The sequence below is a fragment of the Mucilaginibacter sp. A5337 genome, from assembly GCF_059690695.1.
In genome coordinates, this window is the sequence record NZ_JCAWEC010000005.1 from 1 (window position 1) to 218,829 (window position 218,829).

Annotated in this window: 194 protein-coding genes and 3 tRNA genes; 122 read left to right on the plus strand and 75 right to left on the minus strand. The window is 42.5% G+C overall.

Annotation, left to right across the window (positions count from 1 at the left end):
* Positions 1–378 precede the first annotated feature (378 nt).
* The gene (locus tag AC59JO_RS17230) at positions 379–1,299 is read left to right on the plus strand and encodes a ChbG/HpnK family deacetylase (RefSeq protein ID WP_497306749.1); all 921 of its coding nucleotides are present in this window, start codon (positions 379–381) and stop codon (positions 1,297–1,299) included.
* Between the two features lie 5 nt (positions 1,300–1,304).
* Here AC59JO_RS17230 and AC59JO_RS17235 read toward each other — a convergent pair whose 3' ends face one another.
* A complete protein-coding gene (locus AC59JO_RS17235; protein WP_413667144.1) occupies positions 1,305–1,514 on the minus strand; it encodes a hypothetical protein in 210 nt (69 codons plus the stop codon).
* Between the two features lie 168 nt (positions 1,515–1,682).
* Here AC59JO_RS17235 and AC59JO_RS17240 point away from each other — a divergent pair, with 168 nt between their 5' ends.
* Positions 1,683–2,690 (plus strand): ABC transporter ATP-binding protein, encoded by a 1,008-nt coding sequence (locus AC59JO_RS17240; protein WP_497306751.1) that lies wholly within the window; start codon positions 1,683–1,685, stop codon positions 2,688–2,690.
* A 48-nt stretch (positions 2,691–2,738) separates the two neighbouring features.
* Positions 2,739–2,933 carry a DUF2683 family protein gene (locus AC59JO_RS17245; protein WP_497306753.1) on the plus strand — a complete coding sequence of 65 codons (195 nt, stop codon included), beginning with the start codon at positions 2,739–2,741 and terminating at the stop codon, positions 2,931–2,933.
* Positions 2,934–2,950: 17 nt separating this feature from the next.
* Here AC59JO_RS17245 and AC59JO_RS17250 read toward each other — a convergent pair whose 3' ends face one another.
* Both AC59JO_RS17250 and AC59JO_RS17255 read right to left on the minus strand, forming a co-directional pair.
* Positions 2,951–3,907, minus strand: a complete 957-nt coding sequence (locus AC59JO_RS17250) for an EamA family transporter (protein WP_413667147.1) — start codon at positions 3,905–3,907, stop codon at positions 2,951–2,953.
* Positions 3,908–3,914: 7 nt separating this feature from the next.
* Positions 3,915–4,394 (minus strand): Lrp/AsnC family transcriptional regulator, encoded by a 480-nt coding sequence (locus AC59JO_RS17255; RefSeq protein WP_112573694.1) that lies wholly within the window; start codon positions 4,392–4,394, stop codon positions 3,915–3,917.
* A gap of 237 nt (positions 4,395–4,631) precedes the next feature.
* On the opposite strand from AC59JO_RS17255, the gene AC59JO_RS17260 reads away from it, so the two are divergent.
* The 3 genes from AC59JO_RS17260 (at position 4,632) to AC59JO_RS17270 (ending at position 5,939) form a co-directional block, all read left to right on the plus strand.
* Entirely contained in the window at positions 4,632–5,207 is a 576-nt protein-coding gene (locus AC59JO_RS17260) for an RNA polymerase sigma factor (protein ID WP_223818252.1), read from the plus strand.
* Positions 5,208–5,227: 20 nt separating this feature from the next.
* Positions 5,228–5,629 (plus strand): hypothetical protein, encoded by a 402-nt coding sequence (locus AC59JO_RS17265; RefSeq protein WP_497306756.1) that lies wholly within the window; start codon positions 5,228–5,230, stop codon positions 5,627–5,629.
* Between the two features lie 94 nt (positions 5,630–5,723).
* Positions 5,724–5,939, plus strand: coding sequence for a hypothetical protein (locus AC59JO_RS17270; protein WP_497306758.1), 216 nt, complete (start codon positions 5,724–5,726; stop codon positions 5,937–5,939).
* A gap of 45 nt (positions 5,940–5,984) precedes the next feature.
* On the opposite strand, the gene AC59JO_RS17275 is transcribed toward AC59JO_RS17270, so the two are convergent.
* Positions 5,985–6,473 (minus strand): VOC family protein, encoded by a 489-nt coding sequence (locus AC59JO_RS17275; protein WP_497306760.1) that lies wholly within the window; start codon positions 6,471–6,473, stop codon positions 5,985–5,987.
* Between the two features lie 567 nt (positions 6,474–7,040).
* On the opposite strand from AC59JO_RS17275, the gene AC59JO_RS17280 reads away from it, so the two are divergent.
* Both AC59JO_RS17280 and AC59JO_RS17285 read left to right on the plus strand, forming a co-directional pair.
* Positions 7,041–7,712: a Pr6Pr family membrane protein gene (locus AC59JO_RS17280; RefSeq protein WP_497306762.1), complete on the plus strand. Its 672-nt coding sequence runs from the start codon at positions 7,041–7,043 to the stop codon at positions 7,710–7,712.
* A 136-nt stretch (positions 7,713–7,848) separates the two neighbouring features.
* Positions 7,849–7,995 carry a hypothetical protein gene (locus AC59JO_RS17285; RefSeq protein ID WP_413667151.1) on the plus strand — a complete coding sequence of 49 codons (147 nt, stop codon included), beginning with the start codon at positions 7,849–7,851 and terminating at the stop codon, positions 7,993–7,995.
* Between the two features lie 84 nt (positions 7,996–8,079).
* On the opposite strand, the gene AC59JO_RS17290 is transcribed toward AC59JO_RS17285, so the two are convergent.
* From AC59JO_RS17290 to AC59JO_RS17300, 3 genes are all read right to left on the minus strand, one after another.
* Positions 8,080–8,280: a hypothetical protein gene (locus tag AC59JO_RS17290; protein WP_413667152.1), complete on the minus strand. Its 201-nt coding sequence runs from the start codon at positions 8,278–8,280 to the stop codon at positions 8,080–8,082.
* Between the two features lie 110 nt (positions 8,281–8,390).
* Positions 8,391–9,251, minus strand: a complete 861-nt coding sequence (locus AC59JO_RS17295) for a glycoside hydrolase family 16 protein (protein ID WP_497306765.1) — start codon at positions 9,249–9,251, stop codon at positions 8,391–8,393.
* 131 nt (positions 9,252–9,382) lie between these two features.
* Positions 9,383–9,619 carry a hypothetical protein gene (locus AC59JO_RS17300; protein WP_413667154.1) on the minus strand — a complete coding sequence of 79 codons (237 nt, stop codon included), beginning with the start codon at positions 9,617–9,619 and terminating at the stop codon, positions 9,383–9,385.
* A gap of 292 nt (positions 9,620–9,911) precedes the next feature.
* On the opposite strand from AC59JO_RS17300, the gene AC59JO_RS17305 reads away from it, so the two are divergent.
* The 3 genes from AC59JO_RS17305 to AC59JO_RS17315 all read left to right on the plus strand — a co-directional run bounded on the left by AC59JO_RS17305 (position 9,912) and on the right by AC59JO_RS17315 (position 14,662).
* Positions 9,912–11,177 (plus strand): metallophosphoesterase, encoded by a 1,266-nt coding sequence (locus AC59JO_RS17305; protein WP_497306767.1) that lies wholly within the window; start codon positions 9,912–9,914, stop codon positions 11,175–11,177.
* A gap of 85 nt (positions 11,178–11,262) precedes the next feature.
* Positions 11,263–11,472 (plus strand): hypothetical protein, encoded by a 210-nt coding sequence (locus tag AC59JO_RS17310; RefSeq protein ID WP_497306769.1) that lies wholly within the window; start codon positions 11,263–11,265, stop codon positions 11,470–11,472.
* A gap of 349 nt (positions 11,473–11,821) precedes the next feature.
* A complete protein-coding gene (locus AC59JO_RS17315) occupies positions 11,822–14,662 on the plus strand; it encodes a hypothetical protein (protein ID WP_497306771.1) in 2,841 nt (946 codons plus the stop codon).
* Between the two features lie 58 nt (positions 14,663–14,720).
* Here the strand turns inward: AC59JO_RS17315 and AC59JO_RS17320 are convergent, their stop codons facing one another.
* From AC59JO_RS17320 to AC59JO_RS17330, 3 genes are all read right to left on the minus strand, one after another.
* A complete protein-coding gene (locus AC59JO_RS17320; RefSeq protein WP_413667158.1) occupies positions 14,721–15,473 on the minus strand; it encodes a copper homeostasis protein CutC in 753 nt (250 codons plus the stop codon).
* Positions 15,474–15,600: 127 nt separating this feature from the next.
* Positions 15,601–16,611 (minus strand): glycosylasparaginase, encoded by a 1,011-nt coding sequence (locus tag AC59JO_RS17325; RefSeq protein WP_091211270.1) that lies wholly within the window; start codon positions 16,609–16,611, stop codon positions 15,601–15,603.
* Positions 16,612–16,759: 148 nt separating this feature from the next.
* Entirely contained in the window at positions 16,760–17,200 is a 441-nt protein-coding gene (locus AC59JO_RS17330) for a putative signal transducing protein (protein WP_413667159.1), read from the minus strand.
* Positions 17,201–17,253: 53 nt separating this feature from the next.
* Here AC59JO_RS17330 and AC59JO_RS17335 point away from each other — a divergent pair, with 53 nt between their 5' ends.
* The 4 genes from AC59JO_RS17335 to AC59JO_RS17350 all read left to right on the plus strand — a co-directional run bounded on the left by AC59JO_RS17335 (position 17,254) and on the right by AC59JO_RS17350 (position 19,742).
* Positions 17,254–18,201, plus strand: a complete 948-nt coding sequence (locus AC59JO_RS17335; protein WP_413667160.1) for a helix-turn-helix transcriptional regulator — start codon at positions 17,254–17,256, stop codon at positions 18,199–18,201.
* A gap of 122 nt (positions 18,202–18,323) precedes the next feature.
* Positions 18,324–18,779, plus strand: coding sequence for an EVE domain-containing protein (locus AC59JO_RS17340; RefSeq protein WP_497306774.1), 456 nt, complete (start codon positions 18,324–18,326; stop codon positions 18,777–18,779).
* Positions 18,767–19,189: an SRPBCC family protein gene (locus tag AC59JO_RS17345; RefSeq protein ID WP_497306776.1), complete on the plus strand. Its 423-nt coding sequence runs from the start codon at positions 18,767–18,769 to the stop codon at positions 19,187–19,189. Before AC59JO_RS17340 ends, AC59JO_RS17345 begins: the two co-directional genes overlap by 13 nt.
* A gap of 94 nt (positions 19,190–19,283) precedes the next feature.
* Positions 19,284–19,742 (plus strand): GyrI-like domain-containing protein, encoded by a 459-nt coding sequence (locus AC59JO_RS17350; RefSeq protein ID WP_497306778.1) that lies wholly within the window; start codon positions 19,284–19,286, stop codon positions 19,740–19,742.
* 256 nt (positions 19,743–19,998) lie between these two features.
* Here the strand turns inward: AC59JO_RS17350 and AC59JO_RS17355 are convergent, their stop codons facing one another.
* Positions 19,999–21,333 carry a dihydroorotase gene (locus AC59JO_RS17355; RefSeq protein ID WP_497306780.1) on the minus strand — a complete coding sequence of 445 codons (1,335 nt, stop codon included), beginning with the start codon at positions 21,331–21,333 and terminating at the stop codon, positions 19,999–20,001.
* Between the two features lie 112 nt (positions 21,334–21,445).
* Positions 21,446–21,862: a winged helix-turn-helix transcriptional regulator gene (locus AC59JO_RS17360; protein WP_413667164.1), complete on the minus strand. Its 417-nt coding sequence runs from the start codon at positions 21,860–21,862 to the stop codon at positions 21,446–21,448.
* Positions 21,863–21,943: 81 nt separating this feature from the next.
* Here AC59JO_RS17360 and AC59JO_RS17365 point away from each other — a divergent pair, with 81 nt between their 5' ends.
* The 11 genes from AC59JO_RS17365 (at position 21,944) to AC59JO_RS17415 (ending at position 33,563) form a co-directional block, all read left to right on the plus strand.
* Positions 21,944–22,828: an NmrA family NAD(P)-binding protein gene (locus tag AC59JO_RS17365; RefSeq protein ID WP_497306782.1), complete on the plus strand. Its 885-nt coding sequence runs from the start codon at positions 21,944–21,946 to the stop codon at positions 22,826–22,828.
* Positions 22,829–23,125: 297 nt separating this feature from the next.
* Positions 23,126–23,593, plus strand: coding sequence for a MarR family winged helix-turn-helix transcriptional regulator (locus AC59JO_RS17370; RefSeq protein ID WP_497306784.1), 468 nt, complete (start codon positions 23,126–23,128; stop codon positions 23,591–23,593).
* Between the two features lie 5 nt (positions 23,594–23,598).
* Positions 23,599–24,102 (plus strand): transposase, encoded by a 504-nt coding sequence (locus tag AC59JO_RS17375; RefSeq protein WP_413667167.1) that lies wholly within the window; start codon positions 23,599–23,601, stop codon positions 24,100–24,102.
* Between the two features lie 135 nt (positions 24,103–24,237).
* Positions 24,238–25,590 carry a DEAD/DEAH box helicase gene (locus tag AC59JO_RS17380; RefSeq protein WP_497306786.1) on the plus strand — a complete coding sequence of 451 codons (1,353 nt, stop codon included), beginning with the start codon at positions 24,238–24,240 and terminating at the stop codon, positions 25,588–25,590.
* Positions 25,591–25,599: 9 nt separating this feature from the next.
* Positions 25,600–25,866 (plus strand): hypothetical protein, encoded by a 267-nt coding sequence (locus AC59JO_RS17385; RefSeq protein ID WP_091211280.1) that lies wholly within the window; start codon positions 25,600–25,602, stop codon positions 25,864–25,866.
* 8 nt (positions 25,867–25,874) lie between these two features.
* Complete coding sequence (gene gldC / locus AC59JO_RS17390) at positions 25,875–26,207, plus strand: gliding motility protein GldC (protein WP_091211281.1); 333 nt, start codon at positions 25,875–25,877, stop codon at positions 26,205–26,207.
* A 10-nt stretch (positions 26,208–26,217) separates the two neighbouring features.
* Positions 26,218–26,655 carry a hypothetical protein gene (locus AC59JO_RS17395; RefSeq protein ID WP_413667169.1) on the plus strand — a complete coding sequence of 146 codons (438 nt, stop codon included), beginning with the start codon at positions 26,218–26,220 and terminating at the stop codon, positions 26,653–26,655.
* An 87-nt stretch (positions 26,656–26,742) separates the two neighbouring features.
* Entirely contained in the window at positions 26,743–30,198 is a 3,456-nt protein-coding gene (locus tag AC59JO_RS17400) for a response regulator (protein ID WP_497306789.1), read from the plus strand.
* Between the two features lie 2 nt (positions 30,199–30,200).
* Entirely contained in the window at positions 30,201–31,031 is an 831-nt protein-coding gene (locus AC59JO_RS17405) for a CheR family methyltransferase (protein ID WP_497306791.1), read from the plus strand.
* Positions 31,021–31,608, plus strand: a complete 588-nt coding sequence (locus tag AC59JO_RS17410; RefSeq protein ID WP_497306793.1) for a chemotaxis protein CheB — start codon at positions 31,021–31,023, stop codon at positions 31,606–31,608. Before AC59JO_RS17405 ends, AC59JO_RS17410 begins: the two co-directional genes overlap by 11 nt.
* Before the next feature lie 26 nt (positions 31,609–31,634).
* Positions 31,635–33,563: a hybrid sensor histidine kinase/response regulator gene (locus AC59JO_RS17415; protein WP_497306795.1), complete on the plus strand. Its 1,929-nt coding sequence runs from the start codon at positions 31,635–31,637 to the stop codon at positions 33,561–33,563.
* Here AC59JO_RS17415 and AC59JO_RS17420 read toward each other — a convergent pair.
* The gene (locus tag AC59JO_RS17420) at positions 33,560–34,045 is read right to left on the minus strand and encodes a methylated-DNA--[protein]-cysteine S-methyltransferase (RefSeq protein ID WP_413667174.1); all 486 of its coding nucleotides are present in this window, start codon (positions 34,043–34,045) and stop codon (positions 33,560–33,562) included. The genes AC59JO_RS17415 and AC59JO_RS17420 overlap by 4 nt on opposite strands.
* A gap of 93 nt (positions 34,046–34,138) precedes the next feature.
* Between AC59JO_RS17420 and AC59JO_RS17425 the strand changes: the two genes are divergently transcribed.
* The 9 genes from AC59JO_RS17425 (at position 34,139) to AC59JO_RS17465 (ending at position 43,211) form a co-directional block, all read left to right on the plus strand.
* Positions 34,139–34,822: a heme exporter protein CcmB gene (locus AC59JO_RS17425; RefSeq protein WP_413667175.1), complete on the plus strand. Its 684-nt coding sequence runs from the start codon at positions 34,139–34,141 to the stop codon at positions 34,820–34,822.
* 163 nt (positions 34,823–34,985) lie between these two features.
* Positions 34,986–36,170 carry a carboxypeptidase-like regulatory domain-containing protein gene (locus AC59JO_RS17430; RefSeq protein WP_413667176.1) on the plus strand — a complete coding sequence of 395 codons (1,185 nt, stop codon included), beginning with the start codon at positions 34,986–34,988 and terminating at the stop codon, positions 36,168–36,170.
* A 115-nt stretch (positions 36,171–36,285) separates the two neighbouring features.
* Positions 36,286–36,960 (plus strand): cytochrome c biogenesis protein CcsA, encoded by a 675-nt coding sequence (gene ccsA, locus AC59JO_RS17435; RefSeq protein ID WP_243480982.1) that lies wholly within the window; start codon positions 36,286–36,288, stop codon positions 36,958–36,960.
* Between the two features lies 1 nt (position 36,961).
* Positions 36,962–37,171, plus strand: coding sequence for a CcmD family protein (locus AC59JO_RS17440; protein WP_091211293.1), 210 nt, complete (start codon positions 36,962–36,964; stop codon positions 37,169–37,171).
* Positions 37,172–37,323: 152 nt separating this feature from the next.
* Positions 37,324–38,760 carry a Glu/Leu/Phe/Val family dehydrogenase gene (locus AC59JO_RS17445; protein ID WP_497306799.1) on the plus strand — a complete coding sequence of 479 codons (1,437 nt, stop codon included), beginning with the start codon at positions 37,324–37,326 and terminating at the stop codon, positions 38,758–38,760.
* A gap of 245 nt (positions 38,761–39,005) precedes the next feature.
* The gene (locus tag AC59JO_RS17450) at positions 39,006–39,413 is read left to right on the plus strand and encodes a hypothetical protein (RefSeq protein ID WP_497306801.1); all 408 of its coding nucleotides are present in this window, start codon (positions 39,006–39,008) and stop codon (positions 39,411–39,413) included.
* Between the two features lie 194 nt (positions 39,414–39,607).
* The gene (locus AC59JO_RS17455) at positions 39,608–40,018 is read left to right on the plus strand and encodes a cytochrome c maturation protein CcmE domain-containing protein (protein ID WP_090524409.1); all 411 of its coding nucleotides are present in this window, start codon (positions 39,608–39,610) and stop codon (positions 40,016–40,018) included.
* A 9-nt stretch (positions 40,019–40,027) separates the two neighbouring features.
* Positions 40,028–42,490 (plus strand): cytochrome c biogenesis protein CcsA, encoded by a 2,463-nt coding sequence (ccsA, locus tag AC59JO_RS17460; RefSeq protein ID WP_497306804.1) that lies wholly within the window; start codon positions 40,028–40,030, stop codon positions 42,488–42,490.
* A gap of 10 nt (positions 42,491–42,500) precedes the next feature.
* Positions 42,501–43,211 carry a phytanoyl-CoA dioxygenase family protein gene (locus tag AC59JO_RS17465; protein ID WP_413667180.1) on the plus strand — a complete coding sequence of 237 codons (711 nt, stop codon included), beginning with the start codon at positions 42,501–42,503 and terminating at the stop codon, positions 43,209–43,211.
* Between the two features lie 66 nt (positions 43,212–43,277).
* On the opposite strand, the gene AC59JO_RS17470 is transcribed toward AC59JO_RS17465, so the two are convergent.
* Positions 43,278–44,198 carry an alpha/beta fold hydrolase gene (locus tag AC59JO_RS17470; RefSeq protein ID WP_413667181.1) on the minus strand — a complete coding sequence of 307 codons (921 nt, stop codon included), beginning with the start codon at positions 44,196–44,198 and terminating at the stop codon, positions 43,278–43,280.
* An 82-nt stretch (positions 44,199–44,280) separates the two neighbouring features.
* On the opposite strand from AC59JO_RS17470, the gene AC59JO_RS17475 reads away from it, so the two are divergent.
* The 6 genes from AC59JO_RS17475 (at position 44,281) to AC59JO_RS17500 (ending at position 48,023) form a co-directional block, all read left to right on the plus strand.
* On the plus strand, positions 44,281–45,063 hold the full coding sequence (locus tag AC59JO_RS17475) for a Rossmann-like and DUF2520 domain-containing protein (protein ID WP_497306807.1): 783 nt from the start codon (positions 44,281–44,283) through the stop codon (positions 45,061–45,063).
* A 19-nt stretch (positions 45,064–45,082) separates the two neighbouring features.
* On the plus strand, positions 45,083–45,415 hold the full coding sequence (locus AC59JO_RS17480; RefSeq protein ID WP_091211301.1) for a 2Fe-2S iron-sulfur cluster-binding protein: 333 nt from the start codon (positions 45,083–45,085) through the stop codon (positions 45,413–45,415).
* An 88-nt stretch (positions 45,416–45,503) separates the two neighbouring features.
* Positions 45,504–45,746 (plus strand): Fe-S cluster assembly protein IscX, encoded by a 243-nt coding sequence (iscX, locus tag AC59JO_RS17485; RefSeq protein ID WP_121227630.1) that lies wholly within the window; start codon positions 45,504–45,506, stop codon positions 45,744–45,746.
* Positions 45,747–45,891: 145 nt separating this feature from the next.
* Complete coding sequence (locus tag AC59JO_RS17490) at positions 45,892–46,413, plus strand: KdsC family phosphatase (protein ID WP_091211302.1); 522 nt, start codon at positions 45,892–45,894, stop codon at positions 46,411–46,413.
* A 131-nt stretch (positions 46,414–46,544) separates the two neighbouring features.
* Positions 46,545–47,117 carry a Maf family protein gene (locus AC59JO_RS17495; RefSeq protein WP_497306810.1) on the plus strand — a complete coding sequence of 191 codons (573 nt, stop codon included), beginning with the start codon at positions 46,545–46,547 and terminating at the stop codon, positions 47,115–47,117.
* A gap of 237 nt (positions 47,118–47,354) precedes the next feature.
* The gene (locus tag AC59JO_RS17500; protein WP_413667184.1) at positions 47,355–48,023 is read left to right on the plus strand and encodes a DUF4136 domain-containing protein; all 669 of its coding nucleotides are present in this window, start codon (positions 47,355–47,357) and stop codon (positions 48,021–48,023) included.
* Positions 48,024–48,072: 49 nt separating this feature from the next.
* Here AC59JO_RS17500 and AC59JO_RS17505 read toward each other — a convergent pair whose 3' ends face one another.
* The 3 genes from AC59JO_RS17505 to AC59JO_RS17515 form a co-directional block, all read right to left on the minus strand.
* Positions 48,073–48,270, minus strand: a complete 198-nt coding sequence (locus AC59JO_RS17505) for a hypothetical protein (RefSeq protein ID WP_413667185.1) — start codon at positions 48,268–48,270, stop codon at positions 48,073–48,075.
* Between the two features lie 15 nt (positions 48,271–48,285).
* Positions 48,286–53,136, minus strand: coding sequence for a T9SS type A sorting domain-containing protein (locus tag AC59JO_RS17510; protein ID WP_497306812.1), 4,851 nt, complete (start codon positions 53,134–53,136; stop codon positions 48,286–48,288).
* A gap of 580 nt (positions 53,137–53,716) precedes the next feature.
* Positions 53,717–55,702: a M1 family metallopeptidase gene (locus AC59JO_RS17515; RefSeq protein WP_497306814.1), complete on the minus strand. Its 1,986-nt coding sequence runs from the start codon at positions 55,700–55,702 to the stop codon at positions 53,717–53,719.
* 130 nt (positions 55,703–55,832) lie between these two features.
* Between AC59JO_RS17515 and AC59JO_RS17520 the strand changes: the two genes are divergently transcribed.
* From AC59JO_RS17520 to AC59JO_RS17535, 4 genes are read left to right on the plus strand one after another with little or no spacing between them, the layout of a single operon-like run.
* Positions 55,833–56,585 (plus strand): prolipoprotein diacylglyceryl transferase, encoded by a 753-nt coding sequence (locus AC59JO_RS17520; RefSeq protein ID WP_413667188.1) that lies wholly within the window; start codon positions 55,833–55,835, stop codon positions 56,583–56,585.
* Positions 56,578–57,975, plus strand: a complete 1,398-nt coding sequence (locus tag AC59JO_RS17525; protein WP_497306817.1) for a radical SAM protein — start codon at positions 56,578–56,580, stop codon at positions 57,973–57,975. Before AC59JO_RS17520 ends, AC59JO_RS17525 begins: the two co-directional genes overlap by 8 nt.
* Positions 57,972–58,253: a hypothetical protein gene (locus AC59JO_RS17530; RefSeq protein WP_497306819.1), complete on the plus strand. Its 282-nt coding sequence runs from the start codon at positions 57,972–57,974 to the stop codon at positions 58,251–58,253. Before AC59JO_RS17525 ends, AC59JO_RS17530 begins: the two co-directional genes overlap by 4 nt.
* Before the next feature lie 27 nt (positions 58,254–58,280).
* Positions 58,281–58,544, plus strand: a complete 264-nt coding sequence (locus tag AC59JO_RS17535) for a hypothetical protein (protein WP_413667191.1) — start codon at positions 58,281–58,283, stop codon at positions 58,542–58,544.
* Here AC59JO_RS17535 and AC59JO_RS17540 read toward each other — a convergent pair.
* The 5 genes from AC59JO_RS17540 to AC59JO_RS17560 form a co-directional block, all read right to left on the minus strand.
* On the minus strand, positions 58,541–59,467 hold the full coding sequence (locus AC59JO_RS17540; RefSeq protein WP_497306821.1) for a Ppx/GppA phosphatase family protein: 927 nt from the start codon (positions 59,465–59,467) through the stop codon (positions 58,541–58,543). The genes AC59JO_RS17535 and AC59JO_RS17540 overlap by 4 nt on opposite strands.
* 95 nt (positions 59,468–59,562) lie before the next feature.
* Positions 59,563–60,816 (minus strand): ABC transporter permease, encoded by a 1,254-nt coding sequence (locus tag AC59JO_RS17545; protein ID WP_413667193.1) that lies wholly within the window; start codon positions 60,814–60,816, stop codon positions 59,563–59,565.
* The gene (locus AC59JO_RS17550; RefSeq protein ID WP_497306824.1) at positions 60,809–61,729 is read right to left on the minus strand and encodes an ABC transporter ATP-binding protein; all 921 of its coding nucleotides are present in this window, start codon (positions 61,727–61,729) and stop codon (positions 60,809–60,811) included. The genes AC59JO_RS17545 and AC59JO_RS17550 overlap by 8 nt, the downstream gene beginning before the upstream one ends.
* A gap of 57 nt (positions 61,730–61,786) precedes the next feature.
* A complete protein-coding gene (locus tag AC59JO_RS17555) occupies positions 61,787–62,446 on the minus strand; it encodes a hypothetical protein (protein WP_497306826.1) in 660 nt (219 codons plus the stop codon).
* A gap of 135 nt (positions 62,447–62,581) precedes the next feature.
* Positions 62,582–63,730 carry an exo-alpha-sialidase gene (locus AC59JO_RS17560; RefSeq protein WP_497306828.1) on the minus strand — a complete coding sequence of 383 codons (1,149 nt, stop codon included), beginning with the start codon at positions 63,728–63,730 and terminating at the stop codon, positions 62,582–62,584.
* Between the two features lie 191 nt (positions 63,731–63,921).
* Between AC59JO_RS17560 and AC59JO_RS17565 the strand changes: the two genes are divergently transcribed.
* A complete protein-coding gene (locus AC59JO_RS17565; protein ID WP_497306829.1) occupies positions 63,922–65,895 on the plus strand; it encodes a prolyl oligopeptidase family serine peptidase in 1,974 nt (657 codons plus the stop codon).
* Positions 65,896–66,044: 149 nt separating this feature from the next.
* The gene (locus AC59JO_RS17570; protein WP_497306831.1) at positions 66,045–67,937 is read left to right on the plus strand and encodes a prolyl oligopeptidase family serine peptidase; all 1,893 of its coding nucleotides are present in this window, start codon (positions 66,045–66,047) and stop codon (positions 67,935–67,937) included.
* Positions 67,938–68,040: 103 nt separating this feature from the next.
* Here AC59JO_RS17570 and AC59JO_RS17575 read toward each other — a convergent pair whose 3' ends face one another.
* The 9 genes from AC59JO_RS17575 to trpS form a co-directional block, all read right to left on the minus strand.
* Complete coding sequence (locus tag AC59JO_RS17575) at positions 68,041–68,577, minus strand: pyridoxamine 5'-phosphate oxidase family protein (protein WP_497306834.1); 537 nt, start codon at positions 68,575–68,577, stop codon at positions 68,041–68,043.
* A gap of 486 nt (positions 68,578–69,063) precedes the next feature.
* A complete protein-coding gene (locus tag AC59JO_RS17580) occupies positions 69,064–70,428 on the minus strand; it encodes an exonuclease domain-containing protein (RefSeq protein WP_497306836.1) in 1,365 nt (454 codons plus the stop codon).
* Positions 70,429–70,650: 222 nt separating this feature from the next.
* Positions 70,651–72,495, minus strand: a complete 1,845-nt coding sequence (yidC, locus tag AC59JO_RS17585) for a membrane protein insertase YidC (RefSeq protein WP_497306838.1) — start codon at positions 72,493–72,495, stop codon at positions 70,651–70,653.
* Positions 72,496–72,517: 22 nt separating this feature from the next.
* Positions 72,518–74,128 (minus strand): CTP synthase, encoded by a 1,611-nt coding sequence (pyrG, locus tag AC59JO_RS17590; protein ID WP_413667202.1) that lies wholly within the window; start codon positions 74,126–74,128, stop codon positions 72,518–72,520.
* 198 nt (positions 74,129–74,326) lie between these two features.
* Positions 74,327–75,859 (minus strand): ATP-binding protein, encoded by a 1,533-nt coding sequence (locus AC59JO_RS17595; RefSeq protein WP_497306840.1) that lies wholly within the window; start codon positions 75,857–75,859, stop codon positions 74,327–74,329.
* Between the two features lie 3 nt (positions 75,860–75,862).
* Positions 75,863–76,999 carry an FIST signal transduction protein gene (locus tag AC59JO_RS17600; protein ID WP_497306842.1) on the minus strand — a complete coding sequence of 379 codons (1,137 nt, stop codon included), beginning with the start codon at positions 76,997–76,999 and terminating at the stop codon, positions 75,863–75,865.
* A gap of 270 nt (positions 77,000–77,269) precedes the next feature.
* Positions 77,270–78,004, minus strand: a complete 735-nt coding sequence (gene kdsB / locus AC59JO_RS17605; RefSeq protein ID WP_497306844.1) for a 3-deoxy-manno-octulosonate cytidylyltransferase — start codon at positions 78,002–78,004, stop codon at positions 77,270–77,272.
* A gap of 9 nt (positions 78,005–78,013) precedes the next feature.
* On the minus strand, positions 78,014–78,628 hold the full coding sequence (locus tag AC59JO_RS17610) for a deoxynucleoside kinase (RefSeq protein WP_090524476.1): 615 nt from the start codon (positions 78,626–78,628) through the stop codon (positions 78,014–78,016).
* Positions 78,629–78,755: 127 nt separating this feature from the next.
* Positions 78,756–79,751, minus strand: a complete 996-nt coding sequence (gene trpS / locus AC59JO_RS17615) for a tryptophan--tRNA ligase (protein ID WP_091211325.1) — start codon at positions 79,749–79,751, stop codon at positions 78,756–78,758.
* 46 nt (positions 79,752–79,797) lie between these two features.
* On the opposite strand from trpS, the gene AC59JO_RS17620 reads away from it, so the two are divergent.
* The 5 genes from AC59JO_RS17620 (at position 79,798) to AC59JO_RS17640 (ending at position 84,434) form a co-directional block, all read left to right on the plus strand.
* On the plus strand, positions 79,798–80,544 hold the full coding sequence (locus AC59JO_RS17620) for a lysophospholipid acyltransferase family protein (protein ID WP_497306847.1): 747 nt from the start codon (positions 79,798–79,800) through the stop codon (positions 80,542–80,544).
* A gap of 137 nt (positions 80,545–80,681) precedes the next feature.
* Positions 80,682–80,972: an Asp-tRNA(Asn)/Glu-tRNA(Gln) amidotransferase subunit GatC gene (gene gatC, locus AC59JO_RS17625; protein WP_121227576.1), complete on the plus strand. Its 291-nt coding sequence runs from the start codon at positions 80,682–80,684 to the stop codon at positions 80,970–80,972.
* A 128-nt stretch (positions 80,973–81,100) separates the two neighbouring features.
* Positions 81,101–81,841 (plus strand): ABC transporter ATP-binding protein, encoded by a 741-nt coding sequence (locus AC59JO_RS17630; protein ID WP_413667207.1) that lies wholly within the window; start codon positions 81,101–81,103, stop codon positions 81,839–81,841.
* A gap of 68 nt (positions 81,842–81,909) precedes the next feature.
* Complete coding sequence (locus AC59JO_RS17635) at positions 81,910–82,725, plus strand: helix-turn-helix domain-containing protein (RefSeq protein ID WP_497306850.1); 816 nt, start codon at positions 81,910–81,912, stop codon at positions 82,723–82,725.
* 59 nt (positions 82,726–82,784) lie between these two features.
* Positions 82,785–84,434 carry a serine hydrolase domain-containing protein gene (locus AC59JO_RS17640; RefSeq protein ID WP_497306852.1) on the plus strand — a complete coding sequence of 550 codons (1,650 nt, stop codon included), beginning with the start codon at positions 82,785–82,787 and terminating at the stop codon, positions 84,432–84,434.
* 59 nt (positions 84,435–84,493) lie between these two features.
* On the opposite strand, the gene AC59JO_RS17645 is transcribed toward AC59JO_RS17640, so the two are convergent.
* From AC59JO_RS17645 to AC59JO_RS17665, 5 genes are all read right to left on the minus strand, one after another.
* On the minus strand, positions 84,494–86,107 hold the full coding sequence (locus AC59JO_RS17645) for an FG-GAP repeat domain-containing protein (protein WP_497306854.1): 1,614 nt from the start codon (positions 86,105–86,107) through the stop codon (positions 84,494–84,496).
* A 148-nt stretch (positions 86,108–86,255) separates the two neighbouring features.
* Positions 86,256–87,944, minus strand: a complete 1,689-nt coding sequence (locus tag AC59JO_RS17650; protein ID WP_497306856.1) for a RagB/SusD family nutrient uptake outer membrane protein — start codon at positions 87,942–87,944, stop codon at positions 86,256–86,258.
* A 16-nt stretch (positions 87,945–87,960) separates the two neighbouring features.
* Positions 87,961–91,158, minus strand: coding sequence for a SusC/RagA family TonB-linked outer membrane protein (locus AC59JO_RS17655; RefSeq protein WP_497306858.1), 3,198 nt, complete (start codon positions 91,156–91,158; stop codon positions 87,961–87,963).
* A 548-nt stretch (positions 91,159–91,706) separates the two neighbouring features.
* Entirely contained in the window at positions 91,707–92,540 is an 834-nt protein-coding gene (locus AC59JO_RS17660; RefSeq protein WP_497306860.1) for a glycoside hydrolase family 16 protein, read from the minus strand.
* A 192-nt stretch (positions 92,541–92,732) separates the two neighbouring features.
* Positions 92,733–96,818, minus strand: a complete 4,086-nt coding sequence (locus AC59JO_RS17665) for a two-component regulator propeller domain-containing protein (RefSeq protein ID WP_497306862.1) — start codon at positions 96,816–96,818, stop codon at positions 92,733–92,735.
* Positions 96,819–97,174: 356 nt separating this feature from the next.
* Here AC59JO_RS17665 and AC59JO_RS17670 point away from each other — a divergent pair, with 356 nt between their 5' ends.
* From AC59JO_RS17670 to AC59JO_RS17680, 3 genes are all read left to right on the plus strand, one after another.
* Positions 97,175–98,032 carry a 3-keto-disaccharide hydrolase gene (locus AC59JO_RS17670; protein ID WP_497306864.1) on the plus strand — a complete coding sequence of 286 codons (858 nt, stop codon included), beginning with the start codon at positions 97,175–97,177 and terminating at the stop codon, positions 98,030–98,032.
* Positions 98,033–98,079: 47 nt separating this feature from the next.
* Complete coding sequence (locus tag AC59JO_RS17675; protein WP_497306866.1) at positions 98,080–100,749, plus strand: DUF7133 domain-containing protein; 2,670 nt, start codon at positions 98,080–98,082, stop codon at positions 100,747–100,749.
* 124 nt (positions 100,750–100,873) lie between these two features.
* Positions 100,874–101,242, plus strand: coding sequence for a VOC family protein (locus AC59JO_RS17680; RefSeq protein ID WP_413667217.1), 369 nt, complete (start codon positions 100,874–100,876; stop codon positions 101,240–101,242).
* Here the strand turns inward: AC59JO_RS17680 and AC59JO_RS17685 are convergent.
* The gene (locus AC59JO_RS17685) at positions 101,239–102,930 is read right to left on the minus strand and encodes a DUF3863 domain-containing protein (RefSeq protein WP_497306868.1); all 1,692 of its coding nucleotides are present in this window, start codon (positions 102,928–102,930) and stop codon (positions 101,239–101,241) included. The two genes, AC59JO_RS17680 and AC59JO_RS17685, sit on opposite strands and share 4 nt — an antisense overlap.
* Positions 102,931–103,172: 242 nt before the next feature.
* Between AC59JO_RS17685 and AC59JO_RS17690 the strand changes: the two genes are divergently transcribed.
* Both AC59JO_RS17690 and AC59JO_RS17695 read left to right on the plus strand, forming a co-directional pair.
* A complete protein-coding gene (locus AC59JO_RS17690) occupies positions 103,173–104,720 on the plus strand; it encodes a DHA2 family efflux MFS transporter permease subunit (protein ID WP_413667219.1) in 1,548 nt (515 codons plus the stop codon).
* 55 nt (positions 104,721–104,775) lie between these two features.
* On the plus strand, positions 104,776–105,387 hold the full coding sequence (locus AC59JO_RS17695) for a TetR/AcrR family transcriptional regulator (protein ID WP_091211341.1): 612 nt from the start codon (positions 104,776–104,778) through the stop codon (positions 105,385–105,387).
* Positions 105,388–105,398: 11 nt separating this feature from the next.
* On the opposite strand, the gene AC59JO_RS17700 is transcribed toward AC59JO_RS17695, so the two are convergent.
* Both AC59JO_RS17700 and AC59JO_RS17705 read right to left on the minus strand, forming a co-directional pair.
* Complete coding sequence (locus AC59JO_RS17700) at positions 105,399–105,791, minus strand: DoxX family membrane protein (protein WP_243480934.1); 393 nt, start codon at positions 105,789–105,791, stop codon at positions 105,399–105,401.
* Positions 105,792–105,899: 108 nt separating this feature from the next.
* Entirely contained in the window at positions 105,900–106,130 is a 231-nt protein-coding gene (locus AC59JO_RS17705) for a helix-turn-helix domain-containing protein (RefSeq protein WP_413667221.1), read from the minus strand.
* 237 nt (positions 106,131–106,367) lie between these two features.
* On the opposite strand from AC59JO_RS17705, the gene AC59JO_RS17710 reads away from it, so the two are divergent.
* Positions 106,368–106,916 carry a fasciclin domain-containing protein gene (locus AC59JO_RS17710; protein ID WP_497306871.1) on the plus strand — a complete coding sequence of 183 codons (549 nt, stop codon included), beginning with the start codon at positions 106,368–106,370 and terminating at the stop codon, positions 106,914–106,916.
* A gap of 75 nt (positions 106,917–106,991) precedes the next feature.
* Here AC59JO_RS17710 and AC59JO_RS17715 read toward each other — a convergent pair whose 3' ends face one another.
* Positions 106,992–107,444, minus strand: coding sequence for a hypothetical protein (locus AC59JO_RS17715; protein WP_497306873.1), 453 nt, complete (start codon positions 107,442–107,444; stop codon positions 106,992–106,994).
* A 201-nt stretch (positions 107,445–107,645) separates the two neighbouring features.
* Here AC59JO_RS17715 and AC59JO_RS17720 point away from each other — a divergent pair, with 201 nt between their 5' ends.
* On the plus strand, positions 107,646–108,197 hold the full coding sequence (locus AC59JO_RS17720; RefSeq protein ID WP_413667223.1) for a sugar O-acetyltransferase: 552 nt from the start codon (positions 107,646–107,648) through the stop codon (positions 108,195–108,197).
* A 180-nt stretch (positions 108,198–108,377) separates the two neighbouring features.
* Here the strand turns inward: AC59JO_RS17720 and AC59JO_RS17725 are convergent, their stop codons facing one another.
* Positions 108,378–109,163: a DUF817 domain-containing protein gene (locus AC59JO_RS17725; protein WP_497306875.1), complete on the minus strand. Its 786-nt coding sequence runs from the start codon at positions 109,161–109,163 to the stop codon at positions 108,378–108,380.
* Between the two features lie 3 nt (positions 109,164–109,166).
* Complete coding sequence (locus tag AC59JO_RS17730) at positions 109,167–109,937, minus strand: oxygenase MpaB family protein (RefSeq protein WP_497306877.1); 771 nt, start codon at positions 109,935–109,937, stop codon at positions 109,167–109,169.
* Between the two features lie 254 nt (positions 109,938–110,191).
* On the opposite strand from AC59JO_RS17730, the gene AC59JO_RS17735 reads away from it, so the two are divergent.
* From AC59JO_RS17735 to AC59JO_RS17755, 5 genes are all read left to right on the plus strand, one after another.
* Positions 110,192–110,755: a KilA-N domain-containing protein gene (locus AC59JO_RS17735; RefSeq protein WP_497306879.1), complete on the plus strand. Its 564-nt coding sequence runs from the start codon at positions 110,192–110,194 to the stop codon at positions 110,753–110,755.
* 233 nt (positions 110,756–110,988) lie between these two features.
* Complete coding sequence (locus AC59JO_RS17740; protein WP_497306881.1) at positions 110,989–112,923, plus strand: LTA synthase family protein; 1,935 nt, start codon at positions 110,989–110,991, stop codon at positions 112,921–112,923.
* Positions 112,924–113,088: 165 nt separating this feature from the next.
* Complete coding sequence (mutS, locus tag AC59JO_RS17745; protein WP_497306883.1) at positions 113,089–115,665, plus strand: DNA mismatch repair protein MutS; 2,577 nt, start codon at positions 113,089–113,091, stop codon at positions 115,663–115,665.
* Between the two features lie 213 nt (positions 115,666–115,878).
* Entirely contained in the window at positions 115,879–116,445 is a 567-nt protein-coding gene (locus AC59JO_RS17750) for a C40 family peptidase (protein ID WP_413667229.1), read from the plus strand.
* A 121-nt stretch (positions 116,446–116,566) separates the two neighbouring features.
* Positions 116,567–116,695: a hypothetical protein gene (locus AC59JO_RS17755; RefSeq protein WP_262494037.1), complete on the plus strand. Its 129-nt coding sequence runs from the start codon at positions 116,567–116,569 to the stop codon at positions 116,693–116,695.
* Here the strand turns inward: AC59JO_RS17755 and AC59JO_RS17760 are convergent.
* Positions 116,682–118,592 carry a DUF3858 domain-containing protein gene (locus tag AC59JO_RS17760; RefSeq protein WP_413667230.1) on the minus strand — a complete coding sequence of 637 codons (1,911 nt, stop codon included), beginning with the start codon at positions 118,590–118,592 and terminating at the stop codon, positions 116,682–116,684. The two genes, AC59JO_RS17755 and AC59JO_RS17760, sit on opposite strands and share 14 nt — an antisense overlap.
* Entirely contained in the window at positions 118,592–120,565 is a 1,974-nt protein-coding gene (locus AC59JO_RS17765) for a DUF3858 domain-containing protein (RefSeq protein ID WP_413667231.1), read from the minus strand. The genes AC59JO_RS17760 and AC59JO_RS17765 overlap by 1 nt, the downstream gene beginning before the upstream one ends.
* A gap of 125 nt (positions 120,566–120,690) precedes the next feature.
* Here AC59JO_RS17765 and AC59JO_RS17770 point away from each other — a divergent pair, with 125 nt between their 5' ends.
* Positions 120,691–121,716 (plus strand): exonuclease domain-containing protein, encoded by a 1,026-nt coding sequence (locus AC59JO_RS17770; protein ID WP_413667232.1) that lies wholly within the window; start codon positions 120,691–120,693, stop codon positions 121,714–121,716.
* Between the two features lie 176 nt (positions 121,717–121,892).
* On the opposite strand, the gene queG is transcribed toward AC59JO_RS17770, so the two are convergent.
* The gene (gene queG, locus AC59JO_RS17775) at positions 121,893–122,831 is read right to left on the minus strand and encodes a tRNA epoxyqueuosine(34) reductase QueG (RefSeq protein ID WP_413667233.1); all 939 of its coding nucleotides are present in this window, start codon (positions 122,829–122,831) and stop codon (positions 121,893–121,895) included.
* Positions 122,832–123,013: 182 nt separating this feature from the next.
* On the opposite strand from queG, the gene AC59JO_RS17780 reads away from it, so the two are divergent.
* Together AC59JO_RS17780 and AC59JO_RS17785 are read left to right on the plus strand one after the other, a co-directional pair.
* Positions 123,014–123,382: a SpoIIAA family protein gene (locus AC59JO_RS17780; RefSeq protein WP_413667234.1), complete on the plus strand. Its 369-nt coding sequence runs from the start codon at positions 123,014–123,016 to the stop codon at positions 123,380–123,382.
* An 8-nt stretch (positions 123,383–123,390) separates the two neighbouring features.
* Complete coding sequence (locus tag AC59JO_RS17785; protein ID WP_413667235.1) at positions 123,391–123,579, plus strand: hypothetical protein; 189 nt, start codon at positions 123,391–123,393, stop codon at positions 123,577–123,579.
* Positions 123,580–123,718: 139 nt separating this feature from the next.
* On the opposite strand, the gene AC59JO_RS17790 is transcribed toward AC59JO_RS17785, so the two are convergent.
* The 11 genes from AC59JO_RS17790 to AC59JO_RS17840 form a co-directional block, all read right to left on the minus strand.
* Positions 123,719–124,606, minus strand: a complete 888-nt coding sequence (locus AC59JO_RS17790; RefSeq protein WP_413667236.1) for a polysaccharide deacetylase family protein — start codon at positions 124,604–124,606, stop codon at positions 123,719–123,721.
* 115 nt (positions 124,607–124,721) lie between these two features.
* Entirely contained in the window at positions 124,722–125,600 is an 879-nt protein-coding gene (locus AC59JO_RS17795) for a hypothetical protein (protein ID WP_497306888.1), read from the minus strand.
* 18 nt (positions 125,601–125,618) lie between these two features.
* Positions 125,619–126,821 carry a Gfo/Idh/MocA family protein gene (locus tag AC59JO_RS17800; RefSeq protein WP_497306890.1) on the minus strand — a complete coding sequence of 401 codons (1,203 nt, stop codon included), beginning with the start codon at positions 126,819–126,821 and terminating at the stop codon, positions 125,619–125,621.
* A 34-nt stretch (positions 126,822–126,855) separates the two neighbouring features.
* Positions 126,856–127,878, minus strand: coding sequence for a Holliday junction branch migration DNA helicase RuvB (ruvB, locus tag AC59JO_RS17805; protein ID WP_091211359.1), 1,023 nt, complete (start codon positions 127,876–127,878; stop codon positions 126,856–126,858).
* Between the two features lie 108 nt (positions 127,879–127,986).
* Positions 127,987–128,718: a polyprenol monophosphomannose synthase gene (locus AC59JO_RS17810; RefSeq protein WP_413667239.1), complete on the minus strand. Its 732-nt coding sequence runs from the start codon at positions 128,716–128,718 to the stop codon at positions 127,987–127,989.
* A gap of 117 nt (positions 128,719–128,835) precedes the next feature.
* Positions 128,836–130,314 carry a POT-type proton-dependent oligopeptide transporter gene (locus AC59JO_RS17815; protein WP_413667240.1) on the minus strand — a complete coding sequence of 493 codons (1,479 nt, stop codon included), beginning with the start codon at positions 130,312–130,314 and terminating at the stop codon, positions 128,836–128,838.
* Between the two features lie 121 nt (positions 130,315–130,435).
* Positions 130,436–131,356 (minus strand): hypothetical protein, encoded by a 921-nt coding sequence (locus tag AC59JO_RS17820; protein ID WP_497306892.1) that lies wholly within the window; start codon positions 131,354–131,356, stop codon positions 130,436–130,438.
* Positions 131,357–131,730: 374 nt separating this feature from the next.
* The gene (locus AC59JO_RS17825) at positions 131,731–132,909 is read right to left on the minus strand and encodes an acetyl-CoA C-acyltransferase (RefSeq protein ID WP_413667242.1); all 1,179 of its coding nucleotides are present in this window, start codon (positions 132,907–132,909) and stop codon (positions 131,731–131,733) included.
* Between the two features lie 188 nt (positions 132,910–133,097).
* Positions 133,098–133,274, minus strand: coding sequence for a type II toxin-antitoxin system antitoxin (locus AC59JO_RS17830; protein ID WP_413667243.1), 177 nt, complete (start codon positions 133,272–133,274; stop codon positions 133,098–133,100).
* Between the two features lies 1 nt (position 133,275).
* Positions 133,276–133,803, minus strand: a complete 528-nt coding sequence (locus AC59JO_RS17835) for a hypothetical protein (RefSeq protein WP_413667244.1) — start codon at positions 133,801–133,803, stop codon at positions 133,276–133,278.
* Positions 133,804–133,807: 4 nt separating this feature from the next.
* Positions 133,808–134,665 carry an SPFH domain-containing protein gene (locus AC59JO_RS17840; RefSeq protein ID WP_497306895.1) on the minus strand — a complete coding sequence of 286 codons (858 nt, stop codon included), beginning with the start codon at positions 134,663–134,665 and terminating at the stop codon, positions 133,808–133,810.
* A 113-nt stretch (positions 134,666–134,778) separates the two neighbouring features.
* Between AC59JO_RS17840 and AC59JO_RS17845 the strand changes: the two genes are divergently transcribed.
* The 8 genes from AC59JO_RS17845 (at position 134,779) to AC59JO_RS17880 (ending at position 141,118) form a co-directional block, all read left to right on the plus strand.
* Positions 134,779–136,848, plus strand: a complete 2,070-nt coding sequence (locus tag AC59JO_RS17845; RefSeq protein WP_497306897.1) for an HD family phosphohydrolase — start codon at positions 134,779–134,781, stop codon at positions 136,846–136,848.
* Between the two features lie 85 nt (positions 136,849–136,933).
* Positions 136,934–137,020: transfer RNA gene (locus AC59JO_RS17850), tRNA-Ser, on the plus strand.
* 84 nt (positions 137,021–137,104) lie between these two features.
* Positions 137,105–137,191, plus strand: a tRNA-Ser gene (locus AC59JO_RS17855).
* Positions 137,192–137,424: 233 nt separating this feature from the next.
* Positions 137,425–138,333, plus strand: a complete 909-nt coding sequence (locus AC59JO_RS17860; RefSeq protein WP_497306899.1) for a helix-turn-helix domain-containing protein — start codon at positions 137,425–137,427, stop codon at positions 138,331–138,333.
* A 94-nt stretch (positions 138,334–138,427) separates the two neighbouring features.
* Complete coding sequence (locus AC59JO_RS17865) at positions 138,428–139,042, plus strand: YdeI/OmpD-associated family protein (RefSeq protein ID WP_497306901.1); 615 nt, start codon at positions 138,428–138,430, stop codon at positions 139,040–139,042.
* Positions 139,043–139,318: 276 nt separating this feature from the next.
* Positions 139,319–139,819: an SDR family NAD(P)-dependent oxidoreductase gene (locus AC59JO_RS17870; RefSeq protein ID WP_497306903.1), complete on the plus strand. Its 501-nt coding sequence runs from the start codon at positions 139,319–139,321 to the stop codon at positions 139,817–139,819.
* A gap of 86 nt (positions 139,820–139,905) precedes the next feature.
* Positions 139,906–140,352, plus strand: a complete 447-nt coding sequence (locus tag AC59JO_RS17875; RefSeq protein WP_497306905.1) for a hypothetical protein — start codon at positions 139,906–139,908, stop codon at positions 140,350–140,352.
* Positions 140,342–141,118: a tRNA(His) guanylyltransferase Thg1 family protein gene (locus AC59JO_RS17880; protein WP_413667250.1), complete on the plus strand. Its 777-nt coding sequence runs from the start codon at positions 140,342–140,344 to the stop codon at positions 141,116–141,118. Before AC59JO_RS17875 ends, AC59JO_RS17880 begins: the two co-directional genes overlap by 11 nt.
* A gap of 14 nt (positions 141,119–141,132) precedes the next feature.
* Here AC59JO_RS17880 and AC59JO_RS17885 read toward each other — a convergent pair whose 3' ends face one another.
* Complete coding sequence (locus AC59JO_RS17885; protein WP_497306907.1) at positions 141,133–141,747, minus strand: class I SAM-dependent methyltransferase; 615 nt, start codon at positions 141,745–141,747, stop codon at positions 141,133–141,135.
* Positions 141,748–141,797: 50 nt separating this feature from the next.
* On the opposite strand from AC59JO_RS17885, the gene AC59JO_RS17890 reads away from it, so the two are divergent.
* From AC59JO_RS17890 to AC59JO_RS17940, 11 genes are all read left to right on the plus strand, one after another.
* Positions 141,798–142,175, plus strand: coding sequence for an HYC_CC_PP family protein (locus AC59JO_RS17890; RefSeq protein ID WP_413667252.1), 378 nt, complete (start codon positions 141,798–141,800; stop codon positions 142,173–142,175).
* Between the two features lie 138 nt (positions 142,176–142,313).
* The gene (locus AC59JO_RS17895; protein ID WP_413667253.1) at positions 142,314–142,742 is read left to right on the plus strand and encodes a hypothetical protein; all 429 of its coding nucleotides are present in this window, start codon (positions 142,314–142,316) and stop codon (positions 142,740–142,742) included.
* 40 nt (positions 142,743–142,782) lie between these two features.
* On the plus strand, positions 142,783–143,034 hold the full coding sequence (locus AC59JO_RS17900; RefSeq protein WP_413667254.1) for a heavy metal-binding domain-containing protein: 252 nt from the start codon (positions 142,783–142,785) through the stop codon (positions 143,032–143,034).
* A gap of 672 nt (positions 143,035–143,706) precedes the next feature.
* A complete protein-coding gene (locus AC59JO_RS17905) occupies positions 143,707–146,817 on the plus strand; it encodes a SusC/RagA family TonB-linked outer membrane protein (RefSeq protein ID WP_497306910.1) in 3,111 nt (1,036 codons plus the stop codon).
* A gap of 18 nt (positions 146,818–146,835) precedes the next feature.
* Positions 146,836–148,458, plus strand: coding sequence for a RagB/SusD family nutrient uptake outer membrane protein (locus AC59JO_RS17910; RefSeq protein ID WP_497306912.1), 1,623 nt, complete (start codon positions 146,836–146,838; stop codon positions 148,456–148,458).
* Positions 148,459–148,607: 149 nt separating this feature from the next.
* On the plus strand, positions 148,608–149,618 hold the full coding sequence (locus AC59JO_RS17915) for a winged helix-turn-helix domain-containing protein (RefSeq protein WP_497306914.1): 1,011 nt from the start codon (positions 148,608–148,610) through the stop codon (positions 149,616–149,618).
* Between the two features lie 24 nt (positions 149,619–149,642).
* Positions 149,643–151,241, plus strand: a complete 1,599-nt coding sequence (locus tag AC59JO_RS17920) for a solute:sodium symporter family transporter (protein WP_497306916.1) — start codon at positions 149,643–149,645, stop codon at positions 151,239–151,241.
* A 70-nt stretch (positions 151,242–151,311) separates the two neighbouring features.
* A complete protein-coding gene (locus AC59JO_RS17925) occupies positions 151,312–152,769 on the plus strand; it encodes a glucosidase family protein (protein ID WP_497306918.1) in 1,458 nt (485 codons plus the stop codon).
* Between the two features lie 36 nt (positions 152,770–152,805).
* Positions 152,806–154,860, plus strand: a complete 2,055-nt coding sequence (locus AC59JO_RS17930; protein WP_497306920.1) for a hypothetical protein — start codon at positions 152,806–152,808, stop codon at positions 154,858–154,860.
* A gap of 242 nt (positions 154,861–155,102) precedes the next feature.
* Positions 155,103–155,744 carry a Crp/Fnr family transcriptional regulator gene (locus tag AC59JO_RS17935; protein WP_497306922.1) on the plus strand — a complete coding sequence of 214 codons (642 nt, stop codon included), beginning with the start codon at positions 155,103–155,105 and terminating at the stop codon, positions 155,742–155,744.
* A gap of 267 nt (positions 155,745–156,011) precedes the next feature.
* Positions 156,012–156,686 (plus strand): peroxiredoxin, encoded by a 675-nt coding sequence (locus tag AC59JO_RS17940; RefSeq protein ID WP_413667275.1) that lies wholly within the window; start codon positions 156,012–156,014, stop codon positions 156,684–156,686.
* 82 nt (positions 156,687–156,768) lie between these two features.
* On the opposite strand, the gene AC59JO_RS17945 is transcribed toward AC59JO_RS17940, so the two are convergent.
* Positions 156,769–157,662, minus strand: coding sequence for a helix-turn-helix domain-containing protein (locus AC59JO_RS17945; RefSeq protein ID WP_497306924.1), 894 nt, complete (start codon positions 157,660–157,662; stop codon positions 156,769–156,771).
* A gap of 176 nt (positions 157,663–157,838) precedes the next feature.
* Between AC59JO_RS17945 and AC59JO_RS17950 the strand changes: the two genes are divergently transcribed.
* The 11 genes from AC59JO_RS17950 to AC59JO_RS18000 all read left to right on the plus strand — a co-directional run bounded on the left by AC59JO_RS17950 (position 157,839) and on the right by AC59JO_RS18000 (position 172,329).
* Positions 157,839–158,822, plus strand: coding sequence for an aldo/keto reductase (locus AC59JO_RS17950; RefSeq protein WP_413667277.1), 984 nt, complete (start codon positions 157,839–157,841; stop codon positions 158,820–158,822).
* A 560-nt stretch (positions 158,823–159,382) separates the two neighbouring features.
* Positions 159,383–162,514, plus strand: coding sequence for a SusC/RagA family TonB-linked outer membrane protein (locus AC59JO_RS17955; protein ID WP_497306927.1), 3,132 nt, complete (start codon positions 159,383–159,385; stop codon positions 162,512–162,514).
* A gap of 14 nt (positions 162,515–162,528) precedes the next feature.
* On the plus strand, positions 162,529–163,884 hold the full coding sequence (locus AC59JO_RS17960; RefSeq protein ID WP_497306929.1) for a RagB/SusD family nutrient uptake outer membrane protein: 1,356 nt from the start codon (positions 162,529–162,531) through the stop codon (positions 163,882–163,884).
* 9 nt (positions 163,885–163,893) lie between these two features.
* Positions 163,894–163,964, plus strand: a tRNA-Cys gene (locus AC59JO_RS17965).
* Between the two features lie 29 nt (positions 163,965–163,993).
* Positions 163,994–165,355 (plus strand): DoxX family protein, encoded by a 1,362-nt coding sequence (locus tag AC59JO_RS17970; RefSeq protein WP_497306931.1) that lies wholly within the window; start codon positions 163,994–163,996, stop codon positions 165,353–165,355.
* A gap of 27 nt (positions 165,356–165,382) precedes the next feature.
* Positions 165,383–166,999: a hypothetical protein gene (locus tag AC59JO_RS17975; protein ID WP_497306933.1), complete on the plus strand. Its 1,617-nt coding sequence runs from the start codon at positions 165,383–165,385 to the stop codon at positions 166,997–166,999.
* A gap of 13 nt (positions 167,000–167,012) precedes the next feature.
* Positions 167,013–168,458 carry a phytoene desaturase family protein gene (locus tag AC59JO_RS17980; RefSeq protein WP_497306935.1) on the plus strand — a complete coding sequence of 482 codons (1,446 nt, stop codon included), beginning with the start codon at positions 167,013–167,015 and terminating at the stop codon, positions 168,456–168,458.
* A gap of 28 nt (positions 168,459–168,486) precedes the next feature.
* Entirely contained in the window at positions 168,487–169,743 is a 1,257-nt protein-coding gene (locus AC59JO_RS17985; protein ID WP_413667283.1) for a YeiH family protein, read from the plus strand.
* A 12-nt stretch (positions 169,744–169,755) separates the two neighbouring features.
* Complete coding sequence (locus tag AC59JO_RS17990) at positions 169,756–170,340, plus strand: c-type cytochrome (RefSeq protein WP_413667284.1); 585 nt, start codon at positions 169,756–169,758, stop codon at positions 170,338–170,340.
* Between the two features lie 2 nt (positions 170,341–170,342).
* Positions 170,343–171,581 (plus strand): sulfite dehydrogenase, encoded by a 1,239-nt coding sequence (gene soxC / locus AC59JO_RS17995; protein ID WP_497306938.1) that lies wholly within the window; start codon positions 170,343–170,345, stop codon positions 171,579–171,581.
* 319 nt (positions 171,582–171,900) lie between these two features.
* Positions 171,901–172,329, plus strand: coding sequence for a GNAT family N-acetyltransferase (locus AC59JO_RS18000; protein ID WP_413667286.1), 429 nt, complete (start codon positions 171,901–171,903; stop codon positions 172,327–172,329).
* 36 nt (positions 172,330–172,365) lie between these two features.
* On the opposite strand, the gene AC59JO_RS18005 is transcribed toward AC59JO_RS18000, so the two are convergent.
* A complete protein-coding gene (locus tag AC59JO_RS18005) occupies positions 172,366–172,977 on the minus strand; it encodes a hypothetical protein (protein WP_413667287.1) in 612 nt (203 codons plus the stop codon).
* Between the two features lie 67 nt (positions 172,978–173,044).
* Complete coding sequence (locus AC59JO_RS18010) at positions 173,045–174,076, minus strand: chitinase (protein ID WP_497306940.1); 1,032 nt, start codon at positions 174,074–174,076, stop codon at positions 173,045–173,047.
* Positions 174,077–174,384: 308 nt separating this feature from the next.
* On the opposite strand from AC59JO_RS18010, the gene AC59JO_RS18015 reads away from it, so the two are divergent.
* The 3 genes from AC59JO_RS18015 to AC59JO_RS18025 all read left to right on the plus strand — a co-directional run bounded on the left by AC59JO_RS18015 (position 174,385) and on the right by AC59JO_RS18025 (position 175,505).
* The gene (locus AC59JO_RS18015) at positions 174,385–174,933 is read left to right on the plus strand and encodes a cob(I)yrinic acid a,c-diamide adenosyltransferase (protein ID WP_413667289.1); all 549 of its coding nucleotides are present in this window, start codon (positions 174,385–174,387) and stop codon (positions 174,931–174,933) included.
* 95 nt (positions 174,934–175,028) lie between these two features.
* Entirely contained in the window at positions 175,029–175,250 is a 222-nt protein-coding gene (locus AC59JO_RS18020) for a DUF2795 domain-containing protein (protein WP_002996718.1), read from the plus strand.
* 108 nt (positions 175,251–175,358) lie between these two features.
* The gene (locus tag AC59JO_RS18025) at positions 175,359–175,505 is read left to right on the plus strand and encodes a lmo0937 family membrane protein (protein WP_114940263.1); all 147 of its coding nucleotides are present in this window, start codon (positions 175,359–175,361) and stop codon (positions 175,503–175,505) included.
* 42 nt (positions 175,506–175,547) lie between these two features.
* Here the strand turns inward: AC59JO_RS18025 and AC59JO_RS18030 are convergent, their stop codons facing one another.
* Complete coding sequence (locus tag AC59JO_RS18030; RefSeq protein ID WP_497306943.1) at positions 175,548–176,276, minus strand: 2-C-methyl-D-erythritol 4-phosphate cytidylyltransferase; 729 nt, start codon at positions 176,274–176,276, stop codon at positions 175,548–175,550.
* Between the two features lie 479 nt (positions 176,277–176,755).
* On the minus strand, positions 176,756–177,805 hold the full coding sequence (queA, locus tag AC59JO_RS18035) for a tRNA preQ1(34) S-adenosylmethionine ribosyltransferase-isomerase QueA (protein ID WP_413667291.1): 1,050 nt from the start codon (positions 177,803–177,805) through the stop codon (positions 176,756–176,758).
* 259 nt (positions 177,806–178,064) lie between these two features.
* Here queA and AC59JO_RS18040 point away from each other — a divergent pair, with 259 nt between their 5' ends.
* Both AC59JO_RS18040 and AC59JO_RS18045 read left to right on the plus strand, forming a co-directional pair.
* Positions 178,065–179,312, plus strand: a complete 1,248-nt coding sequence (locus AC59JO_RS18040) for an ABC transporter permease (protein WP_413667292.1) — start codon at positions 178,065–178,067, stop codon at positions 179,310–179,312.
* A 7-nt stretch (positions 179,313–179,319) separates the two neighbouring features.
* Positions 179,320–179,859, plus strand: a complete 540-nt coding sequence (locus AC59JO_RS18045) for a DUF3347 domain-containing protein (protein WP_497306946.1) — start codon at positions 179,320–179,322, stop codon at positions 179,857–179,859.
* 178 nt (positions 179,860–180,037) lie between these two features.
* On the opposite strand, the gene AC59JO_RS18050 is transcribed toward AC59JO_RS18045, so the two are convergent.
* Positions 180,038–182,860, minus strand: a complete 2,823-nt coding sequence (locus AC59JO_RS18050) for a PAS domain S-box protein (protein ID WP_413667294.1) — start codon at positions 182,858–182,860, stop codon at positions 180,038–180,040.
* Between the two features lie 591 nt (positions 182,861–183,451).
* Here AC59JO_RS18050 and AC59JO_RS18055 point away from each other — a divergent pair.
* Positions 183,452–184,738, plus strand: coding sequence for a citrate synthase (locus AC59JO_RS18055; protein ID WP_413667295.1), 1,287 nt, complete (start codon positions 183,452–183,454; stop codon positions 184,736–184,738).
* 281 nt (positions 184,739–185,019) lie between these two features.
* Here the strand turns inward: AC59JO_RS18055 and AC59JO_RS18060 are convergent, their stop codons facing one another.
* The 3 genes from AC59JO_RS18060 to AC59JO_RS18070 are packed head-to-tail and all read right to left on the minus strand — an operon-like array spanning position 185,020 to position 190,736.
* On the minus strand, positions 185,020–186,048 hold the full coding sequence (locus AC59JO_RS18060) for a SusE domain-containing protein (protein WP_497306948.1): 1,029 nt from the start codon (positions 186,046–186,048) through the stop codon (positions 185,020–185,022).
* A 60-nt stretch (positions 186,049–186,108) separates the two neighbouring features.
* A complete protein-coding gene (locus AC59JO_RS18065; protein WP_497306950.1) occupies positions 186,109–187,692 on the minus strand; it encodes a RagB/SusD family nutrient uptake outer membrane protein in 1,584 nt (527 codons plus the stop codon).
* A gap of 29 nt (positions 187,693–187,721) precedes the next feature.
* Positions 187,722–190,736: a SusC/RagA family TonB-linked outer membrane protein gene (locus AC59JO_RS18070; protein WP_413667298.1), complete on the minus strand. Its 3,015-nt coding sequence runs from the start codon at positions 190,734–190,736 to the stop codon at positions 187,722–187,724.
* A gap of 290 nt (positions 190,737–191,026) precedes the next feature.
* On the opposite strand from AC59JO_RS18070, the gene AC59JO_RS18075 reads away from it, so the two are divergent.
* From AC59JO_RS18075 to AC59JO_RS18150, 16 genes are all read left to right on the plus strand, one after another.
* Positions 191,027–192,223 (plus strand): alpha/beta hydrolase, encoded by a 1,197-nt coding sequence (locus AC59JO_RS18075; RefSeq protein WP_497306953.1) that lies wholly within the window; start codon positions 191,027–191,029, stop codon positions 192,221–192,223.
* Between the two features lie 98 nt (positions 192,224–192,321).
* Complete coding sequence (locus AC59JO_RS18080) at positions 192,322–194,217, plus strand: RecQ family ATP-dependent DNA helicase (protein ID WP_497306955.1); 1,896 nt, start codon at positions 192,322–192,324, stop codon at positions 194,215–194,217.
* A gap of 47 nt (positions 194,218–194,264) precedes the next feature.
* On the plus strand, positions 194,265–194,423 hold the full coding sequence (locus tag AC59JO_RS18085; protein WP_497306957.1) for a hypothetical protein: 159 nt from the start codon (positions 194,265–194,267) through the stop codon (positions 194,421–194,423).
* A 119-nt stretch (positions 194,424–194,542) separates the two neighbouring features.
* A complete protein-coding gene (locus AC59JO_RS18090) occupies positions 194,543–195,142 on the plus strand; it encodes a GIN domain-containing protein (protein ID WP_497306959.1) in 600 nt (199 codons plus the stop codon).
* A gap of 381 nt (positions 195,143–195,523) precedes the next feature.
* The gene (locus tag AC59JO_RS18095; RefSeq protein ID WP_497306961.1) at positions 195,524–196,114 is read left to right on the plus strand and encodes a TetR/AcrR family transcriptional regulator; all 591 of its coding nucleotides are present in this window, start codon (positions 195,524–195,526) and stop codon (positions 196,112–196,114) included.
* A 143-nt stretch (positions 196,115–196,257) separates the two neighbouring features.
* On the plus strand, positions 196,258–197,112 hold the full coding sequence (locus AC59JO_RS18100; RefSeq protein WP_413667304.1) for an oxidoreductase: 855 nt from the start codon (positions 196,258–196,260) through the stop codon (positions 197,110–197,112).
* Between the two features lie 39 nt (positions 197,113–197,151).
* Positions 197,152–197,895 carry an SDR family oxidoreductase gene (locus tag AC59JO_RS18105; protein ID WP_413667305.1) on the plus strand — a complete coding sequence of 248 codons (744 nt, stop codon included), beginning with the start codon at positions 197,152–197,154 and terminating at the stop codon, positions 197,893–197,895.
* A 143-nt stretch (positions 197,896–198,038) separates the two neighbouring features.
* On the plus strand, positions 198,039–198,380 hold the full coding sequence (locus AC59JO_RS18110; RefSeq protein ID WP_413667306.1) for an ArsR/SmtB family transcription factor: 342 nt from the start codon (positions 198,039–198,041) through the stop codon (positions 198,378–198,380).
* A complete protein-coding gene (locus tag AC59JO_RS18115; protein WP_091211414.1) occupies positions 198,361–198,825 on the plus strand; it encodes an SRPBCC family protein in 465 nt (154 codons plus the stop codon). Before AC59JO_RS18110 ends, AC59JO_RS18115 begins: the two co-directional genes overlap by 20 nt.
* A gap of 340 nt (positions 198,826–199,165) precedes the next feature.
* Positions 199,166–199,774 (plus strand): GIN domain-containing protein, encoded by a 609-nt coding sequence (locus tag AC59JO_RS18120; RefSeq protein WP_497306964.1) that lies wholly within the window; start codon positions 199,166–199,168, stop codon positions 199,772–199,774.
* A gap of 116 nt (positions 199,775–199,890) precedes the next feature.
* Positions 199,891–200,616, plus strand: coding sequence for a head GIN domain-containing protein (locus AC59JO_RS18125; RefSeq protein ID WP_413667308.1), 726 nt, complete (start codon positions 199,891–199,893; stop codon positions 200,614–200,616).
* A gap of 90 nt (positions 200,617–200,706) precedes the next feature.
* Positions 200,707–201,690 (plus strand): c-type cytochrome, encoded by a 984-nt coding sequence (locus tag AC59JO_RS18130; RefSeq protein ID WP_497306966.1) that lies wholly within the window; start codon positions 200,707–200,709, stop codon positions 201,688–201,690.
* Between the two features lie 477 nt (positions 201,691–202,167).
* Positions 202,168–203,526 carry a trigger factor gene (gene tig / locus AC59JO_RS18135; protein WP_497306968.1) on the plus strand — a complete coding sequence of 453 codons (1,359 nt, stop codon included), beginning with the start codon at positions 202,168–202,170 and terminating at the stop codon, positions 203,524–203,526.
* Between the two features lie 406 nt (positions 203,527–203,932).
* A complete protein-coding gene (locus AC59JO_RS18140; RefSeq protein ID WP_090524532.1) occupies positions 203,933–204,661 on the plus strand; it encodes an ATP-dependent Clp protease proteolytic subunit in 729 nt (242 codons plus the stop codon).
* A gap of 173 nt (positions 204,662–204,834) precedes the next feature.
* Positions 204,835–206,073, plus strand: coding sequence for an ATP-dependent Clp protease ATP-binding subunit ClpX (gene clpX, locus AC59JO_RS18145; RefSeq protein ID WP_413671152.1), 1,239 nt, complete (start codon positions 204,835–204,837; stop codon positions 206,071–206,073).
* Positions 206,074–206,163: 90 nt separating this feature from the next.
* Entirely contained in the window at positions 206,164–207,021 is an 858-nt protein-coding gene (locus AC59JO_RS18150; protein WP_497306971.1) for an AMP nucleosidase, read from the plus strand.
* 90 nt (positions 207,022–207,111) lie between these two features.
* On the opposite strand, the gene AC59JO_RS18155 is transcribed toward AC59JO_RS18150, so the two are convergent.
* Positions 207,112–207,366 (minus strand): alpha-2-macroglobulin family protein, encoded by a 255-nt coding sequence (locus AC59JO_RS18155; protein ID WP_413671153.1) that lies wholly within the window; start codon positions 207,364–207,366, stop codon positions 207,112–207,114.
* A 93-nt stretch (positions 207,367–207,459) separates the two neighbouring features.
* Here AC59JO_RS18155 and AC59JO_RS18160 point away from each other — a divergent pair, with 93 nt between their 5' ends.
* Positions 207,460–208,821: a pyridoxal-phosphate dependent enzyme gene (locus tag AC59JO_RS18160; RefSeq protein WP_091211422.1), complete on the plus strand. Its 1,362-nt coding sequence runs from the start codon at positions 207,460–207,462 to the stop codon at positions 208,819–208,821.
* Positions 208,822–208,904: 83 nt separating this feature from the next.
* On the opposite strand, the gene AC59JO_RS18165 is transcribed toward AC59JO_RS18160, so the two are convergent.
* The 4 genes from AC59JO_RS18165 to AC59JO_RS18180 form a co-directional block, all read right to left on the minus strand.
* Positions 208,905–210,020, minus strand: a complete 1,116-nt coding sequence (locus AC59JO_RS18165; protein WP_413667312.1) for a DUF6438 domain-containing protein — start codon at positions 210,018–210,020, stop codon at positions 208,905–208,907.
* 108 nt (positions 210,021–210,128) lie between these two features.
* Positions 210,129–211,691, minus strand: a complete 1,563-nt coding sequence (locus tag AC59JO_RS18170) for an ArnT family glycosyltransferase (protein ID WP_413667313.1) — start codon at positions 211,689–211,691, stop codon at positions 210,129–210,131.
* A gap of 230 nt (positions 211,692–211,921) precedes the next feature.
* Positions 211,922–213,229 (minus strand): UDP-N-acetylglucosamine 1-carboxyvinyltransferase, encoded by a 1,308-nt coding sequence (gene murA / locus AC59JO_RS18175; RefSeq protein ID WP_091211425.1) that lies wholly within the window; start codon positions 213,227–213,229, stop codon positions 211,922–211,924.
* 560 nt (positions 213,230–213,789) lie between these two features.
* Positions 213,790–214,530, minus strand: a complete 741-nt coding sequence (locus AC59JO_RS18180; protein ID WP_413667314.1) for a DUF4290 domain-containing protein — start codon at positions 214,528–214,530, stop codon at positions 213,790–213,792.
* A gap of 206 nt (positions 214,531–214,736) precedes the next feature.
* Between AC59JO_RS18180 and AC59JO_RS18185 the strand changes: the two genes are divergently transcribed.
* On the plus strand, positions 214,737–215,834 hold the full coding sequence (locus tag AC59JO_RS18185) for a mandelate racemase/muconate lactonizing enzyme family protein (RefSeq protein WP_497307556.1): 1,098 nt from the start codon (positions 214,737–214,739) through the stop codon (positions 215,832–215,834).
* Between the two features lie 13 nt (positions 215,835–215,847).
* Positions 215,848–216,306: a GNAT family N-acetyltransferase gene (locus tag AC59JO_RS18190; protein WP_497306974.1), complete on the plus strand. Its 459-nt coding sequence runs from the start codon at positions 215,848–215,850 to the stop codon at positions 216,304–216,306.
* A 57-nt stretch (positions 216,307–216,363) separates the two neighbouring features.
* Here the strand turns inward: AC59JO_RS18190 and AC59JO_RS18195 are convergent, their stop codons facing one another.
* The 4 genes from AC59JO_RS18195 to AC59JO_RS18210 all read right to left on the minus strand — a co-directional run.
* Positions 216,364–216,501, minus strand: a complete 138-nt coding sequence (locus AC59JO_RS18195) for a hypothetical protein (RefSeq protein ID WP_497306976.1) — start codon at positions 216,499–216,501, stop codon at positions 216,364–216,366.
* Positions 216,502–216,602: 101 nt separating this feature from the next.
* Positions 216,603–217,973, minus strand: coding sequence for a dipeptidase (locus tag AC59JO_RS18200; protein ID WP_497306978.1), 1,371 nt, complete (start codon positions 217,971–217,973; stop codon positions 216,603–216,605).
* Positions 217,974–218,150: 177 nt separating this feature from the next.
* Positions 218,151–218,318: a hypothetical protein gene (locus tag AC59JO_RS18205; protein WP_497306980.1), complete on the minus strand. Its 168-nt coding sequence runs from the start codon at positions 218,316–218,318 to the stop codon at positions 218,151–218,153.
* A gap of 33 nt (positions 218,319–218,351) precedes the next feature.
* The coding region (locus tag AC59JO_RS18210) for a hypothetical protein (RefSeq protein WP_497306982.1) at positions 218,352–218,829 on the minus strand (478 nt) is incomplete at its 5' end.

Consider the following 218,829-nt stretch of genomic DNA (forward strand, 5'->3'; position numbering starts at 1 on the left):
TTTCACCTTTCACCTTTCACCTTTCACCTTTCACCTTTCACCTTTCACCTTTCACCTTTCACCTTTCACCTTTCACCAGTTTTTTATTATTATCTCAATATTTATAAGGAGGTCATTTTGCTGCTGATTGGGGCGCACACAGTACAATGCAGAGATGCTGTATGGCAAAAAATAAGGTATAGGATGTAGTACCGCCTTTGTTTAAAATACTAAATAAACGCACATGCTGTACAGGTTATGAGGGCACTATGTAACAATATGATGTAATGTTTAATTAAATTTTGCTATGAATGCTCATAATGAGATATTTAAGGCGTCGGGTTGTTCCTTTTTTTCTGTTTGCCTGACATTTAATGCTTTTTTCAATCCTGAAAAATTATGAAAAGGATACTCATATTAGCTTTTATTCTTATAGGTAGTGTTTTTATTAAAGAAGCATCGGCCCAGCAAACCGGGAATAAGCTTCCCCGTTTATTGATCAGGCTGGATGATATCGGTATGAACCACTCGGTAAATATGGCTTTGCTTAAGGCTGCACAAACCGGTATGCCGCTTTCGGCTTCGGTGCAGTTTGCATGTCCATGGTACCAGGAGGCAGTTGAAATATTGAAGCAGTATCCTAATGTTACGGTAGGGGTTCATCTTACACTTACATCCGAATGGAAAAATTACCGCTGGGGGCCGGTAACAGGTCGCACTGCTGTTCCAAGCCTGGTTGATTCAAACGGGTATTTTCCGCAATCAACGCGGGCGTTTGCTAAAAGCGGCTATAAACTTAACGAAATTGAAACCGAGTTGTCTGCTCAGATTGAAAGGGCACAGGCGTCGGGGTTAAAAATAACTTATATTGATCCGCATATGGGTATAGCGCTTTCAACACCCGAATTGCGCGCCCTTACCGAAAAACTGGCCCATAAATACAAACTGGCCATATCAACCTTAAGCAGTATAACTTATTTCGGCGAAACCTATAAAGAAATGTGGGGTGAACCCATCGCCACAAAAAAGGAAGCGTTTTTGGCTTATGTAAGCAATCTGAATCTCAACAAACCTAACATGATGGTGCTGCACACTGCAACCCCAAGCCCCGAAATGGATGTGCTGGTTGATATGAACAGCAATATGATGAATTCGAAAGAAGGTAAACCGCTTACCAGTTTGCACCGTCAAACGGAACTTAACGCCTTGTTGTCACCGGAATTTGCGGCCATGATCGGTAAAAAGTTTCAACTCATTAATTATCAGCAGTTACTTGCAGGTACAGATATTAGCATCCTTAAACCGGTGGATAACAAATAAGCCGGCTATTTTTTGGATGTAGCAACGATAATAATACCTCCTATAACCAGCAACCCACCAAGATAAGGTGGCCAGTTAACAGTTTTTTCCCTGGCGGCCGATACCTGTATTGGGCCGGCATCAATGATCTTTTCTTTTTTGGTGTAAGTAAAGCCAGTCCAGATGAGCATGGCGGCACCGACGATGATAAGCAGGATTCCTATAGTTTTGTTCATGGTTTTATGATTGGGTTATTTACATGAATAACTTTTGCAGCTATTTGTTTTCGTTTGTTGCTCCCGTTGGTATATAAAGTTTTTTAGCGTTCAACTTTTTTTTAGATTAGAAGCTTGAATCCCGAACTGTATGTCTTTCACTAACCCCCTGAAAATCAATTACCGTAGATGCAAGATGATTTGATATTGGAAACCATATCGGTTACCAAAAACTTTTTTGGAGATAAGTCTTCGGGGGTTAATAACGTTACTATTTTTATTCCGAAGGGAAAGGTAACTGCCATAGTTGGTGAAAGCGGTAGCGGGAAAACAACATTGCTAAATCTGCTGTACGGTACTTTGGAGCCCGATCATGGCGAAGTGTTTTTTAAGGAAGAACAGGTATTAAGCAGGCAAAGAGGATTACAACATGCCCATAAAGTTATGCGAATGGTAACGCAGCATGATAATGAGCTCGATCCGCGTATTTCCGTATGGGACACAATATACGAGGGGCTGCCTGTCGAAGATCAAAGCCAGGCGATACACCAGGTTACTGAAGCATTAAACCTTTTAAATATCTATCCGCTCAGGGAAATGCCTTTTGGCAAATTAAGCGGCGGAGAAAAGCAACGGGTAACAATTGCCAAGGCGCTGATCAGCCGTCCTGAAGTTTTACTGCTTGATGAACCTTTTAACCAGGTGGATGCTACCTACCGCGAAGGCTTACAGCACGATATCAGGTATATTGTAAGGGAGTGGGGAGTTACTGTTGTACTGGTATCGCATGACCCTGCCGAAATCCTTTCTATGGCCGATGAGTTGATAGTACTTAAAGAAGGTGAAATAGTGGAAAACGGCAGCCCCGAACAGTTATACCATTCGCCTAAATTAATGTACACAGCGCAAATATTGGCCAGTTGTACCCGGCTAACATCGGCCCAGGCAAAAGTTTGTGGCATAAAAAGTAAACGCAGCGTGGTTGTTGTTTACGCCGAAAATATTAAAATAAGTAGTTTAGGTAACAAGTGGCTGGTGAAAATGGTGCTGTTTAAAGGTTTTTTTGAGGAACTCATAGTTGAAAAAGATGACCTGACATTACGGGTGCTTAATTACGACAGGCACAAATACCCTGTTGGGAGTAAGGTAGGGATCAGCATCAGCAAATATTTTGAGTTTGGGAAGTGGGAGAGTTGAGATTAAAGATGTACTTATATCTAAAATGGACTTATATTTATAGGGACTATGGAAACCTTTATTGTTAAGCCCCAAACGGAAGAGCAGCTAATTGCTTTAAAGACTTTTTTAAAGTTAATGAAGATTGATTATAAAATAGAAGCAAACTATAGCAAGAGATTTGTTTCAAAAATACTTCAAGGGCGAGAAGATATCAAAACTGGTAAAGGCACATCCATAAATATGAAGAGTTTATGGATATGACCTCATCAAATTAGTCGTCACTTCGCCACTGCTAATTCTCCTGTTTTCGCTTTCCTGTATTTTGACAAATTGATCAGCAAAACACTGCTCAATATTACAACCAGCCCTAAAACCTGAATTAAATTCACGTGTTCACCCGCAAAAATTACCCCAAGCAAAACTGCAATTACCGGGTTAACATAGGCATAGGTGCCAACCTGTGTGGCCGGTCTCACCTGCAACAGCCAAACATATGCACTAAATGCAGCTATCGAACCAAATACGATAAGATATGCCAAAGCATACCAACTATGTAACGGTATAGTGCCCCAGTTAACTCTCTCCATCTCGTTATTTAAAAAGCTCGAAGGCAGGAAGAACATACCCGCTGCAAGCATTTGCCAGGCCGTATTTACCGACACCGAACCTTTGGTGTTATAATGTTTTGAATATAATGATCCCGAAGCCCAGCCCAGCGTACCGAATAAGAGCAATAACATTCCCGGTAACTTTGACGGCCCGGCTGATGATCCAAATACATCTGCGATCTGATCACGGAATAATAGAATTACACCTATAAAGCCGATGACAAGGCCTGCAATGGTGCTTTTGCTTTTAAAGTTGGTGCCCCAGTTTGGTTTATCAAGCAGTACAAACCATATTGGCGGCGAGGTTACCATGATTGCTACCATGGCGCTGGGCAAAGTTTGTTCGGCCCAGATCACGGCGCCGTTACCTATTACCAGTAGCAGGAACCCGCTTACCGCCGCATGTAATATGTTTTGTTTTACAAAAATCTTTTCACCCTTAATTGCACACCACACCATTAACAGTAAACCGGCCGTAAAAAAACGCAATGCACCTAATAATAGCGGGGGGAAACCTGCCACCGCCATTTTTATGAAAAAGTAGGTAGAGCCCCATACAATGTAAACGGTAGCAAATGCAATAACAACTAATAAAGGTGAAGCTGGTTTTGTAGTTGTGGGTGTCATGGTGTATTTATTTTTCGGGTATAACCAATTGTTGTTGTTCTTTTTTGGTTTCGAGCACTATCGTTGTACGGGTACTCAAAATATTGGGGATCTTGCTGAAATGGGTGCGCATTAAATTCATCAGCGATGCTGAATCGTACGTGCGTACTTTTATTAAATAGCAGTCGTCGCCGGCTATGTGGTGTACTTCCTGCACTTCGGGTATTTTAGCCAGTTCGCTTGATGTGGCATCGCTTCCAGGGCCGTCGGCGGCCTTCATAAAAATAAAAGCCAGCATTTTTTGCTGCAACGCTGCCGGGTTAATGCGGGTGGTATACTGTTGGATCACGTTTTTTTGCTCCAGTTTTTTTACACGCTCCAGTATGCCCGATGGCGCCATGCCAAGCTCACGGGCGAGGTCGGCATTGGAGATACGGGCATTTTCCTGCATTAATCTCAGAATCTGCAGGTCGGTTTTATCTAAAATAATTTCCGGTTCGTTAATCATACAGTAATGTTCGCTATTAATTGAATAAAATTCAAGTATTTTAAATTAAAATGAATTTAATTCGACAAAAGTGTATTTATGGTGTTTGAACATCATTTTATAAATTCAATAGTTTAGCCGGATAAGGGCCGTTTTAGCTGTTTGGAACGGCTTTTTAGTATCGGATAGAAATTTTTGAAAAAAAATTAAAATGTTTTTAAATCACAATCGTCTTTATCTTTAAAAAGGATAAAGAAATTGACAACAGCGATAATGCCCCAGGACAAAAACAGCCACATCATACAAACAATTGCTTCGTATGGTAAAAGCCTGTTGGGATTTATTCGCCGGAGGGTAAAAAACGATGCCGATGCCGAGGATATACTCCAGGATGTTTGGTACCAGTTTAGCGCTGTTATTAATTCTGAACCGATTGAACAAACCAGCGCCTGGCTATACCGGGTGGCCCGGAACAAAATAACTGACAAGCATAAAAAAAAGACGGAAACCCTGCTTGATGATATGCTGGCCGATGATGAGGATTATGACGATGAGGCACCGGACTTTAAAGCCATACTCCTTACCGAAGCTACCACTCCCGAAACCGAGTATTTGCGCAACCTTTTTTGGGAGCAGTTATTTTTTGCGCTGGATGAATTGCCCGAAGAACAAAAACAGGTATTTGTTTGGCATGAGCTTGAAGATATCCCCTTTGAGGAAATTGCCAAACGTACCGGGCTAAATACCAACACGCTGGTTTCAAGAAAACGTTATGCGGTATTACATTTACGCAAACGCCTTGCCCAGCTTTACCAGGAAATTACTGAATATTAAAAATTAAGACATTATATAACATGAAACCATTTTTTTATAAAAGGCGATTTTTCTTCATCCCACTTGGGGTGATCGCTTGCCTGGCTGTCATTAGCTTTGTTGTGATGCAGCTGTGGAATAATTTACTACCCGATATTTTACACGTAACAACCATTACTTACTGGCAGGCCGCAGGCATATTTATTTTATGCAAGATATTGTTTGGCTTTGGCAAAGGTGGGCCCAAAGGCGGCGGCGGAACGCCCTGGATGCGCGGACGCATGGCCGAGCGTTTTAAAAATATGAGCCCCGAAGACCGGGACAAATTCCGCGCGCAATGGGAAGACCGTATGTGCGGATGGAAAGGCCGGGGGCACGGCAGGTTTGGCCGTGACTGGGACGATTTTAACACCACGGTAAACGAGGAAAAGAAAGCTGAATAGATGGTATTAACAATCAGAATATCAGCTTTAAGCTTTGTGCATTCTGCTTTCAGCTCTAAATAAATTAATATTGATCTACCTTAAAATAACAAACATGGATGTATTGGTATTTGCAACAAGCGTACGGCAGAGACGGCAGGTGAGCCGCGTACAAAATTTATTAACCAAAATACCTGCCATAGCTCAATGGAACTTTGACCTTGAAGATTGCGATAATATTTTACGCGTAGAGGCAAGGGATATTTCACCTCGCTATATCGAATCGCTTTTGCAAAAGGCCGGCATCCACTGCCAGGAACTTGAATATTAAATAGTGTACAAGAATTTTAGTTTTTGATTGTTTGACGGCCCGGCTTTACTTTTTAGCCGGGCTGTTTATTTCAATCCAGTAGCCATCCGGATCCTGGAAATATAACTGCAATACGCCATCGGCACGGTATGTTGGCTCTTTACTATCGCCCTTCCAGTTTGAGTAGGGGATATTCATTTGCTCAAGTGTTTTGGCAAACTCTTTTACCGACGAAACGGTAAAACAAAAATGTACGCCTTTAACCTGTTTTTCGTTGCGTTCGGCCTGGATAACATGAAGTTTTACATTGTTACCGAGGCTGTACCATTGATGTACGGTATCGGCAAACGGATTATCTACCTTTTTGAGGTGTAATACTTTGGTATAAAATTCGGTGCTTTTTTTTAGGTTGCTGGTGGTGATTGCAATATGATCAATCACCGGCGAAATATCGGTACCTTTTTGTGCCCTGCAAACCACCGGTAAAAGTACAGTGATAATAAGCAGGGGGATAATCGTTTTAGCCGTTTTAATGAATATTGATACAGATTTCATATTTAGGATTGGTAATTTAAATGCCTAAAGATATAGGTTTAGCATTGTGGTTAAACTAATGCACAAATAAATTACACAAATACATCTAATGAAAACTGAATATCAATTTTTCCTCTTCGCCGTTAATACAGTTGGTGTTGTGTATGTTCCAGTCATTGATGTCAATAAGGCCCGGATGGGTTCTGTAATGACTGTCATCAACAGGGCACTTTACCACATATCCAATATCTTTAATCAGTACAATTATTGGTCGTGCACCGCAAATCTTGCAGCAGTTGCAATCAACCGATCCTGGTATATTTACATAACCCCTCATACTTCATCTGGCGTTTAATGAATTTTTAATTGCGATTAGTTATCAGGTCACTCAATTTTGTGGAGATACTTATCGTATTTTATCCCAAAATGTTATAAAAACACTAATTTAGAATAAAATCCTCCATAAATATAATACGTATGAAACTGAATTTATGTTACTACGTTTTGGTAGTTTATTATTTATTTAAGGGGTAATAATAATTTGTTCGCATTTTACAGGAGTGTTTATAATAAATTTAAGCGCTGCAAATGGCTATGGAACAATATAAACTACATATCAATAATACGGTTAAAGGACGCAAATGGTTGTATGCCTCTACGGTTATTATATGGTTTAGTTTAATGTTACAAATAAGCATAGCAATACCAAAATACCTGCAAACAGGGCGAAGCCTTGCCGGTACGCTGGTTCAACTATTTAGTTATTTTACAATCCTCACCAATTTACTTGCAGCCACATGCCTTACTGCCGTATTATTTAAAACTAATATGGGCATACGGAGGTATTTTTTGCAAAGTCATATTTTTAGTGCTATTGCCCTGTATATCACCATTGTTGGCTTGGTTTATAACCTGGTGCTCCGTAGTTTGTGGCATCCGGACGGATTATCTAAGCTTGCTGATGAATTGCTGCATTCCGTAAACCCTGTTTTATTTGTGCTTTACTGGCTCATGTACGTGCCAAAAGCCGATTTAAAATGGACACAAACTTTAGGCTGGCTTTGGTTTCCCTTTATTTATTCGGTGTATATATTTATCCGTGGCAGCATCAGCCATTTGTATCCTTACCCGTTTCTTGATATCGGCGCGTTGGGATTATCCCGCGTTGCTGTTAATTCATTACTGATGCTTGTGGCCTTCCTGTTCTTCGGCTTTTTGTTTGTTTGGATTAACCGGCTCATGAAAAAGCGCGATGATTAAAATATCTCCTCAGTTGTTACCCGACCAATAAATATCCACTGTAACATTCCCTTTACCACCAGTAATATCTTACTCTTATGGCATGATAACTGATTAAGCATAAGTATATCTATTTAAAACTTATAAATTATTTGCTATGAAAACCACTGTTTCACGCTCAATTGCGCTGTTAATATTAGCTGCAATGGGCTTTGCAAGCTGCTCTGCCGAGTACCGGGAACGGCACCGGCGCCGTCATGACGATAGGGTTCGTGTACACGAACGCGTAATTATACATAACTAACACAGGTAAATAAAAACAGGCCGCGCTTCATAAGCACGGCCTGTTTTTTATGGCGATTACAAACCGGGATCTTTTATCGAAAAATCAATCGTTCCAAAGGTGTTTATGGTGCAGATTGTTTTCCAGTTTGTTTTTAATAAAAAGATCGTCTTTATGCAAAATGCAGTCGCCGTGATTGAGGTCTTCTTCAGAAGTAACTTTAATGATACTGCCTGATATTTGTTCAACTATGCTTGATAGTGTGAGGATCTCTGTGTCGGGTATTTGAACGGTTAATATTGCCATGGGTAGATGATGTTATTTTTAATAATTCAAAAATATGGCAATAAAATTTAGCTTGTGTTTTATGAAAGTAAAATTTAAATAACCTTTATTTTACAAATGTGTCAACAATATTAATTCCTGGTTTTAGTTACCAGTACCCAGTCAACAATGGTTTTGGCTTCGCCTGCTTTAATTTTGTTAACTGTATTTTCTGATAAGCCATGATATGGCTTGGTAACCTTATTAACGCCACCGGGATACCCGCCGCCTAAAGCAAAATTAAGGATGATGAACTTTTTATTGTCAAGAGCCCAGCGCCCATATTTTTCAACCATTGCTTTTGTTACTGTATAGGTGATTTTGCCATCAACCTTAAAAATAAGACTCTCCGAAGACCAATCAACCGAGTATACGTGCCATTGGGTAACATCAATACCTGCCGGGAAAAATACGCGTTTTGCAAGCGGCGTATCGCCATAATAACCCGGGCCGTGCAAAGCGTGGCTTACCCAGCTTGAGTCGCCAACGGTTTCCATTACATCAATCTCACCGCAATCGGGCCATTTGCCGTTACCCAGCGCCCAAAATGCAGGCCATAAACCTGCACCTGAAGCCATCTTCATCCGGCAAGAAGCTGTGCCATAGGTAAATTCCATTTTAGCGCGGGTATTAATACGCCCCGAAATAAAATCATATTTACGCTGCTCTTTACTGGTAAAACCGGGCTGGTACAGAGCTTTTAACACCAGTGCGCCGTTCGTTGCCCCCTCTGCTTTGCCATCTGTCATGTAAATAGTAGCTGCCGAATCAACGTAGGCCTGCTGCTCGTCATTAACAGTATTACCGGTAATTTCAACATTCCATTTACTTCTGTTAAGAGTTGACTGGTTAAAATCTTCAAAGAAAACAGTATCTGTTTTTGGCTGCTTTTGCGCAAATACCTGTGATGCAGTTAAAAGAGTTGCTGATAACAGCAGATGTTTTAATTTCATTTTTGATGATATAGGATGATTATTTAAAAGTATATAAATTGGATGATGCTAATTTAAGCTTTACGGATTGAGATAGTAATTTTACAATAGTATATCAGTTTTGACATTACTATATTTGTTGAAATACTCATCTATCGGACAATGGGTAACAACATTACAAACTTATATTTCAGAACTAAAAAGACCTCATTAGTGATTTTGGCAGTAGCAGCAATCGTTTGCTCCAGACTGCTGTTCTTTTTTTTCAATGACCCTGAAGGCCCAAATCCTTTAATAGTTGCCGCCGCAGCGGTGGTTGTATATTTGTTATCCTGGACAGCATATATATTCGGCCCGTTGAAAATAAATGGATTTAAGAGACTTTTCATAGCAATTTGTATCCAAATACTATTGGTTATTAGTATCTATTTTTGTGTGAAGTAATCTGATATGTAACTGATCGAAAACCTGCAATTAATATAAGCTCGCAAAGGCGCTAAGAAAACCCTTTGCGACTTAGCGCCTTTGCGAGAGATTAATATGTATGACAATGACCTTTTATATCATTCCCACTTCACAGCCCAACGTGTTTAAAATTTTGACCCAAACGCTTATCGCCCTTTAGAATATTACGCTCCAATTACCTTTACTTTTTTAAATTGCAGTCTTATACATGTTTATATGCACAATAGTGGCTTTTTAAAGGTATTCGCAATTATCGCATTTATTAGTTTGTTATTTGATTGGTATATCCATTCCGGCTTAAAAACACTCACCACCGACTGGCAATCAAACCTATGGCGCAGTGTTGTTTTATGGGGGTATTTGGTAATATCCGTAGGCGTAACTGCTTTATTTTTGTTGGGATTTGGTGCTTTCAGTACCGCAAGTGGTATGCGCCCGTTTCACGAATGGATGCTGAGCCTGTTCCTCACATTTTTTGTCACCAAACTGGTTTTTATCATTGTGCTTTCCCTTGGTGATCTCGGGCGTTTCTTTGTCGGAATTTTTAATATGGCCGGCCGTTCGGGCAATGCAAGCGGACAGCCAGCCTTTCCCGGCAGGCGTAAGTTTATCAGTGAAATAGCTGTACTGGTAGCCGCGGTACCTTTTACATCGTTTTTTTATGCCATGTTTAAGGGTAAGTACGATTATAAGTTACATAAAACCACGCTTTATTTTGAGGATTTGCCGGATGCATTTGATGGCTTTACCATTACCCAGTTATCTGATATCCATTCGGGAAGTTTTGATAATACCGAAGCTATGCAACGCGGTATCAACCTGGCTAAAGCTCAAAAAAGCGACCTGTTTGTTTTTACCGGCGACCTGGTAAATAATGCAGCATCAGAAATTGAACCTTATATAGACAGGTTTGGACAGATCAAAGCCCCTTATGGGCAGTTTTCCATCTTAGGCAACCATGATTATGGCGATTATATCCACTGGGATAGCTTACAGGAAAAGGCAGCCAACCTGGATAAACTCAAACAGCATCATAAAGAATTGGGTTATCGTTTGTTGCTTGATGAAAATGTAACAATCGAAAAAGGAGGACAAAGCATCTCCCTTATCGGTATCCAAAACTGGGGTAAGGGATTTATACAGGTGGGAGATTTAAATAAAGCGCTTGAGGGTGTACCTAAAGATGCTTTCAAAGTACTGCTTTCGCATGATCCAACTCATTGGGAAGAGCAGGTGCGTTATAACCCTACTACCATTCATCTCACCTTATCCGGGCATACCCATGGTGCACAGTTTGGGGTAGAGATCCCAGGTTTTAGATGGAGCCCTGTAAAATACCGCTATGTTGACTGGGCTGGCCTGGCTAATGAAAAGAACCGTTACCTGTACGTGAACCGTGGTTTCGGCTTTCTTGCATTTTCGGGCAGACTGGGTATTTGGCCGGAAGTCACGGTGATTGAATTGAAGAAAAAGGTGGCATAAGCTAATAAAAAGCCAGTTTCTATACATCTATTTGATTGTGGCAAGGTTTTTATGCTTTTATTACAAAGCATCTAAAACTAAAATTATGGCAACTAACAATATGAAAAGGATAGGAAAGCGGGGAGCGCAGGTTGAGTATAGTAACGCCTGGGAAGTGATGAGGCCTTTTGTTCATTTCGGCATTAAAGCGGCAAGTGCTATCGCGCATACGCTTATCTACATTGTAAAACATGTACCTAAGCCCGGTTCGCTTAACCCGCCCGAAAAGAAAAGGGACAAGATCATTAAAATATAAAATTGCAAACCCGGCAGTAATTTCGGTTTTTTTATTGCGGTAAACGGTTTTACCGTTATTTGACGGAAAAAATACCGTGTTTTCACGGATTGCCGCAACGTTTTTTAATGCCGAAATTTAGACCGTTAGTTAAAATGGATTTACACAATTGCCATTATTTGATAACAGGCTGCAAATGTTGCCTTTCTATATTGAAACATATTTAAAGCCTAAACCTTACTTACTTTAACCTTATCGTTACACCCGCCTAACCGGCGGGTGTTTCTTGTTTTATACCAGTTTAAATTAAAAAGCGTTGTGTAGGCGGCATTGTTGTTTAAATAGCAATTTGTATTTACTTTCACCCTCAATGAATTATCTGTTTACCGGTTACAAAACACTTCAAAAATTAATACTTCCGGCGCTGTTATTTTCTGCTACTTTATCAAAAGCGCAAGTTTTTGGGGGCAACCCGCCGTCAATAAAGTGGAAACAGGTAAACACAGCACCTGCAAGGGTAATATTCCCGGTGGGCTTGGATTCGGCAGGACTAAGGGTAGCCAATATTGTGCAGCAAATGAATGGCGTTGTAAAGCCTACCATCGGCTTTAAACAAAAACAGATCAGTATTGTACTGCAAAACCAAACCACCGTTGCTAACGGTTATGTGGGGTTAGCGCCCTTCAGAAGTGAATTTTATTTAACCCCCGATCAAAATAGTTTTGAAATAGGCAGCCTTCCATGGCCGCAGCAATTGGCTATCCACGAGTTTAGGCATGTGCAGCAGTACAATAATTTTAATGTAGGGCTTTCGCGTTTTCTCCGTGTAATTTTTGGCGAGGGCGGGCAGGCGCTGGGCAACGATCTGGCCGTACCTAACTGGTTTTTTGAGGGGGATGCTGTATTTAACGAAACCCTGGTGAGCGAACAGGGCAGGGGCAGGCTACCATATTTTTTTACCGGTTATCGTGCGCTATGGGCGGCTGATAAAAACTACAGCTATATGAAACTTCGCAACGGCTCATACCGCGATTATGTGCCCGATCACTATCCGCTTGGTTACATGATGGTAGCCTACGGACGTGAAAAATATGGCAGCGAACTATGGAGAAATGTAACACATGATGCGGCGGCTTATCGCGGCGGGTTTTACCCCTTTCAGTGGGCCATTAAAAAATATACCGGCGAAAGTTTCAAAACATTTTCAAATAATGGGTTTAGCTATTTTAAACAGCAATTTGCCGAAGATAACACCCAATCGGTTACCGAACGAAAGAGACACTTTGACGCCAACCGGGAATACCCTGCGTTTGTGAACGATAGCACAATTATTTACGCTGAAAGTACCTATGATCATTTGCCTGCTTTCGTTATCAAAACCGGTAATAAGGAAGTAAAACTAAGTACCCGTTCCTATTCGCTGGATAGTTATTTTGATTATAACGATGGTAAAATAATTTACGCATCCTATCGGCCCGACTTACGCTGGGGCTACCGTAACTACAGCGAATTGATGTTGCTTGATACAAAAACAGGACAAGAGCACCGTATCACCTCAAAAGCAAAATACTTTTCGCCAGCTTTTAGTCCTGACGGCCAAAGCATAGTTGCGGTACAGGTTGATCCCTCCGGAATGAGTAAGCTGCACATCTTAGATACAACCGGGAAGGTACAAAAGGAAATTCCAAACCCCCAGGGGTTGTTTTATACCTATCCTAAGTTTTATGGTGACGGTAAATTGATTTCGGCTGCCCGTGATAAAGAAGGCAAAATGGGGATAGCTCTTACGGATATTGCCACCGGTAAAGCAGATTATTTAACACCCCTGAGCTTTCGCCCGATAGGTTTTATCGCCCTGAAAAAAGATACCCTATATTTCACTCAAACAAATGGTAAAAACGACCGCCTCTTTGTGATGATGCTTAGCAATAAAAGTGTTTTTGAATTGTTGCCAACCGGTAATTATACAGGGTTAGGCTATTATCAGCCGGCGGTAAGCGATAACAAACTGGTCTGGGTTGGTTTTACTGCTGATGGCTATCAGGTTAACCAGGCTAATAAAAAGGATTTGAAATGGATAGCGGCCGGAGTTGATTACGCACGTTACCTGCCCGATTTGGGTATCATGGCACTAAAAAAAGATTCGGCTGCCAATATAGTTGCCGAAATAACCAATAAACCTTTGCCGGTCACCAATTATTCAAAAGCGCATGGATTGTTTAACTTTCATAGTATCATCCCTAATATCAGCGACCCTAACTATTCGTTCGCTATTACCGGGGAGAATGTGTTGAATACTTTCCAATCCGAAATGTCTTTTGATTATAATACTAATGAAGGGTATAAGCAATTTGGTTTCGATGCCATTTATGGGGCTCTGTTCCCATATATTTCGGCCGGTGCTGATTATACGCTCGACAGACGGAGCTTTTACAAAGGACAATATGTTTACTGGAATGAAACCGCTGTTCATGGCGGTTTACGTGTACCATTGAATTTTACCGAAGGCAAACGTTTAACCAGCCTTACGTTAGGCAGTGATCTGTACTTTAACAGTATTAATTTTCAGCAAGCTTACAAAAGCAGTTTTGCAGATAGGTCTTACAGTTATCTGAACAACTACCTTAACTTCAGCAATCAAACGCAGCAGGCGCAAAAAAACATCTATCCCCGGTTTGCGCAAAGTATAGGCCTCAATTACAAATCAGCAGTTTCCGGCTCGGGAGCAACACAGTTTTTAGCCACAGGAAGCTTTTATTTCCCCGGTTTGTTTGTGAACCACAACTTTGTGATCAGCCTGGCGCATCAGCAAAAAGGAAAAGATAATGTGATCAGTTTCTCTAACGATTTTCCTTTCTCCAAGGGTTACACTGCCGAAAACTTGGATAACATGAACAAGGTTGGCTTAACCTATCATTTGCCAATAGCTTATCCCGATGCCGGCTTCGGTAACTTGTTTTATCTGTTACGACTACGCGGGGCATTGTTTTTTGATTACACCCATGCCAACGCATCCAACTTTTTTACCGATGGAAGCAGCTTTAAGCAAAATTTCAGGTCGGCAGGTGGCACGTTGTATTTCGATACTAAATTCTTTAATCAAAATAGTATCACATTCGGTATCAGGTATAGCAGGCTGCTGGATGAAGACTTTTTTGGCGGGACAGGCCGCAACAGAATAGAACTGGTTTTGCCGGTGACGTTCTTTTAACGGAATGTTACAAGATATCAGTCTTATGTCCTGATATCTTGTTTCTTGAATCTTTTATTTAACTATTTGCCAGTCTGATCAGTTCCTTAACCCGGTCAACCCCGGTAACATCAATACTGTATTCATCCCCAGCTTCGGCGCTCATCATGATACTTTCGTTATGAAATTTCATTTTACTCGCAACCTTGATCCTTGCCGACGAATGCACTTCCTTTACCCCGGTAAAATGAATCAGATCGGCCACATTGGCTTCACTTACACCACTGCCGGGCATAATGCTGATACGGCCGGCCGCCTGTTCAACAAGGCGGTTTAAGTTGCTGGCGCCTTCAATAGCAGTGCTTTTACCTCCCGAGGTAAGCACGCGTTCGCAGCCCATTTCAATAATTTCTTCAAGGGCTTTATGCTGATCGGCACACATATCAAAAGCGCGATGGAATGTAACGCCAAGGCCCCATTGCCGGGCAAGGCGCACCATTTCGGTACAGCGTTCAATGTCAATGGTACCATCTTCTTTAAGAATACCTATTACAACGCCATCGCAGCCGGCATCAATACAATACCTGATATCGGCCATCATAAGCTTGTACTCCATATCATTGTACAAAAAGTCGCCGCCGCGCGGACGGATCAGTACATAAAGCTTGATATGGAGCAGACTGCGGGCCATTAATATGGTGCCGTGCGATGGGGTGGTGCCACCTTCTTTTAAATTTTCGCAAAGTTCAACACGCACAGCGCCCCCTTCCTGGGCCGCCAGGGCCGATGTTACCGAATTAGCACAAACTTCGAGCGATACGGGTTGATACATTTTCTTTTATGTTTTTTAGTTCATGGATCATAGTTGATAGTTCATAGCCGGATTCGTCTATTTAACCCAACATCCTAATAGCTTTTCGCCATGAACCATGATCTATCAACCATGAACCAAATAATCTCTATTTATAATAACTTTTTCCCGGAATTAACAGATCCTGTTGCTGCGCATTACAAACAGCATATGAAAAGCCGCTTTGTATAGCGTAAGCACCATATTCGCCTTTTTTATTAATTGCTAAAAAGCCAACCTGGATCTTTTTAGCTATTTCCGGTTTCTTTTTGATAATACGGTTTACAGCCTCTTTGCAGGCATCCTCGGGCGATAATCCCTGGCGCATCAGTTCGACCACCAAAAAGCTGCCCACGTTGCGGATCACCTCTTCGCCAACACCGGTTGACGTTGCCCCGCCAACTTCATTATCTACATAAAGGCCTGCACCTATAATTGGGCTATCGCCCACGCGGCCATGTAATTTAAAGGCCATGCCGCTGGTTGTACACCCTCCTGAGATATTGCCTTTAGCGTCAATGGCCAGCATACCAATAGTGTCATGGTTGTATTTATTGCCCGGTTTGCCGCCGTTTTCTATGTTCATAACGGGGCTGTACTGAGCTTTTTTAAGCCATTCTTTCCAGATCTTTTCAGTTTCCGGGGTTAGCAGTTTTTCTTTTTTCATTCCCTGTTCAACTGCAAACTGGGTTGCACCTTCGCCAACCAGCATTACGTGAGGGGTTTTTTCCATCACCAAACGGGCTACTGAAATAGGGTGAGCTATATTTTCCATAGCAGCTACCGACCCGCAATTGCCAAACTCATCCATAATACATGAATCGAGGGTTACATGGCCATCGCGATCAGGCAGGCCGCTACGACCTACGGTATGATTGCTGATATCTTCGGCTTCGGGAATGCGTGCTCCGGCTTCAATGGCATCGAGGGCACGGCCTCCGGCCGATAATACTTTCCAGGCACCTTTGTTGGCAATAATGCCAAAATCCCAGGTTGAGATAACGATAGGATAACCGCCTTCTGGTTTAGAAATGACAGTTTTTGCTATAGCAGATTTAGAAATGGCTGCAAATGAAGCACCTGCAGCAGATAATTTGATGAACTTACGGCGGTTGTACATACCGCTAATATATAAAAAACAGTATTAAGTCATAAGTTCTAAGTCTTGAGTCTGAAGTCGTAAGTATTGAGTTTCTGAGCCAGATCCTATTTGGGTATAAAATGAAGACTTTTAACTCAACGGTTAAAACTTCCGGCTTCAAAAAAAATCATTCAAAGTCGCGCTGACAGTTAAAACAATGCCATGCTTTGCGGCTGTAAAAAGGGAATATCATTAGCAAAAATGATACGATGGCGGTAAGCCAGTGAACCCTTTTTTCGGTTGCCGAACCATATCGTACATTGGTTGAGCCGCAGTACGGACATATGACAGCATTTAGTGTTTCATCATCAATTTCAATATGGTCCTGGTCGTGAAGATCACCTTCGGCGGCTAAAATTTCACGGCATCGTTCAAGGTCGCGCTCGAAAATTTTAAGTTTAATACCACCTACTGCCTGGTTGTAAAGCGGGTTTGAACCTATAGTGTTTTCGTCGGCAATAAAGCAGGGAATGCCATAACCCTCCAGTTTGGTACGGATGATGTGTGCAAGCATCACATCATAATAAGTTTCAAATGTTATGATCTTTTCTTCGGGTTGAACGGCCATATATAGATAAATATTAATCAAAGGTAAATTGTTTTTTATTTAATTTGGACGCCATGAACCGCATCGACCGAATATCAGCAATTTTGATCCAACTACAATCACGCAGGGTAGTAAAGGCCGGTGATATAGCCGATAGGTTCAACATTAGTTTGCGTACTGTTTACCGGGATATTAAAACGCTCGAAGAAGCGGGCATTCCCCTCATAGGCGAAGCCGGGGTTGGCTATTCCATAATGGATGGCTACCGTCTTCCGCCGGTTATGTTTACCCGCGAAGAGGCTACGGCTTTTTTAACTGCCGAAAAGTTTGTTGAAAAGCTTACCGATACCTCAACCATGGCGCAGTACCAGTCGGCCATGTATAAGGTGCGGGCTATCCTTAAATCGTCGGAAAAGGATGCTTTGGAAAACCTTGACGGGAGCATAGAAGTATTAAAAAGTCATAGCCAGAAAAGGGCAGGAAGCACCGATCATATCCAAACTATATTGGATTGCATCATATGTAAAAAGATCATGAGCATCGATTATTTTGCTGCCCATTCGCAGGAAAATACCAAACGGGAAGTTGAGCCGGTAGGTGTTTTTTTTCTGGACAGCTTCTGGCACCTGATAGCCTATTGCCGCCTGCGTAGTGACTATCGGGATTTTAGGATAGATCGCATCAGGAAACTGGTGGTTACCGATAAAAGTTATGTAAACAGTAAGCACCCCACGCTAAAGGATTACATTGATAAAATGGCTTGTGAAAAGCAGCTTGAACAGGTAGTGATTAAAGTTGATAAGGAGATTCACAGCTATCTTGATCATCAAAAATATTATGGCGGTTTTGTATCTGAAAAAACTGTAGGTAATAAAATTGAGATGACTTTTTTGACCATCTCATTAGAAGGCTTTGCCCGCTGGTACATGACCTTTGGCGATCGTGCCGAGATCATCAAACCAGACACTCTGTTGCATCGCGTACGGGAGATCACAGCAACCATCTCCCAAAAAATAAATTAATTTCTTTTCTTTTTTTCCTGCTGACATAAGGCTGTCACCAGCGCATTGTTACTTTGTTTCATCATAGCAGGGACGCGACTTTTATTGGTCGTGTTTTTGCGGGTAATTTAAACCATACACTTATGAAACATTGGATAATAGTAGTATCAAAAGATCACATTAGCCGGGGTATTTCCGGGGGCTTTATTCAGGCTAATCATGGCAAGCTTGCACCGCTTAAACGTATGGCAGTTGGCGACTGGGTAGCGGTGTATTCGCCTAAGCAAAAAATGAATGGTGATACACCTTTACAAGCCTTTACTGCCATTGGCCAGGTGCGGGATGAAGATATTTATCAAAAGCAAATGGCTATCGATTTTACGCCTTACAGGCGCAATGTGAATTACTATGAATGCATGGAGGCTCCTATAGCCCCGATGATTAATGAGCTCGATTTTATCAGCAATAAAAAGGCATGGGGGTACAACTTCAGGTTTGGTTTTTTTGAAGTTCCCGGCACCGATTTTGAGAAGATAAAAGAGCAGATGATAGCTGAAGATAAACCACTACTAAATAAAGCTACATTATGGAAAAACTAACAGTAAACGTACAGGTGAAATTTAAAGCGCCCATGGCCAGAGTTTGGCAGGGATTAACTGATCCGGCCATGGTAAAAGAATACTTTTTCGGTACCAATCTGGAGTCGAGCTGGAGGGTAGGGGAGCCCATTAAATTCAGCGGGGAATGGAACGGACATAAATACGAGGACCACGGAACCATACTGGATATTGATCCCGGTACATTTGTAAAATATAGCTACTGGAGCAGCATGAGCGGTACCGATGACAAGCCCGAAAACTATGCTAACATCACCTATAACCTAACCGAAAATAGCGGCGAAACCGAGCTTACTATTACCCAGGATAATGTAAAAAACGAAGAAGCCAAAGCGCATTCGGAGCAAAACTGGACAGGGATTTTTGAGGAATTGAGAAAGTTGATAGAGTAGTTATAGTAGTAAATTGATAATTTATATAATCATTATAATTATTTGTTTAAAAGTTAATTATATATCAATATAACAAATAGTAATAGCTCCGTATATGGATAAAATAACAATAAAGGGCTTTTATTTAGTCGGGATTTCTGTACGCACTACAAATCAAAATGGACAGGCGATGAAAGACATAGCCGGGCTTTGGAACTGGTTTATGAGCGAGCATGTTTTACAGCAGGTGGTGAACCGCTTAAGTGATGACATTTATTGCGTTTACACCGATTATGAAAGTGATAAGGACGGCTATTACACTGCGGTACTTGGGTGTAGGGTTGCTACTAAAGATAATATCCCTGAAGGCTTGATTTGCATTACTGTACCGCCCGGAAGTTATAACCGGTATATAGCTAAAGGTGCACTACCACAGGCTGTAGGCGAAACCTGGCACCAGATCTGGACGAGCGATATCGACAGAAGATATATGGCCGATTTTGACGTTTACGGAGAAAGATCGCAAAATGCTGATAGTGCCGAAGTTGAGGTTTTTGTTGGGGTGAATAGTTAATGCTACCACCCAGGTCCTTTTTCTGGCCTTTTTCTGGCGCAAGTCTTGTGTGGTGGGTAATGTAGGGCTGACTTGTGCCTTCTGGTACACCTATTTTAGGACGATACAGAGTCACAAGTCATCCACCCTCGTGGCCACCGCGCAAGACTTGCGCCATAGTAGAGAAGAAGTCACAAACTAAAAAAGGAAGAAGCAAATGCTTTTTCCCCTCCAGAAAATTCTGTAAATCCTAAAATTCTGTAAATTACAATTCGGATTATCTATTAAAAGTCAACCGTTTGCCGGCTTTACCTTCAATAAGACTTCCGTTGGCGTAAGCCAGGTTACCCGATATCAAAGTATAAGCTACCTGTGAACGGAGTGTGTTGCCTTCAAACGGGCTCCAGTTACATTTATACAGTATATTGGTTTTATTTACGTTCCATGGTTTATTCAGGTTAACCAGTACTAAGTCGGCCCAGTAACCTTCGCGGATGAAGCCGCGTTTCTCTATTTGAAAAAGGGTGGCTACGTTGTGCGCCATTTTTTCTGCTATTTGCTCAAGGCTTATTTTGCCGTGATGGTACAGCTCAAGCATGGCCGGTAAAGCATGCTGAACCAATGGGCCGCCGGATGGGGCCTGCAGATAAGGTTGCTCTTTTTCTTCAATGGTATGCGGGGCATGATCTGTAGCAATAACGTCAATCCTTCCGTCAAGTATCGCACGTAAAATACCATCACGGTCTGCTTCCGTTTTCACCGCCGGGTTCCACTTAATATAGTTGCCTTTTGTTTCATAATCTGCATCAGTAAACCACAAGTGATGGATGCAGGCTTCGGCAGTAATTCGCTTATCTTTTAGCGGGATTGTATTGTCAAAAAGGTGTGTTTCGCGCTCGGTAGAAATGTGTAAAATATGCAGGCGGGTGTTGTGTTTTTTTGCCAGCTCAATCGCCATTGATGATGACAAATAACAAGCCTCCGCGCTCCTGATTTTTGGATGCATCCGCACGGGGATATTTTCGCCAAGCAGTTGTTTATAGTGGGCAAGATTGCTCTTGATCGTAGCCTCATCTTCGCAATGTGTAGCTATCAACATTGGTGATTGTGCAAACAGTTTTTCGAGCGTGTGCGGGTCATCAACGAGCATGTTCCCGGTGGAGGATCCCATGAATACTTTTATACCGCAAACCTTGCTGGTGTCGGTGCGCAAAACCTCGTCCAAATTGTTGTTGGACGCACCCATAAAAAACGAATAATTGGCCAGCGAATTTCGTGAAGCGATCTGGTATTTATCTTCCAAAAGTTCCTGGGTTAAAGTATTCGGAACTGTGTTTGGCATCTCCATAAATGAAGTGATACCACCGGCAACAGCAGCGCGTGATTCGGTATAAATGTCGGCTTTGTAAGTCAAGCCTGGTTCGCGAAAATGTACCTGGTCGTCGATGCAGCCGGGAAGTAAATGCAGGCCTTCTGCGTTGATGATTTCATCGGCTTGCGCATCAATTACTGAATCGATACGGTCTATCAAACCATCTTTAATCAATACATCGGCAACGTATTGTTTGTGCTCGTTAACTATGGTGGCTGCTTTTATCAGGATTGTAGACATGGGTTGATTTTGGATTTCGGAATTTCGATTTCGGATTTATTAATATGATGCTTATAACAGGTCAAACTTACGAAGTTTTTGAAACTTCGTAAGTTTTGCTTCGGGAACGTAATTACATTTCAGCAAAAGTTTCCTCGGTAGGGAACTCTCCCAAACTCCTGTAAATAGGCATTCCATTTGCTTCGCTGTCTTCAACCGCCCATTTAGACATCGCATACATCACAGGCCGTAAACCCATACCCGTTTCACTGAGCCGGTAGGTTACATGCGGCGGCACAACAGGTTTAGATTCTCTTATGATGATGCCGTCAGCTTCCAGTTGTTTCAGGTGTTGGATCAGCATTTTCTCGGTAATAGTTGGGATAGACTTTTTTAGTTCACCATAGCGTTTGCTGCCGGCTAACAGGTGGAACAAAATGATAGGTTTCCAATATCCGCCTATACGCTCCATTACATAAGTTACGGGGCATTCTTTAAATGCGGCTTGTTTGTTTTCCTGTATGGTTGAGCTTTCTTTTATAGCTGTCATGGTGATACATACTTTGGGGTAAGTACTTGTAAAAAAGTAAGTACAAAAATACCTTTGCTTTCAAATAAAAACAAAAACATTATGAAAATTATAGTAACAGGTTCAACAGGCAATATAAGCAAACCTTTAACACAAACTTTAATTGCCGCAGGGCATAACGTAACAGTAATTAGCAGCAATGCCGATAAGGCAGCAGAGATAGAATCATTAGGCGCTAAAGCTGCAATTGGCTCACTGGCCGATGCCGATTTCTTAACACAAACATTTACCGGTGCAGATGCACTTTACGCCATGGTACCGCCAAGTTTTAGCGCCGAAAGCTTAAGGGCCTATCAAAATGAAACAGGTAAAAGTTATGCTGAAGCTATCAAGCGGTCGGGCATAAAAAAAGTGGTTGCGTTAAGCAGCATCGGTGCGCATTTGGATAGTGGCGTAGGACCGATAAAAGGCATCCATGATGTTGAAGAAATTTTAAGTGGATTAGATGGTGTAGCTGTTAAATTTATACGTGCGCCATTTTTTTATATCAATTTCTTCAGTAGCATTCCACTTATCAAATATCAGGGCATCCTTGGGTCAAACTATCCTGCAGATGCAAGGCTGATCATGGTACACCCTAAAGATATTGCCGCAGCTATTGCTGAAGAGTTGCAACAGGATTTTACCGGTAAAAGTGTTAGGTACATTGTAAGCGATGAGTCAACGCCCGGTAATGTAGCTGCTGTTTTGGGTGAGGCTATTGGTAAGCCCGGTTTACCGTGGATTGAATTTACGGATGAACAACTTGCGGAGGGCTTACAGCAGGCAGGTGTTCCGCCCGAAATGACCCGCAACTTTGTTGAAATGGGTACTGCCGTAAGAAGTGCAAAAATATGGGAGGATTATGATAAGCACAGGCCAACCGAATCCGGAAAGGTGACTTTGCAGGATTTTGCCAGGGAGTTTGCAGCGGTATACAATGCCTGATCCTTTTATTAATAATTCAATCTGATCGGCAGGATCATACTATAAAATTTTCACAGAAGTTTTCAAACCTGCCTCAAATAATCGAATTGCACGGATCTTAAATTTTAAGTTCGTGTAATTCGATTAATGCATTAAAAATCGGCATAATTTCACTTGATCGTTTTTCGATCTGCATTAATTCCGGGCTTTGGCTAAAAGTGCGGGATATGCGAAATTTTTTAAACTAATGGAATTGCGCAATAGTATTTGCATTATTGTATAATAAATAAATATCTTTGTAACTAAGATATTTAGATAATGAGGGAAAATATTGAAGATAAATTATTATCACAATTCAGGGCAGCCAGCAGGCAATATTCTGATGCTTCTATCTTTATGCACGAAGCAATAGCCCGAAAAGCCGGACTCTCAGGCACAGATCACAAATACTTAGGGCTGATACTGCAGCACAAATCCATAACAGCAGGCGAGATTTCAAAGCTAACCGGACTGACTACCGGCGCGGTAACCGGTTTGATTGATCGCTTGGAGAGAAAGAAGTTGTTGAAAAGGCAATTTACCAAAGACGACAGAAGGAAGGTAATCATCGTTCCTAATGCTGAAAATAGTATGAAGCTTCTAACGCCGCTCTTTGATGAACTGCAACAGCAAACCACTGAACTCATTTCAACTTTCTCACCCGGCGAAATTCAAACTATTGAGCGCTACTTTGTAGAAGCAACAGCTATAATGAAAACAACAGCAGAAAAGTTAAATAACAAATGATAACAATGGAAAATATAACTTCAAACTATCTGGCAAGGGCCGAAATATGGCTTTGCACCACTACGCTTATCTACTTTCTGATGAACGGGGCGCAAATTTTTGAAACCCTTGTTTTTGTTCCCAAATGGACGGTTTCGCCGCCAGATAATTTTAAACTTCTGCTGGATGGAAAAGGCGCAAGCCTTAAAAGTTTTTGGATCGGATTACACTCTTTTCACGAAATCACATTTATTCTTGCCCTCGTTTTCTGTTGGAAAATTGACCCTGTCAAAAACTGGCTTTTAATTTTGTTTGCAGTTCATATCGCCGTTAGGGTGTGGACATTATCGTTCTTTGCCCCTAATATTATTAATTTTCAGAAAATGGCAGTGACACAGGCTCCTTCAACAGACTTGTTGAACAGGACTGCACTTTGGCAAACACTCAACTATGTAAGGGTTGCCATTTTCATTGCCATCTCCTGCGGACTTATCCCATTATGCATTAAATTATTTGGCATACGCCAATAAAATCATATTAATTTCTTTTATCTCTTACCCAACCGTCTTGCCTCCTGATTCTTGACTTCCTGCTTCTATTAAATTCCTGACACCGCCGTGTTCCGGGCATTGTTCCTACTTCAACAAAAAGCCTATCTTTGCGGCATGGCAGTAACCTTTGATGATTTTAAATTTAACCGGCAAATTTTGAACGCAATAGCCGATGCCGGTTATACGGAAGCTACGCCTATCCAGCAAAAGGCCATTCCTCCTATATTGAACGGGCAGGATGTAATGGGTATAGCGCAAACTGGTACTGGTAAAACGGCAGCCTATGTATTGCCCATCATCATGAAGCTGAAATATGCACAGGGAGAGCATGCCCGGGCTTTGATCATTTCGCCTACACGCGAGCTGGCCATGCAGATTGAGGAAAATATCAGGGCTTTTGCCGCTTATACTGATTTACGGGTTGTTTTGCTTTACGGAGGCCTCGGCCCTAAAACACAAATAGAGCAGGTAAAAAAAGGTGTGGACATTATCGTGGCAACACCGGGCAGGTTTATGGATATTTACCTTGCCGGGCATATCATGACCAAACCATTGCAGGTGCTGGTACTTGACGAAGCCGATAAAATGATGGATATGGGCTTTATGCCCCAGATAAACCGCATATTGGAAGTGGTACCTGTGAAAAGGCAAAACCTGCTTTTTTCGGCTACCATGAGTGAGAAGGTGCACCAGCTTTCGGCCAACTTTTTGGAGTTCCCAACGGTTATTGAGGTTACCCCACAGGCTACGCCGGCACAAACGGTTAACCAGCATTTATATCATGTGCCCAATATCAAAACCAAAATAAACCTGCTCAAAAAACTGCTCGATAACGAGGGAGAGATCACCAAACTGATTGTTTTTTGCAAAACCCGCGCAGTGGCCGAAGATGTGTTTAAATTTCTTACCCGCAAATTTGGCGAAGAGGAAGTGAAAGTACTTCATGCCAATAAGGGACAAAATACACGTATCAACTCCATCAATTCATTCAAAAACGATGATGTGAAGATATTGGTAGCTACCGATGTAGCTTCGCGTGGGATTGATGTGAGCGATGTAAGTCACGTAATTAACTTTGATGTACCGGTGGTTTATGAAGATTATGTACACAGGATTGGCCGTACGGGCCGCGCGCTGCAATCGGGCGAGGCCATTACTTTTGCTACACCATCCGAAGAATATTATATCCGCAAAATTGAAAAACTCATCAAGCAAACCATCCCGGTTGAAAATATTCCCGATGATGTGTTTATTGAGGAGACCCCATATGAGGAACGCCAGGATCAGGCTCGGGAAATAGATACTCAAAAACGTAAAGAAGATCCCGATTTTAAAGGGGCTTTCCACGAAAAGAAATCCCTTAACCAGCGTAAAAAGTTTGATGCCAATAAGGATAAAGCTAAATACGGCTCAAAGGCGGCAAGGCAGGGTAGCGGCCGATCATCCAAAAGCAAAAAAAGACACTAAGCCTAATCAATGAAATTCAGATTTACCCCTTTAAACTTTTTTACCGCGTTTTTGGTGGCGGTAGCAGCCTATGTTTTTATTTATGGAGCTGGCATAGCCGGCCGACCGCTTGAACATTGGGGAGGCACAATAGGCTGGATCTTTTTACTGTTTGCCTTTGTGGTTTTTGTGATTGATATCATGTTCCGCAACTTTTTTATCGAAACCAAAAAAATATGGATGGTGGAGACATTCTTCATTGTTCTGGTTATTATTATATTCTTACTTGTTAAATAAAATTTGAAATGAAAACCGCTGAAATAAAGCTTACCGTTACGCTTGATGATAATAACGTTCCTGAACATATCCTTTGGGAATCAACCGATTCAACTAACAAAGAGGCCCTGCCTGTAAAATCAATGATGCTTGCCCTTTGGGACCAGAGCTACCAGAATACCCTGCGTATCGACCTTTGGACAAAGGACATGCCTGTTGATGAAATGAAACGCTTTTTCTACGAAACACTGCAAACTATGGGGGATAGCTTTTTACGTGCAACAGGCGAAAAAAATATAGTAGAAGACCTGCGCGACTACTGCGCCCACTTTGCCGATAAAATGGAGATCACTCAAAAATAACAACCTAAATATGCGCCTTAGCTCAATTTTATCATTTGTAGGCTTTGCCCTGCTATTTGCAGCAACTTATTGCCCTCTGCTGCGGGTGTTCCACGTAACCAGCTGGAATATTTATAAGCTTAACCAGCCGTATGGCCTGGTGCTTTTACTGGTAGCGGTTGTTGGCATCATTGTATCGTTCCTTAACCAGGCTAAAATTATGCGTGTTGCTGCCTGGCTTTCGGTGGTGCTTGTTGTGCTCTTGCTGGTTGCCGCCATTATGAAAGTAAATTCGGCATTCAGTTTTATACCGTTCAAGGGTATCAATAAATTTTTAACCAGTCAGCTTAAATTTCAGTGGGGTTGGTATGTAATGTTTGCCGGTCCGGTTTTGGCTTTGATTGGGGCTTTGAGTAGTAAACCAAAGGTTTTTATACCAACGGCTACAGATACTACCGCAGTAAATTAATATTCCTGGTATGTTTTATTGGCTGTAATGTTAACATTACAGCTTTTTTTTAAACATATTTGTAATTCAGATTAATACGAATACCTAATGTTAAAATTTTCTTTTCGCCAGCAGGTTTTAGCGGGCTTTGTGGTATCAATTATACTTGTTTTCATAGTTGGCGTTTTGTCTTACACCAGTATCCGCCAGTTTGAGGATGATAATGTTTGGGTTGATCATACGCAAAACGTTATTCGCTCGTCAAATAACCTGTTGCAGCATTTAATTGATGCCGAAACAGGGATGCGTGGTTACGGGGCAACCAACAAAAAAGCATTTCTTGACCCATACAACGAAGCGCTGCCCCGTATTGGTGTTGACCTGCAGGAGTTAAGAGATCTTACCAAAGACAATTTGATTCAACAAGCCCGTATTGATTCGTTAACATCATTAGTATCATCGCAGCGCGCTATATTAAAAACAGATATTGATACCCGCGAGGCCAAAGGTTTGGACTTTATGGTGCAAAACGATATGTTTTTGAATGGCAAGCACAATATGGACGTGATCAGATCGATCATAGCCAATATTATCAAATCAGAAAGCCAGTTTTTACAGGATCGTAAAAAAAGTTCGGAGACGGCATCCAACAGGGTTGTGCTCATCATTATTTTCGGTTCTATTATTTTCCTGATCATTATATTGGTATTGTTCTTCTACATCCAAAAAACTTTTGATCAGCAAAAGAAAATTGAAGAAGAAATTCGTGTTGCCAATATTGAGCTTGGAAAAGTACTTGCCGATAATGAAGCTAAAAACTGGCTACTCACCGGTACCGGCCAGCTCAATGAAAAAATGCAGGGCCAGCAGGTTGAAAAGGAACTGGCAAATAATATTCTATCTGAAGTTTGTGGCTATACAAATGCAGCTACAGGTACGTTTTACCTGTTTAATGAAGATAACGGAAAACTGGAACTTTATGCTTCGTATGCTTTCCACAATCCTGATTTCGTTAAAAAATCGGTTCAAATGGGCGAAGGCTGGCTTGGCCAGGTAGCTAAAGACGGTAAGGCCGCGGTTGTAAAAGGCAAATTGAATGATAAGCTTGAACTTTCATCATCAGTATTAAAAACTGAACTGGCCGAATCATTTATTATACCTTTCTTTTTTGATAAAAAGTTAAAAGGGGTAATGGAGGTTGCTTTTAATGAAGGGATTTCAAAAAATAAATCGGAATATCTTTTAGCGATTGCCGGTGATATCGGTATAGCTGTTAATACGTCGCAGGCGCGTACCATTATGCACGACCTGTATGAGGAAACCCAGCAACAGGCCGAAGAGCTGGAAGCTCAACAGGAGGAGCTTCGTGTCACTAACGAAGAACTTGTTCAAAAAACAGAGGAATTGCAGGCATCCGAAGAAGAACTCCGCGTACAGCAGGAGGAGCTTCGCACCACCAATGCCGAACTGGAAGAAAAAGCCAGCCTGCTTGAAGAAAAGAACCAGGCCATTGAAGAGGCCCGCCGGGCCATTGACCTTAAAGTTGAAGAGCTGGAAACAACTGGTAAATATAAATCGGAGTTTTTGGCTAACATGAGCCATGAACTGCGTACCCCGCTTAACAGTATCCTGGTATTGGCGCGTATTCTTAAAGATAACAAGCCTGCTAACCTTTCTGAAGATCAGATTAAATATGCCAGCGTGATCTTCAATGCCGGCAACGACTTGCTTACCCTGATCAATGATATCCTCGACCTTTCAAAAATTGAATCGGGCAAGCTGGATATGCAAAATGAGGATATTAAGGTAAAGGATATTGTAGGCGATATGGAAATGCTGTTCGCCGAAGTGGCCAGCAACAAAAAAATCAATTATACCACAAGTATAGCCAAGGATTTGCCGCAAACCATATTTACCGATAAGGTACGACTTGAGCAGGTAGTCAAAAACCTGTTAAGTAATGCATTTAAGTTTACGGCTGAGAATGGCTCTATAGCTATCAATGTAAGGCCGGGTGCAAAAGATAAAACCATCAGTTTTGCCATTAAGGATTCGGGAATAGGAATCCCTGCCGATAAGCAGAAAGTAATATTTGAAGCATTTCAACAGGCCGATGGCTCAACAAGCCGCAAATACGGCGGTACCGGTTTAGGCCTATCTATAAGCCGGGAGCTCGCTTTCCTTTTGGGCGGCAGCATAAGTTTGAGCAGTGAGCCGGGTATCGGCAGTGAGTTTGTGCTTACTGTACCTTATGAAGCAAAACTTGTGGCTACCGTTGAAGACGTGATACTGCCAACCACAGAAACCTTTAAGGCAGCTGCCGAATTTTTGGCGCCGGCTAAAGCCGGACCGCGAGATCCGGGCAGAGAGCCTTTGGTAGTGATTGTTGAAGATGATAAAAATTTTGCCAACATATTGCAGGATTACGCCCGCGACCATGGTTATAAATCAATTATGGTATATGAGGGCACCCGCGCAGTTGAAATTGTTAAGGATGCCAGGCCGGATGCAGTAATACTGGATATCATGCTGCCTGGTAAAGATGGCTGGCAGATCCTGAAAGAGTTGAAGAACCACGAAGATACGATGCATATCCCGGTTCACCTGATGTCTGCCGGAGATGCTGCTGCAAACCGTGTGCGTAAGGAAGGGGCAATCAACTTCATGAAAAAGCCTATCAATACCGAAACGCTGGATAAGCTTTTTGCTGATATCATGGTACAAAGTGGCACCAGGTTTAAACAGATACTGCTGGTTGAAGATCACAAAGCCCAAAGCCAGGCCCTGAAAGATCTGATGCAAAGCCAGGGTATCACTGTAGATCAGGCTTTTGACGGGGAGTCGGCATTCAGGATGCTGCATGAAAACGAATATCAGTGCGTGATCCTTGACCTTAACCTGCCTGATATTTCGGGCCTGGATCTGTTGGATAAGATTAAGGAAGTTGACCGGTTTGCTGCATTGCCGGTTATTATCAATACCGCAATGGAACTTGATAAAACATCAGTAAACAGGTTGATGCATTATGCCAATGCCATGGTGGTTAAAACCAATAAATCATCCGACAGGCTGATTGACGAGGTTAACCTGTTCCTCAACAAGATTAGTGAAACTGCCAATACCACAACGCCGCAGGCTTCACCTGTGGCACCTGCTAAACCTAAAACGTTAACTAAAGGTAAGGAAGCCATTAAGGGGAAAAAAGTGCTTATTGTTGATGATGATATGCGAAACATCTTTGCGCTGAGCAGCGCCCTGCAAACTTATGACCTTAATGTAGAGATAGCCAACGACGGGGAAGAAGCCATTGCAAAACTGGAAGATGTAAAAGATATTGATATTGTGCTTATGGATATCATGATGCCTAAAATGGATGGTTACGAGGCCACCAGGCATATCCGCAAGCAAAACAAATGGGCAAAGTTGCCTGTAATAGCATTAACGGCAAAAGCAATGAAAGACGACCGCGAAAAATGCATAGCGGCCGGCGCCAACGATTATATCACCAAGCCGGTTGATATGGACAGACTTATTTCATTGATGCAGCTATGGCTTGAACGTTAGTTATGGATACAGCGGGGGGAATTATATCAAATGCACAGGTTCATGAACTTATTGATATTGTAAGAAAGGTTCATGGGTTTGATTTTTCGGGTTATACCAAAGCATCATTAAAACGGAGGTTGACCCGCATCATGCTGCTCAATAAGTTTGAGTTTTATGACCTTAAACACGTGCTTATTAATAACGCTGAGTTTTTTCAGAATTTCCTGGAGGAGATTACGGTTAACGTAACCGAGATGTTCCGCGATCCTTCATTTTACCGTGCGGTTAATACCCAGGTTGTTCCGTACCTTTCAACCTATCAGCACACTAAAATCTGGAGCGCGGGCTGCTCAACAGGCGAGGAGGTATACTCCATGGCCATATTGCTGAACGAGGCAGGGTTGGGTAAAAAGTCGTTCATATATGGTACAGATATCAATACCGAGGTGCTGAGGGAGGCCCGTAAGGGTATTTACAGTTTACGCAACATAAAAAGTTATGCCGAAAACTATCAATACACTGGTTTAAAGGGTTCAATTACCGATCATTTTACTATTTTGTACGATGCTGCATCGATACATAATGAGTTAAAGCAGAATACGTTATTTTCAGTACATAATTTAATATCTGATACGGTATTTAATGAGTTTCAGATGATAAGCTGCCGGAATGTTTTTATTTATTTTGAAACGTTTCTGCAGGAGCGGATCCTTGACCTGTTTTACAAAAGCCTTTGCCCGTTGGGGTATTTATGCCTTGGCAGCAAAGAAACTATCCGGTCCGATTCGTTTAAAAGTAAGTTTAAGGTGATCAACCAAAAGGAAAACATTTATCAAAAAGTTGGGACCTGATAAAAAGTTACTGGAAAGATGGCATGACGCCCAGATAGTGTTATTTGGCGGATCGGCAGGCTCGTTCAAAATTTTGTTCCGGATCATAAAAGATCTTCCCGAAAAACTGGGAAAAACCGTAATCCTTATCATACACAGAAAAAAAAATTTTTTCAGCGAAATAGAAAAACTGTTTGCTGAAAATAGCCGTATGTACATGCGCGAAATTGAAGACAAGGATATTCTTACAACGAATACCATGTATATTGCTCCTGCAAACTACCATACGCTAATTGAGGAAGGCGGCTATTTTAGCCTGGATGTTTCGGAACCGGTATGGTATTCAAAACCATCGATAGATGTTACTTTTGAAAGTGCTGCCGAAGTTTATGGTGATAAATGTATCGCCATATTGCTTTCGGGGGCCAACCAGGACGGCGCCGAAGGTTTATTAAAGTTGAAGAAGAGCGGTAGCCTTACTATAGCTCAGGAGCCGGGCGATGCAGAAATGGCCGAAATGCCAAGGGCAGCTATAAATTTAGGCGCTGCTGAATATGTTTTAACACAGGATGAGATTTTTAAGCTTTTACTATCGTAACAATCACCAACCCCAATAAATATTAAATGACCCCTGTTAATATTCTTATAGTTGATGACAGAGAAGAGAACATCATTGCTCTGGAGGCATTGCTTAAACGCGATGATATCAAAATATTTTCTACAACATCGCCAAACGAGGCCCTTAAAATAGCCTGGGAAACCAATATCGCTATAGCATTAGTTGATGTGCAAATGCCCGAAATGGATGGTTTTGAGCTGGTTGAAATGCTTAAATCAAATCCGCGTACCAAAGATATCATGGTGATTTTTGTAACGGCTATTTCAAAAGAAGCCAAGTATGCGGTTAAAGGTCTCGGTACCGGGGCTGTTGATTACCTTTATAAACCGCTTGATCCATACATCACATCGGCCAAGGTTGATTCATTTGTACAACTGGCCCGTAACCAGGCCGAAATAAAGCAAAAGAATGATGTGCTGCAGGATTATGCCATTGTGGTAAAAAACTCGGCCGATATCATTGCTTCAGTTGATGCGCAGAGCCTCCGCATTGCGAATATAAACCCAACGGTCGAAAAAATAATGGGTTTTAAGCCGGAAGAATTGATTGATAAAAGCGTCGTCGACCTGGCTATTGATGATCATAGGACAGCCTTTCGAAAAAAACTGGGCGAGATCATTAAAGACAATTTGAGCTTTGCCATTTTTGAGTTTAAGTTCGAAACTTTTGATAAAAGGGTAATTTGGGTAGAATGCCGGGCAGCTTACCGCAATAAAACCATCTTTATCAATATCAGCGATATTTCTCCGCAAAAAAGTTACCAGGAGCAGCTCATCAAATCAAAAGAAAACGCAGAGTACAGCAAAAAGGTAAAGGAAACTTTTTTGGCTAACATGAGCCATGAACTGCGTACACCGGTTAATGGCATTATTGGCATTACATCGCTTTTACGCAAAACAAACTTAACCGATCAGCAAAAAGGCATGCTCGATCTGCTCGATACTTCGTCAAAATCTTTATTAGGTGTGATAAACGATGTGCTTGATATCTCGAAGATAGAGGCCGGCAAATTCAGCATTGTACGTGCCGCAAATAATGTTTACGATATTGTAAACTCAGTTTTCAACCTGCTTAAGTTTAAGGCCGACGAAAATGATATCGAATTTTTGCTCGATATTGAAGAGGAAGTACCGCAATATCTTATGCTTGATTCATTGCGCCTTAATCAGATATTGATGAACTTATTGAGCAATGCTCTTAAGTTTACCGAAAGGGGATATGTAAAGCTTAAGATCACTGTACTTCAAAAGCATAATGATAAGGTAAAACTAAAGTTCAGCGTTGAGGATACCGGTATAGGGATCCCGGCCGACAGGCTTAACCGGATCTTTGAATCATTTGAACAGGCCGAAGAAGATACCGTAAGTAAATATGGAGGTACCGGTCTTGGCTTAACTATAGTGAAAAAGCTTGCCGAATTAAAAGGGGGCGAGCTTACAGTAAGCAGCCAGGTAGGCAGGGGCAGCACTTTCAATTTTGTAAACTGGTATACCATCAGTCTTAAACCTAAAGATAAGTTAACGCCTAAGAAAGACAGGGTACTGCCGCCATTTAACAACATAAAGGTACTGGTGGCCGAGGATAATATGGTAAATCAGTTCATGCTCTCGAAAATATTAAAGGATTGGAACGTAGAGGTTGAGATGGTTGATAATGGCCGCAAGGTTATTGAGAAACTCACCAATAAAGATTACGACATTATTTTAATGGATACCCACATGCCCGAAATGAACGGTTACCAGGCAGCCAAAACCATCAGGGTTGATTTTGAGGAGCCCAAACGGAGCACGCCAATTATATCGTTATCGGCCGCAAGTTATGACCATGAGCAGCAGGAGGCTTTAACGGCGGGGATGAATGATGTGCTTTCGAAGCCATTCCAACCGTATCAGCTGCATGAGAAAATATCGAGGTTGTTGAGGGTTGATGTTTAAAACTCAAGCTTGGTTTGCCCAACGCCCAGCACCTTTGCCTCATGTTCAAGTAGCCATTTTTTACGCCAAACGCCTCCTGCGTAACCTGTAAGGCTGCCGTCTGAGCCTATTACCCGGTGACATGGTACTACAACCCACAGGTGGTTTCGGCCATTAGCAGAAGCTATTGCACGTATAGCTAAGGGATTACTCATTTGGTTAGACTGCTGGGCATAGGTAATGGTTGTTCCATACGGAATGCGCAATAACTCGTCCCAAACCTGTTGCTGAAATTCGCTGCCTTGTTGCTTTATCGGAAAAGTAAAATCTTTCCTTGTGCCTGCAAAATATTCATTTAACTGGTCAATAGCTGTTTGCAATAACTGAGTGGGAGCAGGTTCAATTTCATATTCCTCGTCCCGTATCGATACTGATGCTATAAAGCCATCTTCTTCGGTAATGCGGGCAATGCCAACCGGCGTGCGGAAATAAGCTATGGGCATAGGTAATTGGTATATTGTATTCAAAATTAAGCTAATTTTTTTAGCTTGTCAAATCCCCGCCGTCACTCGCGGGTAATTATTACATTTGCGGTCATGAAACTTATTAACGAAACCTGGTACCTGCTAAAAAAGGAAATTTTGCTGGAGTGGCGGTCTAAATATGCTTTTAATGGCGTTTTGCTATATGTGGTTTCAACAGTTTTTGTTTGTTATATTTCCCTTAATTTAAATCCCGGCTTTTCAAACAGTAGTGGTTACGCAATAGTTTGGAACGTATTGTTCTGGATCATTATGCTGTTTGCATCGGTAAATGCCATAGCCAAAAGCTTCATGCAGGAAAGTAAAAGCCGGTTACTCTACTACTATTCCATTGCCAGTCCTCAGGCCATTATCCTCTCTAAAACAATTTATAACATTTTGCTGATGGCTTTATTGAGCACATTGGCATTGGTGATTTTTAAAGTGTTTTTCCCTAATACCCTTGGCGACCCGCTGTATTATTTTCTTGCTGTTTTATTAGGAAGTGTAAGTTTTTCAACTGTATTTACCATGATCTCGGCCATTGCATCAAAGGCTGGCAATAACGGTACATTGATGGCTATATTAAGCTTTCCGGTTATCATCCCGGTTATACTGGTGCTTATTAAGTTGAGTAAGAGCGCTATGGATGGGGTAGACCGAAGCTTCTTTTATGGCAATATCGGCGTTTTGTGTGCTATCAACGCCATTGTTATAGCTACGGCACTGTTACTTTTCCCTTATTTGTGGCGCGATTGATCTGTTTGCCCTTTCTGCTATTATCCAAAAAAATCTTTAGTACATAAAATTGATTCAGGTTCAGGTAAACCCACCGCAACAAAAATTATACAACAACAATTCATCAACCGTTCATAAAAAATGTGTTTTTTAGTAGATTGAAAAAATATCCTAATTTTATTTAATGCGTTTTTATTGGTTTTTGCTTGTTGCGTTTTTATGTCCGCTTGTTGTTTCGGCACAAACCGGTACTATCACAGGTAAGGTGGTGCGGGCTGATACTAAAAGCCCGGTAGCCAATGCCAGCGTATTTTTAAATAATGCCACTTACGGCACTTCTACAGCAGAGGATGGAACTTTTACTTTGGCTGGTGTAAAGCCGGGGCAATACCAGTTGGTGGTTACCGGCGTAAGTATTGAAGAATATTCTACAACTGTACTGGTTGGCCGTGAACCTGCAAAATTGAGTATCGAGGTTAACCAAAAGGTGCTGATGCTGCGCGAAGTAGTGATCAGCAGCAGTGCCGATTGGAAAAAGAACTACGAACTGTTCAGGAAGGAATTTGTTGGCGATACTGAAAACGGCAAGGAGTGTAAAGTTACCAATCCGCATATCCTTAATATAATTTACCATAGAGGGAAACAGCAACTGGAAGCATCAGGCGATGAGTTTTTAGTGGTAGAGAACCTGGCGCTGGGCTATCGCACCAAATTTTTGCTGAAAAACTTTTTATATGATGCTATTGAGCATACTATCTCTTATTCAGGTAGTGCCCTGTTCGAAAACCTGCCCGGCAGTGCTGCTCAGAAGAAGCTTTGGAAACAAAAACGCGAGCAGGCTTATTATGGATCGGCCCAGCATTTTTACCGTTCGCTTTATAAAGGCAAACTAAAAGAAGAGGGATTTGAGGCGCATGATTTTACAAGGCAAATTAACCCCGAGCGGCCCGAAGAAGCCGTGTTGATGCAGAAGATGAAAAAGTACCGTGAGGGCCCACGCGATTCAGCTATGCGTTATTATAACCTGTCGAAAATGACCAAATGGTACCGGGAAAACCTCGCGAAGCTGCCTTACCAGGAATTTGAGATCCTGCGTAAAACCCCGCAGGATGGCATCTATGCGCTTACTTTTCCTCACTTTTTATACGTTGTTTATACCAAGCGCGAGGAAACCACCGAATTTAAAGATGTTTACCATCCGCTGGATATGCCCAACTATGAAACCAGTATCATGACCAAATACTCAGGCTATATAGCTTTTGATATGAATGGTATTGTGGTATCAAGCCCGAGCCCGCTTTATGAGGGTTCATGGTCAAAAGCAAAGCTCGGCGATCTGCTGCCGGTGGATTATGAGCCGGGGGATTAGTTTGGTCATTAGGTCATTGCGTCATTAAGTCATTTTTTTATTTGCAGAGATAATGACTCAATGACCTGATGGATAATGACAATGAAAATTCCTTACCTTTGCCTGTACAAATCATATGAAGTTTATTTATCAAACATGGTGGAAGGTTGCGGCTGTTTTGCTGGTGCTATCTACCTTTTACACCGGCCTGGTTTTTAAAGCGCCGAGGCTGCCAATTATTCACGAAACCATCCGTAATTTGTATTTCCACGTACCTATGTGGATGGGGATGCTCACGGTATTTGTTGTATCGGTTTATTTCAGTATTAAGTACTTGCAAACGGGTAAAGAGGAGCACGACCTCGCCTCGGTGGAGTGTGTTAACACTGGTCTGCTGTTTTACAGTTTAGGCCTTTTAACCGGCATGCTTTGGGCAAAATATACCTGGGGCGAGTTTTGGAGCGGTGACCCTAAACAAAACAGTGCGGCCATTGCATTTTTGTTGTACTGCGCTTACCTGGTGCTTCGTAACTCTATTGATGAAGAGCAGAAGCGGGCCAAGATCTCGGCTATCTACAACATATTCGCATTCCCGATCATGATCGTGCTGATATTTGTTTTGCCCCGTTTAACAGATTCATTGCACCCCGGCAGCGGCGGTAACCCTGCATTTGGTAAATACGACCTGGATAACGGCATGAAGATAGCCTTTTACCCGGCCATGCTGGGCTGGAGTTTTATTGCCCTTTGGATAGCAACCATCCGCTACCGCATCCGTTTAATTGAGAATAAGAAGAACGCTATAAATTAAGATGAAGAAATTAACGCTTTTATTGTTACTGCTTACGTTTTGTACCGCTGTTTTCGCGCAGCAGGGCCAGCAAGTTGAAATGGCCGACGCCCTGCGCCAATCGGGAAAAATTTACGTAGTTGTGGTAACTATTTCCATAATTTTTGTTGGCCTGGCCATTTACCTGTTTTCTATAGACCGCCGGTTAAAAAAAGTCGAAAACGAAAAATAGTTCAAATAATATGTTTAAACAATTTAAACATATTATTCACGGCGGTGTTGGGTGGTGTATAGGGCACACTAACTAAGAAATATTTGCAATATTGATAAAAATTGTACCAAATTTGCTCACTTTTTTAAGAGATTAATATTTATACAATAGTTATGGCTACGAATATTTTGATTGCCGACCAGGAAACACACTTCTTTAGCGACGTGTGTAAAAACTTCGATTATGCCGCCCAATTCACCAAACACGATGCAGGCCTGCTTGATCAAATTAAATCATGTAACAGTGTTTACCGCTTCCGTTTTCCTATCCGCAGGGGCAACGGTTTCGAGGTAATTGACGCATGGCGTGTTGAGCACTCGCACCACCAGTCGCCAACCAAAGGCGGTATCCGCTACAGCGAAATGGTGAACGAGGACGAGGTGATGGCCCTCGCCGCGCTCATGACCTACAAATGTGCTATTGTAAATGTCCCGTTTGGTGGCGCTAAAGGCGGGATCAAAATAAATCCTAAAAATTACACGGTAAGCGAGCTGGAAAACATCACCCGCCGTTATACTGTTGAGTTAATCAAAAAGAACTTTATTGGCCCAAGCATTGACGTACCTGCACCTGACTATGGATCGGGTGAGCGCGAAATGAGTTGGATTGCCGATACTTATGCCACCATGAACCCCGGTCAGCTGGATGCTATGGGGGCGGTAACCGGTAAACCTATCGCCTTGCACGGTATTGCCGGCAGGAGGGAAGCAACCGGCCGTGGTGTAGCTATTGCTACACGCGAGTGTGTAAGCGTTGGCGAGGATATGCAAAAGATCGGTTTGCTGCCGGGCTTATCAGGCAAAAGGGTAATTGTACAGGGCCTTGGTAACGTAGGTTACTATTCGGCTAAGTTTTTATCCGAAATGGGAGCGATCATTGTTGGTCTTTGTGAGTTTGAAGGCGCTATTTATAATGAGAACGGTTTAGATATCGAGGCGGTATTCCAGCATCGTAAGGCTACCGGTTCTATTTTAGGCTACGCTGCTGCAGTACAAGAGTTTACCAATACCATGGAAGGTCTTGAGCAACCATGTGATATCCTGGTGCCTGCCGCCCTCGAAAATCAAATTACAGAAGCAAACATTCGCAACATACAGGCTAAGATCATTGTTGAAGGCGCTAACGGCCCAACCTCACCTGAAGCCGAAGCAATATTTTATGCCAATGGCGGCATGATTGTGCCTGATATGTTTGCCAATGCAGGCGGTGTAACCGTGTCTTATTTTGAATGGTTAAAGAACCTGAGCCACGTAGCTTTCGGCCGCATGAACCGCAGGTTTGAAGAAAACTCCAACCTTAACCTGGTAAACATGGTTGAGGGGATTACCGGGGTAGCTTTGACCCCGATTCAACGTTCAACTATTATTAAAGGCGCATCAGAGCTTGAGCTGGTAAACTCAGGTTTGGAAGATACCATGATCCGTTCATACCACGAGATCAGGGAGATCTACAAAAGCAATCCTGAGATCGGCACGCTGCGTAATGCAGCTATGGTTGGTGCTATTAATAAAATAGCGGTGTCTTATCAGAACCTGGGTATCTGGCCATAATTAAGGATTTAATAGTTTTATATATAACGAGGTGGGTTTGAAAAAGCTCACCTCGTTTTTGTTTTATAGCAATGCTAAATGTTGATTAGGGATTATGCATTAAATAATTTTCGCATATTTATCGTGTGTATAAGGCTATCCAAAAAATCAAGAATCAGCAGCAGCAAAAGAATAAGGAACGGCAATTAAGGGCCAGAAGATTAAAGAGAGCGGAGCAAATTTTTTGGGGCATATCGTTCCTGTCCATGTTCTACGCATTTGATAAAGTTAATGATACGTTTGTTTCACGCTGGCCTGTTGTTTTGGTTTGGGTATTGTCGGGTTTAGTAGTATCCGTTTTCCTTATTAAAGATATGAAAGCTTTTTGGGGAGGTGTTTTTTTATCAGGAGCATTGTTCGTTGCCATACCGTTGCTTTTTAATGATGTTTTTTGTGATAAAGAAGAAAGGATTTTTAAAGTTAGCATCAGGCATAAGTATCATGATGGCCCGAAAAGAAGGGCACATGTAGAAGTGGAATTTGGAGAAACTGACAGAAGGGTAAATGCAATTAACGATAAGCAGGTGGATACCTCCTCATACATTGTACTTACATTGAATAGAGGATATTTGGGATATTATATTATAAGAAGAGCCCAATTTGTAAAAGATTAATCGGACATCGTCGCGATATGGATTACCGAATTTGCTATTCATTCTGATAATTCTTTAAATTCAATAAATTCGGGTTCAGACAAATTTTCACCTATCAAGAATGATTCTAAATAATACATATGTCTTGTAATAAACATTATTAGCTGCACGTTTTGTATTTTTGCAAATCGTTATTTTAATAATATAAACCGCGGATGAAAAAAAGTGCAATTTTTGGTCTTGTTGTTATCGCTATAGCCATAGCGGTTATCATTAGTGTTTATTCAAGCTCAAGCACCTATGCTACCTTTGCCGAGGCGCAGCAAACCAGCAGTGAACTACATGTAATAGGCCATTTTAGCAAGGGAAAAGAAATGGTTTATGACGCAACTAAGGATGCCAATTATTTTTCATTTTATATGAAAGATAACAAAGGCGAGGAGCGTAAAGTTGTTTTTACCGGTACCAAGCCGGAAGACTTTGAGCGTTCGGAGCAACTGGTACTTACCGGCCAGATGGTTGGCAGCGAGTTTCATGCCTCAAAAATCCTGATGAAATGTCCATCAAAATATACCCAGGATAAGTTAGAAGTTACAGAAGCGAAGGCTAAACAAGCCAGCATTTAATCATTTTTGATGAATACAGTTTTTAAGGGCGAACACCTTTTACCGGGACAAATCGGCCAGTTTTTTATTGTTCTTTCGTTTGGTGCAGCCCTGCTGTCATTCATAAGTTACTATTTTGCTACTACAGATGATGCCGGTAAGGCCGACAGCAGCTGGCAGCGTTTAGGCCGTTTAGGTTTCTATGTAAACTCCATCTCTATTTTAGGAATGGGCACCTGCCTGTTCTATGTGCTTTACAATCATTATTTTGAGTATCATTATGCCTGGGCTTATACTTCGCGTTCATTGCCTGTTTATTACCTGGTTTCGGGTTTCTGGAACGGACAGGAGGGGGGCTTTTTGCTTTGGGCTTTTTGGCAGGCCGTTTTAGGTAATGTGCTTATTGCAAGAGCTAAATCATGGGAGCGCCCTGTGATGACCGTTGTGGCCCTGTCGCAGGTGATATTGGGTACTATGGTACTGGGTATTGATATCTTCGGTCAGCGCATAGGCAGTTCACCGTTTTTGTTGCTGCGTAATTCGGGTATCGAAGCGCCTATATTTTCACAGCCAAACTACCTCGACTTTATTAAAGACGGGCAGGGAATGAACCCATCCCTTCAAAATTACTGGATGGTAATACACCCGCCAACGTTGTTCCTTGGTTTTGCTTCAATAGTTGTTCCGTTCGCATATGCGGTTGCCGGGCTTTGGCAAAAACGTTATAAAGAATGGGTGCAACCGGCGTTATCGTACGCTTTATTTGGCTCCATGATATTGGGTACAGGTGTTATTATGGGTTCGTTTTGGGCATATGAGTCACTAAATTTCGGCGGCTTTTGGGCCTGGGACCCGGTAGAGAACGGCTCGATATTTCCATGGTTAACTGTGGTGGCGGCATTGCACGTACTTATCGTATTTAAAAATACAGGCCACTCCTATTTTACGGCTACAATGCTGGTGTTGCTGAGCTTTGTACTGGTATGGTACACATCATTCCTTTCAAGAAGCGGTATTTTAGGCGAAAGCTCGGTGCACGCGTTTACCGATTTGGGTATGTTCTGGCAGCTGGTTATCGGCATCCTGATATTCCTTGTATTATCTGTTTTTGTTTTGGTGTGGCGATGGAAAGAACTGCCCATCACTAAAAAAGACGAAGAAACCTACTCCCGCGAGTTTTGGATGTTTGTTGGTTCGGTATTTTTAGGATTGTCATGTTTCCACCTGATTGTGGTAACTTCAGTACCTGTATGGAACGCCATGTTTGGTACCAAGATAGCACCTCCTTCTGATGCTGTTAAACATTATAACGTGATCCAGTCGTCGTTTGCCTTTGTAGTAACTTTACTTACTGGCTTTACGCAATTCCTGAAATATAAAAAGACAGATATCACCCGTTTTTTCATTACTACAGGCGTTTACCTTTTGTTTGCCATGTTGGTAACGGCACTTGTTGTTTATTTAACCGGCGTTTATCGTCTTAATTTCGTTTTCAACCTCGTGATGTGCGGTTCGGTTTATTCGGTTATTGCCAATGCCAAAGTATTGGTTGATGCTTTTAAGGGTAAGTTTAAACTGGCAGGCTCGGCAGTGGCGCATTTGGGTTTTGGCTTGTTAATGGTTGGAGCAGTGATAGCGGCAGGTACCAGCAAGGTTGTATCCGAAAATGCAAGTGGTGTGGTTAACGTTCAGGGTTTTGATGCCAAAGCAGGTAATGCCCGCGAAAACATCATGATCTACAAAAATACACCTGTTAAAATGGGTGATTATACAGTTACTTACCTTGGCGACTCGATATCATCACCATACCATTTTTACAAAGTTGATTATAAAAAATATGATGCTAATGGTAAAGTGTTGGAGAACTTTGTGCTTAAACCCAAAGTACAAGCCAGCCGTGATGCGGGAATGTCTTCATCGCCTGATACCAAACATTACCTGTTAAATGATTTATATACGCACGTTACTGCCATTCCAAGCGAAGGTTTTGCCATGCAGGGCGAAGCCGGGCATGACGAAGGTAATGATGATAAAAACTATGATGAGCCCGTAGCCCATGAAGTGGCTATTGGTGATACCATCAGGTACCGCGACGGCTTTATGCTGGTTAAATCATTAAACAAACAGGCTACCGTACAAAACATCCCGCTTACTGCCAATGATGTAGCTATTGGTGCTAATATCGAGGTGCATGCCCGCGACGGCAAAGTGTACAATGCCGAGCCTGTATTTATGATCAGGGGAGGGAATGTGTTTGACTTTGCGCGTAAGGTCGAGGATGCCGGTTTGAAGCTACGTTTTTCAAGGATCAATCCTGAGAATAAAAAGGTTGAGATCACAGTTTATCAGCAGCCTCAAAACAAGCGCCCATGGATTGTGATGCGCGCTATCAGCTTCCCATACATCAACTTCTTCTGGAGTGGTACTATCATTATGGTGATCGGCTTCCTGCTTTCTATCCAAAGGCGTAATAAAGAACTTAAAACAGTTTAATTTCTGTTAGATGGATTTAACCGGGCTCCGGTATCATATAGCTCATAACGGGTTTACTGTTATTGAGGATATTTATACCGGTGCCGAAGTTAATGCCACTATTGATGTTATCGAGTCGGCCGATAGATCGGGACCGCTGTTTCGCCAAACGGATGATGTATTTGCCATAAGGCAATTTCTGAAGGCTGTTCCGGATGCGTTTCCTCTTATATTTAATGACAGGCTAAGAAACGTTATCTCCAATATTTTTGGCGATGATTACTTTGCTGTTAAATCTATTTATTTTGATAAGCCCGGATCATCCAACTGGTTTGTAGCCTGGCACCAGGATTTGACCATCTCTGTGGATAACAAAGTTGATATAGCAGGTTATGGCCCCTGGACAGTTAAACATAACCAGTTTGGTGTGCAGCCACCAATAGATATCCTGCAGGATAACTTCACTATCCGCATTCATCTGGATGATACCGACGAAGGCAACGGTGCTTTGAAGATGCTGCCCGGTTCACATCTTAAAGAAATCTATCGCCCCGAAAACATCGACTGGCAACAGGAAACCGAAGTAAGTTGCAACGTACCGGCCGGTGGTATCATGATCATGAGGCCATTGCTTATGCATGCGTCAAACCGTACTACCAATAATAAAAAGAGGAGGGTAGTGCATATCGAATTTAGCAGGGCGAAGCTTGCTGAGGGAATTGATTGGGCGGAAAAATGCTAAAATAAAATGCAGACTTACGAAGTTTCAAAAACTTCGTAAGTCTTCGGCTTCGGCTGTTTTTACCAATCATCCCTTCAAAAACGAAAGGATCTTAGCATTCACCGTATCAGCCTTTTCTATCATCGGTAAATGAGCAGCACCATCAACAGGGAAAAAATCAACCTTCAATACGCTGCGAATAGAATCGGCAAAACGTGGTGACAATGTTTTATCTGCTTTTCCCCATATCAACAATACATTTTTGCCGGTATTATTGAGGCAGGTATTACTTTGCTTACCATCCTGGTGGTAATTGTACATGGTTGAAACCAGCGCATTCCTGAAACCTTTAAATCTCATTTGTGGCAGATAACGTTTTATCCACTCCGGATGATTTTTGGGGTAAAGAAAGTCAGTTGTTTGGCCGTTGGCCCGTTCGTCGGAATTTACGGCTTCGTTGTATAAGGTAAAACATTGCGGAGACGCCGGTTTTTTTTGCTCATATACAGGATCAACAAGAATTATTTTATTAATCAGGTTAGGGTGGCTGCAGGTAAAGTTGGTTATTACCGCTCCGCCGAATGAAACGCCCGCTAAATTTACTTTGTTCCCTAATTTAAGCTGATTGATGAGATCAAGAATTTGCGTATTGTAAAGGTCTTGATTATATGGAACATCCGGCCTGTCTGAATAGCCACGACCGTACATATCATAGCGTAAAACCCGGTAACCTTTTTTTATCAAAAAATCATATGTTGGGTCCCAGATATAATAAGGTACGCTAAAGCCGTGAACGAGTATAATAACCTGGGCGCTATCAGGACCTTCAAGCTGATAATGGGTTACGCCCTGGCTTAATTTGATAAAGCTGCCGGGAATATTTTTGCGGCTGGCATCGGTTAAGGTTTTGGTTTCTTTATTGTTATATCTATAGAAGCCGTATAGTATTAATGACGCGGCCCCGACAAGAAATATCACAATTATAATGCTTACTTTAAGTATTTTCATGCGGTATTAGATGTTGGTTCCTAAAATACAGAAATATTTATACTACAGTTAGTTAAATAATTATATCCATTGTAAAGATTATATGAACATAACCATAATAGGCTCCGGCAACGTAGCAACGCACATGGCCGCAGCCTTTAAAAATGCCGGGCATCGCATTATGCAGATATACAGCCGCAACATGCAGCATGCTGCTTTGCTGGCCTACCATGTAGGTGCTGAAGCTATCGATAACCTTGACAATATCAACCCCGATACAGGGTTGTTTGTTGTTTCGGTTAAGGACGATGCTATAACGACTGTTGTTAAAGCGCTATCTGCCCATAAAAAGTTAATAGTACATACATCGGGCTCAACCGATTTGAACAGTTTGCTGGCTTTTACTCCAAATGCCGGGGTTTTTTACCCCCTGCAATCGTTTAGCAAGATAAGAGAGGTTGATTTCAGATCCGTCCCGCTCTGTCTTGAAGGTGCTGATGATCATGTTCTTGTTGATTTAAAGCAGCTTGCATTTACCATCAGTAACAATGTATATACCGTTAACTCGGCCCAGCGTAAAATATTGCACCTTGCAGCAGTGTTTGCCTGTAATTTTCCTAATTATTTGTACGGTGTTGCACAGGAGTTGCTGGCACAAAATCAGATGGAGTTTAGCATGTTGCGCCCGCTGATCCTGGAAACGGCCCAAAAAGTATTGGAGCAAGAGCCCCGCAATGTGCAAACCGGCCCTGCGGTGCGTAATGATGAAGGCACCATGGCTGTGCACATGCGGATGCTGAGCGATATGCCTATGTTACAGGATGTTTATAATTTATTAAGTCAGGGTATTATCAAAAACAATAAAGGGCTTACGGTAGACGAGTAATTTTGTTACTTTTGCCTAAATGAACATTTATAAAATAAAGGTCAATTTCGAGGAGAAAGGGCACGAAAGTGTTGAGTTGCCAATTGCCGAAGGAGAATCTGTATTAGACGTATGCCTGGAGAACGGTATTGAATTACAGCACAATTGCGGTGGCGTTTGCGGATGCAGCACCTGCCATGTTTATGTAAATAAAGGTATGGATAACATCCAGGAAATATCCGATAAGGAAGAGGATTTTATTGACAGGGCTGTTAATCCGCGTATCAATTCGCGCCTGGGATGCCAGTGTGTGATTGTTGATGGCGATATTGAAGTTACTTTGCCTGACCAGTCGCAATTTTTAGGCCACTAATATTTGCATCAATCCGTTTAAACAATAAATAAAACGTATAATTTACAACGTATTAGCGTACCCCGGGTAGTACGTAAAATCAATAAAAATGAGCGATAATAAATTTGCCTTGCCAATTCACTGGAATGATTATGAAGATATTGCCATCGAACTTTACGAAAAGTTTGGTGACGATTTTGACGAATCAAAAATATACCGTATCCGTTTTACTGAACTGCTTGACTGGGTATTGAGCCTGCCTAATTTTGCAGGTACCCGTGCCGAATCAAATGAAGGCCACCTGGAGCAGATTCAATCGGCCTGGGTATACGAATGGCGCGATAATCAATAGTTGGCAGTTTTAAGTTGGCGGTTTGCAGTTTTAAATTTGCAATTAGCAGTTTAATACGGGTTAAACATTCAGTAATCCAAAAAATCGGTGAGATCACCTCAAAGAATCGGTGTAATCATCAAAAAAAATCGGTGTAATCACAACCATGGAATCGTTCCTGAATAAATTAAAAGATATTACTACCCTCATTTTTGATGTGGACGGTGTTTTGACCGATGGGTCTGTTTTCGTAACAGAATCGGGAGAACAAAGTCGTGCCTTTAACATTAAAGATGGCTATGCATTGCAATTGGCCGTTAAATGTGGTTACAATGTTTGTGCAATATCGGGCAGCCGCTCAAAAAGTGCTATGTATCGTTTAAATAGCCTGGGCATCCAGGATGTTTATATGGGGACTCATACTAAGTCGCAACGGTTCAAGATCTATCTTGAAGAAAAAAGTATTATTGCCACTAACGTATTGTACATGGGTGACGACATTCCCGATCTGGAGGTGATGAAACTTGCAGGTTTACCTGTTTGCCCTGCCGATGCCGTTGAAGAGATCAAAGCGGTTAGCGCCTATGTATCGCCTTATGGCGGTGGCAAGGGTTGTGCCCGCGATATCATCGAGAAAGTGCTCAAAGTTCAGGATAAATGGATGAGCAAACAGGCATATAGCTGGTAAGGGTTGGTTTATGGGCTATGGTTCATAGTTCATGGCCTTTTATATGGTATAGAATAAAGCGATTGCTATAAAACAGTCACGAGTACCCGATGTTACCATGATCTATGAACCAATAACTATGAACTAAAGATATGCACACTATCCCCCCCGTAATTCTCGCATCAAAGTCACCAAGACGTCAGGAACTGCTCAGGCTTATGGATGTTGATTTTAGGGTGGTGCTCAAAGATGTTGATGAATCATATCCCGAAGGGCTAACCCCGCCCGAAGTCGCTTTACACATAGCCCGTAAAAAAGCCGAAGCATTTGATGAAACGGTAGGGGAAGAGGTTGTACTTACCGCTGATACCATAGTTTGTATCGACGGCCTGATATTAGGTAAACCCGAAACCAGGGAACATGCTATTGAAATGCTGCAACTGCTATCGGGCCGTGTACACCAGGTTATTACAGGTGTTTGTTTACTTTATAAAGGGCGCTACAATAACTTTTACGACCTAACCGAAGTATTCTTCCGCAAACTTTCAGATGCTGAGATCAGCAATTATGTAGACAAATATCAGCCGCTTGACAAGGCCGGATCATATGGTATCCAGGAGTTGATAGGTTTGATAGCCATTGAACGCATTGAAGGCTCATATACCAATGTTGTTGGCTTACCTACTGAAAAGGTTTACGCGCAGTTAGCCGCGTTAAATAAATAATCCTTAATATTTAATAAAGACAATATTTCTTATACAAATGGTGCAAGCATTGTGCTAATACTTGTGTATGGGATGCTTGTGCTTTCCGGGTTTGTTTTATTCGTCGTAACAATTTAGCTAAACATCGTTACTTTTTAATAAAGCGTATTCTTTCGGCATATTTAAATAAATAATTACATAAATTAAACCTTTGTTTCCTGCATAGTCTAATGCTTTAAATAAAGGGAGTAATTTGTCATGAAAAAAACTATTAATACAGGGCTGGTGTTTTTGCTGGTGGCCACCTTGTCTGCTTGCAGCAGCTACAATTATTACACCGCAGCCCGAAACAAAACAGATTTATCCGCTTACCGTACATTTGCCTGGCTACCTCCTGCAACCATGACCAATAAAGCCGGCGCAGTTGTAAAAAAGGAAGTGGCTGATGAAAGAGTTAAGGATGCAGCGATATCGGCATTGGAAAACAAAGGTTTAAAATTTCAGGAAAACAATCCCGATTTGATGGTGAGTTACACCACAGTTACAGGCCGGGGTATGAAAACTGAGTTTTATCCTGCTTACTACGGCGGCTATCCGGGCTTCGGTTTGGGTTTTGGCTGGGGTTGGGGCGGCGGCTGGGGCTACCGTCCGTTTTATGGCTATGGCGGCTGGGGCTGGGGATATCCTTACGGATATGGTTACGGCTATGGCGGCTACGCCCGTGTACCTTACAAAGAGGGCACGCTGATCATCGATATTATGGATGCCAGGTCACGCAAATTGGTGTGGCGTGGTTTTGGCGTAGGTGAGCTGCACAATCCGCAAAGAACAGTAAAAGAATTGCCGAAAGTAGTTAATGGCATTATTGAACAGCTGGAGCTTAACCAGGTACAACAACAGCCTCAGGTGCCGATGAGAAAAGCATAAGAAATTTGCTGATCAATTTATTGAACTAATGCAAAAATCCCTTTAGGCCTTAGGCCTGAAGGGATTTTTGTTTGCGGTACAAATGAATTGCAGCAAAAACAAATGCAGCTACAGCAAAAACAATAACCCAGGTGTCAAGCGGGCAGTAAGCGTCGTCATCTGCGTTATCGCAGGCAAATATCTGAGCAAAGCAGCCTAAGGTTGCTATTACCCAAACAAGGATCGTCAAAAAAATCTTCTTTATCATATGCACAAATCGCTTTTATAGTTTTACAAATTTACCGGTGCCAATCAACTGCCTGGTTTTGTTGTCGGTAACCCTTATTATGTATGTTCCGGGCACAAAACCGGCCACGTTGTTTTTCCAGTACAATTGAGTAATATTTACTGTCTTCAATAGCACACCACTACTGTTAGTTAATTGAATATTGTAGTTAGCCGATGAGTTGGTTTGGGATATAGTTAAGTTTACGGTTTCGTGTACAGGGTTTGGATATATGGTAAGCAGGCTGTTGCTGATGTTACTTTGCGTATTGGCATACATTAATGGTAACTCTTTTGACAGACTGATATCATTGTTTAAATCAGTTAGCTGAACGCGATATTTATTTAGGCCTTTTGCCGGATTAGGATCGGTATACGAGTAGGTGCCTAAGCCGTTTGATTGCATAACATTCAGGTCTTCCCAGGTTTTGCCGTTATCAACGCTTCTTTGCAGGTTAAATGAGCTATAGTTTGCCTCATTTTCAACAACCCAGGTTGTTTTAGCCCCGTCACTTACTTTCACGGCATTAAAATCAATCAGTTTCAGCACAAGTGCCGGATTTTGGCGCATTATCAGTTGAAAGCGGTCTTTCCCAAAAGTAGCCGCAATGCTTTTATCAATATTATAGCTGTAAGCGTTGTTGTGTTTCAGATCCACTGAATCTTTGGTGAAATTATCTTTAAGCCATACTTCGTAAATGGCGGGCAGGTCTTTAACATCGGTTAATTTAATTTTATAAGGGCCTGATGTTGTTGCATCTGCAAAGAGTGGGATTGTTGCCTGGGTTTTTCCAGGTAGCGGACGATGGTGGATGCTTGTTTTTACGCCGTCGCTTGTTAAAGCCGAAAAGCTTTCCAAAGCACCGTTTCCGCCAAGGTCTTCAGCATCTTTATTTTTGTCGAAATTAGCGGTAGCCCATTTATCAAAAACCAGGGCAACGCCATCAAAATTAGCCTCATCTTTTTCAAGCAGGAGGTGCATAACGGGGCTTGGTTGCGAAACCGGTTCGCTTACACTGGTAGCGGCAATAGGAGTATTTGCTACGCTCATAAGGGCTTTATTACCGGTGCCTAAAGTCTGTGCAATAGGTGTTTTGTCTTGCGGTAAGCTGAAGACTCCGGTAAGCGAAGTTGATGAAGGCTGGGTAGTTACCTTGGCCGATTCCCTGAAGGTTAAAGCCTGCCCGCTACCGTTTGCTATAACAAAAAAGCCCTGGCCGCTTGCTATCATATTACTTGCCGCGCCGCCAACTACGCTTTGAATACCCGGGTTAACGGTTGTGGTGGTATCGTTAACCGAAGTTATCTGCCCTGCATTTTGCTGGTAACTCTCATAGTTTTTTGTTGTTAAGTTGTAAACCCATATAAAAGCTAATGGTGGTACATTTGCCGCAGTAGTTGTATAAATCTGGGCTTTTTGTCCGGAAATATAAATTGAAGAGGCGGCATTGGCATTACTGCCTGACGTTCCCTTACGGTTAAACTTTTCAAAATTTATGGTGCTGGCATAAGGGTTGCCCACAAGGTTATAACCTTGCAGGGTGTTAACAGCCGGGCTGGAATATTGTAAGGTTGATGCGCCGTTATACCAGTTTGCTACGGTGATGTTGCCCTGGTTTAACGTTCCTGTTTCGGTCATCGTGGTGGGCTGCGGAACGTATGTAGAAACTACTGCAGTGCTTATAGAGCCTGCAAGGGTACGATCTCCACGGAAAAAGAATATAAAACCATTGCCGGCACCTATCGACCTGGTACCGGTTTCCCCATCAAAAGAATATGGCGATGTTAAGCTATTAACCCCCCTGAAATAGCCGGATGTAAAGGAGCTTTGGTTTGCAGCCTGGCTTTCTTTAAAAAAGTAAATAGAGGGGTTATTGGCCCCGGGCGAAACATCAAAGCCACCTGCGGCTAACGTGGTGCCGGTAACAAACGCATTGTTTTTAAGATATGCCAATGTAAAAACAGGGCTTGAAGTACCTGTGTTAACAGAAGAGGTTAACAAGCGATACCCTCTGTATTTTGACGCGCCGCCGTTGATATAACGTTGCACATTTACGTTACCGGTAATTGCAGTACCCGAGGGGATACTTGCAACAGTGGCCGAACCCGTAGCATCAGAGTTTAATGTTAAAACACCACCGGCAGCTAAGGTAGCAGTACCTCCCATGGTAAGTATGCCTGAAGAAGATACCGCGAATTTACCAGTGCCCGACATAGTTTTGGTGCCACTGCCGTTAACCGTAACATTATTGAATTTTGTGCCGTTTGTACTGTTATCGGTAAGGGATTGCGCACCTGCCTTACTGAAGAAAACAGTACCTGTACCAGGTGTAAATGTTCCGGTGTTGGTATAATCGCTATTATAAATTACGCTTCCCGAGCCGCAGGTAAAAGTACCTGCAGTATCGGTATATGCGCCGGTGAAAGTTGCTGTGCCTGATCCTGTTGTAATAGAAGAGCCAGATGAATTACCATAAGTGCCAGTGAAGGTAAGCGTGCCTGAGGCTCCCGTTATTACCGAACTGTTAGTGGTATTTCCGGTTATTGCGATACTTCCGGCGTCCTGTGTTACGTTTGCCGAATTTGTCCAGTTGCCGGTAACCGCTATATTGGGATCATTGGTGTTGAGGTTTATTGCCCCTCCGCTGGTGATCCAGTTTCCGCTTACAGTTAATGCACCTCCGTCAACAGTTTTAGCTGCTGCACCTGATAAAGTAAGATTATCATAATTAGAAGGACTGGAACTGATAAAGCTGTCGCTGGTAGCATATACTGTTTGCGTACCCGAAGTAGCTGAATAGTTCACAAGTCCTGTACCGCTGCCTCCGGTGGTGAAATCAATAGTACCGCCAGTAGCAGCGCTTATTGGAGTATTGCCCGTTAAGTTTAAAGTAGTAGCCCCGGTGCCGGTATCCATATCAACTAAGGCGGCATTGGTTATAGTATTGAGACCATCATTCCTGTTTACATAGTTTGAGTTGGTAGTTGAGATATTACTTACAGTTAACGTACCCGAGTTTAGATGAAATGTTGCGTTGTTAACAGAATAATTTTGCAAAAATATCAGTGCATAGGTGCCAAGCGCCGAAGAAGTAGTATTTAGTGTTAATGAATTAGTGATGTTAAATACCGGAACTGTAGCATTTATTATAGTTGTGTTTGACGTTGGGGTGGTAAGCGCAGTAGGCGCGGGAGGTGTAGTGTTATCGCCTAATACAAATGAATTACAGTTTAATGTACCAGTTCCTGTACCTGTAATGGTTGTTGTTACACCGCCGGCACTACTATTGTGATTTTGGGTAATTGCGCCATTTACAGTAAGTGAATAGGTGGTATTGATGGTTAAAATAAGCGATGGCGTTCCGGTTAATGTACTTTTTGTTGGGCCAAGTATCAGGGATGCAACGTTAGGCACAGTACTTTGTACAATAGGCTGGTTTTTAAACGATACTACACCTATACGTGCAACGTTGCTTGTAGTTGGCACTGTTGCCGGGCTCCAGTTGCCGGTGTTATTCCAGTTATTATCTGATGCACCAGTCCAATCGATTGCGTTTACAAACGTTATAGTATTACCGCTTGATGAAGGGCCGGTATAAGTTATTGCTGTACTGTTGCCATTACCCATAAGTGTACTAATGCTTGTCGGGGTAATAGTGCCGGTAGGGCTGCCGCCGTAATTAAGCTGGCTTTTTACAGTACCCGTCCAAAAATAATAGCCTGGTACTGAGTATGAACCATCGGTATTACCCGAACTGGTTATAAGGTCGCCCACGCTATAACTTTGCATGGCATTTCCTGTATAATTCATTGAACATATCAAGGCATCAGCTGATGTTGAATAGTATGAATCGTCAGATCTGTAAAGGCTTCCGGAACCGTTGAAATAAGCTTCAAAACCTGCGCCGGTTGTGGCGATTACCAATTGATTGATAGTAAAGTTACCCCTTGATATTATTTTTAACCCGTAAAGGATCACGCTTTCGCTTTCGTAGTAAGGAGGCTGGGTTACGTTATTGGCTGTTCCGTTTGCGCCCGTTGTTGTAAATTGAAGCACACGGGTATACATATCAAAATTATCCCATTGAAACCTGCCGGCAGTTGTGCATGTGGATTCAAGATAGGAGTAATAATAGGTGCTGAACCCGCTGCCCGTTGTTCCATTACTTGACGCAACAAGGGTTTTGGCTGTTGTCATACCCGCTACAAAAACATCCTTAAAGATTGCCCAGCGACCATCTTTCAATCGTTGTACTTTGATCATGTAGGTTTGCTGATCATTAGCCATAGTTGCGTTTAGCAATTCATTATAGCGGCCGTTACCTGTGTTAGAATCATACCTGTACCTTAAACTGAGTGTTGTGCCGGTGTGGGTTATATAAATGCCCTGCATGGTATTGGTGGTATAACCATTGGCAATAAGCCAATACCGCCATGAGTTGTTGCCAACCGCCATTGCATCAGGATCATCCGGACCGGTTGCACTATTGTTTTTATAAATGAAATTCCACTCAAAATCATTCTGAGTCATGTCAATGCTTCCTGATGTGCCGCTCCCGACAAAATCCCAGCGAATTGCACTTATGGCATTGGTTGCCGGCACTGCCGATCTCAAACTTACCGAACCATTTAATGGACTTGTAGTTGATGCATCAATGGTAATTGATGAACTTGTGCGGGTTGCATTACCAACACCGCTTGCGCCTAATGAAGTTATATTATTGGCTGAAGCAGTTTCAAAGTTATTGTAATAGTAGGTAAGATTATCACTGGTTTCCTGGGCCGTAACTCTGTTAACCAGGCACAGAAAGTATCCGGCAAATAAAACGCAGAGTAATTGTGTTTTCAAATTATTAGGTTTTAGGGAGTAATTGCAATAATGGTGCTGACTTAATAAAAATGCTATTAAAGTACGAATTTTAACTCGAAATGACTGTTGTGTTGCCAATAGTGCACTCTATTTTGATGTTTATTAAGAAAATGGAAAATTTATGAAATTTAATTATTGATTATTATTTACCCGGTTTGGGGAATTTTTTTCCCTGCCGTTTTAATCAATAAGCATGTGGTTTACCTATAGTGATGAGTAATTAATTAGCACAAAACGGTAATTTTTTTTTAAATACTCCGGTTTGGAGTAAGGTTTTTTGGTTGCTGCCAGGAAAATTGAGCCAAATAACTCATTGAAGGTGGTATTGCGAAGTGCTGTGCGGAATGCTTTAAAAGAGAAAAGGCATGAGTGTTCAACTTTTAAAAAGAAGGGTGTTCAGTTTTTAGAACTATGAATTTTTAAGTTGTTGATTATCAGTAAGTATTTGTTCATTTGTTATTTTGTCGATAATGTAAATAATTGATAATCAGTATCTGTTGTTTTTAAAAAATGCGCCAGGTGTTCAACCTAAAAAAGTTGAACACCTGGCGCATTTCCTCTATTTAACCTTTTGGCTGTTATTACCGCGATTAAGATCGGGCAGGGCGGCGTCGGGGTCAATGGCCACTGATTCGGCTTCCTGCGTTGTAGGCAGTGTATATGTAATTTGTCCGGATTGCAGCCAGGTTTCAACCGGCAGGTAAAAACGTTTTTTGCTGCTGTCTTTAAATTTTACCTCAACAGTAAACGGCATAGGTAACTGTTCTTTATTCACTACTTTGATGGTAATGCCTTTGGACGCATCTTTACCTGCGTATTTTGCGTCGATAAGCGCTATATCAACCAGCCAGTTATTGTAAAACCAGCCTTTCCAAAACCAGGAAAGGTCTTCGCCGGCCCCGTTCTCTATCGACCTGAAAAAGTCATCAGGCTGCGGGTGTTTAAAAGCCCATTGGTTGATATAATTTTTAAAGGCATAGTCAAACCTGTCTTTTCCTAATATTTGTTCGCGCAGCAGCACCAGGCCGAATGCCGGCTTATAATAGGTGAGGGGATGGCGGTATTTTTCGGGAATAGCATCAGGAGCTGTCATAATACTCGGCGATTGCGGATCAAGCAGCGAAGGGATGATCTCATCGGCGGGATTACCGCCTCCGGGTGCGTATTCGCTATCCCGTTTGGGAGCATATTCTCCCTTGTTGAAAGCATCAGAAGCATATATATCTATAAAAGTGTTGAGGCCTTCATCCATCCAGGCATAGCGGCGCTCGTTTGATCCTACAATCATCGGGAACCAGTTATGGCCTATCTCGTGTGCTGTTACCCAGTAAAGCACGCTGCCTTTATCGGTAATGCCGTCAAACACAATACCCGGATACTCCATGCCGCCGGCAATGCCCGCTTCGTTAATAGCAACAGGGTAAGGATATACAAACCATTTTTCTGAAAAGTATTCTATTGATTTTTTCAGATATTCGGTAGCCCGGCCCCATGCGTCGTTACCATAGCTTTCGGCAGGATAAACGCTCATCGCCAATGATTTTTTGCCACCTGGAAGGTTAACCCTTGCTGCATCCCAGATGTAAGCTTTTGATGCACCAAAGGCAACATCGCGGGTGTTGAGCATTTTAAAATGCCAGGTAAGGGTCCCTTTGTTAACCGGGCGACTGGCAGGATCATTAACCTCGGCCAAATCGCGGATCATGATAGTTTTGTCGCTGTTGCGGGCCTGATCTAAGCGGGCTATTTGTTTTGCCGTCAACACCTCTTTAGGGTTAAGCAGCTCGCCCGATCCGGCCACGATCATGTCCCATGGTACGGTTACCGAATAATCTATGTCGCCATAGTCGAGGTAAAACTCGCCGCTGCCCAAAAACGGCAGGGTATCCCAGCCGTGGCTGTCGTCATAAACGCACATGCGCGGAAACCACTGGGCAATTTCGTAGATCTTGCCATTTTTGGTATCGCAATAGTCCGTACGGCCACCAAAGGCGCCCGGAATAGTATAGTGATAATTAATCCGCAGTTTAATAGCTCCTTTTTGCAGCGGATGTGCAAGGCGCACCTGCATACGGGCATCGGTAATTACAAAAGGTACAGCTTTAACAACATCGCCATTGTCAACAGATACAGATTCTATCTGGTAACCGCTGGTATGCTGATCTGCGCCGGGCGAATGGTCGGTAAAGAAGTTGGAACGGGCATCCTGTTTATAAGTATTTTGATCGAGCTGTAACCAAAGGTACGGCAGGGCATCGGGACTGTTGTTGACGTAGTTGATCACTACAGTGCCGCTTATGGTTTTGCTTGCAGTATCAAGTTTTACTTTCAAGGTATAATCGGCCCTGTTTTGCCAGTATTTGGGGCCGGGAGCGCCATTGGCCGAGTGAAAGTCGTTACCCTTTTCGGTATAAAACATAGGCGAAAAAGCCGCTGCCGCGTTGTAGTTTGATGAAGTATCGTTAGGATTGAGTTTCCCTTTTTGCGCCGACGCGCTGAGTGCTAAAACCGACATTATACCTATGCCGATAGATCGTAATTTCATGGTGTGTATTTAAGCGCCCAATATACAAAGGATGGCGCTAAATTTGGGTTTTATGAAAAAGTTAAGAAATGTACACGCTTACGGCTATTATAAAAAAACATATTTTAGAGCTTTATTATAAAAGATAACCTTGCACTTCCCTGTAAACATACCTTTTGGCCGGTCATCCATCCCGGTACATTTTGTTTGCGAAACATTGTCGTATTTTTTAGGTTACCGGTATTATGCCTGGTTGCGTAAACATTCGGCAGATAAGATCAGTGCCGATCACCGGCTTATTATTTTTATCGGCGCGGCAGCGGGTGCATTTATCGGCTCGCACCTTGTAGGGATTTTTGAAAATCCGCCTTTGCTGTTTTCGCATTTCAATATCATCTATTTTATGGGCAACAAAACCATAGTGGGCGGTATGCTTGGCGGATTGATAGGCGTTGAACTTACCAAAAAGCAGTTAGGTGTAACCGTATCGTCCGGCGATTTAATGGTTTATCCGCTCATCCTGGCTATGATTATTGGCCGTACCGGTTGTTTTTTGGCCGGCCTGGAGGACGGCACTTATGGCATAGCTTCCAATTTATCATGGGCTATTGATTTTGGCGATGGTATCCGGAGGCACCCCACTAACTTGTATGAGATAGTGTTTTGGGTAATGCTTTGGCTTATACTGAAACTCATTGAACAAAGCCATCGCTTTGTTGATGGTGCAAGGTTTAAATTGTTTATGGTAAGCTACCTCATTTTTCGGCTACTGGTTGAGTTTATTAAGCCCGATTACTTTTTTAGTTTTGGTTTATCGGTAATTCAGTTAGTTTCTATGGCCGGCATTTTGTATTATTATAAAGTATTTTTATATCCTAAAAAGCTGTTTATAAGCCATGCCTGAACGCCCGTATATATATTATGATTTTACGTTGAGCATTTGCTCCACCTGTTTGCGTCGGGTTGATGCCAAAATTGTTTTTGAGGATGATAAGGTTTATATGCTTAAAAACTGCCGGCAGCATGGTTTTGAAAAGGTGCTGATAGCCACCGATGTGGAATATTATAAAAACTGCCGCAACTATGCCAAGCGCAGTGAGATGCCGCTTAAATTCAATGCCAAAACGCATTATGGCTGCCCGTATGATTGCGGCCTTTGCCAGGATCATGAGCAGCACTCATGCCTTACTGTTGTGGAGGTTACAGACAGGTGTAATTTAAGTTGCCCCACCTGCTACGCCATGTCATCACCTACTTATGGCAGGCACCGTACTTTGGCCGAAATTGAACAGATGCTGGATGTAATAGTGGCAAATGAAGGTCAGCCCGACGTAGTGCAAATCAGCGGGGGAGAGCCTACCGTGCATCCGCAGTTTTTTGAAATTCTGGATATCGCTAAAACAAAACCCATTAAGCATTTAATGGTAAATACCAACGGTATCCGGATTGCTAAGGATGAAAATTTTGTAAAGCGGCTGGCAACCTATATGCCCGATTTTGAGATTTACCTGCAGTTTGATTCGTTTAAAAAAGAGGCGCTTGAACAATTGCGCGGCGAGGATTTGCGCGACGTGAGGCAAAAGGCCATTGAAAATCTAAACAAGTATAATCTGTCGACAACGCTGGTAGTTACGTTGCAAAAAGGTTTAAATACTGATGAGTTAGGGGCAATTATTGAATATGCATTGAAGCAGCCCTGTGTTCGCGGGGTAACTTTTCAGCCTACCCAGCAGGCCGGCAGATTAGAGAACTTTAATGAGCAAACAGACCGTTACACCTTAACTGAGGTACGCAGCGCTATATTGGAGCAAACGAAAATATTTAACAAAAACGACCTGATCCCGGTGCCCTGCAACCCTGATGCCCTGGTGATGGGGTATGCTCTTAAACTGGGCGGTGAAGTGATTCCGCTAACCCGGATGATTAATCCGGATGACCTGCTTGATAATTCAAAAAATACCATCGTTTATGAAAATGATGAACGCTTGAAAGGGTATCTGCTTAATATGTTCAGCACAGGTAACTCGGTTGATAAAGCGAAAGAACACCTGCACTCATTGTTATGCTGCCTGCCCGAAATTGATGCGCCAAGCTTAAGCTATGACAACCTGTTCAGGGTGATAATTATGCAATTTATAGATGCGCAAAACTTTGATGTTCGTGCCATCAAAAAATCATGTGTGCATATCGTAAATAAAGATATGCAGATCATCCCCTTTGAAACCATGAACCTGTTTTACAGGGATGATAAGCGGGAGTACCTTGAACAATTAAGAGGAGAGATTTTGGTATGACAGAGGAAGAACAATTACAACCACAAAATCAACATCCTGATAACAAGCAGCCAAGTGGTATCAAGATAGTAGGGCTTAATCTGGCAGTATTTGTTGGCTATACACTGCTTAGTATGCTGACCAGCGGCGGGCTTATATTCGCCGGATTGCTAATGATTGTCCAAGTTGTAGTTTGTGTTACACTTTCATTGTATTTCCGTAAGTGGAGTTGGTTTTTAGGCGGCCTGCTGGTTTTAATAATTGGATTTTCAACATGTGTTTCACTGGTAAGGATTTAGTATCCCACAAGTTGATATAAAATTAAAATGGAAACGTTGAAGAAAGGCTCAGGTGGCAATAAAATGATAGTTGTAGGTGTCAATTTAGCGATATTAGCTGCTTATACTATATATTTTAGATGGGTTGCTAATGAAGAGCTTATTATAATAGCCGAAGCCTTCGTTATTTTTTTGCATGTAATACTGTGCCTGATATTGGCAATTTTTGCCTTGAGAAAAGAATTTTTGTTTAGCGCACTCGTAGTACTGCTGATCGGTTTTTCATCATGCTGGGTTGTTTTCTCCATTTAGGTTAACATCTCTGCCAAAACCCCTTCTTTTAATGAGTTAGTACACATACTTACCTTGTGAATATCCAGCGCATGCATAATAAAACGGGTAACCAAAGAAGCAGCTACGATCATATCAACCCGCACCGGAATAATTCCCGGATTACCCAATCGTTCTTTATGGCTTGAAAGAATCAGCTTATTGGTGATGGTTAACAGCTCTTCTTCATCAAAATCATAATGCTGGATACTTTTCAAATCAAAGGGCCGGGCCTTTTCTGTTTCGATCAATCCGGCAAAAGTTTCAAATGAGCCTGATGAGCCAACGAGGGTGTCAATTTCAATACCTGTAGTGGCGATGAACAAATCATTCAGGGTATCCTCGAGATACAAATTCATAGCCTCGATAGATGCCGGGGGAATAGGGTCGGTGTGATGGAACTGATCCATGAGGCGGGCAGCGCCAACTTCAAAGCTTTGTTTCCACAATATTTTATCTGCGTTGCCCAAAATAAACTCAACGCTGCCTCCGCCAATATCCATGATCAGGGAGTTTTTGGCCGATAAGCAGCCGCTTAACTTTACACCGTTGTAGATAAAAGCAGCTTCCTGTTCGCCGTCAATAATTTCGATGGCGATGCCTGTTTGGACTTCAACCTCTGTAATGAAATCTTTTCCGTTTGAGGCACTTCGCAAGGCCGAAGTTGCTATTGCTCTTACACTGCTAACGTTGTTGGCCGCGATAAGTTCGTGAAAGCGTTGCATGGTATTTACGCCACGTTGAAAAGCATCTGGCAAAATATGGCCTTTGTTAATACCTCCTTCGCCTAACTTAACGGCTTCTGTAATATGTACAATTTCATGGTAGTCATGGATCTCGCCTTCGGCAATCAATAAATGGAAGGTATTTGTACCCAAATCCATTACTGCAACGCGTTTACTCATACGGCTAAAATAAATAATCCCCGAAAATGTTTTCCATTCCCGGGGATTTTATTCGGTAAATCCGAAATCGAACATCCGATATCCGAAATCAAAAATTATTCTTTATAAAAGAACCACTTAACCAGTTCTTTATAGCTTGCTTTTTTGCCATACATTAACACACCTACCCGGTAGATCCGTGCTGCAACATAAGTAGTAAATAAAAAGCCAATAACCATCATACACATCGAAACAGCTACCTGCCATATTGGTGGATCAAACGGGATACGCACCATCATCGCTACCGGTGCAGTGAAAGGGATCATGGACAACCATACTGCCAGTGGACTGTCCGGCGCGCGGAACAATACTGATACTGCCAAGAAGTAAGTGAACAGCAAGGGTAAGGTAATAGGGAACATAAACTGCTGGGTTTCCGTTTCGCTGTCAACTGCCGAGCCCACAGCTGCAAACAGGGCAGCGTATAAGAGGTAGCCGCTTAAAAAGTAAAATATAAAGCAGCCCATAATATATCCAAATGGGATAGTTTGTAATACCGCAAGCGCATTTACCATAGGGCTGGTAGGCGAATTAAAAGAGTGCCCGGCGATTTTGGTAGATATAATAGATAAAATTATCCAGGCGCTAAACTGGGTTAAGCCAACCAGGCCCACACCTATAATTTTGCCGAGCATTAACTGAAATGGCTTTACTGAAGATATAACCACCTCAATAATGCGGTTGGTTTTTTCTTCAATAACACCGCGCATTACCTGCCCGCCATATATGAACAATGATATATAAATAATGATAGCACAAGCTATCCCAATTAAAATATTAGCGCCGATATTCGCATTCTTGTCACCTTTATCAGAAATTTCGATCGAACTTACAGTGATATTGGTCCTCTTGATAGAGCGCAGCAGCGAAGTATCGATATGATGCCTGATGAGGTTATTTGAAAAAGCGATATCGCTCAATTGCTTTTCAATTTCTTCAGATAGGGGGATAGATGCCTTCTTTTTTGAAAATATCTGTACCGAATCTTTCTGCATGTAGTTTACCGGGATATATAAAATAGAAATGCCTTCACTATCCTTTAGTAGTTGTCTGGATGATTTGAGATCGGTGAGCGCATAGGTGAACTTTATGTTGTTAGCGTCATGAAATTTATTAGCGAAGTCACCGCTTTTATCAATTACGTTAACTGTTTGTAAGGATGATAATTTGTCGCTGCTATCGGCAACCATCTTTACAACAATACCCATAAGTAATATTAACAGCGGTACCACAAATATCATGATGATGAATGATTTTTTGCGAACCCGTGTAAGATACTCGCGCTGTATAATAAGTAATACTTTATTCATGGCCGGTAGAGTTTAGGTTAACTTTTTCGATAAATATTTCATGCATACTGGGTATTACCTCCTGTAGCATATTTACCCTTGCTTTTGGGATAAGGTATTGTAAAACATCGTTTGAGTTATTTTCGCCTGTAAGTTTTATCTTGATGGTATGACTGCCATCATCAGCATGAGTTTCGCTAACCAGTTCAAACGGTTGATTGCCATCAAATGCTATTTGTTGGCCCGTGTATTCAATAAAATAGGTTTCGTTACGATAGGAGTTGCGGATATGTTTAACCTTACCATCCAATATCTTGTGCGATTTATGGATGAGGGCTATGGCATCGCAAAGCTCCTCGACAGATTCCATGCGGTGGGTAGAAAACAAAATGGTGGCGCCCTTTTTATTTAACTCCAATATTTCGTCTTTAATCTGTTCGGCATTTACGGGGTCAAATCCGCTGAAAGGTTCGTCTAATATAATCAAATCGGGTTCATGCAGTACAGTTGCTACAAATTGTGCTTTTTGTTGCATGCCTTTTGATAACTCTTCTATTTTCTTTTTCCACCAGGTTTCCATTTCAAGCTTCTCAAACCAAAACTTAAGGCGTTTTTGCGCTTCGGCACGGCTTAAGCCTTTTAATCTGGCCAGATAGATCATTTGTTCACCAATCTCCATCTTTTTGTACAGGCCTCGTTCTTCGGGTAGATAACCTATCCGTTCGATGTGCGATTGGTTAAGTCTTTCGCCATTAAAATAAATCTCGCCCGAATCAGGGGCAGTAATTTGGTTTACAATACGGATAAGCGAAGTTTTACCGGCACCATTAGGGCCAAGCAGGCCAAAAATCTGACCGCTTTCAACCTCTAAACTTACATCACTGAGTGCACGGTGACCTGCGTATTGTTTAACAATATTGCGGATGCTTAGCATTTGTTAAGGTTTATGTATCTGTGTTTTGCCTTGTTAGATGAAATTAAGCAAAAAAAGTTACAAGTTGGGTTTATCATATGGGGGCCAGTCGGGGTTTTCAACGTCATAAAATGGCTTTTGCAATTGCCGGCTATTAAGCACATTTAAAGTGGTTACTGCGATATAAATTCCGGTTGTCGGAACTATAAGGTATACGAGCCCGATGTAGCGGATGTAGAGGATATAGCTGGAAGTCCCGATAAGGGAAAGTGCCCTCGGCACAATCATGTAAAATATAATAATAAATAACTCACTTAAGGTAAAAAGCAACAGAGGTAACTTAAATACGGTATCACGCAGCAAGGCGGCCATAATCACAATACATACTATTACTAACATATTGATAGTTCCATTGATCTGGTAAAATATTATCAATGGCTCTCTGTTGATTTGAAAAAAGCTGATGGCTGTATTAACTAAACCAGATATTAGGCTATAGATCAAATAAATGATGAACACGTTAACTATGAAAGGTTTTTCGTTGGTGTATTTTAAAATACCTATCACAAATACCATTAACCAGGCAAAACAAATGACAGGCATAAATGAAAACAAAGGTCGTACTACGTCTGGTACCGTGAACGAAATGGTTTGCATGGCATACAGGAGTATCAGAGCCAACATACTGATAATGCACGCAGTAATGGTGAGATAAGCGGTACCATGTGTAGGTTTCATAAGCAGGGTAGGTTTAAATTAAGTTAATCGCAATTAGCTTAAAGATAATAACGTAAGGCTGTTTATTGAAATAAAAAAACGGCGTGATTGTTTTGATACAAAATACGCCGTTAGCTAATAAAGCGGGTGCTTGATTTATTTCAGTTGATTCAAGCTAAACCTCAATGTTTCAATGGCCTCTTTTTGCCTTGAAATAATCACGTACATATAGCCATTATAAACAATGGTATGGGGGTAACCATATTGCCCGCCTTTCCACAGGCCTTCTTTTTTAAGATGATATAGCTCATTAGCTATAATATAATTTTCATCAAAGCTTTTACCATCTTTTGATAGCGAGAGCACCAGCGGGTTGCGGTCATAATGGTGCAGGGTATCGGGGATACCTACATAATAAAAACGTTTATCGGGTAACCTGCCCAGGTGAAACTTGCTGTCATTATCTGAAAAAGGGGCCTCCACCGGCCGCGACCAACTGCTGCCGTTATCCTTGCTTTCGGTAAGCCATAAATGGCCTTTCCAGCCTTTACCGGTCACCCTGAGCAGCATATGCAATACGTTGTCATCAGTTTCAAAAAATGAGCCTTCGCAAAGCGGGGGGAGCCCCGATTTTGCAGCGGGAGCATAAAACATAGCCGGGTTATCCTGCTTATAAAGTGAATCAGGATAAAAACTGCTTAGTTTCCAGCCCGTAAGTCCGCGGGGATCATCTGTGTAAGGGAAAGTGAAATTACCACTAATGATCAGTCTGCCGCTATTGGTAACTTCAGGCCCGTGGTTGGGTACAACAGGCAAATGCATATCAAGTGGTTGGCTCCAATGCTCACCGTCGGTACTGGTTTTAGCCCATAAATGGGTGTTATTGCGATGTTTGTCGTAGTCGCCATAATAGGCTACCAGGGTTCCTTTATATTGATAAAGCCCGGCGGCAGTGAGTACCGTGAGGGTATCGTTGATTTTGCCCGGAGTAGCTAATATTTTTAATGGCGACCAGTGTTTGAAATCTTTAGAAGTAGAATACACTACTCTTTGCCCCGGCGAATCCTCGTCAATCATTCCGTTGCTCCATATGGCCACAAAACGGTCTTTAAAATGAATGATGGATGTGTGATGGTTATAAAGCCACTCTTTATCGGGCGAGTAGATCATTGACCGTTCAATGTTTAACCTGGGTACTCCGGCTTCGGTTTGATAATTGTTGCGAATGGCCGGGGTTTGAGCATGGATATTAATGAGGGATAAAAAAAGGCAGATAACAAAAAGGAACTTAAATTTTACAGACATGATCCTAATTAACGTAAATTATCCGGTTAGTGGAAACGGAGTTGATAATTGGCGGACCATTTTGGACTGGTATCTTTAGTGTGCTGCGACATTAATATGCGAAAATTTTATAACAAAATCATGGCAATCCTTTTATCCCATAAATCAAGGTTCTTTTACTAAATTACGGGCTCTATCAAAATACATCATTTATGAAGCGAGCCTTACTCTTTATATTCACGCTTTCTGCTGTTTGTACCGTATATGCCCAACAAAAAAAAGCTTTAAAACCGGCTGATGTTTATCGGATCCCAACGGTAAGCGACCCGCAATTGTCGCCCGATGGCAAGTGGGTGGCTTATAGCGTTTCTGAAGTTGATACCGCAAAAGACCGTCGTGTATCACACCTGTGGATGCAGAGTTTTGATGGCAAAGAATCTATCCAGCTAACTCACGGCGACGAAGCGGCCTCGTCGCCGCGCTGGAGCCCGGATGGTAAATATTTGTCGTTCCTCTCTTCGCGCGATTCAAAAACAGGTTCGCAGGTTTGGCTGATCGACCGGCGTGGTGGTGAGGGTGCTAAGCTAACCAATATTAAAGGTGACTTAGGCGACTACGCCTGGAGCCCCGACGGCAAGCGCCTGGTAATGGTGATAGGCGACCCGGAAAACAAAGGCAAAGAGGAGCCTAAAACGCCAAAACCAATAGTTATTGACCGTTATCATTTTAAGCAGGATGTAGTTGGATATCTTCAGCACTTGCATAATCATCTTTATTTAATTGATGTTGCCACTAAAAAGCTTGATACTTTAACCCGGGGCGATAAAGATGAAAGTTCGCCGGTGTGGTCGCCGGATAGCAAAACCATCGCTTTTGTCAGTAACCGAAGTGCCGATCCTGACAAAAACCAAAATACCGATATCTTTACTATTGACGCCCGCCCTGGTGCCAGTATGCTGCAGCTTACTACCTGGAGTGGGAGGGATGGCAACCCGCAATGGAGCCCTGATGGCAGGTATATTTCCTATCTCCGTTCAACCAGCGATGCCGATTACATGATGTACGACCAGAACGTGGTATGCATTATGGATGTGGTTGGCCAAAACAATAAACCGCTTACCCTGCAGCTTGACCGGCCTGCTGCCGCACAAACCTGGGCTAAAGACAGCAAGAATATTGTATTTATTGTAACAGATGACCGCACGCGTTATTTAGCCAATATCAATATCAACAGCGGAAAGATCACTACGATAAACAAAGGCGATTACGTTTTTAACGATATAGCTACCAATCTTTCGGGTAATTGGATAGTACAAAAAACAGATCCATACACCCCTGCGGAATTATTTGCCTTGGAAGATAAAAAACTACGCAGGCTTACATTTCATCATGATGAATGGCTAAATACCGTGCAACTTGCTTATGCCAAAGGTTTTGAATCAACAAGTTCTGATGGTACCAAAGTGTCGGGGATAGTTTTAACGCCTGATAGTGTTCCAAATAAAAAGTATCCGCTAATCTTGTTTATTCACGGTGGCCCGGTTGGGCAGGATGAATTTAGTTTTGATGCTACCCGGCAAACGTTGGCGGCTGCCGGGTATGCCGTAGCGGCGGTAAATTATCGCGGTAGCAACGGTCGAGGATTAGATTACTGTAAAGCCATTTATGCCGATTGGGGCAATAAAGAGGTTAAGGATTTGCTTGGTGCTGTTGACGAATTAGAGAAATTAGGCATAGCCAACCCCGACAAGCTGGGCATAGGAGGCTGGAGTTATGGAGGCATCCTAACTGATTATACCATTGCATCTGATACCCGCTTTAAAGCAGCGGCCAGTGGTGCAGGCAGCGCGTTACAGCTTTCTGTTTACGGCAGTGATCAGTATGTGTTACAGTATGAAAGCGAGATAGGTGTGCCATGGAAAAATGCCGATAAGTGGATCCAGATCTCATACCCGTTTTTCCATGCCGATAAAATAAAAACACCGGTAATGTTTATGTCAGGTCTGCGGGATTTTAACGTACCAACCATTGGCAGCGAACAGATGTACGAGGCGTTAAGAACACAAGGTATCCCAACCGAATTGATATTGTATCCTAATCAATTCCATGGTCTTACTAAGCCAAGCTACCAGGTAGACAGGTTGCAGCGCTACGTTGAATGGTATGATAAGTATTTAAAAAAATAACATTTTGATATGTCCCGACGGGGCTTTTTAATCGTGTTTTTATGAAGTATGTTATGTTGATTTTGGTTGTATTGGCTTTTAAGCCCATATGCGCCCAAGTTGTTAAAAAGCCGCTTAAGCCCACAGATTTATATAAACAACCAACGCTGATGGCTCCTCAGTTATCTCCCGACGGTAAATGGTTGGTTTACGAACTATCTGAAGTGGATACGGCTAAGGATAAGCGCATATCTCACTTATGGATGCAAAGCTTCGATGGCAAGCAGTCCATTCAACTTACTTATGGCGATGAACCCGCCTCTACCCCTAAGTGGACACCGGATGGTAAGTTTATTTCTTACCTGTCTGAAAAAGATTCAAAAAATGGTGGCCAGGTTTGGATGATGGACAGGCGTGGAGGAGACGGGCATAAACTCACTGATATTAAAGGTGAGATTGAAGAATATGTTTGGTCGCCGGATAGTAAGAAACTGGCATTAATTATAAAAGACCCGGAAAACAAGGGAAAAGAAGCACCCAAAACTACGCCGCCTATCAAAATAGACCGCTATCATTTTAAACAGGATATTGAAGGGTATCTGCAGCATTTGCATTCGCACTTATACCTGTATGATGTGGGCTCAAAAAAACTGGACACTCTCACCAATGGTAAAATGGACGATGGCTCGCCGCAATGGAGCCCCGACGGAAAAAACATTGCCTATATAAGCAACCACACTGCCGACCCAGATAGAAATGAAAATACTGATATTTTTACAATAGAGGCTAAACCGGGCGCTGAACCTAAACAGCTCACTACTTTTACCGGTCATGATATTAATCCCCTTTGGAGCCCGGACGGTAAGCGTATTGCCTATCTCCGTTCAACAAGCGATGCTGATTATTTCATTTACCAGCATGACGTTTTATTCCTGATGGATGCCGACGGGAAAAATAATCGCCCGTTAACTGATCAGCTGGACAGGCCTGTTAGCAATATAGCCTGGAGCAAGGACGGTAAAGATCTTGAATACGTAGTCAGCAGCGACAGGATCCGTTATATCAACAGGTATAATTTGCTTCTCCGTAAATCGGTGCCGGTTTATAAGGGGAACGAATGCAGTTTCTCTGATATAGCAGGCCATTCATTAGGAGCATGGGTGGGGCGGATGACCACGCCCTATATGCCTAACGAATTGGTAGCCATTGAAAATGGCAAGGTCCGCCGTTTAACTTTTCACCAGGAAAAATGGCTGAGCGAGGTTAAGCTGGCTTATGTGAAAGGTTTCCAGTCGTTTAGTAACGATGGTACTTTGGTATCCGGCATTTTATATATGCCGGATAGCGTGGTTACCAAAAAAATGCCATTTATTCTTTACATCCATGGTGGCCCTACCGATCAGGATGAGTTTGAGTTTGATGAGATCAGGCAAACGCTTGCTTGTGCCGGGTATGCTGTAGCTGCTGTAAATTACCGTGGCAGTACTGGGCGCGGTATTGAATTTACCAAAGCCATTTATGCCGATTGGGGCAATAAAGAAGTAAAAGACCTGCTCGGAGCAGTAGATGAACTGGTTAAACTTGGCATAGCAGATAAAGATCGCCTCGGTATTGGCGGCTGGAGTTACGGCGGCATCCTTACTGATTATACTATAGCGACTGATACCCGCTTTAAAGCAGCTTCAAGTGGGGCGGGCAGCGCATTGCAGCTAGCTATTTACGGATCTGATCAATGGGTAATGCAGTACGACAATGAATTAGGGGCTCCATGGAAGAATGCTGATAAGTACATCAAATTATCTTATCCTTTTTTCCACGCCGATAAAATAAAAACGCCAACCCAATTCATGTCGGGCTTAAAGGATTTTAACGTGCCGACCGGTGGAGGAGAACAAATGTATGAAGCACTGCGGTCGCAAGGTGTACCAACACAATTGGTACTTTATCCCGGTCAATATCATGGTATCACTGTGCCCAGTTACCAGGTTGACAGGTTACAGCGATATATTGACTGGTTTGATAAATATTTAGCCCCCCAGCCCCCTAAAGGGGGAGCTTTTTGATAAGTTTAAACGAAATTTGAAAAGGCTTGAAATTAATTACTCAAGCCTTTTCAAATTCTTTAATTCATGAAATTCAACAAATTCGGGTTCAGACATTCTGATTTCAGATAGTCAATTTTCCTTCTACCGAATCGTCAATGGTTTTGCCAATGGCTGCTCCTGCAAGTCGTTTTACGAATGCTATTGCATTGCCATGTTTATTGTCCCAATAATACCCCTCGGTAGGCTCAACTTTGATTACGCTGATACGCGGATCATCAATGCCTTTAGTAAACCATACTTTTAATGTCGGTTCCCAGAGTTCTTTAATCTTTTCCTTGTCTTCGGTAATGCTTGCTATCCCATAAAGGTTCAAGAAATCAGAGTATCCCGATCCCTGGAAAAGCAGGTGAACAAAGGGATCTTTCCCTAATTCATCATTTTTATGGCTGTCGTTAGCGCTCAGGAACCAAAAATTACCCTCATCGTCAATTTGCTGTGCAGACATCGGTCGTACAGAAGCCGGTACGCCGGTTTTAATATTGCTCACAAAGAAGCAACTTTTCGCGCTTTCCGCAAGTTCTTTGATCTTTGCAAGGGCTTCGGGGCCGTTAAGGTCCTTCATGTTATCCTCGGGTTGCTGTTGATTTATACTATCCATTTTTAAGTTTTTGTTGGTAAATGTTATAAGGGTAACCAATTAAAAACTCAATTGTGTGGGATTTGTTAACTTAATAGATAATTATTTATTTAGAAGTGATATATGGCGCCCCGATGCATTTCCGTTACGTCATTGCGAGTAACCACCAGAGAGACCCTGGAAAAAATCGTGATGACGTGCAAAATATATTTTAGGGAGTTGTGCGGAGGCCGCGTTAGGGACTGCAGTGTAAAGCCAGCAGCGTGTGTAGGGAGTGAGGGCAGGAAAGGCGAGGACTTGTAACGGAAAGCCCGGGCCGCAGGCAACGCCTATGTTATAAAATCAATTTGAAAAAAATATTTAATAATCAACAACTTACGATCACGTCATTATAAGGTACGAAGCAATCGCGAACTTTACAGAGGCATTAGCATGGCTTGGTCACAAGTCACCCCCTCCAGGGGCCACCACACAAGACTTGCGCCATTAAAAGAGAACATTGGCTGCCTACCCAAATACCACCATCCTGTCCGGATACTTAGAAGCGTAAGTGGCTACAATATTTTTGATATAATCATTCCCGGGATAGGGCGTAAGATAGCTTTTGAGTTGCTGCACATTATTGGCATCAAAGTAATGAGAGATATAGCCCATGCCATAAAACTGGCCTTTCTCAACTAAAATACAGCTATGCTCATCGCCCGTGCGACCTTCATCCCTGATGGCATAAGTAGGCAATGCCTGCTTGAGCTGATCGATGGCATTATTTACTTTTTTGTTATAGCTATCGATAGGCTCAACGCCTTCGCAGGCGCATGCGTTTCCGGCTGCGCCGGTACATGGCTCATTGTTTTTTTGTATAAAGCAAAGCTTAGGGCACAGTTCAAATGCTTCTATCAGTTTATTGAGCAGGTTATATCCGTCAAGCAGGGAATTGCAGGTATATATCGGATCGCTGTATTTACGATATTTATCCACCGCCAGGCGAATGTAGCCGCGCTGGTCTTCAAAAGCGTAAAGACAGAACGCGTTTTCGAAACGCTTTAACGAACGGTTGTATTTTGGCCAAAGGCGTTTGATTTCGATGGCCTCCAATACAAAGGCTATGAGTTCGGTGCCACAAACCTGGTAGGTTATCTGGTGGATATTGCGCAAAAACTCCTGTCGCTGAAAACCAGGATTATTGCCTGTAAAATGGCTGCTTACCCGTTTTTTAACGTTTTTGGCTTTACCTACATATATTACCTTGCCTTTTTGATCATGAAAGTAATATACGCCTGGTGTATATGGTAGCTGGTCGATATCCTTTTTTGACAGGTTGGGTGGCAATAGCTGGTCTTTTGAACCCAGTTTGAGAGATTGTTTAATATGCCCGTCCGTATCGCTGTTTAGTAACAGTGTAAACAGTTCGGCCGTAGCTTCGGCATCACCCATAGCGCGGTGGCGGCTTTGGTTATCAATACCCAAATGTTTACATAATTTGCCCAGGCTGTATGATGGCAATCCAGGCATTATTTTGCGACCAAGCCTCACGGTACACAGTTTATTGGTTTGCAGATCATACCCCGCGGCGGCAAGATGGTACCTGACAAAAGAGAAATCGAAGTTTACGTTATGGGCAACGAAGATCTTGCCGTGAATGAGATGATAAATATCGGCTGCCACGTCTTCAAAAGGAGGGGCATCCTTTACCATTTCATTGGTAATGCCGGTTAAGGCGCTGATATAGATAGGGATGTCACGCTGTGGGTTTACAAGCGTTTCAAACCGTTTCACTACTTTTTTACCGTCATGTATGCATATGGCTATCTCGGTAATGCCATTTGCGCTGGCATGTCCCCCGGTGGTTTCTATATCGACAATTGCATACATTATTTCAAATGTAATATAATTTTGCTAATTATTTTAGTTGGATTTAAAAAAGTCGGAAAGTCCGCAGTCCGGAAGTCCGAAAGTTTTTTGTTGGGGAGAAATCGATCGATCCAACTTATAAAAACAGAAACTAATAAACAAAAAGCCCCTGGGAAATTTTCCCAGGGGCTTAAATATCTTCCGGACTTTCCGACTGCGGACTTCCGACTAAAGACTAAAAACTTAAGACTTCTTATTCTTGTTAGCCTGAATCTGTTGTTGCTGGCGCATCATTTCTTCCATTTTAGCGCTAAAACCTGATTTTTTCTTTTTGGTATCTTCAGGTTTCTTTTTGTTTTCCTGGATCTGGGCATGGATCTTCTTATCATCAACCATGAATTTGATCAGGTATTGTTGTAAGAAGGTGAACATGTTGGCCAGGAAGTAGTAGTAGTTCAAACCTGCAGGGTAGCTGTTAAGCGTAAACAGGAATACAATAGGAGTGATGTAACCTATATATTTCATCTGTCCTGTAGCACCCGAGATCTGGTTGTTGAAATAAGTATAGATCAACGTTGAGATGGTCATCAGCAAACACATTAAGCTAACGTGGTTAACGCCGCCAAGGAAAGCTACAGGAGCAAACTTGATAACCGAATCATAAGTTGAAAGGTCATGCATCCACAGGAAACTTTCGCCCCTTAGCTCAAATAAACTTGGGAAAAAGCGGAAGAACGCGATAACAATTGGCATCTGAATCAGCAATGGTAAACAACCACCCAATGGGTTAACGCCTGCTTTTTTGTACAGTTTCAGGTATTCTTGCTGTAACAAAGTAGGGTTATCCTCACCAACTTTAGCTTTGATCTCATCCATTTCTGGCTTCAGCACGCGCATTTTGGCCATAGAAAGGTATGATTTGTAAGTAAGCGGCGACAACACCAGTTTCAACAATACAGTTAATACCAGGATAATTAAACCATAGTTCCAGTTAAACTTGTTAAGGAAGTTAAATACCGGCAATACCGCAAAACGGTTGATGTACTTTAACGGTCCCCAACCCAGGTTAACCATTTTGTCAAGGTCATGACCCTGATCTTTTAAGGTATTAAAACGGTTCGGGCCGAAGTAAAACTCCAAAGGTAAAGAACCATCTGCAGCGCGTGTAAGCGACAGATCGGCCTTCATTTGTTTTACATCAGTAGTATCATTAACATCGGTAGCAACGGCAATATCTGTTTTGGCTATGGTGTTTTTCGCGATCAGCACATTTGAAAAGAAGTGCTGTTTGAAACCAACCCAGGCCATTTTTTTATCGCTGATATTTTTCTGATCGTCTTTAGCTTCGCTCAGGTAATCAACATCGCCGTCAGTATTGTAGTAGTATACTGTAGAGTACTGGCGCTCCTGTTTCATGTCCTTTTCCTGTTTGTGCAGGCTGGCTGCCCAGTTCAGGTTATAGGTACTGCTGTTGGCTATTACAGCATCAAGGCCGGTAGGTTTAATAGTTAAGCCAAGTTTAAAGCCATCACCTTTTAAGCTGTATACATAGTCAATATACTGGGTTGGGCTATAGCTTAAACGCATAGTAACCGAACCCGAATCTTTTTCGGCTACGGTAAGCGCTTTTGCACTTGGTGTAAAATAGTAATTGTTGGTGTTGATATTGGCAACCCCGGCGGCAAACTTTAACCCAAACTGGTTATTGTCGCCACTAAAAAGTACCAAAGGCTTTTTATCAAAAGTTTTGTAGTTTTTTAATTCAACTGAGGCAACTTTACCTCCCTGGGTGCTTAATTTAATAAGCAGTTCTTTATTTTCAATAGTAACAAACTCTTCTTTGCCAACAGAAGCGGCGCCGAAAGGCATTTTCAATAAAGCCGAATCAATTTTGGCTGTTTTGGCAGTATCAAATTTAGCTGCGGTTTTTGCAGCGGCGGCAGCGGCTACACCAGCTTTTTTCAGCGAATCCTGATGCTGTACTGCGCGCTCTTTTTTAAGGTCGGCTTCCGATGGCTTTAAAAAGTATATCGAGCCGGCAATGATCGCCATGATCAGGAATAATCCTGTAAACGTATTTTTATCCATTATCTAATTATCGTACAATTACTTATTTTTTGCGGGCATAAGCCAGCGAAGCGGCGACAAAGTTAATAAAAAGTGGGTGCGGATTAGCAACTGTTGATTTTAATTCGGGATGAAATTGCGAACCAACAAAAAACGGGTGGTTTTTTAACTCAACAATCTCCACCAGACCATTGTCAGGATTTATGCCAGATGGGGTAAGGCCAGCAGCCTCATATTGTTTAAGATAGTCATTATTAAACTCATAACGGTGGCGGTGCCTTTCCGAAATATGGTTTTTCCCATAAATGGCAGCAGCTTTAGTACCTTTTTTAATATCGCAAGGATAAGCGCCCAAACGCATGGTGCCACCTTTCAGGGTGATGTTTTTCTGATCTTCCATCATGCCGATAACCGGGTGCGGTGTTTCAGGGTTCATTTCGGTACTGTTAGCATCCTCAAGGCCTAATACATGGCGACCAAATTCCACCACGGCGCATTGCATACCTAAACAGATCCCAAAGAACGGAATATTATTTTCGCGCACATGACGGATAGCCTGGATCTTTCCTTCAAAACCACGTTCACCAAAACCCGGAGCAACCAATACTCCATGCATGCCTTTCAGTTTTTCAACAGCGTTTTCAGGAGTTAACTGTTCAGATGGGATATATTCAATGCGTACTTTGCATTCCTGTTTGGCACCTGCGTGGATAAATGCTTCGGTGATTGATTTATAAGCATCAGGAAGCTCTACATATTTACCAACCAAAGCAATACGTACATCGGCAGTTGGGTTTTTAAGGCGACCAAGAAAATCTTTCCAGTTTTCGAGGCTTGGTTCGTTTTTGTGCGGAAGCTTTAACTTGGTCAGTACGGTTTTATCAAGCTGTTCTTTCAGCATCAGCAAAGGCACGTCGTAAATACTTGGCGCATCAATTGATTCAATAACTGCGTTGATGTTTACGTTACAGAATTGGGCTATTTTTTTACGAATATCGTTAGTTAAGTGATGCTCGGTACGGCAAACCAATACATCCGGTTGGATACCGTATTCCAATAGCATTTTTACCGAGTGCTGGGTAGGTTTGGTTTTCAATTCGCCTGCTGCTGCAAGGAATGGCACCAGTGTAAGGTGGATAACCAATGAGTTGTTTGAACCAATTTCCCAGCGGAATTGCCTAACAGCCTCGATATATGGTAACGATTCAATATCGCCTACAGTACCACCAAGCTCGGTGATCACGATGTCATATTCGCCGTTTTCGCCCAGGATACGGAAGTTTCTTTTAATTTCGTCGGTAATGTGAGGTACCACCTGTACAGTTTTTCCTAAAAAAGCACCTTCACGTTCTTTGTTAATCACATTTTGGTAAATACGACCGGTAGTGATGTTATTAGCTTTTGAAGTAGGGGTATTCAAAAAGCGCTCATAGTGACCAAGGTCAAGATCGGTTTCTGCGCCGTCTTCGGTAACATAGCATTCGCCATGCTCATAAGGGTTAAGGGTTCCCGGATCGATATTGATATAGGGATCAAACTTTTGGATGGTTACGCGGTAACCGCGCGATTGAAGGAGTTTGGCTAAAGAAGCAGAGATTATACCTTTTCCTAACGATGAGGTAACACCGCCCGTAACAAAAATATATTTAGTCATGATTTTTTTTGAAAATGACCGGGCTTTTATACCGCGACCAATTGTTTCTGTACGGGATACAAAAGTACGAAAATTTTCACGCTTCGGCGTATCTGTTTTTCAAAAAAGGAAACTGTTAATGTGTTTTGTTTGTAAGTTTCTTTTAAAGAGTAAGTTAGTTGTCCGTTTACAACTAGGATGCTCAAAAGAAAAGCGATGCTATGCACTTTCCTTTTGCCTGCTGTACATATCTATTTTACGGTGCAGTTCATTTGGGTTGAAAGGTTTGCTCACATAATCATTCATACCTACGGTAAAGGCCATATCTTGGATATCAAGCATGGCTGATGCGGTAAGGGCTATAATGGGCAGCTTTTTGTACTTATCGCCGGGGAGCTCACGTATGGCGCGGGTAGCCTGGTAGCCATCCATTTCGGGCATTTGCAGGTCCATTAAAACCATATCATAATCATGGGTTTGCACCAGCATTAAAGCAATCTCGCCGTTTTCGGCCACGTCACATTCAACTTCCCATTGTTTCATGAATTGTTTTGCCAGTATCACGTTGATCTGGTTATCTTCAGCAATTAACAGTCGAGTACCTTTAAGGCTTTTTAAGCGGTAAAATTCATCGCCATCGGCCGTACTGCTTAATTGTCTTTTACTGTTTTTAAAAGTAAGACTGAAGTTAAATACCGAGCCTTTACCATATTCGCTTTCGACAGTAATATCGCTGCCAAGCAGTTGCAACAGGCGTTTGGTGATGGTTAAGCCCAAGCCGGTGCCGCCATATTTACGTGTGGTATCTGAGCTTGCCTGGCTAAAACTTTCAAAAATATGGTCAATTTTATCGGGTGTGATACCTATGCCGGTATCGGCTATTTCAAAATCAATGGTTGATGAATCAGCTGTGTTGCCTGCCAGGGAAGCGGTTACGGTTACCTTGCCTTTGTGCGTAAACTTAACAGCATTGCTCATCAGGTTTGTGAGGATCTGGCCTAAACGCACAGGATCGCCAATGATTGCATTAGGCAAGTCCTGATCCATCATTAGTTTTATCTGGATATTTTTTTCGTTTGCCTTTTGCAGCAGGGCAAGGCGTATGTTTTTGATCAGATCGGTGAGACTAAAGTCAACACTTTCAAACTCAACGCCGCCGGCCTCTATCTTGCTGAAATCCAATATATCATTGATGAGCACCAAAAGGTTTTCGGCCGAAAACTTCAGGAAGTTCAGAAATTCCCTTTGTTCGGGCTTGGGATCCTGATGGATAAGCAGGTGAGTAAAGCCAATAACCGCGTTCATCGGCGTACGGATTTCGTGGCTCATGACACTCAGGAACTGCGCTTTGGCCATAGCAGCTTTTTCGGCAAGTTCTTTTGAATGGATGAGGGCAACTTCCAGTTCTTTGGCTTTTGCTATCCGCTCATGCAAAAAGCTGATGATATGGATGAGATCATCGTCCGAGTCGGAGATGTTTAGCTCAACATCAGGATTAAGCGCCCTGATAGCTTCCTTCAGTTGAGAGATGGAGCGCTGTTTGATTTCGTTTTGTAACCTCAGGTTATCAGTAACTGTTACATACTCACGCTCACTTACATTAAAAGCATGATCTGCCAGTTTTATCGACTTTTCAAAGTTTTTGAAACTATTGTTAACTGCACCCAAAAACTGCAAAATAGCGCCATCTTCCAGGTATTGTGCGGGGAGCAATTTTTTTATCTGTTTATCCAATAAGTGATGGTACTCCATAGATCAGCGCTCGGTAAAGGTTGTGATAGTCATGGTTTGGTTGTGCAACTCGCAATTCGACCCTTTATTAAGAGGAGATAATTCTCCGTACGAATAAAAGCCAGCCATAGCTGTTTTATTGCCGAAAATATCTTTAGCTGCCATTAATTCCTCGTCTGTACGATCATTAAGCACCAGTTTCCGGCCTACACAGCTAACTAATATCGCAAGGTCGGCTTGCCCGGCGCCGGTTATGGTATCGGTTGCTGCCGATGAGGAGGCGCTGATCAGTTTGTCAAAATTGGCTTTCATCAGGCGTACTTTACTGCCTTCGGGCAGGTTGCCTGCAAAAGTCATTGATTTTTCATCCTCGTTAACGCTCAATATAGTTCGTACCAGTTTTTTATCAGAGCCCTCAATATTTAAGGATAACGGGAACAGCAGTGCCGAACCGGGTAGTTCTTTAGCATATTCGCCCAAATATTCTTTGTAAAGATCAAGTGCACTCTTACCGTCTATCTCAAAAAGTACATTTTTATCCGACCGGGTTATGGTTCGCTGAGGCCCAAACTCCTCCCAGCCTCCGCTTGAACCGTGGCTGATGTGCAGGTTATCACCATAAAAGCTAATGGCTATTACATTACCTTGTGTAGGAATCGCATTGAGGCTTGTAAACGTGCTGCTAAACCGAGCTGCGTCGCCTGCCAAACCACCGCTAACGGGAACCTTACCGGGGTTATCGCGGTTAAAACCATCAACCAGTTCGCTGCCGTTTATAAAAGTTCCGTCGGATATGATGAATACGCAATTTAACCCTTGTTTATCCAGCTGCGACATCAGAAAAGCACCGGTTTCGGCGCTGTTGGGCTGTTCGTTTACATGTGTAGCGGTACAGGCTATGGATGATTTTTCAAACTCAACTGCGGTAACAACAATGCTGTCGTCATACACGTCGCTGCCAATGATTTCGCCCGATGTGGATGCGAAGACAATATTTGCATTAGGATAACCCTTTTTAAGGTAATCGTAAATTTTGGGAGCAGTAATTAACTGCGGCGCACCAAAGGCAAATACCAACTGACAATTTTCAGCACTGAATTTGGGATCGGTAAAGTAGTTTACCCAACCGTTTTGTATAAAGTGATGTTGCCTTATCTTCATTGTGGTTTCAGGTTAATGGTTTCAGGTTAATAACACTGCTATGTTATACATGAAGTTAACGAATTACAAAGCAATAATTAGTCAAAACACGAAAGTATTAAACGCATTGTTGTTATGGTAAATAAACTTAATTTTTAATAGTAGACCTATGTTTCAATAGTTTAAGCAGCCGTTAACATTGTTCGTTTACAGCTTATACGAAAGAGTTAAGGTAAGGTTGTAGGGCAGGAAGGGGGCTTAAATTTAGGAAGTTTGATATTGAAGTGAAAACTATATATCAAACTTTAGTTTTTCCAGATCCTCAGGTACATCAACCGCATGAGTTTCCAGTTCGGTTTCTGCTACTTTAATGCGGTAGCCGTTGTCTATCCAGCGAAGCTGCTCCAGGCTTTCGGCCTTTTCAAGCGGGGACACCGGCAGTTTGGTAACTTCCTGCAATACATCTGCGCGATAACCGTAAATGCCAATGTGTTTAAAAAAGGTATGAAACTCCAGCCAGTTTTCGGGCTCCTGGCCGCGGATATGGGGCAGAGTGGCTCGTGAAAAATAAATAGCTTCAGATAGTTTATTGATCACCACTTTAGGTGAGTTGGTATTATGGAGTTCCTGCTCGGTCTGGATTCTTTTTACAAGGGTGGCCAATTGTGTATCAGGGTCATTAAAACAGGCGGTTAGTTTTGTGATCTGTTCGGGGTCAATGAATGGTTCATCGCCCTGGATATTGATGATCACATCATAGCCCGGATGCAGGCTGGCTACCTCTGCACAACGGTCGGTGCCGCTTTGGTGGTTGGAGCCCGTCATTACAGCAACGCCGCCAAAATTGTTTACATGGTTAAAGATCCGGTCGTCATCGGTGGCTACGACAACCTCGCTTAGGCTCCGGCATTTTTTTGCCTGCTCGTACACACGTTGGATCATAGTTTTACCGCCGATATCAACCAATGGTTTACCGGGAAAACGTGATGACGCGTAACGGGCGGGTATGATGCCTAAGATTTTCATTTTGTGCCTTTAAAACAACCCGTTAATCTCCCGTTCAATCAGGTTTACGATGGTAGCCATATCCTCGGTATTGTTGGCAAAATCAAGATTGTCCTTATCCAGGATCAGGAGTTTACCCAATTTATAATTGTTGATCCATTTATCATATTTCTCGTTCAGTTTTGAAAGATAATCTAAACGGATGCCTATTTCGTATTCACGGCCGCGGCGCTGGATATTGCTTACCAGGGTAGGTACCGATGCTTTTAAATAAACTAGCAGGTCGGGTGGTTTAATAAACTCGGTTATATTCTGAAAAATTGATTCATAGTTTTCGTAATCGCGCGTGGTCATCAAACCCATATCATGCAGGTTTTCTGCAAAAATATAAGCATCCTCATAAATGGTACGGTCTTGAATGATATTGTGCCCGCTCTTCTGGATATCGATGATCTGGCGGTAACGGCTATTCAGGAAGTAGATCTGCAGGTTAAAGCTCCAGCGTTTCATATCGCTGTAAAAATCCTCTAAATAAGGGTTGTTATCTACAGCTTCATACAATGGGTCCCACCCGTAATTTTTGGTCAGCATCTCGGTAAGGGTAGTTTTTCCGGCGCCAATATTTCCTACAATAGCTAAGTGCATACTTTTTAGTTCATGGGTTATAGTTCATGGTTCATAGCTGATGTTTTTGACGAAGCACTCCTGCTATTTTGAAATGAAACTCCGACTAATATACACTATGAACTATGAACTATCAACTACCCGCTAGTTAAAATTTCCTGAAGCCGATGATCTCTCTAACCTCTCTTATTGTTTTTGATGCGCTTTCGCGGGCTTTTTCTGCCCCCATTTCGGCTACTTTGCGCAGGTAATCGGCATCATTGGCAATGGCATTGATCCGGTCGCGGATAGGGGCGGTTGCCAGTACCATATCTTCGGCAAGCTGTTTTTTCAGATCGCCATAGCGGATAGCCATTTTATTATATAGTTCGTCAAAGTGGGCAACGGTATCGGGCGTTGATACTACTTTCATCAAATCGAACAGGTTTTGGATCTCCTGTGGTTTTTGCTGGTTTTCAACCGTTGGGCCGCTGTCTGTTACCGCACGCATTACTTTTTTACGGATGGCTTCCGGAGTATCACCCAAAAATATGGCATTGCCTTCGCCTTCCGATTTGCCCATTTTTCCTTTGCCGTCTAAGCCCGGGATCTTTACCAAACTTTCGCCAAAGCTAAAAGCAAAAGGCTCAGGGAAATAATCGTGATTATAAAGCCTGTTGAAACGGTTACCAAAAGTGCGGGCCATTTCAAGGTGTTGCTCCTGATCTTTACCTACGGGCACTTTTACGGCTTTGTGTATAATGATATCGGCAGCCATTAATACCGGGTAGGTAAGCAAGCCTGCGTTAACGTTTTCGGGGTTGGCGCGTACCTTGTCTTTAAAGGATGTTGCCCGTTCCAGTTCGCCCAGATAAGCGTTCATGTTCAGGTACAGGTATAGCTCGGTAACCTCCGGTACATCTGATTGTACATAAATAGTAGCCTTTTCAGGGTCGATACCCGCGGCCAGATATTCTATCAGCACCTGTTTTACATTGCCATGCAAGTTGGCAGGTGTGGGGTGTGTAGTTAACGAGTGGAGGTCGGCAATAAAGAAAAAGCAGTTGTATTCATGCTGCATTTTTATAAAGTTTTGCAACGCTCCGTAATAATTTCCTAAGTGTAAGTTTCCGGTCGATCGGATACCACTAACAACAGTCTCCATAGTGTGGCGAAAGTAAGGAATTTTTCTATTTTTGGTGATGATGAAAATGATATTGAGAAAAGTGCATGTATATCTTTACGTTGTAAGCGTGGCCATGGGCTATCTTATATTATGGCCTTTTTTCTATTATTTTTCACGCAAACCTGAGCGTTATCAAACCCTCAATTCATTCAGAAGGTTCTGGGGGTTAGTTAGTTCGGCCTTTGTAGGGATTTTTTACCGTTTTGAATATGAACAGCCGATTGACTGGAGTAAGCCTTATATCATTTGCCCCAATCACAGCTCCAATCTTGATATTTCGGCAATGTGTATCCTGGTGAAAAGTAATTGCTGTTTTATGGGTAAGCAGGAGCTTGAGGAAGGCCTCGTAACCGGGCTTTTTTTCCGTACGGTGGATATCCCTGTTAACCGGGATAGCAAGATGTCATCATTCCGGGCATTTAAAAAAGCATCCGAAAAATTACAGGAGGGCGTGTCGCTTATCATATTTCCCGAGGGGGGGATTTCCGATAACTATCCGCCCCAGCTTTGCCCGTTTAAAAATGGCCCCTTCAGGCTGGCTATTGAACTTAAAATACCTATCATCCCGGTAGTGTCGGCAAATACCTGGCAGATACTTTGGGATACCGGCATTAAGCACGGCAGCAGGCCAGGGATTTCTAAATTTAAGGTCCATAAGCCTATTGAAACCGCCCACCTGAGTATTGATGATGCAGATGCATTACGCGACGAAGTGTTTAGGATTATGGACCGGGATTTAAAGCTTGGGAACCCTGTTCCTACCTTCGCTTAGTCAATTATATAACAACAGACCGGGAATTTGTAATATATTTGTACATAAACCCATTTGAACGGCCTTTATAAATTAAATGATGCCGACGCTTTGCGCGATGAGGGTTACCCTACTATAAAATAAAAATTACAACAGGCATGACCATTGATAAAGAAACCGTTGAAAAAGTAGCCCACCTGGCCCGCCTTGAACTTACCGAGACCGAAGTACAGGATACCATGAAAGATATGAGCAAGATACTTGATTTTATGGCCAAACTAAATGAGGTGGATACCACGGGTGTTGAACCGCTGGTTTATATGACCACCGGGGCCAACGTGCTGCGTGAGGATGTGGTTAAACAACAAATTACCCACGAAGAAGCTTTGGAAAATGCTCCTAAGCATGACGATGACTACTTTTTAGTAGCCAAGGTTATTGAGAAATAAGTTCAAAGTCTTTAGCCGGAAGTCTTAAGTTGAAAAGCATAAAGCGACTTTAGACTAAAAACTTAAGACTTTCGACTTTAACACTGTAACATTAGGCACCCTTGTGCAGTCCAAATAAAAAATAATTCATGGAGCCAACAAATACTGCCAAACCGTTAATTACTATAAAAGATATTGGGCGTAAATACGTAATAGGTGCCGAGGTGATCCACGCGCTTAAATCTGTTTCGCTGTCTATTAACAAAGGCGAGTTTGTTGCTTTGATGGGCCCTTCTGGCTCGGGCAAGTCAACCCTTATGAATATTTTAGGCTGTTTGGATACCCCAACCAAAGGGCAATACATCCTTAACGGGATAGACGTAAGCCACATGACCGATAGCCAGCTTGCCGAAGTGCGTAATTCGGAGATCGGTTTCGTATTCCAAACTTTTAATCTGTTGCCTCGTAATACTGCCCTGGATAACGTGGCCTTACCGTTGATCTATGCTGGTGTTAACAAAGAAAAACGGATGGAACGTGCCGGCAATGCATTGAAGAACGTAGGTCTTGGCCATCGTATGGATCATAAGCCCAATGAACTTTCAGGCGGGCAAAGGCAGCGTGTTGCTGTAGCAAGGGCGCTGATCAATGATCCATCCATTATCCTGGCCGATGAGCCTACCGGTAACCTTGATACTAAAACTTCTATCGAGATCATGGGCCTTATTGAAGATATTCACGCCAAAGGCAATACCATTATCTTGGTAACGCACGAAGAAGATATTGCCTTGCACGCCCACCGCATAGTACGTATGCGCGATGGTTTGATAGAGAACGATTACGTTAACACCAACGTTCAAACTGTAGACCGCAGGGTAGAGGAGGTGTAAGCCCATCGCCCCCCTGAAGGGAGAGTTATAGCGTTTATTATTTGTTTAATGATGCAGTAATCTTCGCCGTGAAACAACTACAAACAGGCAGCTTTTACGGGCAAACCAATCAAATAACCCATTTACACGGTATCACCATAACCGATACCGAATATACTCTTGATAAGGTAGACTGGCATTACCATGAAAATGCCTACTTCACTTTTATACTGGCCGGTAATGTTATTGAGGGTAATAAAAAGGAAGTTTATCATTGCCCGGCTGGTAGTTTGTTGTTCCATAACTGGCACGATCCGCACTATAATATTAAACCTAAAGGTTTTACCCGGGGCTTTCATATCGAGTTACAAAAGCACTGGTTTGATGCGTTGGAGCTAAAACAGGATAAGCTGGAAGGCAGCTTTGCCGTTCATGCCCCGGACGTTAAATTTCTTTTATACCGTATCTTCAAAGAATCAAAGATCGGTGACGAGCTGACCGCAATAGCTGTAGAGTCGTTACTGCTGCAAACGCTTCATAAAATGCAGTTGAGTAATGAAGGTTTATTGCGACAGGTACCCGCATGGGTTAACAGACTAAAGGAACTACTGGTCGATGATCCGGCCCACAAGCATACGCTTGCCGAACTTTCGGAAGTGTTGCAGCTTCACCCGGTTCATTTATCCCGCGATTTTTCAAAATATTTCCATTGTACTATAGGCGAATATATCCGCAAGCTCAGGGTTGAAAGGTCGTTTGCGTTGCTGGCAGATGATGAATTGTCGTTAACAGCTATAGCCTTTGCCTGTGGATTTGCCGATCAAAGCCATTTTTTGCGCTGTTTTAAACAATTTAGCGGAAGCAATCCATCGGCATACCGCAAGCTTTTATTGAGAGCATGTTAATCCTGTTCTATTTTAGATGAGTTGATTGAGACAAATTTGTAATATCTAAACAAATAAAAATGAAACGTTATTTACTCATAATCATCATTATACTTATAACGACCTGTAAAATATTTGCGCAGGCAGGTAATATTATCGAACCTGAGCCTATTGCCTCGACTTTACAAAAAAACAACATGGGTAAAGTGGTTTTTGAGGCGGATACGATCCCGCTTGAAAAGCTGCAACAAACAGATTTGTTAACAGGCTACGAAGCTAAGCCTGCCAATAATTTATATATGCGGCTTTTGCTGGCCAATTCATTAACCAATTATCAGCATAGTTTACAGCCGTCAGCAAGTGTTGAGCAGTTGAACCAGGGGAATTTTCAGTTTACTTTTTATGTAGATGGCAAGCAGGTTTACCAGGAAAATCTGCACAAAGGAGCCAACCTGCCTCAGGTGAAAAATACAAAGACTTCCATTTTTGTGCCACTCATCAGTAACCGGGGGGAAGATTCATGGGGGCGTTTTTTATGGGGAAGGTTTATAAACTATGGCGGAGACGACGCACTTACAACAGGGAAACATCAACTTAAAATAGAAGTACGGCCGTATGTTGCCGTGCCCGATTTGAAAGTTGGTGAGTTGATAGCAAAAGGCGAAATAAGTTTTACTGTTCCGGCAATTGATCCAAAGGATGCTCAACTACAGCCCATAAAGCCTGGTAGTGGCTGGCCGTTATCAAATGAGGCTTTTGATAAAAAGAAGATCATGGAGATGAATGCCCTTATTGCCGGTAACAGGTTTAAGCAAATCACCAGCGTGGTGGTAATCAAGAATGGCAAGCTGCTCATTGAGGAATATTTTAATGGCAGTGCCCGTGATTCGCTGCATAATCCGCGCTCGGTGGGTAAAACATTTGCTTCGGCCATGATGGGTATTGCTATTCATGATGGATACATTAAAAGTGTTGATCAAACCTTAAAAGAGTTTTATGACCTTAAAAAGTTCAGTAATTACTCGCCTCAAAAAGATAATGTAACGCTGAAAAGCCTGCTTACCATGAGCTCGGTTTTTGATGCGGATGATAACAAAAGCGATTCACCGGGGAATGAGGAAAACATGTATCCTACAGATGATTGGGTAAAGTTTACGCTCGATCTTAAAACAGATAGCGGCAAAATTGCAGGCAAACAGTGGAATTATTTTACAGCAGGCGTAGTGGCATTAGGGGATATCCTAAATAAATCTGTACCGGACGGGTTAGATAAATACTCGGCCAATAAACTTTTTAAACCGTTGGGCATAAGTAATTACCGATGGCAATATACCCCGCAAAACGTACCTAATACGGCCGGGGGGCTGCAAATGCGCTCGCTTGATTATGCCAGGTTTGGTCAGCTATATAAAAATGGCGGTGTGTGGAATGGTAAGCAGGTATTGCCGCAAAGCTGGGTAAGAGAGTCATTTACCAAACACCTCAGCTTACCTAAAGATGTTGTGGGAGAGGGCTATTATGGTTACCTGTTTTGGAATAAAACCTATACAGTAAACAACAAAGCTTACGAAACCTATTATTGCTCGGGCAATGGCGGCAACAAGATCTTTGTTTTTACCGATCAGCCGCTGGTAGTTATCATAACTGCCGAGGCCTACAACACACCATACGCACACCCACAGGTTGATAAAATGATGCGCGATTATATTTTGCCGGCGGTTTTGAAATAGTAAATACGCATGTAATCTGTATCTAATTAAAAAAGAAGCCTGTATTTCTACAAACTTTTTTACTTCGATATGTTTTTCAAAACATAAAAAAGTGGCTCGCTGATATTGTATTTGAAAGGGCCGAAATCAAAAAAGGCATTTCCGATAAGCAGATCGGGTTTTTGATCTCCGTTTATATCACCGGCATCAAGGGTTACCGCGCGTTCAAATTTGGTATCGACAGGGAAAGCATAGGGCATAAAATTTAAGTTTCCGGTATTTTTTAGATATACGAAACCTTCTTCCGGTTGCCTCGCATCGGTGAAAAGACTAATGGTTGCGATATCAATATTGCCATCGGCATCAAAATCTTTGGCAATTGCTTTATAACACCCGTTTATGGGGTAAAAATATTGCTGTTTGTAGTTGCCTTTTCCGTCGTTCAAAAAAATGTAAACGCCATGGTAGGGTTTTAGCACCAGTGTGGCATTTCCGTTATCGCCGCAGGTATAAACAATGTCTTTATAACCGTCATGATTCATATCAACCATTTCAAAATAAGATGACCCGTAAATAGGAGGGAATCTTAAAATTTCCTTTGCTTCAAATTTACCACCTCCTTTATTTTCGAAATGAAAAATGCCTTCTTCCCCCTGTGCAAAAAGTACATACAAGCCGGGCAGTCTGTTGTCCTGGTAATCAATATATGCTTTTATAGCCCCAGGTAAAGTACTTATTACATGTTTGGTGAAAGTACCATTCCCAAGGTTTTCCATCCAGCAAAGTTCACCTGTTATACTTCCAAACTCACAAATAACATAGTCGATTTTGCCGTCGTTATTTAAGTCGGCTGCCAGTATTTGAACCGGGCGACCAAGTTTATCAAAAACAGGGCGGGCAGCTAATTGCATTTTACCTTCGGCGGTAATTGTCAGTTGCGTTATAGTTCCCAGTTTATCGCTGTTTGCGCCCAACTCGTTACCTATGGTACAAACCATGGTATTACCATGATCAAAAAGTATATCAACCACTGGTCCGGTTGTTGATACTGAATCGATAACGTTTAACTGGGCTGATAGCAGATAAAGCTTTTTCGTTTCCCCGTTGGCCACAAAGATGCGGGCTGGTTTAACGCTGTTGTCTATTTTTACATAGCAGCCCAGTACCTGTTTGCCCTCAAATGATTGCTTGGGCTTTTGGATGCTAAAAAAAGGGAGTCCGCGTTTAATGGCAAAAGGCCTGTTTTGTGCAGGTAAGGCAATGGGGGCCGTGTTCATGTAATAATCAATGATATCCTGCCATTGCCCCTCATTTAATACCGGCTTGCCGGGCACTATTAAATCGTCGCCCTTGATTGTTCCTACGTATGATTCGCCCCGGTGAGATTTGATGCCCATGCGTAACCCCATTTGCGGAAATACATTTTTCCACTTAAACCTGTTAAGCAGGGCCGGATCGGGCAGCATATGGCACGAGCGGCAGTATTGTTGTGATAAGACCTTCCCCCTGGCAATACTTTGCAATGTTGCAGTTGGATAGTCAGTACTTAGTTCATGGCCGGCATTATCCTGGTTATTTTCAGAGATATGCCATAGTGAGTAAACCACTAAAGTGCCTATAATCAAAACAATAAAACCAATAATTACAACTTTACGATTTTTTGCAGAGCGGTAGCTCTTGGGTTTATTACTCATGAATGTTTAAAAGGCGATTGTTAGATTAGTTGCAATGTAATCAGAATATATTGTACTCGGATTAACGACGAACGAAGAATATGAAATCCTCTTTAAATACATAACCCCGGGCAATGCCCAGGGTTATGTTAAATCCATGTATCAATTTTTAATATCCTGGGTTTTGGACCAGTTTTTTGTTTTTATCGATTTCGGTTTGCGGAATAGGCATCCAGTTTTGCCGCTCGAAGAAGGTGTTTGTGAAAATTTTAACCGGGGTATAAGTAAATCCAGAGCCGTTAGCTTCGATCTTCATACCATATTCCGGCGAGGTTAGCACGCCGTTTGGCCCTGTGGTTATCAGCCATCTTCGGATATCAAACCATCGCTTATCTTCAAAAGCCAGCTCAATACGGCGCTCACGATGAATGTATACCCGCATTTGATCTTTTGTTAGGCCCGGTGTTACAGCCGGTAATGCCGAGCGCGCCCTTACCTTATTAACGGCATCATAAACTGATGCATCCGGTCCTACGGCTTCATTTTGCGCTTCGGCATAACTCAATAATACCTCGGCATAACGGAAAATGATGTAATTGGCAAAACTTGGCGCCAGGTTGATACTGGTTTGCCCAGTGATACTTTCATCCAGTGTTTTACGGGCGTTATAACCGGTATTGGAGATATCGCTTGTGGAGCCAAGGTCTATCTGGTTACTGCCGCCTATGCGCGATTTGAATATATCACCCTGCCATGACGCGCCGTCATATAATATAGATTGATAAAAGCGCTGCTCGCGATGGGTGTAAGGAGCCTGCGGGTTATATCCTGAAGCGGCATCGGTTATAGGCAAGCCATTATCCATGGAGTAGTCATCAACCAGGCCTTGAGTGGGGGCAAGGTTACCCCATGATTGTTGAACGCCGTTTACATAAACCGGGCCTAAATAACCTTCCCGGTGACTGCCTTTAGCGGGGCCAGTTGCATAACCGCGGGCAAAAATAGTTTCAACGTTCCAGTTATTTGCCGATAGAAACTGATCGGCATAAGAGGTAGCCGTAGTATTGAACAGGCTATAAGTCCCCATGTCCATTACGGATTTGTTGGTAGCCGCTGCTTTGCTCCATTTTCCTGCATCATTGGCGGTATTCACCAGCGGACTGGCTGCAAAGAGCTCTACCCAGCCTTTAAGTGTTAACGCGGCGCCTTTTGTTGCCCTGCCGGTTTCCGTTGCTTTTGTAGGTAAAACCGCCGCCGCAGCGTCACAATCAGCTTCGATGAAGGCAACTGTTTCATCAATCGTAGCGCGGGCTGTAAATATATCGCTGCCGTTCTGATTATTAAGCGGGGTGGTAATAATAGGAACGCCTCCATAAGCTGTAAACAGCAGCGAATAAAAGTACGCCCTCAGAAAGGTAACTTCTGCAACGCGTTGCTTGTACCAATCGTCTGTATACTTGGCTTTATTTGCTGCAGCCTGCTGCAGGAAGATATTACACTTCCTTATTTTTCCGTAATTACCTTCCCAATCCCACATCCCACCAGGGCCTGTTGGTACATTGCTTGGGCCAATTGACCCTGCCCTTACAGTAGCCTGTCCGTTTTCCCAGGCAGCGCCGCAAAAACTGTTATCTGCATATTGCTCTGTTAGCTGGTAGTCGTTATTAACATCGGGTAGCTGATTATAAATGTCATTCACAAAAAGGTCGGCATTGCTTTGTGAATTAAAGGTGGCCTCATCAGTCAGAAAACCCTTGGGTGTTACGTTTAGAGAATCATCTTTTTTACATCCACTAATACTCACAACAAGTAAAGCAAGTAAAAAAAGCTCTCTGTATTTTATAAAAATCTGTTTCATCGCTTTCTTATTTTAGTTAGAATGTGGCATTTAAACCTAATGAAAATACACGCTGCTGATAGTAATTGGTGTTACTTCCGCTGTTTTCAGGGTCGATGATTTCTTTTACATGCGGTAAAGAGTTAATCACGTTTTGACCTGCAACATATATCCTTATAGATTGGATCTTGTTCCGTAGCAGCTTGTTGGATAGGGTATAGCCAAGTTCAAAACTTTTTAACCTGATATAAGAGTCGTTTCTGACAAACCAGGATGAAGTTTGTGTGTTATTTGATGTTGGCGTTCCTGTAACCCTTGGATATAAGGCATTTGGGGTAGCGGGTGTCCAATGGTCGTCATACACCAGTTGAGAGGCAGAACCGGATGCATTGAACGGAAAAGCAAAATAGTTGCTTATAACGATGTTGCTGTTACCCGAACCCTGGAATAAAATATCCAGATCAAAGTTTTTAAATGTCAGCCTTGGCTCCAAACCGTAAATGATCTCTGGTGTATTTGGGTGGCCAATTACCGTTTGGTCGTTAGCATCTATCTTGCCATCTGGTTTACCATCAGGTCCGCTTAAATCGGCGTATTCAATATCACCTGGCTTAACCGGCCCGAAAGAAGGAACCGGTAACCCTGCTTTAAGCGAACCATCTGCGTTGAAATCAGACGCTTTAAAGTAGCCTAAAGCCTGATATCCAAATATAGTATTTAATGGCCTGCCTGTTATCCGCCTGTTAGGGTTGTTTGCCGTTGCACTTGTTTCATAAACCTGTAATAGCTTATTCCTGGCAAAGGTGAAAGTACCTGTAACATCTAACCGCAGATCTTTTGAGAAGCTATGAGAACTTTGCAATGTGAGTTCGATGCCGTGGTTGCTCATGATCCCGCCGTTTACAAGGCCGGTGCCAATGCCGTACTCTCCAGGCAGGGTATTCCCAATACCAACGAGCATGTTCGAACGTTTTTCATAAAAGTAATCAGCTTCAATGCTTAACAAACCTTTCCATAAAGTAGCTTCAAAGCCTACGTCAGTTTTGTTAGCCTTTTCCCATGTAATGTTTGGATTGCCTTGTAGTGCTTCACTGATACCTTGTGTTGCACTCCCATTTATTACTGCAGAGTTTGCATAGGGGTTATATGGGCTTAGGTATTGGTAAGTAAGAATTGAATTACCTGATCTTGGATAAGCTCCCGATTGGCCCCATGATGCCCGTAGCTTTAAGTTATCAATCCAAAGGAAATTATCTTTGATGAATTTTTCTTCAGATAAACGCCAGCCCGCGGAAAACGCAGGGAAGAAACCATAACGGTGACCGGGCGCAAATAAATAACTTCCGTCGTAGCGGCCAGTTGCCTCAAAAAGATATTTTTTGTCGTAAGTATAACCTATCCTGTAAACGTAGCCAATTTGCTTTTGCCCGTTTGAATAGCCAAAGTTAGTTGCGTCGGCCGCCGCCGGGCCACCGTAGTTTAGTTCGTCAATGTCAAGATTGTAGTTGAATTTGGTGGCTCCAAACGTTTGATATTTTACTCGGCGACTTTCAAATACACCTAAAGCGGTGATATCGCTTTTACCAAAAGAGCCTGAATAGGATAACAAGCCCTGGACGGTTAAAGTATGATTTTGGCTGTAGTTTTCGCTGAAGGTTGCCTTTGAATTTCCCTGGATCCCTTGTTTGTAAGTGTAAGGAGTGGTAGTTACATCAACATTGTAAAAAGGTATAGGGGTTGTATAAATACGCTGGAACGAGGTTTGATTCCCTGTAAATAACGGATCCGGCCCGCTATCATAGCTGATCACTCCTTTTAAGCTTAAGCCCTTGATCGGAAGCTTTTGATCAATAGTAAACTGCGACAATACGGCCGTATTTTCATTAAATTGATACCCACTATGGTAAATTTCGCCGATGAGTGATTGCCCGATATAACCAGACCATAAGCCGTTGCTGTAGTAAATAGGTGTGGTTGGTGCCTGGCGCTGCGCCTGGCCTATAATGGTGCCAGCACTTTGGGATGGGAAGTGCTGATCTTCCACGTAGCTGTTTACAGATAACGATACGACAGTGCTTTTGGTAGCATTTGCTGTTAAATTTAACGACCCATTGTACTTGTTAAGATAGGTAGGGTCCCACATACCGGCCTGGTGCGTGTACCCTAACGCAGCAAAATACTTAATATCATCGGTACCGCCAGACAGCGTTACGTTATGATAAGTGATTGGACGGTTTCTCTGGATAATTTGTTGCAAAGGATGGCCATCCGGGTGACCATCCGGGTCGGAATGGTCTTTAAATTTTTGAATGTCGTCTGCTGTGTACGCCGGCGGTTGACCATCATTGGCATTGGCTTCGTTCCGTAGTAGCGCATACTCATACGAGCCCACGAAAGTTGGCACTTTAGTTGGGTTTTGCAATCCGTAATACCCGTTATAAGTTAAAGTTGGTTTGCCAGATTTGCCTTTTTTGGTGGTAACCAAAATTACGCCGTTTGCACCTGCTACACCATAAGGGGCAACTGCAGCGGCGTCTTTTAATACCGAAATATTTTCGATTGTATTTGGGTCGAGACGGCTAAAGTCGCGCGGCACTCCATCCACAATAAGTAGTGGAGAACTTCCGCCTGTAGATCCGATACCCCTGATCTGGATATTTGAACCGTCATAGCCCGGTTCACCGCTACCCTGGGTTATGATTAAGCCGGAGGCACGACCAACGAGGCTGTTGGTTAAGTTAACCACCGGCTTTTTTGCAATTTCGGTAGTTTGAATAGTTGATACGGCTGCAGTTGAAGATGTTTTCTTTTGGGTACCGTAACCTACCACGATAACCTCGTTCAGGTTTTTGGCATTTACCTGCAACCTGATGGTTACTGAGGTTTGCCCGTTTAACGGGAACTCAGCCTGTTCATAACCAATGTATGAAATCACCAGTACTGCGGTAGGGTCGGCATTAAGCGTAAAGCTACCATTTACATCGGTAACAGCACCTACGCTGGTTCCTTTGATCTTTACAGATGCACCGATGATGGTTTCGCCGGTGGTTTTGTCGATTACTTTACCTTTAATTGGTACAGCGGCAGTATTTCGGTTAAGTTTTGTTGCGCTAAATGAGTTAAAGGCAGTTGTTGCATAGCTGCTTGTTTGCATCACTATCAGCAGGATCAGTGATAACACTACTGATCCGGGTTTTCTTCTCAAAGATATTTTATCAGGTAAAAAATATTGCATAATTGGGAGTGATTAAAAATTAAAACTTGGCATTAGTTAATGCGTCTGGATCATGGTCCGTTTTTGTTTTTAGTTTTTCTGTTTTGCCATTATTTTTTGTTTAGGTTATTAAATGAGTTAATAGGTAGTAATTGTTAAAGTCACAGTTTAAATTCAGGGTGAAATTCAAGCAGCAATTTCAAAGAACAGTGGCAGCTTCCTGTTTTAAGCCGGCGTTAATAATTATAGCTGTGGTTTTTTAAACTCAAGAAGCTATATTATTTCACAGCGCCAGGACGCTAACTTTTAATAAATGAAAAATCTGTACAAATAGGCTGTTATAATATTTGCAAGGGTTATAACAAATAGCCTGCGTTAATTGGTTATCACAATTAAGCGCTATTTTTTTGGAAAAAAAGGGGGCAAAGCTGTAAAAAAAAGGGGATAAAATCCATGAAGTGATACTTGTTTAACATAAAATTGTCTTTAATGTATCATTTTCGCCTTGGAATAATGTATACATGACAGGTTTTAAGGGCAGTAAGCTAAACTTATTATTCTCCGGGATTTTATTTTTTTTGATATACCCGTACGTAATCAACTTCAAAACGTTTAGGGAATTTTGTTTCGGATGGATCACCGCCATTGTCGCCCCCGATGGCAAGATTAAGTAATATATAATGAGGCTGCATAAAAGGGTTAAATTGACTGCCATCCTGGTTAACCAAATCTTTCAGGTCCACGCGGTTAAGTAAAAGGTCATCCACATACAAACTAATTGAGGTTTGATCCCAATCCATGCGCCAGATATGGAATTTTTTGCTCCAATTGGCTTTAAAGGTGTTCAGCGGTTTGGCGTTGCTATACCATTTGGCTTTATAGGGTACCTCCGTGCCACAGGCAATGTTAGCCAAAAGCTTATTCCGGTAGTATTCCATGATGTCGATTTCTCCGTTAGATGGCCAGGGTTTTTCCATCCCCAGGGTCCAAAAGGCCGGCCACAGTCCGGCATCGGTAGTGATCCTGGCACGCATAACGAACCGGCCGTATTGAAAACTGTGCTTATTCCTGGTATTAATGCTCGATGATGTATAATCTATAAATTGCCGTTTCTGCTTCCAGTTGGTACTGTTGGGCACGTATCCCGGATTTGGCAGGTGCACCCGTTGTGCCTCAATGATCAGTTTACCACCGCGGCAAACTGCGTTTTGTTCCTGGTACCATTGATCTTCGTTATTACGTACAAACCCTGATTCAAATCCCCAATTATCCTGATTGGGTGGGCCATTGCTGTTAAATTCATCTGCCCAAACCAATTTATAGCCGACCACGGTATCCTGCTGGCATTTAACCGTAAATGGAACAAATATGAGCAGTACAGCAGCGATTATTTTGGTGACCATAACGGAGAAAAAATTATAGGTTTAAATGTGGTATTTGATTTTGTACTCAAACAAAATAAGGCATATTTTAAAGCACGATACAGGGGCAAAATCATCAATTTAAGGGGTTGAAATTTGGTTTAATCCATTTGATGCTTTTTTAATGAACTACCGGGTTTTTTGCCGCCTAATCCGATATAACAAAACAGGTATTTAATTTACCGGAGGTTTTTCAAATTCATTTAAACGGTATGAAACCTGAAAATTAGCCCGGTGTTTTTTGATGAATTCGGAAGGGTTGACGCCAAATTGTTTATTGAATTGTTCCCTGAAATATTTTATGTCGCTGATACCTACCTGTATTGCGGCCTCATTGATATTACAATTAGTTTGGATCAGGAGTTCGGCAGCTTTACGCAGGCGAACAAACCTGATAAAGTTATTAATTGATTGTCCCGTAGTACTTTTGATCCTTTTAAATAATGTTGGGTAACTGATACCTATTGCATCGGCCAGGGCATAAACATCAAAGTTATCGCTGTTGAAATTTTGCTCAATAACAGTAATACAGTTGTTGAGCAGGTCTTTATTTTCCCGCGAAATATTAATGGCGATGTTTTCTCTGGTAACTTCTTTATAAAAGTATTGCTGCAGTTTGGTTTTATTTCTCAGTACGCTTTTAACTCTGGCTGTAAGCACTTCTTTATCAAATGGTTTTCGCAAAAAGTCAATTGCGCCCTGTTCAAGGCTTTTTACCATGATATCGGGTGTGGTATCGCCGGTGAGCAAAATAACCGGGATGTGTTTTATGGCGGTATCTTCCATAATCATTTTACACAAATCCAACCCGTTTATCCCATCCATAACAATGTCGCTGATGACCAGGTCTGGGATGTACTTTTTAATCAGCTCAAGACCAATTGTGCCATCTTTTGCCTCGAGGACTATATAATCGGCAAAAAATATCTTTTTGATATATGCTCTTATCTGTTCATTATCATCAATAACAACAATGGTATGCTTTTCCTGGCTAAAGAGTTCAAGTTTCTGCAATTCATTATGGGGTTCTACAAGGTCTTTGCTGTCATGATCTATAAGGTCATTCACAAAATTGTAATCAGGAGTTGCTACAACATTTATCTCCTCTGGCGAAAAGTGTTTTATCCCTTTTAGCAGCTTTAGCGTAAAAGTGGTTCCGCCGTTTTTATTATTTATATAATTTATTGTACCCTTATGGCAATCAGTAAACATCTTAACCAGGTATAAACCAATACCGAACCCTTTTTTAAAGTAATTATTATCTTTTACCTGGTAAAATTTGTCAAACAGCTTATCGCCGGTTTCGGCGCTGATACCGATACCGTTGTCCGTTATTTTAAAGTAAGTGTGTGTATCGTCTTCCTCTACCAAAACTTTGATGGTGCCATAATTTGGCGTAAACTTAATAGCGTTGGAGATCAGGTTAAATAATGAGATCTCAATTTTCTCTAAATCGGCAAATACAGCAATATTGGGGCTCGATGTTTCAATTGTATAGTTCAGCTTTTTAATTTTAGCCTGGTGTACAAAGCATGAAAACACCTCCTCACAAACGCGCGCAAAATTTATCTCGCTTACGCTTAATTGTGCATTTTCGCTTTCGGTTTTCCGAAACAGCAACAGATGATCAACCAACCCCAATAAGCGGCGTGCATTTCGGTACACTATATTAAGTTCATCCGAATGGTTTTTATGTTTATCAAGCAAATCTTTGATAGGGTTAATAATAAGCGTAAGAGGAGTTCTGAACTCATGCGAAACGTTGGTGAAAAAGGCGAGTTTCTTTTCATTCAGTTCCTTTTCCTTTTCAACTTTTAAGTTGGCCAGGTTAACTTCAAATTTAAGCTTGGTCTGTTTTTCGCGGTAAAGGAAATAAAGGTATATCACTCCCAAAAAGACAGTCAGGTATAATCCGTAGGCCCACCACGTTCTGTACCATGGCGGAAACACGACAACCCGGATACTTATCTGTTTCGGCATCCAGTTTCCTCTTGTATCGGTTGCTTTGATTCTGAGCGTATAACTACCTTCGTCTAAATGGGTGTAATTGGCCGATTGGGTTTTGCCAACGTAATTCCACCTGTGGTCCCAGCCCTCAAGATAGTATGCATAATTAATTTTATCAGGAAATGAATATTCAAGGGCTGTGTAATGAACGGTGAGTGCAGCTTGCGAATAATTAAGTTTAATGGTTTTAAGATCGGCCACAGATTGATTTTTTAACAATTCGCTTGAGCCATCGGCCTCTGAATTGTCAACTTTTAAGCCCGTAATACGAAGATCAGGGCGATGATCTGTAACCTCGATACTGTCGGGGTTAAAAATATTAAACCCATTGATGCCTCCAAATGCCATATTCCCCGATTGCATCCTGATAGCCGCATTATAATTAAACTGGAGGCTTTGTAAGCCGTCGGAAACGATATAGTTTGTAAAGCTGTTTTTTGCCGGAGAAAACCTGGTTAGGCCGTTATAAGTACTACACCATAAGTTTTGCTTATTGTCTATGAGGATATTCAGGATTGAATTACTCGGTAAGCCATCGGCTTTGGTATACCTTACATAACTCATATCTTTAATGTCAAATTTCAATAAACCGCCGCCTTCGGTTCCTATCCACAAATGATTTGAATTATCGTTGGCAATTGCTCTTATACCATAGCCAACATCAAAAAAACGATGCTTTTTCCTTACAGTATCAATTCTTATAAGCCGGGTATAATTACCTGCCCACAATGTCCTGTTCCTATCTTCAAATATGCAGTGTATGTTAACCAGCTTTTCATCAAATAGTTCAAACAGGTCTTTTTTATAATTATAAAGATATAACGGGCCGCCCCTTGTAGTACTCGCCCATAAATGACGGCGCGAATCTTCATAAAGTTTCCAAAAGTTTTTATCGGAGGTTTGGGTTGATGTATTGTAGCAACCGTAGTGCTTAAATTGCCCGGTGGCTTTATTAAATTTATCAATACCGCCGTTAAAGGAAGCTACCCATATTTTATTGTCGAATGTTTTCAGGATACTCACAATAAAATCAGAGCTCAGGCCTCCGCCGGTTGATGCATGGGTATAGCCCGTAAATACATTATTTTTAATATCCCAGTAAGAAAGCCCGCCACCATCGGTACCTATCCAAAGGTTATGCTTTTCATCTTCGCAAAAGGAAAGGATGAAGTTGTTGATCACACTGTTTTTGTTGAAAGGATCATTGTTATATAGCGCGAATGGCTTTTTGAAATAATCAACAACACTAACCCCTCCACGTAGGGTTGCAATCCATTTTCTTGATTCCCGGTCATGAAATACAGTAGTAACAGCTCCACTACGCAGAGAACCTTCTTTATTGCCGTTGGTAATGAAAGTTAGTTTGCCATTATCTGTATTTAAAATATTGATGCCTCCGCCGTCTGTGGCTATCCATATATTACCTTTTTCGTCGAGGGTTAGGTTGGATATATTGTCGCTTGTAAGTTTGTTGGCAATAGCATGGAACCTGTTGATAGTTTGTGTTTTACCGTTAAATATAAACAAACCGTTTTCGGTGCCAATCCAAACATTGCCCGCTTTATCTGTAAGCAGGCAACTGGCACTATTGAGCTGACTATTAATGATATTTATATGTTCAAATTTGGGATCATAAAAACCAAGCCCTTTGTTTTTTATAAACACCCAAACACCCGCACGGGTTGGGCATATTGCTTTTACACTATAATTGTATTGTTTAGCAATGCCCGCTTGCAGGTATAGCTTCCTTGTTTTATCATATCGCAATAATCCAAGTTCATCAGTTCCGATATATACATTGTTTTCTTTATCGGTTACAATAACATTGATATTTGAAGCTATCTTAAACCGGACCCCGCTGCTGTGTTCCTGAAAGTATTCCGGATAAAAATAGGAGTCCTGATAATTATAAAAAACAAGTCCCCTTTGGGTGCCTATTAATACTTTATTACCAAAACCGTTTAAGGCGCTGATGTGATTGTATGGGAGCGATTTATTGTTATTCCACTCATTCCTGTAGATCTTAAATTCATTACTATCGTAACGGTTTAAGCCGTCATAAGTGCCCATCCATATAAAGCCGTATTGGTCCTGGTACAGGGAGGTGACTGCATTATTTGATAATCCGTTTTCAATGCCAAGATACCGTACAGGCTGCCCGGAGGTGAAGCTAAAAGCATTTAGATAAATGAAAAGGAACAGGAAACTAAAGTATACTTTCGGATTTAAAACAGTATTTATCCTGCTATACATTATGAATTATTAGTTAATAATTGGTAGGTAAAAATATCAAAATCATCCGTAAAAGGATTGTGTTTTTTGCTCCGAACGATAATGTTACAGAGTAGGAGGAAGGCTAATGCAAAGTGGCGCTGTTGATAAGAGTAATGGTATGGGCTCATAGGCTAATTGTTTATATACTAACTGATAGTTAGCTGTCTTGTTTGGATTGGCAATTTATTTTACCCCCTTAAATTTAAGGCTTTACCCCCCTTTTTTCTGATTCAATTATTGCATTTTTGATTTAACAACCAATTGGGCCTGCATATCGACCTGTCTTTTTCTTTTTAGAACAGTAAACTTATAGTTACATATCAAAATAACCTGCTATGAAAAAACGTGGACTCTTTTTTTCGATACTGAATATTGTATTTTTATCGGGCCTGCCAATATTACTGGCGCTTAAAAGCCCCGACCCGAAATTGAAAGTGAAATGGGAGCAGCTTTTTAACGGAAAGGATTTAAAGGACTGGACTGTTAAGATCAGGAAGCATCAGTTAAATGAAAATTTTGGCAACACTTTTAGGGTTGTTGATCATAAAATCCAGGTGAATTATGATCAGTATGAAAAATTTGATGAGCAGTTTGGTCATTTATTTTACAAAAAACCTTTTTCATATTACCTGATCGGTGTGGAATATCGTTTTACCGGCAACCAGGTAAAAGACGGGCCCGGATGGGCATACCGTAACAGCGGCGTTATGATCCATGGACAAGATCCTAAAACAATGGGGCTCGATCAGGATTTCCCCGTGTCAATTGAGGTACAATTGCTGGGAGGAAACGGTAAAGACAAGAGACCGACAGCTAATGTGTGTACCCCGGGGACGCAATATGTGCTTGATAACTCGGTTGTTAAAAGTCATTGCCTTGACTCAAAATCGGCAACCTTTCATGGTGATCAATGGGTTAGGGTAGAGGCTTTAGTGCTGGGCGATTCGCTGGTGGTACATTACGTAAACGGAGAAGAGGTGCTGCGCTATCAGCGCCCTCAATTGGATCCGGTTGGCGGAGCAGAAGAGGGTGCGCTGCTAAAGAGCGGAACAATTTCTTTACAAAGCGAAAGCCATCCCGTTGAGTTTAGAAAGGTAGAAATTGTTAACCTTGAAAAATATGCGCATGATCCTAAGCAATTAGCCGCGGTAATACAGCAACTAACAGCCGAAAAGCGGATCCCTAAACAATGAAAATATCCCAAGCAATTTTAAATTTGACCTATAACCAATAAACAACAATGTTAAAGTTTTCCCTATCCCTGTTTCTCTGTATCTCCTTTTTATTAACGTTCAAATATTTTGCAAACATCCGCGATAATGGACCAAAGTTCAGTGTTTTAGCTTCAGCTCAAAGACAAGATTTAAATCATTCTAAGAGCGACTCGCTTCATTGGCCTGCCGGTTTTACAATTACCAGGTTTGCAGGGCCTGATCTTACACCAAGTCCGGCTTGTTTGGCCGTGGCTGCTACTGGCGAGGTATTTGTTGGGGTTGATATGATTGGCTCATTGGGTAAAGACCCGGGGAAAGGTCGGATAATTAAACTTATAGACAGCGATAACGATGGTAAGCTGGATAAGCATACAGATTTTGCCGATGTTGACGATCCGCGGGGCATCCTCATCATGGGCGACCAGGTCTTTGTGCTTCATACCGTTTTTTCAAAAGAAACCGGTAAAGCAAATGGTATGATCCTCGAAGTTTTTGAAGATAAAGATCATGACGGCATAGCCGATGGGCCGCCAAAACCACTTATTGAACATTTAAGTAATGCACACATGCTTGCCGAACGCGGTACAGATCACGCAACCAATGGTATCCGCATGGGCATTGACGGATGGATCTATATAGCTGTAGGCGATTTTGGTTTTCATGATGCAACAGATCGCGATGGTAAAAAACTGACCATGCTTGGCGGCGGTATTATAAGGGTGAGGCCAAACGGCAAAGAAATGGAGGTTTATACACACGGCACACGCAATATTTATGATGTTGCCATTGATCCGTATATGAACGTATTTACCCGCGATAATACTAATGATGGAGGCGGCTGGAACATCCGTTTTTCGCATCATATCCAATCGGGCGAATATGGTTACCCCTTGCTTTTTCAGCATTTTACCGACGAGATTTTGCCTGCATTGGTTGATTTAGGAGGTGGTTCGGGCACTGGTTCGCTGTTTATGGATGAACCTACCTGGCCGGCGCAATATAACCATGTACCCATGACGGCCGATTGGGGCCGGAGCGAGCTTTATATAAACCGTGTAAAACCGGATGGCGCCAGTTTTACACAGGCAGAAGAGCCATTTATTGAATTGCCACAGATCACTGACCTTGACGTGGATGGATCAGGAAGGCTCTACCTTTCGGCCTGGGATGGCGCCGGGTACTCAGGCAGTGCATCAAAGGGATATGTTATCAGGGCGATACCGAACGGATGGACATATAAAGCTTTTCCTGATGTTAAGGCGATGTCGGTAGCTGATTTAGCCGGTATGTTAAAATCAGAAAGTGCCGTTGCAAGATTAAATGCTTCACAGGAGCTTATTGCAAGACCGGCAGAGGAAAGTGCCAGGGCTGCTTTGGCAATAGCGTCAGACAAGGGAGCGCCATTATACGCAAGGGTAGCAGGCGTTTTTACCTATGCTCAAATTGCGCGGGAAGGTGGGATAGCTAATCTTGTACAACTTGCTCTGGATGATGCATTGAGGGAATTTGCGTTGCGTGAGTTAACCGATAGGAAAGATGGTATCGCACAGGTACCGATAGCTCCTTTTTTAAGTGGTTTAAAAGATCCGTCGCCGCGCGTGCAGGCTGCTGCAATTATAGGCCTGGGACGCCTTGGACGTTTAGAGGCGGCTTCCGAATTGCTGAAAACCAAAGTGCCTGCAAGCTTTGTAGCGCCCGCTAAAAATACAGAGGGCCCGCATGCCACTCCCAATTCGGCCATAATATTGCCTCACCTGGCTGTCAGGGCGCTTGTAAGTATGAATGCGGTTGATGCATGTGTTAGTGCAATCGGTACAACCAATTCAACATTGGCATTGTGGGCATTACGTTATATGTACGATACTAAAGCAGTAAATGGTTTAATTGCTGCTTATCCAAAAGTTAAAGATCTAAAAACAAAGAAACAGATATTGATAACACTTGCCCGCCTTTACAAGCAGGAAGCGCCTTACGATGCATCATGGTGGTGGGGAACGCGGCCCGATTCACATGGCCCTATTTATAAAGGCATAACCTGGGAAGGTTCGGCGCGGATTGAAAAATTTCTTAAGCTTGAACGGAGCAAAGCAGGTGCCGCAGGTAAACAATTTTATGCTGATCTGAATGAGCGCCATCAAATGGGTATCACAGCGTTTGGCGGCGAAGAGAAAAGTGCCGCGCCAAAAGAAGCTAAAGTGGATTTGGCAAAGATCCTGAATAAAAAAGGACAGATCGGCAATTCATCTATTGAAGATGTGATGTTGATGTTAGCCAAAGTTAAAGGAGATCCAAAGAAAGGAAAAGCACTCTTTACTCAGCAGGGTTGTGTAGCCTGCCATAGCCTTACCCGCGGCGAAAAGCTAAAGGGACCGTTTATGGGACAGATAGGATCTATCATGAACCGCCAGCAAATTGCCGAATCTATTCTGAAACCGAGCGCTTCTATTTCGCAAGGATTTGCCACTGTGATGATAACAGCTAAAGGCAACAAAAACTATATGGGATTTATTACAGACGAGTCGGCCCAGAAAATAGTGATGAGAAACATCACCGGGGACGTATTTACCATTGAATCAAGCGATGTGCTTACCCGTAAGGAATTAAAAACGTCTATGATGCCTGTAGGCCTTGCCAATGCATTATCATTTGATGAGTTTGCTTCACTGGTTACTTTTTTATCTCAGCAAAAAAATTGATCCGGGAGGCTAAGGTGAAGTGATTGTTTGAGAATCAGTGGCCATAAAGTATATTAGTATTTAATTAACCGGTAACCTGCCTTCCGTTTAGGCAGGTTACTGGTTTGAATTTAAAATCAGTAGTATGCAACACAAAGCTGTATCGCTCAGGCCGTTCATTGGTGCCAGGGATTTTGAAACCTCACGCAGTTTTTATCGCGAATTGGGTTTTGAAGAAGTTCTATTAGATGCTAACATGTCGGTGTTTAAGACCGGGCAGCTGGCATTTTATCTTCAAAACGCCTATGTTAAAGATTGGGTAGATAATACGATGCTGTTTCTGGAAGTTGATGACGTTGCCAGTTACTGGAACGAATTGCTGGCTTTAGATCTGCCTTCAAAATATGCCGGTGTAAAATTAACCCCCATCCGTGTAGAACAATGGGGGAGGGAATGTTTTTTGCATGACCCGTCCGGGATCCTTTGGCATTTTGGCGAATTTTCTAAGCCTTAATTCTTTTTGGTTGATGAAAGGTCAAAAGCAATTGTATTAGCCTGCGGTTTTAGTCGAAATAGTATTCCGTTCCCCGGTTCGGAGAATATCCCTTTGGTGGCTTTGAAAACGTACGGAGTTCCTTCAAAACTACAGTTAATTTGTTTATCTCTAATAGTTTCAAAAGGCAGTTTCGCTCCGGAGGCTGTGGTCATATCAAAATACCAGTTATCAACTTGCGTGCTTACCAGTTTTATTGATAGCTGTTTTTCATTCAGGTCGATTTCAAAAGTACCTTTAAACGATGTGAGTGGCCACGATATGTGAAGACTTTCCGCTGTTGGATGAGTATAAACCGGATCTTTCCCTGTTAAAGGAATTTCTTTGCCGTTAACTAATGCTTTAAGTCTTAATCCTGCTATCTGACCGGGCTTACTCCAGATATAGCCATCTATTACCGGTAGGGTGAAGAATGTGCATTCGTTTGAGGTTACTACCTGTTTGGTATAAACGGATGGGAAGCTTTCATCAAAAAGATGAAGATCGCGGATGCGGAGATTGCCATTTTCCCATAACAGGTTAGCCCTATAAAAGCGACTGTTAAACCATACGGTTTTTAAATCACTTTCGCCAAGGTCGTGACTTACCGTGAATGATGTTGCCGGAGTAATTTTGTATTGTTTTTTAAACCAGAGGCCCGAGGTTTCCATGGTTTCTACCCTGATCTTGTGCTCATCTCTTAACCGGGCTATCAATGGCATCTGGATTTCGAAGCCCTTAGCCATGGCATCCCAGGTAAAAGAATTTTCCTGGCCCGCCTGGGTATAATTGAAGCCAAGTGCTTTATCTTCTGTAAACGATTTAAAGAACCAGTTTACCCAGTCGGCATCGCCGCCTCCAAATTTGTAAACAGGCTCTAAGGTCACCACACCCTGGCGTGTTGTGCCAAGGCCATTATCGTACTGCCTTATCGGATCGCTGCCGAGCATCCTGAAAATAGGTACCGGAATTTGGTTGGCTGCATTTTGGGCGGGCATGTATGAGTTGATCTTGCTGGGATAGTAAGCCTGGTTCCAGTAACCACCCCATAAAGTATAGCCGTCTGTACCATACTGATCCTTACAATTGGCCGATGCTACAATATGATATTTTTGATACATATACTCAAGGCTGTAGCTGTCAATAAACCATGACGCAACCGATTTGGGGTAATAACCGAATACTTTTTTAAAGTCGGTCATGTAAACATCTATCAACTTTTCGCGCTCTTTAGGTGTATAACCGGTAGAGAAGCCGATGTTTGCGCGCCAATCCCACGGATAACGGCCCCGCCATTTGAGGCCGGCTTTTTCAACCTGGGGTTGAGGAATTTCCCACCATGCGCCAATTTCGAATGAAGTACGAGGTAAAGCTTTCAGCAACTTTTGATACCGCGGATCGATCAGTGCATCGTACTGCAACAGAAAAGTACCGCCAAGCTTATACTTTTTCATGATCTCCACCTGTTTCACCACAGTTTGGTATAACACATCTTCAGTAATTGCTGAATCCCGCGGCTCAAGCAAGCGGATGAAGTTAACGATGTTAACGATCCGCGGCGTTGACGGTTCTTTAACCGAAAAAGTTTGACTATAGGAGGAGAGGTAACATAAACATATGCAACAAATGCTGGTAATAATGAAGCGGAAATTACTGCGTAGGTTTTTCATGGAGATGGATAGCGTAAATGGGTTTAAACAGGGGGGAATTACCCTGCTTTGATATAACGCTTATACCGGTAAGCCAAGCTATTTATAACAATAAAATCAACTGTCCTCATCTGTCTTTAATTTTTATTAAAAGCAACCATGTCACTCCATCGTAATAATTCATACATTTATTTAAAACAAATGTTTTAATCAAACGATTGATTAATTTTGTGCCATTATTTAAGACATAAAACTTTTATCAAATGGCCGAGTCAGGATTTAAAAAGTGGATAATTACCATCACGGTAATTATAGCTTCATTGTTAGAATTAATAGATACAACCATAGTTAACGTTTCCATTCCTCAAATTCAAGGTAACCTGGGGGCTACGATAACCGATGCTGCCTGGGTTGTAACAGGATATAGTGTAGCAAACGTTATCATTTTGCCCATGTCGGGCTGGCTGAGTAGTTTTTTTGGGCGTAAAAACTACTTTTTAACTTCAATTATTGTATTTACCATAGCTTCGTTTTTATGCGGAAACGCCAGCAGCCTGACCGAACTTGTTGGCTTCAGGATTTTGCAGGGCTTAGCAGGTGGGGGACTACTTTCAACATCACAAGCCATCCTGATTGAAACATGGCCGGCGGAGCAGTTGGGTACAGCTACCGCATTGTTTGGGTTAGGTGCAGTTGTGGGCCCAACCATAGGGCCTACCATTGGCGGTTACATAACAGACCATGCCGCATGGCGCTGGATTTTTTACGTGAATATACCGGTAGGCATCCTGGCTTCGATCTTTACGGTGATGTATGTAAGAGTAACGTCTCGTGATGGGCGGGATAAACCTATTGACTGGTGGGGCATTGTTTTACTGGCCATTACGGTAGGCAGTTTGCAAACCATATTGGAGAAAGGGGAGGATGAAGATTGGTTTGCCACTACATACATTATAGTGCTTACCTGTACAGCGGTTATTGGTTTGCTGCTTTTTTTATGGCGCGAGTTAAGTACCGACCATCCTATTGTTAATTTCAAGATCATGCGTCATCGCAGCTTTTCGGCCGGGATGGTTACTTCCTTTATACTTGGTGTTGGCTTGTACGGGTCTCAGTTTGTTTTCCCGGTTTTTTGTCAAAACCTGCTGGGTTTTTCGGCACAGCAAACCGGCGAGATTTTGCTGCCGGGTGGTTTATTCACCATTATGATGATGCCTTTTGTGGGGATTATGCTTAACAAAGGCCTGCCTGCACAATTTATGGCTGTAGGTGGCATGATATTGTTCTTCGTTTTCTCCTGGTTTATGAGTGGCTCAACACTGGCATCAGGTACCGGTGATTTCTTTTGGCCTTTAGCTATCAGAGGGATCGGTTTGTCGCTGCTTTTTGTACCGCTCACTACCATTGCCATCGGCGGCTTAAAAGGTGCCGAAATAGGGCAGGGCACCGGTCTAAACAATATGATGCGGCAGTTGGGCGGCTCGTTTGGGATAGCCGGTTTAAATACGCTGATCCATATCCGTGTGGCAACGCATCGTAATAACCTGTTAGACCATATCAATCCATATAACACTTATTTTACCGATAGATATAATGCGCTACTGCACGGGTTTATGGCTAAGGGGAAATCATTTTTTGATGCTTCAAAAATGGCGTACGCTGCTATTGACGGTACTATAAACAAGCAAAGTACACTGCTAAGCTATAATGACGCTTATATTGTGGTTGGCTGGGTAATGCTGGCTGCCATTCCGCTGATATTTTTAGCGCCGATTGTAAAAGGTCAAAAGGCCGTGGCAGATACACATTAATCAGTCCTGGATGATATATGTTTTTGAATGACTAAATTTGAAACATATATCATCCATGACTATAACCGCCGAAACAACAACCGAAGAAAAAATATTGAGTGCAGCCAGGCGCATCTTTACTAAAAAAGGCTTCCTGGCAACTACCGTACGCGATATAGCTACCGAGGCCAATACCAACGTTGCATCAGTTAACTATTATTTCCGCAGCAAGGAAAATCTTTTTGCGTTTATCATGGACGAAACCATAAAAAAGCTTTTCGATAAAATTGAACCTGTTTTAAATGATGAGTCTTCTTCAGCCATCGAAAAGATAGAGATTTGTGTAGGATACTATATCGACCAGCTTTTGGAAAACCCGGATTTTCCATTTTTTATGGTGAACGAGGTGCTCGCCGGGCAAACCACCTTGCCTATGGTCGAAAAAATTAAAACGCTAACTGATTCTGTTTTTGCCAAACAGCTTTACGCATTGCAGGCCGATGGCGTTATGAAATTTCATCCTGTTAACCTGATGTGGAATATTGCCGGTATGATTGTTTTTCCTTTTCTTGTGCGACCGCGGCAACTGGAGGCCGGTTATTTTGATGCCGCCGAATTTACAACGATGATAAAGGAAAGAAAGAAGCTGATCCCGATCTGGATAGCGCAGGCCTTGAAGGGCGTGTAGAATATCGACCTTTATTCTCCGATGGCCTTCATAGTAAACATGCCGCTGTAATACTTTCGGTAGGCATAACCCAGCAGCAGGTTAGGCACAACAAGTGTAACCCCCATAAGCCAGCCCGATGGTACCAAAAAGGTATGGAACAACAATACATTTAAACTTATCGGGAACAATACCACCGCCGAAAACGGCGCGTAACGATTAAACATCAATGATAGCCCGCCTACTATTTGTATCACCTTTTGCATGGGATAAAAATAACCTGTGCCTTTAAGCCCGGCTATGAATGCACCTGCTTTACCGGTATGCAGCGGCTGATAAGGAATAAAATGTAAAAAATAATCGAGCCCGAATATCAGGTAAAGTGAGCCGAGCAATACCCGGCAAATCAATGTTGTCGTTTTCATGATTGTTTATAACGGGGTTGAATTTATCGAAAATTAGTGATCAAACTAATACTTTGAAAATATTATAAACGATATAAACAAATCGGGGAAAAAGAGTTCGGATAGTATTTAACGGGCAATAATGTACAGGTGTTCTTCCTTTAAAAAATCCACAAGATCAACTTCCAAAACCTTTGCTATTTCAATGAGCCTGGCAAGGGTAAGCTTAACGTTGCCCAGCTCTATTTTGCTGAACGTGTTTTGCGATACTTTGAGTTTGTAGGCAACGTAAAATTGGGTGTAATTTTTTTCTTCCCTAACGGCACGGATCCTGTTGGCTATAAGTTTTTCGGTAAGCATATTTTTCTTTAAGTTGATTGGTTGTTTAATGGATAAACGTAATCATGAATGCTTCGGATTGGGGGATATGGCGAATAAACACTTAGGTTGTTTAATATAATTTAATAATAGCCTTACTCTAAAATAGGATATGGTTAATGTGTTGATATTTAGGTTTTTGTGTTGTTATTGATCGCGGCTTAAATCTGCCTTGTATTATGCTCCGTAGCTTCTTCCAAACAATTAAAGCAATAACATATGAAAAAGATGATCATCGCGGCCATTGCATTAGTAACTTTTGCAATAGCTCCTAAAGCTCACGCTCAAACCAAAATGGTAGGTGGTGCGGCTATGTACCCAACTAAAGATATTATCGATAACGCGGTAAATTCAAAAGACCACACCACACTTGTAGCTGCGGTTAAAGCTGCAGGGCTTGTTGAAACTTTGAAAGGCGATGGCCCGTTCACTGTTTTTGCGCCAACCAACGAAGCATTTGGCAAACTGCCGAAAGAGACTGTTCCAACTTTATTAAAACCGGAGAATAAACAAATGCTGACCAAAATCCTTACTTACCACGTGGTAGCAGGCAGCTTAAGCTCGGCAGAGCTGTGGGCTAAGGTTAAAGCAGGAAAAGGCAAAGCAGAATTGAAAACAGTTGCAGGTGGTACACTTACCGTTATGGCTCAGGGCAAAAAGCTATATCTTGTTGATGAAAAGGGTGGCAAATCATGGATTACTATTGCCGATGTGTTCCAGAAAAATGGTGTTATTCATGTAGTTAACACAGTGTTGATGCCGAACTAATTAAAATTGAGGGGATATAACAAAACAGCCCGGTTGTTTAAAAGCACCGGGCTGTTTTATTTTGGTGTCGTATACTTAATGGGTAGGCACCGGATTTGTAGGTGTTGTAGGGCTCGATGGATTAGGTGTGGGGCTTGGTGTTGGTGCCGGAGCGGGAATGTTTGGTGTATTTGGCTGCGGTACCGGGTTAGGGGTATTAGGTGTTGGCGAAGGGTTAGGGATTGGAGTTGGTGTCGGGGCCGGTGTAGGCGTTGGCACTGGCATCGGCACACGGTTTGGTTCCGTTGGAGTCGGTGTCGGAGTAGGCGTAGGTGTAGGCGTAGGAGTAGGTGTTGGCGTCGGCGTTGGAGCAGGCGTTGGTACCGGTGTTTTTGGTTTCTTTTTATTTTTACCCGGTACGGTATCTGTTTGCATTGTATACTGTGATACAGTTGCGCCGTTATTGTGAGGCTTGTGGCCGTTTGCTAAGGCAAATGAGCCGGCTAATGACAGGGCAATAGCTGCGGCTGCTAATCTTAAATTTTTCATATTTTTCGTTTTGTTTATGAAAAGTTAACTATTAATATAACTTTCATTTGTCGTAATAGTTTTAAAATTTATAAATCAGCGCTAACCGTAGTTGAAGCCAGATGCATGAAAGAATGCTGTTCTAAGGCTCGTAAATACGTAGTGTATTGTGGGTTTATATCGAGCCCTTATATTTGTGACTAACATCAACATACACCACCTATGACCGAACTTGAAAAAATGATATCCGGCAAGCTATATAATGCCGGGGATGCCGAACTTGTTGCTGCCCGTTCAAAAGCTCGCCAGTTATTTACGCAATATAATGCCGCTGGCTACGACGATAAGGAAACCAAGACCGCACTGCTAAAGCAATTATTGGGCGATTTTAAGGGTAACATTGATATTCAATCGCCATTTTACTGCGATTATGGCTTTAATATAACAGCGGGAGATAATTTGTTTCTGAATTTTAACTGCATTATACTGGATTGTGCCCACGTTACCTTCGGCGACAATGTGTTCCTGGCGCCCAATGTGCAGCTTTATACAGCTTATCACCCGCTAATAGCTGCCGAGCGCATCAAAGGGCCTGAGTATGCAGCTCCTATCACAATCGGCAATAATGTATGGCTGGGCGGTGGTGTAATTGTATGCCCTGGGGTTACTATTGGCAATAACACTACCATAGGTGCGGGGAGTGTAGTAACTAAAGATATTCCGGCCAATGTTGTAGCTGTTGGCAATCCCTGCCGGGTGATCAGAGAATTGTGATTTCAGATTTCATTGTGATTTCGGATTTCGGAATTTCGATTTCGGATTTGGAAAATTGTTTGCAAATCGCAGGGAAAATCGAATAACTCCTGTTTAGGTTGCATGCAAAGCCACAAAGAGAAAGAAACTCTTTTACGCCTTCGCGTAAAATTACCGGAGTACTTATTGGAATGGGAGATTTTAAACCGATAGCACTGGCGATGGCTTTGTGCTGTCTTTTAATACCTTCAGTTCGGCAACAATGATAAAACTTACAATTACCAGGAATGCCCATGAACTTATTTTTTGATAATCTACCACTGTCCAGGCATGGTGTTGATAAGCATAACGCCAGGCCCCAAGCCGTGTTGCTATATTTTCGGCAAGCCAGATAAAAAAGCCAATCAGCATAAAAGCCAATATGGTTGGCATATGATATGCTTTACCCTGTAAATGAAATACAACAACCGATCGCCAGAAGTAATAAAGGATCAACACGCCAATTCCGTAGCGCACATCAGGGATAAAGTGATTGCTAAAAAAATTAAGGTATATCAAAATACCAATGGTGCGGGTGACGTACCGGCTGGGCCAGTTTTGTATTTGCAGGTTAAGCCTACGCCAGGCCTGGCACATATAGCTGGCAACGCTTGCATACATGAAGCCGCTGTATAGTGGTACGCCGCCTATTTTTATATAAGCAAATTCGGGGTAGGCCCATGACCCATAGTGAACTTTAAAAAGTTCCATCAGCAGGCCCTGCAGGTGAAATATGCAAATTACCAATACTTCATCTTTAGTTTCGATGCCGGTATAATACAGAGCCGCCTGGATAAGCAGGCAGGCTATCAGCATAAAATCGTATCGGGGCAGCACACCGGCAAACAGATGCGAAAGTGCAAGCATGGTAAATACCAAAACAGGGAACAGGCAGGAGAGTGCCTGATGCTCAACAAAAATGAAAAAATGTTTGATGGTTGTTTTCATAAATTAGCTTAAAGCATATGCCTGGTCCATCTCCCTGATCTGGGTTTTATATTGTATCGGCAGGAGGGCGTTCCTTAAAAACTTTCCGGGTTTAAGGTTTTTTACTGCTTTATATATCTTTAAAACGGGCCACAACCAGGCTGTTTTACCCAAAGGCAGTTGTTGGCTCACTTGTGTGGGTACAGTTAATAACTGCGCTTGTTTCAGGATCTGGTAACGGGTAAAACCAAGGTGCTTTTTGTACTGACGATATAAATCGGCAGTAAAGTCGCTGTTAATAAGGTTATGCTCAAGATGATCCTGTCGCATCTGCAGGTAGTGATTATAATTTATTGGCAGGCCTTTTAGCTGCATTCGATCACCAACGTTATAAAACACATTAAATACTTCAGTTTTTTCAGCAATGCTGAGCGGCTTTTCCAGTAATTCATACGAACGGATAGACAGATCGATCAGAAGAAACAATACATCACGATAAGCCCAGTCGGGTATTTGGGAACCGCGGGTTGTTTCAACGTTTTTGTGTATGGCAGTTATCTTATCAATTGCTTTTAAAGCCGCTTCATGCTCCGAAAAAATGATCTGCCGGGAATAAGCTACAGTGCTAAACAATCGCGCTAAAGGATCGGCCGGAAGTTTTCCCGTGAAATAGAGCCAGTCGACAGCCTTATTTAAAGCAAATTCAGCTGCTGCGCCTGCAAAAATAAACAGGATGGTATCTGCCTTGCCCCAAATCCTGCGCACTATTGAATGTTCATCTACAAAAAGTTCCATACTATATATTTTTTGTTTACCCTTGTTTTGTTTGATATAAAAGTACTTTGCATTTCAAAGTTAAAGAAACAATTTAAAATTTGCAATAGCGAGCTGGGGACTTATTTCGGAGAGGGAGGCACAACGGTATAAAATCAAGTTATAATTTAATTACTAATTTTGATGGCTTTTTTTAATTTTTTAAAACTTAAATGCTAATTTTTATAGTTTTTAAATTATAACAGCTATACTTGTATTTTAATTTAAGCAGGGATATGGTAAACGCAGTTTTTGAATTTGAATTTAATAATCAGGTTATTGAGTTTGATATAAGCGATAAGGATTTGATGATAAACGCCACAGAGATGGGCAAAATATTCGGAAAAAATCCGGCCGAGTTTTTAAAGTTGAAGCAAACCAAAGATTTTATAGAAGAATTAAAAAATTTGCCCTTGCCTTTTAATGAAACGAATGAAGAGCGCAGTTATGCAGATAATCAGGCCGATTTGGAATCGATGATATTTGTAAACAAGATAGACGGTTTGTGGATGTGCGAGATCCTGGCATTGAAATTTGCGGGTTGGCTAAACCCTAAATTTGAGGTTTGGGTTTACAGTACCATAAGGGAGTTTTTGCCCAATTTGCGGGATAATAATGAAGCCTATAAACAAATTGTAAAGTTTGAAGATCAACTGGAAAAACTCGTGAAAAAACTCCAGGGCAACGCAGATTTTCAGTCGTATATGCTATTGCAGGAAAAACTGAAAAAGCTGCCTTACAGGATCAAAAGAAATAATCAGGCTACTTTAAGACAGTACAGACAATTAAAGGCGATTTAATTATCGTTTTGCGGAGAAGGCATCTTGTCTTCTCCATTTTACTTTTCCTCTTTCGGCAATATCCCTAACGCTGTTTTGCCAACCTAATGTCATTAAATCGCTGTTGATTTAGTATTAAATAATTGTTATCCTATTTTTTTTACTTTCGCTTCTTATTAGCTCCCCGGGGTAAATTAGGTTTGATCAATTCCTGCCGGTCAAGCCTTTTGGGAAACTAAAGCAACGTGTTTTTCATGGAAAGTAAATTGAGGTTGGCCGAATATAAAGTGCTTTTATACAGGCTTTTTTTGGGGTATTTATTCTATTTTATTGCAAGGGTATTATTCTTCGCGTTCAACACACACCTGTTTGCTGTTGATAGCGTTTGGGCTTTGCTTAAACTTTGTTATTACGGTATGGCTTTTGACACCACGGCTTTACTGTATATCAACAGCCTGTTCATCCTGCTCAGCGTTTTGCCCTTAACTGTAAATACCCGGCCGGCGTTTCAAAAAGGCATGGCTATCCTGTACTTTGTTACCAACTTATTGGCATACGCCACCAACTTTGTTGATATCATTTACTATCGCTTTAGCCAGGTGCGCTCAACCAAGGCAACGCTTGATGTATTGGCCGATGAAAATAACAAAAAACTGTTGTTTACCCATTTTTCTGAAGCTTATTGGTATGTGATCATCATATTTATCCTATGCTCCATTTGCTGGATCTGGCTGTACAAACGGGTGAAGTTAAAGCCAGCCGTTGTGAAGGATCAGAAAATATATTTTTTATCATCGATAGTGTCGTTCCTGCTGATCCTTACACTGGTTATCGGAGGCATCCGGGGCGATTTTGCGCACAGTACGCGGCCTATCAATATGGTTGACGCATATAAGCACATCACTGTACCTAACCAGGGCGATATCGTGCTGAATACCCCTTTCGCTGTTTTCCGGACGCTGGGAACCAATAATTACAAGCTCCAGCATTGGGTTGACGAGGCTTATATCGATACCAATATAAAACCTATAAAACAATATAGCACCAAACCGGTTGCCAAGCCCAACGTGGTGATCATTATACTGGAAAGTATGGCCCGCGAGTATTGGGGCAGCATGAACCGCGATGTTAATATACCGGGCTTTAAATCATATACACCGTTTTTAGATTCATTATCTAATAACAGCCTTATATTTACCAACGCCTATGCAACCGGCCGGCAATCTATTCATGCTGTATCGTCGGTAATAGCGGGAATCCCGTCGTTTCAAAATGCTTTTACCTCATCACCGTATGCCAAGCAAAAGATCCAGTCGGTAGTGTCTGTTTGTGATAGTATGGGTTATCAAACCTCATTCTTTCATGGGGCAGCCAACGGGTCGATGGGTTTCCAGGGCTTTGGCAGTATTTTAGGTTATCAGCACTATTATGGCCGTACCGAATATAACGATGATAAAGATTTTGACGGCATTTGGGGGATTTGGGACGAACATTTTTTTCCGTTCATGGCACGCACGCTGACCGATCAAAAGCAGCCTTTTATGGCTACCCTGTTCACGCTGTCATCGCATGATCCGTATCAACTGCCCGAAAAATATAAAGCGAGGTTTAAAGGCGGTCCGCTGGCTATTGATAAATGCGTTCAGTATACCGATAATTCTTTAAGGATCTTTTTTAATTACGCTAAAACTCAGCCCTGGTTTAATAATACCATTTTTGTGATCACTGCCGACCATACCAGCCAAACTTATTATCCCGAGTATAGTAAACAGGTTAACCGCTTCGCGGTGCCTATCCTGTTTTACAGTGCCAACAGCGCTTATAATTTGAAAGGAGTACGTACCGATCTGGCGTCGCAAATGGATATTTACCCAACGGTGGTGGATTTGATTGGTTATAACAGACCATTCAGGTCGTGGGGCAGAAGTTTGGTAAGTAACCTTCCGGATGAGCAGCCCAAAGTGATCAATTCAACAGGAAATATTTACCAGTTTATGCAGGGTAATTATACCTACCTGTTTGATGGTAAAAACTTCACCGGCATTTTCGCAGTGACTGATAAAGGCCTGGAGAAAAACCTGATGACTGCACAGCCCAACGCCGAAATGCAAAAAGGCATGCAGGATTGTAAGGCTTTGATACAGGATTATACGGATAGGATTGTGAACGGGAAATTGGTGGCGAAGTGAGCGTTTTGCAGGGGATAATTGCGCTTGCTATGTACATCTGTAAGATAATCCACACTCCCCCAACTTTTCAACAATGCCCTAAAACAGCTGTCAATGCATTAACTTTACCCGATTAACAGAAGGAGTAACCGCTTGGCTAAAGATACTACCAAAGAAACCCCCTTAATGCAGCAATATAATGCTATCAAAGTAAAGTACCCCGGTGCTTTGCTGCTGTTTAGGGTGGGCGATTTTTATGAAACATTTGGCGAAGACGCCGTAAAAGCTGCCGGTATTTTAGGTATCGTACTTACCCGCCGGGCAAATGGCGCCGCAACACATATTGAGCTTGCCGGTTTTCCGCACCATTCGCTGGATACTTACCTGCCTAAGCTGGTTCGTGCAGGGCAGCGTGTGGCTATCTGCGATCAGCTGGAAGATCCTAAAACTACCAAAACCATTGTTAAGCGCGGCGTAACCGAACTGGTTACCCCCGGTGTGGCCACTAATGATAATATCCTGAATCAAAAAAGCAACAACTATCTTGCTTCGCTGCATTTTGAAAAAAACAGCATTGGTATTGCGCTTATTGATATCTCTACCGGCGAGTTCATGACCGCCCAGGGCAATAGCGATTATATTGATAAGCTGCTGCAAAGTTTTTCGCCCAGTGAGGTGATCTACCCTAAGAGCCGCACGCGCGATTTTAAGGATACCTATGGTGACCGCTTTTACACCTATGCCCTTGACGAATGGCCCTACAGCGGCGATTATGCTAATGAAACATTGCTCAAGCATTTCGGTGTAAAATCACTCAAAGGTTTTGGTATAGATAAACTAAACTTAGGCATCATTGCTGCCGGTGTAGCCATTCATTATTTGAATGAAACGGAACACCGCAACCTGGGCCATATTTCGGCCATCAGCAGGATTGAGGAAGACAGGTACCTTTGGCTCGACAGGTTCAGCATCCGAAACCTGGAACTGGTAGGCTCGGCCAACGAAAATGCTATGACACTGGTTGATGTGCTTGACCATACCTGCTCGCCTATGGGTGCACGATTATTGCGCCGCTGGATTGTAATGCCGCTTAAGCAGATTAAGGCCATTAATGACCGTTTAGGTGTGGTTGAATACCTGATAGGCAATGAAGAATTGCGTGAAGAACTACTGCAATACCTGCGCCAGATAGGTGACCTGGAAAGGTTGATCTCCAAAATTGGCTTGCAAAAAGCTAACCCGCGCGAAGTTTGCCAGTTGAAAAAGGCATTAACCGCTATAGCCCAGATCAAGCGGATTGCCGAATCATCACAAAGTGCCCCCCTGCGTGCCATTGGCGAGCAGTTAAATCCCTGCGCACTTATTTGCGAAAAGATAGAACGTGAATTGAACCCCGAGCCTCCGGTGATGCTGGCGAAAGGTTCGGTGATGAACGAAGGGATTAATGAGGAGCTTGATCGTTTGCGTAAGATCGCTTTCGGCGGTAAAGGCTACCTGTTAGAGATTCAGAAGCGTGAAGCCGAATTAACCGGTATCCCATCGCTTAAAGTATCGTTTAACAACGTATTCGGCTATTACCTGGAGGTTACTCATGCCCATAGAGATAAAGTACCAACAGAGTGGATCCGCAAGCAGACGCTGGTTAATGCCGAGCGTTATATTACGCCCGAACTTAAAGAATATGAAGAGCAGATTTTAGGTGCCGAGGAAAAGATCCTGGCGCTTGAAACGCAATTATATAATGACCTGCTTTATTCGCTGGCTGAATATATTAAGCCAATCCAGCTTAATGCCCAGTTAATAGCCCGGTTGGATGTGCTGCTCAACTTTGCTACCATCTCCATTAAAAACTACTACGTAAAACCCGAGATAAACGAGGGGAAAGCGCTTGACATCAAAGGCGGTCGTCATCCGGTTATTGAAAAGAACCTGCCGATAGGCGAGGAGTATATTACCAATAGTGTATTTCTTGATTCGGAAACCCAGCAGATCATCATCATTACCGGTCCCAACATGGCTGGTAAATCGGCTTTGTTAAGGCAAACCGGCTTGATTGTACTGATGGCCCAGATGGGGTGCTTTGTACCGGCTAAGGCAGCAACTATAGGCCTGGTTGATAAGATCTTTACGAGGGTAGGGGCTTCAGATAACCTTTCATCCGGCGAATCGACCTTTATGGTGGAGATGAACGAAACGGCCAGCATCCTCAATAACCTGAGCGACAGGAGCCTGATCTTGCTGGACGAGATCGGTCGCGGTACATCAACCTACGATGGGATTTCCATTGCCTGGTCAATTGCTGAGTACCTGCATAACCACCCGACTGCAAGAGCTAAAACGTTGTTTGCAACGCATTACCATGAGCTTAACGAGCTTAGCAACTCGTTTAACCGCGTTAAAAACTTTAATGTATCGGTTAAGGAAGTAGGGCAGCAGATCATCTTTTTGCGTAAGCTGGTACCCGGTGGCAGCGAACACAGCTTTGGGATCCACGTGGCTAAACTGGCAGGCATGCCCTCAAAAGTGCTTACCCGCGCCAACGAAATTTTAAAGAAGCTCGAAAACGAACGTACCGGCGGTGAACATATCAAAGAAAGTATCCGTAAAGTGCAGAAGCAAGCTGTACAAATGCAGATGTTTTCGATAGATGACCCGGTACTGGTGAAGATCCGCGATACGCTGAACAACCTTGACGTAAATACACTAACCCCGGTTGAAGCGCTTATGAAGCTGGATGAAATCCAAAGGGTGGTGAAGAGTTGATTTTTTGATTTGCAGGTTTCAGATGTGCAAATGTGCAGATTGTTCGAACCCTGATCTTCCGCTCAGAAACTTACGAAGTTTTTAAAACTTCGTAAGTTTGGCTTTTTTCAGCATCTGCCCATCTGAAATCTGCACACCTGCACATCCACTCCCATGTTAATATGTTAAAAACATCCGCATCCTCTCAATAAACATTAAAGCTAATTTTACTTTATGAGCATATACCTGCGTCGTAGTTTTTATTTGTTTATACTTTTCCTTTCCCCATTTATATTAAGTTCATGTCACTCGCGCAAGGCCGCAATGCGCGGCCAGCCGGGTGAGGTGGTTAACCCATCGCCTGATATCGCTTCAAAATACTCCGGAATTATGGGGGTTGATAGGGGAGATATTCAAAACGGGCGTCTTTATGCTTTTATTGATCAATGGATGGGCACGCCCTACAAATTTGGCGGGCTTGATAAAGACGGCGTTGACTGCTCCGGTCTGACTTTTTTACTCGAACAACAGGTTTATGGCATCACCATTCCGCGCATGACCAGCAAGCAGATCACCGTTATTAAACGGAAATATGAGGACGAGCTAAAAGAAGGCGACCTGGTATTTTTCGATTTCGACGGAAAGCAATTTAGCCATGTTGGTGTTTACCTGCAAAACGGGTATGTTGTGCATGCAAGCTCACGCCGCGGGGTTATCATCGTTAAACTGCGCGATCCATCTTTATATAAATACTTTTCAAGGGCCGGTTCTATTGAAAACGTACCTACAAGCATGAATTAAAAAACACGAATTTTAGAAGGATTTTTGCGAATTACACGAATATCCGGTTAAATCGTATTCGTGTAATTCGTAAAAAATTAGAGCTGATTTGTGCCGTAATTTTCAATAATTTTGTGCCATCATGGCCGATAAAAAAGACGATTACTCATTCTGGACGAAATATAAACGCTTTGCAGGCACCGAGATCATGCTTTATGTGATTATGGTGATCGGTATTATCCTCGGCATTGTAATATTTAGTTACCTTTAACCAAGGTGACGTTATCATTATCTACATCAGCAATTGACTGATAAAAATCAACAAGATCCTGATAGGTATCTTTACTATATGTCCCATCAATAATCTGCAGCTTGCGGCTGTATATCAGCTTATCCCCGTTTACCGTTGCGCTTGATTCAAACTTTCCGAAAGGTTTTTCGATACTTACTTTCTTAGGGCGCATATCAACCTTGTATCCTGCAGGCAGGGTATAGGTGATCTCATCCTCGTCAGTATATCCCCGGTTGATATAAACGTCGTTATGGCGGTTGCGAACCTCACGTAATGGTGACGTTATGCGGTTTGCCGGGTTGGCCAGGAAAATTATTTTTCCCTCAGATACTGAGCCATAATCCGTAGCCGAAATTTTTAGCGTTTCGGTGGTGTACGGCTGTTCAATTTTAAACTGCTTCAGGTCTGCATTTTCAATTTCAAGGTTGTTAATGGGATAGATCTTCTTCAGATCTTTGATCTGCTCGGTTTTCGACTCATATATTACATGGTCGCGGTCTTCGTAATTAGTGCCCCTGAAGTTGGTAACCATTGTACCTGATAAATTACCGTTGGCGCTTAATGTAAAATTGGCTTTGCGCTGTTCAAGATTAGCCTGGGCCGTGTATTTGGGCGTATGCATTAATTTGCCACCCAGCGGGGTGCAGGCCAGTACAATCCGGTCGTCGGTAAAATCACCTAAAAAGCCAAAAGGTATGTTCTGACTGGTACATTCTAAAAAGGTGGTGTCATTTTTAAAAGGGAGGCATAAAATAACGTGGTTGCCCTGATCCAGGCTCGCAAAATCGGGCTGAAAGTTTACTTTAGACGCTCCGGCATACACCACGCAATAGTATGACTCAATGTCGACCGCCTTTAACAAGGCTTGCGTGTAGTTAACGAGGGCTTTGCAATCGCCGTAATTTTGAGCGTCAACATCCAATGCCGTGAAGGGTTGCAAACCGCCTATCCCTACTTGTATGCTAATGTAATGGGTTTTGCTTTGCATGTATTCATAAACCTTACGGGCTTTGGCTTTAGGATCGGTTATTGATCCGGTAAGCTCTTTCATTTTTGCCACAGTTTGAGGCGAAAGTTGCTGACGGCCTGCATTAAGCTTGTCATATTGCCATTGGCCGAGTTCTTTCCAGTTGGTAAATGAGCCGCTGATACCGCGGTAAATGAATTTTTCGGGCGCTATTTCCAGGCTGGGCATTATTGATCGGTAAACAGGGCTGTAAGGCTCATGCCTTAAAGCCTTAAGGTTGTTAATTTGCCAGGTGTATGTTTGCAGTCCTTGTTTATTGGTGCCGATTGTTACCTTAACCGGCAAATTGGTTTGTTTGTATTTGATCTTAAAATCGGGCTTGCAAATTAATGTATACGAGCTTTTCTCAACAGCTATACCATCCGAAGGGATAGGTCGCCAGCTTTCAAGGTCAAGTGATTGCTTCGACTTTACATCGTACTCATAACTTACAGTGTAAGGATAATCAGCTACCCTGGGCTGATAGTGTTTTATCTTCAGGTCGGTAAAAAGCGAAAAGCCATCGTGGTTGCTGTCATCCTCAAAGTCGCTTTCCGAAAATTTGCCGGTGGGTTTGCCCCATTGGTTGTAAACTATGCCCTTTATATCCTTAATATACCGGCTTTTGTCGTGCCATATGGCTACATCAACGTCATCGTCGCCATTTTTATTTAATACGGTTATTACTTCTTTTACATGGTAAAGTGTGTTGTCAAGGTCCTTAACCTCAACAGTAACTTCTTCATTGCGTACTACCGAGCTGGCATAAGGCAAAAGGTCTTTTGAGATGAGCGATACGTCATAGTTGTCCTGTGCCTTTACACAGGTTGCAGCCGAAATTATAAAAAGGGTGGTAAAAAATGCTTTCATTATTTTTTCTTGAAGATCATGTCTCCTTTTTCGGTTAGGATGATCTTGTTAAACAGCTCCTTAAGATAAGGGTACTCGGCCGAGTCATAAACTGATTTGTTGAACTGGGTAATGTTTGAAAAAGTAAAGGTGTTATTATCCTGGCTTTCAAACGTGCTGGCAAACATGCCTCCTTTGTTTGGCAAGGAATAGGCCACTACCTGCGGCGGGGTTTCAATGGTGTATTGGGCAGGCAGATGCATTACCAAAACCAGCCTCTTGTCCGAAGCAAAGGCCCAGTCAACAGGGTAATCACGTTCGGCAAGTTTGAAAGGGTTAGTAGTGCGTTTCTCCCAAAAGTAAGGGTTAAAGGCAAGTTTATCATGATTGGTATTATCAAATGCTTCTATCTCTACTTCAAAGGTTTCACGTAACGGATTTTCAAGGCTGTCGAGGTTTGTAATGTCTGATTTAAATACTTTTAGCTTAGGTTGTTTCTCATCAAAATCTTCAACATATTCGTCAACCGTATTGAATTTTTTAATGGCTTTGCGTTTTTCGTAAGCATCATAGCCTTTATAGTAATTGGTTATAGTGCCTTTTAACTTACCATTATCAAGTAACGTCAGATCGAACATCCGCGTAGTGGCCGCTTTTTGCTGGGTGCTCAGCTCTATCCAATATGACGGTTTATTAAGGCTGATCACCCTGCCCTTATCGTTTATACATTTAAGAGGAAGTAAACCGAAGGACAATAGCGGATCGGTAGCATCGAGCAGGTAGGTTTGATCGCCAATAGTTAACCTGGCTATAACATAGTTAAAGTCGTTAAGAACCGGATAAAGATTATTTACCATTCCGTGGTCGCGGGTCGAAAGTACTACAGCTTCGGCATTAAGGCCGGCTGCACTAAGCGCGGTGATAAGTGTCAGGTTAATATCTGCAATACTGCCGGCATGTGTATCCAGCGCTCTCTTAACGCCGTCGGTACTGTAGATACCAATATAATCGTTCCATTTTATCTGGCTTTTGATCCAGGCATACAAGGCCTTCGCTTTGTCAAGGTCGGTTGTTTTACCCGCAATTACCGGTGCAATGCGCTCTTTGAGCAGGCTTGTGCGTTTCATTTGTACGCCAAATTCATCGGATATCTTTAGCTGGCGATCAACATCGCTCCATTCTTTTGTTACTACGGTTTTAACGCCGGTATAGGGATTGGTAACCTCAACCAGCTCAAAAAATATTGCTGATAAAAAGTTTTTACGGGCCGTCATATAATCCTCATCAACAAACGCCGGGATATCCTTCATGTTGTAAGTGATATGCGAGCAATCAGCTTTTGAGCCGCCCGATGAAAAGCATTCGCGCTCAACTTCCGAATTACTTTTGGTTAATTTCAGCACCCCTCGTAATGAGGCATTAAATGTCCAGAAGCCTGGGATATGTACTTCATACTGCGAATTTATTTTGGGGATATCGTCCTGGAATGTCCACCCTCTGAAATGGTCCCAGTATGGTGATATAAGTTCGTATTTAAACTCAATAACGCAGCCGGGCCGTAATGCAGGTAGTGCAAACTTTACAGTGCTGCCATATTTATAGTCTTTAACGGTAAATACCTTCTTTGAATCAAGCTCGGCCTTTTGAATAATACCGTTGTCATCTTTATAATAAGTAAAGCCGGTAACGTTGTTGACCTCTTCTGCCGAGTTATCGCCATTGTGTATAGGTATTTCTATGGTGCCGTGAGTTAGCCCTTCTTTGGTAAATATTTTAATTTTGGCATGGTAAGTATGTATGAGCCTGATATGATCCATGTACTCATCTATGCGGGTATTGCCAAATTCGTTTAAAAAAACGGCGTTTGCCTGCGGATCTTTATCATATTTGGCCATTTCAATCTCCTGGTCGGTGATTCCTGTTTCAAATTCCTGTGCGGCAGCTTTGAACGATAAGCCGATAAAAATCAAAAGAATAAGGATGATTTTGTTCATACAAATTGTGATAATTAGGGATAATCAAATTAAATAATAAATTGGTATATTAAATAAATTAAAAAATTTATTCTGCTGATTAATTTTAGGACATTTGCGACCTTTGCATCTCTGAATACTGACAAATGAAATTAAATTTAAAACGCCCCCTGGCTTTCTTTGATCTTGAAACAACAGGTACTAATATTGGTGCCGACCGTATAGTTGAAATATCTGTTATCAAGCTTAATCCTGATGGCAGCGAAGAAGTGAGAACATGGCGTGTTCACCCGGGCATTCCTATCCCGCTCGAGTCATCACTGGTGCACGGCATTTATGACGAGCATATCCAAAACGAAAAACAATTTAAAGAGCTTGGCCAGGAAATAGCCGACTTTATTGGCGACAGCGATTTGGCTGGATATAATTCGAATAAGTTTGATATCCCCATGATCATGGAGGAGTTTTTGCGTGCCGGCGTTGATTTTAACCTGGATGCCCGCCACTTTGTTGATGTACAGAACATATTCCACCAGATGGAGCAGCGCACATTAAAGGCTGCTTACCAGTTTTATTGCAATAAAGTAATTGAAAACGCCCATTCGGCCGAAGCAGATACCCGCGCTACTATGGAAGTTTTGCTGGCGCAGATTGAGCGTTATGAAAATGTAGAGTGGGAAGATAAAAAAGGTAATAAAATAATCCCTGTTGTGGGCGATGTTGAAGCACTGCATGCGTTTACCAACCTAAGCAAGCCGGTTGATTTTGCAGGCCGTATGGTTTACAATGAACAGGGTGAGGAGTTGATCAACTTTGGCAAACATAAAGGTAAACGTGTTGAGGACGTATTGAACGCCGAGCCAAGCTATTATTCATGGATGATGCAGGGCGATTTCCCGCTTTATACCAAGCGCAAACTCGAAGAAATTTATACCCGCTGGAATGCTAAGAAAATAGCCGAGCGCCAGGCAAACAAAGCAGCCCAGCCAAAACCGGCAGATCAACAGCCTGCTGCCTCTAAGCCTGAGTATCAGAAAAAAGAGTACACCAAACCCGACCATACTAAAAATCAGCATTATCAAAACAAACCTTTTAAAAAGAAGGATGAGCCAGCCCAACCGGTTAACGATGATATGCTGCAGCAGCTTGCGTTGAAATTTAAAAAAGGTTGATTAAGTCTGAATCAGAATTTTCAGAATTTTATATTGAAACCCTTGCAGTTATTTATGCAGGGGTTTTTTGTTGATAATATTCTGAAACCTAAGTTTCATGGATTCGTTCCACTTTAGCCTTTAGCCTTTAGCCTTTAGCCTTTAGCCTTTAGCCTTTAGCCTTTAGCCTTTAGCCTTTAGCCTTTAGCCTTTAAAAAGTCGATATTTCTTTTTAATCCGCTAAATTTCGTTCGTTTAACCGCCGAATTTTTAAATACCTTTTGAAAAATATCCTGGGTGATATCGTGCCAGTCGGCAGTTTTTAGGTGCAACAAATCAGGGTGTGGAGTAAAGGCCGGCTCTGTATTTAGTACCGAGAAACGATTCCAGGGGCAAACATCCTGGCAAACGTCGCAGCCAAACATCCAGTTATCCATTTTGCCCTTAAACTCCTGCGGAATCTCGTTTTTAAGCTCGATGGTTAAATAGGAGATGCAACGGCTGCCATCAACCACATACGGGCCTACAATAGCATCAGTAGGGCAGGCATCGATACAATTGGTGCAGGTGCCGCAATGATCGGCTGTGGGTGCTATATCATATTCCAGTTCAAGGTCGATGATCAGTTCGGCCAGGAAAAAGAATGAGCCGGCTTTTTTGTTAAGCAGGTTGCTGTTTTTGCCGATCCAGCCCATACCTGCCTTGCGTGCCCATGCCTTGTCAAGCACCGGAGCCGAATCAACAAATGCACGGCCGCCTACTTCTCCAATTTGATCATTAATGATTTGCAGTAATAGCCTTAGTTTATCTTTAATTACCGTATGATAATCGATACCATAGGCGTATTTGGAAATTTTGGGCGATAAAGGATCATCCTGTTGCTGATCGGTATAGTAATTTATACCAAGCGAGATAACCGATTTTGCTCCATCAACAAGCAAACGAGGATCGAGGCGCTTATCGAAATGGTTTTCCATGTACGTCATTTCGCCATGCATGTTTTTATTTAGCCAGGTTTCAAGGCGCGGGGCTTCATCTTCTAAAAAATCTGCTTTGGCAATGCCACAAAACAAAAAGCCAAGCTTTTGTGCCTCGTTTTTAATGAGTTGACTGTATGTGGCTTTGTGATGCTGCATTTATGCAAAGATAGTATAAATTGAAATTGGTGCGTGTACGGTGATGCGTTTCAATAAGGTTTAATCAACCATGATATATACTTGCACACGGGGATTATTCGTTATTATAGTTTACTCCGTTTCGCTATAAAATAACTATTGGTGCAGTTTTTGTATCTGATTAAAAAGTAGGGATTTATAGCATGCTCGAGCATATCAGATACTTGCCCGCTCATGTATTAGGAATGCATGCGGTTGGCCATGTTACTATTGGGGATTATGAAAAAGCCTTGACACCATTGCTTGAACAACAGGTGAAGCAAACCGGGCGGATAAACTTTTTATTGGTGCTGGAAACTAATATTAAAAATTTTACAGCCGGAGCCTGGTGTGGCAATATCAGGCTCGGACTTAAGTATTTTACCCGGTGGAACAAGGTAGCCGTTGTAACTGACCAGGACGGCGTGCGTGAGTTCAGCCATCTGTTTAAATATATTTTACCCGGCAAGTTTGCAGGTTATAAACTTGAAGAATTGGACGAAGCTGTAAAATGGGTAACAGGAATTAAATAAATATCATTATGGAAACTATAGATGAAAGAGCAGCTATGAATAATGACGATTCAGATCTGCACAACGATGAGTTAGGTGAAAATACCGGTGATGATACCATAATAGCCGAAATAGTTCATTTAAAGCCCGACGAAAAGGATATCAGCAAAATGCCGTCATCAAACAAAGGTCAGGGACCGGCAGGGGAGAACTTGTAATTTGCCCTCCTGCCCCTAAAGGGAGTTTTTGATTTGCATATTGCCTATCTTCATATGGCGATAAACAAAAAACGCCTTACTAAAGAGCAAGGGATTTTTTGTTTAATATTATCGGAACCTCCCCTTCAAGGGGCGGGGGCTAAAAGCTGTTCCTGATGCTGTTGCTTAAAGTTTTAGTGCTCCAGTACCCGCTATCCAAAATACGGCGTACGGTCATTAACGGATCTGTCTGATCGCGTTTATCAGCTAATTGAAAAGCCATTTTGAAACCACGTTTTCTAAGTTCAGGTAAAGCGGCTTTGTTCCAGATGCCAAAGGGATAAGCAAAGTAATCCATTTTTTTACCAGTGATCTCTTCCAAAGTTTTGGTTGGTTTTTCAATTTGGGTAACCCAATCATCAACCGGGCGATTGGTTATTTTGCCGTTTTTACCAATGATTTTAAGGGTTGATGTATGTGAATAACGGTCAACACGGTGGTGGTCCCAGGTGTGGCTGGCGATAACATTACCTTCATCAGATAACTGCTTTACCTGTTCTTTGGTCATGTAATGCGGACGGCCCAATGATACAGTCATCACAAAATAAACTGCTTTAAAACCATATTTTTTTAGGGTAGGGTTGGCGATGGTGAACTGGTCAAGGTCGGTATCATCAAACGTAAGCATGATGGGCTTTTTAGGAAGCGGCGCACCCTTGGTAAGGTATGCATAAAGCTGATCGGGCAATATGGTATGATAACCACTGTCGGCCAGCATTTTGATGTGCTCTTTAAAAGCAGCAACCTGTACTATGTAATCTTTAGCATTTTTTGAATCTGTTGGCTTCCAGTCGCGGATTTGGTGGTAGCAGAGAATAGGTACCTGCTTGCGGGCTAAAATGGCGGCCGCATCACCCTGTGAAGTTGCATTGGCAGTTGGAACTTCAGCAATTGGAACGGCAGTAGTTGATTTATCTGATGGCTTTGACTGGCATGAAACAGCGCCAAAAGCACAAAGGGCCAACATGGCTAACGTTTGTTTTATCATATTATAGGTTGGTTTTATTCCTTAATTAACGCCGGCTAAATTAATAATTATATAATACGCAAGCCCTGCGATGTAAATAAAATTAATTAAGACTTTAAGTATGATATCCGGATAATTATTCGCTTTTACTGATGATCTGCTTAAGTCCCGGTTCGCAGGTAAGCAGGTGCCATCCGCCAAAAACTACAAATACTTTATCATGCGTTTTAAGGAGGTTGTCGATAGTGCGAAGCAGGTTTTGATCCCTGATCTCTTTGGAAGCCCGACCAATTTCCTGGAATTTCCCTTTCGGGTCAAAGGGATTGGTAGGTTCCAGCTCCTCGAGCTTAAAAGGACGGTTAAGCAGTTTCTGATAGCTTGCCTCAAAAAAATTCAGGGTTTGTTCCTCCGGCGAAAGTTTGACGCCTCCTGTTTTCATGATATAGCCTTGTATAAATTTGGCGTAGTTTGCTTTAAAGGCCACACTATCGGTAATTGGAGACCGTTGACCCCACATAAAGCGTTCGGTAACTATATAAGCTAAAAACTCGCCGGTGGTGTATCTTTTCAACAGCTCTTTAAATTCGAGGCTGTCGGTCATGTCGCCGTTAACGGTTTTTATTTTAAGGCTGTCGGCAAGGACTTTGGTAAGTCCTATTTCACCATCCTTTTGTATGGCTTCTTTTTTTGAGCTGAAAACCTTTTTTGAAACATCGCCTCCTTCGTTAACGCATACATCTGGTTTAAATTCAAAAAAAGCTTTTTCGATCGCCTTAAACATCTGGTTTTCGGTATCGTTGTTATCAGGCAGATGGTTAACACCACAAAAAACGATCTCTTTTTTGTGGTGTTTGAATCTTAAAATATACGGGTTTGCAGGCAGATGCCCGGCCGCATCAAGTTTGATTTTTAAGTAACTAACTGTAGGGTAAACCTCAGCAGGTGCTTTGTCCTCTTTATTTCCGCAGCCTAACAGGGCCGAGGAAAATAACAGTAGTAGCGTTATGTATTTCATCGGTCCCATTGTGTTTAATTATAAAACTATGCGTTTTCCTTCTTTTATTGACCGCTTGGCAGCATCCAGGATCTGCATTACTATCATATTGTATTTTAATGATGAACGATCGTCCGGGTGCCTGAGCGGATTTGCAAGGGTCGAAGTAAAATAGGCTACCGGCGCATCGGCAGGGGCTACCAGCGGTGCCGCTTTATAGCCTCTTACGCGGTTATCAACTTTTATTTCAACACTATCCTTGTCAAAAGCATGAATATAGCCTTTAGCGCCAAAAATTTCCATGTCCTTAATGCCAAACGGCCAGTTCCATGAGGCTTCTATCTGCCCGGTGGCATTGGCATATTCAACCAATATAGTAGCGTCATCTTCAACCTTTGGATATACATTGGGTTTGTAATGCCTTGCAATAGCAGTTACCGCTATGGGGCGCTGGCCTTTCATTAACCAGGTCATTAAATCGGCACCATAGCAGCCAAAATCATTAAGTGCGCCTGCTCCATTCAAAACAGGATCTGTAAGCCAGCTCAGGAAATCTTCGCTGCAGCCTATTTCACGCGGGCCCTGGTGACCATCATGTACCACCATTTTACGGATCATGCCTACGCTATCAAGTTTAACCGTGTTGTAAGCATCCTGGAAGGAGGGGTACCAGGTGGTTTCGTAGTTGGTTAAAACTTTAACATAATATTTGAGCGCCAGAAACTCCATGCGTTTGGCCTGCTCTAAAGTGGCTGCTAAAGGTTTTTCAACCATCACTGAGATGCCAAGCGGTGCGCATGTTTCAACAATGTCCACGTGTTTACCCACCTCGTTATAGCCTAATACAATGGCAGGCTTGCGGGTTGTACACATTTTTTTCAGGTCATCAAAAAACAGGGAATCGGGTAGGTTATATGCCTTGCCAAATTTTTCCCAGAGTTTTTTGTTTGGTTCGGCAATGCCTACAATATTTACGTTGCCTTTGCGGTATTCGCTTAATATAAGGTGGATATGGTCATGGTTTAAGCCCATGATGCCTACTTTTAAAGTGGGTACAGGCTTATGTACAACAGGTATAGTATCTTTTTTGACCTTGTTAAGTGAGTCGGCAGGTAGGGTAACGGACTGGGCTGGTGTAGGCGCAGCAACCGGTGGTGGTGGCGTTGTTTGTGCGCATGTAATAGTCACTCCGCTTAAAATAAACGCAGTTGTAGCTAACAGTAGTTTTAGTTTGGTTTTCATGATTGGTGGCGATGGATACGTATGTAGATTTATATCAAAATAAGGATGGGTTTCCCCCCAGCTTTATTTTTCCTAAATGTTTGTAGGCGGCTTCGGTAACTTCGCGTCCGCGGGCGGTGCGCATGATAAAACCTTCCTGTATCAAAAATGGTTCATAAACTTCTTCAATGGTACCCTCATCTTCACCAACCGCAGTTGCAACAGTTTTTAAGCCTACAGGACCGCCTTTAAACTTATCTATGATGGTAAGCAGGATCTTGTTGTCCATTTCATCAAGGCCGTGGCTGTCTACGTTGAGGGCGTTGAGGGCATACTGGGCAATTTCGGTATCAATTTTACCATTGCCTTTAATCTGCGCAAAATCGCGCGTGCGGCGAAGTAAGGCATTGGCTATACGTGGTGTACCGCGGCTGCGACGGGCAATTTCATAAGCGCCTTCATCGGTAATAGGGGTTTTTAATATCGAAGCAGAGCGTAGCACAATGGTGGTAAGCAATTTAGCATCGTAATATTCCAACCGCGAATTTATACCGAACCTCGCCCGTAATGGTGCGGTAAGCAGGCCCGAACGGGTGGTAGCCCCAACCAGGGTGAATGGATTAAGTGAAATCTGTACCGAACGGGCATTGGGGCCGCTTTCCAGCATGATATCTATCTTAAAATCTTCCATGGCCGAGTACAGGTATTCCTCAACCAGCGGACTTAAACGGTGAATCTCATCTATAAAAAGAATATCGCCGGTTTCGAGGTTGGTAAGCAAGCCGGCCAAATCACCGGGTTTATCCAAAACAGGCCCTGAAGTGATCTTGATGCCCACACCCATTTCATTGGCGATGATGTGGGATAGGGTGGTTTTACCCAAACCCGGAGGGCCATGTAGCAACACATGGTCAAGCGCCTCACCACGCTGGCGGGCCGCCTGTACAAAGATCTTTAAGTTGGCTAATATTTTATGCTGACCGGTAAAATCCTCAAATTGCTGAGGCCGTAACACTTTTTCAATATCACGTTCGGTATTGCTGAGGCGTTCGCGGTTAGGATCAAGATGCTCGTTCATTGCCAACGAAATTAGTAATTTTTGGGGATATGAGATATTAGATTTGAGATGTGAGACAAACTTTTTACCTGATACAAATTCACATGTCCCAAATCTCATGTCTCATATCTAACCTTCGGGGTATTTCCTGAAAATGCTGTTGATCTTCATCTGGATCACGCCTAAAAATGCTTCGCGGAAAATACTGGTTGACATTTTAGAAGTGCCGGCCGTGCGGTCGGTAAATATAATGGGGACTTCCACCAGCTTAAAGCCATGTTTAACGGTGGTATATTTCATCTCTATCTGGAAGGCATATCCAACAAACTTGATTTTATCCAGCTTAACAGTTTCAAGTACTCTGCGTTTATAGCACATAAAGCCCGCGGTGGCATCCTGTACCTTCATGCCGGTTATAAAACGCACATAAACTGAAGCGAAATAACTCATAAGCACCCTGCTCATAGGCCAGTTTACTACGTTTACACCGGTTACATAACGGGAGCCTATCGCTGCATCGGCGCCATCAATACAGGCCTGCCTAAGTTTCAGCAGATCATCCGGATTGTGCGAAAAATCAGCGTCCATTTCAAAAATATAGTCGTAATGGCGGGCTATACACCATTTAAAACCATGTATGTAGGCGGTACCTAATCCCTGTTTGCCAGCGCGTTCTTCTATAAAAAGGCTGCCATCGTATTCGGCTTGCAGGCTTTTTACTATCTGCGGCGTACCGTCAGGTGATCCGTCGTCAATGATCAGGATATGAAAGTCATGAGGCAAAGAGAATACCTTACGGATCATCCGTTCGATATTTTCCTTTTCATTATAGGTGGGTATGATTACGACGCTATCAGGCACTGAACAGTATTTTAGAAAATGAGTTAAATGTTTAAGCTGCGAAAATAATCAATTTACAGAGCATCAAAACAACAAAACAGGAAAGCGTACGCAATCCTGTTTTTTCGAAGTTATATTTTAAAGGTTATTCGTATCGGCAATAACCTCATTTTCCACGTAAGGATCGGTAATATAGTTTCTTTCTTTAAGGCGTGGTGCAACAAACATGAAGATGATGATAAACACCGCGATAAAGCTTACAAAAAACCACTCATAATTGGCGCCCGCAAGATTTTTAGCCCACCAGCCGCCGTCTTCGATAAGTCCGTTAACAAGGGCCGTAATCAGGTTCCCGAACGAAACAACCAGGAACCAGATTCCCGACATGGTGCTTTTCATTGATTTTGGAGAATGGGTATAAGCGTATTCCAGGCCGGTAATTGATACCAATACTTCTGCAGCTGATAGTATTAAAAAGGCCAGCACCTGCCACCACATTGAGGGTGAGCCACCATGGTCAATGCTAACGTGTGTAAAACCGATAACTACAAATGATAATGCTGTTAAAACCAAACCGGCACCAAGCCTGCGTAAAGGTGTTGTTTTTAGCCCGATCTTATCTAAATTCGGATAAATCACATAGTTAAATAGTGGTATAAATAACAGCAGGAAAATAGTATTAAAGGTTGACATTGAACCTGGTTCTATCTGGAATGAAGTAAAACCAAGATTGATGTTCCGGTCCATTTTTGCAGCATAAAGCGTCCATTCTGAAAGGCACTGATCCCATACAGCCCAAAACGCCAGCGCAAAGAAGAATACGGAAATTACCCGGTATACTGCTTTAACTCCTTCAACCCGTTCAGGATCATAACTCTCTTTGGCTATATCAAGTAATGATTGGCCGGGTTTCTTTTTACTTAAATGGGTGAGCGCGTACCAGGTAATAAACACCAAATTGTTTCGGTTTACGCCCTGAGGAGGCACCTTTACATATTTTTTGCGGCCCATAAAAAATATTAGCGTTGCTAATGCCATCAAAAGCCCGGGAACGCCAAAAGCCCATTTAGGACCATAATATTTGTAAATGGTAGGGATGGCAACCGTTGATAACATAGAGCCGGCATTGATGCTAAAGTAAAACCAACCGTAAACTTTTGAAAGCAAGTCCTGGTTGCTGGCATCAAACTGGTCGCCCACGTTGGCCGAAACACATGATTTGATACCGCCCGCACCGATGGCGACTACAAGCATACCTATCTCAAAACCACTAAGGCTTGTATCAAACATTGCCAGCAACAGGTGCCCGAAGCAATATACTATGGAAATATAAAGGATAAGCTTGTATTTGCCGGTAAACCAGTCGGCTACCATGCCGCCCACAAATGGCAAAGCGTAGGCCACCATAACAAATAAATGGTTCAGTTTATTGGCATGGGCATCAGCCTGTTGGGCTAAAGCAGGGTTAGCTGCAGGGTTAAAGAATTGCTTTACCAAAAAAAGGGTAAGTATGGAACGCATGCCATAAAAGCTAAAACGTTCAGCGGCTTCATTGCCAATAATGTAAGGGACGCTCTTGGGGAATCTTGGTTTTGTTGGAGCAGTTTTTTCTTGCATCAGTTAACTTAAAAATTTGCTAAAGGTAATATAAATCTTACAAACCGAAATTTAATACTGAAAGTGAGATACTTTCTGTAACAAAATGGTTAATTTTTGATTATTGTTGTTATTTAATTTCTTAATGCTTTGCCGGTAACAGTGCCCGATCTTTTGCGGCCTGTTTTTTAGGATCAATATATTGACTATCGGTACCGGTACCATCGGCAATGTTGCGCATGTCAAGGTCTTCTACATACGTCCAGCGGCCATCTTTTAGTTTATAACCGTCGTAACTAAGGTCGGGGCCAAAGGTTTCTGGCTTGTCCTTACTCCGGCCATCAGGTGCCGAAAGATGGTCAAACACAATGATGTTTTGTTCGGGTACAAACCTTAACAACATGGAAACCTGCCGGGCATATTCAAATACCACCCTGTTGCGGGTTTTGCCATTACCATTAAATATAGGCATCCCAAATTGTGGTACACCATTATTAAAAGAAATGACATCAATTACTTTTTTGGTAGATTTTACCGTGTTGCCTTTCCAGCCTAATAATACATAGTAAGGCTTAGGGCCGTACACCGCTATTATCTTATAGTATTGAGCGCCATACCATTTATGGGTGTCTGTTACCGAATCTTCGGGGTTTTTCAATAACGGCGAGTAATCCTCAAGCGGAAACATCTTAAGCGCGCCCCCGGTATTTATTTGCACTGTACCATAAAAGCGATAACTGCCGTCGAGGTTTGTTACGTGCCAGCTCAAGATCCTGAAACGGTTATCGGGTGAGTTAACAATGCTGATACTCTTAACCGAATCAAACGGAAACAGAAAAGAGTTGTTAATTTTTAACGCCTGCACCAATGTTTTAATAAACTGGTAATTGGCGTTTTTGCGCTCCATATCGTTCTCATCATTTACAATCTTTTTGCCGAGACGGGTGAGACTGTCCTGGTATTCGTTAAGTTTTTTGAGCCTTGTACCTTCGTCATAGTATTGCGCAAAAGTTTGCATGCAAAGCAATATGGAGAAGATAGTTAGAAGAGCTTTTTTTGTCACTATTTTAATTTAATTGGTTGAGCTATTTGTTTTTTATTGCGAGGAACGAAGTAATGAGCCTCACCCAACCCTCTCCTCCGGAAAGGGCTTTGAAAATTTTTAAAGTTTTCCCTTCCGGGGGAGATTTAGAGGGGGGTAATCGCTTCGTGTTTTATTAATTACTTGCTTGTGAGTTTTTGATTATCAATATGTTTTATTATCCATTTTATATAACGTGGGCGTTGCCTGCGGCCCGGGCTTTCCGTTGCAAGTCCTCGCTTTTGCTGCCCGCAATCCCAACACACGCTGTGGGCATTACACTGCAATCCCTAACGCGCCCCTCGCACAACATCATTAAAATATAATTTTGCTTATAATAACGTCTTTATAAAACACTAACGTAAATTTTCGATAACCATTGCGCTGGCGCCACCGCCACCGTTGCAGATACCTGCAGCACCATATTTGCCGTTATTTTGCTTTAGTACGTGTAAAAGGGTAACAATGATTCGTGCACCCGAAGCGCCAAGAGGATGGCCCAATGAAACTGCACCTCCATTAACGTTTACTTTTTCGGGATCGAGATTTAAAGTTTGATTATTTGCTATGGCAACAACCGAAAACGCTTCATTGATCTCAAAAAAGTCGATATCGGAAGTTTGGAGGCCTGCCCTCTGCAAAGCCAGCGGGATAGCTTTTGATGGAGCGGTGGTAAACCATTCGGGGGCCTGCTGAGCGTCGGCATAGGAAATTATTTTTGCCAGGGGAGTTATACCCAGCTCATTGGCTTTTTCAAGGCTCATAAGCACCACAGCTGCGGCACCGTCATTCAGTGTTGATGCGTTGGCAGCCGTAACTGTACCGTCTTTTTTAAATACCGGTTTTAATGATGGGATCTTGTCAAACTTAACTGTTTGGGGTTCTTCATCTTCGGCAAACATGGTTATATCGCCTTTTTTGTCTTTAAGGCCAACAGGTGTTATCTCTTCTTTAAACTTACCGTCTCCCTGAGCTTTTTGAGCTCGTTGATATGATAAAATGGCGTAGGCATCCTGCTCTTCACGGCTGATGTTGCAGTCAGTAGCACAAAGTTCGGCCGCCGAGCCCATATGATAGTCGTTGTAAACATCCCAAAGCCCATCTTTTACCAAGCCGTCAATGATCTGTCCGTTGCCTAACCGGTAGCCGTTACGGGCTTTATCCAGGTAGTAAGGCACATTGCTCATGCTTTCCATACCGCCGGCCACCACAATATCGTTTTGACCTATGGCAATACTTTGAGCAGCCAGCATAATTGCTTTCATGCCCGATGCGCAAACTTTATTAACGGTTGTAGCAGGTAGATAGGGGAGCCCTGCAAATATAGCGGCCTGGGTTGCCGGTGCCTGCCCAACATTGGCCGACATTACATTGCCCATGTAAACTTCCTGTACCTGATCAGGCCTTAAGCCTGCTTTTTCCACTGCCGATTTGATGACTGCTGCGCCCAGTTGTGTGGCGCTGATGGCTGCTAAACTGCCTCCAAAGCTGCCTATTGGAGTACGTGTGGCAGCTACTATTACTACTTCTTTCATGTGTCCCTCATTAAAATTGGTGGGCAAATTTAATGATTTGAACGAAAGAAAATACTATGCATGCATAATAAGATTATTGAGCGAGAGATTAGAGGTTGGAGGTTAGAGATTAGTTGGTTTTGCGCATATCCGAGTCGGCGTTAACGGAATTGAGAACGCCTGTTTGCCTAATCTCTAACCTCCAACCTCTAATCACCATCTTCCTTTTTCTTTTTAGAACTCCCCTTTTTACGCGCATGCAGGGCTTGTTGCATGAGGTATTCGATCTGGCCGTTGGTGCTTCTGAATTCTTCGGCTGCCCAACTCTCAATCTCCTTCAGCATGTCGGGGTTGATACGTAATACAAATGCTTTCTTTTCGGCCATATTAAGTTGTGGCCGCTGCCTCGGCCTGTTTTAACAAAACTAAATTTATGCCCAGTAACGCCAACAGGGGCAGCTCTGGTACTTTTTTGATCATATCCGGATCAATTTTTACAACAAAGGGCTGTTTACGGCTCCAGAGTTTGGCTTCTACGTTTAAAATATCACCCAACTGATCGTTTACCCAGGTGTAGGTACGCGATAGGATCTTTTTGTTATAAAATATTGCGGTAAGGCCATTATTTAACTCAAGGGTTATTTTCCGGCTCCAGATTTCGGGTGTTATTATACCAATTTCTATTCCTTCGGGCTGTTCAATTATAAGTTTTCGGCCTATCCAGCTTTTGCGTTTTACTATCCAGTTTCCGCTATTGGTTTCAAGTGTACAGATACGTTTTAAAGCACCTGTGTACGTGAGCTTGCCGTAGCTGAACTGTCCGTCGCTAAGTTCATACCATGGTCGCCAAAAGCCGTGCCTTAATACCGGTAATTCCGTTAAGCGGAGCTGGTTAAAACTTCTGAATTGGTCCATCATATTAATGGTATAAAGTGCCGGTATTTACAACAGGGTTAACAGCTTTATCACCGCATAATACAACCAATAGATTGCTAACCATGGCCGCCTTGCGTTCTTCATCAAGTTCAACAATGTTCTTTTCAGATAGCTTGTTCAACGCCATTTCAACCATGCCAACGGCGCCTTCAACAATAAGTTTACGGGCAGCTATGATGGCCGATGCCTGCTGTACCTGCAGCATGGAATGTGCAATTTCGGGCGCATATGCCAAATGCGAGATCCGGGCTTCCAATACTTCAATGCCGGCGCGGTCGAGCCTTTCATTCAGTTCTTTTTCCAGCATCGCGCTTACCTGCTCGGCGCCGCCGCGAAGGGTAATGGCGGCGGTTTCGTCTTCCAGATTATCGTACGGGAATGAGTTTGCCAAATGTCTTACCGCAGCTTCGCTTTGGATGTTTACATACTGGATATAATTTTCAACCGCAAATACTGCAGCAGCAGTATCTTTTATCTGCCATACAATAACAGCGGCAATTTCAATAGGGTTACCAATGCTGTCGTTTACTTTTAGTTGCTGTCCGTTAAGGTTAAATGCCTTTAATGATACCTTCTTTTTAACAGTAAAGGGATTAACCCAGAAAAAGCCGTCGGTTTTTACAGTACCAACATACTTGCCAAAAAGGGTAAGCACTTTTGATTCGTTAGGATTAACAACGATGATGCCGGGAAGCAAAAATATGACGCTCACCGGAATTAATATGAAGCCGATAACTTCCAGGCCGCTGCTTAAGCAAAAAACGGCCGCAATTAGTAAAATAATAGCCAAAATAAAAACGGAAAATCCGGATGGCGGGTTGATAGTTTTTTCAGGATTCATGATTTAGTTTGATTTTAAAATGATATCATAAAGATATCAAATTTGTTTTACAAATGCAAGAAAAACTGTACATAACAGAAACTTATATTATTTTTGGCAGGTTAATCATTTAAATGGCAAAACTATCCACTTCGCGCCAAAAGGCTTTACTGCGCAAATACGCCCGTAATGTTAAGTTTTTGATGATGCTGCTCAGTGTCATACTTATTGTTTACTTTTTACCAAAGCAGGCAAAATTTAGCTACGAGCATGAAAAAGGCAGGATCTGGAACCAGAAAGATCTGGTATCCCCCTATAATTTCGCCATATTAAAAACACCTCAGGAAATCATGGCCGATCAGAAATCGGCCCTGGAAAGCATAACGCCAATATACCAGCTGGATGCTGTTATGCAAAACCAGCAAATTGATGGTTTTAAAGCCGATCTGGAAATTAAATGGCATAATGCCGGTATCAATGATAAGTTGAAGCCAAAATATATTGCTGCCGGTACCGATTTATTGACCGAAATTTATCAGACAGGCGTTTTTAAACCCAATGCCAAGTACCAGCAAAGCTCCGAGAATTACCCGGTAAGGATCCTGGATAAAAATGTTGCCACTGATAAAAATACGAGTGAGCTGTTCACTAAAGAAAAGGCGCAGGCATATTGCGACAAAGTGCTTAGCAAACATACCGATCTGGACAAGGCTTTTCTGCTCGACCTGATCAGTAACCGCCTGCAAAATAACCTTGCTTATGATAATAACCTTACCTCAAGATTGGAGAAAGAGGTTGTTGATGGTCTTTCAGTAACGCGCGGGATGGTGCAAAAAGGGGAGGTGATAGTTTACAAGGGTTCGGTAGTTAATGATGATGTTTATCAAAAACTGGAATCGTTTAAAAAAGCGTTTGAGGATAATGCCAGGGTTAATGGCAACCGAAACCTGGTGTTGTTGGGGCAGTTTTTCCTGGTAGCTATAGCATTATCATTACTGATGATATTCCTTTACCTGTTCCGAAAAGATATTTATGCAGATAACAGGCTGGTAAGTTTGATATTGTTGGTAATTACCGCCATGCTGGCTACCTTGTCGCTGGCTATTAAGTTGCAATTTCCTACCAATCTGTACTACATTCCTTATTGTATTGTACCTATCATTATCCGCATATTGTTTGATACGCGTTTGGCGCTTGAAATTCATTTGTTGGTTGTACTGATAGCCGGCTTTTTTGTACCCAATAGTTTTGAGTTTGCCTACTATGAGATTACAGCGGGTATGGTATCCATCTACAGTATTAAAAACCTGGTACGCAGGGAGCAATTCCTGATCTCGGCGGTGATCATCATTTTTACTTACTTCGTGGCATTTTTAGGGATTACTTTTATCCGCGAAGGTGATTTCCTGAATATCGACTGGATGGACTTTTTACCGTTTGTAGTGAGCGTGCTGCTTACCTTGTTGGCTTACCCGCTTATTTACCTGTTTGAGAAAGTATTTGCTATTACATCAGAAATTACGCTCATCGAACTTACCAATACCAATGCGCCTTTATTGCGTGAACTTGCCTTTAACGCTCCAGGCACCTTTCAGCATTCATTACAGGTAGCCAACCTGGCCGAAAACGCTATTTATGCCGTTGGGGGTAATGCGCTGCTGGTTAGGGCAGGGGCGCTTTACCATGATATAGGCAAAATGGAGAACCCGTTGTTCTTTATCGAAAACCAAAGCTCGGGCTTTAACCCGCATGATAAGCTGCCTTACGAAGAAAGTGCCCAGATTATCATCCGCCACGTGAGCCGGGGGATTGAAATGGCGCGTAAGGCCAACCTGCCCGAGGTGGTGATCGATTTTATCCGTACCCATCATGGTAATACCCGGGTTGATTATTTTTACCAGTCGTCATTAAAAAATTTTCCTGAAAAGTTCATCAACGAGAATATTTTTCGCTATCCCGGGCCTATTCCTTTCACCAAAGAAGGTGCAGTTTTGATGCTTGCCGACTCGGTTGAGGCCGCTTCGCGCTCATTGAAAGAGCCGGATGAAGAATCAATTAGCGTACTGGTAGATCGCATTGTAAAATACAAGCTTGATCAAAACCAGTTGAAAGACAGTAATATAACTTTGAAAGATATTGAAACTATTAAGGCTATTTTTAAGCGGATGCTGATGAGTATTTACCACGTGAGGATAGATTATTAGAAAAAAAATATTTTTTTTGACGGGAGGCTTGAATTACTATATTTGCAGTCCCTGAAAAACGGGACAATAGCTTAAGAAGCAAAACGGAGAGGTGCCTGAGAGGCCGAAAGGAACAGTTTGCTAAACTGTCGTACTGGAAACGGTACCGAGGGTTCGAATCCCTCCCTCTCCGCAAAAAAGCCCAAACAGGGCTTTTTTTATTTATGATGACATGATCGTAGCATTGAATTAGTTGATGCTATAGATTTTGAAACCCGGAGAGATGCCTGAGAGGCCGAAAGGAACAGTTTGCTAAACTGTCGTACTGGAAACGGTACCGAGGGTTCGAATCCCTCTCTCTCCGCTACCCCAGGAAGACCCGGCTTTTGCCGGGTCTTCCTGTTTCATCAAATGGACAATACATATTACCATTTTACAAGTCTCCTTATCCATTTTAAAGATATGTTGGCAACAGCACAAACAAGAGTGAAAACTGCATAACGATATCAGTGGTTCCAAACAGTGATTTTTTTATGATCAATAGGTGAAGATACTTTCTTTTTCTATTTTAGGATCAACCAGTATGTGGTGTATTACATGGAGAAAATAAAAACTACAATTCCTTATTACACAGAAATAAACGATTTTTTGGACTCTATTCCATGGCCGGGGCGAACAACTGATCCTGATTTTTACTGTTTGAGGTTAAAGCCACTCGATCAGGGTCGGCAGGTATACAGGCCACCTTTTAAACGTTCATTCTATTTTTTTGCCCTGCTATTCAATTCCGGCAGGATCCAAGTTAACTATGGCGATCAGACTATTCATGATCCTGAGTCTTATCTTGTCTTTCATTCGCCTAATCTCGTGTATAGCTTTGCTCATAACAATGCTTTGGAGGGTTATGTGATTTACTTTAAGCCGGAATGCTTTTCATTCTTCAAGCCAGATTTTCATCAGCAAATCCGCCTGTTTGATGTGTTACATACCAACCTGTTTAAGTTTGATCTGGCCACATTTAAACAATTGGTTCCGCATTTTGAAGCTGTATTTGCAGCTTATGAAAGGTCCGCAAAAGTACAGCATATGGAAGCACGGGTAAAGTTGCTCGGCTTGCTTTACTATCTGGAAGACTTTGCCCTGGAAAAGAAAGAAGATATCCGCCTGGCTACAACGCAACAAATCCTGTTGCGTAAATTTATTCAGTTAATTGATAACCATTATATCAATAAGCGCACCGTGCAGGAATACGCGGATATGCTTTCTGTTACCGCTAATTACCTCTCCCAATCTGTTAAATATGCTTCGGGGAAAAATGCACTTACTTTTATTGCCGAACGCCTGGCCGCCGAAGCCCGGTCGCTCATTCAATACACCGATTTAGAGATGACCGAGATCGCCTATCAACTCAACTTTTCAGACCCCGCTAACTTTGGCAAATTTTTCAAAAGGCAGGTAGGCTTGTCGCCCACAGAGTTCCGGAAACAACGCAAGTTATTAAATTGACCTGTTTATCCAAGTTTTAAACCAAATCTTTTGTGACTGGCTAAGTTTCTTTGTTCGATTGAATTAAATGGTAAATATCTAAAAATCAAACTTTATGAATTACAATCCTGCTGTGGATGCTTATATAGCTAATTCCGAAGACTTTGCAAAACCCATTCTTGAGCATTGGCGCCGGCTTATTCACGAAAATTGCCCGGATGCCGAAGAAACGATAAAATGGAGTTTTCCGCATTTTGATTATAAAGGCGATAACATGTGTGTAGTGGCATCCTATAAAAACCACTGCTCCTTTACATTTCTGAAAGCCGAACTGATGACAGACTTACGCCTGAAAGCAAACAAGGACTTGAAGCCGATCCAAAGATTTTTGGGAAAGATCAGCAAAATAGGTGACCTGCCTCCTGACGATGAATTTATAGCCATGCTTAAAGAAGCCAGGCTGCTAAACGAAAAAGGCATCAAGATAAAAAGGGACAAGCCGGAATCTGATAAACCCAAGATATTGGAAACGCCCGACTACCTGCTGGCAGCATTAGTAGCTAACCCCAAAGCAAAGGATGTTTTTGAAAGCAAATCCAACTCCTTCCGCAAGGAATATATTATTTGGATAACCGACGCCAAAACTGCCGAAACACGACAAAAAAGAATAAGTGAAGCTTTAGAATGGATAGCCGAAGGAAAAGGCAGGTTTTGGAAGCACCAAAAATAAAGATTCTAAATTTATTATTCCCATAACCCCATTTAGGTATTCTAACCGGCTCCCTTTATCCCCGCCAGGAAAAAGAGCTTTACTCTAAATTAAAAACCTCGCTGCAATAAGGCAACGAGGTTTTTTGCTTTTCTGCATTCTACAGCCAGTTAACGGCTTCCAAATTTTGATTATAGTCATAAAAGAGAATTAGTATACAACTATCCGGTATTTGTATTAACACCAACCCTCATATCCGTCAGACCTTTGTACTATCAATTTGAAATAGCGAAAAAAATGAAAAAAGTAATCTTAGTTACAGGTGCAAGTTCGGGGATGGGTAAAGAAGCTGCCAAGAAGCTTATCAACGAAGGTCATACTGTTTATACCGTTGCACGAAGAATTGACCAGATGCAGGACCTAAAGGCGTTAGGCGGGTATCCAATGAGGATGGATGTAACTAACGAGGAGGATATTCAAACTGTTGTTGACACTATTATTGAAAAAGAAGGGAAGATTGATGTGCTGTGGAACAATGCCAGTTATGGTCTTTATGGTTCGGTAGAAGATGTATCGTTAGCTGAGGCAAGGAAACAAATGGAAGTAAATGTTTTTGGACTTGCCGCGGTATCGCAAATAGTAGTTCCCCACATGCGTAAAGCAAAATCAGGATTAATCAGCGATTTGATTAAAGGCAAATACAACAACCACGTGCCTTATCCTAAAAATATACGGGATGCGAAGGCGTTTGTAGAACAATATAAAAAATATGCAAAGTTCCCGGAGCGATCATGTTAAACTCCTATGCCCGCTTACTAATGATAATAAAGGATAAATAGTTATAGCCCCCCGTTTTGTAACCAAAGTTGAGCTATCTTAGGCAAATGGAAGCGATAATATTTTGCGGTATTCAGGCAACTGGAAAGACTACTTTTTTTAAAGAGAAGTTTTTTAAAACGCATATACGTATCTCATTAGATCAGTTAAATACCAGAAATAAAGAACTCAAGTTTATTGAAACCTGTATCCTTACCTTTCACCCTTTTGTAATAGACAATACTAACCCCTCTCAAGAAGAGAGAGCAAAATATATTGCCATTGCAAAGGCAAATAAGTTTAAAGTGATCGGCTACTATTTTCAATCAAAATTGACCGACGCATTAGAGCGTAATAGCCTGCGTTTTGGTAAAGAGAAGATTCCTGAAATTGGAATAAAAGGAACTTACAGACGATTGAGCTTGCCATCTGTCGACGAGGGTTTCGACGAACTATATTATGTGACTGCTGAAAATAATACATTCACCGTAAAAGAATGGTCAAATGAAATTTGATGATTTAGATGTTAAAATGAGGGTTTATGAAACCTCGCAAGATCGTTGTGTTTTACCTGAAATGTACATTGTAGCCAGAATTGATGGACGGGGTTTTACCAGGCTAACTAAAGAAGTTCATCAGTTTGAAGCCCCATTTGATGAAAAATTCCGCGACCTGATGGTGGAAACGGTAAAGCATCTTATGAACTGCGGTTTCAATGTGATTTACGGTTATACTGAAAGCGATGAAATATCATTGTTGTTTCATCCTGAAGAAAATCTATTTGGGCGTAAGACCAGAAAGTATATTTCTATTTTGGCAGGTGAAGCCAGTGCTAAATTTTCTTTTCTTCTTGGAAGTGTAGGGGCTTTTGACTGCCGTATTTCTGAGCTTCCAAACAAGAGGTTAGTAGAAGATTATTTCAGATGGCGTAACGAAGATGCGCATAGAAATGCGTTGAATGCACATTGCTATTGGCGTTTGAGGCAAGACGGTTATACTGTAAACGAAGCTACTTCTAAGATTGGAGGTATGAGTATCGCGGCAAAGAACGAACTGCTGTTTCAATATGGTATTAATTTCAACAATACTCCTGCCTGGCAAAAGAGAGGAATAGGCATTTATTGGAAAGATGTGAAAAAAGAAGGGTTTAATCCCAAAACCAACGAACATGTTTTGGTTGACAAGCGAGTCCTGCACGTTGATTTAGAGTTGCCCATGCGCGAAGAATACAATAAATTCATATATGATCTGTTAGGGAAGTACGAAGCGTCTGTCCTATAGCCTATTAATCCCTACTACGAGACCTTTTTAAAACTACAGAATACAAAGTTCTGAGTAGTACCAAATGGTGTAACGTGATCGTGGCGCATACAGCTTAACGGTTTAAACGCTTTTGTAAATGTATTTTGCAAGCCTTGTTCATCATAACGTGACACGGGCAGCCCACTGCATTTTTCTGGTCCCTGGTCCGAAAATGTCCCAACAATCAGGTAGCTGTTAACCCAATTTGCTACCAGTTCCCGGTAGCGTCGAATATCTTTCTGTTCGGTCAGGAAATGAAAAACCGCGCGGTCATGCCACAGGTCAAAACTTTCATTGGGTTCGAAGTTTAAAATATCAGCAACTATCCAGTTGATTTTGTAGGCCTTCTCACCAAGGCGTTTTTTAGCCTTTTCGAGACTGGCGCCTGCTATGTCAAGTACGGTAATATTTTGGTAGCCGGCGGCTAATAAATGATCAGCCAGGGTGCTGTCGCCGCCACCGCAATCAATAATGCGGGCACTTTTTGGCAAATTCAACGCAAGGATCAGGCCGAGCGATGGCTGAGGTACCTGTTGGGTCCAGCTTACTTGTTCTGGTCCTTTGGTTTCATAAGATTTTTGCCAGTGTGATGCTTTTTCATTAGTCATATTGCAAAAAAACAAAATATTTAAATGCCTGTTTTTTCTAATTTAGTGCCGTGAAACGACTATCAGCGATTTTACTTATTCTGTTTTACTCGGTATCTGTTTTTGGGTTTACCATAAACAGGCTCTACTGTTGCGGTAAACTGGCTGATGTATCGCTATCTGCCGCCGCTGTGTGCAAAATGGAGCATAAGACAGGCGATTTATCCTGCTGTAAAAGTGTTAAAACAACGCTCAAGGTAAAGGATAATCACGTTGCGGCCCGTACAGCACAGTCGCTCAAAAATACCTTTGCAATTGTTGCCCCTGTGTTTTTTCTTCCCGCTTCTTCGGAAGGAGTAATACGGAGTGTTTTACATGCTTACAACAGCCAGGCACCGCCCTGCTGGCAACAGCCACTTTATATCCTTTACGCCAACTACAGAATTTGATCCCTTCCCGGTATTTTCCGCCATATCGCCTGACAGGCCCACGCCAATCATTATTCAGGCAATTTTCTCATTAATCAATTTTTTTACTGCTTTATTGCCGGGTGATTTTCGGCAATGAGCATCAACATATTTTCGAAAATGAAAACTATCAAATTTTTAATTGTTTTGTTTGGCCTGTTCCTTTCAGCATCATTGGTTCAGGCAAAACCTTTTAGTGCCAAAAATATTTCTTCTGCACAGGATTTGCCGGTGGCCGTAAAAAATCCCCGCGTATCTGATTATAAAATAGTCGACAACGGCCCGATCATTATTTATGAGCGCAGTCGCCCGGGCGATAAACTGAATCTTTTTAAACCAATTATTACTCACTATTTTAGCGTGAAGGGAACAGACAAAGTTTATTTGCTTACCCTGGATAATTTGAAAAAGATATACAAAAGCAGGCCTCATTTTGATATGCTGGATACGCGTTTCAAAACAGATAGCGACCTGCTCACTTACGACAGTATACACGGGCAATATAGCGTCAATTACTATTTGTCAAAAGCAGATGCTGCCCAACTTTAAAATTTGCAATTAATCATCAAAATCATAACAAATCAAACTCATGAAAAAAGTAATGTTAATGGCTGTGGCCATCCTTTTCTCGGTTACCGGCGCATTTGCCACTCACAACAGTACGATGTTGCCCGACACAACCAAAACCAAAAAGGTGAAGCCGGCAAAAGTGCAATATACCTGTACCATGCACCCGGAAGTACTGAGTGACAAGCCCGGTAAATGCCCTAAATGCGGCATGGCCCTGGTTAAAAAGGAACCTGCAAAGAAGAAAGCAGATACCATGAAGATGAAAATGTAAATAAGCTAAGAGGCTGCATCATAAATCATGATCAGCCTCTTTTTTTTGACTTGTTCAGCTCGTAGTTTTGGATGGATTGACTCTACTAAAAAGGGGGTTAACAGGGTTAACAGAATTCAGGGTTAACATTTGCATATGTGTTTTATAATCAGGTTGTTGGGCGTTTTTTGTGCCGAAAATGTGTTAACCCCCCCTTGTGTACATATTAATCGGCTAAATTCCAATCCATAGGTAGCACAACATATTGATAGTCAATTTGATTTGTAATACAGCCTCTTAAAAAAGCCCTTTCATCAAGTGTAACCTTAATAAGGTTATCCCCAACCAATAAGCTTAAATATTCGCTTAGTCAAAAGGCGCCCTGGAATTTGCTTCAGGGCGCCTTTTGATTCTTCACTGTATCCTTAACCGGCTACTACAATAATATCCAAAAAACGGCCGACGATAAATCATATCATAGGGTATGCTTTTGCCTGCTTAAGAAATACAAATCGCTTCATAGCCCACTTTTATTTGAATGAATTGGACTGATCTGTCTTATTCTAATCATGTAATATGAAAGCGGCATTCAACTATCCGGACAATTATTTAAAAAAGTTTGTTTGTATTTAAAAAGTTTCTACTTTTATAAAATAATAGACCAGAATAGACCAATAAAATCAAAATTGAATTATGAAAAGAAAAGTACCTAAAAAACTGGGGCTTGTTATGTTTTGCTGTGTCATGTTATGCAGTATTCAGCAAGCATTTTCCCAACAACTTAAATCAATTTCGGGGCGGGTAAAGGATGAACAGGGTTTACCCATGCCATCGGTAAGCGTTAGTTTAGTTGGAACCTCACAGGGCACCACAACCAATGCCGATGGGGTTTACAAGATCAGCGTACCCGAAAACGCTACGCTGTTGTTTTCCTTTCTTGGTTATGAAAAGCAAACCATAAAGATTACCGCTAACTGGAATGGGAATGTATCAATGTCGCCCGATAAAAAGGCGAAAGACCTGAACGAGGTTGTTGTGGTGGCTTACGGCACGCAGAAGAAAGCCAACTTAACCGGTTCCGTAGCCGCAATAGGGGCAAAGGAGTTGCAGGACAGGCCGGTTACCAACCTTAATGATGCCTTGCAGGGTACCATGGCCGGCGTTACTGTTACAACAACCGGCGGACAGCCAGGCACAACCGGTAATATTAATGTTCGTGGTATCGGGACATTGAACAATAGTAACCCAATGGTTGTAGTAGACGGAATTATCGGCAGTTTATCGGATGTAAACCCGAATGATGTGCAGTCTGTTTCGGTATTGAAGGATGCTGCCTCTGCTGCAATTTACGGCTCAAGGGCTGCCAACGGGGTTATACTGATTACCACTAAGCGGGGTAAAAGCGGCAAAATGCAGGTAAATTACACAGGCTACGCCGGTAAGCAAAAAGCAACAAACCTGCCCGACTTTTTACCCTCATGGCAGGCGGCCACCTTGTACAATCAGGCCCTGGCAAACGAAGGGCAGGCCCCTTACTGGACAGCTGATGACATTACCCTGTTTAAAAATCAAACTGACCCTGATACACATCCCAATACCAATTGGCAGGGTTTCCTTTATAAAGGCAGCGGTTTTCAACAAAACCATGCTGTGAACATCAGCGGCGGTGACGAAAAAACTCAATATGCTTTTTCCTTAGGCTATTTTCAACAGGATGGTATTATCCAGAAATCAACTTTCAAAAGGTATTCCACCCGCATGAATATCAATTCGGCCATAACAAAGAATTTTAGCGTTAATGCTAATCTCTCGTTTTTATATGCGCCAACCCAGGCGCCGGATGGTTTAGGCGGAGGCGACATCGGTGGTATTATCGGAACAACAGCTGCCATGAACAGCACAGTTGTAAACCAGTACAAAAACGGTGTATATAACTATCTGTCGTTCGGTAACCCAATTGCCTGGCTCAATTCGCCAGGTTACAACAATAATCAGAATACGCTTTTTACCGGTAACGTAGGGGCCGACTGGGAATTTGTTAAAGGATTACATTTCAGGCCATCGTTTGCATACCGGTATAATGCAAACCCTGCACAGGAGTTTAAGCCAGCCGATGTTTACTACGATCCAAAAAATCCTTCAACAGTACAGACAACTATCAGCCAAAGCTCATTGGCCAACGCTAATGTTGTGAACAGTTATTACAATCTGCAGGGCCTGCTGGAATACGACAGGCATTTTGGAAAACATGCTATAGATATATTAGCCGGTGCCTCGCAGGAGCTTACCAATTATCAGTATTTATATGCCTACAGGCAAAACTTTCTGAATAGTTCGCTGTCGCAAATCAATGCGGCACCATCGTTAGGGCAACAGAATGCCGGTACAGCAAGTCAGCTGGCGTTGGTTTCATATTTCGGCCGTGCCAGGTATTCATATGATGATAAGTATTTACTGGAGGCTAATATTCGCGATGACGGTTCTTCCCGTTTTGCAGCGGGCCATCAGTGGGGGGTATTCCCGTCTTTCTCTGCCGGCTGGAATATTTCTAAAGAGCCCTTTTTCGAATCATTATCAAATACAATACCCCTGCTTAAGTTAAGGGGCTCATGGGGCAAACTGGGTAACCAAACGCTGGTAAACACCAACAGTGGTAATCAAACGCTGGCAAGTTTGGGTGGTTTAAATATCATTAGCCCTTATCCTGCTATTTCGGTTATTTCGGGCGGGCAAAATTATTCGTTCAACCAAACGCTGGCACCGGGCATAGCGCTTAACAATGGAGCAAACCCGCTTATCACCTGGGAAAAATCGACTACTACAGATGTAGGCTTTGATATGGAACTGCTGAATAGCAAGTTGACTTTCACAGCCGATTACTTTGTTAAAAATACCAACGATATCCTTTTACAATTACCGGCCAGTAAGGTTTATGGCTTTACTACGCCGTACCAAAACGCAGGTGCCGTACGTAACAAAGGCTGGGAATTTGCCGCTGCGTACCGCGACAAGATCGGCGCCGTTTCTTACAATATCGCCGTAAACGCATCATTCATCACCAATAAGATAACTGATTTGGCCGGTACGGGGTCTATCTCAAGCGGCCTGGTTGTAGGGGAGCCGATCAAAGCATTTTACGGATACCAGGTCGAGGGTATTTTCCAAACACAACAACAGGTAAATCAGCACGCCAAACAAAGCGGCGGCGTTATAGGCCCAGGCGACCTGATGTATAAAGATATCAGCGGGCCAAACGGTAAACCCGATGGCGTTATTGATGGCAACGATCGTGTATATCTTGGTACACCCTTCCCTAAAACAGCATTTGGCTTTACGCTTGGCGCAGGTTGGAAAGGTTTCAACGTAAGTGGCTTTTTCCAGGGAGCTTTGGGTGTTAAAAACTACGTTCAGGGTTTTGAATTGGGATCATTGCAGCAGGCAAACATTGGCAACCCAACCAGCGCCCTGCTTGATGCCTGGACACCATCCAACACATCAGCTACCTTCCCAAGGTTATGGTCAACTTATTCACAAAATAATCCGCAAAGCTTTGTATCCTCATTTTGGGTGCGGAATGCATCATACCTAAGGTTAAAGAATTTACTGGTGAGCTATAATTTACCTGCCAAATCGCTTGAACGTTTAGGTGTAAAAGGTGTAAGGATTTATTACAGCGGACAGAATATCCTGACGTTCACCAGTTTCTATAAATGGGTGGATCCTGAAACCAATGCCGGAAACAATGCCTACGGCTCGTATCCGCAGTTAAAAACAAATACGCTTGGCCTTGAGGTAACATTCTAATTATTAAAGAAATCGTCGATGAAAAAATTAATCATAACCACAATTATTTTAGGCTCACTGGCAGCATCCGGATGCCGAAAGAGTTTCCTGGACAGGGCACCTTTAGATTCCTATACCAATAATGTACTTTGGAAGTCCTCCAATGATGCAATTGCTGCCTTAAATGGCTGTTACTCCAAATGGGGCGGCGGCAACAACGGCTATTACGGGGTTTTTGCCGATAATAACTCTGACAATACGTTCGATCAGTTCCCCTGGGAAAACTGGCTGTCCCTGTCTGCAGGTATAGCAACACCAACTAATACCGGTTATTCCAAATGGAACTACAGCTGTATCCAAACCTGCAACTGGTTTTTGGACAATGTTAGTGCTACCAATATGGATGCAACGCTGAAAGCCAGACTGATAGCCGAAGCCCGCTTTTTAAGGGCCTATGAGTATTTTACGCTCAGCCAGTTATATGGAGCCGTGCCTCTGGTTGAACATAATATTACACCTGATGAAGCTAATAAGGTAACACAATCAACCAAGGCTGATGTTGTTGCCTATATATTGAAAGAGCTTACCGCAATTGCACCTGATCTTCCGGTTAAATATTCTGGTTCGGATGTTGGCCGTATAACCAGCGGTGCCGCCATCGCTTTAAAGGCAAGGATAGAACTATTCAATAAAATGTATCCGGAGTGTATTGCCGATTGTCAGAAACTAATGGCCCCGCCTTATAGCTATGCAATATATCCAAGCTATGTTGATCTGTTCCGTCAGCCTTTTGCTGATAACCAGGAGGTGATCCTTGACGTTCAGTTTAAAGCAAGTGACAACAATTTTGGATGGGCCAGAAACATGACCATTAACTCATTGGGTGGATATAACTCAATAGCGCCAACCCAAAGCCTTGTTGATGCTTATGAAACAACAAATGGCAAAACTATTGATGATGCTGCATCGGGATATGATGCAACACAGCCTTACAAAAACAGGGACCCAAGGCTTACCGCAACCGTTTTTTATCCGGGTACACAATACAGCAGTAAATTACCTTATGGCTCATACTACGATCCAATTTCAAGCAGTCCTAAAACTTTAGATCATTGGGGCGATAATAACTGTAGCCCTTCTGCATATGGTTTGCGGAAATACACCCCGGTAATAGCCGATTTTCCTAATATGGACCAGGTAGGTATGGATGTTATCCTGATCCGTTATGCCGAAATAAAACTGATGGATGCTGAAGCCAAGATTGAAAGCAATAAAATTGATGCTACGGTGTATGATGATATCAACTCGGTAAGGAAACGCCCGGATGTAAACATGCCCGCTGTTGATCAGTCGAAATATAACGATCAGGCAAGCTTACGTACATTATTACGGCGTGAGCGAAGGGTAGAGCTTGCTGTTGAAGGGCTTCGCTGGTTTGATATTCAGCGCTGGCAGATAGGCGCCCAGGTAATGAACGGGCAAGTTACCGGCAGCTTGCTGGGTACTGTAAACCAAACCAATGGTGCAATAGCCCTTACACCGGGAACAACCATTAAAGTAGGCACGCCGCGTGTATTTGATGCGGCCAAAAATTACCTATGGCCAATACCGCAAACAGAGATTGACCTGAATAAAAACCTGAAACAAAATCCGGGTTATTAATTAAAATTAAAGCTTGTTTAGCAGCGTAGTTGCTAAACAAGCTTTTCAAATGCCAAAGAGATTTAAACAACCAGGCTTTTAATATTAAAGAAAAAGAGCAGCAAGCTTGCTGCTCTTTTTTCTTACTTTGGCTAAAATGTACCGGTATAATGGATAGAATTTTTAAAGAGATTAAAAAGCTGACAGATATTCCCTCATATTCAAAGCATGACAGGTTTGTACAGGGTATCATTAATGCCATTAACGAAAAGGTTATAGGGCAGGATGAAATGCTGCCCTCTGTAAATAAGCTGATTAAGGAGCTGGGCTTTTCGAGGGAAACGATCATCAAGGGATACCGGGATCTGATTAGCAGGGGTATTGTAGAGTCAAAAAACAGGCATGGCTATTTTGTAGCCAACAGTAATGCGGAGCAAACACTGAATGTTGCCCTGCTGATGTATAACCTGGATAGTTTTGAAGAGCAGTTTTATCGTAATTTTCGTCACGAGCTGGGGCCTAATATCCGTTTAAACCCTTACTTTCATCACGGCGACATTGAGATATTTGAAACTATCCTTAACCAGATAAAGGGGAAATATGGGATGTATGTGATAGCCCCAATCCCGCACCCAAAAACAAAGGAACTGCTGGAAGCCATTCCGCGAAATAAATTCCTGATGTTTGACCGTTATGAGCCGCTTGAAGGCGAATTTAACCACATTACCCAGGAGTTTGGGGAATCATCATACCGGATCCTGGCAGAGCTCGCACCTAAGATCAGGAGGTTTGACGAGATCATATTTTACCATTCGCCGGCCTCGCTTGATCCGAAGGAGATTGTGCCGTCTTTCAAAAAATTTCTGAAGGATTTCAATATCAAAGGCCGTATCATTAAGGAATATACACATGGTTCGGTTGAAAAAGGGAAAGTTTACTTTACGCTGGACAACTTTGCACTATGGCAAATCATGCGCGATTGCAAAAGCCAGCAGCTGGTTCCGGGTAAGGACGTTGGTGTGCTTTCAAGTAATGATGAGCCTGCAAAAGAAATTATTGGTGTTACCACATTTTCTGCTGATTTTGCAAGCATGGGGAAACTGGCCGGGCAGGCCATAGTGAATAAGGATAAGATTAGCTTAACAGTTCCGACTATCTTATTTGATAGGAATACACTTTAAAAATTCAATCTAAATCACGGAAAAGTGAACGGGCTTATATTAACCAGCTTTCTTTTTTTTACAGGTATAGTAGGTTTGCTGTCCTGGATTAAATTGCGAAAAAGCAGGCTTAATACGCTCAATAGCTTTTTTTTGGCCGATAGAAGCCTGAGTTTTTTATTAGTAGGCGGGGGATTGTTGTTTACCAATATCAATACGGCCACCATTATTGGCGAAAATGAGCTTGCCTATTCGCATAACATGTCGGTTATGGCCTGGGGCATAACTTCGGTGCTGGCAATGCTGCTGGTTTCTGAATTTTTGATGCCGCTTTATCTCAAGCTGGGCATCGCCACCACGCCCGATTATCTGACAGCCCGTTACGGACAGGGAATAGGGAAGTTGGTTTCCTGTATCTTTTTACTTAGCTACATTGTTAATCTGTTGCCCTCAGTTTTGTATAGTGGTGCGGTTGCCTTCAATGGCTTGTTCCATTTTTCAGAAGTTTGGAAAACCGATTATTGGACAACCATCTGGATCCTGATTTGGGTGATGGGGACGGTTGGCTGTCTTTATTCATTATTGGGCGGTTTAAAAGCAATATCCGTTTCTGATACTTTGTTGGGCTTCGGTATATTTGCAGGCGGGCTTTTGCTGCCGTTTTTCGGCCTGAGATACCTGGGCCAGGGCAATATGACGCAGGGATTGCACATTTTATTGCATAACAAACAGGAACATTTAAACAGTATAGGAGCGGCAGCCGACCCTATCCCTTTTGGTACATTATTTACCGGTATGCTGCTGGTTAACCTGTATTACTGGGGTACAGAGCAATATATTGTTCAGCAGGTGCTGGCTTCAAAAGATCTTAAAAATTGCCAAAAGGGGATAGCTGTTGCCTGTGCAGGTAAATTGATATCACCGTTGCTGCTAAATGTGCCCGGGCTTATTGCAGTACATATTTTTACACATCTGGATAACCCGGCCGAAGTATTTCCGAAGCTGGATAGCCTGGTGTCGCCACCTTTTATAGCGGGGTACATAGCTGCAATTATTTTTGGCGCTGCTTTAACAACATTCAATGCGGGGCTAAACAGCTCAAGTACCTTATTTGTATTGAACATCTATAAACCCTGGACTGAGAAACGAGGTAAACCGGCCGACGAAAAACATATGATAAGCACGGCTAAAATGTTCGAGATCCTGATCTGTTTGCTGGCGATGTTCATTGCTCCCTTTATCATTTTTGTTAAAAATGGCTTTTATACTTATGTGCAAATGGTAAACGGTTTTTTCAATGTACCCATCTTTACCATTATGTTTATCGGTTTTGTAACCAAAAAGGTACCAGCCATAGCTGCCAAAATCGGGTTGATGTTTTTTATTGTTAGTTATGCGCTTACCCAGCTGGTTTTTGATCTGCATATCCATTTTCTGCACATCCTGGCCATATTATTTGTGTTAACATGTGGGCTTATGTTGTTTATCGGCAGGATTTATCCTATGCCGGTGCCTTATAAACAACAGCTTAATACTATGGTAGATATAAAGCCATGGAAAAACCGGCACATCTATAGCTGCATACTCTTACTGCTTATGATACTGATGTTTATCATATTTTCTCCGCTCGGGCTTTCAAAATAAGTTTTGGACAATAAATAAAATTCCCTATTTTTATAAAATAGACCAGAATAGACCAAATTAACTCAACTACATGAATACTATGGTTTCATTTGCATGCAGGCTATTTACCACCGTGGTAATGCTGTGTATGTTTCTCACATCTGCGGCTTTTGCCCAGGATGTAAAATTTACCTCATCTGATAAAGAAATAGAACAGGCTTTTGATTGGGCCAAAAGCATGGCCCTGCACTATAAAGGGCACCCTGCAGATCCGGTAGGTCCCTGGTATGAGTCGGCATTGCCGCCGCGTGATGCTTTTTGTATGCGCGATGTATCACACCAAAGCATAGGTGCGGAGATTTTGGGTTTGCAGCGCGAAAACCATAATATGCTTACCTTATTTGCCCGTAATATATCAGCCTCAAAAAACTGGTGTTCTTATTGGGAAATGAACAAATCAGGCAAGCCTGCGCCGGAGGATTACAGAAACGACCGCGAATTCTGGTACAATCTCCCTGCAAATTTTGATGTGCTTTACGCCAGTTGGCGGCTTTATTTATGGACTGGGGATAAGTACTATATTAATGACCCCACATTTGTTCATTTCCAGGAAAAAACGGTTAAAGATTATATTGATGCCTGGGTACTTGCAGCCGACTCCATGCTGAACAGGCCCGCCCATCCAAATGCACCGGTACCTTTTAATGAAAGTGATGCTTTTCATCGCTGCCGCGGTTTACCTTCCTATTCGGAAGGGGTACCTAACCTGAAAACCGGTGCCGATCTCGTAGCCGCACTTTATAGGGGATTGTTAACCTATTCAGCCATACAGGCCAGTAAAGGTAAGCAGGCAGAAGCGTTAAAGTATGCTGCCAAAGCCGAAAAGTACAGGCAACAGTTAGAGGCAGACTGGTGGGATGCAAAAGAGAATTTATACTTTACTTACTACAGTAATGATCATCATTTCGGGAGGGATGAGGGTGAAACTTTTTTGCTTTGGTTTGATGCCCTGAAAGATAGCACACGTATTAAACAAACCCTCGGACACCTCAATTCTAAAACCTGGAATGTAGAAAATACATCCTACCTGCCGTTGATATTTTATAATAATAGCTCATGGCAAAAGGCCCGGGACTATATACTTTATCTGTCGGATAAAAACACTGAAAGAAGAGAATACCCGGAGGTTTCATTTGGTGTAGTAGAAGGTGTTGTTCAGGGCTTGATGGGGATCACACCCGATGCGCGTTCAGAAAGTGTTAGCACTATTTACAAAACAATTGATAATAGTAACGCTACCATTACCAACTTACCATTGCTTGGCACTGTTGTTAATGTTACTCATCAAAATGCACAACAATCTTCCCTTACTAATACAGGCAAACGGCAATTGAAATGGAAAGCCATGTTTTATGGCAATTATAAACATGCATTTGTGAATGAAAGGCAAATGCCTGTCAAACAATTTACAGATGGCAGCGGAAAACGTATATCCTTTGTAGAGGTTGTTGTTAAACCGGGACAACAGGTAAAAGTGAGCGTGAAATAATAAAAATCAATAACATCCTTATTCCAACCATATTTAATGAATTCTTATTTGCGTCAATTTTGCTTCGCTTTATTTATATTTTTTGCACAACTGCATTTTGCATCTGCCCAACAATTAGTGCTGCCACAGCAGAGCAACAGATGGAATTTACAACCGGATGGCAGCATCACCTGGAACATTAATGATCGGCTGCCTCATGCCGATCATATTGAAATGTCGGGCGAGAAAGTATCATTGTGGGTAGCCTACCAGGTTGATAAAGCAGGCCTGTGCCATTTGTCACGTACTGTGGTTTTCCCAACATTTCGGATGCTTCCGGATGATACCAGGAGCCATATAGCCTATACTTTTGATGATAATGCCCTGCCGCGAATGTATGTTGATGATGAACTATTGTGGCCGGATGTGGCAAAAGGCGGCGTAGATTTGTCCGCCAAAAGTATCAATCAGCATGGCATCATGCGTATCTCATACCGTACAGATAAGTTAAAGCAGGTTAAAATAGAACATAGTTTATTTCCATCAACAGAAAAGCCACTGGCCCTTGAAACCTATCAATTTACCAACGTGAGCAATAAACCGGTAACAGTGTTTATGGAGCATTTGAAGCGTGAAGTAACAACAGATACACTCAGAAGCAAAGTATCGCCGCATACCGTTGTTGTACAATCTGTAAATGACGGCCGCAGGATCCTTCAGCCTGGTCAGTCATATACTTTTGCGGTTGGTTACCTGGCAACTGATCATCCGCAATCGCTGCAGCCCATTGTGCCCGATTTAGAAGAGAAAGCCAGGCAGCATCGTATTGCCGAAATCGAGGCTCCCTTACAACTGCAAACTCCCGACAGCATTTTAAACGCGATGTTTGCTTTTGCCAAGATCAGGGCTACAGAAAGTATTTTTAAAACAAAGGCCGGCTACATGCACGGGCCAGGCGGTTTATCGTATTATGCCGCTATCTGGGCAAATGACCAGGCGGAATACGTAAGTCCGTATTTTGCTTTTTCGGGCGATAGCATCGGCGTTTTATCGGCCATGAATTGTTACCGCCTTTTTGCAAGTTATATGAACCCGCAGTATAAACCAATTCCCAGTTCGATAGTAGCCGAAGGCGACGCTGTTTGGGATGGTGCTGGCGATAGGGGCGATCAGGCGATGATAGCTTATGGTGCATCACGATTTGCATTGGCTTACGGCAAAGCAGATTCGGCCCGGAAATTATGGCCGCTGATAAGCTGGTGTTTGGAATACAGCCGCAGGCATATCAATCCGCAAGGGGTGGTTACATCTGATGCCGATGAATTGGAGGGACGGTTTCCGGCGGGTAAAGCCAATCTATCAACAAACTGCCTGTATTATGACGCGTTGATATCAGCCGCCCTGTTGGGCAAACAACTAAAGGTTCCTGCTAAAATTACTGATGGATATCAGAAAGAGGCTGCACAGCTCAAAACGGCAATTGAAAAATACTTTGGGGCAACCATCGGCGGATACAGTACCTACAAATATTACGAAACCAACAATACGTTACGGGCCTGGATCTGCATGCCTTTGGCCATGGGAATTTATGACAGGAAAGAAGGCACAGTTGAAGCGCTGTTTTCGCCGCAACTTTGGACGGCCGACGGGCTCGCTACCGAAGCAGGAAAGGAAACTTTTTGGGACCGCTCAACTTTGTACGCCCTAAGGGGAGTGCTGCAGGCTGGTTTAACCGATAAGGCAATAGCTTATTTACATTATTATTCTGTCCGCAGGTTATTGGGCGAGCATGTGCCATACCCGGTTGAGGCTTATCCTGAAGGTAACCAGCGGCATTTATCTGCCGAGAGCGGCCTATATTGCCGGATCTTTACCGAAGGTTTGTTCGGTGTAAGGCCTACTGGCTTCCGGAGTTTTGACTGCACGCCCAGGCTGCCTCAAAGCTGGAATAACATGGCCATGAATAATATCAATGCGTTTGGCAGTACTTTTAATATTGAAGTATCCAGGTTGCCTGGCGGAAAGATGCAGATTAAGGTTATTGAAGGAACCATGCAGCGTACTTATTTAAGTAAGAGCGGTGAAGCTGTTAAAATTACGTTGCGGCATTGATTTGAACTTTTGAGACCTGGGATGCCAGGAGTTGAGAAAGCAGATGAGGCTAATCAGTTTTGATGGGATGACATCGGTATTCGGTTTGAAATTATTGATAAGGTGAACGACATGCCTGCTGCTTTTCTCAATGCATTGATATAAAGGCTTCTTCTCAGTTGTACAATATGCTTTACACATCTTATTGTGGCATTTAAACATCTGATAAATTGATTATTTTTAGCCTCCAAAACCTATGATCCATGTTTAGTGTTAAAGCTGCCGTTAGTAAATTTGAATCGGTATTTGAACCTGCTTTGCTGGCCGAACTGGAAACAAATTCCATGCTGGTGACGGTAAAAGGCGGCGATACGATGCTTAACCCGGGACAAACTATACGGGCTGTACCGTTATTGCTTAGCGGTACCTTTAAAGTAAGCCGTGTAAATGACGAAGGTCAGGAGATATTACTATATTATGTAAAGGAAGGCGAAAGCTGTGCTATGACATTTACCTGCTGCATGATGTCGCACTTTAGTGTGATCCGCGGAACTGCCGAGGAAGACAGCGAACTGCTTTGCGTGCCTATGGACGTGATGGACGGATGGATGGTAAAGTACCCAACCTGGAAGCGCTTTGTAATGCAAACGATATTAAACCGCTTTACCGAAATCCTAAAAAGTATCGATGACATAGCCTTTAAAAAACTGGATGACCGCCTGGTTAATTATCTCAAGGAAAAGGCAAAGGCAACCGGTTCTTCGCTCATCAATCTCACTCACCAACAAATTGGCGACGATCTGGGCACCAGCAGAGTGGTTGTATCTCGTTTGCTTAAAAAGCTCGAAATGGATAATAAATTACTTCTTTACTATAACCAGGTTAAATTACTGAGCGAATTGTAACTTTTGTTACAGCGGTTTGTATCTTTTGTTACAAAATATGCCTTGTTGTCTGTTGCATCTTTGCTATGTCAAAAGCAACAAGCCATGAAAACACAAACTCTCCAAACCACTGTAAGCTTTAATATAAAACCACTAACAGGATTTAGAAACTCCGGCGGTTTTTACAGGCGTATGCTTATAAAAGTTATTCTTTTTATTGACTCTGTAAACCTTGCGACATGTAAAGACGATCAATTTATTTTTTAACCATTTTAACCAATAAACATCATGAGTATCAGATTAAACGACACAGCCCCAGATTTTCAGGCAGAAACTACTGAAGGCACTATCAATTTTCATAATTGGATAGGGGACGGCTGGGCAATCCTTTTTTCGCATCCTAAAGATTTTACCCCGGTTTGCACTACTGAGCTGGGCTACATGGCTAAACTTGCTCCCGAATTTAAGCAACGTAACTGCAAGGTAATAGGTTTAAGTGTTGACCCCGTAGGCCGTCACGCTGAGTGGGCTAAAGACATAGAGGAAACCCAGGGATACGCCGTAAACTATCCTATGATAGGTGATCCTGACCTGGCCATTGCAAAGTTATATGACATGTTACCGGCTGATGAACCCGGAACTTCGGAAGGTCGTACCGCTGCTACTAACCAAACCGTGCGCTCGGTATTTATTATTGGCCCCGATAAAAAAATTAAGCTGATGCTTACCTATCCAATGGCAACCGGCCGCAACTTTGATGAAATACTGCGGGTGCTGGATTCATTGCAGTTAACAGCCGGCTACAAAGTAGCCACCCCGGTAAATTGGAAAAATGGCGAAGACGTGATCATCGTTCCGGCGGTATCTGACGAGGAAGCAAAAGAAAAATACCCCAACGGCTGGAAAACCGTTAAGCCTTACCTGCGTATTGTAGCACAGCCGGGTGAAACAATTATGAATTGATTTTATCGAAAAAGGGGGTAATATGTTCCTTTGATCAGGCGCAAATCCAACAGGATTTGCGCCTGATTTTTATCTGAGCAGTTTAATTTAGTGAACGGTATTCAATAGGAGAGTACCCAACACGCTGCTTAAATAAGCGCGTAAAGTGCTGCGGATATTTAAACCCTAATCCATAAGCTATCTCGCTCAGCGATTTACTGGTATCAAATATTTTTTCCTTAGCAACATCTATCACTTTCGACTGGATATAGTCCTGGGCTGATTTTCCGGTCTCTTTCTTGATAAGGTCGCCGAAATAATTGGCCGAAAGGTTTAACTGATCGGCGCAATAACCTACCGATGGTAAACCTACGGTAAGCGGTTTGTCGGAAGTCCAATAACTGTCAAGTAAGCTTTCAAACTTTTGTAATACGCCTTTGTGAGCCAGATCACGGGTGATGAACTGGCGATCGTAAAAACGTTGGCAATAATTCAGGAACAACTCAATGTTGCTTACAATTAAAGTTTTGCTGTGCTTGTCTATCGCATGGCCAAGTTCATATCTGATCTTATCAAAGCAATCGATAATGATCTTTCGTTCACTTTCCGACAGATGGAGGGCTTCATGAACATCGTACGAAAAAAATGTATGGTCCTGGATATGGCGGCCAAGTGAAGTGCCTTTGATCAGATCCGGATGGAAAACCAGGGCCGTGCCTTTAGGTTGATAGTACTCGCCATTATCTGAGCCAATTACCTGCCCCGGGCCAACAAAAACCAGTGTACCTTCTTCATAGTCGTAATAATTGCAGCCGTATTTTAGGTCGCCGCATTTTACTTCTTTTAAAAACACGGTATAAAATCCATAATTGATACGGCGTTTTGTACGTCTGTCAGCTTTTGACATATCAACAATGTTCACCAGCGGATGCAGCGTTTCATTATTGTTGTGCGCATTAAACTGGCTTATGGTGTCAATGCGGATAATATTTTCCATTGCTATGCTCTTTAACTATATCAAAGTTACGGCATCTGGAAGCGTTTAAGTTTGGCTTTTGTCTGCAATCAGTAATTTTGGTAAGCAATACCGTAATTGATATAACATTTGCCTCCAAAATACACCTCAACTTTGTGCGGTTAAATTAATAACCATCTGTTAACAATATTAAATATATGAAAACAAGAAAATTAGGTAACAGCGGCCTTGAGGTATCCGAACTGGGATTAGGCTGTATGGGCTTGAGTTTTGCTTATGGTCCGGCAACTGAAATAAAAGAAGCTGTTAAATTTCTTCATGCCGCGGTTGAAAAAGGTGTTACTTTTTTTGACACTGCCGAAGCTTATGGCCCTTTTACAAACGAAGAGCTTTTGGGTGAAGCTCTGGCGCCTTATCGTGATCAACTGGTTATTGCTACTAAATTTGGTTTTAAAGAGGGTAAACCCGCCGACGGTATGGACAGCCGTCCGGAACGCATCCGTGAAGTTGCCGAGGCTTCTTTAAAAAGATTAAAAACAGACCGTATCGACCTTTTTTATCAGCATCGTGTTGATCCCAATGTGCCGATAGAAGACGTAGCCGGAACCGTTAAAGACCTGATACAGGAAGGTAAAGTAAAACACTTTGGTATGTCTGAAGCTGGTGTGCAATCCATCCGCAAGGCGCATGCGGTGCAGCCTGTGGCGGCTTTGCAAAGTGAGTATTCATTATGGTGGCGCGAACCGGAAAACGAGATCATGCCTTTACTGGAAGAATTGGGTATTGGTTTTGTGCCTTTCAGCCCGCTTGGAAAAGGGTTCCTTACCGGTGCCATTAACGAAAATACAACTTTTGCCAAAGATGATTTTCGGAATATAGTCCCTCGTTTTACCCCGGAGGCAAGGAGTGCAAACCAGGCAATGGTTGATTTGCTTGCCCAAATAGCGCAGGAAAAACAGGCAACTCCGGCACAAATAGCCCTGGCCTGGTTGCTGGCACAGAAGCCCTGGATAGTGCCTATTCCGGGAACTACCAAATTACATCGCCTGGAAGAAAATCTTGGCGCCGTAGATATTACATTATCGGCAAATGATCTTAGTCAAATTGAACAAGCAGCTTCGCAAATTAAAATTGAAGGTGCAAGATACCCCGAGCATTTATTGAAAAGAGTAGGCAAGTAATTACGCCGGCTTTCTAAGCATATTTATTGAAGAGGCTGCCACGACAAAGGCAGCCTTTTTGCGTGGTAAGATTTGTATTGTTATAAAACAAACAGTAGCTGGAAAATCGATTTATGTAACAATTGTAACAAATTAAATATATAATCTATAGATTTGGTAGTTTATTTTTTAATTTCTATGTTTGTCGCCGTACTAATAAAAAACAAGGGTGATGAACACTTCTTTTACCAAACAAAGAGTACTTCCTGAACAAGCCGAACGAATGCACGCTTCTCCTAAAGCATGTATGTGCAGTTGTTGTAAATAACGCTATCTATTCGTGAAATTGATTATTGCGGGTTAACAAACCGGCCCTGCATCGCTATGAAAAAAATGATTTGAATTTGTAAGGTACTTTAACACAGCATATGAACTAAACTATACCCCCTATTAAAAAATAACCGGCAAGGAAGCCTTGCCGGTGTGGCAATGACAAACCGGCTACGTAACGCCAATCACTCCACCGGTTTGCATCTGAGCTAAACTAAACGCATTGAACATTTATTTTAACCTCGTTAAATATGGAAATATTTATCCGTAAAAACACAACTGTACTTTCCAAATATATTTTCCTGTTTCTGTTCTTTTTTCCATTGGCGGCAGTGGCCCAGCAGGAGCCGCCTGCAACCGTTAATTCTATTTTAAAAGGACGTGTATTTGATGCTGCCACCCGGGACGTGCTTCCGGGTGCGGTAGTGTCAATTAAAGGCACAACGCACGCCGTTTCAACCAACGCCGAAGGCCGTTTTGATTTTGTAACCGGTCAAAAATTTCCTTATACATTGATTATTCGTTTTATTGGTTACGATCAGCAGGAGATAGTTGTTAACGGCAGCCCGATTGAAATTTATCTGAAACCTATTCCTCAGCAACTTAATGATGTGGTGGTTGTAGGGTACGGTACCAAAACCCGTAAGGATCTGATCAGCTCGGTATCAACCATAAAGGCCGATGAAGTAAAGAAAACTCCCGTGGCCAGCTTTGATGCGCAGTTACAAGGCAAAGCAACTGGCGTACAGATCAATTCAAATACCGGTGTGCCGGGTGATGGCATATTTATCCGCGTGCGTGGTACTACCTCAATCAACGCCAGTAATGATCCTTTATACATTGTTGATGGTGTATTTTTAAATAATACCAGCCTGCAAACGGTTAGTACCGGTGGCAGGGCAACATCGCCAATTGCCGATATTAATCCTGATGATATTGAAAATATCGAGGTATTGAAAGATGCCAGCGCTACGGCCATCTATGGCTCGCGTGGTGCAAATGGTGTAGTTATTGTTACAACCAAACGCGGTAATTACAATAGCAGACCAAAAATTAACTTCAACGTTTCGCAGGGATTGGCATGGCAGCCTAAAGACAGGCTTTGGAAGCTGACCACCGGCCCTCAGCACGCCGAGATTGTAAACGAGTTTTACCGCAATTCTGAGGCTGATGCTATTGCGACGGGTAACGCGGCGGGCATTAAAACTTATCAGTATCAACCCTTTCGTGCTTCTGATGATAACCCTACGGCTTCACCAGCACCAAGGGGCTTACCATCGCAGCAAAATACCTACGACCGTTTGAGCGAGTTGTTCCGTACAGGTAACCTGGCTAACTATGACCTGTCTTTAGAAGGTGGTTCAAAGGACACCAAATATTATATAGGCGCAGGATATACCAAACAGCAGGCCGATATTAAACCTATAGATTTTAGTCGTCTTGGTTTTAAAGTAAACCTCGATCAACGGATCAGCGACAGGGTACAGGTAGGTACAAGTAACAGTGTTTCACGTTCATACCGCAACCAGGCCCGCGCAGGTGATGGTCCGGCGGGTGGTTTGTTCCAGTCTGCTTTGCATACGCCAACCTATCTGCCCGAAACCAATGCCGATGGCACACGCGCGCGCTACGCCGGTTTTGACAACCTGCAGGTGCTGATTGATAACTATAATGTTCACACCACAAGCTTGCGCTACATCGGCAACGTTTATGCTGATATTGAGATTTTGAAAGGATTGAAATTTCGCTCAAGCTGGAGTGTTGATTATAACAACTACAATGAGTCTGAATACTGGAACGATAAAACGCAGTTGGGTGCATCGCCAACCAATGGTCTGGCTACGTCTGCCATAACCCAAAGCACCGCCTGGATCAACGAGCAGACTTTGACCTATCACCACCTGTTTGGCGAAAAGCATACTTTGGATGTAGTTGCCGGTAACACGCTGCAAAGTAATATTATACAGCTAACGTCGGCACAAGGAACCGGTTTCCCAAATAATGCCTACACCGATATTTCATCGGCTTCAACCCGTACAGCCAACCAAACCTGGACAAAGGCTAACCTTTCATCATACTTTTCGCGTATTTCATATAATTATGCCAGCAAGTACTATTTGGAGGTAAGTGCCCGTGCCGATGGTTCATCGAAGTTTGGTGCCAATAACAAATGGGGATACTTCCCATCGGTAGGTGCTTCATGGCGTGCTAAAGAAGAAAGCTTTTTGAAAGATGTAAATTCAATCAGCGATCTTAAACTGCGCGTAAGCTACGGCGTTACCGGTAACCAGGCGGGCATCAACAACTTTGCGGCACAAGGTTTATGGAGCGGTGGCGCAGGTTATCCTGATAACACAACCGGTGGAGACAAAGCCGGTACCGCACCACAGCAGTTGGCCAATCCAAACCTGAAATGGGAGCGTACCGCACAGGCTAACGTGGGCTTTGACCTCGGTTTGCTGAACAATCACCTGAACCTGTCTGTCGATCTATACTCTAAACAAACCAGCGATGTATTGCTGCAATTACCCGTTCCGGAGATTACCGGCTACAGCACTTATTACAGCAACGTAGGTAAAATAAGTAACAAAGGTTACGAGGTAAGCATCAGCTCAAATAACATCAAAACAAAGGATTTTAGCTGGAGCAGCAGTTTCAATATCTCGGGCAACGTTAACAAAATTAAATCGCTGCCGGTACCTATTAACCAATACAGCCGCGACTGGATCAGGATGCAGCAGGGATATTCGATGTTCTCGTTCTGGATGTATAAGCAGTTGGGAGTCGATCCGCAAACCGGTAATGCCATATTTGAGGACGTTAACAAAGACGGTGTGATCAATACTGCCGACCGCCAGATAGTTGGCAATGCCCTGCCTAAATACTTTGGCGGCTTAAGCAACACCATTACTTACAAAGGTTTTGATGCCAGCTTCCTGTTCAGCTTTGAAGAGGGTAACAAAGTGCTTAACCTGAACCGCTTTTTTGGCGAAGGCGGCGGTACCCGCGATGCTAACCGTGTAATATTTGCCAGTCAGTTAAACAGGTGGCAAAAGCCCGGCGATATTACCGACGTGCCGCGCTTAACCGCTTATGGCAACAATTATACGCTTGAACAAAACAGCCGTTTCCTGGAAGATGGTTCCTTCATTCGCCTTAAATCATTGAGCCTTGGTTATACGCTGCCAAAAGCGCTTACTCAAAAAATTGATATCCAATCGCTGCGCATTTATGTAGTAGGTAGTAACCTGCTGCTGTTCACCAAATACACAGGCCCCGACCCGGAGGCTAATGTAGGCGGCGGACAGGATGTGCAGGGCATTGACCTGGGTACACCGCCGCAACCGCGCTCAGTTCAGTTAGGTGTAAATATTACTTTATAAGGAGGGCAACGATCATGAAATTACTTAAAACTTTAAAATATACTATTCCCGCTTTATCGCTTGTGACACTGGCTTCCTGCAAAAAGTTCCTGGAGGTTCAGCCCAAGGATTCGGTGTCTGATTCACAAACCATTGTCGACCGTGCATCGGCCGAAACCGCTGTGCGCGGCATTTATAGGGCTTTATCTGCCGATAATTACTATGGTGTAAACTTTGTTTCGGTAGGCTATTTATCAGGCGATAATATCCAGTGGACAGGTTCACAATCCATAGTACAACAGTTTATTGACCATAATGTAAAGGCCGATAATGCTACGGTATCGGGTATCTGGCTGGCCATTTACACTACGATAAACCGGGCAAACTATGTAATAGCCAAATTACCCGGCGTTACCGATGCTACACTGACAACAGCCGAAAGAAACCAACTGTTAGGTGAGGCATATTTCATCAGGGCCTTATGCTACTTTGACCTTGCCCGTACCTGGGGTGGTGTACAGATTGTTACAACGCCAACCATATCGGCCACAGATAAAAATGGCATCAAACGCAGCACGCTTGAGCAAACCTACGCACAGGTACTTAGCGACCTTAATACTGCAGAACCATTACTGCCGCTACCAACCACGCAAAACCCGGTAAGGGCAAATAAGGAAACAGTTTATGCTTTAAAAGCAAGGTACTACCTGTACCAAAAAGACTGGACTAATGCCGAAAACTATGCAACGCTGGTATTGGGCGATACACAGAATTATTCGTTATTGAAACCTTACAGCGCGTGGTTTGCCAACAATGTGGTAGGTACTAAAGAGTCGGTGTTTGAACTGGCTTACAGTGCTACTTATACCAATGGCCACCGCGGGCAATGGCAGCCACCGGCTAACAGTGGTACCCGCCAATGGGCACCTAACGCCGTGTTTTTAGCATTGGTAAACGACGCTACCATAGGAGGTAACCGGAGTGCTTTGGTGGCTAAAACATCTGCAGGTTTATGGTATGGCAACCTTTATTACCGCAGCCCGGCAACGGATCCGGCTTACATCATCAGGATTGCCGAAGAATACCTGATTCGCTCAGAGGCCCGCGCACAGCTTAACAAACTTGCCGATGCCAAGGTTGATCTGAACGCCGTACGTGACCGCGCAGGCTTAACAGCCACAACCGCCGTTTCGCAAGCTGATATTTTACTGGCCATTGAAAACGAGCGCCGCATTGAGTTTGCATTGGAAGGGCATCGCTGGTTTGATCTGGTGCGCACAGGTAGGGCAGCTGCCGTGTTGGGCGTTACGGATACTAAAAAGAACATTTTGCCTATCCCGGTAGATCAGCTGAATGTTGACCCGGCACTAACACAAAATCCAGGTTATTAACGGGCATAAAGCCGGGTGACTGAGTGGCTAAGTAGAGGTCTGCAAAACCTTGTACGGCAGTTCGAACCTGCCCCCGGCGTCTTCTAAATCAATTTAAAAACATAAAACAATGAGCACATTAACCATCAACCAAACCAAATGGAAAGAATACGAAAAGGGGGCTTTTCGGTTCTTCTTCATTTACTTTGTGCTGCAGGCCCTTCCGCTTGATTGGAAGTACTTCGGCAACCTGTTCCGTATTCAGTGGGGCAGTCTCGGCTTTGGCGATATTTTTTACATCAGCCGGTACACGCCGCAATTTATATCTGGCAGCAGTACACCGGGCACATGGGGCATAGGTACCCTTGCCGACTGGGCTTTCATTGCCGGTATTGCATTGATAGGCGCTATCGTATGGAGCATCCGCGATAAAAAGAGCGAAAACTATAATAAGCTGTACTACTGGTTAAGGGTGATTTTGCGTTACCGTTTGGCTATCGGAATCATCGCTTATGGTTTTATTAAATTCTTTCCATTACAATCGCCGCTACCATCTATTAGCAACCTGAATACATCTTACGGTGATTTTGATCGTTGGAAACTATTCTCATTAAGCCTGGGTATAGTGCCGGGTTATGAATCGTTTTTGGGCTTGGTGGAGATATTGGTTGGCGTGTTGTTGCTGTTCCGCAAAACCGCTACGCTGGGCGCTATCATTATCCTGGTATTTACCGGCAATGTGTTTATCTCCAATATAGCTTATGATGGCGGCGAAGCAATTTACGCGCTTTACCTCATCAACATTGCCTTGTTCCTTACCATTTACGATATACAACGTATTTATAACCTGGTTGCGCTACGTAAACCAACATCTCCAAATACTGTGAAAGTTTCCCTTAACGGTCAATGGCGTACATCAAGGTTGGTATTAAAAAGCCTGTTCATTTTCTTTTTTGTGTTCCTGTACGGATATAAAACTTATGCGGCTTATCATCATGATATCTATCAGTATCCGCAGGCTAAAGGATTGGCAGGCGCGGCAGGTTTATATAATGTGAGCGATTTCAGGATCAACAGTAAACAACTGCCGTACTCGCAAACCGATACCACCCGCTGGAACGATGTTGTTTTTGAGAAATGGAATACCATCAGCATAGGTTCGTTAAAAAGATATAAAGCTGATATCTCTACAACCGAAGAGATCAGCAGGAACAACGATGACCGTAAATATGAACTTGACGGTACTACCGGCCGGGCTTATTACAGCTATGTGGCCGATACGGTAAAACAGGTTTTACTGCTTAAAAACAGGAACAGCAATTATAAGGCTGATCAGTTTACGCTGCACTATACCAAACCTGAAAATGGCACCATCATCCTGACAGGCATTGATCATAACAAGGATTCCGTTTATGTGCAACTGGACAGGATCAACAAAAAATACCTGTTGCAGGAAGCGGCCCAGGGCAGGAGCAAGGCACTTAAACTTTAAGCTATAAACCTTTAAAAGATATTTATCATGGCAACAACAGTAATAAACCCCGACACCGAACAGGTGGGCAATGTTGTACCCGAAAGCAAACCCCGGCAAGCTGCCCCGGCAACTAATACCGGCGCATCTAAGGAGTGGACAGCAACACAGCGTGTAGCTTTTCGTATCGCTTTCATCTTTTTCATTATCATGTGTATCCCAACCACAGCCGAGTGGTGGAATAACCTGTTAACCATTAACTGGTTCCATCTGCATTACCGCGATTTGTATGATATAGCGCGGTTTTCGCCAAGCATTTACAAATTTCAAACCCCGGCGTATAACCTGTTAGGCTATATTGATTGGGTTGAAGCGCTTGCTATCGGTATCGTAGGCGGTCTGATCTGGACTGCGCTTGATAACAAAAACAAGCAATATCATAACCTGTATTACTGGCTGCGCGTGGTGGTGCGGTACAGGGCAGGTATAGGCATAATCGGGTTCGGCTTTACAAAGCTGTTCCCGGTTCAAATGCCTTATCCTTCATTGGGTGTGCTTAATGCGCATTTTGGTGATCTGACCGCACAAAAGATCTACTGGCTTTCGGTAGGTATTGTGCCCTGGTACCAGGTATTTGCCGGCGTTGTTGAACTGGCTGCGGGTACTATGCTTTTCTTCCGCAAAACCACCACTTTTGGCGCGGTATTGCTGTTGGGTGCTTTGGGCGATATTACTTATGTAAACTTTGCCTATGATGGCGGGGTGCATGTGTATGCTTCATATTTTGTGTTGTTCTCGGCGTTTTTATTATGGTACGATATTGTACCGGTTTATAACCTGCTTATCAAAGAACGCCTTACTGTTCCTCCGGTTTTGATCCCGGAAATTAACCAGAAATGGCTTATAGTTACGCGCGTTGTTTTAAAAACAGGCACCATCGGCATATTCCTGGTTTGGCTGTACTATTTGCAATATGTGAACTTTAAATATGATCCTTACAAGCAACCAGCTACAAGCGGTGTAAAACAGTTAAGGGGTAATTATAATGTGAGCGAATTTAAGCTCAACGGACAGGATATCCCTTACTCGCCTTTAGATTCTGTGCGCTGGCAATGGGTAACGTTCGAGAAATGGTCGTCGTTAACCTTTAACGTTAATAAACCATTAAATCTCGACTTATCCAATGGCGGTGGCGCGGCTATGCGCGATATCAACCGTAACTTCGAGCTTACAGGTGTAGCCGGTGGCAAGCGGGTATTTTATTATGATGCCGATACCGTGAACAAGGTGCTTTACTTACAGGATAAGCTGCCCGAGTTTACCAAACGCAAAGGCAGGCGTGGCAATCGCGGCGAAAATAAAGCCGGCGATAATAAATTAGCCAAATCATTTATCCCTGCCGAAGCAAAAGCCAACATTCGTAACGAGGTAACGGCTATTGATCCGGCGGCGCGTTCAACCCGTCGTGAACGTGGTATACCCGAAGAGTTAAAAGATAAACGCAAGCGCGCGCATATGATATTAAGTTACAATGCAGATGCAACAGGATCACACATTGTGTTGACTGGCAAGGACGACAAAAAAAATGATGTGTATATTGTGCTTGACCGCGTAAACCGTCAATACGCGCTTACCGATAGCAAATTAGTGGCGGGCAAATACTAAAAACAGATACCAGATGAAACCGGAAAAACGTGATTATGATGCAGTGATAGTAGGCTCGGGGCCAAACGGCCTTGCAGCGGGTATATTATTGCAGCAGCAAGGACTTTCGGTTTTACTGCTGGAAGGTAAGGACAAAATAGGCGGCGGCTTACGCACAGAAGAACTTACCCTGCCCGGTTTTAAGCATGACGTTTGCTCTGCCATTCATCCGCTGGCCGCAGGATCGCCGTTTTTTGAAACATTGCCTCTGCATGAGTATGGCCTGGAATATATTTATCCGGAGGTTGCAGCGGCGCATCCTTTTGATAACGGAACTGCTGCGGTGCTTAAAAAGTCGATCATCGAAACTGCCGATCTGCTTGGTGAGGACAGGGACACCTACATTAAGCTGATGGCGCACCTGGTGAAATCATGGCCGGGTTTAGCTGCTGATGTATTAGGCCCGCTTACCTTTCCGAAACACCCGGTTGATCTGGCGGTTTTTGGCCTGGATGCCCTGACCTCGTCAACCCATCTTGCCAGGCGGTTTAAAACCGAAGAGGCAAAAGGGCTTTTGGCTGGGATGGCCGCGCATAGCATACAGCCACTAACCAACCTCGCCACATCGGCGATTGCTTTGGTACTGATGGCTAACGGGCATTTAAAAGGCTGGCCGGTACCTAAAGGAGGCTCGGTGAAAATAGCGGATGCGTTGGCATCCTATTTTATATCCATTGGAGGGAAGATAGAGACCAATACCTATATCACCGTTTTTGATCAGCTGCCATCGGCTAACGCGGTTTTGTTTGATGTTACGCCTAAACAACTGTTGCAAATTGCAGGGCATAAGTTTTCATCGCTGTATAAATGGCAGCTGGAACGGTACCGATACGGTATGGGCGTTTTTAAGATAGATTGGGCGCTTGACGACGTTGTGCCATTTAACGCCGAAGGGGCAAAGCAAGCAGGTACAGTGCATATTGGCGGTACGTTAAAGGAAATCGCCATCGGCGAACAACAGATCTGGGATGGACATCATCCCGAAAAGCCGTTTGTGTTATTGGCCCAGCAAAGCCTTTTTGATAATACGCGGGCACCCGAAGGCAAGCATACAGCCTGGGCTTATTGCCATGTACCTAACGGATCAAATAAAGACATGACCGAAATTATTGAGAAACAAGTGGAGCGTTTTGCCCCCGGTTTCCGCGAGCGTATCATCGGCAGGCATACTTTTAATACCCGGCAGTTGGAAAACTATAATCCAAATTACATTGGCGGAGATATCAATGGCGGCGTTATCGATATTGGTCAGCTTTTTACCAGGCCCGTTTTACAGCGCTCGCCCTACCGTACTTCGGCAAAGGGTATTTATATCTGTTCGTCATCTACACCACCGGGGGGAGGGGTACATGGCATGTGCGGCTATCATTCGGCCAAACGCGCATTAAAAGATGTTTTTAACATCAGCATAAAATCATAACATATTATCACACTATAAAATTTAAACTATGTCAACCACCACTACTAAACTAACCCTGCACGAAGACTGGGCAGTAGTTATTTTAGGTTCCCTGATCATTATTCTTTCGTTAGCGGGCCTGCTTTTACCCGTACCAACCTTTGGCTGGAAAAAAGGTGCCGATTTAACCGGTACTGTACTGGGTTCGGCAAACCTGGTTAAAATGCTTTTACAATTTGTGTTTGTAGCCATCATTGGCGGTATAGGTGCATTTATTACCGGCAAATCCGTTAAAAATTATGCTTTGGGTTTCCCTCTGGTTTATGTGGTTACCATACTGGCGCTTGTGCTTGCAGGTAGCAGTCAGGCTAAATCGCTTAACCTCGAGGCCGTGATCTTCAGCCTTGTTTTGGGTTTGCTCATCAGCAATTTTATTAAATTGCCCGAGTGGCTTAAGTCATCCCTGTCAACCGAGTTGTTTGTTAAAATAGGCCTGGTGCTTTTAGGCACCAGTGTTATTTTTGGCGATATTTTAAAGGCGGGTTCATTGGGTCTGATCCAGGCGTTACTGGTAGTAACCTCGGTTTGGTATTTTGCGTTCTGGATTTGCAAAAAACTTAAGGTTGATGACGAGATCGCCATGATGATATCAAGCGCGGTATCTATTTGCGGCGTATCTGCTGCAATAGCTACAGCAGGCGCCATCAAAGGCGATTCAAAAAAGCTTTCCTATGTCATATCTATGGTGTTGATCACGGCCATTCCCATGATGATCTTCATGCCCATCATCGCGCATTATTTCAAATTTTCGGAACCGGTTACGGGTGCATGGCTGGGTGGCAGTATTGATACTACAGGAGCGGTTGTTGCTTCAGGATCACTGGTTGGCGAGGTTGCATTGAAGATCAGCACTATTGTTAAGTTTTCGCAAAATGTGTTGCTTGGTTTGGCTGCTTTTGCCATCTCTATTTACTGGACTTATACCAAGCACCCATCGGCACAGGATAAAGATACCAAACCTACGCTGAAGGTGATCTGGGAGCGTTTTCCAAAGTTTGTATTGGGTTTTATCGGGGCTTCGCTGCTGTTCTCGTTCTTCCTGCCGCCATCGGCTGCCGCTACGGTTAAGGATAGCTTGAAGAACCTGCAGGGGCTTTGGTTTGCGCTGGCGTTTACCAGTATCGGCCTTGAAACCAACTTTGCCGACCTGTTTAACAGGAACAGTAAGAAACCATTGTACGCGTTCCTGATAGCGCAAACCTTTAATATTTTCATTACGCTGGTTATAGCGCTGATATTATTCTAAACAGCTTTTATCATGCTTAAAAAGTTAAAGCTAAGGCGAAGCCATGCCCTGATTTTCGGGGGGGGCACCATAATTGGGATGGTGATCTGGCTTTGGCTTTCTTATCAAAATAAGCAAAAATGGCCCGAAACATTTGGCTATGGCAAAACTGCCACCCAACAGGAGATAGCTAAATGGGATATTGATATACGTCCGGATGGTAAAGGCTTACCGCCGGGCACCGGTAGTGTAGCCGATGGTGCGATAATCTACACAAACAAATGCGCGGCCTGTCATGGCGCTGATGGCAAGGAGATAAAAGGTGTTAAACTGCCAGGTCCGCCATTGGTAGTGGGGGGCGGTAAAACCAAAACTATAGGTAATTACTGGCCTTACGCTACTACTTTGTTTGATTATGTGCGCCGGGCCATGCCCTACAACTCGCCAGGTTCGCTTACTGATGATGAAGTGTACAGCCTTTGCGCCTGGTTGCTGAGCGAGAACAAGATCATTAAAGCCAACCAGGTAATGGACGCTGGTACATTGCCTAAAGTTCAAATGCCGGCGCAAAAACTTTTTATTGTTGACGACCGCAAGGGCGGTCCGGAAGTAAAATGAGTATGGAACAGCAGGATAAGCCGGTAAAAACAACCGAAAAGAAAATAAGTCGCCGTACGTTGCTGGGCGGGGCTTTGGCTACGGCTATTTTGCCGGTAACCTCGGTATTTGCGAAATACGTCCAGGTAGGAGTGTCTGCGGTGCCTGATCCTACAAAGCAGCCTGGCCCGTTGCCGGGAAAGGTTGGCACACGTTCGCCATTTGAAAATCCGGTAAAAAAGCCATCAGATATTTCATCACGTACGCCGCTGCAGGATCTGTACAGTACTATTACCCCATCAGATCTGCATTTTGAACGGCATCATGCCGGTGTGCCTTCAATTGACCCAAATCAATATGAGTTGCTGATACACGGCATGGTGGAGCGGCCAATGAAATTTAGCCTGCATGACCTGAAACGCTTTCCCTCGGTAACACGCACTTGTTTTATTGAATGTGCCGGCAACTTCCGCACGGGTAAGGAGGACATGACCGTGCAGGAGATCCTCGGCCTCACCAGTCAAAGTGAATGGACAGGCGTAATGCTTTCAACCCTGTTTCGTGAACTGGGTGTTAGCCCCAAAGCCAGCTGGTTTTTAGCCGAAGGCGGTGATGCCGCCGTGCTTACCCGAAGTATCCCAATTCATAAAGCCTGGGATGATGCCATGATCGTATATGCTCAAAATGGTGAGGCCATCCGGCCCGAACAGGGTTATCCCGCCCGTTTACTGTTGCCCGGATGGGAGGGGAATACCAATGTAAAATGGTTGCGGAGGATAGAAATTTCGGACGCGCCGTATTTTACCCGTGAGGAAACTTCAAAATATACCTACCCTGTAAAAGATAAGATCAGGATGTTCAGCTTTGAGATGGATGCCCGTTCTATCATTACCTATCCTTCATTCCCGCAAAAAGTTGAACGCGGTTGGATTGAGATTCGTGGCATAGCGTGGAGCGGCCGGGGAAAGGTAGATAGAGTAGAAGTGAGCACCGATGCAGGTAAAAGCTGGAACGAGGCGCGGCTGCAAAACCCGATATTGGAAAAGGCGCATACTTATTTTCGGCACCTGTGGCAATGGGATGGTTTGGAAACGGAAATTTTAAGCCGTGTTACTGATGAAACAGATTATACCCAGCCCACCCTCAAACAACTTATCGACGCCCGCGGAAAAGATATCGGCGGTTATCATATGAACCCTGTTACGGCGTGGCGGGTTAAACGTGATGGCAGTGTGATTTTTAAACCGGAAAGTTATAAATGATCATAAAATCCGGGTTGTAAACCCGGTGTATATATTGCTTTAAAATTAAACAATCTGGTTTACAAATAATGTAAAGTAAGTATGCAGGGATATACAATTTTAAGGTCATTATTTTTCCCTGCTTGCTTCTTTTAAAACATACCTATAACTTGGTTTTGTAATCTAAATATCAGTCACTTTAATATCATTATTATTTGATTTTTGATGCCGGTTAATGTCCTTCGGGCCTCATTAACATGCCTTTATTTGTCGTTACCTAAGCTGATATAGCCGATTTTAAATGGTTGTTTTGATCACTAAATGAAATTTTAAACCGATTATGATTGAACAGGGCTCTTACCTTAAATCGAAAATTTTTGATTTAATGAACATGTTGGTTAACGACGAGAGTGGTTTATTTGAAGTAGGTGATTTGGATAGTTATATAGATAAGCTTATTGAAAAAGCATGTATTATAACTATTATGGAACAGGATGTTTTACACGGATTTTTAGCTTATTACGCAAATGACTATAACAATAAAGTCGGATTTATTTCAATGCTGATAGTTGATCCTTCTACGAAACGGATGGGATACGGACGCAGGCTTGTTGAATTTGCCCTGAAGGATTTGACGTTGAAAGGGTTTGAAAAATGCCGCACTGAAGTAAATGCCGACAATATAAAAGCTGTAAATATTTGTAAGCGGTTGGGTTTTACTTACGTGGGTAAAAATGATATATATCTTGTGTTTGAAAAACAACTTTAGTAATCAATAACAACGGTGTGTGACATTGCAGGTAAGCTAATCACAGGTAGTACACAGCCTCGAAACAAACTCGGCCAGGTGTATAACCTTTTCTGCAGAAACAGGATGGGTATTACCTATAATGAGGGTATGCTCAACAATCTCTATCACAAAATCATCCAGCCTGATATCCATTATTACATTGCGGAAGTTACGGTCGGTACCGGCAATTGCTTTTTGACGATCGCTCACCAGCATATAAAAAGTATCGCTGAAAGCCTTGTCTTCGGCAAAATCAAGTTCAACGGGGTGTATCAGTTCTTTGATCTTATCAACAAGTGTTTCGCGCCTGATAAGCACCCTGCCAAAATCGTGTTTTAAATATGCCAGCGCCCAAACGTGCTGCTCATCAGTAATGGTTTTGCCATGGTCGGCGTGTTTGGGTACGGCGGTGGTAAAAAGGATGTAGCTATCGTTGTTTTTATTTTTTATGGCGTATGAGCCACTTACGCTCACGTCACTGTAATTTTTAAATATGCTAAACTGTTCTAAATGAAAATCGATATGTCCGGTTTGCTCCACCCTGAATTTTTGCTTAAGTGTAGCAAGTGCGGCAGGTACCTCTGCAGCTTGCGTTATGATTTGTGCGGTATCAAATGATGATGACACTTTTGTAAAGTTTAGTATTAAAGATTAACACAATAATAACTTTTTCGCAACAAAATTCAAAAAGCTATTAGTTTGGATAAGGCCTCATTTTTCCACATGAACAAGCGCAATTAGTATCATTAACGCCAAGTTTTTTCAGAAAAAACTGGTAAAAGCCAATCCTGTCGTTCATGTTGTACATGTTTTCGCCCTTGTTACATTCAACGTCGCCATTTACGATGTTGATGGTCATACCGAAACCCGGAGTGCGTCCGGCTGCTTTATCTTCGATATTGGGTTGCCACTTGCCGGTCATTACATCATGTGCCGATGGCTTATGGGTTTGTGGGGTCATCCAAAAATAAATGGCAGTTTTAAAGGCCATTACCGGGTCGGTTTCAACCATTTCTGGGGTTTGGAGCAATATTTTGTCATCGCCCAAAATACAATCAGAAGCATAGCCGTAATTGCCGTTGTAGCTTAGTTGCATTGGCCCGCGGCCATAATATTTTTTACCGGCAACAGGAGGGTATTCGTCATTTTCGGCAACGTATGGTAGGCTGGTATTGCTTTCATGGATCAGCATGAGGCCATCGGTATAAGAAGCATTCATGCCATGGCGGGTTTCATGGGCAATGTGTGCGAAAAATGCGGCAAGCTCTTTTTTATTTATATCGGCGCTGTATTCGGTGCAAAAGTTGCCGTAGTCAATAGTGTAGGTACTATCGGGTTTGGCTTTGGCCCATTCTTCATTCCAGTCTGTATCCTGGCGTACTACCTTGCTTTTTCCGGTTTTTTTATCGGTACGTACCAACTGGTAAACAGATGTTGCCCTGCGGGTTACTTTCACCTTGATCGTCCCAAGCTCATCAGCGGCTTTAATAAAAGCAGCATAGGTATAAAATTTATCGCGCTGCGGAAAAAGATCATTAAATTGTTTCTCGCTTAGTAAACTGCCCATGCTTACTTTAGGAGGGGCTAATTTATCCGCCACCGTCTTAGTACTGTCGCTGCCACTGCCATTGCTACTTTTACTATTGCCGCCACAGCTAAAACCGGTTGAAAGCAGGATGATAAGGGATAAGGAAAGCAGCTTAGTTGATAATATGATCGATTTCATGAGTTTTACGCTATTATGTTTGATGATATTACGGATGCAAGTTTAAGCTAACATTTTAAAAATTACACTTCATTAGCAAAAAATATATTAAAGTGTTATGAAATACAAAATTTAAGATGATAGATTTGGAATAACACCGATCACTAAAAAAAGATTTAAGCCATTATGATTTAATTATCTGGTAATAAGGTTTTGTTAAGTAGATAGTACTTAGCCTTAAGTCGAAAGTCATTATTCCGACTTAGAACTTAGGACTGGTGACTTTAAACTTGTAGCCGGATTGTTGTGGCATTATTGTTAAATAAAGTATGAAAATATATACTAAAACGGGCGATAAAGGGTTTACCTCATTAATTGGTGGTACACGTGTGCCCAAGCATCATATCCGCATTGAAAGCTACGGTACTGTTGATGAACTCAACTCGTATATAGGGCTCATTCGCGATCAGGATATTGATGCGCATGATAAGGAGGTATTGAAGCAGATACAGGATAGATTATTTACTATTGGTTCATCGCTGGCGGCAGATCCGGAGCGGTCAAAAATGATCATTCCTGACCTGTATATGAGTGATATTGAAACGCTGGAAACGGAAATGGATACGATGAATGAAAATTTGCCACCGCTAAAACATTTTATTTTGCCTGGTGGTAGTAATACCATATCATTTTGCCATATTGCAAGATGCGTTTGCCGCCGTGCCGAAAGGATTACCGTTCAGCTTGCTGAGGAGAGTACAGTTGATGAAAAAGTGAATATTTATCTGAACAGGTTGAGTGATTACCTGTTCACTTTGGCACGCAAAATTGCAAATGTTAATAAAATAGCTGAAAATCAGTGGATACCACGGGTTTGAAAAATTTGAAAAAAAATATTGATATTCAATTTGAAAATGTTATACTTTTGCGAAAAAGTAAATTTTACTGATAATTATAAATATAAATAAAAACGATGTATTGGACACTTGAACTGGCATCGCACCTGGAAGATGCACCATGGCCCGCAACTAAAGATGAATTAATTGATTATGCTATCCGTTCAGGCGCTCCTGTTGAGGTTATCGAAAACCTTCAGGCACTTGAAGACGATGGTGAACCGTACGAAAATATTGAAGAGATCTGGCCGGATTATCCGACTAAAGACGACTTCTTCTTTAACGAAGACGAGTATTAAAACACGATAATGAAACCCTTAGCAATGAGGGTTTTTTTATTATCCACTATTTTTTGGAATGATTTTAGTATAGGTGACTACACATTTACTTAACTAAAAACATACAAAATGAGAGGTTTACTGTACATTATCGCTGTTATCCTGGTTATAGGATGGGCAATTGGATTTTTTGCATACTCTGCACCTGGTTTAATTCACGTTTTACTGGTAATAGCTATTATAGCCCTGCTCTTAGGCGTGATCAGGCGGGCATAAACAATTTTAACCTTGTATTGCAAATAGAAAAAGCCGTGGCCGTTACAGCCATGGCTTTTTGCTTAAAAGTAGTTCGGCAATAGCAATATCTTCCGGAAAAGTGATCTTGATATTACTGTGATCGCCTTCAGTAAGTTTTATCTCAGCGCCGTATTGTTCTACAACGCTGGCATCATCCGTGAATTTAGTATCAAACGGTTGTTCATAAGCCTTTTTTAATAACGAGGCCTTAAAAGTTTGCGGTGTTTGCACCAGGTAGATTTCATCCCTGATCAGGCTTACCGAGCGGCCATCTTTTACCTGGCGTATTGAATCGCGGCTTTTAACGGCCACTACGGCGGTTCCATATTCAGCGGCACATTGGTAAGCTTCGTCGATTATATCGGGCGAAATAAGCGGCCGTACGGCGTCATGTACGGCAACCAGGGCTTCCTGGTTGGTAATTAAATCGAGCCCGTTCTTAACGGAATGGAAACGGGTTTCGCCACCGGTAACCAACTGGTGAGAAATAGTAAAATTGTGCTCGTGAACTAACTGTTGCCAGTAGCCATGGTAAGCTAAAGGTAAAACCAGGATAATGTTAGGTTTGGCTTCCGACCGATCAAAAGCTGCAATGGTGTGCATCAGGACAGGTTTGCGGTTGAGGAGCAAAAACTGTTTAGGCACCGCCGATTGCATCCGGCTGCCCGAGCCGCCTGCGACTATGATAACGTAGTTTTTGTTTTTAGATGTGAGATGTGAGATATGAGATGTGAGATTGGAAGTTGTCATTTAAACTTATTACTGAAAATTAAAGACTTATAACCATGTCATTGCGAGCGATAGCGCGGCAATCGCATACCATACAGAGTAAGGTGATGAGCCAAGCGCGGAGAGTTACCAGTCGCTTCTCCGCACAGATTCTTTCGGTTTTTTGTAAAGGTGTGATTGTAAATTATTGATTGTTAGTTGCTTTTGTTGGTTTGTTTATGGATATGGGCGTTGCCTGCGGCCGGGCTTTTCGTTCCAAGTCCTCGCTTTGCTGGCACACAAATCCAGCGCATGCTGTGGGCTTTCCACTGCAATCCCTAACGCGGTCCCCCGCACAGCATCGCTAAAATATATTTTACACGTCATTACGGTTTTTCAGGTTTTCCCCTGATAGCTTCCCGCAATGGCATGGCTCTTTTTTGCATAAAACTACTGCAAAAAAAATGAGATATGAAACCATGGTCTCATATCTCAAATCTTATATCTCACATCTAAAAAAATTAGATGATCAGCATCGCGTCGCCGTAGCTATAAAAGCGATATTTTTCTTTCACGGCTATTTCGTACGCGTTCATTACGTTTTCATAACCGCCAAATGCCGCAATCATCATCAATAGTGTTGATTCTGGTGTGTGGAAGTTGGTGATCATTGAGTTGGCGATGCTAAAGTCGTACGGAGGGAAGATAAACTTGCTGGTCCAGTCGTTAGCAGCTTTTAGTGTTTTGTTTGCAGATACTGCAGATTCGATAGTACGCATTGAAGTAGTACCAACAGCACAGATGCGGGCTTTACGCTCAATCCCACGGTTTACGATATCAGCTTGTTTTTGCTCGATAATGAATTGTTCCGAATCCATTTTGTGCTTGGTTAAATCCTCAACCTCAACCGGGCGGAAGGTACCTAAACCAACATGCAAAGTAACCTCGGCAAAATCAACACCTTTTAATTCAAGGCGTTTCATTAACTCGCGGCTGAAGTGTAAGCCTGCAGTAGGGGCAGCGACAGCACCTTCGTGTTTAGCAAAAATGGTTTGGTAGCGCTCTTTATCTTCGGCTGTAGCCTTACGTTTGATGTATTTTGGAAGCGGTGTTTCTCCCAAAATTTCAACGTTGCGACGGAATTCCTCATCAGTACCGTCAAACAGGAAGCGGATAGTACGGCCACGCGAGGTGGTGTTATCCACAACTTCGGCAATCAGTAAATCGTCATCGCCAAAATATAATTTATTGCCTACGCGTATTTTACGTGCCGGATCAACCAGTACGTCCCATAGGCGCAGCTCTTTGTTCAGTTCGCGAAGCAAAAATACTTCGATGGTAGCACCTGTTTTTTCTTTGTTGCCATATAAACGGGCAGGGAAAACTTTGGTGTTATTAAGGATCATTACATCCTTATCATGAAAGTAATCCAGCACGTCTTTAAATATTTTATGCTCAATTTTGCCTGAATCTTTGTGTAAAACCATTAAACGTGATTCATCGCGGGTAGCTGAAGGTGTATGGGCGATAAGGGAGTCAGGTAAGTTAAATTTAAATTGAGATAATTTCATGCTTGTTTTTATGAATTTTCAAGGGCGCAAATGTACGAATTTTTTTTGTTAATTTAACAGATTTTTTTAAGAAGGGTTTTAATTACACTACTGTTATATTAATTAAAAAATACTGTAACTTAAATCACCAGCCGTTGTCTAAAAAATATTGGCGGTTTTTTTAATATTTTAAGAATAATAACATTAATTATTTCGTTACCTCCAGACGCTTTTATTGAGCAACACAGGTTGATTAACAAGTAAGATCAAAATAAGTTATATGCTTTTTTTAAAACTTTTAAGGGAAAGTTTTTTGTTTGCCGGGGATGCCCTGAGGCAGAACAAAACACGTACGTTGTTATCGTTGCTGGGGGTGACCATCGGTATTTTTACCATTATAGCCGTTCAATCGGCAGTTGATACGCTCCGTAATAATCTGCAAAATAGTGTTAACAAGTTGGGTAATAACAGTATATACGTGCAAAAATGGCCATGGGTAGGTGGCAGTGATTTCCCATGGTGGAAATACCTGCAAAGGCCAGAGTCCGATCTTCGCGATTTTAACGAGCTTTCCCGCCGTATCACTACTGCCGAAGCTTTATCATACGAAATTAATATCGACAACCGCACCATAAAATATAAAAGCAATACGGTAGAAGGTGCACAGGTTGATGCCGCATCGGCGGATCATGATAAGACCTGGAATTTTGATTTTGAAAGCGGCAGGTACTTCACCGACATGGAATCAAAAACCGGGGCGCCAATAACCAATATAGGTTATGATATAGCCCAAAATCTTTTCCCCGATGGAGATGCCGTGGGCAAGCAGATTAAAGTAATGGGACGTTATGTTACCGTTGTGGGTGTGTTTTCAAAGCAGGGTAAGGACATGTTGGGAATTTCAACAGATAAGGAGGTGTTGCTTCCCCTTAACTTTGCGCGCAACTTAATCGATATCCAAAGCTCAAAATACGGCCCCTCAATTATTGTACGCGGTAAAAAAGGTATCCCTACCGATGATGTTGAAAGCGAGATCAAAGGGTTAATGCGTTCTATCAGGAGGTTAAGGCCCGGTGCTGATGATAATTTTTCATTAAACCGTACCACCATGATCACCCAGCAGCTGGATGATCTTTTTAAAGTGGTTAATATTGCGGGTGCCATTATCGGTGGGTTCTCTATTTTGGTTGGAGGCTTCGGTATAGCCAATATCATGTTTGTATCGGTGAAGGAACGTACCAATATCATCGGCATACAAAAATCATTAGGCGCTAAAAACTATTTCATATTATTGCAGTTCTTAATTGAATCGGTACTGCTTTGTTTTGTGGGTGGGATCATCGGGTTGTTTTTTGTGTATCTCGCTACGTTTGCAGTCAAAGCTGCGTTGGATGTACAGGTGATACTTGATGCCGCCAACATTTCAAGGGGGTTAAGCTATTCAATTATTATAGGTGTAATAGCCGGTATCATCCCTGCTTATTCGGCATCGAGGCTGGATCCGGTGGAAGCCATCCGTACAAACTAATAATGATATGAAAACTATTAAAGGATTTTTCTTCTTAGCTGCTTTAGCTATTGCAACTGCGTGTAATCAACCTGCCAAACAGGAGGATACAGCTAAAGCCGATTCAACTGCAACAGCTGCCGCTAAGCCTGCCGAAACCCAGGTTGCCGCCGATACAACTAACACAAGCGATGTTTTGAAAGCTTATATCGCTTTAAAAGACGAGTTCGTTAAATCTGACATAGCGGGCATTAAAACTGCAGCTACTGATCTGGAAGGTAAACTTTCTGGTATTAAAGGTTGTACCGAAACAGCTACCGTAGCACACCAGATAACTACAGCTGCCGATATCAAAGCTCAGCGCGATGCATTTTTGGTTTTAAGTAAAGATGTAATTGCCTTGGTAAAAGGCGCCAATTTGAAATCGGCCCCAATTTATGTTGACTTTTGCCCTATGGCGGATGGAGGAAAAGGCGGATACTGGCTTTCATCAACCAAGCCTATCGTAAATCCATATTTCCCTGAACATATGAAGGAGTGCGGAACGGTGAAGGAGCAGATTAACTAAGACCGCTGATCTTTTTGATTACGCTGATTTCGTTGATCATATTTTAAGGCGATGGGGGGTACCTGTCGCTTTTTTAGTTTGAACCATGATTTTCATGATTGTAGGGTTTCATGATATTTTGACAAAGTTGATTGAACAGGCAAATCCGAAATCGAATATCCGAGATCCGAAATCAAACTCACGCTGATTGCCTGATGTATTTTACCAGTTTGCTGTATAGTACTTCGGGAACAAAAGGTTTGGTGAGATAATCAACCATGCCGGCTGCCAGTGCTTTTTGGTAAGTTTCGGGCATGGCGTCGGCTGTAAGAGCTATGATAGGCAGGTTAGGCCACGCTTGTTTGATAACGGCTGTTGCTTCAAAACCGTCCATAACGGGCATTTGCAGGTCCATAATGATAAGATCATAAGCGTTGTGGCTAACCAGGTCGACAGCTATTTGACCGTTCAATGCTTCCTGAACCTGTGCATTCCAGCGTTTTAAAAATTTACCGGCTATCATCAGGTTCATTTTATTGTCGTCAACAACTAAAATGTTCATGCCCTGCAAATTGTTATCTTCAGCATTAACAGGGATAGCAACGGGTTTTGTAATAATAGCTTCGGGGGAGATGGTAAAATTGATGGCGAAGCTAAACGTAGTGCCTTTGCCAAGTTCGCTTGATACAGCAATTGTGCCTTTGTGCAGCTCAACCAGCCGTTTGGTAATTGCCAGGCCCAAACCGGTACCGCCATAGTCATTATCTATAACCTGCTGATCCTGCATAAACGGATCAAAAACAATGTTGAAACTTTCGGGTGCAATGCCGATCCCGGTGTCTGTAACTGCAAACTTAATATTAACAGTATCATTAGTTATCACATCCTTATCCAGCCGGATGGTAACCTTGCCGGCATGTGTAAATTTGATGGCATTGCTAATCAGGTTATTAAGCACCTGGCTCAGGCGCATGGCATCTCCGGTTAAATCGCCTGGAATGGTATCGTCAATTATCAATTCAAGCACTAATTGCTTTTCTGCAGCCCTGGCGTCAAAAGATTGTTTTATTCTGCGAATTAACTGATGGATGTTGAACCTTGAATTGTTCAGTTCCAGTTTACCGGCCTCAATTTTGTTATAATCTAAAATATCATTGATAATAGCCAGCAGGTTTTCGCCCGAAAACTTGAGCGTATTAAGGTATTCCATCTGCTCCGGCCTCGGATTTTCGCCAAGCAGGAGGTTGGTGGTACCAATTACCGCATTCATCGGCGTGCGGATTTCGTGGCTCATGATAGATAGAAATTCCGATTTGAACTTTGATGATTTTTCGGCCATTTCCTTAGCCCATATCAGGTCCATGCGCGCTTTTTCCTTGTCTGTTATATCTTCGCCAAGTGCTGTGGTTTCTTTAAACATGCCGTTTTCATCATAAAACACTGTGTTTTGCCAGCTTATGATCCGCTGCTCACCGTTACGGCAAATAATGGGGTTAGTGTAGTGGGGTAAAAAACTGTCGTTTACAAACCAGCTCTTTAAAAAATCCTTTAAATCATCAGGGATAAAATTGTCCATCCAATTCATTCCAATGATCTCGGCCTGGCTATATCCCACCAGATTTGCCAGGTATTTGTTGCAAAAAGTGACAATGCCATTGCTGTTAACTGTAATGGCTACCATGTTAACGGTTTCCAACACCTGCCGGTATTTGCTTTCAGCCTCCCTGAAATCGAGTTCGGCCTGTTTACGTTCTGTGATATCCTGCAGGGTACCTATAATTTTGCGTACGCTTCCATCTTCATTATACAAACGTTTACCGGCTATGATGCTCAGGTGTTTTAAATTACCCCGGGGGGTTATGATACGATATTCGTGCGATGGGTCCATGGTGTTTGCATCGCTTTGCAACAGTTTCCTGATGATAAATTTATCGTTGGGATGAACATATTTGAGCAGCAGGTTTACAAACGTTTTCCGGTATAATGAAGTATCTTTCCCAAGTTCATAAATGTTATTTAACTCGTCCGACCAGCTGAGGTTGCCCGTAGCTACATCATATTTCCAGTTGCCTATTTTGGCAATGGCCTGAGCTTCCATCAGTTCAAGCTGACTTAGTTTAACCGCTTTATCGGCCAGGCGGGCTTCAGTGATATCCTGTATAATACCAAATGTACGGGCACCCCCGTCTGCAGATAATTTCTTTTCCCCGCGCTGGATCCTGATGTATTTTAGCGTACCAACCGGCGTAATAAACTTATGTTCAATTTTATTTTGAGCTGTTGTACGAATGGATGCAAGGTATTCATAAACATTGTCCCTGTCGTCAGGATGTACAAGGCTTATGTAGTATTGAAAACGGCTCAAGTTATCGGGGACGTTTCCAATTTCAAGCAGGTCATTCAGATTATCTGACCAAAACGTTTCCTTGCTTTCATGATCATACCACCAGTTTCCTATTTTTGCGATGTTTTGAGCCTCCAATAATAACCCTTCGTTTTCTTTAAGGGCCCGTTCGTATTTTTTTTGCTCTGTTATGTCTACTACAGATGCTGAGATCCTACCGGTGTAACCTGTTATTTTATCAAATATTGGGGTAAAGTTGGCTGTAAACGAATGCCCGCTATCGTAATCAGATGAAAACTCAATTGATACAGGTTTGCGGTTCTCAATTACATAGTTTAAAGCCTTGTCATATTTTTCGGCTTTTTGCGGGCCGACAACCTGGTCAAGTGTTTTTCCTATCGCTATCCGCGGGTTAACCGCACGTTCGGTCAATTCATTAAACCAAACGTTAATGCAGGTTTTGGTTTCGTCAAACTCAAAAATAATATCGTTAAGCGAGTTAATAAGCGCATTAAGATGTCTGCGGCTTTCACGTAGCTTGGCATCGTTAACCATAAGGCTTTGATTTAGCTTCATTACATTATCAACGGCGTTCCTGAGCTGGTATTGATAAGCCATTACCACTAAAAACGAGATATAAGCTATTAATGTAAAAACCAACAAAAGTACGATGAGCATAACAGGCGAAATTGCAAGCCTGGGCGCGGTGAAATACGCAGCTAAAATAGCCGCCAGATTAGCCTGGCTGATAATGATAAACTCTATACGTTTTTTGCAAAAAAGGGTTAAGGCAATAAAAATTGTTATTGCGCTAAACAGGTAAACGTGTTCGAACCCGTTTTTGCCAAGTAAAATGCAGTTGTTTATTACAAGGAATGATAATATGGTTGCAAAAATCCCTGCTTTATAAAATGCCTTGTTGTTTATGAAAGAAAAAAATAAAGAAAGGACACAAAAAACACAGTTTATAGCCCTTAGCCAAAAAGGATCATAAGAATTATTGGAACAAAGATAATGTAAAGATGGGCTTGCAATAAATAAACCTATAAGTAAGAGCCGGTAAACGGTAGCTTCGTTTTGGATCATTACCAATGAGTTACCTTTTAACGACATGTTTGGGAGTAATTTTTTAATCAATTATTAACCTTTATAAACAAAAATACAGGTGTTAAAATAATAAATTTGCCCGAAATTTTTACAAACAGTAAATTATATTAGCGGTTATTAATACGCAGATTTATTTACATTTGTTGCAGATACAAATTTTCTATGGCGGAAACAGCACAACTAAAACTTGGTGATAAAACATTCGAACTCCCGGTAATTGAGGGCACTGAAGGTGAAAAGGCAATCGATATTTCTAAGCTTCGCGATCAAACCGGGTATGTAACACTTGATATCGGGTATAAAAATACAGGCGCTACCAAAAGCGCCATTACTTTTTTAGATGGAGAGCAGGGAATACTCAAATATCGTGGTTACCCAATTGAGCAATTGGCCGAAAAATCATCATTTATTGAAGTTGCTTATTTGCTGATTTATGGCGAACTGCCAACAGCCGACCAACTGAAAGCTTTTCAGTATGAATTAAGCCGTCATACCCTCGTGCATGAGGATATGAAAAAGTTTTTTGATGGCTTCCCGTCAAAATCGCACCCGATGGGGCAACTGTCATCACTGGTATCTGCATTATCAGCTTTTTATCCCGAATCATTAAAACCGTCGCAAACTACCGAGGAGCTTAACCAGAGCATTATAAAGATGCTTGCCAAAATGGCTACTGTGGTTTCATGGATCTATAAAAAGTCATTGGGTCACCCGGTTATTTATCCGCAGAATAAATACGATTACGTTACCAATTTCCTTTACATGACCTTTGGTCAGCGTACTGAAGAAGTAACTATCGACCCGGTTGTGATTGATGCTATGAACAAGCTATTGATCTTACATGCCGATCACGAGCAAAACTGTTCAGCTTCTACTGTACGTATCGTAGGTTCATCTGATTCAAATATTTATGCGTCGGTATCTGCCGGTATTTCGGCATTGTGGGGTCCGCTGCATGGTGGTGCTAACCAGGCCGTGATTGAAATGCTGGAGAAGATTAAGGAGGACGGTGGCGATACCGATAAATGGATTGCTAAAGCTAAAGACAAAAATGATCCTTTCCGCCTGATGGGTTTTGGTCACCGCGTTTATAAAAACTTTGATCCGCGTGCTAAGATCATTAAAAAAGCGTGTGACGATATTTTAGAGAAACTGGGTATCAATGATGAGGTGTTAGAAATAGCCAAAAAACTGGAAGAGGTTGCTCTGAAAGACCCATACTTTGTTGAGCGTAAACTTTACCCTAACGTTGATTTTTACTCTGGTATCATTTACCGCGCGTTAGGCTTCCCAACAGATATGTTCACTGTACTGTTCGCCCTTGGTCGTTTACCGGGATGGATTGCCCAGTGGAAAGAAATGAAGGAAAACAAAGAGCCTATCGGCCGTCCACGCCAGATTTACGTTGGAGCTACATCTAAAGAATACGTTGATATTGCGAACAGGTAAGTTTAATTTGGTTCATGGTTAATGGATCATAGTTCATAGAAAATATCATATTAAAAAGGAAAGCGATGGGGGATGACCTCATCGCTTTTTTTGACCGCTGATTGGCCGTTCATATTGAGAAATGATTTTTATGATTTCGTTGATTGTTTAATCGGTCAATCAGGTAAAATCCAATCAACGAAATCAGCGTAATCATCAAAGATCAACGGTCAAAAAGAAGCCCCGCAGGTTTTCACCATGCGGGGCCATATAAATAAATCAATCAACTGCAGTTTTTGTGCTTATAGCTTAGTAATAGTAAAGGTGTTGGCGTTGGCATTTAATACCACTTTGTATGTTCCGCCGGTTGTTATGGTATAATTAGCTCCACCCGGAGTAAGCGCGCCTGGCGTACCACCCAGGTTTAAATCCCAGCTGTGATTAAATCTGAACTTCATGTCCTTGCCGCCAATTAAGGCAACTGTAACGCTCCATGTTTTGGTGGTAGCATCATAAAGCATGTCGGTATCAGTGCTCCAGCCACCCGGGGTAGCATCACCAATAACACTCCAAAACACAGGCGTAGCAGTAAATGTGCCTTTGGTTTTATCGTTTTGGTCAATAACTGCATGTAACGCATAGTATCCTGCGGCCGGTACCGAAAGATTTCCGCCGGTAGTACTTATTTTACCGCTGCCGGCATCGCCGTATGAAACATCCCAGTTCTTTTTAGGTGTAAGTTTAAACTCAAGCTTGCCTGCAGGGAAACCGATATAACCATCATACACACCATCATTGTTTGGCGAAGTAAGGCTGTCGGCGGTTGCAGGGGCCCATCCCTGGTAAGCGCCGGGAACATAAATATAGCCCGTACCCTGGTATGGCAATACAGTTAACGTAATGATATTTGAATAGGTGGCAGCCAGGTTTGGAGCAGCCGACGATTTAATGCGCACATCAACCTGCGATGGGGTATCATAAGATAACTTCAACGCGGTTAACATATCGTTAAGTGCGCCTACTTTAAGCGTTTGGGTAAGTTTATCGGTGCTTACTTCTCTTGCGTTTTTGAAATTATTGCCTTTTACATCTAATTGTATAGTGTATGTAATAGGGGCATTATAACCCGATACCGGGGTTGCAACCCAGTTAAACGTAATAGCATCATTAGCAGCATTGGGTTTTGATAGTTCGGGGCTTGTTGTTGATGATGATAAAGTGCCTACTTTGCCCACGTTTGCTACAACCTTTACTTCATCCTTTTTACATGACGCCAGCATCAGCAGTGCAAGGCCGCCAAATGCCAGGAGCGTGGTAAATATTTTTTTCATATCCTTTTTTAGGTTTTATGGTTTACGGGAGACACTTTAAGGGTATCTCCCGGTATATTATTAATATCCTGTGTTTTGTTTAAGGTTAGGGTTAGCGGTAACGTCTGCCGATGGTAATGGATATACCGTGCGGAAGCTTTCAACACCCTTACCATCTTTTGAACCGCCTTTAAACGGCCATAAGTAGGTATCCTCAACAAACTTTTTATAACGGATAAGGTCCGTACGGCGGAAACCTTCCCAATACAACTCGCGGCCTCTTTCATCAAGGAGTAGGTCGGTTGTCAGGGCGGTTAACTGGCCGGTTGTAGCGCTTTGGTAAGCACGTGCCCTTAATTTGTTAACATAGCTTAAAGCAAGTGCAGCATCGCCACCACCGCCGCGTGTTGTAGCTTCGGCATAAATAAGGTACTGCTCGGCTAAGCGGAAGATAGGTAAATCCATATCTGCATAATCTAAACTTTGCGGAGCACCGCCGTCTATCTTAACATCTTTAAATTTGCTGATAGCGTAACCATCGGTAAAGGTGCTAATGGTGTTGATATCGATGTTTTGGCCATCGGTATAAAACTGCGCACGTTTATCAGCACTTGAAGCGCCTCCCGGAAACAGGTTTACAAAAGCTTTTGTGGTACGTAAACCGGCCCATCCACCAGCAATACCATAATCAGCGGCAGGCATCGAGCCGCCAACAGGAGCGTGGGTCATAAATGTTGCGCCACCATAGCTTTGTGTGTGCAGGCCATCATAGTTAATGGTTAAAATAAACTCATTTTTATTGAGGTTATTATCAGCACGCATTAACTTGGTATAATCAGAAACCAGGGTATAGCCTGCATCAATTACCTTTTTTGAATAGGTTACAGCATCCTGGTAATGTGCAGTACCGGTATAAACCTCAGCATTAAGATAAATCCTCGCCAGCAAAGCCCAGGCGGCAGCTTTATCCGCGCGGCCATATTCATTGCCCCGGGCATCAGCAAGGCCCCCATCAATAGCTTTAAGTTCGCTTTCTACATAAGCAAATAAATCCTTACGGCTTATTTGCTTCGGCAATGGGCCACCCAACGGATCGTTCTCTGTAACAAAAGGAGGAGCAGCGAACAAGTCCATCAAAATAGAATATTGGTAAGCCCTTAAAAAGCGGACTTCGGCAACATACTGGTGAACTTTGTCAGCATCAGCACCTTTAATACCTCTACTGCTCAGGTTAGCATCAGATGACTGGCGGATGAAATCATTGGCCAATGTGATCTGGTACATACACCTGTAATATAAACCGGTAAGGAAAGTATTGCTCGACGACCAGGTCATGCTGTGAAAATCGGGTAAGCCAACGTCGCCCCAGCCAACAACAGCTTCATCAGTTGGTAATTCTTCAGCGCACCAGTACAGACGGAAAAAGTCTGACGTACCTTCGTCAATACCTTGTACGTCGCCATTACCAGCCGGCCCCGAGTTGCCGGTTAATGCGTACGCGGCGTAAACTTTAGCAAAAGCTTGCTTATATCCTTCGGGGGTACTGTAAACCTGTGCCGAAGTAACATCATTGGTTGGCAGCAGATCAAGCTTTTTAGTGCACGACGTAAGGCCGCCCGCAATTAAAGCTGCTACAGTTATATATTTTATTGAATTTCTTTTCATGTTAATTTCTCTTTACTGTAAATAAAGTGTTATAGCGATAAATTAAGACCTAATACATAGGTACGCGGACGAGGATAAAAGTTATTATCGATACCGCTGTTAACCTCTGGGTCAAGGCCTTTATACTTGGTGATAACAAAAACGTTTTGCACGTTAGCGCTTAATCTAAGGTTGCCGGTGTTATGAAACACTTTACCAAAGTTATAGCCTACGTTAACATTATCCATGCGGATAAATGACGCGTTTTGTACGTAATAGTCTGATAACCTGCTTTTATCAAAAGAGCCTGTCATACCGCTTTCAAGTAAGTTGGTTGAGGCGTTGTTTAGGATGCCTATACCATTAAATATGCTAAGCTGGGTGCCTGAGCCTGAGAAAACGTTATTATAAACGTAGTTGCCAACGCTTGCCCGTGCAACAAAACCAGCCGACCATTTTTTGTAGTTAAGGTTTGAGCTTAAACCGAAATAGCCTTTAGGGTCGGAGCTTTTGTAACGGTACAGGTCATTTTCGTTAACTATGCCATCTTTATTTCTATCAACATAAACGCCATCAAGTGGTTTGCCATCGCTGCCGTAAACCTGCTGATAAACATAGAAGGAGTTGCGCGGGTAACCAACAGAATTGATCTGGATGGTGTTACCGGTACCACCCGAAATACCGCCGGTTGGAGCACCCGGATAGCTTGGATCCGGAGCTAATGTCAATTTGGTGATCTTGTTGGTATTGTAAGTAGCATTAAGGTTAACATTCCAGGTAATATCGCTGGTCCTGATTACGTCTGCACTCAGGTTTAACTCGATACCATTGCTGGTTAAATCACCAATGTTGGCCACAATATAGTTTGAGAAGTTGGTGCCTGCAGGCTGAGGGATCCTGTTCAATAATTTTGAGGTTTTACGATGGTAGTAATCCACGGTACCGGTAATACGGTTATCAAGGAAACCGAAATCAACAGCTAAGTTGGTTGAAGCTGTTTGTTCCCAGGTACGGAGCGCGTAGTAACCACCCGGACGGTACAGGTTGTAGAAAGTATTGCCAAGCTGGTACTGGGCGGTATTTGTACTTAAGTTGTAAAATGAAACCACATCATAATTACCAATACCATCCTGCTGGCCGGTAACACCGTAGCCTGCGCGCAGTTTCAGGTCAGATAAAGCTGTTAAGCCTTTAAACATCGATTCTTCTTTCAGTTTCCATGCAAATGCAACTGATGGGAAAGTACCGAACCTTTGGTTAGGGTTAAATTTAGATGAACCATCGCGGCGTACAGTACCGGTTAAGATATATTTATCTTCAAATACATAATTTAAACGGCCGTAAACTGATATTAACCTGTTTTCTGGTTTATCAAAAGGATAAACCGGCTGGGTTCCTGGCTGTTCGGTACCGTCATGTGCAAAGTTACCGAAGTTGTAGTTGGTGATTGAAAAATCCTGGTAGGAGTAACCTGCTACCGCATCAATGTGGCTGGCTATGCTTTTCAGATCTTTAGCATAGCTCAAATAGCCTTCAAATATGGTATTTGATTGCTTTTGTTTGTATTGGTTGTTTAAACCACGGTGTGTAACACCTTTTGCATCAAGGAAGCCTTTGTAGTTTGAAGCCGCACTGTCAGGGATGATAACATGGCCTGTACCTTTTGATACATCATAACCTAAGTTAACATTGGCATGTAACTCTGGCAAAAAGTGGAATTTATAATCTAACTGTAAGTTGCCTATACTGCGATAAACCGTACTGCGGTTATCCTGCTGCTCCAGTAAACCAAGTGGGTTTAAGGTAGCGAGGTCTTTTAAGCCGCCGCCTGGTTTTGTAGGGTCATTAAGCCATTCCCAGTAACCACCGAAGCGGCTGTTGCCCGAGTAAACCGGTTTTGTAGGATCAAAGCTAACTGCCGAACCTATAGCACCTTCATTGGCAAACCTTTGTTTTACCTGGGCACCTTTAGCATTTAAGTTAACTTTCAGGTGATCTGTAAAAAAGCTTGGGCTTAAATTAATTGCGCCTGTTATACGCTGCATTGAACTGGTTTTTAAAACACCGTCCTGGTCAAGGTAACCGGCGGATACACGGTAGGGCAGGTGTTTTGCGGCACCAGATACGCTGATATTGTTATCGGTAGTAATACCTGTTTGGTAGATCTGTTTTTGCCAGTCGGTGCTTGCGGTACCTAATTGCGCTATCTGGGCAGCAGTACCGTTGGCTTTAACATAATCGCGAATCTGGTCGCCGGTTAGCACAGATGCCTCTTTAGGGATTTTGCTTGCCGAAACCTGTGAGCTGAAATCAATAACCGGTTTACCGCTTTTACCTTTTTTGGTGGTGATCAAAATAACACCGTTTGAAGCCCTGTTACCATAAATGGCTGCTGCAGAAGCGTCTTTTAACACCGAAAACGATTCGATATCATTAGGGTTTATCAAACTTAGCGGGTTGGCTGCACCTGAGATGCTGCTATTGCTGATAGGTACGCCGTCGATAACAATAAGCGGATCGTTACTGGCACTTAATGAAGCACCACCGCGGATACGGATAGTACTACCTGCACCCGGTGCACCGCTGTTTGATATGACAGATACACCAGCCACCTTACCGGCAATTAACTGCTCGGGGGTAGTAATAACACCTTTTTGAAAATCTTTAGCGGTTACATTGGTAATAGCTCCTGAAAGATCTTTTTTACGTTGTGTACCGTAACCAATAACCACAACCTCGCTCAGGCTTTTGCTTTCGGGCAGAAGGCTGAAGTTTTCAATTGTTGCGCCGTTAACGGTTACTGCTTTTTTAATGGTGATATAACCGATAAACTTTACGCTTAGCGTATAAGTACCGGCTTTTACATTGTTAATGGCGTAGTTACCATTAGGGTCGGTAGTTGAACCAATAGTAGTACCATCGATCGTAACCGTAGCACCGGGGAGGGGCAGGTTAGTTTCGTCAGATACCTTTCCTTTAATACTCCCGGTTTGTGAAAATGCCATGAATGACATCATCAGGAAAGCACAAAGAAGAACATACTTTTTTGAGTAATTTTTTCTCATTTACTTATTGATTTTTATGAATAAAAAAAGGCTTATTTTGCCGGCTATAATTGGTTTATTATTGTGGCCGAAACAGCATGCGACTAATTTACATTTACAAATATCAATTGCAAATTTTATATAAAAGATAATTTTAAAGCGTTTAATTAATGCTTTTTTAACTTAAAAGAAATATTAAAATTTATCGAAATCGTAGAGAAAAATTATTGTTTTTATGCGAAATTTGGATTTAAACCCATATTTGTGAAATAAGTAAGTGTCAAGTTTACACAATAGTTGATTTTACTTTTATGCAAACAATTTCCGGGAACGTTCCCGGTAACGTTACCGATTTTAACCGTTTTGTGATGATGAAAAAAATAATTTTCTGCGCGTTTTTACTTTTTGGCCAAAATTTTTTGCTTTTTAGCCAGGTGAAAATATCCTTTTTTACCGGCAAAATAGCCGCCCCGAAAAGCCCTGTTGAACACCTGTTTCTGGCAGGGGATTTTAACGGCTGGAACCCCGTCGATAAGGCCTCCGAACTGGTTAAAAATAACAAAGGAACCTACACCCTAAACAAGGACTTACCTGCCGGAATTATCCATTTTAAAGTAACCCGCGGCGACTGGAACACAGTAGAATGCGATGCCGCAGGCAAGGCTATTGAAAACAGAACTGTCGTGATAAAAGGTGATACGGCTGTTCAGCTTGATATTGCAGGTTGGCAGGACAGTTTTGCACAGCCTGAAAAGAAACACACAGCTACTGCCCGGGTACATGTCATCAGCGAAAACTTTGAGATGCCACAATTAGGCAGGCAGCGCCGGGTTTGGATCTATCTGCCGGCCGGATATGAGTCGGACAAAAAGAAATACCCGGTAATTTACATGCATGACGGACAAAACCTTTTTGATGAATATACCTCCAGCTATGGCGAATGGGGCATTGATGAACTCATGGATAAAGTGCCTGTCAAGCAGGCGAGCATCATAGTAGGTATTGATCATGGCGGCGAGTACCGCATACCCGAATACGATCCATATAACTCAAAATATGGCGAAGGCAGGGGGGATGATTATGTGCAATTTTTGATTAACGACCTTAAGCCATATATTGACGCACATTACCGCACCCAAAGTGATGCCGCGCATACAACCATTGCAGGCAGCTCCATGGGCGGACTGATCTCTATGTATGCCACGCTAAAATACCCTGAAGTGTTTGGAAATGCAGGTGTTTTTTCGCCTGCTTTCTGGATTGCACCGCAAATTTATGACCAGGCGCAGCAGGCTACAATTGGTAAAAAGAGCCGTTTTTATTTTGTTTGCGGTGATGCTGAAAGCGAAAGTATGGTAGCCGACATGCAAAAAATGGCCGATATTGTAAAGGCTAAAGGAATAAATACCGTTAATGCGCCGGTAACAGTGATCAAAGGCGCATCGCACAACGAAAAACAATGGAACGGTGATTGGCCCGGGTTTTATAAATGGTTGATGGGGTTTTGAAAAAGTCTGAAAGTCTGAAGTCTGTAAGTCCGAAGTCGGAAAACTTTTAATAAACTTGCGGACTTGCGGACCTCCGACTTTCGGACTAAATTACGCCCATGACTATCGAAGAAATATTAAAACAGTATTGGAACCATGATACCTTCAGGCCTATGCAGGCCGAGATCATCCAATCTGTTTTATTGGGGAACGATACATTGGCGCTTTTACCTACCGGCGGCGGTAAATCAGTTTGTTTTCAGGTGCCGGCATTGGCCAAAGACGGCGTGTGCATAGTAGTATCGCCATTGATAGCCTTGATGAAAGACCAGGTTGAAAACCTGAAGGCTAAAGGTATCAATGCCATTTCGATAGTATCGGGCATGGGCCGCCGCGAGATAGACCTGGCACTTGATAATTGCATATACGGTTCGGTGAAGTTTCTGTACCTTTCGCCCGAACGTTTGCTGAGCGAGCTGGTGCGCGAACGGGTGAAGTACATGAAAGTGAATCTCTTCGCCATTGATGAGGCGCATTGTATTTCGCAATGGGGCTATGATTTCAGGCCACCGTATTTGCATATTGCTGATTTGAGGGAACTGCACCCGAATGTGCCCGTACTTGCCCTTACCGCCACAGCTACTGCCGATGTAAAGGCCGACATTCAGGAGAAACTCAAATTTAAAAATCCGGTAGTTTATCAGCAAAGTTTCGAACGGCGCAATATTAGCTACGTGGTACAGCATGAGGAAGATAAGTTTCGAAAGATGCTGAGTATTATCCGCGGCGTTAAGGGTAGCGGCATAGTATATGTACGCAGCCGGAAGGAAACTTTTGAGATAGCGAAGTTTTTGAGCGATAATGGCATCAGGGCCGATTATTACAATGCGGGCCTTTCGGTTGATCAGCGTGCGGAGAAGCAGGAAGCCTGGAAAAATAACCGGGTGCAGGTTATTGTGGCTACCAATGCTTTTGGTATGGGGATAGATAAGCCGGATGTAAGGTTTGTGATCCACAAGGATATCCCAGAGAGCCTGGAGGCTTACTACCAGGAAGCCGGCAGGGGCGGGCGCGATGGTAATAAAGCCTTTGGCGTGCTGTTGTATAACCCTGCCGATAAGCTTAAACAAGAAAAGATGTATGAGCTTAATTTTCCATCTATTGATGAGATTAAGCAGGTGTATCATAACCTGGCCAATTATTATCAGCTGGCTTATGAGGCAGGAGAGGGGCTTAGCTTTGATCTTGACCTCGGTGAATTTTGCGCCCGCTATAAGCTGGACGCCATCAAAACCCTTAATGCTCTTAAGTTTCTGGAGCGCGACGAGTACCTGGCTTTTAATGAGAGTGTGTTTTTGCCATCCCGATTTCAATTTGAGGTTGTTAACGAACAGCTATACAACTTCCAGATCCAGAATGCCGGATGGGATCCTTTTATTAAAACCTTGCTTCGCTCATACGGTGGTGCATTTGAAAGTTATGTGCGTTTAAAGGAATTTGATATTGCAAGGCGTACTGGCTTAAGCGTTCAGCAGGTTATTGAGGGCATGTTGCAATTGCAGCAATACGGCCTGATCAGCTATATGCAACAGACCGATAAGCCACAGGTTACTTATCTAAAACCGCGGGTTCAGGGCAGTCATCTCATTATCGACAGAAAATATATTGAACAACGCAAAGAAGTGTACCGCCAAAAAATGGAAGCTGTTTTCGCCTACGCCATTCATAAACGCTGCCGGAGCCAGATGTTGTTGGCATACTTCGACGAGCCTGATGGTCGTAAATGCGGCATTTGTGATGTTTGTATTGAAGAAAAGCGCCGGGTAAATCAGGATGAGATTTTTGATAACATCACCACAGAAATAGTACAACTGCTCAATAGCTCAAACCCCGATATCGGCGGACTGATAACCGGGATCAACATTGGTACCGAAAAGGAAAAGATGGAAGCCGTACGCCTGCTCCTTGATGCAGGAAAGATCAAAACCGATGGCGAGGCTTATTATCTGAGTTGATAGGTTGCTTCAACTGGTTCCCCCATACAATTAAAGAGACATTTGTCATGCTGAGGAACGAGGCATCTTCTTCGCCCTTTGTAGCTGCTTTAGTTATTGAAGAAGATCCTTCACTATCGTTCAGGATGACAAAGGTTTATTTTATCGTCATCCCTTCTAAATTTTCTCCCCCATTTCACCGGGAAAAACCACCGGCTTACCGATAAAAACCTGCACTCCAGCTAATTGCGGCAAAACCGCTGTAACGTTTTTTATTTGAGATCGTCATATGTATGTATTCAATGAAATAAAATAATAATCACTTGACAATCAAAATATTAATACCATGAAAACTACATTAACCGCCATCGCTACCGTACTGTTTATGGTACTTGGCTTCGCAAACATTGCATCTGCAAACACTGCTAAAAATGATGCCGGTGTCGTTTTAACTGATATCAGCAAAATCAACAAAATTGAAGTTTACGGCAACGTTGAACTTTACATATCAAGCGGCCCTGCCGACCAGGTAAAAGTTTACAACCGTTACTATTCTGAAAACGCACTGGTTCAATCACAAAAAGGTGTATTACGTATATCATCATACAAAGCCGAAAAATTGGTAGTGTGGGTAACAGTAAACCAATTAAATGCTATCAATGCCTATGATAGTGCTGAAATCAAATCCTTTGGTAGTCTTTCAGGCATCGATCTTGATGTTAAACTAAACAACAATGCATCTGCCGAACTTAACCTGGATACTTACAGTGCCGCAATTACCCTAAGCGGAAACGCCAAAGCCGAACTTAAAGGCAACACCAATGAGTATAGCCTAACAAGAAATGCAACTTCAAACGTAAACAGCAACGGATTGGCCTACACTCACGCTACAGAAACCCTCAATAAAGAAACCAAATCAAGGGTTGATGAATTTGCAACTTTATAACAGCCATTTTTTTGAGTCAATTATATATAGTGTAGCCGCCCCGAAAGGGGCGGCTTTTTTTGTTGTCAGTTACGTTGTAAACGCAAACCCAGGTTGCGCACTCGTTGCAAACGAGCGCGAGATGAATTAAAGGGGGGCATAAAACCATGTCATTGCGAGCGCAGCGCGGCAATCTCGTAACCAATGCATATCCGATTTGCATGAGCTACGAGATTGCCGCGTCGCCCCCAAGGCACTACCCCAGCTGGCTCCTCGCAATGACATGGTTTTATATTAACATCATGATTTTCAATCCTTCTTTCATTCTAATGTCATCAAGTAAAGTATAATTTTCATTTTCGACTTTTTGGTCTATTTTTGATTCGTCAAACAAAAACAACAATGGGCAAAGCAGAAAGAACCAGGCAATTCATTATAAAGACGGCAGCGCCGATCTTTAATGAAAAAGGTATAGCCGGTACTACCATTGATGATATTTTAGCGGCAACAAAAATGGCTAAGGGCGGGCTTTATGGCCATTTTGAAAGCAAGGAGGAGATAGCCAGCGTAATGGTTAACTACCTGCTTGATAAATTAGACGATAAAGTGACCACCGTTATGGCTAAAGAAAAAACAGCCATAAAAAAGATCCTCGCTTTTATTGATATTTATAAAGACCCTATCGACTCATATATAGATGGTGGCTGCCCCATACTTAATTTTGGTGTCGAGGCCGATGATAATAATCCGGCCCTTAAGCAAAGACTTAAAACAATGATCGAGACAGGGCAGGAGGACTTTGTTAAGATTATCAATAAGGGCGTTGCAGATGGTGAAATATCGCCTGAAATAAATGCTGCAGATTATGCACTAAAGATGTTTACACTGCTTGAAGGAGGTATGCTGGTGTCGAGAGTTACAGGGAGCAGCAAATATATGAACAGCCTTGTACGCATGCTTAAAAGCGAATTAAAAGAATATGAACTGAAATAATTTTTTTAAATTAAAAATAGACTTTTTAGTCTTTTTTAATTGGTCGTAATAAAAGAAAGCGTAATAACCGGAAACGGATTTTTTTAACAATAAAAAAAGACTAAAAAGTCTAAAAAAATAAACACTATAAAACAAACAACATCATGAAAACTCAAAAAGTAATATTGGTAACCGGCGCTTCAAAAGGCTTCGGTTTAGAGATAGCTAAAGCAGCATTGGCCGCAGGTGATAAAGTAATTGCCACTGTACGCAGCAAAGCAGATCAGCTTGCCGCTTCATTAAATAACAATCCTAACCTGCTGGTGGTAACTATGGATGTAACCAACGAAGCACAGGTTAAAGCTGCTATAGCCGAAGGTTTGTTACGCTTTGGTAAAATAGACATAGTGATTAACAACGCCGGTTATGGCATTGTAACCGCCATTGAAGAAGCAACCGATGCCGAAGTAAAAGCGCAGTATGATACCAATGTATTTGGCTTGCTGAATGTGTTACGTGCGGCATTGCCCCATCTGCGTGCTCAAAGGTCAGGTCATATCATCAATGTTTCTTCATTATTTGGTTTTGATGCCATTCCTGGCTGGGCTTTATATGGCTCTACCAAGTTTGCGGTGGAGGGTATTTCAAAAGGGCTTGCAGTTGAACTTGCACCACTTAATATTAGAGTAACTGTAGTGGAGCCGGGCTTATTTAGTACCGAATTTCTGAGTGCTGAATCATACAGCGCTTCAAAAAACATCATTGCCGATTATGAAACTACTGTTGGCCCAATGAGGGTGGGTGCAGACCAGTTACATGGTAACCAGCCTGGCGATCCAAAGAAACTGGCCCAGGTGGTAGTTGATATCGTCCATAATGAAAACCCTCCGTTACACCTGCCTATTGGTAAAGATGCTGTAGGCATGTATAAAGCCAATGCCGAAAAAACAAGCAAGGAAATTGATCAATGGATTGAAGTATCAACCAGTACCGATCATGACCATGTTGCTGCAAACTAATTAATCAAAATTCACTCAACTTAATAAATAGAAAATATCATGTCAACTAAAAAAATAGCCTTAATAACAGGCGCAAACCGCGGAATAGGATTTGAAACCGCTAAACAATTAGGCGAAAAAGGCGTGGCTGTAATAGTAGCTGCCCGCAAACTAAACGCTGCTGAAGAAACTGCCGCGCAACTAACAGCTCAAGGTATTGAAGCATACGGCGTTCAGCTGGATGTTACTAATGCAGATGAAAGAACAGCGGTTGCTGCTTATATCCAGGATAAATTCGGTAAACTGGATATCCTGGTAAACAACGCAGGCGTCGGTCCGAAAGAAGATGATCTTTTTGTTAAAAAGACAGCTGCTACAACTGCGGATGAGTTTGAATACATCTTTAACACCAACCTGTTCAGCATTGTATACTTAACTAATGAGTTGTTGCCATTACTTAAAAAGAGCGAAGCCGGTCGTATTGTTAACCTGTCGAGCATTTTAGGTTCACTGACATTGCACGCCACCGAAGGAAGTCCGATAGCTGATTTTAAACGTTTGTCGTACGCTGCTTCAAAAACAGCCTTGAACGTATTCACAGTATTATTGGCCGATGAATTAAAAGGCACCAATATCAAAGTAAACTCTGCACATCCGGGCTGGGTGCAAACAGAACTGGGCAGTGTTGAACACGCACCAATGACTGTGCCTGACGGTGCCAAAACCAGTGTGGAGCTTGCCCTGATAGGCGAAGATGGGCCTAACGGCAGGTTCATCCACCTTGGTGAAGAACTTCCGTGGTAAATTGAACTGACCTCAATTGTTTTCTGGAGCGTCGTTGCCCTTAATAGGGTGGCGGCGTTTTTTGTTGGTTAAATTTTTTTCTGAGAAATACTTGCGCAAGTAAATACTTGCATTTATATTTGCAAGCAAATGCTTGCGCAATTATGAAAGCCAGACGAGACGTTTACCAGGCCATAGCCGACCCGACCCGAAGAGCCATCATTAATATGATTGCCTCTCAGCCATATAATGTAAATACTATAGCCGCAAATTTTGATGTTACACGCCAGGCCATTTCACTGCATATCCAGATCCTGGCCGACTGTGGTTTGATTAATGTTAAACAACAGGGGCGTGATCGGATCTGCGAAGCCAGGCTTGATCAACTCGGCGAAATATCTGCCTGGGTTGACCAATATCGTCAGCATTGGGAAAGTAAATTGGATAGTCTTGAGAAATATGTAGCACAACTTAAAAATGAGAGAAATGGAAAACAATCAAAGTAACACTGCCGATCGCGAACTACGCTTAACACGAACTTTAGATGCCCCTGTGGACTTGGTATGGGAAGTATGGACCCAGCCCGAACATATTGCCCAATGGTGGGGGCCTAACGGTTTCACCAATACCATCAGCAAAATGGAACTTGAACCCGGAGGGGAGTGGGATTTAACAATGCACGGCCCCGACGGCACTGATTATAAAAATAAGAGTGTGTTTAAAGAGGTTGTTCCACTCAAGAAAATAGTGTATGAACATGTGAGCAGCCCTAAGTTTGTTGCAACTATTGAATTTGAAGCAAAAGGCGAGCAAACCTTTCTGAGCTGGCATATGCTTTTTGAATCGCATGAGCAGTTTGTACAGGTAGTGAAAACATTTAAAGCAGATGAAGGATTAAAGCAGAATATCGAAAAATTGAATCAATATTTAAAAGACGTAAGCAAAGGGTGATTCTTTTCGTGGTTATATAATCCTATCTGGAGATTAATCTCTATCATCGAAAGCGTTATTGAACAATAACGCTTTTTGTTTTTTATCGACAAATCACATCTGCACATTTGAAATCTCCACATCCGTAATCCCAGCTTCCGTCTGCACATCTGAAATCTGCACATTTAGAATCAAAAATTCTTCCGCTGTTTACCGATATAATTCCGCCGTTCGCCGACTAAAACCTGCTGTACATCTAATTTGCCCGAAACTGCTGTAACGTTTTAAAAATGAGGGCGTCTTATCTGTGTATTAAATGAAATAACAACACAAATAATTGACAATCAAAATATTAATCATCATGAAAACTACAATATTAACAATCGCAACCTCTTTAGTTTTAGCACTTGGAGTATCAACTGCAGCTAATGCAGCAACCAAAATAGATAACGGCGCAGCCGTAGTTTTAAACAACGTAAGCAAGATCAACAAGATCGAAGTTCGCGGTAATGTTGAGGTATATGTATCAGCGGGAGAGAATGACAATGTTAAAGTTTATAACAAGTATTATTCAGAAAGTGCATTGGTACAAAACAACAACGGCACCTTACGTATCACCTCATACAAAAACGAAAAACTGGTAGTTTGGGTAACTGCAAATGATCTTAAAGCCATCAATGCGTATGACAATGCAGAGGTTAAATCATTCGGAAAGCTTGCAGCCCTTGAGCTTAACGTTAACCTTTATGACAACGCATCTGCTAAATTAAACGTCGAAGCTTATGCTGCAACAGTAAACGTTAACGACAAAGCTAAAGCGGAGTTTACAGGTACTGCCGATGTTTACACCCTGAACCACACCCGCGAATCATTTGTAAACAACAACGCTTTTGCCGCAGTAAGCTTTACCGATAAAGTAACCAACGCACCTGCTAAGTACACAGTTGAGAACGAGTTTGCAGGCCTTTAATAACTCACTTTTGCAAAAGTCTATCATATATTCAAAAGCTATCACCTAAAATGTGGTAGCTTTTTTTAATTTTGATGTAACACTAAACCGCCGTTCGGCGTCATAACAACCAAACTATGAAAAAATACCTTTCTACCATCACTATAGCAGGCGCATTATTAATAACTACAGGCATATTGTCATCTTGTAATTACAGATGTGTGCATGGCTCAGGCAATCAAACAACAGAGAAGCGTAAAGCCGAAGATTTTAAAAAAGTTGAGATCTCAGGCGCATTTAAAGTTCACCTGAAGCAGGATAGCTCACTAACAATTGATATCAAAGCCGATGATAACCTGATCAAATATATTTCAACTTCGGTTGAAGGCGGGGTATTGCACATCAAATCAAAAAAGAATTTCTGCGATCCGGGGGAGATGGTGATCAATATCGGCGTAAAAAACCTCGATGAAATAAAAGCAGCCGGAGCAGTTGAAGTTAATTCGGACGGTAAAATTAATGCAAAAGATTTTTCTCTTGATTTATCCGGCGCCACTAAAATTAATCTTGACCTTAATGCCGCCAATGTATCAACCGATGGCAGTGGCGCCACAGAAGTCCATCTTACAGGTCAGGCTGCATCGCACAAAATTGACCTGAGCGGTGCCGGTAAAATAGATGCCTTTGATTTTGTTGTAGGCGATTATGAAATTGAAACATCAGGCATAGCCCATTGCAAGATCAACGTACTTAAAACTTTGAACGTACACACCAGCGGCGCATCCGAAATTCAATATAAAGGTTCTCCATCTACCGTTAATAACGACAAATCGGGTGCTTCATCTATCAAAAAAGTTGACTGATCGACCTTATAAAAATTAACGAAGAGGCCGGGGATATAACTAATTCGCGGCCTTTTTGATTTTACAACTTATCACTAATTAAAAATTTGAATGAAAAAGTTTTTAAAATGGACAGCCTATGCAGTTATAGCGCTTGTTCTGATTGCCATTGCCGGTATATCGTACATCACGCTGGCGCTCCCCAATGTTGGCAAACCTGAAGCTATTAAAGTAGATGCTACACCGCAGCGTATAGCCCGGGGTAAATACCTGGCCAATAATGTTACCGTATGTTTGGATTGCCACTCGGCACGGAGCTGGGATAAATTTGCTGGTCCTTCCGATTCGACGGTATTAGGCGCCGGAGGCGAAAAGTTTGATGCTTCGGCAGGTTTTCCCGGTACCGTTTATTCGCCCAATATTACCCCTTTAAATTTAAGTACCTGGACTGATGGTGAAATCTTCAGGGCGATGACAACTGGTGTTAAAAAAGATGGCTCGGCCATATTCCCAATAATGCCATGGCCTTACTACGCAAAAATGGATAGGGAAGACCTTTACTCCATTATCGCCTATCTGCGTACTTTAAAACCCAGTGGCAAAAACTATCCTGGTCATCAGCTTGATTTTCCGCTGAACATTATAGTTCATACCATGCCTCAAAAAGCAGTATTGGGTAATGCTCCTAATCCGGCAGATACGATAAAATACGGCGCTTATTTATTAAATGCAGCGGCCTGCAAAGAGTGTCACACCGAATCAGATAAAGGTAAATTGAATGAGGCCATGGCTTTTGCAGGTGGACAGGGGTATATTGTACCCGGCGGAAGCAAAGTATTTTCGGCTAACATCACGCCCGATAAGGAAACAGGCATTGGTAGCTGGACAAAGGAGCAATTTGTAAACAGCTTTACTCAATACGCTAATGGAAAAATGCAGCCAACACCGGTAAAACCGGGCGATTTCCAAACCATTATGCCCTGGTGGAAATATGGCCGTATGAAAGTGTCTGACCTGGAAGCAATTTACGCTTATTTAAAAACAATAAAGCCCGTCAGTAACCACGTAGTAAAATTTGAAAGGAATGGGAAATAGAGATCAGGGGTTGGAGATTAGAGGTTAGTTGGGTTTAATGCCCGGTTTTATGGGCAGTGCGTTGGCCGCGTTAGGGATTGAAGCGGAAAGCCCGCAGCGAGCGTGGGGATGGCGGGTAGGAAAGGCGAGGACTTGCATCCGCCAGTTGGCGGACGGGCCCGTTAGCTAACGGGAACGCCAATATTGTCTGAACTCGAATTTATTGAATTGAAGAATTTACCAGAAATGATATGCAAGTCTACTTGTTTTCAATCAATTCTAAAAAATCGTTTAATTCGGGTTCAGACAAATTTATACGTTATTATCAGGCTACCCTGCCGGTCGACCCGTTTAAAAGCTGTTTCATTTTCCTTGAAAACAATATAAAATCAACCGCTAATTAAAAATAAATTTATACTTTTGCGCCTCGAATTTTGTATAGTACGGATTAGGTTTTAGGCTATATTTCAAAGGATTAAATTAAATACCCGGTAAAAGATGAATATTACACAGGAAAAAATTAATGACCTGAGCGCAGTTGTTAAAATTAATATCAACCCTGAAGACTATCAGCCACGTGTTGAAAAAGCTATAAAGGAAAATGCTAAGAAAGCAAAACTTCCTGGTTTTCGCCCGGGCATGGTGCCTGCATCGCACATCAAAAAAATGTACGGTAAAAGCATTCTTGTTGATGAAATCAACAACCTGTTACAAGATACTTTAAATAACTACATCGACGAGCAAAAACTGGCTGTGTTAGGTCAGCCATTGCCTGCTGCCGATGACAACAAAGAATATAACTGGGATTTTGCCGATAATTTTGAGTTTAGCTATGAATTGGGCTTAGCTCCTGAGTTCAGCATCGAATTTTCATCAGCTGATAAATTAACGCAATACGTAATTAAAGTTGATGACGAAACGCTGGCTTCAAGGATCAAAAATATCCGCAGAAGCTATGGCAAAATGACAAATCCTGACGTATCGGCAGATGATGACGTTCTTTACAGCGAATTGGTTCAACTTTCGGCCGATGGTAGTGTTTTTGAGGGTGGAATTACCAACACCGCGTCTGTACGTTTAGATCAGATCAAAGATGAGGCTATCAAAGCTTCATTGATCGGTTTGAAAAAAGGCGATGTGTTAACATTTGATATTCGTAAAGCTTTTGATAACGATGCAGCTAAAATTGCAGGTTTATTGAAAATTGAAGAAGACGACGCAGCTGATTTAAGAGGCGATTTCCAATTAACTGTTAAAAATGTTAACCGTTTAGAAGAAAGCGATCTTAACCAGGAGTTCTTTGACAAATTATTTGGTGAAGGTACAGTAACTACCGAAGAGGAATTCAGGACTAAAATCACTGAAGAACTTGAAAGTATGATGGTTCAGGATGCCGACCGCAAATTGCAGGACGACATGTACAAACTGGCTATCGCTAAAGTTGACTTCGCACTTCCTGATGAGTTCCTGAAACGCTGGTTAAAAGCAACCAACGAAAAATTGAGCGACGAGGAATTAGAAGGTGGTTACAACGATTTTGCTCAAAACCTGAAATGGACTTTAATCGAAAACAAGATCATTACAGATAACACTATCGAAATTAAATACGAAGATGTGTTTGAATTAGCTAAGATCCGTTTAGATCAGCAGTTCAGGATGTACAGCCCAACCCCGATCCCTGAAGATCAGTTAGGCCAGTACACCGTTCAGTACCTGCAAAACAAAGACAACGCTAACAAAATATTTGAAGAGGTAAAAGCATTAAAGGTATTTGACTATATCAAAAATGTAATCACTTTAGATAAGCAGGATATCCTTTACACTGATTTCAGTGCATTGGTTACTGCAGCTCAGTAAGCCGTTTTGTCTCCTGTTGGAGATCAGCATATTCACCAAAAGCAACTCATCGGGTTGCTTTTGGTGTTTTCAGGAGTGGCGTTTCTCTTTGCTCTCGCGCTCGTTTGCAACGAGTGCGTAACCTGGGTTTGCGTTTATAACGCATCAGGCCCGCGCAATACAATTGCGAAGCCAATTTAAGCACTCGTTGCAAACGAGCACAAGAAGCATAATTGTCTAAAATAACAGGCCTGTGTAAATGCTATGTAACTTTCGGACTTTACCGACTTTCGGACGTTCGACTTAAAAGAGGCCTCATCAAAAAATTACGTAATAAAAACTATCTTGCAAAAAATCTATTCAACTAAAAACTATATTTATCGCGGGTAAGACGCCCGCATTTCCTAACGAACAACAAACAAAAACCATGAGCAGTAATATCGATAAAAACGAATTCAGAAAATATGCTGTTAAGCATCACCGTATTAACAGCCTTTATGTAGACAAATATATTGCAGGCGTTGAAAGAGGCAATATGCCAACAGGAGGTATCACTACCGTACCAACCGGCATGACCCCTTATATTCTTGAAGAGCGCCAGCTTAATGTGCAGGCCATGGACGTGTTTTCACGTTTAATGATGGACCGTATCATTTTCCTTGGCGATGCTATTTATGATAATATTGCAAACATTATCCAGGCTCAGTTGCTTTTCTTACAGTCGGCTGATGCTAAACGCGATATCCAGATCTACATCAACTCACCAGGTGGGTCGGTTTATGCAGGTTTAGGTATCTATGATACTATGCAATTTATATCAAATGATGTGGCTACAATTTGTACAGGTATGGCTGCTTCAATGGCTGCGGTACTGTTGGTAGCTGGTACCGAAGGTAAAAGGGCTGCACTTCCGCATGCAAGGGTGATGATTCACCAGCCATCGGGCGGCGCTCAGGGCCAGCAATCAGATATTGAGATCACTTACCAGGAGATTACTAAACTGAAAAAAGAGTTGTACCAGATCATTGCCGATCATAGTGGTGCACCCTACCAAAAAGTTTGGGATGCGTCTGACCGTGACTACTGGATGATTGCCGAAGAAGCCAAAGAATTTGGTATGGTTGACGAGATTTTAAGAGGTAATAAAGGAAAATAATTCCCGAAAGTCCGGAAGTCCGATAAGTCGGAAAGTCCGGATATTTGGAATGTGAAAAAGTTATTAAAGTCCGGAAGCTGAGCTGCTTCCGGACTTGCTAACTTTCCCGACTTACGGATAGAATTTTTTTTTCTGTCACTAATTTTTTAACTTTGAGTAAGAAGACGAATCAGATGAATAAAAACAGCAAGGAGATCAGGTGTTCATTTTGCGGTGCCGGTAAACAGGATTCCCTGATGTTAATAGCAGGACTTGATGCACACATTTGCGATAAATGTGTGAACCAGGCCAATGAAATATTGGCGGAAGAGTTGAAGGTACGTAAAGTGAAGTCATCGCCATTGGCGCCGGCCTTGCTCAAGCCATCAGAAATGAAGGCCCACCTTGACCAGTATGTTATCGGTCAGGATGATGCCAAAAAGATACTTTCAGTAGCTGTATATAATCATTACAAGCGCTTAAACCAGCGTGTTGATAAAGATGAAGTTGAGATTGAAAAGTCGAACATCATTATGGTAGGCGAAACCGGTACAGGTAAAACCCTGCTTGCCAAAACGCTTGCTAAAGTGTTAAACGTTCCATTCTGCATTTGCGATGCTACTGTGTTAACCGAAGCAGGGTATGTAGGGGAGGACGTTGAAAGTATCCTGACCCGCTTGTTGCAATCGGCCGATTATGATGTAACCCTTGCCGAAAAAGGTATTGTTTACATTGATGAGGTTGATAAAATTGCCCGTAAAAGCGATAATGCTTCTATAACCCGCGACGTATCAGGCGAAGGTGTACAACAGGCCTTATTGAAAATTCTGGAAGGTACTATGGTTAACGTCCCACCGCAAGGCGGCCGTAAACACCCAGATCAGAAAATGATCACTGTAAATACCAGCAACATCCTTTTCATCTGTGGTGGAGCATTTGACGGTATTGAAAGGAAAATCGCCAATCGTTTGCGTACCCAAACCGTTGGTTACAAATTTAAGCACGACGAGGGTGATATCGATACCAAAAACTTCTACAAGTATATCACCCCGCAGGATTTGAAATCATTTGGTTTGATCCCCGAGTTGATAGGACGTTTACCTGTGCTTACCTACCTCAACCCGCTTGATAGGGAAGCATTGCACAATATCTTAACCGAGCCTAAAAACTCGTTACTGAAACAGTATAAAAAACTGTTTGAATACGAAGGTGTAAAGCTTGATTTTGAAGATGAGGTATTAGAGTTTATTGTTGATAAAGCAATGGAGTTTAAACTTGGTGCAAGGGGTTTACGCTCCATATGCGAAGCTATCATGATTGATGCGATGTTCGAGTTCCCATCCAAAAAAGATGTTAAACGTTTGAACGTAACATTGGATTACGCACACGAAAAGTTTGAAAAATCAGATCTGAAAAAGTTAAAAGTAGCTTAACGCACAGTATATAAGTAAACACTTATATTTATTAAAAAATAAAGCGGCCCTGGTTATCATACCGGGGTTTGCTGTATAAAAACAAATCATATGAACGAAGAATTAAACATTAAAAAAGACGGAGATGCCTTACCGCCGCAGGTGAAAGAAGTGCAATCGCCCGTAAAATCAGGATTGAAAACCAAGGAAGCAATTGTAGCCAACTGGCTGCCGCGTTACACCGGCCGGCCGCTTGAAGCATTTGGTGAGTATATTATCCTTACCAATTTTTCAAAGTATATCCAGTTGTTTTCGCAATGGCATGATAACGCGCCTATCATGGGTGTTGACAAGCCAATGCAAAGCGTTACAGCCAACGGTATAACCATCATTAACTTTGGTATGGGTAGTTCGGTTGCTGCTACTGTTATGGATTTACTTACCGCCATTCATCCAAAAGCTGTGATATTTTTGGGCAAATGCGGTGGTCTTAAAAAGAAGAACAACGTTGGAGACCTGATATTACCGATTGCAGCCATCCGCGGCGAAGGTACATCAAACGATTATTTACCGCCCGAAGTGCCTGCACTGCCGTCATTCGCGCTGCAAAAGGCCATCTCAACCACCATTCGTGATTACTCACGCGATTACTGGACTGGCACCTGCTACACGACTAACCGCCGCGTTTGGGAGCATGACAAAGTATTCAAGAAATACCTTAAAGACCTGCGTGCCATGGCCGTTGATATGGAAACAGCAACGATATTTACCACAGGCTTTGCCAACAAGATCCCTACGGGCGCGCTGTTGCTGGTATCAGATCAACCAATGATTCCCGAAGGTGTTAAAACCGCCGAAAGCGATTCGTCAGTAACCGAACAATTTGTTGAAACACACCTGCATATCGGTATCGAATCGTTAAAGCAGTTGATCAACAACGGGTTAACGGTTAAGCATCTTAAATTTTAAGTTCATTAGTTCACTGGTTCATTAGTTCATTTGTCTTAGCAAGCGCTAAACAAATGAACCAAATAGCAGTGAGCCAGGCATACCAATGAACTAATGAACAAATGAACCAATGACAATCCGCTTCATCCCCTCTCTGCCGTAAAATACCGGGAAATACATCATTTCGGCTTTCGCCGGATTTAGGGTGTATTTACCGTTGTAACGAGGGATGAGGTTTACGTTGAATGTATATTTGCCCTGTTTAAGGCTGCGGCAAAATATGCTTACCTTCTTCTTAAAATATTCGCGGTGTACTTCGCTGTTTTGCCATTCTGATTTTTGGCATATCTTAGATAAGTTATTTATCTATTTACTTTTCCATAAAAGAAATATCATTTAAGAAACTTATTTTTGAGGCGTAACCCTGCTATATATACCGGGTTAGTAGAGATTTAAATTATGTGGTACAATAACATACTCGATACCATTGGCAATACGCCGCTGGTAAAACTGAATAAAGTAGCGAAAGACATCCCTGCTACCGTTTTAGCCAAGATAGAGACAACCAATCCCGGCAACTCCATAAAAGACCGTATGGCCCTTAAAATGATTGAGGATGCTGAAAAAAGCGGCAAGCTTAAACCCGGCGGAACCATTATTGAAGGTACATCGGGCAATACAGGGATGGGTTTGGCTATTGCTGCGGTAATAAAAGGCTACAAATGTATTTTTACCAGTACTGATAAACAATCAAAGGAAAAGTTTGACGCCTTGCGTGCCTTTGGCGCCGAGGTAATTGTTTGTCCAACCAATGTAGAGCCAGAAGATCCACGATCATACTATTCAGTATCATCACGTCTGGAACGGGAAGTTCCTAATTCGTGGAAGCCTAATCAGTATGATAACCTGAGCAATTCGCAGGCGCATTATGAATCAACTGGTCCCGAGATCTGGGAGCAAACCGAGGGTAAGATCACGCACCTTATTGCTGGTGTAGGTACCGGCGGCACTATCTCCGGTATTGCCCGTTATCTGAAAGAAAAGAACCCGGCTATACAGGTGTTGGGTATTGATACTTACGGATCGGTATTTAAAAAATACAAGGAGACAGGTGTTTTTGATAAAAACGAGATCTATCCGTACATCACTGAAGGCATTGGCGAAGACTTCCTGCCGCAAAATGTGGATTTCAGCCTGATAGATCACTTTGAAAAGGTGACCGATAAAGATGCTGCCCTCATGACCCGTGAAATTGCGCGTAAAGAAGGGATTTTCTCCGGTAACTCAACCGGCTCGGCGGTGGCAGGTTTGTTACAGATGAAGGATAAGTTTAAAGAAGGCGATGTAGTTGTGATCGTTTTCCCTGACCATGGTACCCGTTATCTTGGCAAAATGTACAACGACGACTGGCTGCGCGACCGCGGTTTCCTGAAAGACGAAAAATTAACCGCCCGCGATATAATCAGCAAAAAAGATGTACAGGAAATCATTACCATTGATTGCGAAAAGAGCGTACTGGAGGCCATCAATACCATTAAATCGCTTAATATCTCGCAGATCCCGGTTACGCAAAAGGGTATGGTAATAGGTAAGATCACCGAAAGCGATATCCTTGATTCGCTGATCGAAAACCCATCCATCAAATCGCAGCCGATCAAAAACATTACCACTGCACCGTTTCCGTTTGTTGATCTGAATACTTCGATAGACAGGATCTCGGCCATGATCAATAAAGATAATATTGCGGTGCTGGTTGAAGACGGGAATGGCAAAATTGAGATCATTACCCAATATGATATTATAAACGCTATATCAGCCTGATCTAGGTAAAAGGTTAAAGGCGAAAGGTGTTGTGCGATGAGCATGGCACCTTTTGTTTTTTAATGATTTATTGAATAGGTATTTTAATTATCGGTTGCTTTTTTCCAGTGCCAGTTTTGGGTATTTACATCATAAAAGTTAAAGCCAAGATCGATTATAAAGGGTTTGCCTTTTTTAATAAATTTGAAGTATCGCCCATCTGTATCAACGCTATCCCGGGGCTGCCCAAAAGAATACAAGTATAACTTAAAACGTGATTTAAATAAGCTTGTATTAACTTTCTTTCCTTTGTCAAGTAATTCAGAAAGATAAGCGACCTCTGAGTTTTTAAGATAAATTAATGAATCATTTTTCGTGAAAGAGGCACTTGCTATTATGTATGTGGTGGCTTTAATATTCGTTTCTGCCGCCTTTTTTAAAGGGATTGTTTGATATATATAACGTAAGGAATTGCAGGCCCAGTTAAGTGGTAAAAGATCAATATCACTACCGGATTGGATCGTTTTGTAAATTCTACCATTTTTTACATAAGTGGTTGTAACCGTCTCAATATCGGCCGGGAATATTCCATCTTGTTTAATTTTTTCAAAATTAATGATCCTAAAGCTTTTCTGTATCTGTTCATATTTATCTTGAGGCACTGTTCCTGTAAATTGTCCTTTCATTTCCCCGGTAAACATTTTACCACTAAAAAGTATAGTTCTGTCCGAATTCAAAGTAATATCCATTACAGGGCATGTACCCAAACAACCAGAAGTAGATAAAATGATTTTGTCAAACTTGTTTTCTGCGAAGTTATGTGGATTGAAACGCCGAAATGTGTACAAGCCCTCGCTTGAATCAAATTGTAATAAATCAGCCGAAAGTTTGATAAGGTGATAATGCTCCCATTGTCCTTTAACGGGGTCAAAAAGTATTAAACTGTCTATTTTGAGTTTGTACCTTGAACGGGTATCAAGATATGTTTGTGTGTTTTCATTATGTTTTATAAATCCTCCTTTATTATCAAATGTTTGGTCGGCGTAAAATGAGAAACCGGTTTTATTTGGTGGGGCTATAAGCGAGGACATTCCTGTTTTTTCAACGTCCGAATTTCTTATTCTGATCCAGTCGCCTAAAATATCTTTTTGATTATTTTGTAATGTGTTTTTACAGGATGAAAAGAGTAAAAGCAAAAATATAGGCAGCAGAAATTTCATGATTGATAAGGTTTAGGAAAGAAACGATTCTCAGTCTGTTTTATTACAGAAAACAATTTGCCTGTCTGGTCCTTAAAGTCTCCCTTTCAGGGGATATTTAGAGGGGCACTACTCCAACCTCTTCTTCGCTAATTCCGGGCTATACCTTTGATTTAACCGATAATTGGGTGTAATAATAAACACCGCCGTGCCTTTTTCTCTGGCAAGGGGATTGGTTACCTCGCCAACTTTGGTAAAACTGCCGATCATTTTTCCTTCGACAAATTCTTTAATATTTTTTCCGCCGTTTTCGTCTACATAAATCAGGTATTTGCATTTGAGGCTATCGGGTGCCCAGAGGGTGAAGCTGCTATTTAGCGAAATTACATCGGGATAGCCGTATTGTTTGCCATAATGGTGCAGGGCACCGGCTTCGCCGTAGTTATCGGCATAAACTATGGTTTGTTTTTGATCTTCAGGACTGAGGCTTTTGTAGGCTTTATCAACCAGTGAGGCCATATCGTCCCATCCCAGCATATCGGCATAGTCCTGCGTGGTTGCATGTTTTTTACCGTCTTCCCAGGTCATCGAAAAGCGAGCGGGGGGCAGGTGTTTATCGGCAAACCGAAAAAATGCCAGGGTTTGGTTCATTGGCAAAATGGGCAACAAAATTGGTAATAATAAGGCGTTAGGTAACGTAAATAATACCACTAGGGCTGTACGCAAAACATAACCATTCGTTTTTAATAAACGCTCAAAACCGAACGCACCTGCTGCAAACAACATGGGGTAGGCACCGAAGATGTAGTAGCTTTTACCATCCATCATCAGTAAAAAAAAGAAGATGAGTGCATAAGCTAATGCCAGAAACTGGAAATTACGCAACCTGAACGAAAATATCAGGAACGCCAACCCATTAAGCCATACAAATAACGCTATGCCGTTGACCAGTAATTGCTGTTTAATAAAGTCAGTTGGGGTAATGTAGTCAAGCTGCTGCTCGCGCAGGGCCTTCATATGCGTGAATACCGGCATATGGTGCGTTATTTGCCAGATAAGGTTTGGCAGTACTATAATTATGGAAATTAAAGCAGCACCAAGAATATGTTTGTTGAACAGTAATTTACGCTGTTTGCTGATAAGGATACCGATAATCAGCGAAGCTGCAAAAAACAGCATGGTATATTTAGTGAGTATGCCCAGGCCAACTGCAGCCCCCAGCCAGTACAAGTACCTTACATCGGTAGTGTTGAGGTATTTAATCAGCAGCCAAACCGTTATTACCCACCAAAATTGATCAAACACTACAGGTTGGAATAGATATTGAGTCGCTACTAAGGCAGGAGCAAAAATGAGCGATAAACAGGCAAGGGTTATGGCAAACTTCTTTCCGCCAAATTCAATAACTATGAGACCGGTAAGCAGGACAATGAGACCGCCAAACAGGGTAGGGAACAATCGCGCAGCAAAAACCGAATTGCCGAAACAGGTGATTGATATTTTTGCCAGTATGGCTATAAATGGTGGTACTTCCTTATACCCCCAATCCAGGTGATCGGCCAGTACAAGGTGCAAAAACTCATCCCGGTGAAAACCGAAATGGGATATAGCGAAAAGATTAAGAACAACTTTAATAAATACAAATATCAGTACAAAATAAACGTAGGTAGATTTCCGGTTTTTGTAAGGCATTGTTTATGTAATGGTTTTTTTAAAGGTAGTATTTTGAGGTGAAAGGCAAAAGGTTAAAGGAGAAAGGTTTTTAAAAAGAAAAGATCAAAGCTCCCTTTATGTACAACTATTTCAGTATTCCAGATTTAAATATCCTACTTTAATATGAAAAGTTCTAAAATAGAAAAAGGTTAAAGGTTGTGCTAAGTGCAGCTACCTTTAACCTTTAACCTTTCGCCTTTAACCTAAACTTATATTCGGGTTATATCAGCGCCCAAAGCTTTAAGCCTTGTATCGATGTGCTGATAGCCGCGTTCAATTTGTTCAATATTGTAAATGGTTGACTGTCCCTGTGCCGAAAGTGCAGCAATCAACAGGGAAACCCCGGCGCGGATATCCGGCGAGGTCATGGAAATGCCGCGTAGCTTAACCTGGTTATCTAAACCGATAACAGTAGCACGGTGCGGATCGCAAAGGATGATCTGCGCACCCATATCCAGCAGTTTATCCACGAAGAATAAACGGCTTTCAAACATTTTCTGGTGGATCAGTACCGAACCTTTGGCCTGGATGGCAACAACCAGTACAATGCTTAGCAAGTCGGGAGTAAAGCCCGGCCATGGTGCATCGGCAATGGTCATGATACTGCCGTCAATGAAAGTTTCTATTTCATAATGCTCCTGTGCAGGGATAAAAATATCGTCGCCTCTTAGCTCCAGTTTAATACCCAAACGCTTGAAAACGTCAGGGATCATACCCAGCTCTTTGTACTGAACATCTTTGATGGTGATCTCAGAACCAGTCATGGCCGCAAGACCAATGAACGAACCGATCTCGATCATATCAGGCAATAAGCGGTGCTCGGTACCGCCCAGCTTTTCAACGCCTTCAATAGTTAAAAGGTTTGAGCCGATACCGCTGATCTTGGCGCCCATACGGCTCAGCATTTTGCAAAGTTGCTGCAGGTAAGGTTCGCAAGCTGCATTGTAAATGGTAGTGGTGCCTTTAGCCAATACCGCGGCCATCACTACGTTGGCAGTTCCGGTTACGGAAGCTTCATCTAACAAAATATAAGTACCCTGCAGGTTTGATGCATCCACATTAAAGAAGCCATTTTCGGGATTGTAATTAAATTGTGCACCAAGTTTTTCAAAACCCAGGAAATGCGTATCCAACCTGCGGCGGCCGATTTTATCGCCACCCGGTTTAGGGATAGAAGCCTTGCCAAAGCGGGCAAGCAATGGGCCTACTATCATAATCGAGCCCCGTAAACCGCCGCCTTTTGATTTGAAAGTCTCGGATAAGAAGAAGTCCTGGTTGATATCTTTGGCTTCAAAAGTATAGGTATGCTCGTTGATGCGTTCAACAATAACACCCATATCGCCAAGCAGCTCTATCAGTTTGTTTACATCCTTAATATCAGGGATATTGCTGATGGTTACCTTTTCGGCGGTAAGCAATACGGCAGATATAACCTGTAAAGCTTCGTTTTTTGCACCTTGAGGGGTTATTTCACCTTTTAGCGGTTTGCCGCCATTTATTACAAATGCGTTAGTCATGCGGAGTTTCGGATAATTGATAAGATCACCAATGATAAACTATCAAAGCTGTGATCGGTTTTGCCAAATAAAATTTATATGGGGCAAAGATTAGAAAATTAATGCAGATAAAATAAAAGCCAGGTGGGATTTATCATTAATGATATTGGCGCAAAAACGTCATTGCTTAGGAACCATCAAAGAGGAATCCCTGAACAATCATGGTGATGTTTAAATATATTTTGGAGATGCTGCGTGGGGGCTGCTGCGTTAGGGATGGGAGCGGATACCGGCCTGTGGTTAAGGCCTTGTGCAGTATGAGCGCACAGCCCGGGCCGCAGGCAACGCCCTAACTAAAACTGATCAAAAAAAACATAATAATCAATGATTTATAATCAGTTATTAATAAGGTACGAAATAATCACAAACTAAACAGAGCGAACCTGCTAATCGGGGATTGCTTTATTTCGAATTTGCACGATGTATACATCAGGACCCTATGCGAGAGACCTGATGGGACATGAAAGACGGTATGCCGTAGAAAGCAAAAGCCCTCCCCTTCAGGGGAGGGTTGGGTGGGATTAATATTTCTTCGCGCCGCCGTTATTACGGTTGCGGTTTTGATTGTTGTTGCGGTTTTGGTTATTGTTTTGCCTGCCGCCGTTGCCGCCGCCGCGGTTTTGGTTGTTTTGATTGTTGTTGCGGCCGCGGTTGTTGTTATTGTTGTTGTTTTGCTGAAAGTTATTAGGACGGAAATCCACGCGGTTAAGGTTAACGTTATCTTCCAGTTTCAGTGTGCCGCCTGATAATGCATATAAGTCGGCGATGATGCTTTCGTCACTCACCGAATCTTTGTTCCATTGTACATAGGCCATTTTCATGAAATTGGCTATCGCCTGGATCATGTGGCGCTTGCGTTCCGGCTCCTCAATAGCCTTTGCCTTTTCAATCATCAGCTCAATGGTTTTGCCATAGTGCTTGTATTTTATACGCTGATGAGGGTAGTTTAAAGGTGCCGGCTTAATATGCACAGCATCAGGTGACGGTTTGGGGTATGGTGAATCTACATCAATCTGGTAATCAGATATGATATGCAGGTGGTCCCAAAGCTTGTGTTTAAAGTCGGCCACATCGCGCAGGTGAGGGTTTAGGAAACCCATAAGGTCAATAACCACCTGTGCATAGCGGTTGCGTTCTTCTTTGGTTGGCAGCGCTACAATATATTTAACCATATTTTGTACGTTACGGCCATATTCAGACAGGATCAGTTTATTCCTGGTTGAGTTATAATCAAAATTTGCAGGCGTGTTTTCTTTAGCCATGTTAATAGTTTTTTATGAAGATTTGAAAGTTAGCCAGACAAATTTCCCTGATGGAAGGGCAAAAGAGGCTAAAATTGAATTGTTACTTGTATTGAAGTAGTGCAAATATAAACTAATACTTATAATACGCAAATTGCGTTGGTTAATTGTTGCAATTATTTGTTTTATTTTAGCATTTAAACATCTACAATTTGGAAAATCAGCAAATTACCATCACCCATACAGATATCTACCGCTTCAGCATCCCAATGGAGCCGTTTACCATTGCCACCGGAACTTTGTCTCATGCTCAAAATGTTTTTATCCGCGTACACACCGATGCCGGCTTTTACGGCGTAGGAGAGTGCTCTGCTTTCCCGATGATTGTTGGCGAAACGCAGGATACCTGCCTGGTTATGGCACGTGAATTTGCCCGGTTATGGAAAGGGAAGGATGCGCTTGATATCGAGGAGCGGCTTCAGGAACTGCATAGCTTTACAGCAGGTAATACAACCATAAAAAGTGCCTTTGATAATGCCCTGTTTGATATAGCTGCTAAAAATGAGGGCCTGCCATTATACCAGTTTTTGGGTGGCGAAAAGCGTATTGTTGAATCTGATATTACTATAGGTATAGCGGGGCACCACACCATGGCTTTAAAGGCGCTTGATTTTAAAGCTTCAGGAGCCAATATATTAAAGGTAAAGCTGGGTAAAAATGTAGTGGAGGATATAGAACGTATTAAGCAGATCCGTGAAGCAGTTGGGCCGGCTATGAAGATCCGGATAGACGCCAACCAGGGCTGGACTTTTAACGAAGCAGTGTTTGCTTTGCAGTCAATTGCACAATATGATATTGAATTTTGCGAGCAGCCTATACGTACCTGGTATGATGATAGGTTACCCGAATTGATGGAACTATCGCCGGTTAAGATCATGGCCGATGAAAGCGTATATAACCACCATGATGCCCGTAAACAGATCAACGCCGGTGCTTGCCATTATATTAATATAAAGATGTCTAAGTCGGGAGGTATTTATGAGGCTAAACAGGTTCATGATGTGGCGGCTTCATACGGCATTCCATGTATGATGGGCGGGATGCTGGAAAGCAGGATTGCCTTAAGTGCTAAATTACATTTTGTGTATGCCTGTCCTAATATCCGGTTTTATGATATGGATACCTGCAAATTAGGGCATTTGGTTGATCCCTGTGTTGGCGGAGCAGTGTATGATGGCTATTATTTAAACATTGAGGATGCACCGGGGATAGGAGCAGATGCTGATGAATCATTCCTGGCGGATTGTGAACGATTTACTATTTAATAAAAGATTATTAATGCTGATCAGAAAAGCTACCATCGAAGACCTGCCTGTATTGCTTCAGTTTGAACAAGGGATTATTAGTGCAGAGCGCCCGTTTGATAGCACGCTTAAACCCGATCCTATCAGCTATTATGATCTCAAGGCCTTTATTGCCTCACCCGAAGTGGAGGTGTTGGTTGCCGAAATTGACGGCGAGATTGCAGGCAGCGGATATGCCCGTATTAAAAAGAACCCCGATAACTATTACGACTTTGAAAAATATGCTTACCTGGGTTTTATGTATGTTTTGCCCGCCTATCGCGGAAGGGGCGTAAACCAGGCAATTATTGAGGAATTAAAAAAGTGGGTAGCAGATCAGGGACTTGCCGAAATCAGGCTTGAAGTATATAACGATAATATCGGTGCTATTAAAGCCTACGAAAAGGTAGGGTTTGAAAAGCGGATGATCGAGATGCGGATAAGGCTCAAATAACAAAAAAAACGAGCCGGTAAGTTTTTACTTTCCGGCTCGTGGGGTGTTATAAATATCTTATAACAGGGGCTTTCGTTTCCATTTGCTGTCGCTTAAAGTTTTAGCGGTGGTGTTTTTTCCCTGTTTAAGTGGTTTGTGATCGCGCAACGGCTTTGATGCATCGGTCTTTTCTTTGTCCAATTCTTTAGTTGCCATGGTTGTTTGATTTATATAGTTAGATAATATCATAAATATATTATTTGTTCCGCGTAAAATCAAAAATAACCACCGTTAAATTTAAATTAAAGCTTTATGCCTTAGTTTGATAGCTCGGCAAAATATTTGTGGAACAGTGGAATGGTTTCAATGCCTTTATAATAATTATAAATATCATATTTTTCGTTAGGCGAGTGCAGTGCATCGCTATCAAGACCGAAACCCATCAGTACCGTTTTTAACCCCAGCTCGGCTTCAAACAAGGCAACAATAGGGATACTGCCACCGCCACGGGTTGGGATGGGCTCTTTACCAAATGATTCGGCTATGGCTTTTTGCGCCGCACGGTAAGCTATACTATCGGTAGGGGTTACAGCGGGCTCGCCGCCATGGTGCGGCGTTACTGTAACTTTAACATAAGGAGGAGCGATACTCAAGAAGTGATCGGTAAACAGTTTTGTTATAGCTTCAGAGGTTTGGTTGGGCACCAGGCGCATAGAGATTTTAGCGTTTGCTTTTGAAGGTAATACTGTTTTGGCACCTTCGCCAATGTAACCACCCCAAATACCGTTTAACTCAAGGGTAGGGCGGGTGCCCGTGCGCTCAAAGGTGCTGTAACCTTTTTCACCCCAAAGCTCGGCTACATCAAGATCTTTCTTGTATTCGCCTTCATCATAAGGTGCGCTGTTCAGGGCATTGCGTTCGGCTTCTGTAAGCGGTACTACATCATTATAAAAGCCAGGGATGGTGATGTGATTGTTTTCGTCATGCAGGCTGGCAATCATTTGTGCCAGCACAGTAATGGGATTAGCTACCGCGCCACCGTAAACACCCGAATGAAGGTCGCGGTTGGGGCCGGTTACTTCTACTTCAAGGTAGGAGAGGCCCCGTAAGCCGGTTTCAAGTGATGGATGCTCCATGCTGATCATTGAGGTATCAGAGATCAGCACAACATCGGCTTTCAATTTTTCTTTATTGGCTTTTACAAAAATAGCCAGGTTGGAAGAGCCGACTTCTTCTTCACCTTCAATCATAAATTTGATGTTGCAGGGAAGTGTGCCTGTTTGCATCATCAGCTCAAAAGCTTTTACATGCATATAAAACTGGCCTTTGTCATCGCATGCACCGCGGGCATATATTTTTCCGTCGCGAACAGTTGGTTCGAAGGGAGGGGTTTTCCACAGTTCCAACGGATCTGGCGGTTGTACATCATAATGACCGTAAACCAATACTGTAGGTTTGGATACATCTATGATTTTTTCGCCGTATACTATAGGATAGCCGGCGGTTTGGCAAATTTCAACATTATCAGCTCCGGCATCGCGAAGCTTGGCTGCCACATAATCGGCAGTTTTTAATACTTCAGGTTTGTATTTCGGGTCGGCACTAACCGATGCCAAACGTAACAGATCGAATAATTCATCAAGTAAACGCTGTTTGTTTTGCTCAACATATTGCTTTATGTGCTGCATAATATTATGGTTTGCAGCAAATATAGTTAATTAGGTCATTGCAGTCATTAGGTCATTGAGTCATTCAGCATGTTCAAAATTTGAAAAACAAATGCAGATGATAGATGAAGGACTCTCAGTTAGCCAGATTTATAATTCGTGCAATTCGATGAAATTAATACGTGTTTTAAATTTTAATTAATCGGCAGATCCAAGGTCGTGTTTTGGCGAATTAGGGGCTTGGTTTGAAAATTCTGCTTTCTCAACCTTTACTTTAACTTCAATTTTTGCTTCTTTATGAGTTAACGAAACAGCGGTAAGCCCCGTTGCTATTAAAACCGCTGCTGCTACGATGACTTTTTTCATATTGTTAACAGCTTTTGTGATGGATTAATATGATTATGCCATGAAGTCAGCGGAGCCTAAATCTCTTTTCGGGCCAGGACCAGACTGAGCGAAATCGGCAGAACCTAAATCTCTTTTTGGGCCAGGACCAGACTGCGCAAAATCAGCAGAACCTAAATCTCTTTTTGGACCAGGACCAGACTGAGCAAAATCGGCAGAACCTAAATCTCTTTTTGGACCAGGACCAGACTGAGCGAAATCAGCAGAGCCTAAATCTCTTTTTGGACCAGGACCAGATTGAGCGAAATCAGCAGAACCCAAATCACGTTTTGGACCAGGACCAGACTGAGCGAAATCAGCAGAGCCTAAATCTCTTTTTGGGCCAGGACCAGACTGAGCGAAATCAGCAGAACCTAAATCTCTTTTTGGACCAGGACCAGATTGAGCAAAATCGGCAGAACCTAAGTCACGTTTTGGCTGAGGACCGAAGGCAAAGTCGGCAGAACCTAAGTCACGTTTTGGCTGAGGACCA

Excerpts from the sequence above, each read along its gene's own strand:
- AC59JO_RS17490 (WP_091211302.1), top strand. The coding sequence starts at position 45,892 with ATGGAATCGTTCCTGAATAAATTAAAAGATATTACTACCCTCATTTTT.
- yidC (WP_497306838.1), bottom strand. The coding sequence starts at position 72,495 with ATGGATAAAAATACGTTTACAGGATTATTCCTGATCATGGCGATCATT.
- AC59JO_RS17335 (WP_413667160.1), top strand. The coding sequence starts at position 17,254 with ATGAACCGCATCGACCGAATATCAGCAATTTTGATCCAACTACAATCA.
- AC59JO_RS17440 (WP_091211293.1), top strand. The coding sequence starts at position 36,962 with ATGAAGAAATTAACGCTTTTATTGTTACTGCTTACGTTTTGTACCGCT.
- AC59JO_RS17455 (WP_090524409.1), top strand. The coding sequence starts at position 39,608 with ATGAAAAAAAGTGCAATTTTTGGTCTTGTTGTTATCGCTATAGCCATA.
- AC59JO_RS17970 (WP_497306931.1), top strand. The coding sequence starts at position 163,994 with ATGAGCACATTAACCATCAACCAAACCAAATGGAAAGAATACGAAAAG.
- AC59JO_RS17570 (WP_497306831.1), top strand. The coding sequence starts at position 66,045 with ATGGCTCCTCAGTTATCTCCCGACGGTAAATGGTTGGTTTACGAACTA.
- AC59JO_RS17630 (WP_413667207.1), top strand. The coding sequence starts at position 81,101 with ATGGAGCCAACAAATACTGCCAAACCGTTAATTACTATAAAAGATATT.
- AC59JO_RS17665 (WP_497306862.1), bottom strand. The coding sequence starts at position 96,818 with ATGTATAGCAGGATAAATACTGTTTTAAATCCGAAAGTATACTTTAGT.
- AC59JO_RS17620 (WP_497306847.1), top strand. The coding sequence starts at position 79,798 with ATGATATTGAGAAAAGTGCATGTATATCTTTACGTTGTAAGCGTGGCC.
- AC59JO_RS17465 (WP_413667180.1), top strand. The coding sequence starts at position 42,501 with ATGGATTTAACCGGGCTCCGGTATCATATAGCTCATAACGGGTTTACT.
- AC59JO_RS17285 (WP_413667151.1), top strand. The coding sequence starts at position 7,849 with ATGAAAACCACTGTTTCACGCTCAATTGCGCTGTTAATATTAGCTGCA.
- AC59JO_RS17415 (WP_497306795.1), top strand. The coding sequence starts at position 31,635 with ATGACCCCTGTTAATATTCTTATAGTTGATGACAGAGAAGAGAACATC.
- gldC (WP_091211281.1), top strand. The coding sequence starts at position 25,875 with ATGAAAACCGCTGAAATAAAGCTTACCGTTACGCTTGATGATAATAAC.
- AC59JO_RS17240 (WP_497306751.1), top strand. The coding sequence starts at position 1,683 with ATGCAAGATGATTTGATATTGGAAACCATATCGGTTACCAAAAACTTT.
- AC59JO_RS17350 (WP_497306778.1), top strand. The coding sequence starts at position 19,284 with ATGGATAAAATAACAATAAAGGGCTTTTATTTAGTCGGGATTTCTGTA.
- AC59JO_RS18125 (WP_413667308.1), top strand. The coding sequence starts at position 199,891 with ATGAAAAAATACCTTTCTACCATCACTATAGCAGGCGCATTATTAATA.
- AC59JO_RS17370 (WP_497306784.1), top strand. The coding sequence starts at position 23,126 with ATGAGGGAAAATATTGAAGATAAATTATTATCACAATTCAGGGCAGCC.
- AC59JO_RS17985 (WP_413667283.1), top strand. The coding sequence starts at position 168,487 with ATGTCAACCACCACTACTAAACTAACCCTGCACGAAGACTGGGCAGTA.
- AC59JO_RS17420 (WP_413667174.1), bottom strand. The coding sequence starts at position 34,045 with ATGCCCATAGCTTATTTCCGCACGCCGGTTGGCATTGCCCGCATTACC.
- AC59JO_RS17715 (WP_497306873.1), bottom strand. The coding sequence starts at position 107,444 with ATGAAAAATTTAAGATTAGCAGCCGCAGCTATTGCCCTGTCATTAGCC.
- AC59JO_RS17705 (WP_413667221.1), bottom strand. The coding sequence starts at position 106,130 with ATGCTTACCGAAAAACTTATAGCCAACAGGATCCGTGCCGTTAGGGAA.
- AC59JO_RS17375 (WP_413667167.1), top strand. The coding sequence starts at position 23,599 with ATGGAAAATATAACTTCAAACTATCTGGCAAGGGCCGAAATATGGCTT.
- AC59JO_RS17960 (WP_497306929.1), top strand. The coding sequence starts at position 162,529 with ATGAAATTACTTAAAACTTTAAAATATACTATTCCCGCTTTATCGCTT.
- AC59JO_RS17690 (WP_413667219.1), top strand. The coding sequence starts at position 103,173 with ATGGCCGAGTCAGGATTTAAAAAGTGGATAATTACCATCACGGTAATT.
- AC59JO_RS17990 (WP_413667284.1), top strand. The coding sequence starts at position 169,756 with ATGCTTAAAAAGTTAAAGCTAAGGCGAAGCCATGCCCTGATTTTCGGG.
- AC59JO_RS17230 (WP_497306749.1), top strand. The coding sequence starts at position 379 with ATGAAAAGGATACTCATATTAGCTTTTATTCTTATAGGTAGTGTTTTT.
- AC59JO_RS17875 (WP_497306905.1), top strand. The coding sequence starts at position 139,906 with ATGGAAGCGATAATATTTTGCGGTATTCAGGCAACTGGAAAGACTACT.
- AC59JO_RS18205 (WP_497306980.1), bottom strand. The coding sequence starts at position 218,318 with ATGAAAAAAGTCATCGTAGCAGCAGCGGTTTTAATAGCAACGGGGCTT.
- AC59JO_RS17425 (WP_413667175.1), top strand. The coding sequence starts at position 34,139 with ATGAAACTTATTAACGAAACCTGGTACCTGCTAAAAAAGGAAATTTTG.
- AC59JO_RS17955 (WP_497306927.1), top strand. The coding sequence starts at position 159,383 with ATGGAAATATTTATCCGTAAAAACACAACTGTACTTTCCAAATATATT.
- AC59JO_RS18065 (WP_497306950.1), bottom strand. The coding sequence starts at position 187,692 with ATGAAAAGAAATTCAATAAAATATATAACTGTAGCAGCTTTAATTGCG.
- AC59JO_RS17930 (WP_497306920.1), top strand. The coding sequence starts at position 152,806 with ATGAATTCTTATTTGCGTCAATTTTGCTTCGCTTTATTTATATTTTTT.
- AC59JO_RS17900 (WP_413667254.1), top strand. The coding sequence starts at position 142,783 with ATGAAAAAAGTAATGTTAATGGCTGTGGCCATCCTTTTCTCGGTTACC.
- clpX (WP_413671152.1), top strand. The coding sequence starts at position 204,835 with ATGAATAAAAACAGCAAGGAGATCAGGTGTTCATTTTGCGGTGCCGGT.
- AC59JO_RS17360 (WP_413667164.1), bottom strand. The coding sequence starts at position 21,862 with ATGACAGCTATAAAAGAAAGCTCAACCATACAGGAAAACAAACAAGCC.
- AC59JO_RS18055 (WP_413667295.1), top strand. The coding sequence starts at position 183,452 with ATGGCGGAAACAGCACAACTAAAACTTGGTGATAAAACATTCGAACTC.
- AC59JO_RS17500 (WP_413667184.1), top strand. The coding sequence starts at position 47,355 with ATGAAAAAAACTATTAATACAGGGCTGGTGTTTTTGCTGGTGGCCACC.
- AC59JO_RS18140 (WP_090524532.1), top strand. The coding sequence starts at position 203,933 with ATGAGCAGTAATATCGATAAAAACGAATTCAGAAAATATGCTGTTAAG.
- pyrG (WP_413667202.1), bottom strand. The coding sequence starts at position 74,128 with ATGACTAAATATATTTTTGTTACGGGCGGTGTTACCTCATCGTTAGGA.
- AC59JO_RS18130 (WP_497306966.1), top strand. The coding sequence starts at position 200,707 with ATGAAAAAGTTTTTAAAATGGACAGCCTATGCAGTTATAGCGCTTGTT.
- AC59JO_RS17840 (WP_497306895.1), bottom strand. The coding sequence starts at position 134,665 with ATGAATCCTGAAAAAACTATCAACCCGCCATCCGGATTTTCCGTTTTT.
- AC59JO_RS17695 (WP_091211341.1), top strand. The coding sequence starts at position 104,776 with ATGACTATAACCGCCGAAACAACAACCGAAGAAAAAATATTGAGTGCA.
- AC59JO_RS18200 (WP_497306978.1), bottom strand. The coding sequence starts at position 217,973 with ATGCAGCACATAAAGCAATATGTTGAGCAAAACAAACAGCGTTTACTT.
- AC59JO_RS17750 (WP_413667229.1), top strand. The coding sequence starts at position 115,879 with ATGAGCATATACCTGCGTCGTAGTTTTTATTTGTTTATACTTTTCCTT.
- AC59JO_RS17885 (WP_497306907.1), bottom strand. The coding sequence starts at position 141,747 with ATGACTAATGAAAAAGCATCACACTGGCAAAAATCTTATGAAACCAAA.
- AC59JO_RS17945 (WP_497306924.1), bottom strand. The coding sequence starts at position 157,662 with ATGGAAAATATTATCCGCATTGACACCATAAGCCAGTTTAATGCGCAC.
- AC59JO_RS17975 (WP_497306933.1), top strand. The coding sequence starts at position 165,383 with ATGGCAACAACAGTAATAAACCCCGACACCGAACAGGTGGGCAATGTT.
- ruvB (WP_091211359.1), bottom strand. The coding sequence starts at position 127,878 with ATGAACGAGCATCTTGATCCTAACCGCGAACGCCTCAGCAATACCGAA.
- AC59JO_RS18170 (WP_413667313.1), bottom strand. The coding sequence starts at position 211,691 with ATGCCTTACAAAAACCGGAAATCTACCTACGTTTATTTTGTACTGATA.
- AC59JO_RS18045 (WP_497306946.1), top strand. The coding sequence starts at position 179,320 with ATGAAAACTATTAAAGGATTTTTCTTCTTAGCTGCTTTAGCTATTGCA.
- AC59JO_RS18080 (WP_497306955.1), top strand. The coding sequence starts at position 192,322 with ATGACTATCGAAGAAATATTAAAACAGTATTGGAACCATGATACCTTC.
- AC59JO_RS17575 (WP_497306834.1), bottom strand. The coding sequence starts at position 68,577 with ATGGATAGTATAAATCAACAGCAACCCGAGGATAACATGAAGGACCTT.
- AC59JO_RS17325 (WP_091211270.1), bottom strand. The coding sequence starts at position 16,611 with ATGTACAACCGCCGTAAGTTCATCAAATTATCTGCTGCAGGTGCTTCA.
- AC59JO_RS18165 (WP_413667312.1), bottom strand. The coding sequence starts at position 210,020 with ATGAAATTTCTGCTGCCTATATTTTTGCTTTTACTCTTTTCATCCTGT.
- AC59JO_RS18180 (WP_413667314.1), bottom strand. The coding sequence starts at position 214,530 with ATGGCTAAAGAAAACACGCCTGCAAATTTTGATTATAACTCAACCAGG.
- AC59JO_RS17310 (WP_497306769.1), top strand. The coding sequence starts at position 11,263 with ATGGCAACTAACAATATGAAAAGGATAGGAAAGCGGGGAGCGCAGGTT.
- AC59JO_RS17800 (WP_497306890.1), bottom strand. The coding sequence starts at position 126,821 with ATGAAAACCAAACTAAAACTACTGTTAGCTACAACTGCGTTTATTTTA.
- AC59JO_RS17795 (WP_497306888.1), bottom strand. The coding sequence starts at position 125,600 with ATGAAATACATAACGCTACTACTGTTATTTTCCTCGGCCCTGTTAGGC.
- AC59JO_RS17550 (WP_497306824.1), bottom strand. The coding sequence starts at position 61,729 with ATGCTAAGCATCCGCAATATTGTTAAACAATACGCAGGTCACCGTGCA.
- AC59JO_RS17565 (WP_497306829.1), top strand. The coding sequence starts at position 63,922 with ATGAAGCGAGCCTTACTCTTTATATTCACGCTTTCTGCTGTTTGTACC.
- AC59JO_RS18100 (WP_413667304.1), top strand. The coding sequence starts at position 196,258 with ATGAAAACTCAAAAAGTAATATTGGTAACCGGCGCTTCAAAAGGCTTC.
- murA (WP_091211425.1), bottom strand. The coding sequence starts at position 213,229 with ATGACTAACGCATTTGTAATAAATGGCGGCAAACCGCTAAAAGGTGAA.
- AC59JO_RS17505 (WP_413667185.1), bottom strand. The coding sequence starts at position 48,270 with ATGATAAAGAAGATTTTTTTGACGATCCTTGTTTGGGTAATAGCAACC.
- AC59JO_RS18160 (WP_091211422.1), top strand. The coding sequence starts at position 207,460 with ATGTGGTACAATAACATACTCGATACCATTGGCAATACGCCGCTGGTA.
- AC59JO_RS17315 (WP_497306771.1), top strand. The coding sequence starts at position 11,822 with ATGAATTATCTGTTTACCGGTTACAAAACACTTCAAAAATTAATACTT.
- AC59JO_RS17385 (WP_091211280.1), top strand. The coding sequence starts at position 25,600 with ATGAAATTCAGATTTACCCCTTTAAACTTTTTTACCGCGTTTTTGGTG.
- AC59JO_RS17790 (WP_413667236.1), bottom strand. The coding sequence starts at position 124,606 with ATGATAAAACAAACGTTAGCCATGTTGGCCCTTTGTGCTTTTGGCGCT.
- tig (WP_497306968.1), top strand. The coding sequence starts at position 202,168 with ATGAATATTACACAGGAAAAAATTAATGACCTGAGCGCAGTTGTTAAA.
- AC59JO_RS17275 (WP_497306760.1), bottom strand. The coding sequence starts at position 6,473 with ATGAAATCTGTATCAATATTCATTAAAACGGCTAAAACGATTATCCCC.
- AC59JO_RS17340 (WP_497306774.1), top strand. The coding sequence starts at position 18,324 with ATGAAACATTGGATAATAGTAGTATCAAAAGATCACATTAGCCGGGGT.
- AC59JO_RS18015 (WP_413667289.1), top strand. The coding sequence starts at position 174,385 with ATGAAAATATATACTAAAACGGGCGATAAAGGGTTTACCTCATTAATT.
- AC59JO_RS18000 (WP_413667286.1), top strand. The coding sequence starts at position 171,901 with ATGATTGAACAGGGCTCTTACCTTAAATCGAAAATTTTTGATTTAATG.
- ccsA (WP_497306804.1), top strand. The coding sequence starts at position 40,028 with ATGAATACAGTTTTTAAGGGCGAACACCTTTTACCGGGACAAATCGGC.
- AC59JO_RS17470 (WP_413667181.1), bottom strand. The coding sequence starts at position 44,198 with ATGAAAATACTTAAAGTAAGCATTATAATTGTGATATTTCTTGTCGGG.
- AC59JO_RS17610 (WP_090524476.1), bottom strand. The coding sequence starts at position 78,628 with ATGCACTTAGCTATTGTAGGAAATATTGGCGCCGGAAAAACTACCCTT.
- AC59JO_RS17870 (WP_497306903.1), top strand. The coding sequence starts at position 139,319 with ATGAAAAAAGTAATCTTAGTTACAGGTGCAAGTTCGGGGATGGGTAAA.
- AC59JO_RS17400 (WP_497306789.1), top strand. The coding sequence starts at position 26,743 with ATGTTAAAATTTTCTTTTCGCCAGCAGGTTTTAGCGGGCTTTGTGGTA.
- AC59JO_RS17860 (WP_497306899.1), top strand. The coding sequence starts at position 137,425 with ATGGAGAAAATAAAAACTACAATTCCTTATTACACAGAAATAAACGAT.
- AC59JO_RS18150 (WP_497306971.1), top strand. The coding sequence starts at position 206,164 with ATGAACGAAGAATTAAACATTAAAAAAGACGGAGATGCCTTACCGCCG.
- AC59JO_RS17765 (WP_413667231.1), bottom strand. The coding sequence starts at position 120,565 with ATGAACAAAATCATCCTTATTCTTTTGATTTTTATCGGCTTATCGTTC.
- AC59JO_RS18050 (WP_413667294.1), bottom strand. The coding sequence starts at position 182,860 with ATGCTCATCGTACTTTTGTTGGTTTTTACATTAATAGCTTATATCTCG.
- AC59JO_RS17600 (WP_497306842.1), bottom strand. The coding sequence starts at position 76,999 with ATGAAGATAAGGCAACATCACTTTATACAAAACGGTTGGGTAAACTAC.
- AC59JO_RS17780 (WP_413667234.1), top strand. The coding sequence starts at position 123,014 with ATGCTCGAGCATATCAGATACTTGCCCGCTCATGTATTAGGAATGCAT.
- AC59JO_RS17700 (WP_243480934.1), bottom strand. The coding sequence starts at position 105,791 with ATGAAAACGACAACATTGATTTGCCGGGTATTGCTCGGCTCACTTTAC.
- AC59JO_RS17645 (WP_497306854.1), bottom strand. The coding sequence starts at position 86,107 with ATGAGTAATAAACCCAAGAGCTACCGCTCTGCAAAAAATCGTAAAGTT.
- AC59JO_RS17395 (WP_413667169.1), top strand. The coding sequence starts at position 26,218 with ATGCGCCTTAGCTCAATTTTATCATTTGTAGGCTTTGCCCTGCTATTT.
- AC59JO_RS17540 (WP_497306821.1), bottom strand. The coding sequence starts at position 59,467 with ATGAGTAAACGCGTTGCAGTAATGGATTTGGGTACAAATACCTTCCAT.
- AC59JO_RS17815 (WP_413667240.1), bottom strand. The coding sequence starts at position 130,314 with ATGCAAGAAAAAACTGCTCCAACAAAACCAAGATTCCCCAAGAGCGTC.
- AC59JO_RS17320 (WP_413667158.1), bottom strand. The coding sequence starts at position 15,473 with ATGTATCAACCCGTATCGCTCGAAGTTTGTGCTAATTCGGTAACATCG.
- AC59JO_RS17280 (WP_497306762.1), top strand. The coding sequence starts at position 7,041 with ATGGCTATGGAACAATATAAACTACATATCAATAATACGGTTAAAGGA.
- AC59JO_RS17515 (WP_497306814.1), bottom strand. The coding sequence starts at position 55,702 with ATGAAATTACGATCTATCGGCATAGGTATAATGTCGGTTTTAGCACTC.
- AC59JO_RS17740 (WP_497306881.1), top strand. The coding sequence starts at position 110,989 with ATGGAAAGTAAATTGAGGTTGGCCGAATATAAAGTGCTTTTATACAGG.
- AC59JO_RS18110 (WP_413667306.1), top strand. The coding sequence starts at position 198,039 with ATGAAAGCCAGACGAGACGTTTACCAGGCCATAGCCGACCCGACCCGA.
- AC59JO_RS17555 (WP_497306826.1), bottom strand. The coding sequence starts at position 62,446 with ATGAAACCTACACATGGTACCGCTTATCTCACCATTACTGCGTGCATT.
- AC59JO_RS18025 (WP_114940263.1), top strand. The coding sequence starts at position 175,359 with ATGAGAGGTTTACTGTACATTATCGCTGTTATCCTGGTTATAGGATGG.
- iscX (WP_121227630.1), top strand. The coding sequence starts at position 45,504 with ATGAGCGATAATAAATTTGCCTTGCCAATTCACTGGAATGATTATGAA.
- AC59JO_RS17755 (WP_262494037.1), top strand. The coding sequence starts at position 116,567 with ATGGCCGATAAAAAAGACGATTACTCATTCTGGACGAAATATAAACGC.
- AC59JO_RS17655 (WP_497306858.1), bottom strand. The coding sequence starts at position 91,158 with ATGCAATATTTTTTACCTGATAAAATATCTTTGAGAAGAAAACCCGGA.
- AC59JO_RS17270 (WP_497306758.1), top strand. The coding sequence starts at position 5,724 with ATGGATGTATTGGTATTTGCAACAAGCGTACGGCAGAGACGGCAGGTG.
- AC59JO_RS18070 (WP_413667298.1), bottom strand. The coding sequence starts at position 190,736 with ATGAGAAAAAATTACTCAAAAAAGTATGTTCTTCTTTGTGCTTTCCTG.
- AC59JO_RS17725 (WP_497306875.1), bottom strand. The coding sequence starts at position 109,163 with ATGAAAACAACCATCAAACATTTTTTCATTTTTGTTGAGCATCAGGCA.
- AC59JO_RS17345 (WP_497306776.1), top strand. The coding sequence starts at position 18,767 with ATGGAAAAACTAACAGTAAACGTACAGGTGAAATTTAAAGCGCCCATG.
- AC59JO_RS18190 (WP_497306974.1), top strand. The coding sequence starts at position 215,848 with ATGCTGATCAGAAAAGCTACCATCGAAGACCTGCCTGTATTGCTTCAG.
- AC59JO_RS17935 (WP_497306922.1), top strand. The coding sequence starts at position 155,103 with ATGTTTAGTGTTAAAGCTGCCGTTAGTAAATTTGAATCGGTATTTGAA.
- AC59JO_RS17685 (WP_497306868.1), bottom strand. The coding sequence starts at position 102,930 with ATGAAAAACCTACGCAGTAATTTCCGCTTCATTATTACCAGCATTTGT.
- AC59JO_RS17405 (WP_497306791.1), top strand. The coding sequence starts at position 30,201 with ATGGATACAGCGGGGGGAATTATATCAAATGCACAGGTTCATGAACTT.
- AC59JO_RS17905 (WP_497306910.1), top strand. The coding sequence starts at position 143,707 with ATGAAAAGAAAAGTACCTAAAAAACTGGGGCTTGTTATGTTTTGCTGT.
- AC59JO_RS17580 (WP_497306836.1), bottom strand. The coding sequence starts at position 70,428 with ATGTATGCAATTGTCGATATAGAAACCACCGGGGGACATGCCAGCGCA.
- AC59JO_RS17355 (WP_497306780.1), bottom strand. The coding sequence starts at position 21,333 with ATGTCTACAATCCTGATAAAAGCAGCCACCATAGTTAACGAGCACAAA.
- AC59JO_RS17650 (WP_497306856.1), bottom strand. The coding sequence starts at position 87,944 with ATGAAACAGATTTTTATAAAATACAGAGAGCTTTTTTTACTTGCTTTA.
- AC59JO_RS17770 (WP_413667232.1), top strand. The coding sequence starts at position 120,691 with ATGAAATTAAATTTAAAACGCCCCCTGGCTTTCTTTGATCTTGAAACA.
- AC59JO_RS17925 (WP_497306918.1), top strand. The coding sequence starts at position 151,312 with ATGAATACTATGGTTTCATTTGCATGCAGGCTATTTACCACCGTGGTA.
- AC59JO_RS17235 (WP_413667144.1), bottom strand. The coding sequence starts at position 1,514 with ATGAACAAAACTATAGGAATCCTGCTTATCATCGTCGGTGCCGCCATG.
- AC59JO_RS17330 (WP_413667159.1), bottom strand. The coding sequence starts at position 17,200 with ATGGCCGTTCAACCCGAAGAAAAGATCATAACATTTGAAACTTATTAT.
- AC59JO_RS18085 (WP_497306957.1), top strand. The coding sequence starts at position 194,265 with ATGCTGAGGAACGAGGCATCTTCTTCGCCCTTTGTAGCTGCTTTAGTT.
- AC59JO_RS18115 (WP_091211414.1), top strand. The coding sequence starts at position 198,361 with ATGGAAAACAATCAAAGTAACACTGCCGATCGCGAACTACGCTTAACA.
- AC59JO_RS18030 (WP_497306943.1), bottom strand. The coding sequence starts at position 176,276 with ATGACAACTTCCAATCTCACATCTCATATCTCACATCTCACATCTAAA.
- AC59JO_RS17845 (WP_497306897.1), top strand. The coding sequence starts at position 134,779 with ATGGCAAAACTATCCACTTCGCGCCAAAAGGCTTTACTGCGCAAATAC.
- AC59JO_RS18095 (WP_497306961.1), top strand. The coding sequence starts at position 195,524 with ATGGGCAAAGCAGAAAGAACCAGGCAATTCATTATAAAGACGGCAGCG.
- AC59JO_RS17535 (WP_413667191.1), top strand. The coding sequence starts at position 58,281 with ATGGAAACGTTGAAGAAAGGCTCAGGTGGCAATAAAATGATAGTTGTA.
- AC59JO_RS17445 (WP_497306799.1), top strand. The coding sequence starts at position 37,324 with ATGGCTACGAATATTTTGATTGCCGACCAGGAAACACACTTCTTTAGC.
- ccsA (WP_243480982.1), top strand. The coding sequence starts at position 36,286 with ATGAAGTTTATTTATCAAACATGGTGGAAGGTTGCGGCTGTTTTGCTG.
- AC59JO_RS17680 (WP_413667217.1), top strand. The coding sequence starts at position 100,874 with ATGCAACACAAAGCTGTATCGCTCAGGCCGTTCATTGGTGCCAGGGAT.
- AC59JO_RS17430 (WP_413667176.1), top strand. The coding sequence starts at position 34,986 with ATGCGTTTTTATTGGTTTTTGCTTGTTGCGTTTTTATGTCCGCTTGTT.
- AC59JO_RS17545 (WP_413667193.1), bottom strand. The coding sequence starts at position 60,816 with ATGAATAAAGTATTACTTATTATACAGCGCGAGTATCTTACACGGGTT.
- queG (WP_413667233.1), bottom strand. The coding sequence starts at position 122,831 with ATGCAGCATCACAAAGCCACATACAGTCAACTCATTAAAAACGAGGCA.
- AC59JO_RS17265 (WP_497306756.1), top strand. The coding sequence starts at position 5,228 with ATGAAACCATTTTTTTATAAAAGGCGATTTTTCTTCATCCCACTTGGG.
- AC59JO_RS17300 (WP_413667154.1), bottom strand. The coding sequence starts at position 9,619 with ATGAAAAGTCTCTTAAATCCATTTATTTTCAACGGGCCGAATATATAT.
- AC59JO_RS17835 (WP_413667244.1), bottom strand. The coding sequence starts at position 133,803 with ATGGACCAATTCAGAAGTTTTAACCAGCTCCGCTTAACGGAATTACCG.
- AC59JO_RS17825 (WP_413667242.1), bottom strand. The coding sequence starts at position 132,909 with ATGAAAGAAGTAGTAATAGTAGCTGCCACACGTACTCCAATAGGCAGC.
- AC59JO_RS17710 (WP_497306871.1), top strand. The coding sequence starts at position 106,368 with ATGAAAAAGATGATCATCGCGGCCATTGCATTAGTAACTTTTGCAATA.
- AC59JO_RS17980 (WP_497306935.1), top strand. The coding sequence starts at position 167,013 with ATGAAACCGGAAAAACGTGATTATGATGCAGTGATAGTAGGCTCGGGG.
- AC59JO_RS17830 (WP_413667243.1), bottom strand. The coding sequence starts at position 133,274 with ATGGCCGAAAAGAAAGCATTTGTATTACGTATCAACCCCGACATGCTG.
- AC59JO_RS18020 (WP_002996718.1), top strand. The coding sequence starts at position 175,029 with ATGTATTGGACACTTGAACTGGCATCGCACCTGGAAGATGCACCATGG.
- AC59JO_RS17245 (WP_497306753.1), top strand. The coding sequence starts at position 2,739 with ATGGAAACCTTTATTGTTAAGCCCCAAACGGAAGAGCAGCTAATTGCT.
- AC59JO_RS17480 (WP_091211301.1), top strand. The coding sequence starts at position 45,083 with ATGAACATTTATAAAATAAAGGTCAATTTCGAGGAGAAAGGGCACGAA.
- queA (WP_413667291.1), bottom strand. The coding sequence starts at position 177,805 with ATGAAATTATCTCAATTTAAATTTAACTTACCTGACTCCCTTATCGCC.
- AC59JO_RS18075 (WP_497306953.1), top strand. The coding sequence starts at position 191,027 with ATGCAAACAATTTCCGGGAACGTTCCCGGTAACGTTACCGATTTTAAC.
- AC59JO_RS17525 (WP_497306817.1), top strand. The coding sequence starts at position 56,578 with ATGCCTGAACGCCCGTATATATATTATGATTTTACGTTGAGCATTTGC.
- AC59JO_RS18040 (WP_413667292.1), top strand. The coding sequence starts at position 178,065 with ATGCTTTTTTTAAAACTTTTAAGGGAAAGTTTTTTGTTTGCCGGGGAT.
- trpS (WP_091211325.1), bottom strand. The coding sequence starts at position 79,751 with ATGGAGACTGTTGTTAGTGGTATCCGATCGACCGGAAACTTACACTTA.
- AC59JO_RS17730 (WP_497306877.1), bottom strand. The coding sequence starts at position 109,937 with ATGGAACTTTTTGTAGATGAACATTCAATAGTGCGCAGGATTTGGGGC.
- AC59JO_RS17305 (WP_497306767.1), top strand. The coding sequence starts at position 9,912 with ATGCACAATAGTGGCTTTTTAAAGGTATTCGCAATTATCGCATTTATT.
- gatC (WP_121227576.1), top strand. The coding sequence starts at position 80,682 with ATGACCATTGATAAAGAAACCGTTGAAAAAGTAGCCCACCTGGCCCGC.
- AC59JO_RS17950 (WP_413667277.1), top strand. The coding sequence starts at position 157,839 with ATGAAAACAAGAAAATTAGGTAACAGCGGCCTTGAGGTATCCGAACTG.
- AC59JO_RS17475 (WP_497306807.1), top strand. The coding sequence starts at position 44,281 with ATGAACATAACCATAATAGGCTCCGGCAACGTAGCAACGCACATGGCC.
- AC59JO_RS17675 (WP_497306866.1), top strand. The coding sequence starts at position 98,080 with ATGTTAAAGTTTTCCCTATCCCTGTTTCTCTGTATCTCCTTTTTATTA.
- AC59JO_RS17290 (WP_413667152.1), bottom strand. The coding sequence starts at position 8,280 with ATGGCAATATTAACCGTTCAAATACCCGACACAGAGATCCTCACACTA.
- AC59JO_RS17880 (WP_413667250.1), top strand. The coding sequence starts at position 140,342 with ATGAAATTTGATGATTTAGATGTTAAAATGAGGGTTTATGAAACCTCG.
- soxC (WP_497306938.1), top strand. The coding sequence starts at position 170,343 with ATGGAACAGCAGGATAAGCCGGTAAAAACAACCGAAAAGAAAATAAGT.
- AC59JO_RS17250 (WP_413667147.1), bottom strand. The coding sequence starts at position 3,907 with ATGACACCCACAACTACAAAACCAGCTTCACCTTTATTAGTTGTTATT.
- AC59JO_RS17915 (WP_497306914.1), top strand. The coding sequence starts at position 148,608 with ATGGATAGAATTTTTAAAGAGATTAAAAAGCTGACAGATATTCCCTCA.
- AC59JO_RS17670 (WP_497306864.1), top strand. The coding sequence starts at position 97,175 with ATGAAAAAACGTGGACTCTTTTTTTCGATACTGAATATTGTATTTTTA.
- AC59JO_RS17865 (WP_497306901.1), top strand. The coding sequence starts at position 138,428 with ATGAATTACAATCCTGCTGTGGATGCTTATATAGCTAATTCCGAAGAC.
- AC59JO_RS18060 (WP_497306948.1), bottom strand. The coding sequence starts at position 186,048 with ATGAAAAAAATATTTACCACGCTCCTGGCATTTGGCGGCCTTGCACTG.
- AC59JO_RS17365 (WP_497306782.1), top strand. The coding sequence starts at position 21,944 with ATGAAAATTATAGTAACAGGTTCAACAGGCAATATAAGCAAACCTTTA.
- AC59JO_RS18090 (WP_497306959.1), top strand. The coding sequence starts at position 194,543 with ATGAAAACTACATTAACCGCCATCGCTACCGTACTGTTTATGGTACTT.
- AC59JO_RS18010 (WP_497306940.1), bottom strand. The coding sequence starts at position 174,076 with ATGAAATCGATCATATTATCAACTAAGCTGCTTTCCTTATCCCTTATC.
- AC59JO_RS18120 (WP_497306964.1), top strand. The coding sequence starts at position 199,166 with ATGAAAACTACAATATTAACAATCGCAACCTCTTTAGTTTTAGCACTT.
- kdsB (WP_497306844.1), bottom strand. The coding sequence starts at position 78,004 with ATGAAAATCTTAGGCATCATACCCGCCCGTTACGCGTCATCACGTTTT.
- AC59JO_RS17760 (WP_413667230.1), bottom strand. The coding sequence starts at position 118,592 with ATGAAAGCATTTTTTACCACCCTTTTTATAATTTCGGCTGCAACCTGT.
- AC59JO_RS17380 (WP_497306786.1), top strand. The coding sequence starts at position 24,238 with ATGGCAGTAACCTTTGATGATTTTAAATTTAACCGGCAAATTTTGAAC.
- AC59JO_RS17940 (WP_413667275.1), top strand. The coding sequence starts at position 156,012 with ATGAGTATCAGATTAAACGACACAGCCCCAGATTTTCAGGCAGAAACT.
- AC59JO_RS17910 (WP_497306912.1), top strand. The coding sequence starts at position 146,836 with ATGAAAAAATTAATCATAACCACAATTATTTTAGGCTCACTGGCAGCA.
- AC59JO_RS17255 (WP_112573694.1), bottom strand. The coding sequence starts at position 4,394 with ATGATTAACGAACCGGAAATTATTTTAGATAAAACCGACCTGCAGATT.
- AC59JO_RS17295 (WP_497306765.1), bottom strand. The coding sequence starts at position 9,251 with ATGAAATTAAAACATCTGCTGTTATCAGCAACTCTTTTAACTGCATCA.
- AC59JO_RS17895 (WP_413667253.1), top strand. The coding sequence starts at position 142,314 with ATGAAAACTATCAAATTTTTAATTGTTTTGTTTGGCCTGTTCCTTTCA.
- AC59JO_RS17595 (WP_497306840.1), bottom strand. The coding sequence starts at position 75,859 with ATGGAGTACCATCACTTATTGGATAAACAGATAAAAAAATTGCTCCCC.
- AC59JO_RS17495 (WP_497306810.1), top strand. The coding sequence starts at position 46,545 with ATGCACACTATCCCCCCCGTAATTCTCGCATCAAAGTCACCAAGACGT.
- mutS (WP_497306883.1), top strand. The coding sequence starts at position 113,089 with ATGCAGCAATATAATGCTATCAAAGTAAAGTACCCCGGTGCTTTGCTG.
- AC59JO_RS17530 (WP_497306819.1), top strand. The coding sequence starts at position 57,972 with ATGACAGAGGAAGAACAATTACAACCACAAAATCAACATCCTGATAAC.
- AC59JO_RS17450 (WP_497306801.1), top strand. The coding sequence starts at position 39,006 with ATGTTCTACGCATTTGATAAAGTTAATGATACGTTTGTTTCACGCTGG.
- AC59JO_RS17560 (WP_497306828.1), bottom strand. The coding sequence starts at position 63,730 with ATGTCTGTAAAATTTAAGTTCCTTTTTGTTATCTGCCTTTTTTTATCC.
- AC59JO_RS17660 (WP_497306860.1), bottom strand. The coding sequence starts at position 92,540 with ATGGTCACCAAAATAATCGCTGCTGTACTGCTCATATTTGTTCCATTT.
- AC59JO_RS18105 (WP_413667305.1), top strand. The coding sequence starts at position 197,152 with ATGTCAACTAAAAAAATAGCCTTAATAACAGGCGCAAACCGCGGAATA.
- AC59JO_RS18195 (WP_497306976.1), bottom strand. The coding sequence starts at position 216,501 with ATGGCAACTAAAGAATTGGACAAAGAAAAGACCGATGCATCAAAGCCG.
- AC59JO_RS17785 (WP_413667235.1), top strand. The coding sequence starts at position 123,391 with ATGGAAACTATAGATGAAAGAGCAGCTATGAATAATGACGATTCAGAT.
- AC59JO_RS17735 (WP_497306879.1), top strand. The coding sequence starts at position 110,192 with ATGGTAAACGCAGTTTTTGAATTTGAATTTAATAATCAGGTTATTGAG.
- AC59JO_RS17720 (WP_413667223.1), top strand. The coding sequence starts at position 107,646 with ATGACCGAACTTGAAAAAATGATATCCGGCAAGCTATATAATGCCGGG.
- AC59JO_RS17640 (WP_497306852.1), top strand. The coding sequence starts at position 82,785 with ATGAAACGTTATTTACTCATAATCATCATTATACTTATAACGACCTGT.